200 protein-coding genes, 1 tRNA gene, 1 pseudogene and 4 riboswitches (1 of these 206 cut by a window edge) are annotated in these 228937 nt (G+C 67.7%); of the genes and pseudogenes, 86 read left to right on the plus strand and 116 right to left on the minus strand.

Translation table 11 applies throughout. From position 1 onward, the window contains the following. On the minus strand, positions 1 to 163 hold a 163-nt coding region (locus G6034_RS01755; RefSeq protein WP_246295238.1), incomplete at its 3' end, for a sugar phosphate nucleotidyltransferase. Positions 164 to 463: 300 nt separating this feature from the next. Between G6034_RS01755 and sdhC the strand changes: the two genes are divergently transcribed. From sdhC to G6034_RS01775, 4 genes are all read left to right on the plus strand, one after another. After that, positions 464 to 844: a succinate dehydrogenase, cytochrome b556 subunit gene (sdhC, locus tag G6034_RS01760; protein ID WP_176633392.1), complete on the plus strand. Its 381-nt coding sequence runs from the start codon at positions 464 to 466 to the stop codon at positions 842 to 844. Continuing rightward, positions 845 to 1312 carry a succinate dehydrogenase hydrophobic membrane anchor subunit gene (locus tag G6034_RS01765; protein ID WP_176633393.1) on the plus strand — a complete coding sequence of 156 codons (468 nt, stop codon included), beginning with the start codon at positions 845 to 847 and terminating at the stop codon, positions 1310 to 1312. A gap of 127 nt (positions 1313 to 1439) precedes the next feature. Continuing rightward, a complete protein-coding gene (gene sdhA, locus G6034_RS01770) occupies positions 1440 to 3239 on the plus strand; it encodes a succinate dehydrogenase flavoprotein subunit (RefSeq protein ID WP_176633394.1) in 1800 nt (599 codons plus the stop codon). Next, positions 3239 to 4036 carry a succinate dehydrogenase iron-sulfur subunit gene (locus G6034_RS01775; protein ID WP_176633395.1) on the plus strand — a complete coding sequence of 266 codons (798 nt, stop codon included), beginning with the start codon at positions 3239 to 3241 and terminating at the stop codon, positions 4034 to 4036. The genes sdhA and G6034_RS01775 overlap by 1 nt, the downstream gene beginning before the upstream one ends. A 347-nt stretch (positions 4037 to 4383) precedes the next feature. Here G6034_RS01775 and G6034_RS01780 read toward each other — a convergent pair whose 3' ends face one another. From G6034_RS01780 to G6034_RS01810, 7 genes are all read right to left on the minus strand, one after another. Continuing rightward, a complete protein-coding gene (locus G6034_RS01780; protein WP_176633396.1) occupies positions 4384 to 5898 on the minus strand; it encodes a S53 family peptidase in 1515 nt (504 codons plus the stop codon). Between the two features lie 483 nt (positions 5899 to 6381). Next, the gene (locus G6034_RS01785; RefSeq protein WP_176633397.1) at positions 6382 to 6936 is read right to left on the minus strand and encodes a 2'-5' RNA ligase family protein; all 555 of its coding nucleotides are present in this window, start codon (positions 6934 to 6936) and stop codon (positions 6382 to 6384) included. A gap of 2 nt (positions 6937 to 6938) precedes the next feature. Then, complete coding sequence (gene trpS, locus G6034_RS01790) at positions 6939 to 7967, minus strand: tryptophan--tRNA ligase (RefSeq protein WP_176633398.1); 1029 nt, start codon at positions 7965 to 7967, stop codon at positions 6939 to 6941. A 16-nt stretch (positions 7968 to 7983) separates the two neighbouring features. Then, positions 7984 to 8835, minus strand: a complete 852-nt coding sequence (locus G6034_RS01795; protein ID WP_425485440.1) for an exodeoxyribonuclease III — start codon at positions 8833 to 8835, stop codon at positions 7984 to 7986. A gap of 41 nt (positions 8836 to 8876) precedes the next feature. After that, positions 8877 to 9464 (minus strand): hypothetical protein, encoded by a 588-nt coding sequence (locus G6034_RS01800; protein WP_176633400.1) that lies wholly within the window; start codon positions 9462 to 9464, stop codon positions 8877 to 8879. 278 nt (positions 9465 to 9742) lie between these two features. Beyond that, the gene (locus G6034_RS01805; RefSeq protein ID WP_176633401.1) at positions 9743 to 11149 is read right to left on the minus strand and encodes an FAD-binding oxidoreductase; all 1407 of its coding nucleotides are present in this window, start codon (positions 11147 to 11149) and stop codon (positions 9743 to 9745) included. A 76-nt stretch (positions 11150 to 11225) separates the two neighbouring features. After that, positions 11226 to 14510 (minus strand): ATP-binding protein, encoded by a 3285-nt coding sequence (locus tag G6034_RS01810; RefSeq protein ID WP_176633402.1) that lies wholly within the window; start codon positions 14508 to 14510, stop codon positions 11226 to 11228. Positions 14511 to 14627: 117 nt separating this feature from the next. Between G6034_RS01810 and G6034_RS01815 the strand changes: the two genes are divergently transcribed. The 3 genes from G6034_RS01815 to G6034_RS01825 are packed head-to-tail and all read left to right on the plus strand — an operon-like array spanning position 14628 to position 16576. Next, the gene (locus tag G6034_RS01815; RefSeq protein WP_246295240.1) at positions 14628 to 15128 is read left to right on the plus strand and encodes a LysM peptidoglycan-binding domain-containing protein; all 501 of its coding nucleotides are present in this window, start codon (positions 14628 to 14630) and stop codon (positions 15126 to 15128) included. 60 nt (positions 15129 to 15188) lie between these two features. Next, positions 15189 to 16268, plus strand: a complete 1080-nt coding sequence (locus tag G6034_RS01820) for a M4 family metallopeptidase (RefSeq protein WP_218063469.1) — start codon at positions 15189 to 15191, stop codon at positions 16266 to 16268. Beyond that, positions 16265 to 16576 carry a protealysin inhibitor emfourin gene (locus tag G6034_RS01825; RefSeq protein WP_176633404.1) on the plus strand — a complete coding sequence of 104 codons (312 nt, stop codon included), beginning with the start codon at positions 16265 to 16267 and terminating at the stop codon, positions 16574 to 16576. Before G6034_RS01820 ends, G6034_RS01825 begins: the two co-directional genes overlap by 4 nt. A 98-nt stretch (positions 16577 to 16674) precedes the next feature. On the opposite strand, the gene G6034_RS01830 is transcribed toward G6034_RS01825, so the two are convergent. Together G6034_RS01830 and glyA (G6034_RS01835) are read right to left on the minus strand one after the other, a co-directional pair. Further along, the gene (locus G6034_RS01830; protein ID WP_176633405.1) at positions 16675 to 17583 is read right to left on the minus strand and encodes a bifunctional methylenetetrahydrofolate dehydrogenase/methenyltetrahydrofolate cyclohydrolase; all 909 of its coding nucleotides are present in this window, start codon (positions 17581 to 17583) and stop codon (positions 16675 to 16677) included. Further along, positions 17577 to 18863: a serine hydroxymethyltransferase gene (gene glyA / locus G6034_RS01835; RefSeq protein WP_176633406.1), complete on the minus strand. Its 1287-nt coding sequence runs from the start codon at positions 18861 to 18863 to the stop codon at positions 17577 to 17579. The genes G6034_RS01830 and glyA (G6034_RS01835) overlap by 7 nt, the downstream gene beginning before the upstream one ends. A 154-nt stretch (positions 18864 to 19017) precedes the next feature. After that, a riboswitch (ZMP/ZTP riboswitch) is annotated at positions 19018 to 19105 on the minus strand. A 40-nt stretch (positions 19106 to 19145) separates the two neighbouring features. On the opposite strand from glyA (G6034_RS01835), the gene purU (G6034_RS01840) reads away from it, so the two are divergent. The 8 genes from purU (G6034_RS01840) to G6034_RS01875 all read left to right on the plus strand — a co-directional run bounded on the left by purU (G6034_RS01840) (position 19146) and on the right by G6034_RS01875 (position 28226). Then, complete coding sequence (gene purU / locus G6034_RS01840) at positions 19146 to 20021, plus strand: formyltetrahydrofolate deformylase (RefSeq protein WP_176633407.1); 876 nt, start codon at positions 19146 to 19148, stop codon at positions 20019 to 20021. Positions 20022 to 20233: 212 nt separating this feature from the next. Next, on the plus strand, positions 20234 to 20992 hold the full coding sequence (locus G6034_RS01845) for a LamB/YcsF family protein (RefSeq protein WP_176633408.1): 759 nt from the start codon (positions 20234 to 20236) through the stop codon (positions 20990 to 20992). After that, on the plus strand, positions 20989 to 22698 hold the full coding sequence (locus tag G6034_RS01850; protein ID WP_343037894.1) for a 5-oxoprolinase subunit B/C family protein: 1710 nt from the start codon (positions 20989 to 20991) through the stop codon (positions 22696 to 22698). Before G6034_RS01845 ends, G6034_RS01850 begins: the two co-directional genes overlap by 4 nt. Next, positions 22695 to 24494, plus strand: a complete 1800-nt coding sequence (locus G6034_RS01855) for an acetyl/propionyl/methylcrotonyl-CoA carboxylase subunit alpha (RefSeq protein ID WP_176633409.1) — start codon at positions 22695 to 22697, stop codon at positions 24492 to 24494. Before G6034_RS01850 ends, G6034_RS01855 begins: the two co-directional genes overlap by 4 nt. A gap of 44 nt (positions 24495 to 24538) precedes the next feature. Further along, positions 24539 to 25270, plus strand: coding sequence for a GntR family transcriptional regulator (locus tag G6034_RS01860; protein ID WP_176633410.1), 732 nt, complete (start codon positions 24539 to 24541; stop codon positions 25268 to 25270). A 48-nt stretch (positions 25271 to 25318) separates the two neighbouring features. Beyond that, positions 25319 to 26158, plus strand: a complete 840-nt coding sequence (locus tag G6034_RS01865; RefSeq protein ID WP_343037895.1) for a DUF969 domain-containing protein — start codon at positions 25319 to 25321, stop codon at positions 26156 to 26158. Beyond that, positions 26155 to 27132: a DUF979 domain-containing protein gene (locus tag G6034_RS01870; RefSeq protein WP_176633411.1), complete on the plus strand. Its 978-nt coding sequence runs from the start codon at positions 26155 to 26157 to the stop codon at positions 27130 to 27132. The genes G6034_RS01865 and G6034_RS01870 overlap by 4 nt, the downstream gene beginning before the upstream one ends. Positions 27133 to 27173: 41 nt before the next feature. Beyond that, positions 27174 to 28226: a DUF2891 family protein gene (locus G6034_RS01875; RefSeq protein ID WP_246295223.1), complete on the plus strand. Its 1053-nt coding sequence runs from the start codon at positions 27174 to 27176 to the stop codon at positions 28224 to 28226. Positions 28227 to 28271: 45 nt separating this feature from the next. On the opposite strand, the gene G6034_RS01880 is transcribed toward G6034_RS01875, so the two are convergent. Continuing rightward, positions 28272 to 29921, minus strand: coding sequence for a flavin monoamine oxidase family protein (locus tag G6034_RS01880; protein ID WP_246295224.1), 1650 nt, complete (start codon positions 29919 to 29921; stop codon positions 28272 to 28274). A gap of 8 nt (positions 29922 to 29929) precedes the next feature. Next, entirely contained in the window at positions 29930 to 31429 is a 1500-nt protein-coding gene (locus tag G6034_RS01885; protein ID WP_246295241.1) for an amino acid permease, read from the minus strand. 220 nt (positions 31430 to 31649) lie between these two features. Between G6034_RS01885 and alr the strand changes: the two genes are divergently transcribed. Together alr and G6034_RS01895 are read left to right on the plus strand one after the other, a co-directional pair. Next, complete coding sequence (gene alr, locus G6034_RS01890) at positions 31650 to 32825, plus strand: alanine racemase (RefSeq protein WP_218063470.1); 1176 nt, start codon at positions 31650 to 31652, stop codon at positions 32823 to 32825. After that, on the plus strand, positions 32815 to 34446 hold the full coding sequence (locus G6034_RS01895; RefSeq protein ID WP_176633412.1) for a PucR family transcriptional regulator: 1632 nt from the start codon (positions 32815 to 32817) through the stop codon (positions 34444 to 34446). The genes alr and G6034_RS01895 overlap by 11 nt, the downstream gene beginning before the upstream one ends. A 212-nt stretch (positions 34447 to 34658) precedes the next feature. Here G6034_RS01895 and G6034_RS01900 read toward each other — a convergent pair whose 3' ends face one another. Continuing rightward, positions 34659 to 35456, minus strand: coding sequence for a nitrilase-related carbon-nitrogen hydrolase (locus tag G6034_RS01900; RefSeq protein ID WP_176633413.1), 798 nt, complete (start codon positions 35454 to 35456; stop codon positions 34659 to 34661). 188 nt (positions 35457 to 35644) lie between these two features. Here G6034_RS01900 and G6034_RS01905 point away from each other — a divergent pair, with 188 nt between their 5' ends. The 6 genes from G6034_RS01905 to G6034_RS01930 all read left to right on the plus strand — a co-directional run bounded on the left by G6034_RS01905 (position 35645) and on the right by G6034_RS01930 (position 42842). Beyond that, a complete protein-coding gene (locus G6034_RS01905; protein ID WP_176633414.1) occupies positions 35645 to 36163 on the plus strand; it encodes a gamma carbonic anhydrase family protein in 519 nt (172 codons plus the stop codon). Between the two features lie 96 nt (positions 36164 to 36259). Next, positions 36260 to 37465, plus strand: coding sequence for an ROK family transcriptional regulator (locus G6034_RS01910; protein WP_176633415.1), 1206 nt, complete (start codon positions 36260 to 36262; stop codon positions 37463 to 37465). Between the two features lie 155 nt (positions 37466 to 37620). Then, positions 37621 to 39165, plus strand: coding sequence for a multiple monosaccharide ABC transporter ATP-binding protein (mmsA, locus tag G6034_RS01915; protein WP_176633416.1), 1545 nt, complete (start codon positions 37621 to 37623; stop codon positions 39163 to 39165). A gap of 26 nt (positions 39166 to 39191) precedes the next feature. Beyond that, positions 39192 to 40460 carry a multiple monosaccharide ABC transporter permease gene (gene mmsB / locus G6034_RS01920; RefSeq protein ID WP_176633417.1) on the plus strand — a complete coding sequence of 423 codons (1269 nt, stop codon included), beginning with the start codon at positions 39192 to 39194 and terminating at the stop codon, positions 40458 to 40460. Positions 40461 to 40511: 51 nt separating this feature from the next. After that, on the plus strand, positions 40512 to 41609 hold the full coding sequence (locus G6034_RS01925) for a substrate-binding domain-containing protein (RefSeq protein WP_176633418.1): 1098 nt from the start codon (positions 40512 to 40514) through the stop codon (positions 41607 to 41609). A gap of 135 nt (positions 41610 to 41744) precedes the next feature. After that, positions 41745 to 42842: a Gfo/Idh/MocA family protein gene (locus G6034_RS01930; RefSeq protein WP_176633419.1), complete on the plus strand. Its 1098-nt coding sequence runs from the start codon at positions 41745 to 41747 to the stop codon at positions 42840 to 42842. A 220-nt stretch (positions 42843 to 43062) separates the two neighbouring features. On the opposite strand, the gene G6034_RS01935 is transcribed toward G6034_RS01930, so the two are convergent. From G6034_RS01935 to G6034_RS01960, 6 genes are all read right to left on the minus strand, one after another. Further along, positions 43063 to 43776 (minus strand): ABC transporter ATP-binding protein, encoded by a 714-nt coding sequence (locus tag G6034_RS01935; RefSeq protein ID WP_176633420.1) that lies wholly within the window; start codon positions 43774 to 43776, stop codon positions 43063 to 43065. Next, positions 43763 to 44644, minus strand: coding sequence for an ABC transporter ATP-binding protein (locus G6034_RS01940; RefSeq protein WP_176633421.1), 882 nt, complete (start codon positions 44642 to 44644; stop codon positions 43763 to 43765). Before G6034_RS01940 ends, G6034_RS01935 begins: the two co-directional genes overlap by 14 nt. Then, on the minus strand, positions 44641 to 45858 hold the full coding sequence (locus G6034_RS01945) for a branched-chain amino acid ABC transporter permease (protein WP_176633422.1): 1218 nt from the start codon (positions 45856 to 45858) through the stop codon (positions 44641 to 44643). The genes G6034_RS01940 and G6034_RS01945 overlap by 4 nt, the downstream gene beginning before the upstream one ends. Further along, positions 45855 to 46874, minus strand: a complete 1020-nt coding sequence (locus tag G6034_RS01950; RefSeq protein ID WP_176633423.1) for a branched-chain amino acid ABC transporter permease — start codon at positions 46872 to 46874, stop codon at positions 45855 to 45857. Before G6034_RS01950 ends, G6034_RS01945 begins: the two co-directional genes overlap by 4 nt. Positions 46875 to 47006: 132 nt before the next feature. Beyond that, a complete protein-coding gene (locus tag G6034_RS01955) occupies positions 47007 to 48239 on the minus strand; it encodes a branched-chain amino acid ABC transporter substrate-binding protein (protein WP_176633424.1) in 1233 nt (410 codons plus the stop codon). Positions 48240 to 48541: 302 nt separating this feature from the next. Further along, positions 48542 to 50761 carry an NADP-dependent isocitrate dehydrogenase gene (locus G6034_RS01960; protein WP_176633425.1) on the minus strand — a complete coding sequence of 740 codons (2220 nt, stop codon included), beginning with the start codon at positions 50759 to 50761 and terminating at the stop codon, positions 48542 to 48544. Positions 50762 to 50932: 171 nt separating this feature from the next. Between G6034_RS01960 and G6034_RS01965 the strand changes: the two genes are divergently transcribed. Further along, a complete protein-coding gene (locus tag G6034_RS01965) occupies positions 50933 to 51442 on the plus strand; it encodes a ferritin (protein WP_176633426.1) in 510 nt (169 codons plus the stop codon). Positions 51443 to 51676: 234 nt separating this feature from the next. On the opposite strand, the gene purH is transcribed toward G6034_RS01965, so the two are convergent. Next, complete coding sequence (purH, locus tag G6034_RS01970) at positions 51677 to 53341, minus strand: bifunctional phosphoribosylaminoimidazolecarboxamide formyltransferase/IMP cyclohydrolase (RefSeq protein ID WP_343037896.1); 1665 nt, start codon at positions 53339 to 53341, stop codon at positions 51677 to 51679. A 76-nt stretch (positions 53342 to 53417) separates the two neighbouring features. On the opposite strand from purH, the gene G6034_RS01975 reads away from it, so the two are divergent. Then, entirely contained in the window at positions 53418 to 55022 is a 1605-nt protein-coding gene (locus G6034_RS01975) for a glycoside hydrolase family 3 protein (protein WP_176633428.1), read from the plus strand. Here G6034_RS01975 and G6034_RS01980 read toward each other — a convergent pair. Further along, on the minus strand, positions 54979 to 55725 hold the full coding sequence (locus G6034_RS01980; protein ID WP_246295243.1) for a DUF998 domain-containing protein: 747 nt from the start codon (positions 55723 to 55725) through the stop codon (positions 54979 to 54981). The genes G6034_RS01975 and G6034_RS01980 overlap by 44 nt on opposite strands. A 318-nt stretch (positions 55726 to 56043) precedes the next feature. On the opposite strand from G6034_RS01980, the gene murQ reads away from it, so the two are divergent. Genes murQ through G6034_RS02000 form a run of 4 tightly spaced genes read left to right on the plus strand, consistent with a single transcriptional unit; the run spans position 56044 to position 59740 of the window. Further along, the gene (gene murQ, locus G6034_RS01985; RefSeq protein WP_176633430.1) at positions 56044 to 56973 is read left to right on the plus strand and encodes an N-acetylmuramic acid 6-phosphate etherase; all 930 of its coding nucleotides are present in this window, start codon (positions 56044 to 56046) and stop codon (positions 56971 to 56973) included. A 23-nt stretch (positions 56974 to 56996) separates the two neighbouring features. Further along, positions 56997 to 58073, plus strand: a complete 1077-nt coding sequence (locus G6034_RS01990) for a serine hydrolase domain-containing protein (RefSeq protein ID WP_176633431.1) — start codon at positions 56997 to 56999, stop codon at positions 58071 to 58073. 15 nt (positions 58074 to 58088) lie between these two features. Beyond that, on the plus strand, positions 58089 to 59441 hold the full coding sequence (locus tag G6034_RS01995; RefSeq protein WP_176633432.1) for an MFS transporter: 1353 nt from the start codon (positions 58089 to 58091) through the stop codon (positions 59439 to 59441). Positions 59442 to 59455: 14 nt separating this feature from the next. Continuing rightward, positions 59456 to 59740, plus strand: coding sequence for a hypothetical protein (locus G6034_RS02000; RefSeq protein WP_176633433.1), 285 nt, complete (start codon positions 59456 to 59458; stop codon positions 59738 to 59740). A 74-nt stretch (positions 59741 to 59814) separates the two neighbouring features. Here the strand turns inward: G6034_RS02000 and purN are convergent, their stop codons facing one another. The 9 genes from purN to moaA all read right to left on the minus strand — a co-directional run bounded on the left by purN (position 59815) and on the right by moaA (position 71002). Next, complete coding sequence (purN, locus tag G6034_RS02005; RefSeq protein ID WP_176633434.1) at positions 59815 to 60378, minus strand: phosphoribosylglycinamide formyltransferase; 564 nt, start codon at positions 60376 to 60378, stop codon at positions 59815 to 59817. A 45-nt stretch (positions 60379 to 60423) separates the two neighbouring features. Further along, complete coding sequence (locus tag G6034_RS02010; RefSeq protein ID WP_176633435.1) at positions 60424 to 61734, minus strand: cell division protein PerM; 1311 nt, start codon at positions 61732 to 61734, stop codon at positions 60424 to 60426. Positions 61735 to 61899: 165 nt separating this feature from the next. Next, entirely contained in the window at positions 61900 to 62103 is a 204-nt protein-coding gene (locus G6034_RS02015; RefSeq protein WP_038467205.1) for a cold-shock protein, read from the minus strand. A gap of 383 nt (positions 62104 to 62486) precedes the next feature. Next, on the minus strand, positions 62487 to 64145 hold the full coding sequence (locus G6034_RS02020; RefSeq protein WP_176633436.1) for an acyl-CoA dehydrogenase family protein: 1659 nt from the start codon (positions 64143 to 64145) through the stop codon (positions 62487 to 62489). A 100-nt stretch (positions 64146 to 64245) separates the two neighbouring features. Then, a complete protein-coding gene (locus G6034_RS02025) occupies positions 64246 to 64920 on the minus strand; it encodes an alpha/beta fold hydrolase (RefSeq protein ID WP_176633437.1) in 675 nt (224 codons plus the stop codon). A 72-nt stretch (positions 64921 to 64992) separates the two neighbouring features. Then, entirely contained in the window at positions 64993 to 65577 is a 585-nt protein-coding gene (locus tag G6034_RS02030) for a hypothetical protein (RefSeq protein WP_176633438.1), read from the minus strand. A gap of 86 nt (positions 65578 to 65663) precedes the next feature. Further along, on the minus strand, positions 65664 to 67979 hold the full coding sequence (locus G6034_RS02035) for an FdhF/YdeP family oxidoreductase (RefSeq protein ID WP_176633439.1): 2316 nt from the start codon (positions 67977 to 67979) through the stop codon (positions 65664 to 65666). Between the two features lie 268 nt (positions 67980 to 68247). Beyond that, positions 68248 to 69759, minus strand: coding sequence for a GntT/GntP/DsdX family permease (locus tag G6034_RS02040; protein ID WP_176633636.1), 1512 nt, complete (start codon positions 69757 to 69759; stop codon positions 68248 to 68250). A gap of 202 nt (positions 69760 to 69961) precedes the next feature. After that, a complete protein-coding gene (gene moaA, locus G6034_RS02045) occupies positions 69962 to 71002 on the minus strand; it encodes a GTP 3',8-cyclase MoaA (protein WP_176633440.1) in 1041 nt (346 codons plus the stop codon). Between the two features lie 381 nt (positions 71003 to 71383). Between moaA and G6034_RS02050 the strand changes: the two genes are divergently transcribed. From G6034_RS02050 to G6034_RS02060, 3 genes are all read left to right on the plus strand, one after another. Beyond that, the gene (locus tag G6034_RS02050; protein ID WP_343037897.1) at positions 71384 to 73795 is read left to right on the plus strand and encodes a TOTE conflict system archaeo-eukaryotic primase domain-containing protein; all 2412 of its coding nucleotides are present in this window, start codon (positions 71384 to 71386) and stop codon (positions 73793 to 73795) included. A 389-nt stretch (positions 73796 to 74184) separates the two neighbouring features. Then, positions 74185 to 74871 carry a DNA alkylation repair protein gene (locus G6034_RS02055; protein WP_176633441.1) on the plus strand — a complete coding sequence of 229 codons (687 nt, stop codon included), beginning with the start codon at positions 74185 to 74187 and terminating at the stop codon, positions 74869 to 74871. 58 nt (positions 74872 to 74929) lie between these two features. Further along, positions 74930 to 75907 carry an aminoglycoside phosphotransferase family protein gene (locus tag G6034_RS02060; RefSeq protein WP_176633442.1) on the plus strand — a complete coding sequence of 326 codons (978 nt, stop codon included), beginning with the start codon at positions 74930 to 74932 and terminating at the stop codon, positions 75905 to 75907. 40 nt (positions 75908 to 75947) lie between these two features. Here the strand turns inward: G6034_RS02060 and G6034_RS02065 are convergent, their stop codons facing one another. The 4 genes from G6034_RS02065 to G6034_RS02080 form a co-directional block, all read right to left on the minus strand. Next, entirely contained in the window at positions 75948 to 76238 is a 291-nt protein-coding gene (locus G6034_RS02065; RefSeq protein WP_176633443.1) for a pyroglutamyl-peptidase I family protein, read from the minus strand. A 62-nt stretch (positions 76239 to 76300) separates the two neighbouring features. Next, entirely contained in the window at positions 76301 to 77896 is a 1596-nt protein-coding gene (locus G6034_RS02070; protein ID WP_176633444.1) for a hypothetical protein, read from the minus strand. Between the two features lie 115 nt (positions 77897 to 78011). Then, positions 78012 to 78623, minus strand: a complete 612-nt coding sequence (locus G6034_RS02075; RefSeq protein ID WP_218063472.1) for a hypothetical protein — start codon at positions 78621 to 78623, stop codon at positions 78012 to 78014. A 151-nt stretch (positions 78624 to 78774) separates the two neighbouring features. Further along, the gene (locus G6034_RS02080; RefSeq protein ID WP_176633446.1) at positions 78775 to 79488 is read right to left on the minus strand and encodes a helix-turn-helix domain-containing protein; all 714 of its coding nucleotides are present in this window, start codon (positions 79486 to 79488) and stop codon (positions 78775 to 78777) included. A 185-nt stretch (positions 79489 to 79673) separates the two neighbouring features. Here G6034_RS02080 and G6034_RS02085 point away from each other — a divergent pair, with 185 nt between their 5' ends. From G6034_RS02085 to G6034_RS02095, 3 genes are all read left to right on the plus strand, one after another. Next, positions 79674 to 80033 (plus strand): hypothetical protein, encoded by a 360-nt coding sequence (locus G6034_RS02085; RefSeq protein ID WP_176633447.1) that lies wholly within the window; start codon positions 79674 to 79676, stop codon positions 80031 to 80033. A 43-nt stretch (positions 80034 to 80076) separates the two neighbouring features. Further along, positions 80077 to 80469: a hypothetical protein gene (locus G6034_RS02090; RefSeq protein WP_176633448.1), complete on the plus strand. Its 393-nt coding sequence runs from the start codon at positions 80077 to 80079 to the stop codon at positions 80467 to 80469. Positions 80470 to 80605: 136 nt separating this feature from the next. Next, on the plus strand, positions 80606 to 81064 hold the full coding sequence (locus G6034_RS02095; RefSeq protein ID WP_246295225.1) for a DUF2269 family protein: 459 nt from the start codon (positions 80606 to 80608) through the stop codon (positions 81062 to 81064). Positions 81065 to 81486: 422 nt separating this feature from the next. Here G6034_RS02095 and G6034_RS02100 read toward each other — a convergent pair whose 3' ends face one another. The 5 genes from G6034_RS02100 to G6034_RS02120 all read right to left on the minus strand — a co-directional run bounded on the left by G6034_RS02100 (position 81487) and on the right by G6034_RS02120 (position 88727). Continuing rightward, entirely contained in the window at positions 81487 to 82383 is an 897-nt protein-coding gene (locus G6034_RS02100) for a hypothetical protein (protein ID WP_176633450.1), read from the minus strand. Positions 82384 to 82591: 208 nt separating this feature from the next. After that, positions 82592 to 83944 (minus strand): class-II fumarase/aspartase family protein, encoded by a 1353-nt coding sequence (locus G6034_RS02105; RefSeq protein ID WP_176633451.1) that lies wholly within the window; start codon positions 83942 to 83944, stop codon positions 82592 to 82594. A 53-nt stretch (positions 83945 to 83997) separates the two neighbouring features. Further along, the gene (locus G6034_RS02110) at positions 83998 to 85452 is read right to left on the minus strand and encodes a cation:dicarboxylate symporter family transporter (RefSeq protein WP_176633452.1); all 1455 of its coding nucleotides are present in this window, start codon (positions 85450 to 85452) and stop codon (positions 83998 to 84000) included. 195 nt (positions 85453 to 85647) lie between these two features. After that, positions 85648 to 86418: a GntR family transcriptional regulator gene (locus tag G6034_RS02115; RefSeq protein ID WP_176633453.1), complete on the minus strand. Its 771-nt coding sequence runs from the start codon at positions 86416 to 86418 to the stop codon at positions 85648 to 85650. A 395-nt stretch (positions 86419 to 86813) separates the two neighbouring features. Further along, the gene (locus G6034_RS02120; RefSeq protein ID WP_176633454.1) at positions 86814 to 88727 is read right to left on the minus strand and encodes an HNH endonuclease signature motif containing protein; all 1914 of its coding nucleotides are present in this window, start codon (positions 88725 to 88727) and stop codon (positions 86814 to 86816) included. A 336-nt stretch (positions 88728 to 89063) separates the two neighbouring features. On the opposite strand from G6034_RS02120, the gene G6034_RS02125 reads away from it, so the two are divergent. From G6034_RS02125 to G6034_RS02140, 4 genes are all read left to right on the plus strand, one after another. Next, a complete protein-coding gene (locus G6034_RS02125) occupies positions 89064 to 90422 on the plus strand; it encodes an MFS transporter (RefSeq protein WP_176633455.1) in 1359 nt (452 codons plus the stop codon). Between the two features lie 179 nt (positions 90423 to 90601). After that, positions 90602 to 91267 (plus strand): response regulator transcription factor, encoded by a 666-nt coding sequence (locus tag G6034_RS02130; protein WP_176633456.1) that lies wholly within the window; start codon positions 90602 to 90604, stop codon positions 91265 to 91267. 467 nt (positions 91268 to 91734) lie between these two features. Beyond that, positions 91735 to 92769 carry a sensor histidine kinase gene (locus tag G6034_RS02135; RefSeq protein WP_425485448.1) on the plus strand — a complete coding sequence of 345 codons (1035 nt, stop codon included), beginning with the start codon at positions 91735 to 91737 and terminating at the stop codon, positions 92767 to 92769. Further along, on the plus strand, positions 92769 to 93785 hold the full coding sequence (locus G6034_RS02140) for a TAXI family TRAP transporter solute-binding subunit (RefSeq protein WP_176633638.1): 1017 nt from the start codon (positions 92769 to 92771) through the stop codon (positions 93783 to 93785). The genes G6034_RS02135 and G6034_RS02140 overlap by 1 nt, the downstream gene beginning before the upstream one ends. A gap of 119 nt (positions 93786 to 93904) precedes the next feature. On the opposite strand, the gene G6034_RS02145 is transcribed toward G6034_RS02140, so the two are convergent. The 8 genes from G6034_RS02145 to G6034_RS02180 all read right to left on the minus strand — a co-directional run bounded on the left by G6034_RS02145 (position 93905) and on the right by G6034_RS02180 (position 106944). Beyond that, positions 93905 to 94729, minus strand: coding sequence for a pullulanase X25 domain-containing protein (locus G6034_RS02145; protein WP_343037898.1), 825 nt, complete (start codon positions 94727 to 94729; stop codon positions 93905 to 93907). A 128-nt stretch (positions 94730 to 94857) separates the two neighbouring features. Further along, complete coding sequence (locus G6034_RS02150; protein ID WP_176633458.1) at positions 94858 to 95331, minus strand: Rossmann-fold NAD(P)-binding domain-containing protein; 474 nt, start codon at positions 95329 to 95331, stop codon at positions 94858 to 94860. Positions 95332 to 95549: 218 nt separating this feature from the next. Further along, on the minus strand, positions 95550 to 98669 hold the full coding sequence (locus G6034_RS02155; RefSeq protein WP_218063490.1) for a DEAD/DEAH box helicase: 3120 nt from the start codon (positions 98667 to 98669) through the stop codon (positions 95550 to 95552). 120 nt (positions 98670 to 98789) lie between these two features. After that, on the minus strand, positions 98790 to 101528 hold the full coding sequence (locus tag G6034_RS02160; RefSeq protein WP_176633459.1) for a UvrD-helicase domain-containing protein: 2739 nt from the start codon (positions 101526 to 101528) through the stop codon (positions 98790 to 98792). 231 nt (positions 101529 to 101759) lie between these two features. Further along, positions 101760 to 102878, minus strand: coding sequence for an ABC transporter substrate-binding protein (locus tag G6034_RS02165; RefSeq protein ID WP_176633460.1), 1119 nt, complete (start codon positions 102876 to 102878; stop codon positions 101760 to 101762). Next, a complete protein-coding gene (locus tag G6034_RS02170) occupies positions 102878 to 104638 on the minus strand; it encodes an ABC transporter permease (protein ID WP_218063474.1) in 1761 nt (586 codons plus the stop codon). Before G6034_RS02170 ends, G6034_RS02165 begins: the two co-directional genes overlap by 1 nt. Positions 104639 to 104676: 38 nt before the next feature. Continuing rightward, entirely contained in the window at positions 104677 to 105762 is a 1086-nt protein-coding gene (locus G6034_RS02175; protein ID WP_176633461.1) for an ABC transporter ATP-binding protein, read from the minus strand. Between the two features lie 36 nt (positions 105763 to 105798). Then, entirely contained in the window at positions 105799 to 106944 is a 1146-nt protein-coding gene (locus G6034_RS02180) for a PrpF domain-containing protein (RefSeq protein WP_176633462.1), read from the minus strand. Between the two features lie 142 nt (positions 106945 to 107086). Here G6034_RS02180 and G6034_RS02185 point away from each other — a divergent pair, with 142 nt between their 5' ends. From G6034_RS02185 to G6034_RS02195, 3 genes are all read left to right on the plus strand, one after another. Beyond that, positions 107087 to 108040, plus strand: coding sequence for a LysR family transcriptional regulator (locus G6034_RS02185; RefSeq protein WP_176633463.1), 954 nt, complete (start codon positions 107087 to 107089; stop codon positions 108038 to 108040). A 58-nt stretch (positions 108041 to 108098) separates the two neighbouring features. Next, entirely contained in the window at positions 108099 to 109787 is a 1689-nt protein-coding gene (locus G6034_RS02190; RefSeq protein ID WP_246295227.1) for an NERD domain-containing protein, read from the plus strand. Positions 109788 to 109983: 196 nt separating this feature from the next. Then, positions 109984 to 110466 (plus strand): hypothetical protein, encoded by a 483-nt coding sequence (locus tag G6034_RS02195; protein ID WP_176633464.1) that lies wholly within the window; start codon positions 109984 to 109986, stop codon positions 110464 to 110466. A gap of 35 nt (positions 110467 to 110501) precedes the next feature. Here G6034_RS02195 and G6034_RS02200 read toward each other — a convergent pair whose 3' ends face one another. Next, positions 110502 to 111767: a Fic family protein gene (locus G6034_RS02200; RefSeq protein WP_176633465.1), complete on the minus strand. Its 1266-nt coding sequence runs from the start codon at positions 111765 to 111767 to the stop codon at positions 110502 to 110504. A 296-nt stretch (positions 111768 to 112063) separates the two neighbouring features. Here G6034_RS02200 and G6034_RS02205 point away from each other — a divergent pair, with 296 nt between their 5' ends. The 4 genes from G6034_RS02205 to G6034_RS02220 all read left to right on the plus strand — a co-directional run bounded on the left by G6034_RS02205 (position 112064) and on the right by G6034_RS02220 (position 118177). Next, positions 112064 to 115294 (plus strand): glycosyl hydrolase family 95 catalytic domain-containing protein, encoded by a 3231-nt coding sequence (locus tag G6034_RS02205; protein WP_176633466.1) that lies wholly within the window; start codon positions 112064 to 112066, stop codon positions 115292 to 115294. Positions 115295 to 115529: 235 nt separating this feature from the next. After that, positions 115530 to 116183: a transmembrane-type terpene cyclase gene (locus tag G6034_RS02210; protein WP_246295228.1), complete on the plus strand. Its 654-nt coding sequence runs from the start codon at positions 115530 to 115532 to the stop codon at positions 116181 to 116183. A gap of 414 nt (positions 116184 to 116597) precedes the next feature. Continuing rightward, a complete protein-coding gene (locus tag G6034_RS19650; protein ID WP_246295229.1) occupies positions 116598 to 117083 on the plus strand; it encodes a hypothetical protein in 486 nt (161 codons plus the stop codon). Beyond that, the gene (locus tag G6034_RS02220) at positions 117080 to 118177 is read left to right on the plus strand and encodes a pyridoxal-phosphate-dependent aminotransferase family protein (protein WP_176633467.1); all 1098 of its coding nucleotides are present in this window, start codon (positions 117080 to 117082) and stop codon (positions 118175 to 118177) included. Before G6034_RS19650 ends, G6034_RS02220 begins: the two co-directional genes overlap by 4 nt. 24 nt (positions 118178 to 118201) lie before the next feature. On the opposite strand, the gene G6034_RS02225 is transcribed toward G6034_RS02220, so the two are convergent. Next, on the minus strand, positions 118202 to 118630 hold the full coding sequence (locus tag G6034_RS02225; RefSeq protein ID WP_176633468.1) for a hypothetical protein: 429 nt from the start codon (positions 118628 to 118630) through the stop codon (positions 118202 to 118204). Positions 118631 to 118849: 219 nt separating this feature from the next. Between G6034_RS02225 and G6034_RS20055 the strand changes: the two genes are divergently transcribed. From G6034_RS20055 to idi, 4 genes are all read left to right on the plus strand, one after another. Continuing rightward, complete coding sequence (locus G6034_RS20055; RefSeq protein ID WP_281375368.1) at positions 118850 to 118972, plus strand: hypothetical protein; 123 nt, start codon at positions 118850 to 118852, stop codon at positions 118970 to 118972. 79 nt (positions 118973 to 119051) lie between these two features. Continuing rightward, positions 119052 to 119213 (plus strand): hypothetical protein, encoded by a 162-nt coding sequence (locus G6034_RS02230; RefSeq protein ID WP_176633469.1) that lies wholly within the window; start codon positions 119052 to 119054, stop codon positions 119211 to 119213. A 579-nt stretch (positions 119214 to 119792) separates the two neighbouring features. After that, a complete protein-coding gene (locus G6034_RS02235) occupies positions 119793 to 121655 on the plus strand; it encodes a S1 domain-containing protein (RefSeq protein WP_176633470.1) in 1863 nt (620 codons plus the stop codon). Positions 121656 to 121691: 36 nt separating this feature from the next. Then, positions 121692 to 122234 carry an isopentenyl-diphosphate Delta-isomerase gene (idi, locus tag G6034_RS02240; protein WP_176633471.1) on the plus strand — a complete coding sequence of 181 codons (543 nt, stop codon included), beginning with the start codon at positions 121692 to 121694 and terminating at the stop codon, positions 122232 to 122234. Here the strand turns inward: idi and G6034_RS02245 are convergent. From G6034_RS02245 to G6034_RS02260, 4 genes are read right to left on the minus strand one after another with little or no spacing between them, the layout of a single operon-like run. Continuing rightward, positions 122231 to 123049, minus strand: a complete 819-nt coding sequence (locus G6034_RS02245; protein WP_176633472.1) for an SDR family NAD(P)-dependent oxidoreductase — start codon at positions 123047 to 123049, stop codon at positions 122231 to 122233. The two genes, idi and G6034_RS02245, sit on opposite strands and share 4 nt — an antisense overlap. A 57-nt stretch (positions 123050 to 123106) precedes the next feature. Then, positions 123107 to 123808 carry a hypothetical protein gene (locus G6034_RS02250; protein WP_176633473.1) on the minus strand — a complete coding sequence of 234 codons (702 nt, stop codon included), beginning with the start codon at positions 123806 to 123808 and terminating at the stop codon, positions 123107 to 123109. A gap of 52 nt (positions 123809 to 123860) precedes the next feature. Further along, positions 123861 to 124058: a DUF6186 family protein gene (locus G6034_RS02255; protein WP_176633474.1), complete on the minus strand. Its 198-nt coding sequence runs from the start codon at positions 124056 to 124058 to the stop codon at positions 123861 to 123863. After that, a complete protein-coding gene (locus G6034_RS02260; RefSeq protein WP_176633475.1) occupies positions 124055 to 124798 on the minus strand; it encodes a hypothetical protein in 744 nt (247 codons plus the stop codon). The genes G6034_RS02255 and G6034_RS02260 overlap by 4 nt, the downstream gene beginning before the upstream one ends. A 185-nt stretch (positions 124799 to 124983) precedes the next feature. Between G6034_RS02260 and G6034_RS20235 the strand changes: the two are divergent. Beyond that, positions 124984 to 125091, plus strand: a pseudogene (locus G6034_RS20235) (hypothetical protein); the annotation flags it as partial. A 126-nt stretch (positions 125092 to 125217) separates the two neighbouring features. On the opposite strand, the gene G6034_RS02270 reads toward G6034_RS20235, so the two are convergent. Then, entirely contained in the window at positions 125218 to 125928 is a 711-nt protein-coding gene (locus tag G6034_RS02270) for a FadR/GntR family transcriptional regulator (RefSeq protein WP_176633476.1), read from the minus strand. 159 nt (positions 125929 to 126087) lie between these two features. Here G6034_RS02270 and G6034_RS02275 point away from each other — a divergent pair, with 159 nt between their 5' ends. Next, positions 126088 to 127554: a four-carbon acid sugar kinase family protein gene (locus tag G6034_RS02275; RefSeq protein WP_176633477.1), complete on the plus strand. Its 1467-nt coding sequence runs from the start codon at positions 126088 to 126090 to the stop codon at positions 127552 to 127554. A gap of 33 nt (positions 127555 to 127587) precedes the next feature. Then, the gene (locus tag G6034_RS02280) at positions 127588 to 128490 is read left to right on the plus strand and encodes an NAD(P)-dependent oxidoreductase (RefSeq protein ID WP_176633478.1); all 903 of its coding nucleotides are present in this window, start codon (positions 127588 to 127590) and stop codon (positions 128488 to 128490) included. 46 nt (positions 128491 to 128536) lie between these two features. Here G6034_RS02280 and G6034_RS02285 read toward each other — a convergent pair whose 3' ends face one another. The 10 genes from G6034_RS02285 to G6034_RS02330 all read right to left on the minus strand — a co-directional run bounded on the left by G6034_RS02285 (position 128537) and on the right by G6034_RS02330 (position 139456). Beyond that, on the minus strand, positions 128537 to 129298 hold the full coding sequence (locus G6034_RS02285; RefSeq protein ID WP_176633479.1) for a triose-phosphate isomerase family protein: 762 nt from the start codon (positions 129296 to 129298) through the stop codon (positions 128537 to 128539). Positions 129299 to 129318: 20 nt separating this feature from the next. Next, the gene (locus G6034_RS02290) at positions 129319 to 130668 is read right to left on the minus strand and encodes an MFS transporter (RefSeq protein WP_176633480.1); all 1350 of its coding nucleotides are present in this window, start codon (positions 130666 to 130668) and stop codon (positions 129319 to 129321) included. A gap of 243 nt (positions 130669 to 130911) precedes the next feature. Then, on the minus strand, positions 130912 to 131979 hold the full coding sequence (locus G6034_RS02295; RefSeq protein WP_176633481.1) for an NAD(P)-dependent oxidoreductase: 1068 nt from the start codon (positions 131977 to 131979) through the stop codon (positions 130912 to 130914). Between the two features lie 40 nt (positions 131980 to 132019). Continuing rightward, the gene (locus G6034_RS02300) at positions 132020 to 133342 is read right to left on the minus strand and encodes an MFS transporter (RefSeq protein WP_176633482.1); all 1323 of its coding nucleotides are present in this window, start codon (positions 133340 to 133342) and stop codon (positions 132020 to 132022) included. Positions 133343 to 133471: 129 nt separating this feature from the next. After that, positions 133472 to 134251: an SDR family NAD(P)-dependent oxidoreductase gene (locus G6034_RS02305; RefSeq protein ID WP_176633483.1), complete on the minus strand. Its 780-nt coding sequence runs from the start codon at positions 134249 to 134251 to the stop codon at positions 133472 to 133474. 45 nt (positions 134252 to 134296) lie between these two features. Then, positions 134297 to 135274: a 3-hydroxyacyl-CoA dehydrogenase family protein gene (locus G6034_RS02310; RefSeq protein ID WP_176633484.1), complete on the minus strand. Its 978-nt coding sequence runs from the start codon at positions 135272 to 135274 to the stop codon at positions 134297 to 134299. A 3-nt stretch (positions 135275 to 135277) separates the two neighbouring features. Further along, on the minus strand, positions 135278 to 135763 hold the full coding sequence (locus G6034_RS02315; RefSeq protein WP_176633485.1) for a ribose-5-phosphate isomerase: 486 nt from the start codon (positions 135761 to 135763) through the stop codon (positions 135278 to 135280). Continuing rightward, a complete protein-coding gene (locus tag G6034_RS02320; protein ID WP_176633486.1) occupies positions 135760 to 137502 on the minus strand; it encodes a dihydroxyacetone kinase family protein in 1743 nt (580 codons plus the stop codon). The genes G6034_RS02315 and G6034_RS02320 overlap by 4 nt, the downstream gene beginning before the upstream one ends. Positions 137503 to 137549: 47 nt before the next feature. Beyond that, entirely contained in the window at positions 137550 to 138548 is a 999-nt protein-coding gene (locus tag G6034_RS02325) for a sugar phosphate isomerase/epimerase family protein (RefSeq protein WP_176633487.1), read from the minus strand. Between the two features lie 221 nt (positions 138549 to 138769). Continuing rightward, positions 138770 to 139456, minus strand: coding sequence for a GntR family transcriptional regulator (locus G6034_RS02330; RefSeq protein ID WP_176633488.1), 687 nt, complete (start codon positions 139454 to 139456; stop codon positions 138770 to 138772). A 185-nt stretch (positions 139457 to 139641) separates the two neighbouring features. Between G6034_RS02330 and G6034_RS02335 the strand changes: the two genes are divergently transcribed. Together G6034_RS02335 and G6034_RS02340 are read left to right on the plus strand one after the other, a co-directional pair. Then, on the plus strand, positions 139642 to 141270 hold the full coding sequence (locus tag G6034_RS02335) for a beta-N-acetylhexosaminidase (RefSeq protein ID WP_176633489.1): 1629 nt from the start codon (positions 139642 to 139644) through the stop codon (positions 141268 to 141270). Positions 141271 to 141334: 64 nt separating this feature from the next. After that, on the plus strand, positions 141335 to 142405 hold the full coding sequence (locus tag G6034_RS02340) for a hypothetical protein (protein WP_218063475.1): 1071 nt from the start codon (positions 141335 to 141337) through the stop codon (positions 142403 to 142405). Positions 142406 to 142478: 73 nt separating this feature from the next. Here G6034_RS02340 and G6034_RS02345 read toward each other — a convergent pair whose 3' ends face one another. The 7 genes from G6034_RS02345 to G6034_RS20375 all read right to left on the minus strand — a co-directional run bounded on the left by G6034_RS02345 (position 142479) and on the right by G6034_RS20375 (position 151030). Continuing rightward, positions 142479 to 143159: an FMN reductase gene (locus G6034_RS02345; protein WP_246295230.1), complete on the minus strand. Its 681-nt coding sequence runs from the start codon at positions 143157 to 143159 to the stop codon at positions 142479 to 142481. A gap of 114 nt (positions 143160 to 143273) precedes the next feature. Next, on the minus strand, positions 143274 to 144857 hold the full coding sequence (locus G6034_RS02350) for an amino acid permease (RefSeq protein WP_176633492.1): 1584 nt from the start codon (positions 144855 to 144857) through the stop codon (positions 143274 to 143276). Positions 144858 to 144904: 47 nt separating this feature from the next. Next, on the minus strand, positions 144905 to 146347 hold the full coding sequence (aspA, locus tag G6034_RS02355; RefSeq protein ID WP_176633493.1) for an aspartate ammonia-lyase: 1443 nt from the start codon (positions 146345 to 146347) through the stop codon (positions 144905 to 144907). Positions 146348 to 146548: 201 nt separating this feature from the next. Then, the gene (locus G6034_RS02360) at positions 146549 to 147517 is read right to left on the minus strand and encodes an asparaginase (RefSeq protein WP_176633494.1); all 969 of its coding nucleotides are present in this window, start codon (positions 147515 to 147517) and stop codon (positions 146549 to 146551) included. Then, positions 147514 to 148221: a FadR/GntR family transcriptional regulator gene (locus G6034_RS02365; RefSeq protein WP_176633495.1), complete on the minus strand. Its 708-nt coding sequence runs from the start codon at positions 148219 to 148221 to the stop codon at positions 147514 to 147516. The genes G6034_RS02360 and G6034_RS02365 overlap by 4 nt, the downstream gene beginning before the upstream one ends. Positions 148222 to 148404: 183 nt before the next feature. Beyond that, positions 148405 to 150522: a DUF5107 domain-containing protein gene (locus G6034_RS02370; protein ID WP_176633496.1), complete on the minus strand. Its 2118-nt coding sequence runs from the start codon at positions 150520 to 150522 to the stop codon at positions 148405 to 148407. 304 nt (positions 150523 to 150826) lie between these two features. Continuing rightward, a complete protein-coding gene (locus G6034_RS20375) occupies positions 150827 to 151030 on the minus strand; it encodes a DUF1731 domain-containing protein (protein ID WP_425485449.1) in 204 nt (67 codons plus the stop codon). Between G6034_RS20375 and G6034_RS19655 the strand changes: the two genes are divergently transcribed. Further along, a complete protein-coding gene (locus G6034_RS19655) occupies positions 150978 to 151337 on the plus strand; it encodes a hypothetical protein (RefSeq protein WP_246295231.1) in 360 nt (119 codons plus the stop codon). The two genes, G6034_RS20375 and G6034_RS19655, sit on opposite strands and share 53 nt — an antisense overlap. Positions 151338 to 151466: 129 nt before the next feature. Next, complete coding sequence (locus tag G6034_RS19660; RefSeq protein ID WP_246295232.1) at positions 151467 to 151613, plus strand: nuclear transport factor 2 family protein; 147 nt, start codon at positions 151467 to 151469, stop codon at positions 151611 to 151613. 108 nt (positions 151614 to 151721) lie between these two features. On the opposite strand, the gene G6034_RS02385 is transcribed toward G6034_RS19660, so the two are convergent. Next, the gene (locus G6034_RS02385; RefSeq protein WP_176633498.1) at positions 151722 to 152345 is read right to left on the minus strand and encodes a CG0192-related protein; all 624 of its coding nucleotides are present in this window, start codon (positions 152343 to 152345) and stop codon (positions 151722 to 151724) included. Positions 152346 to 152436: 91 nt separating this feature from the next. Between G6034_RS02385 and G6034_RS02390 the strand changes: the two genes are divergently transcribed. Next, positions 152437 to 152805: a hypothetical protein gene (locus G6034_RS02390; RefSeq protein ID WP_176633499.1), complete on the plus strand. Its 369-nt coding sequence runs from the start codon at positions 152437 to 152439 to the stop codon at positions 152803 to 152805. Continuing rightward, on the plus strand, positions 152802 to 153236 hold the full coding sequence (locus tag G6034_RS02395; protein ID WP_176633500.1) for a hypothetical protein: 435 nt from the start codon (positions 152802 to 152804) through the stop codon (positions 153234 to 153236). The genes G6034_RS02390 and G6034_RS02395 overlap by 4 nt, the downstream gene beginning before the upstream one ends. A gap of 13 nt (positions 153237 to 153249) precedes the next feature. Here G6034_RS02395 and G6034_RS02400 read toward each other — a convergent pair whose 3' ends face one another. The 3 genes from G6034_RS02400 to speB form a co-directional block, all read right to left on the minus strand. Beyond that, the gene (locus G6034_RS02400) at positions 153250 to 154041 is read right to left on the minus strand and encodes a type II toxin-antitoxin system Phd/YefM family antitoxin (RefSeq protein WP_218063476.1); all 792 of its coding nucleotides are present in this window, start codon (positions 154039 to 154041) and stop codon (positions 153250 to 153252) included. A 101-nt stretch (positions 154042 to 154142) separates the two neighbouring features. Next, positions 154143 to 155837 (minus strand): thiamine pyrophosphate-binding protein, encoded by a 1695-nt coding sequence (locus tag G6034_RS02405; RefSeq protein WP_176633502.1) that lies wholly within the window; start codon positions 155835 to 155837, stop codon positions 154143 to 154145. Further along, positions 155834 to 156946 (minus strand): agmatinase, encoded by a 1113-nt coding sequence (speB, locus tag G6034_RS02410; RefSeq protein ID WP_246295233.1) that lies wholly within the window; start codon positions 156944 to 156946, stop codon positions 155834 to 155836. The genes G6034_RS02405 and speB overlap by 4 nt, the downstream gene beginning before the upstream one ends. Before the next feature lie 286 nt (positions 156947 to 157232). Here speB and G6034_RS02415 point away from each other — a divergent pair, with 286 nt between their 5' ends. Further along, complete coding sequence (locus G6034_RS02415) at positions 157233 to 159212, plus strand: amino acid permease (protein ID WP_176633503.1); 1980 nt, start codon at positions 157233 to 157235, stop codon at positions 159210 to 159212. A gap of 97 nt (positions 159213 to 159309) precedes the next feature. Here the strand turns inward: G6034_RS02415 and G6034_RS02420 are convergent, their stop codons facing one another. The 6 genes from G6034_RS02420 to G6034_RS02445 form a co-directional block, all read right to left on the minus strand. Beyond that, positions 159310 to 159558, minus strand: a complete 249-nt coding sequence (locus G6034_RS02420; RefSeq protein ID WP_343037899.1) for a ferredoxin — start codon at positions 159556 to 159558, stop codon at positions 159310 to 159312. After that, entirely contained in the window at positions 159555 to 160832 is a 1278-nt protein-coding gene (locus tag G6034_RS02425; RefSeq protein ID WP_343037900.1) for an NADH-ubiquinone oxidoreductase-F iron-sulfur binding region domain-containing protein, read from the minus strand. The genes G6034_RS02420 and G6034_RS02425 overlap by 4 nt, the downstream gene beginning before the upstream one ends. After that, positions 160829 to 161404: a ferric reductase-like transmembrane domain-containing protein gene (locus G6034_RS02430; RefSeq protein ID WP_176633504.1), complete on the minus strand. Its 576-nt coding sequence runs from the start codon at positions 161402 to 161404 to the stop codon at positions 160829 to 160831. The genes G6034_RS02425 and G6034_RS02430 overlap by 4 nt, the downstream gene beginning before the upstream one ends. Then, positions 161397 to 162398, minus strand: a complete 1002-nt coding sequence (locus tag G6034_RS02435; RefSeq protein WP_176633505.1) for an FAD:protein FMN transferase — start codon at positions 162396 to 162398, stop codon at positions 161397 to 161399. The genes G6034_RS02430 and G6034_RS02435 overlap by 8 nt, the downstream gene beginning before the upstream one ends. 1 nt (position 162399) lies before the next feature. Then, entirely contained in the window at positions 162400 to 162687 is a 288-nt protein-coding gene (locus tag G6034_RS02440; protein WP_176633506.1) for a hypothetical protein, read from the minus strand. Between the two features lie 147 nt (positions 162688 to 162834). Beyond that, a complete protein-coding gene (locus tag G6034_RS02445) occupies positions 162835 to 163416 on the minus strand; it encodes a cupin domain-containing protein (RefSeq protein WP_176633507.1) in 582 nt (193 codons plus the stop codon). 181 nt (positions 163417 to 163597) lie between these two features. Here G6034_RS02445 and G6034_RS02450 point away from each other — a divergent pair, with 181 nt between their 5' ends. The 3 genes from G6034_RS02450 to G6034_RS02460 all read left to right on the plus strand — a co-directional run bounded on the left by G6034_RS02450 (position 163598) and on the right by G6034_RS02460 (position 166436). Then, positions 163598 to 165124, plus strand: a complete 1527-nt coding sequence (locus tag G6034_RS02450) for a sodium:solute symporter family protein (protein WP_176633508.1) — start codon at positions 163598 to 163600, stop codon at positions 165122 to 165124. Between the two features lie 141 nt (positions 165125 to 165265). After that, positions 165266 to 165379, plus strand: a riboswitch (SAM riboswitch). Positions 165380 to 165393: 14 nt separating this feature from the next. Beyond that, positions 165394 to 165693, plus strand: a complete 300-nt coding sequence (locus G6034_RS02455; RefSeq protein ID WP_218063478.1) for a hypothetical protein — start codon at positions 165394 to 165396, stop codon at positions 165691 to 165693. 134 nt (positions 165694 to 165827) lie between these two features. Then, positions 165828 to 166436: an SHOCT domain-containing protein gene (locus G6034_RS02460; RefSeq protein ID WP_176633510.1), complete on the plus strand. Its 609-nt coding sequence runs from the start codon at positions 165828 to 165830 to the stop codon at positions 166434 to 166436. A gap of 23 nt (positions 166437 to 166459) precedes the next feature. Here the strand turns inward: G6034_RS02460 and G6034_RS02465 are convergent, their stop codons facing one another. The 4 genes from G6034_RS02465 to G6034_RS02480 form a co-directional block, all read right to left on the minus strand. Further along, positions 166460 to 166690: a biotin/lipoyl-containing protein gene (locus G6034_RS02465; protein WP_176633511.1), complete on the minus strand. Its 231-nt coding sequence runs from the start codon at positions 166688 to 166690 to the stop codon at positions 166460 to 166462. Then, entirely contained in the window at positions 166687 to 167751 is a 1065-nt protein-coding gene (locus tag G6034_RS02470) for an alpha-ketoacid dehydrogenase subunit beta (protein ID WP_176633512.1), read from the minus strand. Before G6034_RS02470 ends, G6034_RS02465 begins: the two co-directional genes overlap by 4 nt. 2 nt (positions 167752 to 167753) lie before the next feature. Further along, a complete protein-coding gene (locus G6034_RS02475) occupies positions 167754 to 168764 on the minus strand; it encodes a thiamine pyrophosphate-dependent dehydrogenase E1 component subunit alpha (RefSeq protein WP_176633513.1) in 1011 nt (336 codons plus the stop codon). A gap of 129 nt (positions 168765 to 168893) precedes the next feature. Continuing rightward, positions 168894 to 169709, minus strand: a complete 816-nt coding sequence (locus tag G6034_RS02480; protein ID WP_176633514.1) for an IclR family transcriptional regulator — start codon at positions 169707 to 169709, stop codon at positions 168894 to 168896. Positions 169710 to 169949: 240 nt separating this feature from the next. On the opposite strand from G6034_RS02480, the gene G6034_RS02485 reads away from it, so the two are divergent. Continuing rightward, positions 169950 to 171041 (plus strand): VIT1/CCC1 transporter family protein, encoded by a 1092-nt coding sequence (locus G6034_RS02485; RefSeq protein ID WP_176633515.1) that lies wholly within the window; start codon positions 169950 to 169952, stop codon positions 171039 to 171041. Here the strand turns inward: G6034_RS02485 and G6034_RS02490 are convergent. The 9 genes from G6034_RS02490 to glyA (G6034_RS02530) form a co-directional block, all read right to left on the minus strand. After that, on the minus strand, positions 171038 to 171460 hold the full coding sequence (locus G6034_RS02490) for a universal stress protein (RefSeq protein ID WP_176633516.1): 423 nt from the start codon (positions 171458 to 171460) through the stop codon (positions 171038 to 171040). The two genes, G6034_RS02485 and G6034_RS02490, sit on opposite strands and share 4 nt — an antisense overlap. A 107-nt stretch (positions 171461 to 171567) precedes the next feature. Further along, positions 171568 to 173130, minus strand: coding sequence for a purine-cytosine permease family protein (locus G6034_RS02495; RefSeq protein ID WP_176633517.1), 1563 nt, complete (start codon positions 173128 to 173130; stop codon positions 171568 to 171570). A gap of 210 nt (positions 173131 to 173340) precedes the next feature. Further along, positions 173341 to 174255 (minus strand): formyltetrahydrofolate deformylase, encoded by a 915-nt coding sequence (gene purU / locus G6034_RS02500; RefSeq protein WP_218063498.1) that lies wholly within the window; start codon positions 174253 to 174255, stop codon positions 173341 to 173343. Between the two features lie 12 nt (positions 174256 to 174267). Then, positions 174268 to 175641, minus strand: a complete 1374-nt coding sequence (locus tag G6034_RS02505) for an L-serine ammonia-lyase (RefSeq protein ID WP_176633519.1) — start codon at positions 175639 to 175641, stop codon at positions 174268 to 174270. After that, a complete protein-coding gene (locus G6034_RS02510; RefSeq protein WP_176633520.1) occupies positions 175632 to 176264 on the minus strand; it encodes a sarcosine oxidase subunit gamma in 633 nt (210 codons plus the stop codon). The genes G6034_RS02505 and G6034_RS02510 overlap by 10 nt, the downstream gene beginning before the upstream one ends. Then, the gene (locus tag G6034_RS02515; protein WP_176633521.1) at positions 176257 to 179205 is read right to left on the minus strand and encodes a sarcosine oxidase subunit alpha family protein; all 2949 of its coding nucleotides are present in this window, start codon (positions 179203 to 179205) and stop codon (positions 176257 to 176259) included. The genes G6034_RS02510 and G6034_RS02515 overlap by 8 nt, the downstream gene beginning before the upstream one ends. Next, the gene (locus tag G6034_RS02520; RefSeq protein WP_176633522.1) at positions 179202 to 179534 is read right to left on the minus strand and encodes a sarcosine oxidase subunit delta; all 333 of its coding nucleotides are present in this window, start codon (positions 179532 to 179534) and stop codon (positions 179202 to 179204) included. The genes G6034_RS02515 and G6034_RS02520 overlap by 4 nt, the downstream gene beginning before the upstream one ends. A gap of 21 nt (positions 179535 to 179555) precedes the next feature. Continuing rightward, entirely contained in the window at positions 179556 to 180776 is a 1221-nt protein-coding gene (locus tag G6034_RS02525; RefSeq protein WP_176633523.1) for a sarcosine oxidase subunit beta family protein, read from the minus strand. Beyond that, positions 180773 to 182089, minus strand: coding sequence for a serine hydroxymethyltransferase (glyA, locus tag G6034_RS02530; RefSeq protein ID WP_281375371.1), 1317 nt, complete (start codon positions 182087 to 182089; stop codon positions 180773 to 180775). Before glyA (G6034_RS02530) ends, G6034_RS02525 begins: the two co-directional genes overlap by 4 nt. A gap of 187 nt (positions 182090 to 182276) precedes the next feature. Between glyA (G6034_RS02530) and G6034_RS02535 the strand changes: the two genes are divergently transcribed. Next, on the plus strand, positions 182277 to 182948 hold the full coding sequence (locus G6034_RS02535; protein WP_176633524.1) for a GntR family transcriptional regulator: 672 nt from the start codon (positions 182277 to 182279) through the stop codon (positions 182946 to 182948). Here the strand turns inward: G6034_RS02535 and G6034_RS02540 are convergent. Continuing rightward, positions 182945 to 184453, minus strand: a complete 1509-nt coding sequence (locus G6034_RS02540) for a PucR family transcriptional regulator (protein WP_176633525.1) — start codon at positions 184451 to 184453, stop codon at positions 182945 to 182947. The genes G6034_RS02535 and G6034_RS02540 overlap by 4 nt on opposite strands. Before the next feature lie 142 nt (positions 184454 to 184595). On the opposite strand from G6034_RS02540, the gene G6034_RS02545 reads away from it, so the two are divergent. The 6 genes from G6034_RS02545 (at position 184596) to G6034_RS02570 (ending at position 192083) form a co-directional block, all read left to right on the plus strand. Beyond that, complete coding sequence (locus tag G6034_RS02545; RefSeq protein WP_176633526.1) at positions 184596 to 186134, plus strand: purine-cytosine permease family protein; 1539 nt, start codon at positions 184596 to 184598, stop codon at positions 186132 to 186134. Between the two features lie 57 nt (positions 186135 to 186191). Continuing rightward, positions 186192 to 187448, plus strand: a complete 1257-nt coding sequence (locus G6034_RS02550; RefSeq protein ID WP_176633527.1) for a M24 family metallopeptidase — start codon at positions 186192 to 186194, stop codon at positions 187446 to 187448. A gap of 62 nt (positions 187449 to 187510) precedes the next feature. Beyond that, positions 187511 to 188308, plus strand: a complete 798-nt coding sequence (locus G6034_RS02555; protein ID WP_343037902.1) for a creatininase — start codon at positions 187511 to 187513, stop codon at positions 188306 to 188308. A gap of 286 nt (positions 188309 to 188594) precedes the next feature. Beyond that, positions 188595 to 189896: an MFS transporter gene (locus G6034_RS02560; RefSeq protein WP_246295249.1), complete on the plus strand. Its 1302-nt coding sequence runs from the start codon at positions 188595 to 188597 to the stop codon at positions 189894 to 189896. Positions 189897 to 189950: 54 nt separating this feature from the next. Then, the gene (locus tag G6034_RS02565; protein WP_176633529.1) at positions 189951 to 191207 is read left to right on the plus strand and encodes a M24 family metallopeptidase; all 1257 of its coding nucleotides are present in this window, start codon (positions 189951 to 189953) and stop codon (positions 191205 to 191207) included. Positions 191208 to 191285: 78 nt separating this feature from the next. After that, positions 191286 to 192083: an IclR family transcriptional regulator gene (locus tag G6034_RS02570; RefSeq protein WP_176633530.1), complete on the plus strand. Its 798-nt coding sequence runs from the start codon at positions 191286 to 191288 to the stop codon at positions 192081 to 192083. On the opposite strand, the gene G6034_RS02575 is transcribed toward G6034_RS02570, so the two are convergent. Beyond that, the gene (locus G6034_RS02575; protein ID WP_343037903.1) at positions 192080 to 193204 is read right to left on the minus strand and encodes an LOG family protein; all 1125 of its coding nucleotides are present in this window, start codon (positions 193202 to 193204) and stop codon (positions 192080 to 192082) included. The genes G6034_RS02570 and G6034_RS02575 overlap by 4 nt on opposite strands. 183 nt (positions 193205 to 193387) lie before the next feature. Between G6034_RS02575 and G6034_RS02580 the strand changes: the two genes are divergently transcribed. Then, positions 193388 to 193693 (plus strand): rhodanese-like domain-containing protein, encoded by a 306-nt coding sequence (locus G6034_RS02580; protein ID WP_176633531.1) that lies wholly within the window; start codon positions 193388 to 193390, stop codon positions 193691 to 193693. 158 nt (positions 193694 to 193851) lie between these two features. Here the strand turns inward: G6034_RS02580 and G6034_RS02585 are convergent, their stop codons facing one another. After that, on the minus strand, positions 193852 to 194622 hold the full coding sequence (locus G6034_RS02585; RefSeq protein WP_176633532.1) for a TIM barrel protein: 771 nt from the start codon (positions 194620 to 194622) through the stop codon (positions 193852 to 193854). Further along, entirely contained in the window at positions 194622 to 195716 is a 1095-nt protein-coding gene (locus G6034_RS02590) for a Gfo/Idh/MocA family oxidoreductase (RefSeq protein ID WP_176633533.1), read from the minus strand. The genes G6034_RS02585 and G6034_RS02590 overlap by 1 nt, the downstream gene beginning before the upstream one ends. A gap of 149 nt (positions 195717 to 195865) precedes the next feature. On the opposite strand from G6034_RS02590, the gene G6034_RS02595 reads away from it, so the two are divergent. Further along, positions 195866 to 196960 (plus strand): LacI family DNA-binding transcriptional regulator, encoded by a 1095-nt coding sequence (locus G6034_RS02595; protein ID WP_343037905.1) that lies wholly within the window; start codon positions 195866 to 195868, stop codon positions 196958 to 196960. 97 nt (positions 196961 to 197057) lie between these two features. Here G6034_RS02595 and G6034_RS02600 read toward each other — a convergent pair whose 3' ends face one another. The 4 genes from G6034_RS02600 to G6034_RS02615 all read right to left on the minus strand — a co-directional run bounded on the left by G6034_RS02600 (position 197058) and on the right by G6034_RS02615 (position 201598). Next, positions 197058 to 198008, minus strand: coding sequence for an ATP-binding cassette domain-containing protein (locus tag G6034_RS02600; protein WP_176633650.1), 951 nt, complete (start codon positions 198006 to 198008; stop codon positions 197058 to 197060). 28 nt (positions 198009 to 198036) lie between these two features. After that, entirely contained in the window at positions 198037 to 199080 is a 1044-nt protein-coding gene (locus G6034_RS02605) for an ABC transporter permease (protein WP_176633534.1), read from the minus strand. Between the two features lie 65 nt (positions 199081 to 199145). After that, positions 199146 to 200144 (minus strand): substrate-binding domain-containing protein, encoded by a 999-nt coding sequence (locus tag G6034_RS02610; RefSeq protein ID WP_343037906.1) that lies wholly within the window; start codon positions 200142 to 200144, stop codon positions 199146 to 199148. 239 nt (positions 200145 to 200383) lie between these two features. Then, positions 200384 to 201598 carry an MFS transporter gene (locus G6034_RS02615; RefSeq protein ID WP_176633535.1) on the minus strand — a complete coding sequence of 405 codons (1215 nt, stop codon included), beginning with the start codon at positions 201596 to 201598 and terminating at the stop codon, positions 200384 to 200386. Positions 201599 to 201745: 147 nt separating this feature from the next. Between G6034_RS02615 and G6034_RS02620 the strand changes: the two genes are divergently transcribed. Together G6034_RS02620 and G6034_RS02625 are read left to right on the plus strand one after the other, a co-directional pair. Next, entirely contained in the window at positions 201746 to 202204 is a 459-nt protein-coding gene (locus tag G6034_RS02620) for a MarR family winged helix-turn-helix transcriptional regulator (protein ID WP_176633536.1), read from the plus strand. A gap of 299 nt (positions 202205 to 202503) precedes the next feature. Next, positions 202504 to 203595 (plus strand): type I restriction endonuclease, encoded by a 1092-nt coding sequence (locus tag G6034_RS02625; RefSeq protein WP_176633652.1) that lies wholly within the window; start codon positions 202504 to 202506, stop codon positions 203593 to 203595. Positions 203596 to 203800: 205 nt separating this feature from the next. On the opposite strand, the gene sucD is transcribed toward G6034_RS02625, so the two are convergent. The 4 genes from sucD to G6034_RS02645 all read right to left on the minus strand — a co-directional run bounded on the left by sucD (position 203801) and on the right by G6034_RS02645 (position 209670). Next, on the minus strand, positions 203801 to 204703 hold the full coding sequence (sucD, locus tag G6034_RS02630; RefSeq protein ID WP_176633537.1) for a succinate--CoA ligase subunit alpha: 903 nt from the start codon (positions 204701 to 204703) through the stop codon (positions 203801 to 203803). 30 nt (positions 204704 to 204733) lie between these two features. Next, entirely contained in the window at positions 204734 to 205903 is a 1170-nt protein-coding gene (gene sucC / locus G6034_RS02635; RefSeq protein WP_176633538.1) for an ADP-forming succinate--CoA ligase subunit beta, read from the minus strand. 192 nt (positions 205904 to 206095) lie between these two features. Continuing rightward, entirely contained in the window at positions 206096 to 208717 is a 2622-nt protein-coding gene (gene pcrA / locus G6034_RS02640; protein ID WP_425485442.1) for a DNA helicase PcrA, read from the minus strand. Positions 208718 to 208782: 65 nt separating this feature from the next. Further along, positions 208783 to 209670, minus strand: coding sequence for an inositol monophosphatase family protein (locus G6034_RS02645; protein WP_176633539.1), 888 nt, complete (start codon positions 209668 to 209670; stop codon positions 208783 to 208785). A gap of 73 nt (positions 209671 to 209743) precedes the next feature. On the opposite strand from G6034_RS02645, the gene G6034_RS02650 reads away from it, so the two are divergent. From G6034_RS02650 to G6034_RS02670, 5 genes are all read left to right on the plus strand, one after another. Continuing rightward, positions 209744 to 210382 (plus strand): hypothetical protein, encoded by a 639-nt coding sequence (locus G6034_RS02650; protein WP_176633540.1) that lies wholly within the window; start codon positions 209744 to 209746, stop codon positions 210380 to 210382. 74 nt (positions 210383 to 210456) lie between these two features. Beyond that, positions 210457 to 210528: transfer RNA gene (locus G6034_RS02655), tRNA-Arg, on the plus strand. Between the two features lie 77 nt (positions 210529 to 210605). Continuing rightward, a complete protein-coding gene (gene rarD, locus G6034_RS02660; protein ID WP_176633541.1) occupies positions 210606 to 211544 on the plus strand; it encodes an EamA family transporter RarD in 939 nt (312 codons plus the stop codon). Positions 211545 to 211648: 104 nt separating this feature from the next. Next, positions 211649 to 211984: a YnfA family protein gene (locus G6034_RS02665; RefSeq protein WP_176633542.1), complete on the plus strand. Its 336-nt coding sequence runs from the start codon at positions 211649 to 211651 to the stop codon at positions 211982 to 211984. 139 nt (positions 211985 to 212123) lie between these two features. Further along, a complete protein-coding gene (locus G6034_RS02670; RefSeq protein ID WP_176633543.1) occupies positions 212124 to 212543 on the plus strand; it encodes an NUDIX domain-containing protein in 420 nt (139 codons plus the stop codon). A 61-nt stretch (positions 212544 to 212604) separates the two neighbouring features. Here the strand turns inward: G6034_RS02670 and G6034_RS02675 are convergent, their stop codons facing one another. Then, positions 212605 to 214506 (minus strand): ABC transporter ATP-binding protein, encoded by a 1902-nt coding sequence (locus tag G6034_RS02675; protein WP_176633544.1) that lies wholly within the window; start codon positions 214504 to 214506, stop codon positions 212605 to 212607. A gap of 368 nt (positions 214507 to 214874) precedes the next feature. Here G6034_RS02675 and G6034_RS02680 point away from each other — a divergent pair, with 368 nt between their 5' ends. The 3 genes from G6034_RS02680 to G6034_RS02690 are packed head-to-tail and all read left to right on the plus strand — an operon-like array spanning position 214875 to position 217215. Next, on the plus strand, positions 214875 to 215696 hold the full coding sequence (locus G6034_RS02680; RefSeq protein WP_176633545.1) for an amino acid ABC transporter substrate-binding protein: 822 nt from the start codon (positions 214875 to 214877) through the stop codon (positions 215694 to 215696). 30 nt (positions 215697 to 215726) lie between these two features. Next, positions 215727 to 216386 carry an amino acid ABC transporter permease gene (locus tag G6034_RS02685; RefSeq protein ID WP_176633546.1) on the plus strand — a complete coding sequence of 220 codons (660 nt, stop codon included), beginning with the start codon at positions 215727 to 215729 and terminating at the stop codon, positions 216384 to 216386. Next, positions 216373 to 217215, plus strand: coding sequence for an amino acid ABC transporter ATP-binding protein (locus tag G6034_RS02690; protein WP_176633547.1), 843 nt, complete (start codon positions 216373 to 216375; stop codon positions 217213 to 217215). The genes G6034_RS02685 and G6034_RS02690 overlap by 14 nt, the downstream gene beginning before the upstream one ends. A gap of 84 nt (positions 217216 to 217299) precedes the next feature. On the opposite strand, the gene fdhD is transcribed toward G6034_RS02690, so the two are convergent. Beyond that, positions 217300 to 218136 (minus strand): formate dehydrogenase accessory sulfurtransferase FdhD, encoded by an 837-nt coding sequence (gene fdhD, locus G6034_RS02695; RefSeq protein ID WP_176633548.1) that lies wholly within the window; start codon positions 218134 to 218136, stop codon positions 217300 to 217302. 129 nt (positions 218137 to 218265) lie between these two features. Beyond that, on the minus strand, positions 218266 to 219294 hold the full coding sequence (locus G6034_RS02700) for an ornithine cyclodeaminase (protein ID WP_176633549.1): 1029 nt from the start codon (positions 219292 to 219294) through the stop codon (positions 218266 to 218268). Between the two features lie 128 nt (positions 219295 to 219422). Here G6034_RS02700 and G6034_RS02705 point away from each other — a divergent pair, with 128 nt between their 5' ends. Next, positions 219423 to 219854 carry an Lrp/AsnC family transcriptional regulator gene (locus tag G6034_RS02705; RefSeq protein ID WP_176633550.1) on the plus strand — a complete coding sequence of 144 codons (432 nt, stop codon included), beginning with the start codon at positions 219423 to 219425 and terminating at the stop codon, positions 219852 to 219854. Between the two features lie 356 nt (positions 219855 to 220210). On the opposite strand, the gene G6034_RS02710 is transcribed toward G6034_RS02705, so the two are convergent. From G6034_RS02710 to mobA, 4 genes are read right to left on the minus strand one after another with little or no spacing between them, the layout of a single operon-like run. Further along, positions 220211 to 221131: an alpha/beta fold hydrolase gene (locus G6034_RS02710; RefSeq protein ID WP_176633551.1), complete on the minus strand. Its 921-nt coding sequence runs from the start codon at positions 221129 to 221131 to the stop codon at positions 220211 to 220213. Beyond that, positions 221122 to 222360 carry a molybdopterin molybdotransferase MoeA gene (locus G6034_RS02715; RefSeq protein WP_176633552.1) on the minus strand — a complete coding sequence of 413 codons (1239 nt, stop codon included), beginning with the start codon at positions 222358 to 222360 and terminating at the stop codon, positions 221122 to 221124. The genes G6034_RS02710 and G6034_RS02715 overlap by 10 nt, the downstream gene beginning before the upstream one ends. A gap of 9 nt (positions 222361 to 222369) precedes the next feature. Beyond that, positions 222370 to 222654, minus strand: a complete 285-nt coding sequence (locus G6034_RS02720; RefSeq protein ID WP_176633553.1) for a DUF6457 domain-containing protein — start codon at positions 222652 to 222654, stop codon at positions 222370 to 222372. Between the two features lie 36 nt (positions 222655 to 222690). After that, positions 222691 to 223320 (minus strand): NTP transferase domain-containing protein, encoded by a 630-nt coding sequence (gene mobA, locus G6034_RS02725; protein WP_176633554.1) that lies wholly within the window; start codon positions 223318 to 223320, stop codon positions 222691 to 222693. Between the two features lie 272 nt (positions 223321 to 223592). Here mobA and G6034_RS02730 point away from each other — a divergent pair, with 272 nt between their 5' ends. Beyond that, entirely contained in the window at positions 223593 to 224246 is a 654-nt protein-coding gene (locus tag G6034_RS02730) for a TetR/AcrR family transcriptional regulator (RefSeq protein WP_176633555.1), read from the plus strand. 96 nt (positions 224247 to 224342) lie between these two features. After that, positions 224343 to 226034 carry an MDR family MFS transporter gene (locus G6034_RS02735; protein ID WP_176633556.1) on the plus strand — a complete coding sequence of 564 codons (1692 nt, stop codon included), beginning with the start codon at positions 224343 to 224345 and terminating at the stop codon, positions 226032 to 226034. A gap of 258 nt (positions 226035 to 226292) precedes the next feature. Here G6034_RS02735 and G6034_RS02740 read toward each other — a convergent pair whose 3' ends face one another. The 3 genes from G6034_RS02740 to G6034_RS02750 form a co-directional block, all read right to left on the minus strand. Beyond that, on the minus strand, positions 226293 to 227051 hold the full coding sequence (locus tag G6034_RS02740; protein WP_176633557.1) for an NlpC/P60 family protein: 759 nt from the start codon (positions 227049 to 227051) through the stop codon (positions 226293 to 226295). 3 nt (positions 227052 to 227054) lie between these two features. After that, positions 227055 to 227231: riboswitch (cyclic di-AMP (ydaO/yuaA leader) on the minus strand. 158 nt (positions 227232 to 227389) lie between these two features. Continuing rightward, a complete protein-coding gene (locus G6034_RS02745) occupies positions 227390 to 228199 on the minus strand; it encodes a M23 family metallopeptidase (protein WP_343037907.1) in 810 nt (269 codons plus the stop codon). A gap of 2 nt (positions 228200 to 228201) precedes the next feature. Next, a riboswitch (cyclic di-AMP (ydaO/yuaA leader) is annotated at positions 228202 to 228434 on the minus strand. Between the two features lie 151 nt (positions 228435 to 228585). Then, positions 228586 to 228937, minus strand: partial view of an iron-dependent transcriptional repressor DtxR gene (locus G6034_RS02750; RefSeq protein WP_176633558.1) — the 3' portion only. The gene runs 344 nt beyond the window's last position; the window shows 352 of its 696 coding nt (coding positions 345-696); the start codon falls outside the window, past its right edge; its stop codon occupies positions 228586 to 228588.

The raw sequence follows: 228937 nt of genomic DNA on the forward strand, positions 1-228937 counted from the left end.
GCGTGCTCCCGCTGCCGGTCAGGTCATGGAGGAACTTCGGCGCCGCCGCCCGCGACAGGGGCCACAGCCGCGTTCCGACACCCCCGGCGGGAATCACGGCAAAAAACTTCTCAAGCGGGCTGGTTCCGGGCTGGACGGGGGCATCCGGTTTTTGCGTATTCATCAGTGCCCAGCCTATGCGATGGCGCTGCAAACGCCGCGATGCGGCGGTAAAGCTCCCCCCACGGGCGCAGCCGGGACACGCCGGCGTCGTCCGTGGGGATGAGGGAACTGCCCCGGGAAACCACCGGGCCCCAACACGCAAGTCCCACCCCTGTGATTTGTCGCATAGGGCAAGGAGCGCCTAAGTTGAATATGCTGTTAGCGAAGCCTAAATTTAGGCAAAGTTATGAGTGCTCACGCCGTGTGCGTTTCCCCGCGTGGAACCACGCCAGCGTCACGGTGATGCAGGAAGGTTTATTCAGTGCCGACAAAACCAGCTGGCACTCTGTACCGCGGCCGTGAAGGCATGTGGTCCTGGGTGGGACACCGGATTACCGGTGTAGTGATTTTCGTTTTCCTGTTGGTGCACGTCCTGGACACCTCGTTGGTGCGCGTGTCCCCGGAAGCGTACACAGCAGTCATCGGGGCGTACAAAAACCCCATCATGGGCTTGGGTGAAGCCGCCCTGGTTGCCGCAATCGTGTTCCACGCCTTCAACGGCCTGCGCATCATTGCCATCGACTTTTGGAAGAAGGGCCCCAAGTACCAGCGCCAGATGCTCTGGACCGTCCTGATCGCCTGGGCCGTGGTCATGATTCCGTTCCTGATCCGCCACCTCTCCATCGTCTTCGGGGGGCACTAAATGAGTTCCAACGTCATCGCGTCGCCGCGCTCCAACAGCGCCCAATCGCCCCAGTACAAGCGCAACAAGTCAGCGCATTCCAGCTTTGAGATGACCGCCTGGCTGTTCATGCGCGTTTCCGGCGTGGTCCTGGTTGTCCTGATCTTCGGGCACCTGTTCGTCAATCTCATGCTGGGCGACGGCATCCACGCCATCGACTTCGGCTTCGTGGCCGGCAAGTGGTCCAGCCCGTTCTGGCAGTGGTGGGACCTGGTCATGCTGTGGCTCGCCATGCTGCACGGCACCAACGGCGTGCGCACCATCATCAACGACTACGCCGAACGCAACGGCACCCGCATGACGCTCAAGACAGTGCTGTACGCGGCCGCCGTCGTGATCATTGTGCTGGGCACCCTCGTGATCTTCACGTTTGACCCGTGCCCGGCCGGTGCAGTCATCGACCTACCGTCCTTCTGCCCCGTCCCCTGACCGGTTCGGACCCCCGCAGCGCGGAACCCCGCAACGCAGTACGCAGCGCAGGCCTCAACGGGCCGCGGGGCAGGCAGAAGTGAACACCAGCATTTTGAACGCAGTACAGAGAGAAAGAGCATCCAGTATGCAGGTCCACAAGTACGACGTCATCATCGTCGGGGCCGGTGGCGCAGGAATGCGTGCCGCCATTGAAGCCGGACAGAACGCCCGCACAGCCGTACTGACCAAGCTCTACCCCACCCGCTCGCACACCGGTGCGGCCCAGGGCGGCATGTGTGCCGCGCTGGCCAACGTGGAGGAAGACAACTGGGAGTGGCATACCTTTGACACGGTCAAGGGCGGCGACTACCTGGTTGACCAGGACGCCGCGGAGGTCATGGCCAAGGAGGCCATCGACGCGGTGATCGACCTGGAAAAGATGGGCCTGCCGTTCAACCGCACGCCCGAGGGCCGCATCGACCAGCGCCGCTTCGGCGGGCACACCCGCGACCACGGCAAGGCGCCGGTCCGCCGGTCCTGCTATGCCGCGGACCGCACCGGCCACATGATCCTGCAGACCCTGTACCAAAACTGCGTCAAGCACAACGTCGAGTTTTACAACGAGTACTACGTGCTGGACCTGCTGACGGTCGAAGAGGACGCAACCCGCGCGGACGGCACCCCCTACAAGCAAAAGCGGATTGCCGGCGTCGTCAGCTATGACCTGGCCACGGGCGAACTGCACGTGTTCCAGGCCAAGTCCGTCATCCTGGCCACGGGCGGCGCGGGCAAAGTCTTCAAGACCACCTCCAACGCCCACACCCTGACCGGCGACGGCATGGGCATCGCGTTCCGCAGGGGCATCCCCCTGGAGGACATGGAGTTCTTCCAGTTCCACCCGACAGGCCTGGCCGGGCTGGGCATCCTGCTCTCCGAGGCGGCCCGCGGCGAAGGCGCCATCCTGCGCAACTCGGACGGTGAACGCTTCATGGAGCGCTACGCCCCCACCATCAAGGACCTCGCCCCGCGCGACATCGTGGCCCGCTCCATGGCCAACGAGGTCCGCGAAGGCCGCGGCTGCGGCCCGAACAAGGACTATGTCCTGCTCGACCTGACGCACCTGGAACCGGCGCACATCGACGCCAAGCTCCCGGACATCACGGAGTTTGCCCGCACGTACCTGGGCGTGGAGCCGTACACCGAGCCCGTCCCGGTGTTCCCCACGGCCCACTACGCCATGGGCGGCGTTCCCACGAACATTGCCACCGAGGTCCTGCAGGACAACGACACCATCATCCCCGGCCTGTACGCCGCCGGTGAGGTGGCCTGCGTGTCCGTCCACGGCTCCAACCGCCTGGGCACCAACTCGCTGCTGGACATCAACGTGTTCGGCAAGCGCGCCGGCGTGGCCGCGGCCAGCTACGCCCAGACGGCGGAGTTCATCGACCTGCCGGAGAACCCGGAGGCGGCCACCGTTGCGTTGTTGGACCACGTCCGCACGTCCGACGGCGGCGAAAAGGTGGCCGCGATCCGCAAGGACCTGCAGGACACCATGGACGCCAACATGCAGGTGTTCCGCACGGCCGAGTCCATCGACAAGGTGCTGGCGGACATCGCCGGCTTCGAGGAGCGGTACTCCCGCATCACGGTCCAGGACAAGGGCAAGCGCTTCAACCTGGACCTGCTCGAGGCCGTGGAACTGGGCTTCCTGCTGGAACTGGCCAAGGTCATGACCGTCGCCGCCCTGCACCGCCAGGAGTCGCGCGGCGGCCACTATCGTGAAGATTTCCCGGACCGGGACGATGAGAACTTCATGAAGCACTCCATGGCGTACCTCGACACGAATGTCACCGCGGAAAGCTCCGCGGAGCACATCGCCGGGATCCGCCTGGAGACCAAGCCTGTTGTCGTCACGCGCTACCAGCCGATGGTGAGGAAGTACTAATGAGCCCCATTGAAACCGCCGAGACCGCTCCCGAGCCGGCGTCAAAGATTGAACTGCCCGCCCACCTGGGCGGCGGCGGGGACATCCCCACCTTTGACGTGACGCTGCGCGTGCGCCGCTATGACCCCGAGTTCTCCTCGGAGTCGACGTGGGAAGACTTCACCATGACCATGTACGGCACCGACCGCGTGCTGGACGCCCTGCACAAGGTCAAGTGGGAGCAGGACGGCTCGCTGTCCTTCCGCCGCTCCTGCGCCCACGGCGTGTGCGGTTCCGATGCCATGCGCATCAACGGCCGCAACCGCCTGGCCTGCAAGACCCTCCTGAAGGACCTGGACACCACCAAGCCCATCACGGTGGAGCCCATCAAGGGCCTGCCCGTGGAGAAGGACCTGATCGTGGACATGGAGCCGTTCTTCCAGTCCTACCGCGAGATCATGCCGTTCCTGATCAACCGCGGCCACGAGCCGTCCAAGGAGCGCCTGCAGTCCGCCGAGGAGCGCGAGCGCTTTGACGACACCACCAAGTGCATCCTGTGCGCCGCGTGCACCTCGTCCTGCCCGGTGTTCTGGACCGACGGGCAGTACTTCGGGCCGGCCGCCATCGTCAACGCGCACCGCTTCATCTTTGACTCCCGCGACGACGCCGGCGACATGCGCCTGGAGATCCTCAACGACAAGGAAGGCGTGTGGCGCTGCCGCACCACCTTCAACTGCACCGAGGCATGCCCCCGCGGCATCCAGGTCACGCAGGCGATCGCCGAGGTCAAGCAGGCCATCCTCGCCCGCCAGGTCTAGTTCCAGAGCCGGAAGGCGCCGCCCCTCGTGGGACGGCGCCTTTTTGCTGCCCGGCGTGGCTGCCGCTGCGGCCCCGTCGGCAGTAGGGGCCTGGCAGTAGGGGCCCTGGCGGTAGGGGCCCTGGCGAACGACGCCGGCCCTCCCCTCCTTGCCGCCAAGTCCCGGACACTTTACCCACCCGCCGCACCCGCCGCGTCTGTGGGGCAAAACCCGTGCTGGCTTTGACCCCGGGTGCACTGGGGGCACAACCTGGACTGGGTTTGGCCCCACAGGGAAGTGCAGCCTTGCGCAAGCGCTGGACCGGCCGGTGAATGTTGCGCTTGCCTGCGCCCCCCGTGCCCGGGGCGTCAGCCGGCGCGCACCGCTGCCACGAGATCAGGCAGCAGCGCCGCGGCATTCGGGGTGCCCAGGCCCGTCACGGGGTCCCAACCGGTGGTGGCCGGGTAGCCCGGAACCGATGGATCGGCCCCATTGTTGCCCGTCGTGACGTCGTGGAAGTCGTTGGCATACGCCGCGGAGTTCGTGCCGAGCTTGTACAGCGCCGGGTTGATCGGCCCCAGGCCGCCGCCGTTGATCTGGGCGGCGATGGCCACCAGCCCGGCCCACTGCGGGCAGGACAGCGACGTTCCACCGATGTCATACCAGCCGGTGCTGCACGGCGCACTGCCACAGATGAGCCCGCCCAGCCCGTCCGGCGGCAGCGACAGGTAGACCAGGGCCCCTGTCGTGGCACTGGCCTGCAGCGCGATGTCGGGCACGCCGCGCATGGAGCCAACCGCAGTGCTGCCTGCCGGCAGCGCCGACTGGTAGTCCGGCCGGGCAAAGACGTGGCTGAAACCGCCTCCTGAGGCAATCCAGCCCACCTCGGCCTGGCCCGGATGGGCCCGGCAGGCGGCAGGCGGATTGGCACTGTCAACGACGCGCCCGGCCGTGGCCGTCGCGTCGGTGCAGAGGTACGTTCCGCCAACACCGGTCACCAGTGGATCGGAGGCCGGCCATTCAACCGTGGGGAAAGGGAAGGGAGCGCCCGCGTGGGGCCCGCCCACGGGCGCCTTGTCCGGGTTGGCCGTGCCGCCGTCACCCGAGGACCCCAGCACCGTCACACCGTTCCGGGCGGCAGAGATGAAGGCGTGGCGCAGGTTCAGCAGCGACTGGGCACTGCCAAATGCCTCCTCCGTGGTGGCGAAGCTCTGGGAGATGACCTGGGCAAGGTGGTGGTCCACCACGTACTGCTCGGCGGCCATCATCTGGGGCAGGCCATTCACGCCGAGTGTTTCGGCTGTGGGGGTGGCCACCAGCAGGATGTTGGCTCCCGGTGCGATGGAGTGCGCCGTTTCAACGTCAAGCGCCACCTCCAGTGCCCAGGCGGCCTTGTCCTTTTGCCCCGTTCCCTTGCTTTGGGCGGGCGGGGCCTTGGTGGCGGGCGAGCCCTGCAGGTGGAGCACACTGAAGGTCGGCATGCCGGGCGTGCACGTCACGGCTTCCTCCCCGCACATGGATGGCAGGTTGAACGCCTGGTTGTACACATGCAGGTCGTGGGCCATGGTGTCGCTGCCGTAGGAATCCACGATCGCGATCGTGATCCCGGTGCCGTCATGGCCCGCAGCATAGAGCGGCCCCACGTTGTAGGCCGCCCGTGTTGACTGCGGGGTGAAGCAGCGCCGGCCAACGGAATTGCACTGGGCCTCCGTGGGCGGGGTGGTGGAGCTGTTGACCTGAAGATAGTCGCTCACGGCGGGGTGCACCGCGGGCAGGGCGGCACCTGGCGGCGATGCCGTCGGTACGCCGGCAATGCAGGCTGCGGCCACCAGGGCCGCACCGCCGGCCCATGAAAGGACCGACATTCCAGTACGAGATCGCATGTAAACCTCCTACAGCATTCGAAGCGGCCGTCGCGTGCGGCATCGTTGCCGCGCTGGCCGTCCCCAGGACGACCGAGGGCCACCCCCGGTTTACGCCCACAGGATCCCCGCGGTCAAGACTTTTCGTTCCTTGGGCTGTGTCCGGCTGCCCCCGGTCCACGGTCCACGGTCCAAGGTCCAGTACATTGCCCTGGACCTTGCCGGGGATTCCGGCGGATGGTTCAGCGACGACCAGACCAGCGGGGCAGTGGTGTATCGGGGTTTCGGCCCGCGCTACGAGCAGGCCGTTGTCCCCTCCGGCCAGTACCGCATCATCGACGAGTCACTGGCGGTGGGCCGTGCCTACCTCAACGGGGCGGTCGGCGCGGATTTCGGCGGTGCGGCCTTGAACGTAAGGAGTCCATTCGGCAAGCGCGCGACCCGGCCGCGCCCCGAGGTGTTCGAGTCGGCCCGGCGCCGGTCCGGCAGAACAGGCCGGGCGCCTCAGCCCTGGCCGCCGCCGAGCACCAATTCCTCGTGCAGGGACCAGCCGCCGCGGGCATAGTCGTACAGCCCAATGCTGGTGACCTCCAGCTCCGCCGCGAAGCCGGCCATTTCGGCCTCCGCCCGGGCCATGACCTCGGGGTCGAGGTCGTGCGCCACGGTCAGGTGCGGCTGAAACTCAAAGTCGAGCAGGTGCTCCACGGGGCCGGCCAGCAGTTCGTTGTGCAGTTCACGGCATTTCCCGGCGCCCTGTTCCAGGTTCAGGAACACCACCGGGGAGACGGGGGCAAAGGTGCCGGTGCCGCGCAGCGAGATGGTGAACGGGGAGCCGTTCCGAGCCACGCTGCGGACGTGTTCGGCGGCTTCCGTCCAGGAGCGGCGGGCCCGCCCCGAGACCAGCGTGATGTGGGCGGGCACCGAACTGCTGCCCGGCCCCGCGTACGATTCCCGCCAGGCGTGGAGCTCGGCCGCGAGGGCCGGCGGCATCGAGATGATGACGCCCAGGCTGTCCGGGTGCGGCGCCGGGGTTTCCCCGCTCTGGCCAATGCCGGGCATGGTTATGCTACCGTCCCGAGCGGAGGCAGGAAGCCCACCTTGTTGTACACGTCGGCGAGGGTCACGGAGGCAATCTCACGGGCCTTCGCGGCTCCGTGGGCCAGCAGGCGGTCCAGCTCGGCGGGGTCGTCCAGCAGTTCCAGCGTGCGGGCGCGGATCGGTTCGAGCCGGGCCACCACGGCGTCCGCCACGTCCGCTTTGAGGTGGCCGTACATCCTGCCCTGGTAACCGTCCACCAGGGCCCCCACGGGAGTGTCGGTCAAGGTGGAGAGGATTTCGAGCAGGTTGGTCACGCCGGGCTTGTTTTCGCGGTCGTGGGCGATGACGGTGCCGGTGTCGGTCACGGCGGACTTGATGCGCTTGGCCGTCACCTTGGGCTCGTCCAGCAGGTTGATCAGCCCGTTGGGGCCCGAAGCGGACTTGGACATCTTCGCCGTCGGATTTTGCAGGTCGTAGATGCGCGCGCCCTCCTTCTGGATGAAGGGCTCCGGCACGGTGAAGGTGTCGCCAAAGCGGTGGTTGAAGCGCTTGGCCAGGTCTCGGGCCAGCTCCACGTGCTGGCGCTGGTCGTCGCCCACCGGGACGCCGACGGGACGGTAGAGCAGGATGTCCGCAGCCATCAGCACCGGGTAGGTGAACAGCCCCACGCTGGCCATTTCCTGCCCGCCCTTGGCGCTCTTGTCCTTGAACTGGGTCATCCGGGACGCCTCGCCAAAGCCGGTGATGCAGTTGAGCACCCAGGCCAGCTGCGCGTGCTCGGGAACGTGCGACTGCAGGAACAAGATGGACTTCGCAACATCGATGCCGCCGGCAATGTACTGGGCGGCCGTCCTGCGCGTGCGCCCCCGCAGCTCCACCGGGTCCTGGGGGACGGTGATGGCGTGCATGTCCGGGATGAAGAACAGGTTCTCGTAGTCGTCCTGCGTTTTCACCCAGTTGACCAGGGCGCCCAGGTAGTTGCCCAGGTGCAGGGACTCCCCGGAGGGCTGCATGCCGGAGAGGACGCGGGGACGGGTTGGGGTCTCACTCATGGCTGCGAAAAATCCTTTAGAACTTGTAGTCGACGACCAGGGGTGCGTGGTCGGAAAAGCGGGACTCGTACGATTCCGCGCGGTCAACCACGGCCTGCTGCGCCAGGGCTGCCAGTGCGGGGGTGGCCATGTGGTAGTCGATCCGCCAGCCGGTGTCGTTGGTGAAGGCCTGGCCGCGGTTGGACCACCACGTGTACGGTCCGTCAACTTCTCCGGCGAGTTCCCGGGCCACATCCTTCCAACCGATCTCCGCTCCGAAGAAGCGGTCAAAATAGGCGCGCTCCTCGGGCAGGAAGCCGGCCCGCTTGACGTTGCCCTTCCAGTTCTTGATGTCGAGCGTGGTGTGGCCCACATTGAGGTCGCCCACCACCAGTGCGTGGTCGCTCGCGGCGGCCAGTTGGGGCAGCCGGGTGATCATGGTGTCCAGGAAGCGGTACTTGTCATCCTGCCGGGGGGTGCCGGCCTCGCCGGAGTGCACGTAGGCGCTGACCACTGTCAGGGTGGTGTCACTGCCGTCGGAGCCCTGCAGCGTGTAGTCGGCCTCCACCCAGCGGCCCGTGGTGGCGAAGTAGTCGTCGCCGATCCCCGTTCGCGTGGCCGTCGGTTCCAGGGAGTCCTTGCGGGAGGCGATCAGCACGCCGGCGCGGCCCTTGGCCTCGGCTTCGGCGTGCAGCAGGTGCCAGTCCGCCCCGAGGAAGCCCTCCACGATGGCGTCTGGCGCACGGACCTCCTGCAGGCACAGGATGTCGACGTCGCGTGCGGCCAGCCAGCCGGCCATGCCGTTCTTGTAGGCGGCACGGATGCCGTTGACGTTGACGCTTGCGATCCTCAAATGACCGTTTTGGGTTGCCTTGCTCACCTGACCCACCTTACCCGTTTCCCGCCGTCCGCCGCGCTGGCGCTGCAGTCTCAGTCAAGCACGACGCCGGACACGGGCTCGTCGCCGTCGGGCCCCCGGGTGCCGGGCCTGGTTTCGCCGGCCCGGGCGGCATTCTTCTTCTCCATGGCGGCGTCCATCCTTGCTTCCTGCGCCTCCCAGTTCGGATTGACCATGCCGCGGCCGTTGCGGGCGGTGATGTCGATGGTTTCCAGGGCGCGGGCCACCATGGCGTCGTCCTTGCCCAGGTGTTCGTTGACGACGCCAATCTGGACGCTGATGATCTTGAAGGAGTGGTCAAGCTTTAGTTCGCGCGCCTTGGCCGCCTGGCGGGACCCGGCGTCGTCGGACACGAGCCGGGTGCCGCCGTCGGCCGGGGCCTTGGCGCTGGTGCGCTGGGCCATCTCGGCCTGGGCGAGCTTGACCTGGCGGGCGCCAAACGCGGCAGCCTTGTGCACTCCGATGTAGACCAGGGTGGACAGCGCCAGCCAGCCGAACGCGATGACCGCGATGACCCAGCCCAGCACCGTGCTGTTGTTGGCGGCGAAAACGATTGCCACCAGAAAGACGATGGCCAGCACAATGGTGCCGAGGCCGGTGAACTTGCCGGGTTTGGTCATTTTTCCAGGTCCTGGGAGAGTCATGCCTTCATTCTCTCAAACCGCGGCCGGTCCCCGCGCCCGCTTCCACCAGCGGCGAACGGTGCGGGACCGCGCTGGCACGCCGCTGCCCGTCCCGAAAGCGCGGATACGGTTGTCCGGAATCCGCCAGGGCCGCCATTTCTGCGCTTTCGACGTGCCGTCGGGCGGAGCCACGGGGCCGCCGGCCGCAATGGCGTGTTGTTTCCGGAAAGAGGTTTCCTTCTTTCCCGGGGTGGTTTCTTGTGGTGGCCGTGCCGTCACGCCGTGGGGGCGACGTTCTGGTTGAGCCGGAACAGGTTGGTGGGGTCGTAGTCGTTCTTCAGTTCCACCAGGCGCCGGTAGGTGTCCGGCGGGTACGACGCCCGGACCAGCGCGGCATTGGCCTCACCGGTGAAATTCACGTACGCAGCCGCGTCCGGGCCCAGCGAGGACGTCACGCCGCGCGCCCAGTCAACGGTATCGGCGAAGCCTTCGGCCGCCGGCGTGCGGGCAATGACGTTGACAATGAATTCGTGGTCGCGGACGGCGAAGGCCGTTGCGTCGGCCGGAACCCGGCCCACCGCGCCACCCAGGTGGTGCAGGTGGACCTCCGTCATGGTGTTGGGCAGCGCCGCAAACGAGTCCTGCAGCACGCGCAGGGACGCGTCGTCGGCGGTGCGCAGAAATGCCGAGCGGAAATAGTTGTGCACGCCCCGCGGGTACAGCGGGTCGAGGGCCTGCTGCCACCCCGCGTACGGGTTGGCCGCGAACACGTCGGCGATGAGCGTTCCCAGGGTGCGGAACGGTGCAGTGGCGGCGTCACCGGCGTCGGGATCGCCGGACCAGCAGCCTCCCACGGCGATGACCGGCTTGCCGTGCACCGATTCCGGCAGGAACGGGACCGGCGGCGCCGTGGTCATGTTGACCAGCGTCGTCAGCTCATCGGGTGCCGCCGCGCAGGCCGCCCGGTAGCCCCGCAACACCTGCTCCGCCTCCTCCGCGGGGTAGAACGCCAGTCCGGAGAGGACGGTGGGCCCCACCTCGTGCAATTGATAGTCGAAGGACGTCACCACACCGAAATTGCCGCCGCCTCCGCGCAGCCCCCAGAACAGGTCCGGGTGCTCGCCGGCACTCGCGTGGACAAACTGCCCGTCGGCGGTGACGACGTCGGCGCCGACCAGGTTGTCGCTGGCGAGCCCGTGCTTGCGCACGAGCCAGCCGATGCCGCCGCCGGTGGTGAAGCCGGCGATGCCCGTGGAGGAGACCAGGCCGCCGGTCACCGCAAGCCCGAACTGCTGGGTTTCTGCGTCCAGGTCCTTCCAGGTGCAGCCCGGCTGCGCCGCCACGCGGCGGCGGGCCGGATCCACCCGGATTCCCTTCATCGGCGAAAGGTCCAGCACGATGCCGCCGTCGACGGTGGAAAACCCGGGAATCGAATGGCCTCCGCCGCGAACCGCGAGCGGCAGCCCCTCGCTGCGTGCGAGCTCGACCGTGCGGATCACATCGGCCACGCCGGCACAGCGTGCGATGAGCGCCGGACGGCGGTCGTGGGCCCCGTTCCAGATGCTGCGCTCCAGGTCGTAGTCCGCGTCCCCTGGCCGGACGAGCGTGCCGCGCAGGCCGGCGGCGAACTCGGCAATCGTGGGCTCCCCGATGCGGGCCGGCCCAGTCTGCGTTGTTGTCATGATGTATTGCTCCTGTTTGCTGTTGGCAGTGCCGGATCCATTTGCCGGATCCAGGAGTAACGCTAATCACGGCCTCTCAACGGGAACTTAACGAGATCTCAACATCACCGCCCGGGGCCTGCCGGCGAAGTGCTGCCAGCCGTTGGCAGGCAATGACGCATCTCGTGCGGTCGAAAATCGCCGCAACCCTGTCAATTTCGCGGGCCGCCCGATCCGGGTCCCCGAGTTCATGTGACAGCTCGGCCACCATCAGCCGTTGCCAGCCGGCGAGTTTCGGCCATGGGGCAACCCTTTCGGCTGCCCGCCTGTACATCTCCCGTGCGGCCCGGACCTCCCCGGAGATTAGCTCCACAGCCCCCAGAATCGTCAGGGTGGCGCTCATACCCACCTGGTCCCCCGCGGACTCGAACCTGGAGAGGCAGCTCCGGGCGTCGCCCAGGCCGCGGTCGATGTCACCACCCATGGCGCGAAGCAGGGCGATGTTAAGCTCGGTCAGCAGCTCGCCCCGCCGGTCGCCCAGGCCGCGCCGGAGCTCCCGCGCCAAGGACAGCGCCCCAAAGGCCGCGCTTTGCCCGCCACCGTCGCGCAGAATGCAGCCAAGTTGGTGAAGTGCCTGCGCCCTGGCCAGGTCATCGCCCAGCCCGGCGAAGTATTCGGCTGCCTCCGCGACGACGGACTCCGCCGACTGCTGGTCCCGCGACAGCCGGGAGGCGTAGCCGAGCGCGGCCAGCGCGTAGCCTTTGGCCTGGATGACGCCGACCCTTCTGCCCAACAGCATGGTTTCCTCGAGGCAGGGTGCCAGCCGCCCGGCGATCGGGACCAGTTGCAGACTCGGGGTGATCACCGGCAGAAAGGCTGGAGTGGCGGTGTCTGACTGCGCGAGTTCATCCAGGCAGATGTTGAGGTGGCGGGCGGCGGGCGGTCCGTCCTCCCGGGCCAACGCGCACTGTCCGAGCAGCCAACTGCTGGCTGCGGCATGTTCGGCCCTGCCCCCTTCGACCGCCTCGGCGTGCTCGGCGGCTGCCAGCTGTTCGGCCTCCTCCAGGTCAAAGGTGCTCCAGGCGAGCGAGGTCTCAATGAGCCGGGCCATCACCACCTCGTCGGGTTCGCCGATCTGCCGCACGATCGCCAGGGCCTCCGCGCCGAGTGCCCGATGCCGGTCGCTGCGGCCCTGCCTGCTGTACAGGCCGGTCAGACCGATCAGGGCCGCCGCGCGGGGCCGGGTCGGGTCCGGCGCCACCGCCAAGGCACGCTCGATCCAGCGCGCACCCTCCACCGCGTGGCCGCGGAGGAACCAGAAGCGCCACAGACTCGCGGCGAGCCGGAGCGCGGCCTCAGGCTCGCGCGCACACGACCAGCGCAGTGCGGCGCGCAGGTTGTCGTGCTCGCTGTCGAGCAGCTTTGGCGCCTCGATGACCACCCCGGTGGCCTGTTCGGGATTGTGGGCAACGGCGAAGGCCAGGAAATAGGCGCAATGCGCTTCCGCCAGCCGGTCCGCTTCTCCCGCACGTTCGAGATTCTCGTGGCAATACTGGCGGACCGTCTCGAGCTGCCGGTAACGGGTCCCGCCGGCATTTCTTTCCGTGACCACCAGGGACTTGTCCACGAGCCTGGCCAGGAGCTCGAGCAGTTCGGTTTGTTGGAGGGGCGGGTCGGCGCAGACTGCCTCGACGGCGTGGAGGGTGAAACCACCGGCGAACACGGACAACCGGCGCACCAGCACCTGCTCCGGTCTTGTGAGCAGCGCGTGACTCCATTCCAGGGTGCCGCGCAGCGTCTGGCGGCGCGTGGCGCCGGCGGGTCCGCCGCCCAGCAGGGACAAGGCATCGCCCAAGCGCTGCACGATCTCAACGGGCTCAAGAACGGCGGTCCTCGCAGCGGCCAATTCCAGGGCAAGCGGCATCCCGTCGAGCCGCCGGCACAACTCGGCCACCCCCTGCGCATTGCCGGCGTCAAGGGCGAAACCCGGACGGACCCGGGCTGCGCGCTCCACGAAAAGCTGGACGGACGGCAGACGGCCAAGTTCGGCCAGGTCGGGGGCGCCGGCGCGGACAGGCGGGGGAAGCGGCAGGGATGGGACCCTGAAGGTGAATTCCCCGTCAACATGGAGCGGCTCCCGGCTGGTGGCCAGCACTCTAACCCCAGGAGACCCGGAGAGCAGCGCGACGACGAGTTGGGCACAGGCCGTGAGCAGGTGTTCACAGTTGTCCAGCACCAGGAGCAGCGAGCGCCGCTGCAGCTGCCCGACCAGCATTCGCACACGGTCGGGTGCCGCGCCGGAGTCCAGCCCGAGGACCTCGGCCACGGCGTCCGCCACCAGCAGGGCCTCCCGGACCCCGGTGAGGTCCACGAACCAGACCCCGTCCACGTACCCGCGACGAACCCTCTTCGCGGCCTCCAGGGCAAGCCTGGTCTTGCCGCTGCCGCCGGCCCCGGTGAGAGTGAGCAGGCGTGCACGGCCCATCAGCCCCTCGACGTCAACGAGCTCACGCTGACGCCCGATGAAGCTTGTCAAGGGGGAGGGGAGATATCCTGTGGTGTCTTCCCTGCCGGCCGCGCCGTTGTGACCGGCCGCGCCGGCGGGCTTGCGGAGGGGTCCATCGGGCGGGGACCCGGTCAACAACTCGCGGAACAGTTCTGCGGTCCGGGCATCCGGATCGGTCCCGAAGGCATCGAGGAGTTCCTCGACCAGCCGCTCATAGCGCGCCAGGGCCTCCGACCGCCGGCCCATTCCCGCCAGCACCGCCATCTGGGCGCGCACGGCCCCCTCGTGGACAGGATTGGATTCCAGGGCACGCGTGAGGATGACCAGGGCTTCCTCCGGTGCGCGCTGCGCCACCGTGGACGCCAGTTTCACCAGGACCTCGCGGTGTGCTTCCCGGAGCTCATCGCGCCGTGCCGCCAGCCAGTGGGCATCCGGCAGCTCGGGCAAGAGGTCGCCGCTGTACAGCTTGGCTGCCTCGCGCAGGCTGGCCTCGGAACCGGAGGCCAGCGCTGCCATGGCCGACCGTTCGAATTGGAGCACGTCGACGGCGATTGGTCCCGTGTCGTCCAGCACAACCATTTCACCGCGGATGGCGAGCAGGCCCTCACTTCCCGTGCCCAGCCCGGCGAGCGCTTGACGGGCGACGTACAGGGTCTGATGCAGGTTCCGCGCGGCCGCCGCGGGCTCCAAGACGGGCCACAGACGGTCCAATACCTGCTCGCGAGGGCTGCGCTGCCCCGGGGCCAGGGCCAGCATCGCCACAAGGGACTTTGCTTTCCGCAGCCGCCATCGGCCGTTCTCGACGGCGTTCCCGTTCACGCGCACGGTGAACGGGCCGAGCAGCTGAATGCGCAGCCCGCTGTGGGAAGGATCCATGGGCCTTCAGTATCCGCCCGCCGCCCGGCGTTGTCGACCACGGACCTGTCCCAAACTTCCCCTTGCCGGGGGCTCGGATTGGGCGCATCATGGGGGAAGCTATTGGAGGGGGCCGTGATGGTGGCACCACGATTGATTGAAGTCCGTCAGCCGCAACCAAACGACGTGATTGGGAAGAAATTCGTGATTGCCGGCCATGGCACCGGCTTTGAGGCGGTGGTGCGCTGGAAGGTCCTGGACAGCGCCGGGCACACCTTGGGGAGCGGCAACATCCAGGGTGCCGGTTCCATGGGCGTCATCAAGGACTTCGGCAACACGGTCACGCTGGGAACCACGTCGGCCCGCGGCGCCCATGTGACCCTCCAGGTGTTCGGCGACGACCCATCCGGGCTCCACCCTCCCGGCCCCGACCTGAACATTGTCCACGTCACGCTGTTCACGTCGCTGGATGGCTTCAAGCTGTATGAGGTCAAGGGCGGGGACAACCTGACCCGGATTGCCCAGCAGCAGGGCCAAAACACCACCGCCAACGACATCTTCGAAGCGAACCGGGACCGCATCAGCAACCCGGACCTGATCTTCCCCGGGCAAGTTTTCCGCATCCCGCTGCTCACCTGACAGGCCCGCCGTGCCTGCTGAACCACCGTCATTGGCAACGCCTATGGAAGGGACAAGTTCATGTCAAGGAACCATCGCCGGGCGCAGTGCGGAATTGCTCCGCCGGACCTGCTGGGGCGGCTGGCGGTCGAGGGGGATGCCCAACAGCGGGAGGCCGCGGTCCGCGCCCTGGCCACCTCCGCCGCGATCCGTTCCCAGCGGGCCGTCATGGGCCGGCTCAACCGCCAGCTCAACTTGAACCTCGGGCAGATGATCGGTTTCACTGTTAACCCGGACCGACGCCTGACGATCTACGACAACCAGACCAACGGCAGGACATTCCTGCCCGGAGTCCGCGTCCGGGACTGGGGGCAGCCGCCGGTGCAGGATGAGGCTGTCAACCAGGCCTACGACGGCAGCAGCGCAACGTACGAATTCTACCGCGATGTGTTCGCGCGCAATTCCCTGGACGGGGCAGGGCTGGAACTGGTCTCCTCAGTCCATTACGGCGTTGCCTTCGACAACGCGTTCTGGGACGGCGCCCAGATGGTTTACGGCGATGGCAGCGGCCGGATCTTCCAGGTTGGCGGGCTGACCCGCTCCCTGGACGTCATTGCCCATGAGCTCACCCATGGCATCACCGAACTCACCGCGGGGCTGGTCTACAGCAAGCAGTCGGGCGCGCTGAATGAATCCTTCTCCGACGTCTTCGGCTCGCTCGTCAAGCAGTACAGCCTCAAGCAGTCCGCGGCCGACGCCGACTGGCTGATCGGGGAAGGGATCCTGGTACCCGCGCTGGGCAAGGCGCTGCGCTCCATGATCAACCCGGGCACCGCCTATTCAGGCGACCGGCAGCCCGGACACATGGACGACTACGTGGACCTGCCGGACAACAACGACCCCCGCAATGACAACGGCGGCGTGCACATCAACTCGGGCATCCCCAACCATGCCTTTGCCCTGGCGGCCAACGCCCTCGGTGGTTTCGCCTGGGAAAAGGTGGGAAAGATCTGGTACACGGTGCTGACCACCCGGCTGCGCCCCAACTCGCAATTCGATGAGGCCGCGCAGGCCACGGTCGACGTCGCCGGCACCCTGTTCAGCGCCACGGAGCAGGACGCCGTCCACAACGCCTGGAAGGAGGTCGGGGTCCTTTCATGAAGCTGACAATCCGCAGGGGAGGCGGCCTTGCGGGCATGGTGGCGCAGACCGAACTTGACGACCGGTCCCTGCCGAAGACCGATGCGGAGGCCTTTGCCGGGGAAGTTGCCCGCGCCAACCTCCACGAACAGCCCGAGCCCGCCGCCGCCAAACCGTGGCCGGATGCCCAACTCTACGAAATCCTCCTGGAGGCGGCGGGACCGCCCATCAGCGTCCATTACACGGACGAGACCCTGCCCGAATCCGTCCGGCTGCTCGTGGCGTGGGTGGACGGGCGACCCGAACGCGTGGAATCGATCGAACAGTAGACGCCGGCGCCCGGGCCCCGCGGGTTGGGCCGGTCGAGACCTTGCGTCTCGACGCGTCCGCAAAGCCCGCCGCCCGACCACCGGTTGCGGGATCCTGCTCAGGCCCGCTCTGCGGACTCCACCACGTTCGCCAGCAGCATGGCGCGGGTCATGGGGCCCACACCGCCGGGGTTCGGCGAGATCCAGGAGGCGACCCCGTAAGCGGCCGGCTCCACGTCACCGGTGACCACGGCGCGGCCGGTGCCGTCATCCACGCGGGAGACACCGACGTCGAGCACAATGGCGCCCGGCTTGAGATCCGCCGCCTTGATCATGTGCGGCTGGCCGGCGGCGGCGATGACGACGTCGGCCACGCGCAGTTCCGCCGCCAGGTCCAACGTGCCCGTGTGGGCCAGCGTGACGGTCGCGTTGATCTCCCTGCGCGTGAGCAGCAGCCCCACGGGACGGCCGATCGTGACGCCGCGGCCCACCACCAGGACCCGTTTGCCGCTCAGCCCGATCCCGTGGCGGCGCAGCAGTTCCACACAGCCCTTGGGCGTGCACGGCAGCGGCGAGGACATGGGCCGGTTGACGTTGGCCACCAGCCGGCCCAGGTTCATCGGGTGCAGGCCGTCGGCGTCCTTGGCGGGGTCGATGGCCTCGAGGACCACGTCCTGGTCAACGTGCGCCGGCAGCGGGAGCTGGACGATGTAGCCGGTGCAGGCGGGGTCGGCGTTTAGTCGGCGGACGGCGTCGAGCACCTCCTCCTGGGTGGCGGAGTCCGGCAGGTCGATGCGGATGGAGCTGATCCCCACTTCGGCGCAGTCCTTGTGCTTGCCGGCCACGTACCACTGGGAGCCGGGGTCCTCGCCCACCAGGATGGTGCCCAGGCCGGGGGTGATCCCCCGTGCCGTCAGCGCGGCCACCCGTTCCTTCAGCTCGGCCTTGATGGCGGCCGCGGTGGCCTTGCCGTCCAGGATTTGCGCGGTTTGTGCCGCGGGGGCCGCCCCGGGCACGCCGCCTACCATTCTTCCTGGCCGGGGTATAGCGGGAAGTCGGCGGTGAGCTTCTTCACGCGGGCGCCGAGGGCGTCGACGTCGGCGCCGCCCTTCAGCGCCGCGGCGATGATCTCGGCAACTTCGGTGAACTCGGGGGCGCCAAAGCCGCGCGTGGCCAGGGCCGGGGTGCCGATCCGCAGGCCGGAGGTGACCATCGGCGGGCGGGGGTCGAACGGGACCGCGTTGCGGTTCACCGTGATCCCGACGCTGTGCAGGAGGTCCTCGGCCTGCTGGCCGTCCAGCGTTGAGTTGCGCAGGTCCACGAGCACCAGGTGCACGTCGGTGCCGCCGGTCAGCACGGACACGCCGGCCTCGGCCACGTCGGCGGCGTTGAGGCGGTCCGCGATGATCTTGGCGCCTTCGAGCACCCGCTGCTGGCGCTCCTTGAATTCCTCGCCCGCGGCAACCTTGAAAGCCACGGCCTTGGCGGCGATGACGTGCATGAGAGGGCCGCCCTGCTGTCCGGGGAACACGGCGGAATTGAGCTTCTTGGCCCATTCCTGCTTGGCCAGGATCACGCCCGAGCGCGGACCCGCAAGGGTCTTGTGCACGGTGGAGGTGACGACGTCGGAGTGCGGCACCGGGCTAGGGTGCAGGCCTGCGGCAACCAGGCCGGCAAAGTGGGCCATGTCGGTCCACAGCAGCGCGCCAACCTCGTCGGCGATGGAGCGGAAGGCCTCGAAGTCCAGGTGGCGGGGGTAGGCGGACCAGCCGGCGATGATGACCTGGGGCTTCTCGGCGATGGCCTGCTCGCGGAGCTTGTCCATGTCGATGCGGAAGGTGTCTTCCTCCACCTGGTAGGCGGCGACCTGGTAGAGCTTGCCGGAGAAGTTCAGCTTCATGCCGTGGGTCAGGTGGCCGCCGTGGGCCAGGGACAGGCCCAGGATCTTGTCGCCGGGGGTGATCATGGCGGCGAGCGCGGCGGCGTTGGCCTGGGCGCCGGAGTGCGGCTGGACGTTGGCGTACTCGGCGCCGAAGAGGTCCTTCACGCGCTGGATGGCCAGGTTCTCGGCGACGTCCACGTACTCGCAGCCGCCGTAGTAGCGCCGGCCCGGGTAGCCTTCGGCGTACTTGTTGGTGAGCACGGAGCCCTGGGCCTCCAGCACGGCGCGGGGGGCGAAGTTTTCGGAGGCGATCATTTCAAGCGTGTCGCGCTGACGGCCGAGCTCGTCCTTCAGGACGGCGGCGATTTCGGGGTCCAGCTCGGAGAGCGGGACATTGGTCACGGACTGTGTGGTGGAAATAGACACTTCAGGACTCCTGGATGGACAACACGAAAAAACTCTTCTTAGCCAGATTATCCGGTGAACACCCGCGCCCGCAGGCCGCTTCCTTGTGTGAAGTGCACATGTGAAGTGCGCAGACACGGCTCGTCCACCGCCAAATCCCTGATTGGCAGTCGGGGCCCCTGTCCCAGGCGTACGATCCCAGGGCCTTCGCTCGTGCTGCTCCCCGGTGGTGGCCCACCTCATCGCCAGTCGCAACCCCTTAACTGTAGTACAGGCCCGCGGCGGGACGGTAATGTTGGCGGGATGACTGAACAGAAGCCCCCTGCCGCCCCTGGCCCCCGCGGCCATGTCCTGACGCTATCCTGCGCGGACCGGCCCGGCATAGTCCACGCCGTTTCCGGAGCCCTGCTGGAGTCCGGCTGCAACATCACCGACTCCCAGCAGTACGGCAACCCGGACACCGGCACGTTCTTCATGCGGGTCGCCGTGGAAACCACGACGTCGTTCAGCCGCCTCCGCGAGCACCTCGACGGCGTTGCCGCAGCGTTCGGGCTCAACTGGCAGCTGCACCGCGCCGGGGCGCCGGTGCGCACGCTGATACTGGCCTCCAAGGCCGCGCACTGCATCAACGACCTGCTCTTCCTGCAGCGCTCCGGCACGCTGCCCATTGACATTCCGGCCATCGTCTCCAACCACCGGGACCTGCAGCCGCTCGCCGAGTTTTACGGCATCCCGTTTTACCACCTCCCCGTCACGCCGGACACCAAGGCCGACGCAGAGGCCGCCCTGCTGGAACTCGTGGCCGAGCACGAGGTGGAGCTGGTGGTGCTGGCCCGCTACATGCAGGTCCTCTCCGACGACCTCTGCCGCCACCTCGAGGGCCGGGCCATCAACATCCACCACTCCTTCCTGCCGTCCTTCAAGGGTGCCAGGCCGTACCACCAGGCGCACGCGCGCGGGGTGAAGATCATCGGGGCCACGGCCCACTACGTCACGGCGGCCCTGGACGAGGGGCCCATCATTGAGCAGGAAGTGATCCGCGTGGACCATGGCCATTCCGTGGAGAAATTCGTCTCCATGGGCCGCGCCGTCGAGGCCCGGACACTGGCCCAGGCCGTGCAATGGCATGCCGAACACCGCGTCCTGCTCGACGGCACCCGCACGGTCGTCTTCGACTGACGCGCTTCCCTTACACCTGCACACCTGCGCCTCGCTGGAGCCCAACGGTGCGCCACTTCTCAAGTGGCGCACCGTTGGGCTCCAACCACGCGCCGCTTCAAAGTTTCCACGGCCCGGATCCGGGGACGGCCGCACGCCCGCCACAAGATTGTTGAACAATCTGAAGACTTAAGGCATTCTTAGAGAACCACATCACGAGACGGGGATCACAGATGCCTTACATTGACCTCAATGCCGACGTCGGCGAGTCGTTCGGAAACTGGACCATGGGCGACGACGCCGCAATCTTCGGCTCGGTCTCCAGCGCCAACGTCGCCTGCGGCTTCCACGCCGGGGACCCGAGCACCATCGCCCGGACCTGCCGCGAGGCCGTGGCGGCCGGCGTGACGATCGGCGCGCACGTGGGCTACCGCGACCTGGCCGGATTCGGCCGCCGCTTCCTGGACTGCTCCCCCACTGAGCTGGCTGACGACGTCCTCTACCAGCTGGGCGCACTCTCCGCACTGGCCGGGGCCGCCGGGGCCACGGTCAAGTACGTCAAGCCCCACGGCGCCCTGTACAACACGATCGTCCACCACGAAGGGCACGCCCAGGCCGTGGTCGACGCCGTCAAGGCCCATGGCGGGGAGCTGCCCCTTTTGCTCCTGCCAGGTTCCGTGGCCCTCGCCAAGGCCGAGGCCAGGGGGCTGCGCGCCGTGGCCGAGGCCTTCGCGGACCGCAGCTACACGCCTGAGGGGACGCTCGTCTCCCGCCGCGAGGCCAACGCCGTGCTCCACGACCCCGCCCAGGTGTCCGCCAACATGGTGCGCCTGGCCACCGAGGGGACCATCACCGCCGTCGACGGCAGCATCATCGCCATGCCGTCCGAAAGCATCTGCGTCCACGGCGACACCGCCGGGGCCGTGGCCATGGCGGCCGCCGTCCGTGCCGCGCTGGAGGCGGCCGGCGTGCAGATCAGAAGCTTCGCGTGAACACCACGGTGGGCGCCATCATGGACTCCGCGGCAACCCACCGCGTCACGGCCATCCGCCCGGCGGGCACGCGCGCCCTCCTGGTGGAACTTTCTTGCCTCCCGGCCGTGCTGGCGCTGGCGGCACGGCTGGCGGAATCGCCCCTGCCCGGCCAGCTGGACGCCCTGTCCGCGGCGGCCACCGTCCTGGTCACGTTTGACTCCCCCAACTCAGCCCGCACCGCCGCCGCCGCCATCGCCGCCCTCGACCTCGGCGCTGCCCCCGCCGGGGCCGGCAAGCTGGTGGAGGTCGCCGTGCACTACGACGGCGCCGACCTCGCCGAGGTTGCCTCCCTCACGGACCTGAGCCCCGAAGCCGTCGTGGCCGCGCACACCGGCCAGACCTGGCGGGCGGCGTTCGGCGGATTTGCCCCGGGCTTTGCCTACCTCCTGGGTGAAAACACGGCCCTGAGTGTCCCGCGCCGGCGCACCCCGCGCACGTCCGTGCCGGCCGGCGCCGTGGCCCTCGCCGGTGACTACTCCGCCGTCTACCCGCGCCAGTCCCCGGGCGGCTGGCAGCTGATCGGCCACACCGACGCCCTCCTGTGGTCCCTGGACCGCGCCGAACCGGCGCTGATCCGCCCCCAGGACCGGGTCCGCTTTACCGCCGCCCGCCCCGCCATGAGCCTGCAGCCCGCGCGCCCCGCCGCGGTGAAGCACGACGCCGGCGCCTCCCCGGGCGCCCGCGGCACCGCCGCGCCGCCTGCTTTGGGCGGCGGCCTGCTGGTGGCCTCCGCCGGCCTGCAGTCCCTCATCCAGGACCTGGGGCGGCCCGGCCTGGGCGACCTGGGCGTGTCCGCAGCAGGCGCCATTGACCCTTCCGCGGCACGGCAGGCCAACAGGCTTGTCGGCAACCGGGCGGGGGACGCCGTCGTCGAAAACTTAATGGGCTCCCTGTCCCTGACGGCCGGGTCCGACCACGTCCTGGCCGTCACCGGCGCACGGGCGGAACTTCGCATCACGCCGGCGGACGCCGGCCGCAGCGAGCGGCGGCCCGCCCAGGACGCCCCGTTTGCCCTGCTGGCCGGGGAGACCCTGGCAATCGGTCCCGTCACCGCGGGCCTGCGCTGCTACGTTGGCGTGCGCGGCGGCGTGGCGGCGGAACCGGTCATGGGCAGCCGGTCCACGGACGTGCTCTCAGGGATCGGCCCGGCGCCGCTGGCCGCCGGCAGCCGCATCCCGGTGGGGCCCGTCCGCGGGGCGCACGTGGTGGGGTCTGCGGAGCCGCCCAGCCTTCGGCCGCTGCCGGCCTCCGGCACCGCCGTCCTGCGCATCACCGCCGGCCCCCGGGACGACTGGTTTGGCGCGGCCGGGATGGCGGCCCTGACCGGGCAGGACTGGCTGGTGGGTGCGGCCTCTAACCGGATCGGCGTCCGCCTTGAACCGGACGCCGGCGGCACGCCCATCCCCCGCATCCGCGACGGCGAACTGGCCAGCGAAGGGGTTGTCTGGGGCGCCCTGCAGGTGCCGCCGTCCGGGCTGCCCGTGCTGTTCATGGCCGACCATCCGGTGACTGGCGGCTACCCCGTCATCGCCGCCGTCATCCCCGAGGACTTGGGCGCCGCCGCCCAGCTCCCGCCGGGCACTCGGGTGCGCTTTGTGCCAGCCGGCCCCACTGCCACTGCCACCCCGAGCCACCTTTCGAGCCACCAAGGAACCCGCCCATGAAGAAAGTACTCATCGCCAACCGCGGCGAGATCGCCGTGCGCGTGGCCCGGGCCTGCGCCGATGCCGGGCTGGAGTCCGTCGCCGTCTATTCCGATCCCGACGCCGACTCCCTGCACGTGCGCCGGGCCGGCGAGGCGTACGCCCTGGGCGGGCGTTCCGGCGCGGACACGTACCTGAACATCACCAAAATCATCGACATCGCCCTGCGTTCCGGAGCAGACGCCGTGCACCCCGGCTACGGTTTCCTGTCCGAAAACGCCGACTTTGCCCAGGCCGCAATCGACGCCGGGCTGACCTGGATCGGCCCCCCGCCGCAGGCCATCCGGGACCTGGGCAACAAGGTCACGGCCCGCGAAATCGCCGTCCGCTCGGGCGCCCCGCTGGTGCCCGGCAGCGACGGCCCCGTCGCCTCCGGGGCCGAGGTGCGCGCCTTCGCGGAGAAGTTTGGCCTCCCGGTTGCCATCAAGGCGGCGTTCGGCGGGGGCGGGCGCGGGCTGAAGATCGCCCGGACCATGGACGAGGTCGACGACGCCTTCGAATCCGCCGTCCGCGAAGCGACCGTCGCCTTTGGCCGCGGGGAATGCTTCGTGGAGCGGTTCCTGGACCGCCCCCGCCACGTGGAGGCCCAGGTGCTCGCGGACCGGCACGGCGACGTTGTGGTGGTTGGCACGCGCGACTGCTCCCTCCAGCGCCGCCACCAAAAGCTGGTCGAGGAGGCGCCGGCCCCGTTCCTGTCAGAGGCGCAGCGGGCCAGCATCCACGCGTCCGCCAAGGCCATCTGCAGGGAGGCCGGGTACCAGGGTGCCGGCACCGTGGAGTACCTCGTGGCCGACGACGGCACCGTTTCCTTCCTGGAGGTCAACACCCGGCTCCAGGTGGAGCACCCCATCACGGAGGAAACCACGGGCGTGGACCTCGTGGCGGAGCAGTTCCGCATCGCGGCCGGCGAACCCCTGCGCTTCACGGAGGATCCGCAGCCCGTGGGCCACGCGTTTGAGTTCCGGCTTAACGCCGAGGACCCCGCCCGCGGCTTCCTGCCGGGCCCGGGCACCGTCACCGCCTTTGAGCCGCCCACCGGCTCCGGCATCCGGGTGGATTCCGGGGTGCGCACCGGCTCCACCGTGCCCGGCGACTACGATTCCCTGCTGGCCAAGCTGATCGTCCGCGGCGCCGACCGCGCCCAGGCCCTGCGGCGCGCCCGGGTGGCCCTGGACGAAATGGTCATCGCCGGGCTGCCCACGGTCCTGCCGTTCCACCGCGCGGTGGTCCGCGACCCCGCCTTCACCGCCGACGATCATTTTGGCGTGCACACCACCTGGATAGAATCCGAATTCGCCGCAACGCTGGCGGCCTCGGACCAGATCGCCCGGGCCGAGCCGGACGGCCGCCGCGAGGAGCTGACCATTGACGTCGACGGCAAGGCGCTGCGGATTGGCCTTCCCGCGCAGCTGCTGGCCGGACTCCGCAGCGGAAACCGGGGAAATCCCGGGACTCCCGGGAACGGCGGCGGCCCTGACGGCACGCACACGGGCGGCGGCCCTGACGGCCCCCGGACGGGCGGCGCGACTGCCGTCGCGGCGGACCCCGCCGTGCTGGCCGCCCCGATGAACGGAAAGCTCGTCAAATGGGTTGCCGCGGACGGCGCTTCCGTCTCCGCCGGGGACCCCGTCGCCGTCCTTGAGGCCATGAAAATGGAATCCACTGTCACGGCGCACCGTGACGGCACCGTGGCGCGCGGCCCGCACGCCCCCGGCGACGGGCTGGTGCGCGGCGAGCCGGTGTGCCGCATCGAATAGGAGACCTGCGCCGGCGTGGGCCGCGCGTTGGATAGATTGGGTGCATGCCAATGAATGCCGCCCTCGGTGACCTGCCCACCACCGCCACCCATGCCCACACGGGTGCGTGGGTGGCGTCGGTGCTGCGCAGCCGGATTGCGGAGGGCCGCCTGGTGCCCGGCACCAAGCTCTCCGAACAGTCCCTTTCGGCCACCCTGGGGGTCTCACGCAACACCCTGCGCGAGGCCTTCACTGTGCTGGACGGCGAGCTGATCGTCACCCGCATTCCCAACCGCGGCGTTTTTGTCGCCTCCCCCGGCCCCGACGAGATCCGGGAAATCTACAATGTGCGGCGGATCCTCGAGCCCGCGGCCGCCCTGTGGGGGCCGGGGCCGGACATTGCGGAGCTGCGTTCGGTGGTGGCCGAGGCCCGCGGCGCGCTGGCCCGCGGCTCCGTGCCGGACATGGCCGCGGCGAACCAGCGCTTCCACGAGGCGCTGATCCTGGGCACCGGGAGCACAGGCCTGCTGGAGATGATGTCGCGCGTGTTGGCGCAAATGCGGCTGGTCTTCCATGCCATGAGCAACGCCCCCGACTTCCACAGCCACTACGTGGAACTCAACGCCGAACTGCTCGAGCTGCTGGCCGCCGGGCAGCGTGCGGAGGCCGCCGAGAGGCTGCGGAGCTACCTTGACGTGGCGGAGTCGGAACTGCTGGCGCAGTTCACCGGCGCGGCGCCTGCACCGGCGCGTGCGTCCAACAGGACGCCCCGGATCCACTCCCGCCGCGATTGTTGAACAAATACTTGCAGGATTGTTGAACAAAAGTTTATGATGTAGTTCACAGTGATCGGCGCCACCTCCGGCGGCGTCCTGATCGGCCCGGGGCACCAGCCCGGCCGGGACAACTACCGCCGTATTTGCGGCCCGCCCCAGCGGCCGCGGCAGGAACGGAAACCCATGCTCGTACTCATCGGGGTCTTGTTGGTGATCGTTGGCTTCGCCATCCGCCTCAACCCCCTCCTGGTAGTCACCATCTCCGGCATCGTCACGGCCCTGTTGGGCGGCATGTCACCGCTGGAGATCCTCAACGCGTTTGGCTCAGGATTTTCCAGCAGCCGCTCGGTCACCATCTTCGTGGTGGTGCTTCCCGTCATCGGCCTCATCGAACGGTTTGGGCTGCAGGAACAGGCCAAGGCACTCATTTCCAAGCTGGCCCGGCTGACCACCGGCCGGGTTCTCCTGGGCTACCTTGTCATACGCCAAATCACCGCCGCCCTGGGGTTGACCAGCATCGGCGGCCACGCCCAGACCGTCCGCCCGCTCGTCTTTCCCATGGCCGAGGGCGCGGCCCTGCGCCGCTACGGCACCGTTCCGGACAAGGTGCGGGAAAAGATCAAGGGCCACAGCGCCGCAGCGGACAACGTTGGCGTGTTCTTCGGCGAGGACGTCTTCGTCGCCGTCGGCTCCATCCTGCTGATCACCACCTTCGTCGACACCACGTACGGACTCCACCTGGAGCCGCTGCAGCTGGCCGTGTGGGCCATTCCCACCGCCATCTGCGCCTTCCTGATCCACGGCTTCCGCCTGCTGCGCCTGGACCGCACGCTGGACGCCGCCGTCAAGGAAGCCCGCGCCGAGGAAACCGCCGCAGCACACGTTTCGCCCGCTGGAGGAATGGCATGATCAACGTCGAATCCATCTACTGGCTGATTGGCCTGCTGTTCGTGGGCTGGGCATTCCTGATTGCCCGCGACGCGACCCACCCCAGGCGCTGGGGCAGCTCGGCCTTCTGGGGCCTGCTGGGCCTGTGCTTCTTTTACGGCACCGCCGTCGAGGCGAAGACCGCCCCGGCCTGGGTGCTGGGCATCGCCGTCCTGGTCCTGGTGGCCCTGGCCAGCACCGGACTGCTCGGCGACGGCCGATCCAAGACCACCAGCGAGGAACAACGCACCGTCCATGCCGGAAAGTTCGGCAACAAGCTCTTCATCCCGGCGCTGACCCTGCCCGTCGTGACGGTCATCATCGTGCTCCTGGCCCCCGTGCTCAAGATCGGCTCCACGCCCCTCATCGACCCCACCCACACCACGCTCGTGGCCCTGGGCATCGGGGCCATCGCGGCCGCCGTCGTCGGTGTCGCCATCCTGCGCCCGAAGAACAAGCTGGCCCCGGTGTTTGAGGGCCGCCGCATCCTGGAGACCATCGGCTGGGCCGCCCTGCTGCCCCAGATGCTGTCCACCCTGGGCATCCTGTTCACGCAGGCCGGCGTGGGCACCGCCGTCGGAACCCTCGCCAAGGGCGTGCTGCCCAGCGGCTCCCTCATTGCCGCCGTCGTGGTGTACTGCGTGGGCATGTTCATCTTCACGGTGCTCATGGGCAACGGCTTTGCGGCATTTCCCATCATGACGGCGGCCATCGGCTGGCCCGTGCTGGTGCAGGGCTTCCACGGCAACCCGGCGATCGTGTTTGCCATCGGAATGCTGGCCGGCTTCTGCGGCACGCTCTGCACTCCCATGGCGGCCAACTTCAACCTGGTCCCGTCCGCGCTGCTGGAAATGAAGAACAAGTACGGCGTCATCACGGCCCAGGTGGCCACCGGCGTGCCCTTGCTGGCCGCCAACATCGCCCTGATGTACTTCCTGGCCTTCCACCACGCCTGACCCGCCCCGTCGAGATTCGAGCTCACCACGCAAGGAGTGCCATGACCACAACTGCCCTTGACAGCGCCGCACGCATGGATGTGCTCGCCAACCACTATGCCGGGATCGTCCTGGACAACCTGTCCCGGCCGTATCCGTACGCCTCCCACCACGTGGAGACGTCCCCGGCGGACCGGCCCGGCCCGCAGGAGCTGCACCCCGCGTTTTTCACGTCCTTCGACTGGCACTCCTGCGTGCACATGAGCTGGCTCGGCGTAACGCTGATCGGCCACGGGCTCGACGCCGGACACGACTCCCAGCTGCGCGCCATGCTTGCGGCCAACCTGACGCCGGAAAACCTGGCCGCAGAGGGCGCCTACCTGCTGGCCAACCCGAGCTGGGAGCGCCCCTACGGCTGGGCCTGGCTGGTGCGCCTGGCCACGACGGCGGCCGCCTCGGAGGATGCGCAGGTCCAGGAGTGGGCGGCGGCACTGGACCCGCTGGTCGACGTCGTGGCCGGCCTCGTTGCCGGCTGGACGGACAAGGCGGAATTCCCCGTCCGCCACGGGCTGCACACCAACGCGGCCTTTGGCCTGGCCCTCTTGCTCGACGCTTTCCGCGCGCTGGGCCGCGAGCAGGCCGCCGCCGTGTGCGAGCTGGCGGCGCTGCGCTGGTTCAGGCACGACGCCGGCTGGCCGGGCGGGTGGGAAATGAGCGGCCAGGACTTCCTCTCCGCGGGGCTGAGCGAGGCCGACCTCATGGCCCGGGTGCTCGGTCCCGACTCGTTCGCCTCCTGGTTCGCCGCCTTCCTGCCGGACCTGGCACCGGATTCGCGGATGCTTGCCAGCTACGCGGTCACCGATGAATCCGACGGCTACCTGGCACACCTCAACGGCCTGAACCTGACCCGGGCCGGGCAGCTCATCCGCATCGGCCGGGTTCTGCGCCGCGCCGGCACCGCCGGACGGGCCGCCGCCGTGGTGGAGGCTGCCGTGCCGCCGCTGCTCGAGGCGGGACTTGCCGCCGTGATGACGGACGAGTTCATGTCCAGCCACTGGCTCGCCAGCTTCGCCTGGGACGCACTCGCCTCAGCCGCCACCCTCGACTTGGGATAACGGCGCCCTGCCACGCCGGACCGGACCGGCCCCGGGACCGCCGGATCAGTCCAGGGACAGGGGGCCGTACTCGTCGAGGAGCTCGCCCGGTCCCGGGTTGCCCGGCGCCGAGGTGCCGCCCAGGTGCCGCACCACCCCCCAGACGGCGTTCAGCGCGGTGGTGACGGCGCCGTCGGCCCAGCCCGCGGTCCAGGAGACGTCGTCGCCGGCCAGGAAGATGCCCCGCTGCGATTCGGGCAGCGCGTCCTGGGCAAAGTGCGTGAACAGGCGCTGCTGGTAGCGGTAGTGCCCGGGCAGGTTGGCCTTGAAGGCGCCCATGAAGTTGGGCTCCGCCTCCCACGAGACGGTGATCGGCGCGCCCACAATGTGGGAGGCGATGTCCACGCCCGGATAGATCTGCGCCAGCGAGTGCAGCATCAGCTCCACGCGTTCCTCGGCGGTGAGCGCCAGCCACTTCAGCGCGTCGTCGTTCCAGGTGTAGGAGAGCAGGATGACCGCCGGCTTCTCCGGGCCGTTGTCCAGCAGGTAGGTGGCGCGGTTGAGCCGGTCCGTGAGCGTCATGGACATGGTTTCGCGGCCCGTCGCGGGGTCGATGTCCTTCCAGAAGGGCCGGTCCACCATCACAAACGTCTTGGACGACTGCATGTAGTGGGACCGCTCAATGGCCGTCCACATGGGCGCGGCGAACAGCGATTCCTCCGTGTTGATGCGCGTGGACAGCAGCCACGACTGGCAGGTGCTGACCACGGCCGCGAAGCGGTGCACACGCCCCCACCGCTCGGTGATCTCGATCGAGCCGTCGCCGGCACGCGCAATCTTCGCCACGGCGCCGCGCGGGGAGCCCGCGTGCAGCGAGCTCAGCGAGGTGCCGTCGGGCCAGAATTCCATGCCCGACGGCGCGTCCCGCCACAGCGCCTCGGGGAGCCTCTGCGCGCCGCCGGAGATGCTCCGGTGGCCGTCGTCCGCGTCGGTGTAGACCACGCGCAGGATTTCCAGGATGGAGTTGGGGAAGTCGGTGTCCCAGCCGCCGGTGCCAAAACCCACCTGGCCAAACGCCTCGCGGTGGCCGAAGCCGGCCTTTTTGAACGCGGCGGAGCCGGCGATGAAGCCATAAAACGTTTCCTCGTCCAGCTCCGGAACCAGGGCGTTCCACAGCTCCTTGATGCGCCCGGTGTCCCGGGCGCGGATGGCCTCCTGCATGGCCGGGAACGCGGCGCCGTCGTTCACGGCAGCCTTCCAGGCCGCGGCCACCTCGCGGAAGAACTCCGGCAGCTCCGCCCCGGTGGTGGCATAGTGCCGCTCCCCCGCCAGTTCAATGACGGTGCTGGAGGTGGCCTCGGCGAGCGGGTTCGGGAAAGCGTCCGTGGACAGTCCCAGCAGGTCCACATAGTGGTAGAACGCCCGGCCCGAGACCGGGAAGCGCATGCCGCCCAGGTCCGCCGTGACGTCCGGGGCGCCCGGGAAGCTGGCCGTGCGCAGGCGCCCGCCGAGCTGGTCCGCCTCAAAGACGACGGGCCTGAGCCCCATTTTCATGAGCTCGTAGGCGGCGACCAGTCCGGAGAGGCCGCCGCCAATGACGGCAACCTCGGTGCCGTGCACCGCGGCCGGGACGCTGCCCAGGCCGGCCGGGTGCGCCAGGTAGTGGTCGTAGCTGAACGGGAAGTCCGGGTTCAGCATGGTGATTGCATCGGTCATTGCATCGGTCATTGCTTGGGGGCCTTCGTGTGGGGCAAGCCGGCCGCCGGGACCGGGGACGCGGCGTCGAACATGTCAATGGTCTCAAGCGAGCGGGCGGACAGCTCCCGGTACTCGGCCTCGGTGAGGGCGGCGACGCGGGAGTGGCGGCGGCCGTAGCCAAAGTAGGCCAGCAGCCCCACCAGCATCCAGGCCACAAACACCACCCAGGTGATGCCGCCCAGGTTGACCATCAGGTAGAGGCACATGAGCGAGCCGAGGATCGGGGTGGCCGGGTAGAAGGCCACCTTGTAGCTGCGCTTGAGGTCGGGACGCGTGCGGCGCAGGTGGATCACGGCGACGTTGACCAGGGCGAAGGCGAAGAGCGTGCCGATGCTGGTGGCGTCGGCGAGGGCGCCCAGCGGGATGAGCCCGGCGGTCAGGGCCACGGCGATGCCGACGATCAGCGTGCCGGCCACGGGGGTGCCGCGCCTTTCGGAGATCCGGCCGAAGATCTTCGGCACCAGGCCGTCGCGGGACATGGACATCAGGATGCGGGTCTGGCCGTAGAGCACGGTCAGGACAATGGAGGCGATGGCGAGCACGGCGCCCACGGAGAACACCAGGCCCATCCACGGCTGGTGGGTGATTTCGAGCAGGATCTGCACCAGGGCGGCCTGCGTTCCGGCGAACCAGGTCCACTGGCGGGCGCCCACGGCGGCCACGGCCACCAGCACGTACAGCGAGGTGACGATGAGCATGGAGAGCATGATGGCCCGGGGGAGGTCGCGCTGCGGGTTCTTCGCTTCCTCGCCCGCGGTGGAGGCGGCGTCGAAGCCGATGTAGGAGAAGAACACGCGGGACGCGGCGGCGGAGACCCCGGCGGCGCCCATCGGCATGAGCGGGCTGAAGTTGCCGGCGCGGAAGGCGGTGAACGCGATGGCGCAGAAGAACAGCAGGATGACGATCTTCACGAAGACGATCACGGTGTTAATGACGGCGCTTTCCTTGGCGCCGCGCACCAGCAGGAACATGGCCAGCAGCACAATGGCCATGGCAGGCAGGTTGAGGAAGCCGCCGGAGCCCGGGGGCTGCGAAATGAAGTCCGGCAGCGCCCAGCCGAAGCCGGCCACGGATTCGTTGATGTACTGCCCGGCGCCCACGGCCACGGCGGCCACGGACACCGCGTATTCCAGCACCAGGCACCAGCCGCAAATCCAGGCCATGCCCTCGCCCAGCGTCGCGTAGGTGTACGAGTAGCTGGAGCCGGAAACCGGGACCATGCCGGCCATCTCGGCGTAGGAGACGGCCGACAGCAGGGCCGCGACGCCGGCAATGAGGAAGGAGATGAAGACGGCGGGCCCGGCCAGCGGCACCGAGTCGCCCAGGATCACCAGGATGCCGGTGCCCAAGGTGGCGCCCACGCTGATCATGGTCAGCTGCAGCACGCCGAAGCTGCGCACCAGCTTCCGGCCGTCGGTGCCGTTGCCGGCCTCGTGGAGCATCTGGCCCAGCGGCTTGCGGCGCATGAGCTGTGTGCCAAGTCCGACGGCGGGTCCCCGGCCTTGGGGTGCGCCATCCGTGCCGCCGGCGGTCGCCTTTGACCGCGGGGCGAGCTGATCACGTAGTGTCATTCCTCAGTCCAATTCTTCTCGTGTCCTGCGGGCGCAGGCGGTGCGTCCCCCTGACTCAACAATAGGGCTGTGACACACGTCTCAAAAAGTGCAAATCATCCTGTACTCTCTTCTTATGAGACAAAGTGCACTGCCGGCCGTTGATGCGTCCGGCCTCACCACCGGCACCGTCAGCGTGGACCTGGAGGCCATCGCCCACAATGTGGCCGTGCTCCGGGAGCGTTCCCGGGCGCCGCACTTCATGGCCGTGGTCAAGGGCAACGCCTACGGCCACGGCCTGTTGGAGACGGCGCGCACGGCGCTGGCCGCGGGCGCCGACTGGCTCGGCACGGCCCAGCTGTCCGAGGCCCTGGCCCTGCGCCGCAGCGGCATCACCGCGCCCATCCTCGCGTGGCTTTACCTGGCCACCAATGCCGGCGGAGCCATTGCCGAGGCGGTGGAACATGACATTGACATCTCGCTGGGCAGCCCGGCCCAGCTGGACGTGGTGGCCGGCACGGCGCGCGCCCTGGGCCGCACCGCCTTCATCCACCTGGAGCTGGACAGCGGCCTAAGCCGCGGCGGCGCCCGGCACGAGGACTGGCCGGCGCTCGTCGCGGCGGCCCGCGCGGCGGAGCTGGCCGGCCACGTGGGCGTCCGCGGCGTGTGGACGCACCTGACCTGGGCCGACGTGCCCGCCCACCCGGCCAACACGTCCGCCGTCGCCGGGTTCGAGCGGGCCGTCCGGGAGGCGCACGACGCCGGGCTGGCGCCCACCCTGCGCCACGTCTGCAGTTCCGCGAACATCCTGGCCCGGCCCGAGTTCCACTTCGACATGGTCCGCGCCGGACTCGCCATCTACGGCCTCTCCCCCGCCGAGCACATCGACCCGGCCGACCACGGCCTGCGCCCCGCCCTCTCCGTCACGGCGCCGGTGGTGCTGGTCAAGCACGTCCCGGCCGGCACGGGCGTCAGCTACGAGCACCGCGCCATCACGCACGAGTCCCGCTACCTCGGCCTGATCCCGCTCGGCTACGCGGACGGCATCCCCAAGGGCATCTCCGGCTCGCGGATCGTCATGGTGGGCGGGCGCCGGGTGCCGGTGATCGGCAAGGTCTGCATGGACCAGTTCATGGTGGACCTGGGCCACGAAACCTCGGTCCGCGTGGGCGACCCGGCCCTGCTCTTCGGCGACCCGGCCGCCGGGGCGGCGAGCGCCGACGACTGGGGCTCGGCCATCAACAGCCACGGCGACGAGATCATCAACCGGATCGCCCCGAGGCTGCAGCGGGTGTACACCCATGGCCGCTAGCACCGGCGGAGGCGGCACTCTTGGAAGCACTGCCGGGCGCGTGCGCGCCCTGCCGCTCTCCGACGAGGAAGTCGAGTCCCGCTTCCGCTCCGTCACGCTCGGGCAGTTCCTGGCCGACCTCCCCTCCGAGCTGCTGATCCGCCACGTGGGGGACCTGGACGCACGCCTGCGCTGGGTGGAGCCCAGCGAGCTCGAGGATCCCACCCCGTACCTGATGGACGGCGAGTTTGTCCTCACCGCCGGGCTCCCCCTGCTGGAGCGCGGCGGCACGGCCGACGCGATTGAGGCGTACGTGGCGCGGCTGGCCGGGGCGCGCGTGTGCGCCGTGGGCTTTGGCCTGACCCCGTACCACGACGAGGTGCCCGCCGCGCTGGTGGCCTCCTGCCGGCGGCACGGGATCACGCTCGTGGAGGTGCCGCCGTCGGTCCCGTTCGCCGCGATCGGCCTGCAGTTTGCCCAGCTGCTCGAGTCCGACTCCGCCAAGGTGTTCCGCAGCCTGGCGGAGACCAACCGGCTGCTCATGCGCGCGGTGCTGTCCCCGCGCCCCGACCACGAGGTCCTGGGCACGCTGGTGCAGCGGGTCCCCTGCTGGGCCGTGCTGGTGGGGGCCGACGGGAAGGTCAGGTCGCGCGCAGGGACCAACCCGGCCGACGTCGCCCTGCTGGGGCCCCTGCTGGAGCGGCTGTTCCAGGGGTCGGGGCCGCGCGTGGAGGTGGACAGCTACCCGGCGCCTGGCTCCGAATTTGTGGTGGGGCACCCGCTGCGCAGCAGCCGCGACGTCAACCTGGGCGCGCTGGTGATCGGCTCTGCCGAGCGGCTGGCGCCGGCGCACAACAACATTGTCTCGGCCGCCGTCGGCCTGCTCGAGCTGCTCTCCCGGCAGCGCACCAGCGGCTCCCTGGCCCCGAGCCAGCTGGCCACCGCCCTGCTGCTGCACCCGGAGACGCTCGCCGGCGGGACCTCCCGGCAGGTTTCGGCGGCCAAGGACCTCATCGCGCAAAGCCTGTCCTCGACCCGCTCGGCGCCCATGCGGGTGGTGCAGGGTGTCAACGTGGACGCCCCGCAGTGGAGGAGCACCGACAGCCCCGTGCGCGAGCTGCTGCAGTGGCGGCGGACCTTCGACACCAAGCTGGTGGAGATCACGGAGTACGGCTTCGCCGCCGTGACCCGGCTGAAGGTGGACGATTCCGTCGTGGCGGAGGCGGAGCGGCTGGGCTGGCGGCTGGTGGTCGGCGATCCCGTGGAGCCCAACGACCTTCCGGCCGCCTACCAGCGGGCGGGATCGCTGCGCGCCAGGGCCCGGTCCACCGCGCAGACGCTGCGCGTCGACTCGGTGACCTGGACCGTCACCGGCCTGCTGGGGCGCGAGGCCGGGACCATGCTGGCCGGGCAGGTCCTAGGGCCGCTGCTGGAGCTGGAGCCCGAACGCCGGGACGTGCTGGTGGAGGTGCTGCGCGCCTGGCTGGCCCGCAACGGCAGCTGGGACGCCACGGCCAAGGCGCTGTCGCTGCACCGCAACAGCGTCCGCCGACACATCGGCACGGCCTTCGAGCTGCTGGCGCGCGACCCCAACGACGCCCAGACCCGCGCCGACCTGTTGATCGCCCTGCAGTATCTGTAGTCCCCGCGGGCGGCCCCCGGACCCCGGTGGTCGAGCAGCGAGCCCCGCGAGCGCGTCGAGACCCCGTGGATGGCGGCCCACCGGACCCCGGTGGTCGAGCAGCGAGCCCCGCGAGCGCGTCGAGACCCCGCGGGTGGCGGCCCCCGGACCCCGATGGTGCAGCCAATGCGGGCTTGAGGTGCCCCGGGCCCGGGACAACCGGGCCACCGCACCTACCCGCCCTCCCAGTCCCGGTAGAGCTCCGGGCGGCGCTCGGCCAGGTAGGGGACCTCGGCGCGGCTGGCCCGGATGGTGTCCGCGTCCAGCCGGGCGTAGAGCAGCTCCGGCCCCGGGCCCGCCGTGGCGAGAAGGGCGCCGTCGGGTCCGGCGATGACGCTGCCGCCGCCAAAGGCCACGCCGGACTCGGTGCCGCAATGGTTCGCGTAGCCGATCGCCACGTGGTTTTCCAGCGCCCGCGCGCGCAGGATCAGCTGCGGGACCTCGTCGAAGCCGTGCGCCAGGGCGGTGGGGACCAGCACCACCTCTGCCCCACGCACGGCCGCGGCGCGCACCGTTTCCGGAAATTCCACGTCGTAGCAAATCACCAGGGAGATGGCCAGGCCCTTGAACTGCACGATGCCGGGGGGCCGGGTTGCGCCGGTAAAGGCCTTGCGCTCGTCGGGGCCAAAGAGGTGCACCTTGGCATAGCTGAGCAGCTCGGCGCCCTCCGCGTCGAGAAGGGTGGCTGAAATGTTCAGCCCGGCGCCGCCATCGAGCATGGGGAGGCTGTAGACCAGGCCGATTCCGCAACTGCGGGCAAGGGCCGCCAGCGCCTCCCTGATGCCGGGCAGCCGCGCAGCGTCAAACTCGGCCCCGATGCGCAGGGGGTCATATCCGAGGGGGAACAGTTCCGGCGTCAGGAGCACGTCCGCGCCCGCCTCCGCGGCCTCGCGGGCGGCCCTGCGGATGGTCTCCAGATTGGCCGCCACGTCCAGCGGCGCGGCATTGGCCTGCAGCAGTGCCAGCAGCATTCTGGCCCCTCCCTTTCCATGGCTTTGCTCCACAGTAGCGCCGCCCGGGCCGGTGCCGCTGAGCCAAAACCACCCCAGGGGGCAGAATTTGGGATGATTTACCCGTTGCCCTGGTCCCCGTCGGGCAGCCGTTGGGTAGCATCGGCACTACCGGTCACTTTCACAACCCGCACTGAATTGGAGCCCCCATGAACCAGCTGGTCCCCTTCGACGGACACACGCCGTCTGTCCATGAATCCGCCTTCGTGGCGCCCTCCGCCACGATCATTGGCGACGCCTCGCTGGGCGCCGGTTCCAGCGCCTTTTACGGCGTGGTGGTGCGCGGGGACACCGCCACCATCACCGTCGGCGCAGGGTCCAACCTGCAGGACAACGTGGTGCTGCACGCCGACAAGGGCTTCCCCACCACCATTGGCGACGGCGTCAGCGTGGGCCACGGCGCTGTGGTGCATGGCTGCACCGTGGAGGACGACTGCCTGATCGGCATGGGCGCCACCGTGATGAACGGGGCCGTCATTGGCGCCGGCTCCCTCGTGGCGGGCGGCGCCGTGGTCCTGGAGGGGGCCGTGATTCCGCCCGGTTCCCTGGCGGCCGGAGTCCCGGCCAAGGTCCGCCGCGAACTGACGGCGGAGGAACTGGAACACGTCAAGGGCAATGCCGCCCATTACGTGGAACTGGCGCGCAGGCACAAGGCCATCCACGGCTGACGGCCGAGCCGTCTTGATGGAATGCGCTTAACACAAACGTCGCACGGTGCGTTAAGTTCTTGACGTCAAGGCGTGACATGGGGCACGCTTGTGCTTATGTTCGACGACGAAGGCAGCACCGGCCGCAGCGACGGGGGCCCCGCCAAGCCAGGATCACAATCGGCCCTGCGCATGCGCAACCAGCTCCGGCTCACCGACCAGCTGCTGCGCGGCGGCCCCGCCACGCAGGCCGAGCTGTCCCGGCTCACCGGGCTGTCCACCGCAACGGTGTCCAACATCGTCAAGAGCATGCAGCAGGCGGGGCTGGTCACCCTGACGGCCACCACCAGCTCCGGGCGCCGCGCGCACTCGGTGCGCTACATCGGCGACAGTTCCATCGCCGCCGGAATAGACTTTGGCCGCAGCCACCTTCGCGTGGTGCTGGCGAACAGGTCGTACCAGGTGGTGGCCGAACGCCAGATCCCGCTGCCGCTCGGCCACGACGCCACGGCGGGCATTGCCGCCGCGACCCAATTGCTGGAGGAATTGCTCGCGGAAAAGGGAATTGCACGCTCCATGCTGATGGGCGCCGGCGCCGGCATCCCCGGTCCCATCGACCGGCGGACGGGCAAGGTCATCCAGGGTGCCATCCTGCCCGAGTGGGTCGGCATCAACCTGCACGAACGCCTCAAGTCGGCCCTGGACCTGCCCGTGTTCATTGAGAACGACGCCAATCTCGGTGCCCTGGCACAGATTACCTGGGGCGCCTACGCCGCGGTGCCCAATCTGGTCTTTGTCAAGATCGGCACGGGCATCGGCGCGGGCCTGATCGTGAACGGGGACCTGTATTCCGGCAGCATCGGCGTCACGGGGGAAATCGGCCACCTCACCATCAACGAGTCCGGGCTGATCTGCCGCTGCGGGAACCGCGGCTGCCTGGAAACCATCGCCTCCACGGCCACCATGATCCAGCTCCTGAGCCGCGGCCGGGACCACCCGGTCGACGCCGAGGACATCGTCGGCCACGCCAAGTCCGGCGACTCCACCACCCTGCGGGTGCTCGAGGACGCCGGGACGGCCGTGGGGCGCGCACTCGCCAACATCTCCAACCTCATGAGCCCCGACGTCATCGTGATCGGCGGCCCGCTCGCATCGCTGGGCGAGCTTTTGCTCGCACCCATCCGGCGGGGCCTGCTGCGCCATGCCGTGCCGGTGGTAGGGGAAAACACCACCCTGGCGACGTCGTCCCTGGGGCCGCGCTCGGAGGCCCTCGGGGCGGTGTCGCTGGTCTTCCAGCACGGCCCTTCACTGCACAACATGTAAAACCGTTACCATCCCGTTGCGTTAAAAGGTTGACGACAAGACGCCGACCGGGTTGAATCTCCTAAGTACCATTTTTTTGATGTACTGCGTCACACCACCTCCCCGGCGGCCGCGGCGCAATGACAAAGACGTCCGTCTTGGAAAGCGATACGCACATGCCGACCGCAAACCCCATCATTCTTCAGATGCGATCCATCACCAAGGAATTCCCCGGCGTCAAGGCCCTCTCCGATGTTTCCATCACCGTGCGCGCCAGCGAGATCCACTCCATCTGCGGCGAGAACGGCGCCGGCAAGTCAACGCTCATGAAGGTCCTCTCCGGCGTCTACCCATACGGCAGCTATGACGGCGAGATAGTCTTCCAGAACGAGGTCTGCGAGTTCAAGGACATCCGCGCCAGCGAACACGCCGGGATCGTGATCATCCACCAGGAACTGGCCCTGATCCCCGAGCTGTCCATCACCGAGAACATCTTCCTCGGCAACGAGCCCACCAGGTTCGGCATCATCAACTGGACCGAGGCCCGTCTGCGGACCCTGGAGCTCATGGCCCGGGTCGGTCTGAGCGAGGATCCCGACACCCCCGTCAAGGAGATCGGCGTCGGCAAGCAGCAGCTCGTGGAAATCGCGAAGGCCCTGAACAAGTCGGTCAAGCTGCTCATCCTCGACGAGCCCACCGCTGCACTGAACGAATCGGATTCCCAGCACCTCCTGGACCTGATCCGCGGCCTGAAGGGGAAGGGCATCAGCTGCATCATGATCTCCCACAAGCTCAACGAGATCGAGCAGGTCTCCGACTCCATCACCATCATCCGCGACGGCAAGACCATTGAGACCCTGGACGTCCAGGCCGACGGCGTCGACGAGGACCGCATCATCAAGGGCATGGTGGGCAGGACCCTGGGAGCCCGCTTCCCGGAGCACACGCCCAAAATCGGTGAAGTGTTCTTCGAGGTCAAGAACTGGACGGTGGGCCACCCCCAAATCGCGGACAGGCTGGTCTGCAAGAACTCCAGCTTCACTGTCCGCCGCGGCGAGATCGTGGGATTCGCCGGGTTGATGGGTGCCGGCCGCACCGAGCTGGCCCGCTCCATCTTCGGGCGCTCCTACGGCAACTACATGTCCGGGCAGATCATCAAGGACGGCAAGGAAATCACGCTCCGCAACGTCCCCGAGGCCATCAAGCACGGCCTGGGCTACGTCACCGAAGACCGCAAGACGCTTGGCCTGAACCTGCTCGACGACATCAAGACCACCACCGTCTCCGCCAACCTCGACGCCATCTCCAAGCACACCGTCGTCGACCTGGGCAAGGAATACGCGGTGGCTGAACGGTACCGCAAGCAGCTGCGCACCAAGACCCCCAGCGTCGATGAGGGCGTCTCCAAGCTCTCCGGCGGCAACCAGCAAAAAGTGGTGCTCGCCAAGTGGATGTTCACCGACCCGGACCTGCTCATCCTGGACGAACCCACCCGCGGGATCGACGTCGGCGCCAAGTATGAGATCTACGGAATCATCCAGGCACTGGCCAACCAGGGCAAGGGTGTCATCGTCATTTCCTCCGAACTGCCAGAACTGCTGGGCATCTCCGACCGGATCTACACCATTTTCGAAGGCGCCATCACCGGCGTGCTGAACAAGAACCAGGCCAGCCAGGAATCGTTGATGAAACGCATGACTGCCGCCAAGAAATCTGCCTAGACCAAGGGAAGAAACAGGACCCCACCATGAACGCCATCAAACAGCTCTTCGGCGGCAACACCCGCCAATTCGGGATGATCTTTGCGCTCGTCGCCCTGGTCGTCTTCTTCCAGTTCATGACGGGCGGGGTGATTCTCACCCCGGACAACGTCATCAACCTGGTCAACGGCTACTCCTATATCCTCATCCTGGCCATCGGCATGGTGCTGGTCATCATCGCCGGCCACATCGACCTCTCCGTGGGCTCCGTCGCCGCGTTCGTCGGCATCGTGGTGGCGCTGACCATGCGCGACTGGGGACTGCCCTGGTACATGGGCATCGTCGTCGGACTTGTCCTGGGCGCGCTCATCGGGGCCTGGCAGGGCTTCTTCGTCGCCTACGTCGGCATTCCCGCCTTCATTGTGACCCTCGCCGGCATGCTCCTCTTCCGCGGCGCCAACCAGTACTTCGGCAAGTCGCTCACCGTCCCCGTCTCCACGGACTTCCAATTCATCGGCGCCGGCTACCTGCCCGAAATCGGTCCGGACACCGGCTACAACAACTTGACCCTGCTCGTCGGCTTCATCGTCGTCGCCGCCCTCATCTGGGGCGAGCTGCGCGGGCGCCGCAAGGCCGTGGCCCTCGGCGTCGACGTCAAGCCCCTCTGGGTGACCCTCGTCAAGCTCGCCGTCCTCTGCGCCGTGGTCCTATACGTCACCTACCTCTTCGCCACCGGCCGGCCCGGCACGTCCTTCCCCGTCCCCGGCATCATCCTCGGCTTCCTGGTGCTCGGCTACGGCTTCATCTCCGCCCGCACCACCATCGGACGCCACGTCTACGCCGTCGGCGGCAACCGCCACGCCGCAGCCCTCTCCGGTGTCAAGAGCAAGCGCACCGACTTCCTCGTCATCCTCAACATGGCCGTCCTGGCCGGCCTCGCAGGCATGATCTTCGTCGCCCGTTCCAACGCGTCCGGCCCGTCCGACGGCGTGGGCTGGGAACTGGACGCCATCGCCGCCGTCTTCATTGGCGGCGCGGCCGTCACCGGTGGCGTGGGCACCGTGGTGGGTTCCATGATCGGCGGCCTGGTCATGGCGGTGCTGAACAACGGGCTCTACCTCATGGGCGTCGGCTCGGACATGTCCCAGATCATCAAGGGCCTGGTCCTGCTCGCGGCCGTGGTCTTCGACGTCTACAACAAGTCCCAGGGCAAGGCGTCCTTCATCGGCCTGATGATGAAACGGCTCGGGGGCCGGGACAACCCTGACCTGGCCGTGGCCGAACCCCTCAAGGACGCCATCAAGGTCGAATCCTAAAAACTTCCTTCAGAGCATCACCTCACGAAACCCAACAGAAAGCGAACACCCATGTTCAAGCTCAACAAGACCGCCAAGTCCGTGGCGGTTGTCCTGGCGGTCTCCGCCCTGGCGCTCACGGGTTGCGGCCGCTCCGAATCGCCGGCGGCCTCCTCCAGCGGCGCGGGCGGCTTCGCGGCGGGCTCCCTGATCGGCGTCGCACTTCCGCAGAAGACCAGTGAAAACTGGGTGCTGGCCGAGAAGCTCTTCAACGACGGGCTGACCCAGGCCGGCTTCAAGGGCGACGTCCAGTTTGCCAACAACGGTGTTGCCGAGCAGCAGAACCAGATCAGCGCCATGGTCACCAAGGGCGCGAAGGTCATCATCGTCGGCGCCATCGACGGCGGCCAGCTCGGCACGCAGCTCAAGCAGGCCAAGGACGCCGGCGCCACCGTCATTGCCTACGACCGCCTGCTGCTGAACACCCCCAACGTCGACTACTACGTGGCCTACGACAACTTCAAGGTCGGCGAGCTGCAGGGGCAGGCCCTGCTGGACGGCATGAAGGCGAAGAAGCCGACCGGCCCGTACAACATCGAGCTCTTTGCCGGCTCCCCCGACGACGCCAACGCCAAGGTCTTCTTTGACGGCGCCATGAAGATCCTCCAGCCGAAGATCGACGACGGCACGCTGAAGGTGGTCTCCGGCCAGAAGACGTTCGAACAGGCCGTGACCCAGGGCTGGAAGGCCGAGAACGCGCAGAAGCGCATGGACTCGCTCCTGGTCGGCAGCTACGGCTCCGCCGCCCTGGACGGCGTGCTGTCCCCGAACGACACCCTGGCCCGCGCCATCATCACGTCCGTGAAGGCCGCCGGCAAGCCCGTCCCGATTGTCACCGGCCAGGATTCCGAGGTTGAATCCGTCAAGTCCATCATGGCCGGGGAGCAGTACTCCACGATCAACAAGGACACCACCGCGCTGGTCAACCACGCCATCGAGATGGTCAAGGGCCTGCAGAAGGGGACCAAGCCGGAGATCAACGACCCGACCTCCTACAACAACGGCACCAAGGTTGTCCCGGCGTTCCTGCTCGTTCCCAAGATCGTCACCAAGGCCAACGCCGCCGAGCAGTACGCGAACGACAAGGTCCTGGGCCCGCTGACCAAGTAGCCCAAGGACAGGGCCCCCGGGTCTCGACGGGCTCGACCACCGCTGGTCGGGCCCGTCGGGATCCGGGGGCCCTTGTCATGTCCGGTGGTTGGGCCTGTCGAAACCCCGCGGCGCCATTGCTGGCAGAATGGCGCCATGACCATTCCCCGTTTTGTCGGCCGGCCCGACTGGTACACCACCTTCAACCCCGAGACCCTCTCCGCCACGGGCACCCCCCTGCGCTGGGGCGTGGTGGCGACCGGCGGCATCGCCACGACCGTCACGGGCGACCTGGCCCTGCTGGAGGATGCCGTGCTGCAGGCGGTCAGCTCGCGCAGCGAGGCCGGCGCGGCGGCCTTCGCGGAAAAGTTCGGCTTCGCCACCCGCTATTACGACGGCGGACGCGACGGCCTGGGTGGCCCGGGCCATCTCCAGCTGGTGCAGGATCCGGACGTGGACGTGGTGTACGTCGCCACGCCGCACGCCCAGCACTACGACATTGCCAGGGCGGCGCTGGAAAACGGCAAGCACGTGCTGTGCGAGAAGTCCCTGACCATCACGGCCGCGGAAGCCCGCTCGCTGATTGAACTGGCCCGGGCACGGAACCTGTTCCTCATGGAGGCGATCTGGGCGCGTTTTGTGCCGGGCTTCCAGCGGGCGCTGGAAATTGTCGAGTCCGGGGAGATCGGCGAGGTCAAGTGGGTGCGCGCGGACCTCGGCTTCCCGGCGCCGCCCGATGACACCGCCCGCATCTGGGCCCCGTCCGACGGCGGCGGAGCCCTGCTGGACATCACCGTCTACCCGCTGCTGTGGGCGTGGGCGACCTTGGGAAAGCCGGCCTCCGTGTCGGCCACGGGCGAGCTCACAGCCCTGGGCGTGGACGCGCAGAATTCACTCGCCCTGGGCTACCCCAACGGCGCGCAGGCGCAGCTGATGAGCTACCTTGGCGCGCAGGGTCCGCGGACGGCCTCCGTGGCCGGGACCAGGGGCTTCCTCGAGACGGTGGGATCGGTCAACAACCCCAAGGCGCTGCGCGTCTCCGTGGGCTGGGATTCCGAACGCATGGAATCGTTTGAGCACCCCGGCCGGGGCTACACCTACCAGCTGCGCGAGGTGACCCGCTGCATCCAGGCCGGGCTGACCGAGAGCGCCACGATGCCGCTGGACGATTCCCTGGCCATCATGGAGCTCTTCGACGAGGCCCGCCGCCAGCTGGGCGTGACGTACCCGAACGATTCCCGCACGGACCTCTAGCGAACACGGCGCTGGCGGTGGCGGACCGGCATTTTTCCGTCGACTATCCGACCGACGGCCGCGGGCGGCCTTACGGTCTCCTTTACGTCGACTACAAAAAACGCCGGCCCCGCCACCGCCAGGGGCCCACAAACGCGAGGGATTTGCCGTGAGCGGAGCGGAATTGGGGGCTGGCGGCGCGGTGCGGGCACCAGCCCCCAATTCCGTGCAGCTCAGCGCACTAGCCGACGCCCAGGTAGGCTTCCTTGATGGCCGGGTTGGCCAGCAGCTCCTTGCCGGTGCCGCTGTGCGTGATCTCCCCCGTCTCCAGGACAAAGGCACGGTGCGCGCGGGCCAGCGCCTGGTTGGCGTTCTGCTCCACGAGCAGCACCGTGGTCCCCTGCGTGTTGATCTCGGTGACGATCTTGAAGATCTGCCGGATGAACTGCGGGGCCAACCCCATGGAAGGCTCGTCCAGCAACAGCAGCTTGGGGCGGGACATGAGGGCACGGCCGATGGCGAGCATCTGCTGCTCCCCGCCGCTCATGGTGCCGCCGTACTGCTTTTGGCGTTCCTGCAGCCGCGGGAACAGCGTGAACACGCGCTCCAGGTCGTCCTTCACGCCCGTGCGGTCCTTGCGGCCGAAGGTGCCCATGTCAAGGTTTTCCAGGACCGTCATGGCCGGGAAGATCCCTCGTCCCTCGGGTGCCTGGGAGATCCCCTGCACCACCCGGATGTGGGCCTTCATCTTGGTGATGTCCTCCCCCATGAACGAGATGATCCCGCCGGTGGGGTTCAGCAGGCCCGAAATGGTCTTCATGGTGGTGGTCTTGCCGGCGCCGTTGGCGCCAATCAGGGAAACAATCTCCCCTTCCTCCACCGTGAAGGACATCTCCTTGATGGCCTGGATCCGCCCGTAGTGGACGGAAATGTTTTTTAGCTCAAGCAAAGTCATCTTCGGGCTCCCCCAGATAAGCGGAAACGACCTTGGGGTCTTCCCTGATCACTGATGGCACGTCGTCGGCAATTTTCTTCCCGAACTCCAGCACCACAATCCGGTCGGTCACCCCCATGACCAGTTTCATGTCGTGCTCAATCAGCAGCACGGTGTAGCCGTCGTCGCGGATGGTCCGGATGAGCTGCATGAGCTCTTCCTTTTCCGCGGGGTTGAAGCCTGCCGCGGGCTCGTCCAGGCACAGGACCTTCGGGTCCGTGGCCAGGGCGCGGGCAATTTCCAGGCGTCGCTGGCTGCCGTAGGGCAGGTGGCGGGACAACGTGGCAGCCTGGTCGGCGATGCCCACAAACTCCAGGAGGGCCATCCCGCGCTCAATGGATGACTTTTCCTCCCGGATGTGCCGCGGCAGGCGCAGCAGTGCCCCGATCACGGACGTCTTGTGCCGGGCGTCCAGGCCCACCACCACGTTTTCCAGTGCCGTCATCTCGCCAAAGAGGCGGATGTTCTGGAAGGTGCGGGCCAGGCCGGCGCGGGTGATCTTGTGCTGCTTGACCCCGTTGAGCACCCGCCCCTCCAACAGCACCTGGCCGCCGGTGGGCTTGTACACCCCGGTCATGGCGTTGAAGCAGGTGGTCTTGCCGGCGCCGTTCGGGCCGATCAGTCCCAGGATCTCTCCGCGCTTGATGGTGAAGCTGATGTTGTCCAGCGCCAGCAGGCCGCCAAACTTCATGGTCAGGTTTTTCACCTCGACCAGGTCGTCACCGACCTTGACGGCGATGTCGCGTTCCGCGGCCGCAGCCTCTGCCACGTCCGTGTCCACGCCGGGGATGCCGGCATGGCGTCCCGTTTCTTCAGTCGACTCAGTCATGATGCGGCCTCCGTCCCGGGCTCGGCCTTGGTCTTGGCGGCCTTGGCGTCGGCGCCGGCCCTCACCGCGGCGTACGCGTTCCTGCCATAGGCCAGCAGCTGTTGCCGCGCGGCCAGCAGTCCGTGGGCGCGGTAGATCATGATCAGCACCAGCGCCAAACCAAAGATCAGGTACTTGTAGTCGGCGATCGCCGTGAACCGCAAGGGGATGTACGCCACGAGGGCACCACCCAGGATGGCGCCCACCTTGTTGCCTGCACCGCCCAGCACGACGGCGGCGACGAACAGCACGGAGGTGACGACGTCGAACTTCTGGTTGTTGACGAAGCCGACCTGACCGGACATCAGCGCACCGGACAATCCGCCGACGCCGGCGCCGATCGCGAAGGCCCACACCTTGTACTTGAAGGTGGGGACGCCCATGGTCTCCGCGGCGTCCTCGTCCTCGCGGATGGCGATCCAATTGCGGCCCACGCGGCTGCGTTCCAGGTTGCCGGCGAGCAGCAGCACGATGATCAAGATCGTCAGAGTGAGCCAGTACCACGGTGTGCCGTTGGAGTTGGCGAAGATTGGCACGCCGCTGGCATCGGTTCCCGGCGGGTGGCCCACGTTTTGAAAGCCGACCTGGCCCTTCATGGCCGGGATGATGGTGGCGAGAATGCGGACGATCTCACCGAATCCGAGGGTGACGATGGCCAGGTAGTCCCCCCGCAGGCGCAGGGTCGGCACGCCGAGCAGCACGCCGAAGAACATGGTCACGGCCATGGCCACGGGAATGGTCCACAGGTACGGGATCTTCAGGAAGGTGGAGTCGGAACTGGTCAGCATCGCCGTCACATAGGACCCGACGGCAAAGAAGGCGATGTAGCCCAGATCCAGGAGGCCGGCGTAGCCGATCACAATATTCAGCCCCACTGCCACGAGCGCCCAGACGGCCATGGTCTGGCAGGCCAGGGCAAAGTCGTTGCCGGGTTCGGTGGAAATCAGCGGCGGATTGATGATGGGCAGCAGGTACGCCAGGATCACCACAATGATCAGGAACGCCCATTGCTTCTGCCGCGGAAGTGCCTGCCACTTCTCACCGAGTCCGCCAAACCAGCCCCGGCGCACCGCGGCGGCACTGGAGCCGGGCGGGGTTCCGACCGCCTCGCGGTTCTCCGCCGCCTGGTCCCCCTTCGCCGTGTGAAGGGGTGTTGGCCCGTCTACCATGCTCATGCCTTGCTCCTTCCCAGCGAGGTGCCCAGGATGCCCTCTGGCCGCAACAGCAGCACGAGCACCAGGACCACAAACGCCACGACGTCGGTCCACTGGGAGTTGCCCAGCAGGATTTGTCCGTAATTGCCAATCAGTCCGAGCAGCAGGCCGCCGAGCAGGGCCCCGCGGACGTTGCCGATGCCGCCAAGGACGGCTGCGGCAAAGGCCTTGATGCCCAGGATGAATCCACCGTTGTACTGCACACCGGAGGGGATCTTCATGACGTAGAACAACGCGGCCGCGCCGGCAAGGATGCCGCCGATCACGAACGTGGTGATGATGATCTTTTCCTTGTTGACACCCATCAGTGTGGCGGTGTCCGGGTCCTGCGCCACGGCGCGGATGCCGCGGCCGGTGCGGGACTTGCTGATGAAGCGTTCCGTGATGACCATCATGATGACCGCCGCGATGACAATGATCAACTGCTGGTCGTAGATGAAGGTGCCGAAGACCTCGAAGATGGGCCGCGACTTGAACATGGTCAGCGCCGGCTCCGGGTTGGGTCCGCGGACAAGGAAGATCGTGTACTGGATGGTGAACGAGGCGCCGATGGCCGTGATCAGAAAGACCAGGCGGGGCGCGTTGCGTTTGCGCAGCGGTTTATAGGCCAGCCGCTCCAGCAGGAACGCCGTGAGCGCGGAGGCACAAATGGCCACGACGAGCGCCAGCAGCAGGTTGACGATGATCGAGCCGACGGACAGATTCGGTGCGGACGGGCCGAAGCCCAGGAAGCTGAGCGTGAAGAACACGCCGTAGCAGCCCATGATGAACACTTCGGAGTGCGCGAAGTTGATGAGGTTCAGCACGCCGTAGACGAGTGTGTAGCCCAGGGCCACCAGGGCGTAAATGGAGCCGAAGGTCAGGCCGTCGAAGGTGGCGGACCAGAAGTTCTGCATCAGCGACGGGATATCGAAGGTGATCCAGGAGCTGTCGTCTGCCGAGGCTGCGGGCAGGAGCGTTAGTAAGGTGGGAATCATGCGGACATCCTGATCTTGGCAGCGCCCTTGGCATCGGATGGGCCGGGCTCTGCCGGTAGAGCGAACGGGATAGGGCGGCACGCAAAGGCTGTGGGCCGGAGGTCCCCCGTCCCACAGCCATGTGCGCTTGGATTACTCGCCGATGGCGCCGATCGGAACGATCTTACCGTTCTCAACCTTGTAGCCGTAGACGGTCGGGGCCTGAAGCTCGCCCTTGTCGTTCCACTTGTAGTGCTTGCTCAGTCCGTCCTTGTCATAGCCCTTGACCCAGGTGAGGAGCTTGGACCGGTCCTGGTTGCCGGCGTCAATGCCCGCGAGCAGCACGGTGGCGGCGTCGTAACCCTCAATGGAGTACGTGCCGGGTTCCGCGTTGTTCAGGGCCTTGTAGGCGGATTCAAACGTCGGGATCAGCTCGCCCGGGATGCAGGGGCAGGTGAAGAACGCGTTGGCCGAGGCATCGCCGGCCTGCTTGATGAACTGGTCGTCCTTGAGACCGTCCGGGCCGATGAAGGTTCCGGTGTAGCCCTTGGCGACCAGCTGCTGGTCGAACGGCGCGCCCTCGGCGTAGTAGCCGGAGTAGAACACCGCGTCCGCCTTGGCGTTCATGATCTTGGAGATCGTGGCCGAGAAGTCCTTCTGGCCCGTGGTGACCTTGTCGGTCCCGATGAGGGCCGCACCCAGGCCGTCGGAGGTTGTCTTGCCCAGGCCGATGCCGTAATCGGAATCATCCTGGACGAGGTAGACCTTCTTGGCACCGAGCTTGCCGGTGATGAACTTCGCGGCCGCCGGGCCCTGCACCGCGTCGTTGCCCAGTCCGCGGAAGAAGGTGGTCCAGCCGTTGTCCGTCAGCGTCGGGTTCGTGGCCGCCGGGGTGATGTGGACCAGCTTCTGCTGCTCGAAGATGTTGCCGGTTGCCTTGGACTCGCCGGAGAACGGCAGGCCCACGACGCCGATGATGTTGGCTTCCTTCGTGGCCTGGGTGACGGGGCCGGTGGCCTTGTTCGGGTCGCCTTCCGTGTCAAACTTCTTGAACTGGACCTGGCAGTTGGCATTGGACTTGTTGTGCTGGTTGATGGCCAGCTGGATGCCGTTGAAGATGTTGATTCCGAGCTGGGCATTGGCGCCGGTCTCGGCCCCGATGTACGCCAGCGTGGTGGTCGACGGGCAGGTGGCCTTGCCGTCGCCTGCGGGGAGCACCGCATCCTTAGGCGTTTCGATCGAGGTCAGCGCCGGGATATTGACTTTGGATGAGCCTCCCCCGGCACTTCCGCTGCTCTCAGGGGCTGCCTGATTCGCACAACCTGCCATGAGCATGCCAAGCGTGGCGGCAGCAGCCAGCGTGGTCATCACTTTCTTACGGTACATAGATTCGCCTTCCGGACTATGTCGCAAAGGCCCGGCGGACGTCGTCGTCCCCGGGTTTCCCTGCTCTTCACGAGATCTGACACTACCCTCCCAAATGTGGCGCCGGACACGTTTAGCGTAAAGATCTGGTAACAGATGCATTTTTGCGCCGAACGGCACGACGGCGGGGCCCGGGGACAATAAAAAGCCCGCCTCCTGTGGAGGCGGGCTTTTATTGTTGCCGGTGTCGGGGGCGACCCTGGATCTCGACACGCCCGATCACCGGACAGGCGCGACCGCCGGACGTTGCCCGACGACCGCTGTCAGCCGAGCGCGTCGATGGCCTTGTTCAGCGTCGCGGAGGGGCGCATGATGGCGGCCACCTTGGCCGCATCGGTGCGGTAGTAGCCGCCCAGGTCCACCGGGGCGCCCTGCACGGCGAGCAGTTCGGAGATAATGGCCTCCTCGTTGTCCGCCAGGAACGCTGCGACGGGCGCAAAGTCCGCCGCCAGGCCGGCGTCGGACGTTTGGCCGGCCAGTTCCCGGGCCCAGAACTTGGCCAGGTGGAAGTGGCTGCCCCGGTTGTCGATCTCGCCGACCTTGCGCTTGGGTGACTTGTTCTCCAACAGGAACGTGCCGGTGGCGCGGTCCAGGGTGTCGGCCAGGATCTGCGCGCGGGCGTTGCCCTTGGAGACGGCCAGGTGCTCGAAGCTGACGGCCAGGGCCAGGAATTCGCCCAGGCTGTCCCAGCGCAGGTGGTTTTCCTTCACGAGCTGCTGCATGTGCTTCGGGGCGGAGCCGCCGGCACCGGTCTCGAAGAGCCCGCCGCCTGCGATCAGCGGCACGATGGAGAGCATCTTGGCGCTGGTGCCCAGCTCCAGGATCGGGAACAGGTCGGTCAGGTAGTCGCGCAGCACGTTGCCGGTGACGGAGATGGTGTCCTCGCCCCGGCGGATGCGCTCCAGCGTGAACGCGGTGGCCTCCTCCGGGGACAGGATGCGGATGTCCAGGCCCTCGGTGTCGTGCTCCTTGAGGTACTCGTTGACCTTCTTGATGAGGTTGGCGTCGTGGGCGCGGGTCGGATCCAGCCAGAACACGGCCGGCATCGCCGAGGCGCGGGCGCGCGTGACGGCCAGCTTGACCCAGTCGCGCACCGGGATGTCCTTGACCTGGCAGGCGCGCCAGATGTCCCCCGGCGCAACCTCGTGGGAGATGAGGACGTCGCCGGCGGTGTTCACGATCTGGACGGTGCCGGCCTCGTCGAGGACAAACGTCTTGTCGTGGCTGCCGTATTCCTCGGCGGCCTGGGCCATGAGGCCCACGTTCGGGACGGTGCCCATCGTGGTGGGGTCGAAGGCTCCGTGGGCGCGGCAGTCGTCGATGGTCACCTGGTAGACGCCGGCGTAGCTGCTGTCCGGCAGGACGGCGAGGGTGTCGTGTTCGTGGCCGTCGGCGCCCCACATGTGGCCGGAGGTGCGGATCATGGCGGGCATGGAGGCGTCCACGATCACGTCGGAGGGGACGTGCAGGTTGGTGATTCCCTTGTCGGAATCGACCATGGCCAGCGAGGGGCCGTCCTCGTACCCCTTCTGGATGGCTGCCTTGACGCCCTCGCGGACGTCGGCGGGCAGGGCGTCAAGACCGTTGAGGATCGAGGCCAGGCCGTTGGCGGGGCTCAGGCCGGCCTTGGCAAGGGCGTCGCCGTAGCTGGCGAACAGCTCCGGGAAGTACGCCTTGACGACATGGCCGAAGATGACGGGGTCGGAAACCTTCATCATGGTGGCCTTCAGGTGGGCCGAGAGCAGCACGCCCTCCTCCTTGGCGCGGGCCATCTGGGCCGCCAGGAACGTGTCCAGGGCGGCGGCGTTCATGACCGTCCCGTCCACAATCTCATCGGCAAGGACAGGGAAGGAGTCCTTGAGCACCGTGACGGTGCCGTCCCCGGCGACGAACTGGATCTTGACCTTGTCATCGGCGGGGATGACCACGGACTTCTCGTTGTGGCGGAAGTCGCCGGCGTCCATGGTGGCCACGTTGGTCTTGGAATCGGCGGACCAGGCGCCCATGCTGTGCGGGTTGGCCTTGGCGTAGTTCTTGACCGACTGGGGTGCGCGGCGGTCCGAGTTGCCTTCGCGCAGGACCGGGTTCACGGCGCTGCCCTTGATCTTGTCGTAGCGGGCGCGGACGTCCTTTTCCTCATCGGTGGAGGGATCGTCCGGGTAGTCCGGGAGCGCGAAGCCCTGGCCCTGGAGTTCGGCGACGGCGGCCTTCAGCTGCGGGATGGACGCGCTGATGTTCGGCAGCTTGACGATGTTGGCATCAGGGTCCTTGGCCAGTGCGCCAAGTTCGGCCAGGGCATCCTCGACCCGCTGGTCCTCGGGGAGGTAGTCACCGAAGACGGCGATGATGCGCCCGGACAGCGAGATGTCGCGCGTCTCGATGTCCACGCCTGCCTTCGAGGCGAACGCCTGGACGATCGGCAGGAGTGAATAGGTCGCCAGCATGGGCGCTTCGTCGGTGTGGGTGTAGATAATCTTGGCCATGGGTGAGGCGTCTCCTACGAGAATTCAATGGATAGCTGCGCAACTACTTTCTATTTCTTTCCCCTCCAACTTACCCGAACGGGCCGCTTTGGAGCGTATCGGGCAGGGAAGGGACCCCCGGCGTGAAGCGGGCACCTGACAAGACGCCCCGCGGTCAGTAGCGTGGAACCCATGGAACTCAAAGGGAAATTCGCAGACGCCGTCAACGACCAGGTCACCATGGAACTCAAGGCCGCCATGGTGTACCGCCAGCTGTCCATCGAAATGGACTACAGGGACCTGCCCGGCATGGCCAGCTGGTTCCTGATCCAGTCCGGGGAAGAGCTAGGGCACGCGCAGAGGTTCACCGACCACATGACGGACCGCGAGGCCTGCCCCAAGATTGAAACCATCGAGGCCCCCGGCCTCACCATCAAGACGCCGCTCGACGCCTTCAAGGCGGCCCTGGACAACGAGCAGCAGGTGTCCGAGTCCATTCGGAACCTGTACCGGATGTCCCAGGAAGTGGGCGACATCGACTCGATCCCGCTGCTGAACTGGTTCATCAACGAACAGCTCGAAGAGGAATCCACGGTCAGCGAGATCATTGGCCGCATCAATTTGATCGGCGACGACGGCGACGGCCTCCTGCGCCTCGACGCCGAGCTGGGCGCCCGCAAGCCGGAACCGGGCGACGGGTAGGGGAACCAGGCAAGGCACAGAGCCGGTGCGCCCGGGCGCACCCTGCCCACCACCAGCAGCACCACCAACGTCACGATGACGAGCGCAGGGACGCCTACCGCCGCCACGACCCACACCGCACCTGGCATGGTTCCTGCTCCCCCTGCATGACCGACTTCCCGGTATTGCGTTCACCTGAGCATGCCCCCGGACGGTGCCCCGGGCAACATGTCCGTGCTGTCAGTGTCCGTGCTGTCAGTGGAAGAAGTGGCGGGAGCCGGTGAAGTACATCGTGGCGCCGGCCGCGTTGGCGGCGGCGATGACTTCCTCGTCGCGGATGGAGCCGCCGGGCTGGACCACGGCGCGGACGCCGGCGTCGAGCAGGATTTGCAGGCCGTCGGCGAAGGGGAAGAACGCATCCGAAGCGGCAACGGAGCCGAGCGAACGCTGTTCGGAAGCGCCCCCGGGACCCGCGGCGCCGCCCGCCGCGTCAACCGCTGATTCCACCTGGATGCCCAGCGTGTTGGCGCGTTCCACGGCCAGCTTGCAGGAGTCCACGCGGTTGACCTGGCCCATGCCGATGCCCACCGTGGCGCCGTCCCTGGCCAGCAGGATCGCGTTGGACTTGGCGGCCCGGACGGCGGTCCAGGCGAACTTCAGCTCGGCCAGCGTGGCGTGGTCGGCGGCGGGGCCGGCGGCGAGCGTCCAGTTGGCGGGGTCGTCGCCGTCGGCGTCGATCCGGTCGCTCATCTGCACCAGCATGCCGCCGGAGACCTGGCGGACCTCGGCCGGGTACCGGCCGTAGCCCTCGGGCAGGGCCAGCAGGCGGATGTTCTTCTTCGCGGAGAGGATCTCCACGGCCCCGGGCTCAAAGTCCGGCGCGATGACCACCTCGGTGAAGATGCCCTTGACGGTGTCCGCCATGGCGGCCGTGACGGTGCGGTTGGCGGCGATGACGCCGCCGTAGGCGGAGACGGGATCGCAGGCGTGGGCCTTGCGGTGGGCGTCGGCGATGGGGTCCGCCGCGCCGTCGGACGCCACGGCCACGCCGCAGGGGTTGGCGTGCTTGACCACTGCCACGGCGGGTTCGGCGAAGTCGAAGGCTGCGCGGAGGGCGGCGTCGGCGTCCACAAAGTTGTTGTAGCTCATGGCCTTGCCGTGCAGCTGGTCCGCCTGCGCGATCCCTGCCGGGGCGGCCCTGTCCACGTACAGCGCGGCCTGCTGGTGCGGGTTTTCGCCATAGCGCAGCACCTCGGAGCGTTCCAGCGAGTAGCCGGCGTAGGCGGGCCAGTCGATGAGGCCGTCGCCGTCCTCGTCCAGGAACTGGGACGCGGTCCAGGCGGCCACGGCGTTGTCGTAGGAGGCGGTGTGGGCGAAGGCGGCGGCGGCCAGGCGCTGGCGCGCGGCCAGGGTGAAGCCGCCCTCGGCCGCGGCGAGCACCACGTCGTCGTACCTGGCGGGGTCCACCACCACGGCCACGGACGGGTGGTTCTTGGCGGCGGCGCGGACCATGGACGGGCCGCCAATGTCGATCTGTTCCACCACGGCGTCCTGTTCGGCGCCGGACTTCACGGTTTCCACGAACGGGTACAGGTTCACCACCACCAGGTCGAACGGCTCCACGTGCAGTTCCTCCAGCTGGCGGACGTGGTCCGGCAGGCGGCGGTCGGCCAGGATGCCGGCGTGGACCATGGGGTGCAGCGTCTTGACCCGGCCGTCCAGGCATTCGGGGAAGCCCGTGAGCTCCGAAACCTCGGTGACGGGGACGCCGGCGGCGGAAATCCGCGCAGCCGTGGAGCCGGTGGAAACGATGGAGACTCCGGCGGCGTGCAGCCCCGTGGCCAGCTCCTCCAAACCGGTTTTGTCGTAGACCGAGATCAAGGCCCGGCGGATTGGAACACGGTTAAGCACGCTGGTCACAGAATTTCTCCGTAGGGTTGGTCGATGATGGCGACTCCTAGAGTTTATGCCACTACCACCGGGTAGGCTTTCAGCCATGGCCCTCCGTGACCCCCGCCACTCCCCCGTTCCCGCCGCCGATCCAACCCGCCTGGTCAGCTCCGTCATCTGGCCCGGCTTCGTGGGCACCACGGTCCCGGAATGGCTGGACCGGGCGCTGCGCAACGGCCTGGCCGGCGTGGTCTACTTCAGCCACAACATCGATCCCGACGTCCCCGGACAGCTCCCGGCGCTCTCCGCCGCCATCCGCGCAGCCAACCCGTCCGCCGTCGTCGGCGTGGACGAGGAGGGCGGGAACGTGACGCGCCTGCAGGCGAGGGAGGGCTCGGCCATCCCGGGCGCGGCCGTCCTCGGCGCGCTGGACGACGTGGAGGTGACGGCCGCCGCGGGCAGGGCGATCGGCCGTCTCTGCCGGGACGCGGGCGTGAACCTGGCCATCGCGCCCGTGGCCGACGTCAACACCAACCCGCTCAACCCCGTCATCGGCGTGCGCGCGTTTGGTTCCTCCACGGGGTTGGTCAGCCGGCACACGGCCGCCGCGGTGGCCGGGATCCAGCAGGCCGGTGTCGGGGCCTGCGCCAAGCATTTCCCCGGGCACGGCGACACCGTGGCGGATTCCCACCTGGACGTGGCGCGCGTGGAGCTGACGTTGGCGCAAATGCGCGAGCACCACCTGCCGCCCTTCCAGGCCGCGTTCGACGCCGGTGCCGCCGCCGTGATGGGCGCCCACCTCATCGTCCCCGAGCTGGGCGAGGCCCCCGCCACGCTCAACCCGAGGGCCGGGGCGCTGCTGCGGGACATGGGGTTCGGGGGCCTGCTGGTCACCGACGCCCTGGACATGGCGGCCGTCCGCGCCACCGTGGGCCCGGGCGAGGGCGCCGTCCTGGCGCTGCTGGCCGGCGCGGACCTGCTCTGCGTGGGCAACCCGCTCAACGCCTACACCACCGGCCGCGACGACGAGGCCTGCTTCACCGAGGTGTTTGACGCCGTGTACGACGCCGTTGCCTCCGGACGCCTGCCCGCCGCCGTGCTGCAGGCGGCCGCCGGGCGCGTGGCGGCGTTTGCGCAGTGGTCGGAGCGGGCCTTCGCCGCGTCGCAGGGTTCCGGCGACCGCGCTTCCGGCACGGGCCCTTCCGGGGTTGGCGCTTCCGGGGTTGGCGCTTCGGGCGAGGCCATCGACTGGGTGGATGTCGCCGCGCGGGCGTGCCGCGTGGACCAGGGTGCCGGAGCGCTTGCGCTGGCCGGGCCCGACGCCGTGGTGACACTGGTCGATGCCCGCACCGGCCACAACATGGCGGCAGGCCCCACGGAAAACTTTCTCGCCACGGCGCTGCTGGAGAGGCACCAGGTCTGTGTCCCGGACGTGGACCTGCTCAATGCGGAGAACTTGTCGTTTCTGGTGTCCGCCGGTGCGTCGCTGGGCGAGGCGGTCCTGGTCCTGGTCGATTCCCTGGCGTCGCCCGGGCAGCAGGCAACGCTCGCCGCGGTGGCCGCCGTCGCACCGCAGGCGTTGTGCATCAACGCCGGGCTGGCCCCGGAGGCCGGCACGCCCACGGGCACCGCCCTGACCACCATCCACTGCCACGGCTTCAGCCGCGTCAGCGCGCAGGCAGTCGTCCGCCTCCTGAACTCACGGGAGTAGCGGGGCCGGCCGGCGGCGGCTGCAGGGAACGCAGGCCCGCCGACACGGAGAACGCCCAACCCAGGATCCCGGCCAGCGCGATTCGCTCCGCCAGGCCCAGATAGGCGGGGACATATCTGCCGCTCAGGCCCAGGGCGCCCAGGCCCGCGGCTGTCAGCGCGCAAAATCCCGCGGCCAGCGCGGAAGTCCGCCGCAGCCGCGGACACGTCCGGAGCCATGCCGTCAGCACCAGGATGCCGGCGAATGCGGCCAAAAATCCAACGCCCGCCACCGCCAGATGGACGGAGCCGGCCCAGGTGGTCGCGGACAGGCCGGGGGCGGCGGCTGCCCGGCCGGGGGCGCCGGCTGCCCGGTCGGGAGCCGAGGGGCAATTCCCGGCGTTGACGCACGTGCCGGCCCCGGCGCCGGCAGGCGCGTCACCGCCGGGAATATCGGTGGGGAAGAAAGCCAGGATGCCCGAGCACGCTCCGCCGAGACCCAGCAGTGCCGCACCGGTCGTCCTGAGCGGGGATGCGGGCCCGGTTCCGAGCACCGCCCGCACCAGGCAGAGGGTCGAGGCTGCCCGTCCGACGAAGTTCAAATTCATGATCCAGCCAAACGGCCCCACGGCAAGGTTGCTCTCCGCGTCGCGAACCAGGCTGTAGTGGGGCGGCAGCCGCTGCAACACGGCGTCGACGCCCACATAGGCGCCGACGCCGACCATTGCGGCCACGCTGTACCGCCGTCGCACGTGCAAGGCGGTGTCCTGCCCCCGGGACAAACGAGAACGTGCTGGCTTTTTCACTGTGGCACCTCGAGTGGCCGCTATCGTCGTGGGCAGGTGCTCCCACGGTACCTGTTCCGGCCCGGGATTGACGCAGGCAGATCCTCCGGCACGAGGGCAGATGCCATCGTTGCCGGCGGCAAACCGCACCAGCGAGGGGCCTGACGCGGGTGGACCATCGCGGGCAATTAGACTGGTTACCGCCGGGCAATTGACCGCCCACGGCGGCGCAGCCAGTCATGAAATGGAAGGCCAGCCTTGACCCCTTCGGAGAATGAACTGCGGTCCGAGCTCGAGTTGCTCGTGACCGAATCCGCCAACCCCGCCTACCCGGACCTGGCCGCCCTCAGCACAAGGGAGCTCGCCGCCGCCATGAACACTGAGGACGCACTGGTGCCTGCGGCCGTGCAGCGCCACGTCCCCGCCATTGCCGCCATCATCGATGAAATCTCCCGGCGGATGAAGCGCGGCGGCCGCCTCGTCTACGTGGGCGCCGGCACCCCCGGGCGGCTCGGGATCCTGGACGCCAGCGAGTGCCCGCCCACCTTCGGCACCGACCCCACGCAGGTGGTGGGCGTCATCGCCGGCGGCCGCGCGGCCGTCAAACAGGCCGTGGAAGATGCCGAGGACAGCGCCGAAAACGCCCAACAGGACATGGCCGCGCTGCGCCTCACCACCAACGACTCCGTCATCGGCATCGCCGCCTCAGGCCGCACCCCGTACGTCATCGCCGCCGTCACGGCCGCCAGGGCACAGGGCGCCTACACGGTGGGCTTCTCCTGCAACGAAAATTCCCCGCTCGGCGCCGCCGCGGACGCCGCCCTGGAGATCGAGGTGGGCCCGGAAGTCCTCACCGGCTCCACCCGGCTGAAGGCAGGCACCTGCCAAAAACTGGTCCTGAACATGCTCAGCACCGCCACCATGGTCCGCCTCGGCAAGACCTACAAGAACTTCATGGTGGATCTGCGCGCCACCAACGCCAAGCTGCGCGCCCGCAGCGAACGCACCCTGATGCGCGCCACGGACTGCGACGCCGCCACCGCCGCCGCGGCCCTGGAAGCCGCCGGCGGCCACGTCAAGGCGGCCATCCTCGCCGTCATGACCGGCCTCCCCGCCGCCCGCGCCGCCGAGCTGCTCGAACAAAGCCAGGGCTTCCTGCCGGCCGCCATCACCGCCGGAACCCGATAAGAGTACGACGCCGGAGCCCACCCATGCCTGCACCTTACGGACACGTGACCACCGAACTGCAGCGCCTCCTCGACCAGGCCGTCACGGACGGCGTGGCACCCGCGGCGAGCTGCGCCGTCGTACTTGACGGGGAGGTGCTGCCCGCCGTCACGGCCGGCGCCGCCGTGCCGGAAACCTTCTTCGACCTTGCCTCCGTGACCAAGCTTTTTACCACCGCCGCGCTGCTGTCCCTGGTGGACGGCGGCCACCTGGAGCTGGACGCGCCGATCGGCGGCTGGCTGCCGGCCTACGGGCACGGGGACAAGGCCCGGGTCACGCTGCGGCACCTGCTCACCCACACGTCCGGCCTGCCGTCGGAGTGGCGCGGCTGGGAACGCGCGTTGCGGGAGGGCCGGTCCTTTGACCGCGTCCTGCTTGTCGCCGACCTCCTCGGCACGCCGCTGGAGGCCGCGCCCGGAACGCGCTTTGAGTATTCCTGCGCCGGCTACAACACCGCCATGGCGCTGGCCGAACACGTCACGGGCAGGCCGTGGGCGGAGCTGCTCGCGGACAACGTGCTGTCCAGGCTCGGCACCGGCGGGATCGCCGGCACCCCGGGCCCGGAACGGTGCGCGCCCACTGAATACCAGCCGTCGCTGGGCCGCGGGCTGGTCCGGGGGATTGTGCACGACGAGGCGGCGTGGTCGCTTGGCGGGCTCAGCGGCAACGCCGGAATGTTCGCCACCGCGCCAGGGCTGGCGGCCTTTGGCGAGGCCCTCCGGCTGGGCCTGCCCGGCATCCTGTCCCCCGCCCTCGCCGCCGACATGTGGCGCAGCCAGCTCCCCGAGGTGCTCGGGCGCAACTTCAACCCGGAACACCCGGGGTACGGCCACGGGCTGGGGCTGCGCATCAACCAGCAGCCATGGATGGGAACCCGCGGCCGGCACGCCCGCGGGCATGGCGGCTTCACCGGCACCTCGCTGCTTGCGGACCGTAAAAACGGCATCACGGTGGCGCTGCTCACCAACCGCGTCAGCCCCAGCCGGGACGGGGACGACGCAACGGCCCTGCGCAAGGCCGTGTCCGACGTCGTCTATTCTGGTAAAAATGACTCTAACTAAACGGGGATGGGCGCCATGGGCACAAACACGGCAACAATCACGGGCGACGTGGTGGTCCAGGAACTGCCGTGGCGGTGGCGGGTGCAGGGCAGCATCTTCCTCATCGGCGGCCTCGGCTTCATGTTCGACGCCTGGGACGTCACGCTCAACGGCTTCCTGATCCCGCTGCTGTCGAAGGAGTGGGGCCTGGCGCCGGGGCAGGCCGCCTGGATCGGCACGGCGAACCTGATCGGCATGGCCGTGGGCGCCTTTGCGTGGGGGTCCATTGCGGACGTGATCGGGCGCAAGACCGCGTTCACCCTGACGCTGCTGATTTTCTCCGTGTTCACGGTGCTGGGTGCCGTCTCCAACGACATTGTCCTGTTCTGCGTCTTCCGCTTCGTGGCCGGCTTCGGGCTGGGCGGCTGCATCCCGGTGGACTACGCGCTGGTGGGCGAGTTCACCCCGCGCAAACACCGCGGCCGTGTCCTGACCGCCATGGACGCCTGGTGGCCGGTGGGCGCGTCGCTGTGCGGGGTGGTCTCGGCCGTGCTGATGGCGTCCTTCGGCAACTGGCGCTACCTGATGCTGGTCATGGTGCTGCCGGCCCTGCTGGTGTTTTGGGTGCGCACGCACGTGCCCGAATCCCCCCTGTATCTGGTGCGTGCGGGGAAGCCGGACCAGGCCAGGGCGGTCATCGAGCGGCTCATCGAGCGGACCGGCGCCGTGGTGGGGCCCTGGAAGCTGCCCGATCCCGCCGCCGCCCCGCGGCTGTCGCTCGGCAGGGTGACCGGCCAGCTGGCCGGGCTGTGGCGCTACAACTGGCGTGTCACCGGGGTTGCGTGGTCGCTTTTCCTGACGATCCTGCTCGTGTACTACGGCGCGCTGACCTGGATGCCGTCCATCCTGGTGGCCACCGGATACGCGCAAAACAAGGCGTTCATGGCCACGGCGTCCATGACGGCCATCGGCTTCCTGGGCGTGGTGGCCGCGGCGCTCCTCGTGGAACGGGTGGGCCGCAAGTGGATCCTGGCCGTCACGGGCCCCGGCGCCGCGCTGTCGCTGGTCATCTTCGCGCTGGTCCTGGACGCGCCGGCCGCCGCCCAGCTGTGGCTGCTGGTGTTTGGCTTTGTGGTCCAGGTGGCCATCCCGGTCCTCTACACCTACGTTTCGGAGCTGTACCCCACGGAGCTGCGCGCCACGGGGTTCGGCTGGGCGTCCACCGTGTCCCGTGTGGGCGCCGGCCTGGTCCCGCTCATCTTCGGTTCCCTGCTGTGGCCGGTGCTGGGGCTTCCGCTGACGTTCGCGCTGACCGGGGGGCTGGTGCTGCTGGCCGTCCTGTGGATGGCCGTCGCCGCCCCGGAGACAAAGGGCGCCGTGCTGCACTAGCCGCCGCCCAGGTTTTGACCAACTTCAGCCGATACTCTTGCCTGCACATCCAGGCTGCGCGCGCCACCCAGGACCGCCGGCTGGGTGGCGCCGTCCTGGCAGCTGCCGGCGCGGCCGCGTTTCTCGGTTGGCGAAGGAACGCCGGCACCGGGCGGGCCGCCGGCCTGACCGGCGCCTACCTTGCCGCCTTTGGCGCGTCCCATCCGCTGGCCAAGAAGATGGGCGCCTGGCCGGCCGTGTACACGGTCACGGGCGCCACCGCGCTCGCCTCGCTGCTGTTGGGCCGAAAGCGCAAGTAGCCGCCCGGTCCATGGTGCAGATCGTCGACGAAAAACCCCGGCAAACGGAGAAATCGCCCCAAGACCTGCACGGGTCAGGCGCGCGCCAGGTCCCCCAGGACCTGGATGAGAAGTTCGCGCTCGGCCACCTTGATGCGTTCGTGCAGGGTTTCCTCGGTGTCCCCGTCCAGCACGGCCACCGGGGCTTGGGCGATGATGGGGCCGGTGTCCACGCCGGCGTCGGCAAAGTGGACGGTGCAGCCGGTGACCTTCACGCCGTAGGCCAGTGCGTCACGGACCCCGTGGGCGCCGGGGAAGGCCGGAAGCAGTGCGGGGTGCGTGTTGACGTAGCGGCCCTCGAAGGCGTCGATGAAGCCAGGCGCCACAATGCGCATGAAACCGCTGGAGACCACGTAGTCCGGTCGGTGGGCGGCCACGGCGTCCAGCAGCGCGGCGTCCCAGTCCGCACGCGCGGGATAGTCCTTGAAGTTCACCACGAAGGTCTCCAGGCCGGCGGCGGCGGAGCGCTCAATGCCGACGGTGCCCGGCCGGTCCGCACCCACGGCGGCAATCTCCACGGGCAGCTCGCCCGCGGCAACGGCGTCGATCACGGCCTGCAGATTGGACCCGGTGCCGGAAACTAAGACAACTATGCGCATGCGCTCAATTTTAGGGGCACGTGCCGGAGGGTCCCTATTCGCGCCCTATTGGCGGCGCGACAGTTGCGGCGCGGCGGCCCGGTCCGCTTCCAGCCACGGCCCGGCCAGCGAGCCCAGCACGACGCCGGCACCCGCCTCGGCGCCCAGCCAGAGCGCCGCCGTGAGCGGAGTGGGCCCCACAGCGGTGAACCGCCCCAGGCCGACGGAGCCGCCGGAGAGCCAGAACACGGCGCAGGACAGCACGGCCGCCACGAGCCCAACGGCCAGGCCCAGGACCAGCGTGGACGCGGGCAGCGAGAGCCAGCGCTGGCGGACCTTCAGCGAGAGCCATTCGTCGAAGTGGTTTTCCCCGGCCCGGACAAACCACCAGCCGGCCAGCATTCCGGCCGCGACGGGGATGGCCAGGGCGGCAATGCCCCATGCGAGGGTGCCTGTGGGCAGGGCGGCCAGGAGCGGGATGGGCGGCACGGGGGCCACCACCGTTCCCAGCGGCGTGACGGTGGAGCCGGCGCCGAGGTTGAAGCCGGCGCCGCTGGTCCAGGCCAGCGACCACACGGCGAGGTTGGGCATGAAGCCGAGCTGGCCCAGGGTCAGCGCGGCGCCGCCCGGGCCGCCGGCCGTCATGCCCTGATAAACGCCGATGACGTCGGTCCAGCGGGCCGCAACGTCGACGGCCAGCAGCAGCGAGGCTGCGCACAAGGCGGCCATGAGCGCGACAAAGCCGGACCGCGCCACGGCCCAGGCGTAGGAACCGGCCCAGCGCTGGTCCTGGCTGGTCTTGGCGATCCAGTCCGCCGCGTTGACGCCGATCAGCCGGCCCCACGAGCCGGCTTCACGCCGGGAGCCCACCACCAGTCCCAGCCCCGCCGGAATGAGGGGTATCAGCATGCTGGCCAGCAGCGGGGCCTCCGCACCGGGGCTGTTGCAGACGAAAGCTGTGGCCAGGCCGGCGGCGGCATACACCATGATGGCGCCCAGCAGGGGTTGCCAGAGCTGGTCGGTGTAGGACGCCCGGGCGAGCCTGCGGCCGGCACGCCAGGAGAGGAAAAAGGGGATGAGGACCAGGCCCATGGGCAGCAGGGTGAAGGTGCCGGTTTCCACAGACGCGGAGCTGGGACCGTTGGTGACGCTCAGGTAGAGCGGGACGCCGTGCATGACGAGCCAGAACTTTCCCGCCAGCCGTGCGATGACGGACATGTCCCGTTCGGCAAAGCCGCCCGAAAACCAGACCGCCGCCAGGGGAACGACCACGACCAGGGCCGAGATGACAAAGACCTGGGCAGCCTCGAAGGCCCCCTGCAGACCGAGCGGCATGGGAAGTCCGTCGCGTTGGCCCCGGGCCGCATTGGTATTCATCGTCTTCCATGGTGCCACATGGAACTGTGGACGGCCGGGAGAAGCGCCGGGCCGTGCGGGCGCGGGTGGTTAAAGACGGATAGGGCCCGGAAAACCGGACCCTATCCGCTCCAGCCTGTAAAGACTAAAGAAGTTGCGCGGTTGCCCGCACGGCTGCTTTAGAAATTAGATAGCCTGGATGTTGACTGCCTGAGGACCCTTGGGACCCTGCTCAACATCGAAAGAGACCTTCTGGTTCTCTTCGAGGGAGCGGTAGCCCGAGGAGTTGATTGCGGAGTAGTGCGCGAAAACGTCCTGGCTCTGGTCATCGGGAGAGATGAAGCCGAAGCCCTTTTCAGCGTTGAACCACTTGACGGTACCTGTTGCCATTATTTCTATTTCCTTCTGAAGTTGGAGATTCCGCCCGACCTTCGGGCCTCCTTTTTTACGGTGTAAGTCCGCTTCTCCAGAAAAGCGACGTCGTCCCGAAGGATGGCGTCGCTTCAACTACAAAAAACGCAACACTACAACTACGTCCCAGTATACATGCCTGTTTCGGGAATGCCAGTAACCAGGGAGAGGTCAGTCACCCTTTACCCTTTGTTCATGGTTCGGCGGGAGCAAACCCGCCGGATCCAGCCGTTTTTCGGGGCCGGCGGCGTGACGCGTCACTCAATCTGTCATATAGGTTCACCGGAATTTAAGGTGGGGAGGGCGCCGTTCAACGACGACCGCACCCTGCTACGCCCGCATCCCGTTACGCCCGCATCCCGCTACGCCCTGGCCAGGATGCCCGCCAAATCGGAACGCGGCGGCAGGTTCCCGTAGTTGAAGCAGCGGTCCGGTCCCAGCCGGGAGGCCACAAAGGCATCCGACACCGCGGCCGGAGCGTGGCGGATCAGCAGCGATGCCTGCAGCGCCAGGGCCATCTTCTCCACCAGCATCCGCGCCGACCCGGCAAACTCCGCCGGCGCCGCCCGGACCGGGGCAGCGTCCTCCTTCAGCCGTGCGACGAAGGCGTCAAAGAGTTCGTGCGCCCCTGAGGCCGTCCGGAGCTCGGCAAGGAACGCGTCCACCGACTCGGGTTCCTTGGCCATGGCCCGCAGGACATCCAGGGCAATGACGTTGCCGGTGCCTTCCCAGATGGCCATGACCGGCTGCTCCCGGTACCTCATGGCCAGCGGGAAGTCCTCGATGTAGCCGTTGCCGCCCAGGCATTCCATGGCCTCGTAGGCGTGGTTGGGCCCGCGCTTGCACACCCAGAACTTGGTGACCGCCGTCGCAAGGCGCCGGAAGGCACGCTCGGAGGGTCCGGCGTCGTCGTCAAAGGCGCGGGATAGGCGCATGCCGACGGCGGCGGCTGCCTCCGCCTCAAGCGCCAGGTCCGCCAGCACGTTCGCCATCGCCGGCTGGTCCACCAGCAGGGACCCGAAGGCACGGCGGTGGCGGGCATGCCACACGGTCTCGGCCACGGACTGGCGCATCCCGGCAGCAGTGCCGAGCACGCAGTCCAGCCGGGTCTGGGCCACCATGCCCATGATGGCCGGCACGCCGCGGCCGGGTTGGCCAACGCGCCAGCCGTGAGTGTTGGCGAATTCCACCTCCGACGACGCGTTGGAACGATTGCCCGCCTTGTCCTTCAGCCGCTGGATCAGGAACGGGTTGCGGGACCCGTCCGGCAAGACACGCGGCAGCAGGAAGCACCCCAGGCCGGCGTCGTCCTGGGCCAGGACCAGGAACGCGTCGGACATGGGCGCAGAGCAGAACCACTTGTGGCCCGTCAGCAGGTGGTGTCCGTCAAACGGAACCGCCCGGGTGGTGTTGGCGCGCACGTCCGAGCCGCCCTGCTTCTCCGTCATCGCCATCCCCAACAGGGCTCCCGGCTTGCCCGCCGCCAGCGCCGGGGAGTACTCCCGCGAATACAGCCGCGGCAGCCACTCCCCCGCCAGTTCAGGAGCCAGCCGGAGCGGCTCCACCGCGGCATGGCTCATCGAGACGGGGCAGGCGTGCCCCGGCTCCACCTGCGCGAACAGCATGAACGCCGCGGACCGCCGGGCGTTCGCGCCCGGTCCCGGCTCCGCCCACGCCGAGGTGTGCGCGCCCGCCGCCACCGCCTGGCCCAGAATCCGGTGGTACGCGGGGTGGTACTCCACCTCGTCGATCCGCTCCCCATATTTGCCGTGGGTGCGCAGGACGGGCGGGTATTTGTGCGCCTGACGTGCGTCCTCCTGGAACTGCGCCGAACCCACGACGGCGCCCACCGCCGCCAGCGGCTCCGGCGCCGTTGCGCCGGCCCCGCCGATGGTGACGAGGTAGTCCGTCAGCGGGACGTTCGCGGTGAACTCGTTGATGTCCACGCGGGGCGGCGGCTGGTTCAACACCTGGTGGGTGGGAAAGGCTGCCGGGGCGGTGCCGGCATCGTCGACGGTCATGGCTACAGGCTACGCCGTGTGCCGCCGGCCGGTGATTGAGCTTGTCGAAATCCAGGCCTCGACGCACCCGTGCAACTCGCTGCCCGACCACCGGACAGGCTCAGGCACCGGCGCAGGCCTTGTCCAGGAACGCGGCCACCTCGCGCGGGCGGGTCAGGACGGGGGCGTGGCTGGAGTCGATCTCCGTCACCGAAGCACCCATCCGGGCGGCCATTTCGCGCTGGAGCACCGGCGGCACGGCGCGGTCGGCGGTGGTGACCAGGTAGTGGGAGGGCAGGTCCAGCCACGCCGGCCGCCCCACTGCCGCCCTGTCCAGGCCGATGCGCGTCAGCTTTTGCACCGACGCGCCCAGCGCCGCGCGCTCGGGCGGCAGTTCACCGGCAATCACCTCGCCGAAGTGCGCCCGGTCAATGTAGGTGTAGCCGCCCGTGACCACCACGTGCTTGGGGATCAGGCTGCCCGGGTGCCTCCGGGACAGTTCACTCACGGATTCTCCCTCGGCCGGCGCAAAGGCCGCCACGTAGGCCAGCGCCGTGACGTTCGCGGCGCCGCGGGCGGCCTCGCCAATCACCGCCCCGCCGTACGACCACCCGGCGAGCAGCACGGGACCAGCAACGGTGGCGAGGGTCCGGCGCACGCTGGCCACGTCGTCGTCGAACGTCTCCAGGCCCAGCTGGGCCGCCACGGGGTCATGCCCCATGGCGCGCAGCTCCGCGATGACGGGCAGCCAGCTGGATCCGTCGGACCACAGCCCATGCACCAGCACGATGTCCACTGTTCACACCGCTTTCGGACGGTCATTTGTTGGGGCCCGGGTCCCGGACAAGCTCGACCACCGGGGGCCGTTCTACAGCGGCAGCTTCATCCCCAGGGAGAAGTTCAGCCCGGTGGCGAAGGTCAGGTACATCAGCCACAGGCCGGTGACCAGGTGCCACAGGCCCAGCGACCGCTCTCCCCACGCCTGCCCGATGCTGTGGAAGAAGTCGCTGATGTAGATGAGCGTCAGTCCCACGAACAGCAGGCCCACCGGCCAGTCGCCCACGGCAAAGAACACCACGATGCCCAGCACCGAAATGATGGTGTACGCCACCGACATCCCCGCGTTGGTCCGCGGATCAACGCCCTGCCAGCGGTTGTAGCCCAGCGCGAACCAGTGGATGCCGTAGGCAGAGAACGCCAGCGCGGCCATGTACAGCGGCGCATCCTTGAACACCTGGAACCACGTCATGCCGACGAAAAGGATGATGCCCGTGACGAGCTGGCAGAATCCCGGAAGCCAGATGCCCCAGACACCGGTCGACTTGTCCACGGATTCATTCCGCTTGGGCCAGTGAAACAACTCCTCGGGACCGTAGATCAAGTACCCGGTCCCCAACCCAAAAAACCCCAACGCCAGCGGAGCAAATGCCGACGTCGCAAACACCAAGTTCATTGCCCTACTCCTTTGCTTTTCTGACTAACGAGTGTCATTCCGGCAGGTTCATAGGCACGCACTTCCTCAGTCCCCCATGGGCAACCTCAATGGACAGCGGCGTAGGCGGGTGCCGCGGCCTTTTCCAGACGTACGACGACGGACTTGGACACCGGGGTGTTGGACCCTTCCGCTGTTTCATCCAGGGAGACAAGCACGTTCGCTTCCGGGAAGTACGCGGCAACGCAGCCCCGCGCGGTCGGGTAGCCGACGATGCGCTGCTGGGGCAGCACGCGGTCCACGCCGTCGGGCGCCTCGCTGTGGACGTCCACGTAGCTGCCGTCCGCGATGCCCAGCTCGGCGAGGTCGGACGGGTTCACGAACAGCACGTGGCGGCCCTTCTTGATCCCGCGGTACCTGTCGTTGAGGCTGTACGTGGTGGTGTTGAACTGGTCGTGCGCGCGGACCGTCTGCAGCAGCAGCCGGCCTTCGGGCACCTGGACGGTCTCCAGTTCGCTGACCGTGAAGATCGCCTTGCCGGACGGCGTGGGGAAGGTCCGGCTGTCCCGCGGCGGGTGCGGCAGGACGAAACCGCCCGGGCGGCGGACCTTGGCGTTGTAGTCCTCGCAGCCCTTGCAGACGTGGCCGATGTGCTCGCGGATGGTGTCGTAATTGGCCTCGAAGCCGGCCCAGTCGATGGGATGGTCGTTGCCGAGGACCGCCCGGGCCAGGCGGCTGACAATGGCCATCTCGGAGAGCAGGTTGTCACCGACCGGCTCCACCTGGCCGTGGGAGGCGTGCACGGCGCAGACCGTGTCCTCGACGGTAACGAACTGCTCGCCGGAGGTCTGCCGGTCAATTTCGGTGCGTCCCATGGTGGGCAGGATCAGGGCCTGCTCCCCCGTGAACGCGTGGGACCGGTTCAGCTTGGTGGACACCTGGACGGTGAGCTTCAGCTTTTGCAGGGCGGCCTCCGCGACGGCGGTGTCGGAGATGGCGCCCACCAGGTTCCCGCCCATGGCGACGAAGACCTTCAGCTTGCCGTCGCGCATGTCGCGGATGCTTTGGACGGCGTCCGCACCGTTCGCCCGCGGCGGCTCGAAGTTGAATTCCTTGCCCAGCGCGTCCAGGAACGCTGGCGGCATCTGCTCCCAGATGCCCATGGTCCGATCCCCCTGGACGTTGCTGTGGCCGCGGATGGGTGACGGGCCGGCCCCGGGCTTGCCGATATTGCCGCGCAGCAGGAGCAGGTTGATGATTTCCTTGATGGTGGGCACGGCCTTCTTGTGCTGGGTCAGGCCCATGGCCCAGGTGACGATCACCTTGTCCGCTTTCAGGTAGCGGGCGGCAAGCTCGTCGATTTCGGCCGTCCGCAGCCCGGTGGCCGCCATGACCGCCTGGTCGTCGACCTGCTCGATGTGGGCCCGGTACTCCTCCAGGCCCTGGCAGTGCTCCTCGAGGAATGCGTGATCCAGCACGGCGCCCGGCGCGGCGGCCTCGGCCCGGAAAACCCGCTTGGCCACGGCCTGCATGAGGGCCATGTCGCCGGCCAGCCGGATCTGCAGGAACTGGTCCGCCAGGTCCGTGCCCCTGCCCACCAGTCCACGCGGCCTTTGCGGGTTCCTGAAGTTGATCAGCCCGGCTTCGGGCAGCGGGTTGATGGCCACAATCTCCGCCCCCGCCTCCTTGGCCTCCTCCAGCGCCGTCAACATGCGCGGGTGGCAGGTGCCCGGGTTTTGGCCCATGATGATGATCAGGGCAGACTTGGCAAAGTCCTCGTAGGAAATGGCGCACTTGCCCACGCCGATGGTCTCCCCCATGGCGAGCCCCGTGGACTCGTGGCACATGTTGGAGCAGTCGGGCAGGTTGTTGGTGCCGAAGGCGCGGGCAAAGAGCTGGTACTGGAACGCGGTCTCGTTGCTGGTGCGGCCGCTGGTGTAGAACACGGCCTCGTCGGGGGAATCGAGGGCGTTGAGTTCGCGGGCCACAATCCGGAACGCGTTGTCCCAGCTGACGGGCTGGTAATGGTCGGACCCGGCCGGCTTGTAGACCGGATCCACCAGCCGGCCCTGCTGGCCCAGCCAGTATTCGGTGCGCCCCCGCATCGAGGAGACCGAATTGGCCTCCCAGAATTCCCGGGGCACCGTCAGCAGCCCGGCCTCCCAGGTGACTGCCTTGGCCCCGTTTTCGCAGAATTCGGCGGTCTTGCGGTCCGGCGGATCCGGCCAGGCGCAGCTCATGCAGTCAAAGCCGTCCTTCTGGTTCATGGCCCGCAGGGTTTTCAGGGAACGGACCGGGCCCATGGCCGACACGGCCTGTGGCATCGATTCGGTCAAGCCGTGAATCCCGGCCGCGGCACGCGCGGGGCGGCTGACCACCAAGTCAGCGTCGGAGTCATCCTGGACAGGGGGCTTGCTGCTCATGGCACACACAACCTTCTACTTGAAGAACGGGTGCCCCGGAGGGTGCCGTTCAATCCGGTTCCGCGCACGGCCGTGTGCAAGTTGTGCCACAACCCGCACGCTGTCAAGCGTGGAATTGGCTGGTATCTTCCGGTCTATCACCGGCCGTTGACAAAGGCAACGGAGATCGCGAGTGACACGAATCACAGGGGATGCCGGCCCACCTGCGGATGCCGGCCCACCTGGGATGCCGGCCCACCTGGGATGCCGGCCCACCTGCGGATGCCGGCTACAAAATGGTGAACAGCAGCCAGGTCAGCAGGAGTCCCATCACCGAAATGATGGTCTCCATGACGGACCAGGTCTTGATGGTCTGTCCCACGGTGAGGCCGAAGTATTCCTTGACCAGCCAGAAGCCGGCGTCGTTGACATGGGAGAAGAAGAGCGATCCCGCGCCGACGGCCAGCACCACCAGCGAAAGGTGCACGGGGCTCAACCCGCCGGCCAGCGGGGCGATGATCCCGGCCGCCGTCACGGTCGCCACGGTGGCCGATCCGGTGGCCAGACGGATCAGGACGGCAACGATCCAGCCCAGCAGCAGCACGGACAGGCTCGCGGCAATGGCGATCTTGGCGATGGCGGTGCCCGTGCCGCCGTCCACCAGGACCTGCTTGAACCCGCCGCCGGCGCCCACAATCAGCATCACGCCCACGATGGGGAGCAGGCTCTGGCCGATCTTCTTGGTCAGCACCTGCGCCGAGAAGCCCACTCCGGTGCCGAAGGTGACCATGGCCAGCAGCACGGCCACCGTCAGCGCCACCACGGGATCGCCAATGAAGTCCAGCAGCGGGTGGACAGGGTTGGTCTTGGCCATCCAGACGTCGGCCGCGGCCTTGATCAGCATGAGCACCAGCGGGGACAGCAGGGTGACCAGGGTGATCGCGAACGACGGCGTCCGGGTTGCGTCCGGGTCCTGGGCCCGGGTCTCGCCCGCCGGCGCCTTGCCGGACCCGCCGGACCCGCCGGCGGTCGTGCGTGCGCCGGGCGTGCGTGCGCCGGGCGTGCGTGCGGCGGAAGGCGAGGCTTCCGCCGTCGTGCCTCCCGTGACGGCGAGCGCGGCGCCGGCGGCACCGATGGGGACCATGCGGGCGGCGAGGTTTCCGAAAAGCGGGCCGGCCACGATGACCGTGGGGATGGCCACGAGCAGGCCGAGGGCCAGGGTGATGCCGACGTTGGCGTGCAGGATGCCGATGGCGGCGAGCGGTCCGGGGTGCGGCGGGATGAATCCGTGGAGCACCGAGAGACCGGCGAGCGCGGGGATGCCCAGGCGCATGGCGGGGCCGTTGCTGCGGCGCACGGCCAGCATGACCACGGGGATCAGCAGGACCAGGCCAATCTCGAAGAACATGGGGATGCCGATGATGCCGGCGATGAGGGCCATTTTCCAGGGCAGGGTGGCGGGTCTGCCGCGCAGGAGGGTTTCCACCACCTTGTCCGCGCCGCCGGAGTCGGCCAGCAGCTTGCCGAGCATGGCGCCGAGGGCGATCAGGATGCCGACGTAGCCGAGGACACCGCCCACGCCCGTCTCATAGGAGGTGGTGACCTTGTTCAGGGCGATGCCGGAGCCGATGCCCACGAACAGTGCGCCGATGGTCAGCGCCAGGAAGGCGTGCATTTTGATCCACACAATGAGGAGCACCACGATGGCGATGCCGATGGCGGCAACCACCAAAACCTGTGTGTCGTGTCCGGTCCAGGGCGAACTGGCGGTGTCCGCCGCGGCCAGGGCCGCCCCCGCCATGCCAGTGCCTGTGATGCCCACGGTCCCCTCTTTTCCGCCCGGCCCTGGCGGCCGCGCAACGCGTTTTCAGTTCTTGTGAAGTGTTCGTGGCAACACTAGACCCGCAGCCGCTTTGTTGGCCACCGCGACTCGGCGTGTTGGCGGGGTCGGCTTTGACGCGCTGGCTTGGCGCGCCGGCCTTGACGCGCCGCCCTTGGCGGGCTCAGCCGCCGATGTAGCTCATTTCAATCTTCTCGCCGCGCCGCCGCAGGCCCGGCGTCGAGGCGGAGCGCAGCTCGGAATACCTGTCCGACCGCGCGCCCCACAGCGCCCCGAGCGCGTCAGCCAGTTCGGCGTCGGTGGCTCCGCCGCGCAGCAGCGCGCGCAGGTCCGTGCCGGCGGTGGCGAACAGGCAGGTAAAGAGCTTGCCGTCCGCGGAGAGCCTGGCCCGGGTGCAGCCCCGGCAGAACGCCTGGGTGACGCTGGAGATGGCGCCGATCTCCCCGGCGCCGTCGGCGTAGCGCCAGCGCCGGGCCGTTTCGCCGCGGTAGTTTTCCTCCAGCGGCTCCAGCGGAAACACCTTGTTGATGCGGTCAATGACCTCGGCGGAGGGCACCACCTGATCCATCTTCCAGCCGTTGGAGTGGCCCACGTCCATGTATTCAATGAAACGCAGGATGTTGCCGGTGCCCCGGAAGTGCCGCGCCATGTCCACGATGCTGTGGTCGTTGAGCCCGCGCTTGACCACCATGTTGATCTTCACCGGACCCAAGCCCGCGGCCTGGGCGGCGTCGATGGCGTGCAGGACTTTCGCCACGGGATACTCGACGTCGTTCATGGCCTGGAAAACGGCGTCGTCCATGGAATCCAGGGACACGGTCACCCGGTCCAGGCCCGCCGCCTTGAGCGCCTCCGCCTTTTGCGCGAGGACGGAGCCGTTGGTGGTCATGGCCAGGTCCGGCGGCTCGCCTTCCGGGGTGCGGAGCGCGGCGAGCATGCCGATGAGGTCCTCGATGCCCCGGCGCAACAGCGGTTCGCCGCCGGTCAGCCGGATCTTGCGGACGCCGTGGGCCATGGCGATGCGGGCCAGCGTGGTGATTTCCTCGAAGGTGAGCAGCTGGTCGTGCGGCATGAAGACAAAGTCGCGGCCGAAGATCTCCTTGGGCATGCAATAAACACAGCGGAAATTGCAGCGGTCCGTGACGGATATCCGCAGGTCCCGCAGTGGGCGCTGCAGGGTGTCGACCAGTGGTGGGGCAGTCATGGTTCAACCTTCCAAGTGGGGTCCGCGCCGTGCCGGATCCTTTGATTCCCACCATAGGCGCGTACGACGGCGGCGTCGAGGGGTGGGCGCGCGGGCGCCGCTTGGGCGGCGAGGGCTTGGGCGGCGGGGGCGGCCAACTTTGAAGCTGCGCCCCGTTAACGGCCAATCGTGCGCCACTTCTGAAGTGGCGCACGGCAGGGGCCTGGCCGTGCGCCACTTCAGGGCGTTCGGCACGAGGGCCGTGAGTTTTGCCCCAGGGAGAGCTGCCGCGTTCAGCATGCGCAAGATTCTGCCGGGATTGTGGCGTCGGCGTCTACCGCAGGCGCCCGCAGGCCGTCGCGCGGTACCCCATTTGACCGGGCACACGGCAGAATTATTGATGTGAGGGAAAATAATGGCAGTGATGACGGCCAGGATGTTCTCCCGGGCCTTGCAGCCGCAGCCGACCAGGCTGTGGCGCGCGAGCTCGAGGACCTCCGGATGGACAACGCCCGGTTGCGCAAACTGCTGGAGCTCAGCGAGTCGGAAGCCAAGGCCGCCCATCAGGACCAGCCGGTGGTGGCCGCCACCCTGCCGACAGGTCCGGTCAATTACCATTCGGCGCCCGAAACCAAGGTCCAGTTTTACCAAGCCCTGTTCCAGGCGCGCACGGACGTCTACGCAACCCGCTGGGAAAACAGCCGGGACGGGCGGTCGGGGTGGGTGCCCACCGTCGCGGGTGGGTGGCGAAAGGGCGCGTCGCGGGACACGGCCAACTTCCTTCGCCTCACGCCGGCAACCATCGCAGCGCACCTGCGCGGGGATCAACATATTGGTTTCTACCCGCTGCTGCAAAATGACACCTGCTGGTGGGTCGCAGCGGACTTCGACGGTGCCGCGGCGATGCTGGACGCACTCGCCTATGTGAAAGCCGCGCGTTATCGAGGCATCCCGGCAGCATTGGAGATTTCGCAATCGGGCCGCGGCGCGCACGTGTGGATATTCTTTACCGCGCCAATACCCGGCGAGAAGGCACGCCAGCTGGGCACGGGCCTCATCCATGAAGCCATGGGCCTGCGCGGGAGCATGAGCTTGACGAGTTATGACAGGCTCTTTCCTTCCCAGGACGTGCATTCGGGCAAGGGCATGGGCAACCTGATCGCGGCTCCGCTGAATGGAAAACGCCGCCAACACGGGACCACCTTGTTCCTTGACACCACCACGCTTGAACCGTTCGAAGACCAGTGGGCGTACCTTTCAAGCCTGGACAGGCTCACTCCGGCGGCCGTGTCGACAGCTACCCGCCGCCTGCCCGCCGTCCGCCTCGGCCAGGAAGTCAAACGGCTGGAACTGCCACAGTCCTCGAAGATTGTTCCCCGGCCGGCAATGATCGTCCGGGCAACGTTCGCAGCCCGGCTGACCATTCATTCGACGGAACTGGGCCCGGCCATGATATCCGCCATCAAGCACGCGGCGTCGATGTTGAACCCGGACTTTTATGAGCGTCAGCGCCAGCGCCGTTCCACCTGGAACATCCCCCGCATCCTGCATTTCTTCGACGAGACCCTCGAAGGAGACCTGATCATCCCCAGAGGACTGCTTCCACTCCTCAAACAACTGGTTGAGTCCGCGGGAAGCACGTTGCGCATGGAGGACCAGCGAACGGAAGGCGCACCCGCCGACTTCGCATTTTCCGCAGCTTTACGGCCTGACCAGCAGCAGGCGTTGGAGGCCATGCTCGCCGTCGAACAGGGAATCCTCGTTGCCCCGCCAGGCGCCGGAAAAACCGTCATCGCCTGCGCGGCCATGATGCACCGCGGAGTGTCCACCCTCATCCTGGTCGACAGGAAGGCGCTTGCAGACCAGTGGCGAACCCGAATCCGTGAGCTCATGGAAGAAAAGTGCGGACAAATCGGCGGCGGACGTTTCAAGACAACCGGACGCATCGACGTGGCCCTGCTTCCCACGCTGGCCCGGCGCCAGAACGTGGCCGAGCTGACTGACGGGTATGGACTGGTCATCGCCGACGAATGCCACCATGTTCCTGCCGCCGCCTTCAGCCATGTCATGAACCAAATTCCGGCGCGGTATTGGCTGGGGCTGACGGCCACGCCATACCGCCGCGACAAGCTGGACGCCCTCATGTACCACCAGCTCGGACAGGTGGAGCACACCATGGCCCCCGTCGCACCGCAGCAGCTCCCCCGCGATGAACACGAGATTCCGGCACCGGCGCTGGAGTTGAAACTGCATCGCACCGCCTATGTGTACATCGGCGAGGCAGATCCCAGTGAGCCGGGCCAGATCTCCGAAATCTACAAGGACTTGGTGTCCGACGACCCGCGCTTTGAACAAATTTTCGATGACGTCAGGTCTGCCCATGCCGCCGACAGGCGCATCCTCTTGCTGACCACCTGGAAGGCCCACCTCGAGCGGTTCCGCGTGCGGTTCGAGGAAGTCGGGTTGAAGCCGATCATCTTCGCCGGCGGAATGAAGGCAAAGGAACGGCAAGAAGCCGTGGAAGGCCTGGACGCCGTCCCCGACAATGAACCGCTGCTGGTGCTTGGCACCGGGCAGTACATCGGCGAGGGATTTGACTGCCCAAAGCTGGATACCTTGTTTCTTGCCGCGCCAATTTCCTTTAAGGGCCGGCTGGTGCAATACGTCGGCCGCGTGACCCGTCCATATCCAGGGAAGGCAAACGCCGTGGTGCACGACTATTGGGACGAACTCACGCCGGTCCTGTCTTCGTCGCTGGGGAAGCGGGCCCCCGGATACCTCTCGCTTGGATTCCCGGATCCACGACGGATGTAGCTCCACGCGATGACGGGCGCGGCACCAGGTGGGCATTTGACGTCCCGGGAAGCCCAAACACTTCACATAGTGATGGGTGACCGGGGCAGGCTGAGGCCGCGCATGGGGCGGGCGCGTACGACGGCGGCGTCGAGGGCTGGGCGCGCGGGCGCCGCTTGGGCTGGGCGCGGCTCGGGCGGCGGGGCCGGCCAACTTTGAGGCTGCGCCCCGTTAACGGCCAATCGTGCGCCACTTCTGAAGTGGCGCACGATTGGGGCCTGGCCGTGCGCAGGCTCCAAGCCCCGCGGCTCCACGTATGGGCGGATCCCGGTCTTTCCCCGCAGCCAACCCCCCGCGGCCTCGGCTTTCCCAGTAGGCTGAATCCCACGGACGACGGGCAGGAGGCAGCAATGGCTGAGACGACAGCGGTTGGGACGACGGTCGGGGAGGTGGTGGCCGAGCTGGCCGCCCTCGAAGACCCCAAGGCCCGGGCAGTCAACGAGAAACACGGTGACGACCACGGCGTGAACCTTGGCAAGCTGCGGGCCCTGGCGAAGCGGCTGAAGACCCAGCACGAGCTCTCGCGCCAACTCTGGGCCACGGGCGACACCGCGGCGCGGCTGGTGGCCCTGCTGATCTGCCGTCCGAAGGAATTCGGCCGCGACGAACTGGACGCCATGCTCCGCCAGGCACGGATCCCGAAGGTCAACGACTGGTTCGTGAACTACGTGGTGAAGAAGAGTGTTCACGCCGAGGAACTGCGCACCGCTTGGTTTGACGATCCGGATCCGGTGGTGGCCAGTGCCGGCTGGGCGCTGACCAGCGAACGGGTGGTGAAGAGGCCCGAGGGCATCGACCTCGACGGGCTGCTCAGCCTCATCGAGGCGCGGATGAAGGACGCCCCGGACCGCCTGCAGTGGGCCATGAACACCTGCCTGGCCCAGATCGGGATCGAGTTCCCCGAGCACCGCGCCCGCGCCATCGACATCGGCGAGCGCCTCGAGGTCCTCAAGTACTACCCCACTCCGCCGAACTGCACCTCCCCGTTTGCGCCCATCTGGATCGGCGAGATGGTCCGCAGGCAGCAGGCCGTGTAGCCGGGACCGCCCACGCCGCGGCAGCCCCGGCGTCGTACCCGCGCGGTACGGTGGTCCCATGCTGATCGAGAAGCTGCACGTGGACGAGGTGGACATCGACACCGACAGGGTGGCGGCCATGGTCGCGGACCAGTTTCCGGTGTGGGCGGGCACGTCGCTGGAGCCCGTCTATCCGGCCAGCACGGACAACGTCATGTTCATCCTGAACAGGCACTTTGGCGTCAGGCTGCCGCGAACGCCCGCAGCCGCAAGGTCGCTGGAACGGGAACTGGTCCACGCGCCGAGGCTCGCGCCCATGCTGCCCGCCCGGATCCCGGCGCCGGTGGGGATTGGCCGGCCCGCGGAGGGGTATCCGTTCAAGTGGTTCATCTCGCGCTGGATCGAGGGCGGCAATCCCGTCCCGGGCCGGCCGGACCACCCGATTCCCAACAGGCTCGCGGTGGACGTGGCACGGTTTGCCCGCGCGCTGCACAGCGTGGTGCCGCCCCCCGCGTCGGAGGAGCTGTTTTCCTACCGCGGCGACAGGTCCGTGCGGCCGCGTGAGGCGGACACGCGCGCGGCCATTGGCAGGTGCGGGGACCACTTTGACACGGCCGCGCTCCACCGGGCGTGGGACGTGGCCGTGGAGGCGCCGGAGGGGACCGGGCCGCCCAGCTGGATCCACACCGACCTCCACCCCGGCAACCTCCTGGTGAAACACGGCCGGCTCGAGGGCGTCCTCGATTGGGGCGGGCTTGCGGTGGGCGATCCCGCCATCGACCTGATTGTCGCGTGGAACCTGTTCGGCCCGGAGGAGCGGGAGGTGTTCCGTGCGGAAATGAAGGCCGACGACGGCACCTGGGCGCGCGGGCGGGCCTGGGCCCTGTCCGTGGGGCTGGTCGCCTTCCCGTACTACGTGCACACGAACCGCGCCCTGGCCGCCGTGTCCTGGTACCAGATCGGGCAGGTCCTGGCCGAGCTCACCGAAGCCGATCTCCCCGCAACCCGGGGCGCCGCGCGGCAGGACGTCAGTGCGTGGCGCCCGCCCCCAGCTTAATGTCCGCGCCGGTTGGCGGGGCCGTGCGGGCAATGACCTCTTAACGGGGCCGTGCGGGCAATGATCTCCAGGCCCCGCGCCATCGAGGCAATCTCCATGGACGGGTGGTCCCGCCCGGCCGCGACACCTCCGCCGGAATGCCGGCGCGGCTGAGCCCTGGCAGGCAGGCCTTGAGCGGCAGGGTGCTGAAATGGCCCACCGGCCCGCACGGAACCACGGGCTCGTCCACGGGCAGGTTGCCCGCGTTGTCGGGGATCCGCGCGTCGTCCATGTAGACGGCGGCCCGGGACGGGTTGAGCGCCCCGCCGCCAACGGGTTCAAGACCGGTCATCTGGATCAGGCCTGGAGCCCATGTGCCGCTTCGCCGTTCCCGAATTGCCACGCGCGGCCGCGCTAGCCGCACAGCAGCACGCCCGCCCGGTAGCCGTAGCGGGCCTCAAGGCGGTCTATGCCGTGGGGGTCGTGGCCCGTGAGCGCCTCCTGGACCACCTCTGCGGGGGCGGCATACTCGGCGTTGAGGTGGTTCAGGGCCCAGGCGGTGCCGCTGAACGCCCACTCGAACACCAGCACGGCGCCGAGCAGGGCGGCTCCCACCAGGTAGTGGGCCGGCGTCCACGGGGCCGTGCCATGAACAGGCCCGTCCACCAGCGACGGCGTGGACAGGACGCAGAAGCCCGCGGCGAAGAACCCGACAAACACGGCGGATTCCGTGGCGCCGAAGGTGACGCCGGAGCGGATGACCCACCGGCTGCGGACCGCGAACTGCCAATACACCCAGGCGTTGACCACGGTGAGCACCGCATAGAGGCCCAGCGCCGCGACGGTCCACCACGGGACGGCGTCGACCAGTGGTGGCACCAGCAGGGCGCCCGCCACGGCCAAGGCGGCGATGACCAGCGGGGGCAGGGCCAGGAGCAGCCGGGTCCGCTGTGCCCTGGCTGCGGGTGCGGCCTGTACGGACTTGCTTTCACGGGACATCCATGGCGGAGCGTCCCGGCCCGAAGCGCCCCGCGCCCCCGGCGAGGGCACCGAACCGCGCACCCCGCCGGCGCCGGCATCTCCGCCACCCGCCTCAACCCCGCCCGCCTCAACCCCGCCCGCCTCAACCCCGCCCGCCTCAACGATCCGGGATGGCTCATGGTCCAGCGGTGCCGGCTCCGGGGCGAAGTCGGCAAACTCCTGCCCCACATACCGGCGCTCAATCAGGGTCCTGTCCTTGTCAAAGGGCCGCTCAGGATCGGTCCACACGTCGTATTCGTTGCCTTCGGCCGGCGCCCACACCGGGTAGGACAGCAGCCGCACCCGGGTGACTTCCTCACGCCCGCCGGCCGCGTGTTCAAGCTCCACGTGGAACAGCGCCATGCCGTCCACCCAACGTTTCTCCGACGTCACCGAGACCACCCGCCCAACGGAATGATCGCCGTCGTCAATCAGGACGGCCAGGCGCCCGCGGTCGTCCTGGGCCCGGCGCCACAGGATCCGCGCATGCCGGAGCATCCTCCGCGCGGGGATGAGCAGCAGGACGGCCACGCCGGCGAGCAGGAGGGCCTCGAGCCCGTCCCCGGAGACCAGGCGGATCGCCGCGGCGGCCGCGCAGCCCAGCACGAGGCCGCTCAGTACGGCCGCGGACGTGACGCGTCGGGCGCGGTGCGGGGCCACGGTGCGGCTGTGGAGGGCGGAGGTCTGCTTCAGGAAGCCGTAGCCCATGACGTGCTTGAAGTTGGCGCCGATTTCCGGGCCCACGGCCAGCGCGCCCACCACCCCGACCACGAAGAGCAGCGCCGGAATGAACAGGGCCGGATCCTCCAGCGTGTGGGCCAGGTGGAACGGTGAGAAGAAGCCGAGCATGGCCACGGCCAGCGCCCAGAGCAGCCCCACCAGCACCAGCGCGCGCATGGCCTTGCGGACGTATCCATCCCACACGACGGGCGAGGCAGGCAGCGGAATCCGCCCGGACCCCGGCAACGCCCTCGACATCGGATACGCCATCAATGCCCCCTCACCCTCGGTGCCCCTCATTGTGCCACGGGTCCCATCTCCAAGTGCGACGCCGGACCCTGCCCGGGTGTCCCGGCGGGGGTGCCGGTGCGGGGTGCCGGGGCGGCTAGGGCCCCTTGTCCTTCCTCAGAGTTTTGATGGGGACAAAGTTGTTGTTTGCGGAAAGTATGCGGAGGACGTCGCGACCATATTGGCGCCTGTCCTGATCGATGATGGCCCAGGCAGGGTGCGCCGCATTGCCAAGCTGCTTGTAGAGCGAGCCGATCCTGGACCGGTCGCTGCCGCGCATCTCCTTGGCCATGGCAAGCGGATCGGTTGAGCAAATGGACAAGACCGCGGCATCCTCCAGGTGCCGTTCGCGGTCACGCGAGTCTTCCAAATAGGCAGCCCCCTTCAGGACGAGGGCACCGAGTTGGTTCGGGACGCTGATCAACACGGACTCGCCGGGGAGCGTAGCCACCTCGCAGTCAACCGTACGCCTCAAGGCCTGGGTGCCTCCCGCCATCCTAAACGGGCGACGGCCGCCAAGCTTGGGTTGGATTCGAGGAGCAACGTGATCAGCGATCATGACATCCACTTGTTCTCTGCCGCGGACAAAACGATGGGCAGGGGCACCGGCATCTATGGAAAGCGAAAGGTTGTAGCCCAACTCTTCGAGGACCCGCTGAACTGCGGTGAGAGTGGTGGCGCCTGTCTCGACGTGCAGCACAATGTCCACGTCAGAGGTTGGCCTGGCAATGCGAACTCTCGCCCTTGCCGAATGCAACTGCACCATGAGCCCGCCCACGAGCGTCCATTTGCTCGAAGGGAGCGCGCGGGCCAACTCAATGCACTGTGGCCACGGACTGTCCCACCCGCCGCGAGGAGCATCAACGTGCCATTGAGGGCGATTTACCATGGTTTTTCTCCTGCCACTTCTTGAGGGCGGCTTCGAGGACTGCTTCGCCGGCAGAACGTTCCCTCGACGAAAGTGAGTCCATCAGGTCTACTGCAATTACCGGTGCAGGGAGTTCCCCGTTCTGAACGGGTGCCGGATCGGCGATGACGCGGAGTGTCACATTGCCATCGGGATCGGGAACCATCGCAAAATTGCGGACCAGTTGATCCACTTCGCTTGAAAGGACGTACCCTTCAGCAACGTCGGAGCCGCCCGCAAGACCAAAGGTTTGCGCAACGGTGCTGTCCCGCAAGGCCGCTGCACCGCTGGACAGCAGGAGTTCTGCGACGCTTTCAACGGCGCTGGGCGTGACCCGGTAGCGCCGGTTTGCATCCTTGGTGGTTACGTGGGCGGCCAGCTCCTTGGCATCGAGGTGCCGCAAACGTTGCCTCAAGCGGTATCGTGATGAAGCATCGATCCAGCCGGTCGGCTGGCCGGAAAGCATCGCGAGGGCGCCCCACGCCATGTCGGCGCTCCAAGGGCGCCCCACCCGGGTCCCTCGGTTCTTCAACCTGACCACGGATGACCGGTCAACCAAGATGTTTCTGCCGATCCGCGCCGACGCCGTCAGGCTGCCGGAGCCGACGAGCTTTCGCACGGCGACACTTGTGACACCCAGTTCTTCGGCCGCCTGCGAGGTGGTCATCCACGTTGACTCCATACGTAAGGGTAGCGTTAAGATAACCATTATGTATATACCTAAACGTTGATCAAACGATAGGATTACGCCCATTCGACCGCCAGGCCACTCCTGTTCCACTCTCCCCGGTGGCTGGTGCCGTCAACCTGGCCGCATTCTGCGCCGCCGCTCCCGGCTGGTAGAAATGGACCATGACGTATCCCCCGCAGCCGCCACCGGCACGCGAACAACCGCTGCAGCCGCGGTCGCAGCTGACGGGCACGCTCGTGGCGGCCGCCGGCTGGCTGGTGGTGGTCATCCCGATCATTGCCATGGCCCTGATCATCTTCGCCGCCGTCACCAACCCGGCGACAAGCATCGCGACTGTCGGCAAGATCGCCCTGATCATCCTCGGCGCCGCACTCCTTTTCTGCATGATCGCCACGCCCCACCTGCTCGGGCAGGCCGCGATCCACAGGGAGCGCGACATGTGGAGGGCCGCGCTGTGGACCGGCATCCCCACGGTGTGCGTGATCCTGTACCTGGCCGTCCGCTGGCTGGCGAACCTGTAGCCCTGCACAGCAACCGCCTAGCTTCGCCTGCTACACATGGACCATGAGCCGACGCCAGCACTTCGTCCCCTCCCAGCGCCTGCCCGTGTCCGTCACGTCCGTCGCCGCGGGCACCAAGCCCCGCCGGTCCGTCCTGTGGATTGTGGGCATCGTCCTGGTCGGCTGGCTTGTGCTGGCATACCCGGCCGTGCTCCTGGCGCTCTTGTCCGTCCTCTTGATGGCCGGCACGGCATCGAGCCCGGCAACCGCGGGCTCCGTGGCGGCCGGTGTTTTCGGCATGGCAGCCGTGCTCTGCATGGTCGCCGCCCCGCCGCTCACGGGGCTGGCCGTCAGCTGGCGCCGCCGCGGCCTGTGGGTCGGTGCGGTTGTCACGTGGGTATTTACCATCGTCGCCGTGGTCTACCTGCTGGTGAACTGGATCCTCCCGCTCGCCTGACCGCCGGTGATCGAACTTGCCGGGATCCCATCGGTCGGGACATGCCCGATGGGACCACCAATCTTGACCCGCTGGTGTTGACTGGAAAGACAGCAGGCCGGAAACAATTGAAAGGCAGTTTTTAATGGATACCGTAATGATTATTTTGCATGTGGTGGCAGCCGTGTTCCTGGTGGGGCCGATGGCGATACTGCCCATGACGGCCCTGAGGTCGCTCCGGGCACGCGACGCCGGCCAGACCGCGTCCCTGGCGAAGAGCGTGAACCTGTACTCGCTGCTGTCACTGATCGTGGTGTTCTTCGGGTTTGGCGCCATGGGCATGGCGGAGAAGAGCGACAACCTCTCCTTCACGACGCCGTGGATCCTCATCTCGATCATCCTGTACGCCGTCGCGCTCGCCATCAACCTGGCCGTGGTGGTCCCCGCGCTGCGTCGGGCGGCCGACGAGTTTCCCGACGCCGGGGCCACCGCCGGCCAGGGCGGTTCCGCTGCCGCCGCCGTCAAGTCCCGGGAATATCCGCGCGTCGCGATGGGCTCGGGACTGTCGGCACTTCTGCTGGTCGCCGTGGTGGTCCTGATGGTCTGGAAGCCCTGACCCACCTGGAATGCCGGCGTCAGCGCGTGCTCAGCAATGAACCAAGGCGGCCCGGGCGACTCGCAAGTCCACGGCGTCGATTTATCCACTCGGTAGACTAAACCCGGGGCAGCTGATACAAAGTTGCCATGGACCCTTCCTCCGCCCACGCGCCGGCGCTGGCCGAAACGTCCGCCAAAAAGTCCTTCGGCATGGTGGGCCGCCGTAATCACGCTGGTCGGCTGAATGATACTCGCCTACCCGGCATTCATCGCCTTGTTTCTGACGGCCGCGCCGTTCTCCGGCTGCTTTCTGGAATGCGCCACGCCGAAGCCGCAGCCCGGGGCCGGCATGGCAGGTGTGATCATCCTGGCCGCCATGGTGGCGGGCTGGCCCCGCAGGGCCAGCCCGCCTCGCCTTCAACGAAGATGCAGGGGTCTGACCTACTTGGTGTTCCAGTAGACGCGCTGATTCTGCGCCAGAGAGAACGTGGGCTCGACGTAAACCTTCGCCCCGGCAACCGCTGCTGCGGGGACGTCCATGCACACCTGGTACTCGCCCGTCCCCCCATTCTCAAGGGTTGGTACCGAGCTGCCGGGCTTGGCCGGGGTGGCGTTGCAGGTGCTGCTGGAATATTGGCGGACGTCGCTGCCCACAAACTTCACCCCGAGGTCGATCCAGGGATCGCCCTCCTTGTCACCGACATACTTCACGGCGACATCGATCAAAACGTATTGGCCTTTGGCGGGCTCGTTGAACTGGTTGGCAGCAGCAATCGCGTCGCCGGCGTTGACGTTGACGCTTTTGATGGAAACGTCATACTCGCTTCCGACTTTCGCCGTGGCGCCCAGGACGAGCGGAGCGGATTCGGCCTTCTTCTGATCCTTTGCGGGGGCATCCACAACACCGTCCGCGCTGTCGCTGACTGCCTTGCTGACACCATCGATCACGGAAACGTAGTATGCCTGCGAGGCGAGGACGCCGACCAGGGAAACCACTGCGATCACCAGCGCAACGATGGACATCGCCTTGGCCTTGGACTTCTTCCTCACGGCGATGATCAGGGCCGGGATGGCGAATCCCAGGGCCAGCAGGCCCAGGAAGAACACGAGGTTGTTCACGATCGGTATCCAGCACAGCAGGAGAGACACGATGGCCAGGACCAAGGCGGTGAGTGCCAGTGCCTTGCCGGCACGCTTGTCACCGGCGGGCATCGACAGCGGTGCGAACTGAGCGGGCGGGAGGCCGGGTCCTCCCGCTGGCGGCGTCGTTGAGGGCGGCAGATCCGACGGCGGCACATAGACGGACCCTTGCTGCTGGTCCAAAGATTCATTCCCCATGGTGGTGCTCCTGATATCGAGTGATGCGAGGAGGCAACCACTGCCCCCTGCCGGCACAGGATCCTGGCGGATCCGGCACCTGACATCAATGTAGGAGGAGGGTCTGACAAAGTTGTTTGGCGACGGTGGGGGAACCGGTGACTGTGGTCGAGGTTGTCGAAACCCAGGCCTCGACAAGCTCGATCACCGGGGCGGGCCCGCGGGGCCGTTACCGTGCCAGGCCGTCCACCACTTGCCGCGTCATGGCCTTGGCGCTGCCCAGATAACCCGCCGGTTCGCACAGTTCGGCGATCCGATCGGCGCCGAGCTGGCGCACCAGGTCCTCGTGCTTGAGCAGCTCCGCCTTCAGCTCGCCCTTGGACTCGATGGCGGCGCGGCAGGCCTCGTAGATCACCTCGTGCGCTTCCTGCCGTCCCAGGACCGGGGCGATGGCCATCATGACGGCCTCAGCCACAATGAGTCCGTGCGTCAACTGCGTGTTTTGGTACATGCGGTCCACATCCACCTCAAGGCCGGAGAGCATGAACTCTGCCTGGTGCAGGGAGCTGGCCAGGAGCAGGAATGCCTCCGGAATCGTTGCCCACTCCAGGTGCCAGGGGCCGGTGGCCCGCTCAAAGTCCTGCATCAGCGCATCCAGCATGACCGAGGACTTCTCCCGCAGCAGTTTGCCGGCGGCCAGCATCAGCTCGCTCGAGATCGGGTTGCGCTTCTGCGGCATCGTGGAGCTGGCGCCGCGGCCGGTCACGAAGGGCTCGGCCAGCTCCCCGTACTCGGAGGAGCACATCATCATGACGTCCCAGGCGATCTTGCCCAGGGACCCGCCAATGTTGGCGAACAGCGAGACCAGCTCGGCCAGCCCGTCCCGCGCCACGTGCCAGGTGATTTCGGGATCGCGCAGGCCCAGTTCGGCGGCCAGCCCAGCGCGGACGGCCAACCCTTCGGGCCCCTCCCCCAGAGACGCCAGCGTCCCGGCCGCCCCGCCGAACTGGACCATCAGGTCCCGCTCCCGTGCCTGCTGCAGCCGTTCCGCATGCCGGTCCAGCGCCGAGAGCCACACGGCGCAGCGGTACCCAAATGTCACGGGGAGGGCGTGCTGGAGGTGTGTGCGCCCGGCGGCGACAGTGTCGATGTGCTCCGCGGCCAGCCGGGCCAGGGCCCTGCGCACGACGTCCAGCTGGGCGGACAGCAGTTCCACCCCGGCCTTGCACTGGAGCATGACGGCGGTGTCCATGATGTCCTGCGTGGTGGCGCCCCAATGCACATAGCCGCCAGCGTCGCCGCACTGTTCGGCCACCTGCTTGACGATGGGCAGGATGGGGTAGCCCACGATTTCCGTTTCCTCGCGGAGGCGGTCCATGTCCAGCGTCTCGACGTTGGCCTTCTCGGTGATCTGCCCCGCGGCCACCACCGGAATCACGCCGACGCGCGCCTGGGCCCGGGCGAGGGCCGTCTCGGTGTCGATGATGCGGCCGATGTAGGCGGTGTCGGAAAATATGTCGCGCATCTCCGGAGTGCCGAACATGTTGCGGAACAGCTGGGAATCAAAGGCCGTGGTGTTCATGGTCTCTCTCAAAGTCTTGAAGGGTTGATCTCGCGTTGCCTGCGGGGGTGGTGTCAGTGGGAACGGACGACGGCGGTCAGCTCGTCTTGGTTCTCCGGCTCGCCGGCCGGGCCAGCCTGGTCGGCCCGCGCCACCGCGGCATCCGAGGGGGCGCCGGCGGGCGGGCCGCCCAAGGAGGCATCGGCGTCGTACTCTTCCCTGTCAGCCTTCAGCCAGAATCCGGTGGGGTCGGCGAGTGCCTCGCGGACCGTGGGCATGTGAAGTTCCTTGGTCCACTTGGCTACGACCAGGGTGGCCACGACGTTGCCGAAGGTGTTGCAGAAGGCGGTGGCGATGGACATGAAGCGGTAGACGCCGAACAGGATGGCCACGCCTTCGATGGGCAGGTATCCGGTGGCGGCAATGGTGGCGGCAAACACCACGTAAGTGCCCCCGGAGACGGTCGCGGCGCCCTTTGAGGTCAGGAGCATGATGACCAGGAGGCCGATCTGCTCCGGGATGCCCATGTGGATGCCGTACACATTGGCCAGGAAAAGCGTGCTCAGGGCCATGTAAATGGAGGTGCCGTCGAGGTTGAATGCGTAGCCGGTGGGGACCACCAGGCCCACGGCCTGCTTGGACACGCCCATCATGGGCAGCTTGCGCAGCAGTCCGGGCAGCGCGGATTCGCTGGAGGCGGTGCCCAGGACCAGGGACATCTCGATGCGCACATAGCGCAGGACGCGGAAGATGTTGAAGCCGGAGAGCAGGCTCACCAGCCCGAGCACCCCGAAGACGAAGAACGCGATCACGGCCCAATACTGGAGCACGAGTTCGGCCAGGGCCAGCAGCATGGCGCTGCCGTTGGTGCCCACGGCGTAGGCGATGGCGCCGAAGGCACCGATGGGCGCGAGCTTCATGATGACGTTGATGAAGCCGAACATGGCCTCGGAGATGGTTTCCAGCCCGCCGGTGACCTTGGCGCGCATGTGCGGCTTAAGGGTGAGCAGTCCGGCGCCGAAGATGATGGCGAGGATCAGCACCTGCAGCAGCTGGCCTGAACTGAACGCGCCGATGAAGTTGTCCGGGAAGATGCCCTTGAGGAAGGCCGTGAAACCGGGCTCGGCCGCGCCGGCCGGGGCGGCCCCGGCGCTGGACTGCAGGGCGTGGGCGCCCTTGCCTACCCCGAAGAGGTTTCCGGCCACGAGCCCAAGGAGCAAGGCGACGGTGGAGAGAACTTCGAAGTAGACCAGGGCGAAGAACCCGATGCGGCTCGCCTTTTTCAGGTCGCCGGCGGCGCCGATGCCGAGCACCACTGTCAGGAACACGAGCGGGGCGACGCCGGCCTTGATGAGAGACAGGAAGAGGTCGCCGACGATCTTGAACTGGCTGGCGATGCCGGGAAGGGCAAACCCAAACACAATGCCCACGGCCATGGCGATCATCACTTGGGCACCCAGTCCGCGGTACCACTTCTTCCGGGCTGCAGACGCGCTCGGCGCTGAGCTCAGCTGCTGGAGAGTTTTCATTTTGCCTCTTACCTGTCTAGACAACTTATCTGTCTAGACAAATATGAGACATGGCCCACGGAATGTCAAGGGGTGCGGTGAAGGAATCCGGCGGCGAAGGCGGGCACGGTGCGGCGTGGTAGCCCGCGAAAGTGGGCCGCAGTGCCGCGCGAAGGCACGGAACTTTTTCGATTTTGAGGGTTTTGCGACGCCGCGTCAGCGGGGTTCGAGAATGGTTTCGTAGACGAATGTGTCGCCGGGGTGCAAGCTGACCACGACGACGAAGAGGCCGTCGTTGCGGTCCATGTATTGGCGGGTGAATTCCAGCGCCAGCGCGCCGATGGGACGGTCGAGGGCGGCGGCAGCTTCGGTCGGCACGGTTGTGGCGCGGATGCGCTGGACTACACGGTCAATCGTGCGGTCAGTCTTGGCGCAGATGAGGTCCGCGACGAGGCGTTCGCTGCCGTGGATGTCGGCCTGGATGAGCTCCCAGTCATCGGCGGACACGTAGATGCGCGACCACGACTCGACCCTCATGGCATCCGTTTCGCTTTGGCGGGTGGTGGTCACCCGGATGAAGCCGCCGCCGGCGGGCAGGCCCGTGAGCCGGGCGGTTTGGGCGTCAAGGGTGACATCCTCGACGTGCAGGACGCTGCGCACCGCGGTCTGGCCGTAGCTGACAAGGTCGTCGATGGAGGCCAGCCGTGAGGAGAACTCGGTGACGGGCGTGGGGCGGATGACGCGGGTCCCCTGCCCCTTGCGCCGGCCGACCAATCCCTGGGCCTCGACCTGCCGCAGCGCGCTGCGCAGCGTTTCCCGGGAGACGCCGTACTCGGCGGCCAGGCCCGGTTCCGAAGGCAGGAAGCCGCCCACCAGCCACTCGCCAGACGCGATGCGGCGCGCCAGGTCGGCGGCGATGACTTGGTAGCGAGCCTGGCCCCGTCGCGGCTCGGTCGTCTGCAGTTGTTGCCGGCTAAGTGGTCCCATGGTGGTTCCATTGTTCCATCAGTCGCCGGCTAAGTGGTCCGGACCGTTCACGGCACAGGGTCTCGATGCCTTCCGTGGAGACACTGACGGCCTGACAAACGCCTAGACGCGTTTCCCCGATTTCGCCAACCCCCTGGAACCATGCGGATCGGCATTATTGCCGCTGCCAGGCAGGACGGCGTTGCCAATGCCCGCCTGCTCCTCCCCCGATTCGGGAGACCAGGCGGTGACGGTCCCCGTGGGTGGTCCCCGCTGTCTCCTTCCACGGGCTGCCGACCCTGGAACAGGTGGACACCGAGGGCAAGCGCGGGTGCGCATGAGCTTGGCGCCTGAGCTTGGCACCGGTGACTGGCACTGGAACCGGCAGACCGGTGATTGAGCTTGTTGAAATCCCGTCAGTTTTCTTTTACTGGGTGGGGCTTGATGGTGTATTCGATGAGGTTTTCGAGCGGACTGTGGTTGAAATCGAAGCGCCGTGCTGTGCCGGCTGTCGCTCCTGCTGCCGTCTCGTTGCGGTGGGTGCCGTTGAGTTTCTTGGCGATGCGCTTCTTGAGCCATTTCGGGTAGGCGGGCGGCCGGGTCTTGCGTTGCTGTGGCGGGTGGTATTTGCCCGAAGGTGAGGTCCAGGCGACGCGCCCGTCGGGTGTGGTGGATGCCTTCCAGCCGCGCAGCTTGATGCCGGCACGGTCAGGGTCCAGGTCCTGACGGTACCGACCGTGCCTGTCCTTGTCGTCACGGAAGTGTTTTAGTGCGTGATGACGACGGCATCCGGGATGAAGGTTGTCCACTGTGGTGGACCCGCCCTCGGAGTAAGGGATGATGTGGTCGATTTCGGTGTCCAGGGCGGGGTTGGTGCAGTTCGGAAACGAGCACGTCTGGTTCAACGCACGCAGCAGGGTCTTCTCGGCCTCACGGAGGCGGTACCGGTCCGGCGGCAGTTCCTTCAACGGAATGTTTGTGATGGGGTCGGTGAGAACACGCAGGAAGGTGCCGGCATTGTTGAGGAGTCTGCGGGCGATGTCTTCGGGGATGGGTCCGTGCCCTGCGAGTTCGGCCGGTTCGTTCGTGATGCCGAGCAGGCCCAGGACCGGCACGGTGATGATGACCTGCGCTGCCGGCAGCGGCGGCTCCGTGATCGCCGCCCCGTTCCGGGTGGCTTCCAACTGCTCGAAGTAGTCGCGGACAGGGTCCTCGCCGATCCCTTCGACCACCCCGTCCTGAATGGCCGCAGCCAGATCGGTGATCATGTCGCCGATCGGGACGCCGATGGCACGTGCGTTGCCGCCGCCGTTGCCGGCGGTGCCGCCACGGTTGGAGCCGTCCCCGGCGAAGCCGGCAGCAGTGCCCATGCCTGCGCCGGCTCTGGCGCCGGAGCAGTCGCCAGAGCCTGTTCCCATGCCTGCGGCAGTGCACGCGTCGGGGAGCGCTTGGCCGAGGAGCAGGATCGCGGCGGTGTCGGCGCGAAGCTGGTCGAGGGTGCGGTTTTCGTCGGGGCCCTGTTGGGCGCGGGCCAGGCGGGTGCACTGGACCAAGGCGCCGTGCGCTGCCGGGGCCGGAAGGTGAAGGGTCAGCCACGCCATCCCGTCCTTGCCGGGGTCAATACTCAGGGACCGTTTCGTGATGGCTTCGCGCATCCGGGTGGTGAGGGTTTCCGGGTGCATGCCCTCCCGCATTCGCCGGGCCCGTGACGCGAACCCGCCCCCGGTCGTCCCGGGCGCGGCAGCGAGCAGGTCCGCCTCGAATATTGCCACGTCGGACTGCTGCGCGCCGGGGGTGTCGGCCAGGGTGCGGGTCTCGGCGAGGATGGTGCAGGCGTGCCGCCAGGACAGGACCCCCTTCATAAGGGCGTCGCGCGTCTCTGGGTGGGTGGCGAGGTCGGCGGCCTGGTGGGCCAGGGCGGTCGCGGAGCCCTGCGCTATACACAAGGTGGTGGCGATTTCCGCCGTCGCGGTGGTCTCCCCCAGCCCGGACTGCCACGGATCCAGTGCCAGCGCGGCCGCCTCCACATCCGCGGCGCCCAGCAGCCTGGCGACGGCGGCCGCCTTGCAGGCCGCCGTCCGGTCCTCCAGGCACTTCAACGCAGCTAAAGTGGCCACCGCGGCGTCGTGCACGGCCCGGGCAACCGAGACCCGCGACGCGGGTTCCGGATTCGGGGCCGGATGCCGCGTGTACGGCGGCAGTCCAGCCAGCTCGGCATTGTCGGGGCCAAAGGGTTCAATGGAGGGAAGGGACAGGGCGGAGATCAGTGCCGCCACATCCTGCGTGGCGGGAAGCCCCCCGTTGCCGGGGTCACAAACCGGCTCGTCCATACCACAGATTTTACACCCTATGTACTACAGATTCAATCCATTCTAGAAGATAAATTCTAAGATGTTTTTCCACTCATTCGCCCGGTCGGCATCAGGGCCGGCCGCCGAATTTTGACGGGCGCAATGGGCCGACGCCTCTGGGTCTCGACGCGTTGGCAAAGCTCGCTGCTCTACCAGTGGCGGGGAGTTCGCAGAGACCTGCCCACCCAAGGCCAAGCAAACCTAAGAAACCGTTAGGAAACCCCCATTCCCCTTTGATGTGCTCTGGATCACGCATAGCTTGGCTTGTGCCCCCGCAACACCAAGGGGCCGAATCCCAGACTACGAGGAGCATCAGTGGACAACGCAAAGGCCAGTGAGCGCGCAACGTCGCGACGCATCACGGGCAACATTTTCAAAGGCTCGGTAGGGAACCTGATCGAGTGGTACGACTGGTACGTGTACGCAGCCTTTGCCGTGTACTTTTCATCCGCATTCTTCCCGTCGGGCGACCCCACCTCGAGGCTGCTGAACACTGCTGCCATCTTCGCCGTCGGCTTCCTGATGCGCCCGCTCGGCAGCCTGATCCTGGGCCGGTATGCCGACCGCCACGGCCGCCGCGCCGCGCTGACCCTATCCATCACGGTCATGGCCGCCGGCTCGCTGATCATTGCGTGCACTCCCGGCTACGACAGCATCGGCGTGTGGGCACCGGTCATCCTCGTGGTCGCACGCCTGGTCCAGGGCCTCTCCCTCGGCGGCGAGTACGGCACCTCGGCCACGTACCTGTCGGAAATGGCCAGCAGCGGCCGCCGCGGCTTCTACTCCAGCTTCCAGTACGTCACGCTCATCGCCGGGCAGTTGATTGCCCTGGGCGTCCAGATCGTCCTGCAACAAATCCTCAGCGAGGCGGACATGAAGTCCTGGGGCTGGCGGATCCCGTTCGTGCTGGGCGCCATTTTCGCCCTGACCGTCCTGTGGCTGCGCCGCACCATGGACGAATCGGACCAGTTCACCAAGCTGAGCCAGGAATCCAGTGCCAAGGCCGGCACCCTCCGGATCCTGATGCAACACCCCAAGGCGGTCATGACCGTCGTCGGGCTCACCATGGGCGGCACCGTCGCGTTCTACACCTACACCACCTATATGCAGAAGTTCATGGTCAACACCGTAGGCATAGACAAATCCACTGTCAGCTGGATCAATTTCTTCGCGCTGCTGGCGTTCGTGGTCCTGCAGCCCGTGGCCGGCGCGCTTTCGGACAGGGTGGGCCGCCGCCCGCTGCTGCTCGGCTTCGGCATCCTCGGCACCCTCCTCACGGTCCCCCTCTTCCTGCTCATGCAGGGGATGAAGAACCCCGTGGGCGCATTCCTGCTCATGATGGTGGGGCTGGTCATCGTCACCGGCTACACATCCATCAACGCGATCGTGAAGGCCGAACTGTTCCCGACGGAAATCCGCGCCCTGGGCGTCGGGCTGCCCTACTCGCTCACCGTGGCGGTCTTCGGCGGCACCGCGGAATTCATTGCCCTGGGCCTGAAGAACATCGGGCTCGAGCCGGTCTTCTACTACTACGTGGCCTCCTGCATCGCCGTCAGCTTCATTGTCTACTGGCGCATGGGCGAGTCCTCCAAGACCTCCCACATCGAGGCCGAACTGCTGGATTCCAAGCACGAAGCCGGCACCCCCGCCCTGGACGACGTCGCCACCCGGTAGCATGGGCCCGGGGATTGAGCCTGTCGCAAACCGGTGGTCGAGCAGCGAGCTCTGCGAGCGCGTCGAGACCCAGGGACCCAACCGGTGGTCGAGCAGCGAGCTCTGCGAGCGCGTCGAGACCCTGGCCCCGGTGATTGAGGCTGTCGAAATCCCATAGCACTGCCGAAGAGGACCGAAGCATGGACTTGCTCATCGTTGAGGACGACGACGCCGTTGCTTCCGCCCTGCTTGCGGCCGTCAGTTCCGCCGGGCACCGGGCGGCCCGGGTGTTCCGGGGCAGCGACGCGCTGCTGCAGCACCGCAGGGCGGATATGGTCCTGCTCGATTTGGGGCTGCCGGACATGGACGGCCTGGACGTTCTGCGGAAGCTGCGCCAGGTGACCCTGGCCCCGATCATCATCCTCACAGCCCGGGACGATGAACGCAGCGTGGTCCGCGGCCTGCGGCTGGGCGCGGACGACTACCTGGTCAAGCCCGTCAAGCTCGCGGAGCTGCTGGCCCGGATCGAGGCCGTTGGCCGGCGGATCGGCCGTGCCGCCCCCAAGAGCAGCCAGCTCACGGCCGGCGCCGTCGTCATCAACCTGGACCACCGCACTGCCGAGCTGTACGGCCGGCCCCTCGGCCTGACGGCCACTGAGTTTGACCTGCTGGCCCTCCTGGTCGAGCACGGCGGTTCCATCGCCACGCGCGAACAAATCATGGACGCGCTCTGGGGCGACGCGTTCGTGGCGGCCTCCCGTTCTCTGGACGTCCACCTGACCGGCCTGCGCGCCAAGCTGGACCGGCCCGGATACATCGTCAACGTCCGCGGCGTGGGCTACCGCTTCGAGGCGAACCCGGCGTGAGGGTCCGCGTGCTCGGGGTCCTTGGGCTCCTGTCCGTGCTGCTGGTCCTGGGCTTGGCGTTTTCCATCCTGAGCGCTGGCAGCCGGGCGCTGACCCAGGACCTGGAAATCAACCGGGTTGCCTCGCTCAACCGTTTTTCGCAGGTTGCGGCGGATGCAGCGTCGAGCAACGATTGGGCTGGGCTGCAGACGGCGATGGACGCCTACTCGGGCCTGTACGGCGAGGGCGTCCTGGTCCGCTCCCAGGACCGCATGATGGTGTCCGGCCGGCTGGACCCGAACCGGGCGGACGTCAAGGACGCCCTGTTCAACGCGAGCTTGAACCTGAGCCTGACCAAGCTGGCGCCGCTGCGCCCCTTTGGCCCGAACGCCATGCTCGTGTCGCGATCGTTCGGCACCGCCAACCAGGTCATGGGTGAAGTGGTCCTGGAGATCGACGCCGGCGCGGCGCAGGGCAAGCTACGGGCGATGTGGCTGGGGGTCCTTGCCGCCGCCACCATCCTTGAAGTGGCCCTGCTGTTCGGGGCCGCCCGGGTGTCCCGGTGGGTGCTGCGGCCCATCCACCGGCTCAATTCCGCAGTGCTGGAACTGGAGGAAACCGGGTCCATGCGGCGCCTGCCCCAGGACGGCCCGCCGGAGCTGCGTAAGCTCAGCCGCTCGCTGACCACCATGGCCGCGGCGGTCCAGGGCAGCCTCGACCAGCAGCGGCAGCTGATCGCGGACACCTCGCACCAGCTGCGCAATCCCGTGGCCGCGCTGCGGCTGCGGGTGGACCTCTTGCAGCTCGAGCTCAAGGGCTCCACTGATCCCGGCACCATCTCTGCCGTCACGGCGGAGCTGGACCGCGTGGAGGAACTCCTGGACGGCGTGCTGATGCTGGCCACGGCGGAAAACCGGGCCTTTGAGGGCGCAGCCGGGAAGGCCGTGGGCCCGGCAGCCGGCTCTGAGCAAGGCCGCGCCAACCCGTACCTCACTGTGCAGGAGGAACTGGAGCGCGCCTCGGCCGCAGCCGGCCGCAACGGGACGGTGCTGGCGCTCGGCCCGCCGCCGGAGGCCGACGTTTATGTGAACTGCAACCCCCTTGAGCTGGCCCAAATGGTGGGCGAGCTGCTGGAAAATGCCATCAAGTACGCCGCTGGCGGCCACGTCCAAGTCTCCGTAACGGCCCATCCCAACACCGTGGACATTGACGTGTCCGACGACGGCCCCGGCATGTCCCCCGGTGACCTCGCCTTGGGCACTACACGGTTTTGGCGGTCCCCCGACCACCGGGACATTCGGGGCACCGGCCTCGGGCTGACCATTGTCGACAAGCTGGCCGAAGCCAACGGCGGACGGCTGGTGCTGGGCACCCGCGAGCCGCACGGCCTGCGGACCACCCTGGCGTTCCCGCTGGTCCCGCTGGTCGAGCAGCGAGCCCCGCGAGCGCGTCGAGACCCAGGGACCCAACCGCTGGTCGAGCAGCGAGCCCCGCGAGCGCGTCGAGACCCAGGCGCCCGATGATGGAGCCCTTCCCGGTGGTCGAGCAGCGAGCCCCACGAGCGCGTCGAGACCCAGACACCCAACCGCCAACCCGCCGCCAGGTCTTCAAATTCGCCGCCGGCCTGTCCGCGGCGCTCCTCCCGGCGCTCTCGGCGTGCGCGCCAAGGCCGCCGCTGGATCACGCCGTGGTGGCCGGCGGCGAACCCGGCGGCTTCTATCTTGAATTTGCCGCACTGCTGGCCGCGTCCCTGCAGCGTCATGGCGTGGCAGGAACGGCCGCAACCCTGTCCACGGGCGGCAGCGCCGATAATTTCCAGCGCATTCTCTCCGGTGCGGCCGCGCTGGGTCCGGTCCTGGCTGACACCGCCGCGGCGCTCATGGCTGCGACCCCGGGACGCGTTGTCGCCGTGGGCAAGGTCTATGAGAACTATCTCCACTGCATCGTGCGCAAGGACAGCCACATCCGTGTGTTCGTGGACCTGGCCGGCAAGACAGTGGGGACGGGCGCCGTCGGCTCGGGGACCGCGCTCACGGCGGGCCGTGTCATCGCCGCCGCAGGTCTGGGGCCGGGTTCAAAGAGTCCCGCAGGGCAGCACCAGCTTGGGCTGAACGATGGACTGACCGCCCTTCAGCAAGGCGCCATCGATGCGTTGATGTGGTCGGGCGGATTGCCCACGGCGGCCATCACCGCGGCCAACCAGAGGGTGGGCCTTCGGTTCCTGGATCTGGCCGGCTTGCTTCCGCAGCTGACGGCCAGCTACGGGGACTTCTACGAACACGCGGCGATACCGGAAAACAGCTACAGCGGGACACCGTCCGTCAACACGATTGGCGTGGCGAACTTGTTGCTGTGCCGGGCGGACCTCAACGCGGACATGGTCCGGCAGACCGTGCTACTGCTGGTCGAGCACGCCCGGGAGCTTATCCCGAAATCCAGCCTGGGCATCCAGTTCCTGAGCCCCGAGACCTTGATCAACACGGCAGGCCTGCCGCTCCACCCCGCGGCGGCCTACGCGTACCGACAGCTTCACGGGTAGATCCCGTGGTCGAGTCCGCCGAATCTCCGGTGGTCGAGCCTGCCGAAACTCCGGCGGTCGAGCAGCGAGCTCTGCGAGCGCGTCGAGACCCAGGCCCCCGGTGATTGAGCTTGTCGAAATCAGCCCCGCAGCACGTCCTTCGTGGCGTGGTCGTAGTGGAACGTGACTTCGCCGCCGGTGTGCTCGAACTCGTGGTTGGCGCCGTCCAGCAGGCCAAACGCACCGTAGTTCTCTTCCCAGGAACCGTTCACCACGGCCTTGTAGCTGTACCGGCCGGGCGGCAGGTCCGCGGTCAGCTTCCAGGTACCGCGCTTGGCGTCGAGCTTCATCTGCACGCTGTCGTGGGCAGGGTCCCAGTTCACGAGGGCGCCCAGGATGGTGCCGAAGTCGCCGGCCAGTGCCACTGAGGCTGGCTGGTCCTTATGCACGACGGCGGGCGCCGCGGCAGGTGCCTTGGCTGACGTCTTCGCTGGCGCAGCCTTGGCAGGAGCAGCTTTGGCGGGCGCGGCTTTGGCGGGCGCGGCTTTGGCGGTTGCCGCGGTCTTGGTGGCGACCTTCCTTGCCGGGGCCTTCGTGGCTACGGGCTTCGTGGGCAGTGGCGTGTCCGCGGGAACGGGTGTGCCCTCAGCCAGGGCGGCCGTCAACGCATCGGCCGTCTTGAAGGCGACGGTTGCCTTGAGCCCGTCTTCGGTGATTTCCCAGCCGCCGCGGCCCTTGGTCATCCAGCCTGCCTTGACCAGATCGGCCGTGGCCTTGGTGAGGTTCTTGTGACCACGGGGAATGCCGCCGCTGAGCAGTTCAGACTCTTCCTTGGTGAACGGGATGCGGGCCACGGCCTCGGCCAGGACCTCTCCCCCGTTGGGCTTCTGGTCCTCCCACGACCCCGCGGCCATGATGTCCAGAACTTCCTTGAGCCGGCGGTTGGTGTTGTCTCGAACGGTCACAGCGGTCCTCCTGAAGAAGCGGGTACGGCACTACTTTGACAGGCAAGTTGGCTACTAACCAGTACATGACAAGGTGTCTCGGCCCGACCGCCGCTGCACGGGAGAGGTGGGCTGCCAGCGTCGTCCTTTCACTGAAGCCACTTCCCCACGAGTTCCTCGCTCCGGTCCCACAGCTGGGCGGCCAGAGCGGCATCGTTGGCCCGGCGGCTGGCGCGGTCGGGTTTGCGCGTGGCATCGTAATCGCCGGATTGCCAGTCGAGGCCGGGCTGGCCAATTGGCCGCCAGATCAGTGTCAGGGCGCCCCGGGCAGCTGTCAGCATGTAGGAACGCATTCCGCTTTCGTAGAGGAACCTCATGTAACTGGCAGACCCGGCGGAGAAATCAGTGGCGACCCCGCCCCGGTGGAACGCGGCCGTGGTCAGGTCGTGGCTGTTGAAGCGCCGGTGGAGTTCCTTGGTAAAGGGGATGTTCGCCAGCTTGGCGCTGCCGTAGGCCCTGTTGGCAGAGTACTTTTTCGCCGGGTCGAGATCGTTGATGTCCAACCTGCCGAAGAGTTTGTGTGCCACGCTGGAGGTGTTGATGACGCGCGCCTGGCTGGCCAACAGTACGTCCTGGAGCAGCCGGGTGAGTAGGAACGGGCCAGATGGTTGACCAGAAACATTATCTCGTTCCCATCTGCGGTCAATGCCCTGCGGCCCATGGTGCCACCGGCGTTGTTCGCCAGCACATCAATGCGTGGATAGGACGCCCTCAGCGCCGCGGCCCGCATCCGTAATTGTCAGGCAAACAACGGCAGTCCAAAGTAATTTCTGCCATTGGGCTATTGGGCCACCGCCGCCGCGTCCGCGAACACGTCCGCGGGCATCGGTCGGTGCAACTTCCAGGTAATCGCGATCGGCTTCTCGCCCTTGTGCTGGACGTAGTCGACTTGGCCAAGGCAGGTATACGGCACCGTCAGCCCGGTTTCATCCTCTGCGGTGTCACGGGTGAACAGCAGGACCTGTGACCCGTGCGTCTTATGGTCAAGGTAGCGGCGGCCAACCGTGCTTGCTGGTGAGGTATTGTTCTGCGACTCCCAGTGGAAAAGCTCGGGACTGATCGCGTAGTCCTTGTACATGGTCGTGGCGGAGTGGTTTGCCTCGTCCTTGTGCAGGGTCACGAAGAATGCATCAGTCCTCGTTCGGGGGCACCACGCCACACCCTCGCGGTGTTTGACGTTCTTCCCCGTCTCCAAGGATCCGTACTGCAGTGCCGCCAAAATCTCTTCGCGCCGATAGGTCGCGTGCGAAAACAACGGGATGCTCGCATACGCCATGCCGAGGCTCCTGCCGGCCCGCTTGGACGCCGCGGCTCCCAACGCGACGACCTGTTGGATCTCGCTGCAAACATACGGATAGCTTCGGAGGTGGGCAAAGCCTTCATCATACGACGTGAATCCGCCGGCGTCGTCCCACAACGTGAAGAAGAGCATCCGGGCGAATACCTGCTCACGGGGCCCCAGGTCCGCGTACAAAGGCCCGTCAGCGGAAACGAGCATCGAATAGACATCCGCGCGTTCCTGGTCGTCCACATGGATCAAGGCCGCCATTCTGCCCAGAAGTTTCTTCTCTTCAGCCTGAGACAGCTGGTCAAACTTTCCCGCAGCCAGTGCCTCCAGCGGAGACAAGCCTTCGATGAGTCCTGCCAGACGCAGGTATTCGGTCCAGGAGTTCTTGGTGGTCTTGTAGATGGTCTTGACTTCGTTTCCAGACTTTTCCAGGTAATTCGCCAGCAGCAACTCTGCGTAGGACTTGATGTCTGCCGCCAGCTTCGGCTTGTTCAGATTCAGCTGGGTCCTCAGGTTTGTCAGCACAACATCTTTGGCCACGCGGTCAAGAACAATTTGGGAACCGGAAGGCAGGAACGGGAAATCGTCGTCCACGGCCTTCTCAAGCCGCTTCCGCCCGTACCCCGTCATTGCGCGGTAGCGGATGTCGAAGCGAAACTCGCGGTGTTGCTGGCCGATGAAGTCCAGCACCGTGAGCACGGCCTTGTCAGGCGCGCGCCGGAGCCCACGGCCCAGTTGTTGAATGAAGATTGTGGCGCTCTGTGTCGGCCTCAGCAGGAGAATCGTGTCCACCTGCGGCAAGTCGAGGCCCTCATTGAATAGATCGACGGCGAAAATACAATTGATCTCGCGACCGCGCAGCCGCCGGAGCGCAAGGGCGCGTTCGCCGTCGTCCGTCTGGCCCGACACCGCGACCGACGCAATGCCGGCTTGGTTGAACACCTGCGCCATGTACTGCGCGTGCTGCACCGAGACGCAGAAGCCAATGGCGCGCATATCCTGCGTGCTCGTGACCTTGTCCTGCAGTTCCCGGATCACCTTCGCGGCACGCGCACTGTGGCCGGTGTAGAGCTCGCTCAGCTGTTGCAGGTCATAGGATCCGCGCTTCCATTCCAAATGGCTCAAGTCGACATCGTCGGAGACGCCGAAATAGTGGAACGGGACAAGAAGGTCGGCATCGAGCGCATCCCAGAGCCGCAGCTCACTGGCCGTACGGCCGTCGAAGTACAGATCCGCGACGTGGACCCCATCGCCTCGCTCAGGTGTGGCGGTCAGCCCGAGCATTTCCAACGGCTTCAAGTGCTCAATCAATTTGAGATAGGTGGGGGCTGCTGAGTGGTGGAACTCGTCAATTACCACGACGTCAAACCGCTCCGCGGGCAGCTCGCCGATGCTTTTGGCTGAGAGGGATTGGACACTTGCGAACACGTGCGTCCACTGTGCAGGTTTGTGCTCCCCGACGAAGAGTTCGCCAAAAGCACCGTCCTGCATGACATTGCGGTAAGTCGTGAGGGATTGCTCCAGTATTTCCTTTCGATGGGCGACAAAAAGCAACGTCAGGTCCCGGGCGGCCGCTTCGCAGAGTTGCTTGTAATCGAGTGCGGCGATGACAGTTTTCCCGGTTCCCGTTGCCGCCACAATGAGGTTCCGATGAAATCCTTTTGCACGTTCGGCGTCAAGGTCTTCCAACATCTCAACCTGGTGCAGATAGGGTTCAACCTCCAGCCCGGTGTATCCGGAGGGCGCTGACGTCGGCTTGCCGCCGTTGCGTTGCAAAGCCGCGTCCAGCTTGTCTGCGTCCTTGGCCGGATCGTAGCTTTGGAACGCACGCTGCTCCCAGTAGCTGTCAAAGGTGATGGCGAACTTTTGCAGAAGCGCAGGCGTTCCGATATTGGAGAGGCGTACGTTCCATTCCAAACCGTCCAGCATGGCCGCCCGGCTCAGGTTCGAGCTGCCAACATAGGCCGTGTTGTAGCCCGTGTTGCGGTGGAAGAGCCACGCCTTTGCGTGCAGCCTGGTCGAATGGGTCTCGTAGCTGATCTTGACCTCGGCGCCGTAGCTGTTGACGAGGTGGTCGATGGCCCTGCGCTCAGTGGCGCCCATGTAAGTGGTCGTGATGACACGGAATTTCCCGCCACGCTCCTTGAGCCTTTCAAGGGCCGGTTCAAGGAGCCGAATGCCGGTCCACCGGATGAAGGCACAAAGTAGATCCACTGAGTCCGCCGATTCAATCTCGGCGCGGATCTCGGCAGCAAGATTGGGATCGTCCTTGCCGTTGGTGAGCAGCGCGCTGTCGCTAAGGCTCGTGGCGGGACGGCGCAGCTGTCGGCGCTTGAGTGCATCGGGACGGTGCAGGGACCGAAGTTGCAGCGGCCCAGGTGTGACCTCATTGTCTGGATTGATGACCATCAGGATCTGGTTGGTCTTGGCGACCCGGTCTTCTTCCCTGGTGTCCATAAGGAGCTGTTCAACGGCGCAGGCGACGTGTCTGGCCAGCGCCCGAGGTGAATCGTCCCCGCCCACGCCTTCTATGCTGGCCTGCAGATCCGGCACTGCTATTAAGCGTCGCCCCAAATCCTTCGTGTGCAGCAGCTCGTAGAGCCCCTCAGCCAGCAGTTCCGGCCCTTCATCCCCATCAATTGTGTCCACCAGGCCAGGCTATGTGGTGGGTGCGACAAAGACTAACGGGAGGAGACTTGAAATCTGGTGCTTCCGCTATTGGCTGTCAAAAGACTATTCCGCCAATTTTCCCGGTTTCTGGGTGTGGCGGCAGGCAGGGTATTGATTGCACCCCAGGAAGGGGCCGAATTTTCCAGTCCGCGGGACCAGGTTCCCTTTCTTGCAGGCCGGACAGGGGATGGCGGATGTGGCCTTGCCCGAGGCATCCAGCACCGCAATGTTGTGGTCTCTGACGAGTTCCAAGAGAAACGGTGATTCCTTACCGGCAACTGTCAGAAGCAGCACGGAGCGTTTGGCCCGAGTCAACGCCACGTAGAAGAGACGCCGTTCTTCGGCGAGCGGGAACACATCGCCGGCTGGCATGGCCAGGTGCAGGACTGGATCGTCAACTATTGTGCTGGGGAAGCCATAGGCTCCCTTGGTCAATCCGGGAATAATGACGTAGTCCGCCTCAAGCCCCTTCGAACCGTGGATGGTGTGGAAGCGGATATCCAGGCCCTCCCAGCCATTGTTGCTGCGCCCCTTCGGCCTGACGGCGGCCTGCAGCTCATGCAGTAATTTCCGATAGCGACACAGGACAAGGACCGTCACCAGGCCGCACGCGCCTGTCGGGGTTTCGCCGGACCTAACCCTGTCGGACAGCTTGTCGAGGTGGCCGCGAACTGCGCGGGAATATTGATCGACTCGTTGGACGGCAACGGCAACTATGGAGGATGAGTATTCCGGGGCCGACGAAACCACGTGCTTAGGAAGCTGCGCAGGGTTCTTCAGGACGAAGTTGCTTGAGACATTGCAGATGGACTGTGGCGACCGAAAGGTCCGTTCCAGCCTGAGGGTTTCCCCTTCGCCAAACCAGCGGGCAAAGTCCGTCATGACCGACAGATCGGCGCCGGCAAATCCGTTAATGCTCTGCCAGTCATCCCCGACGGCGAAAAGCATTCGGCCGGGTGCATCAACCAGGGCCCGTGCCAGCCGCGCCCGGGCGTGGCTGGCGTCCTGCATTTCATCCACCATGACCAGCTCATGTCCGGCGTCCCAATGGCCGGCTTCAAGATGGTCCGCGGACATCGTGAGCATGTCCTCAAAATCGATCACGTCCGCGTCCACAAGTTCCTGCTCCCATGCGGCCCTGATGGGTTCAAAGAGGTTCAGGAAGACACTGTGCCGAAAGTGCAGCGGCGTTCCCAACCACGCCTTGACACGTTCGCGCAGTTGGCCGTCGCCGAGCCTGTTGCTCTTTACATGGATCAGAAAGGTCCGAAAAATCCGAATGAGTTGCTCGTCCTTCAGCGGCACTGGGCCGAAGCCGGGTCGGTCCGGGTTTGGATCGAGCGTAATTCCCCGTGCTGTGAGCTGCTCGGAAAGGCGATCCAACGCCAGCCCGTCCCAGAGCTCGGACATGGTGGTTTCCATCAGGGTGGTCCCGAACTTCCGGTGGACGGCGCGCTTCCATTTGACGCCGTCAAGATAGCCCGTGAACTCCGGCGGGGGGTGGCCGTTACGGTCGAGGGCAAAATGTTCGTGATACACATTGATGTCCGGATAGTAGAAATCGGGGTGGTACTGCACGTGCGTGGCGTCCACGGTTTCATGCTCATAGGGCCGCTCATAGACGTAGCTCACGCCGTTGAAGAAAAGCCAGTCGGCAATGAGTCGCTCGCCATGGCTCTTGACCACCTCGCCTTGCAGCGTCCTGAACCCGGCAGACTTGCTGTTCGGGTCCCAGTCGGTTGGATCGTCACTTTCATGGCCGAATTCCGGGAGGCCGCGGGCAAGTACCAGCCGAAACAGGTCCCATTGCTTGCGAAATTTTGCTTCGGTGCCCCGGAGCCTTTCCACAATCTCCTTGAGTTTCTCAAGGTCCGCACCATCGTTAATCCAAGGAGCCAGCGAGGGTTTCCGCCCCGTGGCCTGGCCGATGATTTCCAGGCCAAGGGCGTGAAATGTCTTCGCCTGTACGTTTGCCGCATCTAGGCCGAGCGGGACAAGCCTGTCCCGGATCCGCTGCTCAAGTTCCTGGGCGGCGTCGGTGTTGAACGCCAGCAGGAGGATCTTCTCCGCCGGCACCAGACTGCGGTGCAGGACATACCCGGCTTTCGCGACCATGGTTGAGGTCTTGCCAGAACCGGCCGAGGCAATGACCTGGACCCGGTTGTCGAGGCAAACCACGGCCCGAACCTGTTCCACCGTGAGCGGGGAGCGCTCCACCTTGTCAAAGAATTCCTTGCCAGCCATTGCTTCCTTGGCCAGGTGACGTTCATTGAGGGTGCTTAGATAGTCGCGCAGCTCCGCGTTCCAAAGCACGACGGCGTCCCGCACCTTGTCCTGTTGCACACCAAGACGCTGGGCAAGGCTGGGGTTGCCCAGAATTGCGACAAGGTCGCCCTCTGGCCTGGCGGAGCGCCAGTGGTTCCTGAAATCGCGGGTCAGCCATCCCTTTACGGCGAACTGGGTCTCGATTGAGGCCTGCAGGGCGTCCGCCCACGCCACGACTTCTGCCGCCAACAGCAAGTCCCGGTGGTCGCCGATGGCAGTCTTGACGGCCTTGACCAGGCTGGCCGCGCCCCGGTTCCGTAGCCCTGCCAGCCGTACGGTGCGCGTACCCAATTCGAAGGTGACAGTGCCCCAAAAAATTCCCCGGTGGAACGTCGGGTCCGCCAACTCAACCATGTCGGCAGTTGTCGTCGCCTCAGCATCGCGTAGACGCAGATCGGTGCCGTCCAGCACGACTTGCCAGTCGCCAGCCCCAGTGACGCGCTTGCCAAAATTCGTGGGCTGCCAGCACCAGGACATTGCAGTTCCCCCTTGACTCAACTCCATCCGGTCGCCAAGCTGCCGGCTGCCTGACTAAGCCACGCTTCCACAAGCGGCTAGACCATGTCCACACAATACCTGGCCCCAGCACTGAGATTCCTTCCATGACCACACGTGCACGGCGCCCAGGGCCGTCCGGTATCCGGCTCCGTGCCCATACAATGCCTCTGGCGGGACCAGCCTCCCCCGGCTGGTCCCGCCAGTCCGGGATCACCCGACATACCCGAAGATCTGGTTCCACACCGCCTGGTCTTCCTTGCCGTTCTTGGCAAGGTCGTCGGGCATGCCGCGGTGCGGGAGGCCTGTTTTCATGGCCGGCAGCTGGATGCCCATGACCTTCGGTGCCGGCGCGGAGGCGTCGGCAGGGTATTCGCCCAGCTGCGCGAAGACGCTGGCGCCGCGCTTGCTAAGGTTCCAGTTCACGAAGACCTGAGCCGCAGCGGGATGCTTGGCCGTTGGGGTCATGCCGAGGAAATAGTCGTATAGCGCGAACCCTTCCTTGGGAACAACGAACTTCACGGGCGCGTTCTTGCTAGCCGCGATGTTGACGCTGCTGACCACTCCCGTGGCCACCTGGATTTCACCGCGGGAGAGGCTCTCCTGCTGCGCGCCCGACGAGTCGAAGATTCGGGGCTGCTGTGCCGCATATCCCTTGAGATAGTCATCCCCCAGGACGTTGCGCTGGAACCGGACCAGGGACGCCGAGCTTCCGCCAGCTCCCACCTGGGTGGTGCCGATCTTGCCCTTCCACTTCGGATCCAGCAGGTCCTGCCAGGACTTGGGTGCATCGGCTGCGCTGACCAGCGCCGTGTTGTAGGCAAAGGTGAAGGCGGGGTCAAAGACACGGTAGAACTTCCCGCCGTCGTACTTGACGGTGTCATCCAGCTGGCCGTAGTTCGGCACCTTGTGTGCGGTAAATGCACCCGCCTTGTTCATGGCGGAAACGGAGGAGAACTCGGACATGCGGATGACGTCCGCGCCCAGCTTGCCGGCGCCCTGCTCGCTGAGTACCCGTTCAAGAAGCCGGTTGGGAACCAGCCGAACCAGGTCGACCTTGATCCCGGTGTCCTTCGTGAACGCCTTGATGACCTCCTTCTCGCTGTTTTCCACGTAGCCGCTGTAGAGGGTGATGGAGCCCTCCGCCTTGGCCTTGGCAAACAACGCGCTGTCCGCGACCTTTTGCCCGTTGATTACCAGGTCCGACGTCGTGGAGATCGACTCCGCCTTGCTGACCAGCGTGACAGTCGGTGGAGCGCTGCACGCAGCGGCGGAGACGGCCAGGAGGGCAGCGGCGAGGACCGCGGTCGTGGTTTTGATAGAGCGTTTCATTATTTTCCTCCATTGCTTGAACGGGCGCCAAAGGACTTGGCGACTACCACCAGGACCAGAATGATCAGGATGTAGAGGAGGCTGGTGGAAGCGGCCGACCGCAGCGCCCCGTTGTCGTAGTCGTCGAAGACCACGATCGCCAGCAGGCGGGTGTTTGAGGTGAAGAGGAACAGTGCCGCGGACAGTTCGCGCATGGCCAGCATGAGCAGCAGCAGGATGGTGGACAGCACGCCTGTCTTCATCAGGGGCAGTGTCACATAAGCCACCGCGCGGGCCCGGGTCGATCCGAGCAGCACTGCGCTGTCCTCCAGGTCCTTGTCCACCTGCAGGATGCTGGCGCTGATGCCGCGATAACCCTGCGGAAGATAGATTGCAATGAACGCGATGATCAGCACCAAAATGGTCCCGTAGACGGGCACCGGCAGGATCAGCCATGTCCACAGCAGACCAAGCCCCATGACGATCGCCGGGATGGCCAGCGGCAGCATGGCCACGAATTCCAGGCTCTTCCGGCCGGGCACCTTGGTTCGGTACACCAGATAGCTGAGGTAGAACGCCAGCGCAGTGCCCAGAACCGCGACGGAGACGGACACCAGGACGCTGTTCCGCGCCGCGTACAAGAATGCGGAATCCTGCAGTGTCTGGAACAGCGACCAGAAGGACAGGGAGTCCTTTTGAAACAACTCGCCCAGCTTGGAAACATACGGCGAGGATTGCAGGGACGCCAGAAGCAGGGCGATGACCGGCAACACGATCGCCAGCGCAAAGTAGACCAGGGCGAACGCCAGCCCCACGCCGCGGAGCCTGCCAATGTCCATCATCCGCGGCTTCATGCCCTTGCCGGAGACCGTGGTGAAGTTGCGTTTCATCACCACGCGCTGCTGAAAGGCCGTGACGGCGATCAGCAGCACCGTGAGTACGACGGCGACTGCCGCGGCCTCGTTGCCGCGCGCCGGGGCGGCGTTCATGAGGCGGTAGATGAAGGTGGGCAGCGTTTCGATTTGGCCAGGGGTGCCGATCATCTGCGCCACGGGGAAGTTCTCCATGGTCAGGGCGAAGATCAACACACCCGATCCCAGCAAGGCGGGCGTGACCAGCGGAAACGTCACGGTGCGCAGGATCTTGCCCAGTGAGCCGCCATGCACGCTGGCCGCCTCCTCCAGGTCCGGGTTCATGAGCGTCATGGCCCCGTGGATCAGCAGGAAGGCGTAGGGGGCGTAGTACAGCGCCAGCACCAGGATCAGGCCGGGCATGGAGTAGATGTTGAACAGGTTCCCCAGCCCCACGGCCCGCGTCACCAGGTTCAGGTAGCCGGTGGCCGGGCCGGCCAGCAGGGACCAGGCCAGGGCACCCACCAGCGACGGCAGGAACATCGGGGAGATGCCGATGAAATAGATGACGGCCTTGCCCCAGATGTTGGTCCGTGCTGCGAGGAAGGCGAGCGCCGCCCCGATGAGCATGGCCAAAACGGAGGAGGCGGTCGCAACGATGACCGAGTTGCCCAGTGCCTTAACGGACTGTGGAGACGTGAGGACCTTGAAGTTCTCCAGGGTGAGCCCGCCCAGTCCGATGGCGCCGGGGCGCGGCGTGGAGCTGCTGAACGCGGAGAACAGGATCAGTCCCATCGGCATGAGGATCAGCACCGCCAGCAGGACCAGCATGAACCACGTCGGCAGGGACTTGCGGAGCTGGCGGCCAAAGTGCCGGCCGTAGTCCTTTCCGGCCGGCCCACCAGGCTGCGGCGCCGGCTGTGCGCTCATTTCCGTCCCGCGTGGGCGTTTGGTGGTCAGGGCGGACATCAGGCCACCTCCGCCGGGAGGATCTGGATGTCGGAGGGGCTCGCATTGACCCACACCTGATCGCCGGTCCCGGCAGCCGGGCAGTCGCGACGTGACACGAGCGCCTCGATGGAGGGTCCGTCGTCGAGCTCGATGAGGTACCGCACCTCGGCACCCTGGTAGCTGGCCACCTTGACTTTTCCGGACCAGCTGTTGGCGTCACCTGCCGCGCGCTGCGTGGTGACGATGACGTCCTCGGGACGGATGCATGCCGCGATGGCATTGCCGTCCAGTGAGTATTCCGCCGTGGAAAGTTCTAGGCGGTGGTCGGCCAGGCGGTAGACGCCCGGGTGTCCGTTCTTGTGGACGGGGAAGATGTTGCTGACGCCCAGGAAGTCGGCGATGGTTGCGCTGGCCGGGTTCTCGTAAATGTCGTTGGGGGTGCCCACTTGGGCGAGCCTGCCGTGCTGCATCAGGGCGATGCGGTCGCCCAGGGCCAGCGCCTCGCCCTGGTCATGCGTGACATACACGCAGGTCAGGTTGAGCTTTTGTTGCAGGGCCCGCAGCTCAATCCGCAGGCGGTCCCGCAGGCGTGCGTCCAGGTTGGAAAGGGGTTCGTCCAACAGGAGGACGCTGGGGCGCATCACCAGGCTCCGCGCCAAGGCCACGCGCTGCATCTGGCCACCGGAGAGGAGGCTGGCGCCGCGGTTCTGGAAGCCGTCCAGGCCCACCATGACCAGGGCTTCGTCCACCCGTTGAGTGATCTCTTTTTTGCCCACCTTTTTCATCTGCAAGGGAAACGCGACATTCTCAAAGATGGTCCGGTGCGGCCACACGGCGTAGGACTGGAATACCATGCCCACGTTTCGCTTGTGTGAAGGAACGTTGATGTTCTTTTGACTGTCGAACACCACTTGATCCCCGATGGTGATGCGGCCGCGGGCCGGCGTTTCCAGGCCGGCGATGCAGCGCATGGTGGTGGTCTTGCCGCAGCCCGACTTGCCCAAGAGGACCAATGACTGGCCGTCCTCGATCTCGGCGTTGACGCCCCTGACCGCGTAGCTGTCGCCATATTTCAGGTCAATATTTTCCAGCGTGACTTTCATGTCCGACTCCTTTGTCTTAGGTCTTTTGGGCGCCCTTTAGGCGCTGATTGCCGCGGCTTCAAGGGTGAATTCACGGGTGAAGAGGATGGATTCACTGATGATGCGGGCCGCCCGCTGGAGCCCGATCCGGGTGCTGCCGGTGGCCAGGTCCGAAACTATGGTGGTGTCGATCGGGCCCGCTGCCGTTCCTATGCGGAGGAGCCTGGCGCCGTCGGAGTCTGGTTGAAGATTACCTGCGATGGCGGCGTGGACCACAGTCCCGGGGGTAATCGCCGCCGTTGTGACGCCGACGGCGGACGTCAGCCCAATGGCCGGGTGCGGTGCGTGCATCGAGAGCGTCCGGATGGCGACGTCGTACTCCGTTGCGGCCACGCTCTTGCCGCCTGCCGTGATGTAGTCCCTTGCGGCTCCAACCACTCCGACTTTGGGCACCGAATGGTCGACGGGCGAATCTGCTTCCCGCAAACCCATTTGCACGGCCGCCGCACTGCGAATGCTCGTCAGCAGCGGGACGTGCTGCGACATCTCGGCCAGCGACTCGCTGCCGGTCAGGCCCAAGCTTGCCGCTTCCACCAGGACCATGGGCGCCCCGGCGTCAATCATGGAGACAGTGAACTGGCGGCCCTCGACGTTCAGTTGTTCCTGCGCCCGGCCCGTGGGAAGGATCGCACCCGTGGTGCCACCACCGGCGTCAAGGAAGGCCAGTGTCACGGGTACCCCGGTTGCCAGAGTTCCGGGCACCCTGGCGTCGCCAAACGCGGGCAGGGTGCCACCGGGGGTGTCAACGTCGGCCTCGAGCCGGGCGCCCGTGTTCAGGTTTCGCATGCGCACCACGGTGGTTCCGTTGGCGGTTTGCACCAGGCCGTGGCTCACCGCGTAGAGGGCAATGGCTGTGGCGCAGTTGCCGCAGTTGCTGCCCCATTCCACCCGGCTGTCACCAATGCCGACCTGGGCGAAAAGGTAGTCCACGTCGACTCCTCGCTCCGCTCCTTGCGAAACGACGGCGGCCTTGGACGTGGTGGATGTTGCCCCGCCCACGCCGTCGATCTGCCTGGGGTCTGCTGCGTTGAACGCATCAATCAGCAGCGATTCGATCTGGTCCTTGGACGCCGGGACGTCGTGGCTGTTAAACAGCCAGCACTTGCTTGTTCCGCCCCTGACCAGGGTTGCTGGGATTCTCACTTGGAACTCGTTTCACAGTAGTTGTTGGTCCGAGGCCTGCACGGCGCCTGTGTGGCCTCGGTCATATCTACTGTGAACCCACCAAGAGTTGAGCACAATGTGGAAATTCTACAACTGACTTAACTTGAGCTACAGTCAGGGAATGGAACTTGATGTTCGACGCCTTTTCCTGTTGGCCGAAATTGCTGAATACGGCTCGCTGACGGGGGCTGCAGAAGCGATGATGTACACCACCTCGGCAGTGTCGCAACAGATGCGCCGCCTGGAGGCGGAGGCCGGCCAGACCTTGTTTGAACGCCGCGCGCGCGGGGTGGTGCTGACCGATGCCGGGGCCGCCCTGGTGGCGCGGGCGCACGCCATCCGGCGGGAGCTGGCCGGTGCGGAATCCGACCTGGAGGCGCTGAGTGGTCTCCATGCAGGAACCGTGCGGATCGGTTCATTTCCGACGGCATCCGCGTCCATCCTGCCGCTGGTCCTGACGCAGTTCTCCCGCCAGCACCCGGCTATCGCCGTCTCGGTCAGGAGCGCCCTGCGGGACCCGCTGCGGGAGCTGCTGCTGATGCGGGACGTGGAGCTCGCGCTGTTTTGGGAATACGACTGGAGCCTGTTCGAGGACGACGCAATCGAGACCGAGCGGCTGCTGGACGATCCCACCGTGCTGGTGGTGGCCGCCGGCAGCGAGGTGGGCGGGACCGGTCCGGTGAAGCTCTCCTCCATGGCCGGCGAGCGCTGGATCATCCGGGCCGACGGGCACCCCGTGGCGGACGTGCTCACCCGGAGCTGCCATGCGGCCGGGTTTGCCCCGGACATCGCCTACGACGCGCACGACTACCAGGAGGCGCAGGCCATGGTGGCGGCCGGCCTGGGCGTTGCGCTGGCGCCACGGCTGTCCCTGACAAACCTGCGTGATGACGTCCGGCTGGTGCCACTGGACCCGCAAACTCCGGTGCCCGTCCGCAGGATACTCATGGGCCAGCTCAAGGGCCACCAGCCCACGCCCGCCATTCTCGGGTTTCAGGACACCTTGCGGGAGGCAGCCCGCGCAATGCCGAAGACCTTCAGCCAGCAGGGACAGCTGGGCTCCGTCAACCAATAACGATTCCCGGCCCGGCGGCCCAAGGCAGCATGTCAAATCGGGTAGCTTGGATTTGTCTTTGATTTCGTCGAAGGGAACCCCGTTGCGCCTCATCCCGCCAGACCACGATTTCAGCGAGGGCCAGTTTGCCGAGAAGGTGGTGTGGGACCTCCTGAAGGCCGAGCTGCCGGACGACGTTGTCCTGGCGCACTCGGTGCAAGTCCGCAATGGCCGGGCGGAACATGAGATCGACATTCTGGTCCTGTGGCCCGGCGTCGGACTCGCCGCGATCGAGGTCAAGGGCGGGCTTGTGACCAATGAGCGCGGACAGTGGTTTCAGTCCGGCGGGCCCGACGGGAAACGGAAGTTGCCGGACCCGCTCGCGCAGTCCCAAGGGTCAATGCACGCCTTCAAGGAATGGCTCCAAGACCAACTCGGCTCACACCTGACCAGCCGCTTTGTTTACATGGCGGCGTTCCCCTACTCGAAGGTCCCCACTGAGTGGGTGAGGGCCGGCAACCCCCGCGCCCTCATCCTTGACCAGGACGACTGCAGGAACCCGGCCGAGCTGATCCGTCACGCGATTGAGTCCGAAGGCGGCGGGACGGGACCTTTGGCGCCGTCGTTCCTGGAACGCATCGTGCCGAGACTCGAGGGAAATCTCGACCAGCCCGACACGCCCGCAACCGGACAGGGCGAACTGGAGGACCACCAGGACCAGCTGACGGAGCGGCAGGGGGTATTGCTGGCTGCGACGCGGTCGCTCACCCGGGTCAGGTTCACGGGTGGTGCCGGAAGCGGCAAGACCTGGCTCGCGCTGCAAAAGGCAAAGCAATTGTGCAAGGACGGCAAGCGGGTGGGACTTTTCTGCTACAACAAGGGTCTGGGCATGTACTTCCAGCTTCAGGTGGCCCGGTGGAAGAGCGCCAGGCCCGCATTCACCGGCGAGTTCCACGAGTACGTGCTCTCACTCGGCGTGCCGGAAGGCGCAGGCCAGGACTATTTTGACGTCGAAATGCCGCGGCTGCTCAAGGAACTGGCCGACGGCATGCCACCTGGCGACAAGTTTGACGCGATCATCGTGGACGAGGCCCAGGACTTCGCGCCGAGCTGGTGGGACGCCCTGCGGGCCTGCCTCAAGGAGCCGGACGCGTCGGAACTCTACGCCTTCATGGACGGCCGGCAGGATGTGTACCAGCGTTGGAGTTCTGCAGCGGCCCTGCAGGACCTGGTCCCGATCCACGTTGACGACAACCTGCGCAACACGAGGAAGATCGCAGAGACGTTCAAGGGTTTCGCGGGGGACAAGTTCACGCCCCGGGGCAGCACGGGCCTGGCCGTCCGGCGCGTCGAATGCTCACCAGAAGACGCCATGGACGTGGCCAGCGACTGCGTTGACGCCCTGATCGAGGACGGCTGGGCCAAGAACCAGATCGCCCTCCTGACCACCAAGTCGCGCCACCCGATCCACCAGGAGCACTTCGAGAACGGCACCCTCGACGAGTATTGGCGGGAATTCCATGCCAACGAAGCCGAGTTTTACGGCCACGTCCTGGGGTTCAAGGGCTTGGAGCGATCGGTCGTGATTCTCTGCGTGGATGGTTTCCGCGACATTGAGCGCGCTGCAGAGCGCTTGTACGTGGGGTTGTCGAGGGCGCGGACCCTGCTGGTGGTGGTCGGCGACTCAGAACAGCTTCGCCACGCCGGCGGGAACCAGCTGGACCTCGCCCTGGCGCGGGCGCAGCGGTGGACACCCTCCGCCGAATGACGCCAGCATTGTTGAGCGCTGCGGCCGGACATGAGGTTCGGCAGGAAGGACCGCCTCCCGCGGTGCGGGCCACCAGCGGCAGGCGCCGCGGCCGGCGTCGTTCCTCAGGAAAATCCAGCCCGGCCGGCCGGGCCTAGAGTTGGGGGAAGGGCCGCCGGGCGCCACCGGACGGGCTGATGACTATGGAGGCTTCCGCGTGACACTGACTTCAAGCGCCGCCGGCGGGACGGTGCTGATCGCCGACTTTGTGAACGTTGACGCCGCCGGCAAGGTTAACATTGTTGGCGGCGGCATCCAGTTCCTGGGGTTCGACCCCGGGACCGGGCTGACCGCGCCGTTCTACGTGTTCGCCAACATCACCGTGAGCATTCCATCCGTCGAGGCGGCGCAGGCCACGGTTGAAGTGATCCTGGTCGACGCGGACGGGCAGCCCGTGACGCTCGCCGGGCCCGAGGGGCAAGGCACCGTCCGGGTCCACCAGGACGTGGACTTCCGGCACAAGGCCGCGCCGGGCCAGCAGCGGCCGCCCATGGGCTTTCCGGGCAGTTCAAACCTGGTGCTCGCATTTCCGGGCGGGCTGCCGCTGTCCGCCGGGTCAAGCTACGAGTGGGTGGTGCAGCTGAACGGCACGCGGCTCACGTCCACCACGTTCTTCGTGCCGGGGCCGGTGGCGGGGTAGGGAAGGCTTTCCGTTCATGCTTGGGCCATCGACCGTTACGGCTTGACGCGGCGCCCTGACCTGTCCGCGAAAGCGTCAAGAGCATCAAGCATGGCCGGAGCCCGCCAGAACCTGCCCTGCTTGAACTTGTCGACGCCGACGACAATGCCGACGCTTTCCAGTTCATCCATGGCGCGCTTGGCGCGCCGATAGTCGAGCCCGAGCTTGTCCTGCAAGGCGACTGCGTTGACGACCGGTTGGCGCTCGAGCAGATCCAGGACTCTCCACACCGCAGCATCCTTGCGGGCGAGAACCAGTTCCTGCCAGGAGGCTGCAATGGCTGAGACGTCAGCGGCCAGCGTGGTGCCGTTCTCAATTGCCAGGAACGAGGCCTCGGCGCACTGTGTGATGATGGCGTCGGGTTCGCCCTCACGGTATGCAGTCAAGGCCTCGTGATAACCCCTGACATTGGCGAGCAACCCCGATGAAACTGGCACCGTCACCCGGGAAGCCGTGCCACGGTGCTTGAGCATGGCGTGCATCAGGGCCCGACCCGTGCGTCCGTTGCCGTCAGTGAACGGGTGAATCGTCTCGAACTGGGCATGCGCGACGGCGGCTTGGACCACGACCGGAACATCTGTCCGGCGGGCGTAGGCCATGACATCATTCATGAGCTCCGGAACACGTCCATGGGCCGGTGCGATGTAGGTGGCGCCGATCGGTGAAACGACGCTGGTACCAATCCACACCTGCTGTTGGCGCCACTGGCCGGCGACATCCTCATCTGCGGTCCCAGCCATCAGTGATTCATGCATTTTCAAAACAGAGGACGGATCCAGGTCATGGGCTGCCGCCAAGGCTGTTTCCATCGTCCGCACATTGCGGACGACTTGGGTGGCGTTGACCCTGTTGGTGGAGCCAAGCTCCGCTTCGCCCAGGCTCCTGGCACTTGCCGTGAGGTTTTCGATCCTGGATGATGCCGCCGATTCGCTGCGCAACAGGAGCGTGGCGAACGGTGCAAGATGCTGCCCATAGCGTTCGTCGAAGCGTGCGATCGCGATGGCTGACTCCTCTGCCAAGGCCGCTGCGGTGCTGGATGGCTGGTACCGGGTACCGGCAATGAAAGGTGGGATGAAGGCCCGGTAGGTTTGGCCGCTGAGATTGCGGAAGCTCATGCTCTGCTCCATGATCTGCGCCCGTCCCTCCCAGATCAGGGTGTCGTAGTCTCCCGGTGGCCACGACGAACCATCAGTGGTTGGTGGATTTTCCTGGTGTTGCTCGAAATCAAGGCGCTGTTCGCGGGGTCGCGGCTGGGGCTCCATGGGGACCTATCTGTCAGAATCAAATGCCTCTGATGACAATTAGATATTTATCTGTCAGAATCTGCAATGCATTGTGACAGTTCGCCTGCGTTGGCAGGACGGACCGGGGCCGCGGACCTTGGACCGGCTGCCGCCAACCGGCCGCCCGCCACCAAAGCTAAAATGTGTCGCGGATCTCAGGTGGCTATAGACATCCGATGTATGGTCTGTAAGGCTTACTTCGTTATGCATACCATTCGCTATATCCGCGCATGCGTGCAAGCTAACACCCGACCAATGCAGTTCAGGAGTTATCCATGACTTATGCAGGCCCCAATCGATGCCAGCTACTCAAGTTTGGGGGCGCGGTGGCACTGATCCCGCTGGTCACCCAGCTCATCTCCCGGCCGGCGGGCGCCGCGAGCCAAGCCGCCGGCGCCGCCCCGGCCGCCCTCCCCGCCGTCGCCCTGCTCCCCCACCCGGCGCTGTCCAGCCACGCCCTCTGGTACCAGCTGCCCGCCACCGACTGGCAGTCCGGCGCGCTCCCCATCGGCAACGGCCGGCTCGGGGCCATGTTCTTCGGCGACCCGTCGCGGGACCGCATCCAGTTCAACGAGCAGAGCCTGTGGGGCGGGCTGAACAACTACGACAACGCCCTGGCCGGGCTGGACGATGGGGCCTACGACACCTCCGTGACCGGGTTCGGCTCCTACCGGACCTTCGGCGAGCTGGTGGTCGGCTTCGCCGGGCAGCCCGTGGTCACTGCGCCGGGCGGCCCCTACAACAACTCTGCCTCGGAAACCTTCACGGCCACCCTTGACGGCAACCCGGCCACCAAGTGGTGCATCGACGGCCCGCCGCCCACGGTGACCTGGCAGGCCAAGCTGCCGTCCGCCGTCGTGGTTTCCAAATACACCCTGACCAGCGCCAACGACGTCCCCGCCCGCGATCCCCAGCAGTGGGCGTTCTCCGGCTCCAACGACGGCGCGCAGTGGACGGCCCTGGACACCCGCACCCTGTCGGCGCCGTTCGAGAGCCGCCTCCTGGCCAAGGACTTCACAGCCGCCAACACCGCCGCCAACAGCTGGTACAGGTTCGACTTCACCCCGAAGGCCGGCGTCAGCCACTTTCAGGTCGCGGAGATCGCCCTGGGCGGCGTCAGCTTCGGCGGCCAGTCCGCGCTCTACCTCTCCTCCCCCACGGGCCAGGCCGACGGCGACGGCAGCGGCGCCGACGTCATGCGCACGCTCGACGGGAGCGCCGCGACGGCGTGGGTGGCCCCCAAGCCCGGGGCCGGCGTCGTCTGGCAGGCAGACCTCGGCAAGGGCCAGGCGCTGACGTCCTACTCGCTCACCTCCGCCGCGGACACCCCCGCGGAGGACCCCACCGCCTGGACGCTGGAAGGCTCCAGCGACCGCCTCGCCTGGACCGCCCTGGACAGCCGGCAGCCCGGCGCGCCGTTCGCCTCGCGCGGGGAAACGCGCACCTTCACGCTCGCCGGCACCAAGGCGTACAGCTCCTACCGGCTCACCCTCCGCGGTGCGGCCGGCGCCGCCAATCTGCGCCTTGCCGGCGTGGGGCTGGCCGGCCCCGGCTTCGATTCGGGCAAGGCCTCCGCCCTGGCCGAGTACCGGCGGGCGCTGGATCCGGCGGTGGGTGTCCACGTCACGCAGTTCGGCACGGCCGGCAACCGGGTCATGCGGGAGGCCTTCGCCAGCCGGGCCGCCGACGTCATGGTGTTCCGCTACGAGACCGAGCGGGCCGGCGGGCTTACGGGAACCATTTCACTGACCTCCGGCCAGGACGGCGCGCCGACCACGGCCAGCGCCGCCGCCGGCGCGTTGTCCTTCGCCGGCACCATGGCCAACCAGCTCAAGCACGCCGCCACCCTGCGGATCGTGGACACGGACGGCACGCTCACGGCCGACGGCGCCTCCCTGCGCATCGCCGGCGCACACACCATGACGCTGCTCCTGGACGCCCGCACCAACTACAAGCTCGACGCCGCCGCCGGCTGGCGCGGCGCCGACCCCGGGCCGGGCATCGCCAAGGCCCTCGCCGCGGCCGCCGCCCGCACCTACCCGGACCTCCGCGCCGGGCACCAGGCCGACGTCGCCTCCCTCATGTCCCGCGTCTCCGTCAACTGGGGCACGACGCCGGACCCCGTTGCCCAGGTGCCCACGGACCTGCGCCTTGCGGCCTATGGCGCCGGGGCGGAGGACCCCTCGCTGGAACAGGCCATGTTCACTTATGGCCGCTACCTGCTCATCGGATCCTCCCGGCCCGGCGGCCTCCCCGCCAACCTGCAGGGCCTGTGGAACGACAGCAACTCGCCGGCCTGGGCTTCCGACTACCACACCAACATCAACATCCAGATGAACTACTGGGGCGCGGAAACCACCAACCTTTCCGAGTCCCACGAACCGCTCATCGACTTCATCGGCCAGGTGGCCGTGCCGTCCCGGACGGCCACCCGCAACGCGTTCGGCAAGGACACGCGCGGCTGGACGGCCCGGACCAGCCAGAGCATCTTCGGCGGCAACTCCTGGGAATGGAACACCGTCGCGAGCGCCTGGTACGGCCAGCACGTCTACGAGCACTGGGCCTTCAGCCAGGACAAGGATTACCTGCGCAAGACGGCCCTGCCCATGCTCAAGGAAGTCTGCCAGTTCTGGGAGGACCGCCTGGTGCAGGACGCCAACGGGCTGCTGGTCTCCCCGAACGGCTGGTCCCCCGAGCACGGCCCCCGCGAAAACGGCGTCATGTACGACCAGCAGATCATCTGGGACCTGTTCCAGAACTACATCGACTGTGAGGACGCCGCCAAGGACGACCCCGCCTACCGGGCCCGGGTGGCCTCCCTCCAGTCCCGCCTGGCGCCGAACAAGATCGGCAGGTGGGGCCAGCTGCAGGAATGGCAGGAGGACATGGACAGCCCCACGGACATCCACCGGCACACCTCGCACCTCTTCGCGGTGTACCCGGGCCGCCAGATCACCCCGGCGGCCTCGCCCGACTTTGCCGCGGCCGCCCTGGTGTCCCTGAAGGCCCGGTGCGGGGAGAAGGACGGCATGCCCTTCACGGAGGCCACGGTCTCCGGCGACAGCCGCCGGTCCTGGACCTGGCCGTGGCGCGCCGCCCTGTTTGCCCGGCTGGGCGAGGCCGAGCACGCCCGCCTCATGCTCCGGGGGCTCCTGCGCTTCAATACGCTGCCCAACCTGATCTGCAACCACCCGCCGTTCCAGATGGACGGAAACTTCGGCATCACCGGTGCCGTGGCGGAAATGCTGATCCAAAGCCACACGGGCACCATCCACCTGCTCCCGGCCCTGCCCGCGGCGTGGCAGGACGGCTCGTTCACGGGCCTGCGCGCGCGTGGCGGCTACGAGGTCGGCTGCACCTGGGCTGGCGGCAAGGTCACCTCGGTGACGGTGGTGGCCGACCGCGCCCCGAACCAGGGCAACATCACGGTCCGGATGAACGGGCAGGAGTACAAGGTCAAGCCCACCCAGCCCGGCCACAAGACCAAGCCCTTCTCCCCCAGCTAAAACCGACGCTCGGTTGCAACCGGGGGCGTTTTACCCGACGCTCCCGCACCTTTGTGCGGGAGCGTCGGCTTTTTGGCGGGAGTGGAGCACGGCGCCGGGTGAGGGAGGCACAAACTGGCGTGCCGGCGTCGTGCTTCCGGGGCGGGCACGCCTTCGCCCGCAACACCATTGAGCGGGTGGGGTTATTGCAGTACATTCGTACGACGTGTTGGGTGGACCCGCACCGGTAGGAGCAATGATGAACCTCTTCCTCACCCTGTTGAGCGGGCTCGCATGGACAATCGTCTACCTTGAGGCCATCCGGCTCGGATTCCGGTACAAGACCTATGCGATGCCGGTCGCCGCCCTGGGCCTGAACATTGCATGGGAATGGATCTACGCCGTGCACGGCCTCGCCAACGATCCGCAGGTGCAGGCCTACGTGAACCTGGTCTGGGGCCTGACTGACGTGGTGATCCTGTACACGTTCTTCCGGTTCGGGCGGAATGAGTTCCCGAAATTCATTCCGCGGCTGCTTTTCATCGCGTGGGGAGTGGGGATCGTTGCGAGCTCATTGCTCATCCAAGGGCTGTTCATTGCCGAATTTGGCATGGCCGGCATGAGAGCCGCCCAGTACAGCGCGTTCCTCCAGAACCTGCTGATGTCCGGGCTGTTCATCGCCATGTTCGTTGCCCGGCGCGGGCCCCGCGGGCAGAGCCTGGTGATCGCCGTGGCGAAATGGATCGGCACCCTCGCCCCCACCATCCTGCTCGGCTTCCTCGGTGGCTCCCTCTTTGTCATCGGCATCGGCCTGCTCTGCTCCGTGTTCGACCTCGCCTACATCGGACTGCTGGTCTGGGCGCGGCAGAGGCCGCGGATCTTCGCGGAACAGCTCGCGGCCGTTCCCTGATGGCACGGCCGTACCGTGACGGTATGATCCTCGTACCGGGACAGGACTTTCAGCGGAGGGATGGAACCATGCCACGGACTTCAGGCAGCCCGACACGATCCAACGATCTGGCACGCCAAATCGTGGTGGCAGCCAGCGCAGTCCTTGCCTTGGCCGGATCCTTCATCGGCTCCGGGGCGGCGGGGGGCACCGAAATCAAGGATGCCTCCAACGGGGCCCTGGCCGCCGATGCCACCTTGATTGCCCCCGGCGGTCCGGCGTTCGCGATCTGGAGCGTGATCTACCTCGGGCTGGTGGCCTATGCGGTGTGGCAGTTCCTCCCCGCCCAGCGGACGGCGGCCCGCCACCGGTCGCTCGGCTACCCGGCGGCGGCCTCCCTCCTGCTGAATGCGGCCTGGATCCTCAGCATCCAGTTTGACCTGCTGGCTCAGCATTCCCATCATCGTCGCCCTGCTGGCCGTGCTGGCCTGGATCTTTGTGCTGTTGCGGCGCAGCGAGCCCCTGGGAGTCCTCGACGCAGTGGTCACCGACGGCACGATGGGCCTCTATCTGGGCTGGGTGTGTGTCGCGACGGCGGCCAACGTGGCCGCGGTGCTGGTGGCGGCAGGCTTTGACGGCTTCGGGATCGACCCGAATGCCTGGGCGGGCGCCGTGCTGCTGGTGGCCGCCGCCGTCGGCGTTGCCCTGGCCCTCTACGGCCAGGGGCGCCTCGCACCGTCATTGTCGCTGTGCTGGGGCCTTGCCTGGGTGGCTGCAGCCCGCCTCGGCGGGGACCTGCACTCCACGCCGGCCGCTGTCACGGCCCTTGTGGGAGTGGTGGCGGTCCTCGCCGTCACGGCGGCGGCCCGGCTGCGGCCTATGCTGGCAGCAACGCCCCCGACACAAAGGAACGCCCCATGACCGAGACCCTCACATACCGCCACCTGTTCGGGCCCGGCCCCAGCAACTGCTACCCAGAGGCCATCGCCGCGCTGGGCCACCCGGTCCTGGGGCACCTTGACCCGCTGTTCATCGAGATCCTGGACCGCGCCTGCGAGGGCCTCCGCCAGGTCTGGGGCACCGGAAACGCCCGCACACTGCCCCTGAGCGGCACGGGCTCGGCCGGCATGGAGGCCGCGTTCGTGAACACGGTGGAGAAGGGCGATGTGGCCGTGATCGCGGTCAACGGGCTCTTTGGCGAGCGCATGTGCGAGATCGCCCGGCGTGCCGGCGCCGAGGTGGTGCGCGTGGACCACGAATGGGGCCGGCCGATCGACCCCGAGCGCGTCGCCGCCGCCCACCCGAGCCCCAAGGTCATCGCCGCCGTCCATGCCGAAACATCCACCGGCGTGCTCTCCGACATCGCCGCGCTGGGCCAGCTCAAGGGTGACGCCCTGCTCATCACCGACGCCGTCACCTCCATCGGCGGCCTGGAACTGCTCGCCGACGACTGGGGCATCGACGTCGGCTACGCCGGCACGCAGAAGTGCCTGGGCGTGGCGCCGGGCCTGGCCCCCTTCACCATTTCCGACGCCGCATTCGAGCGCCGCGTGAAGGACCCCCAGTCGTGGTACCTGGACATCGGCCTGCTGGGCGGCTACGCCGGCGCGGCCAGCGGCAGCAAGCGCACCTACCACCACACGGCCCCGGTCGCCATGATCGCCAGCCTCGAGGCCGCGCTGGGCAGGGTCCTCAATGAAGGGCTCGACGCCGTCCAGGCACGGCACGCCGCCGCCGGACTTGCGCTCCAAAACGGCCTGCAGGAGATGGGGCTGGAACTGTTTGCGGCCGAGGACTCCCGCCTGCCGAGCCTGACCACGGTGCGCGTCCCCCACGGCGTCGATTCCGCCGCCGTCCGCAGCTATCTGCTGGAGAACTTCAGCCTGGAGATCGGCGCCGGTGCCGGCGAATTCGCCTCCACGGTGTGGCGCATCGGCATGATGGGACCAAACGCGAACCCGGCCTCCGTGGTGCTGGTGCTGGGGGCGCTGAAGGAGGCGATCGCAAAGGCGTAGCCGGCGGGCACGCCCCGGCGCCGCCTATCGCTCGTACGGCTGGTCCAGGTTCGCATTCGCGAAGGCACGCACCGACGCCTGGCCGTCGAACTGGTCCCAGATCCGGACGGCACCCTTCGTCACGTGGATGACCCCGACAACCGGCGGGTCGAGTGGCACGTCGGCAACCCAGCCGCCGTCGTGCCGGAACTCCACCGTTCCCCGCACCGAATCACGCTTGGCCAGGCTGACGGCATGGCCGCGCGCCGCGGTCAGAAAGTACTCAACCGGCCCGGGCACGTAATCCTCGCGCGGGTCCCAGCGGAAATACGGTTCGTCATCCAGCTTGTCCAACGAGTCAGCCAGGACGTCCGGATCTCCGAGGTGGTCGATCGAGGACATTTCCCCCGGCGTCAGCTCCAGCTCCGCCCGGATGGCGCGCAGATCGCCCCAGGTGGTTCCCCTCAACATCATGGCTGTCCCCGTCCTCGTCATTGGTGCCCGGCCCATTGCCGAGAATCAGACCAGCTGCGCCGGGCGCCGTCAACCCGGCGCGCGAAAGTTTTGTAACTCCGGTCTTGTCAAGGGGCGCTTTTGCGAAATTTTTGTAACTCCCGCCGCCCGATGTCGGACCCTGCTTTTGCCTGATGCAACCATCACACACCGGTGGGCACAGCGGGAAAAGGGGACACCATGACACAGCTGACGGACTTGCCGCTGATCCCCGCGGCGGAGGACTGCGGTTTCCTCCACCCGTGGCAGCAGGAAGACCTGGACGCACCGGCAGCCGCGGCCGAGCCCGACGCCCAAGCGTGAAATTTGGTTGCGGGCCGGCGCCCGGACAGGCGGCGTGCCCGCCGTGCACCCGGGCCGGAAGCCGGGCTATCCTGACTCCATGAGCAAGCATCCTGACCGCGACAACGCGGACCTGACCCACGACATCCCGGACGCCGATCCCCTGGCCGAGGTCTATTCCGAAATGGTCACCCCGGACATAGCGGAAATGAACGAACACGCGGAGAGGCTGGCCGGGGAAAAGGACCCCGACCGTCCCTGAGCCGGCAGCCAGCGACGTCGAAACTGCGCAGGATGACGTTTCGGATTATTGAGGCCGATAAAATCGGGCTCAATAATCCGAAACGTCATCCTCAGCGACGCGGGACCGGGTTCCGCCATGCGGGCCCCTCGCGTAGTGTGAAGAAAAGCAGGCCGCAGTCGCCTTGCCACGGTGCAGTTGACGCGGCCACCACCTGTAAGGAAGGAACCCGGGCCATGTCCCAGCGCAGCACTTCATCGATTCCCGACCCCCAGCCCCCGACGCCCGGCCAGCCGCCAATCCCGCCGGACCCCACGCAGCCGGTGGACCCGAACCGGCCGACGGACCCCACGGGACCCACTTCCCCGCCAATCCCGCCCGACCCGCTGGATCCCCCGCACCCCGATGCGCCCGAACCACCCATGCCGCCCGACACGCCGTTTGGGACGCCGGGCAGGGTCATTTAGCCGGCGGATCGATGGATAGTCGGCGCATGGCACCCCCGTGTCCCCGTGCCGAATTGCCGCCCCGTCCGCCCGGCCCGGGGTATTCTGGCTGACACGACAGCCGGGCCGGTGGACTGTGGCGAGAGGAGCCGGGATGCCTTCGCAACGAAAGCGGCACAAGACCAGCTCCGACGTTGCGCCCGAGCCACCCGCCCGCCCCGCGCCCGTCCACCACCTTCCGGGCGCCGCGCTGGCCCGCTACCTGGCCAGTGACACGAGGACCGTCGGAGCCGTGGTCGTCACCTACACGGGCGACTCCGGTTCCAGGCGCATTGACGCCGCCGCCTTGGCCCGGCTCCTTGATGGCGTGGCGGACGTGTATGAGCTGGAAAACGGCATTGAAACTCGCCGACTGCAGGAGGGCCTTCCGGACGGCCTGGAAATCTACGGCACCGGCGCGCGCTTTTATCCGACGGGACCCGACTGGCCGCAGGCAACGCCAGGACCACGGCTGGTGCACCGCTTCACGAACCTGGCCCGGCTCACGGAGGACCTTGCCGCGGAGGCTCGCGGCTCCCACGACCGCCCCGCAGGCCTTCCCAGCTCCCGGGTGTCCGGCGCCCGCGGCCAGCCGGCGGCCCCGAAACCGGCCGCGACCACCGCCACGGGCACGGTCGACGGCTTTGCCGGCGAGGACAACAGCCGGGCCCTGGTCACGCTGGCCGCCACGGGAGGGCGGGCCACCATCCGCGCCGAGGACCTGCTGCCCGGCGTGCCGCTGGACTGGCTGCTCACGCGCGGGCAGCAGGTCACCGGCCTCCTGGACGCCGACGCCCACACGCTGGACATCCATGCGCTGCTGCAGCGGCCGGGATCGCCCGTCACGGTGTACCGCCCGGGCGACGTGGCCCTGGCAAGGGTCAAGTCGGCCCGCGCCAGCTACGCCGTGGTCACGCTGTGGCCCGACGCGGACTTCCGGATCGGGATCGGGAGCATTTCCTCCAACGGACTCGATGCCGCCGAGGACCTGCTCACCGAGGGCGAGGTGGTCCGCGTGCGGGTGCTGTACGAGAACGGCGCCGTGATGCTCTCCATGCTGGACGTGGACGACGACGACCCCCACGTCCCGGCCCCGGCCCTGGTCGCCGGCGGCCCGCCGTGGCTCGACCCGGACCGTCCGTACGCGAGCATCTTTGCACCGCCGGCCGGGACGCCGGCCGCCGGCATGCCGGCCGGTCCGGCCGGCGGGATGCAGGGGGTCGGCGACGGGTCCGGCGTCGTGCCCGGCGTCGAGGGGCCGGCGCTGTCGGCGTCCGAGCGGCGGACGGCGTTGCAGTCGACGCAGATGGAGCTGGAGGCCGCGCGGCACACGATTGAGGTGCTGCTGGCCGCTGCCGACAAGCGCGGGGCCACGGACAAGATGGCCCGGATCTGGCAGGACAAATACGATGCCGAGCGCAGGAAGGCCGATGAGGAGGCCCGTCTCCGAACCGACGCGCTGCAGCAGGTGGAGGCGCTGAAGGCGGAACTGGCCCGCACCAACTCCAAGCTGCGGGGGGCCAAGAAGGTGCTGCGGCAGGCCGCTTCCAAATCGGATTCCGCCCCGGCCGCGCTGTTCGCCGACCCTCGGGACCAGTTCCGCTTTGAGCTCTACAACGAGTGGGCCAGGACGGTTCCCGCCGTGGACAAGGACGCCGAGCCGCTGGGCGCCTTCACCGTGGGGCCGTACTTTCTGGCCTCCCTGGACGTGCTGCCGGCGCCGCAGCGGGCCAAGGCGCTGCGTGCCGTGGTGGACCTGGTGGCGAACCGCGAGGGGCCGCTGCGCAACCGCAAGCCGCACTTCCTGCGCGAAAACGAGGGCGCCCACGCGCCGGCCCGCATGCGCGGCGAGGACGCGTGCTGGCGGCTGTATGTGGAGCAGGGGACGGCGGCGGCGCTGCGGCTGCACTACTGGAAGCTGAAGTCGGGCGGCTTCGAGCTGCACGAGGTTGTGCCGCACGACGACGTGAAGCCCTAAGCTTGTTGGACAGCCCCGACCGAAAGGCGTCCCGCCATGTCATCCCCCATCGAGCTGGTCCGGCTGCTGGACGACGACGGCACCGAGATCGGCACGGCGGACAAGTCGCTGGTGCACGGCGACAACACGCCCCTTCACCTGGCCTTCTCCTGTCACCTGGTGGACGGCGCCGGGCGGACCCTGCTCACCCGCCGGGCACTCTCAAAGCTGACCTGGCCCGGGGTCTGGACCAACTCGTTTTGCGGACACCCGGCCCCCGGCGAAACGCTTGAGGACGCTGTGAGGCGGCGGGCCGGCGTCGAACTTAACCTGGAGGTGGGCGACATCCGCCCGGTGCTTCCCGACTTCCGCTACCGGGCCGTGGATGCCTCGGGCATCGTGGAGAACGAGATCTGCCCGGTCTTCACCGCCGTGCACTTGGGCGGGGACGCGATCTCGCCGAATCCCGACGAGGTCTGTGACTGGGCGTGGTCGGACATCGCGGACCTGGAGGAGGCCGTGGCCGCCGCGCCGTTCGTGTTCAGCCCCTGGCTGGTCCGCCAGCTCGCGGAAGGGATCCACGCCGGCGGGCGCCTTTAGACGGCCACCATCGCCGCGCTTTGCTCCCACAGGCTCTCGGCCAGCTCGGGGCGGTACGCCAGCGGATTCGCCTTGGCCACCTTGCGCTTGGCGTAGTACTCGCCGGGCGTCCAGTCCCCGCCCGGCACGGACGTGGCCAGCCAGACCAGGGTGTCAGCGCCCTGCGCCGGCGAAAGCATGAACCGCCGCGCCAGGGTGCCGTACGCCAACTTGTTAATCGGGTTCGATTCTGCCGAAAAGCCGCTCGCCACCACGCCCGGGTGGAAGGCCGCGGCGGAAATGCCGTGGTCGCCGTAGCGGCGCTGCAGCTCGCGGGTGAAGAGGATGTTGCACAGCTTCGCGTTGCCGTAGGCGGTGTTGGCGGAGTACTTCTTCGCGGCGTCAAGGTCGTCAATGTCGAATCTGGCCATGAACCGGTTGGCGCGGCTGGAGGTGTTGATGACCGTGGCCCGGCTCGCGACGAGGCCCTCGATCAGCAGCGTGGTCAGCAGGAACGGTGCCAGGTGGTTCACCTGGAACGTTTTCTCGTGGCCGTCCACCGTCAGCTCGCGCCCCGCCATGATGCCGCCGGCGTTGTTGGCCAGCACGTCAATGCGCGGATACTTTTCGGCAAGGCCGGCCGCCAGCTCCCGCACCTGGGACAGGTCCGTGAAGTCCGTGATGAAGCTGTCCGCCTCAAGCTCCTCGGCAATCGCCCTGGTCTTTTGCGGCGAGCGGCCCACCACCACCAGCCGGTCCCCCGGATAGGCCAGCATCTTGGCCGCGGCCGCCCCGATGCCGTCGCTGGCGCCGGTAATCACGATGGTGCGTGCCATGGTCAAGTCCTCACTTTGCGGCCAGCTGTTCCTTAAACATAGTGCCGGAGGCCCGGATTAGCTGGAACGGTTGATCATCCGCGCCACTTTTTGTTCCAAGGCCGCGAGCGTGACGTCCGGCAGCACGATGATTCCGTCCAGTTCCTTGCGGGCCCGCCTGAAGGCCGATTGCCGCTCTGCCGGGCTGGCGGCCTCATTTTCGGCAATGTTGACCAGCTTGCGGGCCGTTCCCAGGCGCTGGCGCTCCGGCTCGCTGAAGGCCGTGTCCTTCACGCGCCGGGCCTCCTTTTCCGCCACGTCGAACGCCACGTCATAGGCGTTGACGGCGTTGCGGTAGTCATCCCACCGGGACTTGGACGTGACCTCTGCGGCGGCCACGGGACGCAGCGCATCGGCGTCGCGCTTGGCCCGCAGGAACGCCACTGTGAGGGGTTCGCGGACGTCCGTCATCATGGGGAAGTCGATCAGCTTGCCGACGTCGAGCTCGTAGTCGAGCCAGCGGCGGTTGACGGCGTCGTGCGCGTCCATGACCTTGGCGACGTCGCCCTCGGTGAAGGCGTCAGGGTCCATGGCGAGGGAGGCCTGCGGGACCGGCGGCAGCCCCGCGGCCTCCGGGTGCCGGAGCTTGTACAGTTCGACCCGGCGCCGGTGCCGCCGCTCGGACGCCGTGGAGAGGCCGCGGCCCCAGCCGCCAATGATTCCCGCCAAAGGGAACGCCAACCACCAGTAACTGCCGGCGAACTGCCAAAAATCGTGCATGCCTCAATCGTGCCACCCGTCACACGTGCAGGCTAATCCCGTCCCATGCCGGTCACCCGACCAGGAAATGCCAGCCCAGCCACCACACAAACAACAGCAGCGTGATGCGGGCGGCCCGCGTCACAAACACGCGGCCCAGCAGTTCGCCCAGGCCGGCAAGCGCCGCCGGCCGCACGCGCGACGCCACCACCAGGGCGATCCCCGCCACCGGGACCAGCGCATACCCGGCCACCACCAGCACATAGATCATGGGCGCCGCACCACCCGCAGCAGCGTTCCGCACGCCACCAGCCACAAGGCCGTCATGAACCATCGGCTGGAATCACTGTCGAACAAGGGCTGCAGCAGGTCCGTCAACGGCGGGAACACGGCTTCCCCGCCCGGGGAAAACCTGTCGATGAAATACGTTCCCAGCTCCCAAATGCACAGGAAAAACACGACGCCGGCCCACCAGTACGCGGCCCGCCTCACCCGGGCTGCGGGGCGCCCGGGCGGCCGGGGAGGGTCAGGCCAGGCGACGAGCAGCATGGCCGCCCCCACCAGGCCCACGACGGCCGGAATCCCCGTGCTGCTTGCGGGTGCCAGGACCACCACGGCCAGGGACAGGGCGCCGACAGCGGCGGCAGCTGCGGCCCAAAACCAGCGCGGGAGCGTGCGGGCGGCACGCAGTTCCACCGCCCCGCGGCCCGGGCGGCGGCCCCGGGCGTGCCGCACGGCGGTGTCGATGGCCAGGACCGCACCCGCGGACAGGAAGACCAGTGCGTCCACGGGCACCCCGCGGTACAGGTGGAACACGCCGGTGACAAGCAGGATCGCGACCCACGGGGTCGAGAGCCACAGCGAGGCCTGGTGCCCAGCGCCGCGGCCGGGCTGCACGCCACGCGACGGCGTCCCGCCCGGGCCGCGGCGAGGGGCCCGTGCGGCACGGGAGCCGTCCGAATGCCCGCCCCCGGGACCGCCGGCGGCATCCGCCGGCCTGTTCGAACTCACACTTCCAGCCATGCTCCCAGTCCACCACCAGCGCGCTCCCAGCGCCAGTGGCAGGCAGGACGACCGCCCCGGCCGGGCACCCGGCGTCGTGCCTCAAGGCACGGGTGGCGGGCCATGGACGCCGCACGTGACGCGGGCATACAGGGGGACCGGCCCTACATTTCCGACGGGCAAGGCGAGAGGCCATGAGCTACAAAGTGGGCGTTTTTGTTGGCAGCCTGGCCTCGGATTCCATCAACCGCAGCGTGCCCGGCGTGCTGAAGAACGCCATCGACTGGGGGTCCCGTCCCTGGGGCAGCAACTCGTTTGCGAAGAAGCCGACGGCGGCAACGTCCCCGTCCCGGCCACGGCGGAGTTCCTGCGCAGATGGCTGCAGGAATTCCACGTCTTCATCGTCAAGGTGGTCGGGGCACAGCGGATCACGATTTAGGGGCCTGGAGGACGTATCGCTGCAGGTCCTCCCGGGTCTGGGTCATGTGGTTGTCCATGGCCACCCGGGCCGGCTCGGGTTCCCGCGCTGCGAGCGCTTCGAGGATGGACTCGTGCATGGCAATCGCGTTCGCCTGGATCTCGGGGACCCGGGACGTTTCCGCACGGCGGCTTTCCAGGATGCGGTGCAGCGGCTCGAACAGGACTGCCACGAATATGTTGCCCGAGGCGTGCAGGATGATGTCGTGAAAGGCCAGGTCCGATTCCACGAAGGCGGTCACGTCATTGGCCGTGTGGGCCGCCCGCATCTGCTCCACCTGGCCGGCCAGCAGGTCAAGGTCCGTCGCGGAGATGCGGGTGGCCGCCAGTTCGCACGCACCCGTCTCGAGCATGCGCCGCAGCTCGATGAGTTGGATGGCCACGGCGTCGTCGTCCTCGCCCTCGGAGACGGCGCGGAGCACCGCATGCAGTGAACCCCAGCTGCGCAATGGGTTCACGAACGTGCCCCGGCCGCGCTCCACGCGGAGGATGCGCTGGGCCTCGAGGGTCTTCATCGCCTCGCGGACCGTCATGCGGCTCACGTCGTGCTGGGAACTCAGTTCCAGCTCACCAGGAACGAGTGCATCGGGAGGGAACTCGCCGGCGACGATCCGGTCCAGCAGGTCATCCGCCACCATTTCGGTCAGCGACTTGCGCGCCATGTCTGCCCTCCTCCGCGTTGATGTTGCTCCAGTTTAGGGGCCTTCACGCTGTGAGCCGCCTTCCGCTTGCACAGCCCGTGTGCCTTGTGCCACAATGGCAGTCAAATGTTAGATGTCAGACATCTTACCAAAACGAGGCCCAGGAGGAGGCATGAGGAAATGACCCTGGAATCCGAGCTTCTGGCCGCCTACCCCGCCGAGGTCGCCGTGCCCGCCGGCCTGGTGGCAGCCCAGTCCGCCGCCTCGAACCGGGTGCTCATTGTCCTCGACGACGACCCCACCGGAACGCAGTCCGTGTCCGGCCTCCCCGTCCTGACCCGCTGGGAAGTGTCTGACTTCGACTGGGTTTTCGGGCACCGGATCGACGGCGTGGCGGCCAGGGCCGTCTATGTCCTGACCAACACCCGCAGCCTGGACCCTGCCGAGGCGGAGGCCCGCAACCGGGAGGTAGTGGTCAACGCCCTCGCCGCAGCCCGCGCCGCCGGCATTTCGCTGGGATTCGTCAGCCGCAGCGACTCCACCCTCCGCGGACACTTCCCCCTGGAGCCGGACACCATTGCGGCAACGCTGGCCGCGGAGGCCGGCGAGATCGTGGACGGGGTGGTCATCGTCCCGGCCTTCCCCGACGCCGGCCGCATCACCGTGGGCGGCATCCACTACGCCCGCGGCGGCGGCGGGACGCTCCTTCCCGTGGCCGAGACCGAGTTCGCCAGGGACGCCAGCTTCGGCTTCAGCCATTCCTCGCTGGCGGACTACGTGGAGGAGAAGTCCGGCGGCCGCGTCCCCGCCTCCCGCGTCATCACCGTGGACCTCCAGCTGATCCGCCGCGGCACGCCCGACGCCGGCGCCACCGCCATCGCGGACGCCCTGGATGCGGCCTCCGGCTCCACGCCGATTGTGGTGGACGCCGTCACCGAAAACGACCTGCGCGTCCTGGCACTGGGCCTGGAAGAGTCCGAACGCCGCGGAAAGACCCTGATCTACCGGGTGGGCCCGCCCTTTGTCCGCGCCCGGATCGGCCAGGAGATCCGTGAGCCGCTCGAGTCCGCGGACATCTTCCCCGCGGAGCGCGCCGACACCGGCTCCGCCCGCGGCGGTCTGATCGTGGTCGGCTCACACGTCGGTGTCACCACCCGCCAGCTCAAGGCCCTCACGGACGCGCACCGCTCGGCGTGCATCGTCGCGATCGACGTGGAAGCGCTGCTGACCGACGACGGCGGCGCCCACATCTGCGACGTCGCCGCTGAGGTCGCCGCGGCCCTGGCGACGGGCGACGTCATCGTCCACACCAGCCGCCTGCTCGTCAAGGCCGGCGACCCCGCGGCCAGCCTGAAAATTGCCCGCACCGTCTCGGCCGCCGTCGTCGAGGTGGTCAACAGGGTCCTCAAGACAGCGCCCCCGCGCTTCGTCATCGCCAAGGGCGGCATCACCTCCTCTGACGTGGCCGCGCATGGACTGGAAATCCGCCACGCCATGGTGCGCGGCCCCATGCTCCCCGGAATTGTGTCCCTGTGGGAGCCGGTGGACGGGCCTGCCAAGGGGATCCCGTACGTCGTCTTTGCCGGCAACGTGGGCGGCGACCGGTCGCTGGCCGACGTCACCCGCAAGCTCAGCGGCACGTTCTAAACGACGTACCCCACGGCCTTGAAGGAGACCACCATGACCAGCAAATACACCGTCACCGTCCTGGGACTCGGTGCCATGGGGCTGCCCATGGCGACGCGCCTGGCGTCACAGCTGACCGTCCACGGCTTCGACATCGCCGAGCCCAGGCTACAGCTGGCCGCGGAAGCCGGAATCACCACCTTCAGCACCGCCCAGGCGGCGGCGAAGGGCGCCGATGCCGTCCTGTTGGCCGTGCGAAACAGCCAACAGCTCACCGAGGTGCTCTTCGGGGAAAACGGCGTTGCCCCCGTCCTGGACCAAGGATCGGTGGTCATCCTCACCAGCACGGTCGGCACCGGGGCCATTCCGGCCACGGTGGAACGGCTGGCTGAATACGGCGTCGAACTCGTGGATGCGCCACTGTCCGGCGGCCCCGTCCGCGCCGGCGGGGGAGACCTGCTGGTCGTGGTGGGGGCAACCCCTTCCGCGCGGGAACAGGCGGCCCCCGTCCTTGACCTGCTGGCTTCCACGCTCTCGATCGTGGGTGACAAGCCGGGCGACGGCCAGGCCCTCAAAACCGTAAACCAGCTGCTGTGCGGCGTCCACATCGCCGCCGCCGCCGAGGCCCTGGCCCTGGCCGACGCCCTGGGACTCGACCAGGCCAAGACCCTGTCAGCCCTCGAGGCCGGGGCGGCCGGCTCTTTCATGCTCTCCAACCGCGGCCCCCGCATCCTCGAGGCCTACACCACGGGCGGCGCCGAGGTCCTCAGCCGCCTGGACATCTTCGTCAAGGACATGGGGATCGTGGGCAAGGCGGCCCGTGCCGCCGGCCTGGCCGCCCCCGTTGCCGCCGCCGCCGAGCAGCTTTACCTGCTGGGCCAGGCGCAGGGCCTGGCCGCCTCCGACGACTCCGCCGTGATCAAGGTCGTCGCCCCCACCCGAAGGCACGCCGGCTGACGCCGCCCGGCATGAACCGCCCAAGGGGCTGCCCGGGAGCGTCAACTCACTGACGGGCCAGCGCCTCGTCCAGGACGCGGCCGAAGTTCGCCGCCTCGTGGGCGAACCGGCCCAAAAAGAGGCCCGAGACCCCGTTCAGCCGCGGCAGCAGGCCCGGCTTCGCCGAACCGCCGTAGATGATCGGCAACTCCCCCGCGCCGTGCCGCTCCAGCCGCCGTCTGGTGTCACGGACGACGGCGGTGACGTAGCCCGCGTCGGCGGGCTCGTCCGCGCCGATGGCCCAGACGGGCTCGTAGGCCACCAGAGTGCGTTCCATGCCGTCCCATCTGCCTGACAGGGCCGCCTCCAGCTGGCCAACCACGTATTCCGCCGCCTCCGAGGGCGTGCCGCGGCGCTCCTCCCCCACGCACAGCAGCGCGGTGAGCCCGGCGGAACGGGACTGGTCCACTTTCGCCGCGACCACGCCGTCGTCCTCGCCAAAATGCCGGCGACGCTCGGCATGGCCGAGCTCCACCAGCTCCACGCCGAGCTCGGCGAGCATGGCGGCGGAGATCTCGCCCGTCCAGGGGCCGGGCGCCGGGCTGCAGTTCTGGGCCCCCAGCACCGCCGCGGACCCGGAGAGGATCTCCGCGGCCGCGGGCAACACCGGAAAGGACGGGATGATGAACGGGACAACCCGCCCGGCAGCAAGTGCCGGGCGGGCGTCCAGTTCGGCACGCACTTCTTCCAACCAGCGCAGGCTGTCCCGATACCCCAGGTACATTTTGGTGCTGACGCCTACATACGTGCTCGATCCAGTGCGTGGCATGTGGTGGGTGTTCCGTTCCGTCAGCTGTCCAGCAGTTCGTCGGCCTTGTTCTTGAACCGGCGGGTGCCCCACATCATGAGGGCTGCCACGAACGGCAGCACGCCGAGGGCGTAGATGCCCATGGCACCGGATGCGGAGGAGAACGTCTCGTTGATGCTGGTGCGCAGGATCGGCGCGACGAAGCCGCCCAGGTTTCCCAGGGAGTTGATCAGGCCGATGCCTGCGGCAGCGGCGGTGCCGGTGAGGAACGCCGTCGGGTAGGACCAGGCGATGGGGCCGATGGACAGGAAGCTGCACACGGCCAGGGTGATGAAGATGATGCCCAGTGCCGGGAGGCCGTTGGCGCCTGCCCATGCGGAGCCGAAGATGCACAGGCCGGTGGAGACGAACAGCCAGGTGCCCAAAACTCGGCGTCGGATGATGGTGGAGGCGTACTTGCCGATGAAGTAGCAGGCAAACATGCCGAAGAACCACGGCACGGCGGCCAGCAGCCCAACGGTGAACCCGACCTTTTGGCCGGTCAGCTGCGCGACCTGCTGCGGCAGGTAGAAGGTGACCCCGTACACGGCGATCTGCAGGCAGAAGTAGATGACGGTGAAGTACCAGACCTTGCCGTTGGCCATCGCAGCGAAGACGCCGGACGGACCGGATTCCTTCCGGAGCGCGTCCTCCTGGGCCATGGCCGCCGTCAAGGCGTCCTTCTCATCCTGGGAGAGGAACCTGGCCTTCGCCGGGCCGTTGATCAGCAGGAAGAACGCGGCGACGCCAGCAATGACGGCGAGCATGCCCTCGATGAAGAACATGACCTGCCAGCCCTGCACGCCCGGCACCATGTCGCCGAGGTTGATCAGTCCGCCGGACATCGGCGAGCCGATGAGCTGGGAGAAAGGCTGGGCCAGGTAGAAGATGGCGAACATCTTCACGCGGTGCTTGTTCGGGAACCACTCGGCCAGGTACATGATGATGCCGGGAAAAAGTCCGGCTTCGGTGACGCCGAGCAGGAAACGCAGGGCAACGAAGGAATTCTCGCCCTGGACAAAGGCAAAGCTGGCCGCCACGATGCCCCAGGTGATGCCGATGCGGGCCAGCCAGATCTTGGCGCCCACCTTCTTGAGCATCAGGTTGCTCGGGATTTCGAAGATCGCGTAGCCGATGAAGAGGATTCCGGCGCCCAGCGCGTAGGCGCCTGCGGAGACCCCCTTGTCGGTTTGGAGGGCAGCCTCGGCGAAGCCGACATTGGTGCGGTCCAGGAAGGCAACCACGTAGAGAATGACAAGCATTGGCATCAGGCGGAAAGTGGCCTTGTGGACGGCCGACTTCAGCGCGGGTGATTCCAACAGCTCCTTACTGGTACTGGTCAGGCTGGTCATGCAGACTCCTCCTTGAAGGTGATGGTGCGTGGTCGAAGGTGATGCGTTGGTCAGTGCTTGGGATTCGGGGTTGCGGGTCAGCGCGGGTAGGCCATGAGAAGGACGGCGCCGACGCAGGCGATGATGCCGACCAGCAGGTACAGCTTGCGGGCGGTGCTCCAGGCGCCGGGGGTTTGGGGTTCCATGGGTTGCTCCTTGGTCAGCGGCAGTGGCCGCCGGGCAGGTGGTCGATTGAGCGACGAGTCACGCGTGTTGCGCGTCGGCGGGTTGCGCGTCGGCGGGTTGCAGTGATGCTCCGCGCCAGGTGGAAGCGTTCACCAGTCCGCGGCTCAACGCCGCATCGGGGACGTTGCCGTGGGACGCCTGGATCACGGACGCGATGACGCTGGCAGAGACATCGCGAGTGAAGTCGGCCGTCCAGCACAGCGCGTGCGGCGAGAGGATGACGTTGTCGAGTGCGAACAGCGGATCGTCCTTGGACGGTGGTTCCGGGTCGAACACGTCGAGGGCCGCTCCTGCGATCGTGCCGTCCACCAGGGCCCGGGTCAGGGCGGCCTGATCCACCAGGGCGCCCCTGGCAATGTTGACGAAGTGGGCGCTGCGCTTCATGGCTGCGAAAAAGTCCGCGTCCACCATTCCCCGTGTCTCGCCAGTGAGTGCGGCCGTCACCACAACGAAGTCGGAGCGGCTGGCAAGTTCCAGGAGTGGAAAGCCCGCGATGCCGTGGTCGGCGGCCCGGCTGGAGTTGCGGTCGGTGGTGATGACCGCAACTCCCAGGTGCCGCAGGTATTCCGCAAGCTGCGTGCCGACGCTCCCAAAGCCGATAATGCCGACGGTCCGCCCATCAATGCCCTGCCCCCTGTGCCCGCCGCGTCCGCTCTCCCAGAGCCCGTTCGCGGTCACCCGGTGGTTTTCGACCAGGCGGTGGGCGGCAGCGAGGATGAGCGTCAGCCCGCTGAGGGCGAGTGGCTTGCGGACCTCGACGGGCGTGGTCGTGACAATCACTCCCTCGGCGGCCAGTCCCTGCGGATCAATGCCATCGTAGCCGGCGCCGAAGCGCGCCACATGCTTGAGCCGGGGAGCTTGGCGCACCAGCTCCGCATTGAATGGCATGTGTCCGAACGACAGCACTGCGTCGAGCCCGGCCAGCGCTTCCGCATTGACAGGTCCATGGGGCACCTCCGGCATCAGCCGCCAGGTGATGCCGGCCTGGTCCAACCTTTCCAGGCCGACATCACCGAAGATGGTTGACCCGTCCGGGTAGGCCCCGTCGCGGGTCAGCCCGACAACGTAGCCATCTGTGGATCTCACTGTTGCTTCTCCTTGGGTGTGGAGGGGGCGGGCGCCACGGCTATGCCAGCGCCGGCTTCTTGACGTCGATGGGCTTGGAGACCATCAGCCCGAAGAACAGGGCGCCCAGTGCGGCGATGACGCCGGCCAGGATGAACGACGGCGTGTAGGATCCCGTCCTGTCGACGACGATGCCCGTGATCACCGGGGCAAGCGCGCCGCCAAAATAGCCGCCGAAGTTCATGATGGAGCCGAAGCGGGCGGCGTGCGTGTCCGGGACGATGTCGCTGGTCAGGGCCCAGGACTGGGACTGGATGATGGCGATCAGGCCCAGGGCCAGGCACAGGACCGCAATGGCCCAGGTGAGCGAGTGGACGAACGGAACGATGACCAGCAGGACGCCGGTGAGGATTGCGGCCACGATCAGCACCAGCCTCTTCGAACCCATGGCCGACTTCCCCCGGCGGCGGACCAGCATCAAGGTGATGCGCCCGCCGTAGATTCCGGCTATTGCCGCCGCGAGGTAGGGAATGGCCGCCACCCAACCGGTCTTGCCAATCGAGACGCCGAGGGTGTCCTGCAGGAAGAGCGGCAGGAACGTGATGAAGATGTTCCAGATCCAGATCGAGGTGAAGAATCCAAGCATCATGCCCCACGTCTGGCGGTACTTGAAGAACGTCAGCCAGGGGATGTCGGCGACGGGAGCGTCGGTTTCGTCGCGGCCGGCCAGGATGTAGCGGTATTCCTCGTCGGACAGGTTCTTGGCTTCCTCGGGTGCCTTGTAGAACATGTAGAACGCGATGGCGACAATCAGGCCCAGGATGCCGACCACGATGAACATGCCACGCCAGCCGAACCCCAGCATGAGCAGCGTGAGGAGAGGCGGGGCGGCCGCTGATCCCCATTTGGAACCGCTGTCCCAGATGCCGCTGGCCTGGCCGCGTTCTCCGCGGGGGAACCACTGCGTGGTGATCTTCGAACTGTTGGGCGAGTTCGGGGACTCACCGATACCCAGCAGGACCCGGAATGCGACGAAGTGGACCATCGACTGGCCCAGGGCCATGAGCGAGCTGGCCACGCTCCAGAGCGCGACTGCTATGAAGTACATCTTCTTCGGGCCGAACTTGTCGATCAGGTACCCGGCCGGGAGCTGGAAGAATGCGTAGGTCCAGGAAAACACTGTCCCCAAGAGGCCGATGTCCGTCTTGGTCAGACCTAGTTCCTTGATCATTTGGGGCGCCCCGATGGACACCGCCGACCGGTCCAGGTAATTCAGCAGCCCGGCGACCAGCAGCCATCCAAGCACAAGGTACCGCAGGTTTTTCACCTTCTTTCGGTCCTTGGTCCGCTGAATGTCCCTGGCGCTTTCCGTTGACTGGCTCATGACACTTCCTTGTGTGTAGATTCAAAACCGATTGCACCGTCGGTGGTGCTAAAGGAACTACCCGGCAGACCGGCCACCGGCATTGCACATGACGTGCCGACAAAGATGGGCACAGGAAAAGCCTCCCTTTTAGTGCATGTAGAGCCCCCCATCCACGTTCAGGGTCTGGCCCGAGACGTATCCGGAGTCCTCGCCGATGAAGTAGTGGATGGCTGCGGCGATGTCGCGGGTGTTGCCGACACGGTTGACCACCAGGTCCTTGACCATGTCGTCCTTGCGCTCCTGGGACAGCGTGCCGCCCATGATGTCGGTGTCGATGGGGCCGGGCGAGACGCAGTTGACGGTGATGTCGTACGGGCCCAGTTCGCGTGCGGTGGCACGGGTCAGGCCGATGACGCCGGCCTTCGCCACGGAGTAGGGCGTCTTGGAGAACGTGCCGCCGCCGCGCTGTGCCGAGACGGAGGAGATGTTCACAATGCGGCCCAGCCGGTTCTTGACCATGGACTCGGCAACCCGGCGGGTGGCGTAGTGGACGCCGTTGAGGTTGACACCAAGGACCCGGTCCCATTCGGCCGGCTCCAGGTCAAGATAGCCGACGGGCGAGCTGACGCCGGCAATGTTGGCCAGGGCCACCACCTGGGGAAGCGCGGCCTCGATCTCGTCGATGGCGGCCCGGACCGAGGCTTCGTCGGCGATATTGGCCCCGACGCCGTGGGCCTTGACGCCGTAGGTGGCGGTCAGCCCGTCGGCGACGGCCTTGCAGGCGGCGTCGTCAAGGTCGACGACGCCGATGCTCCAGCCCCGCTCGGCCAGGTAGTTGGCCGTGGCGCGGCCGATGCCGCGTTCGGAGACGGCGCCGGTGACAATGGCGGTGCGTTCCGCCGGGAATGCTGGGGTGGCTTCGGGCATGGGGGACTCCTGGTGGTGTGTGATGGCTTGTCTGGGGGGAAGGTATTAGTGGATGGGTGCGGGACCGAGGTCGTCCAGGAGCTGCTGCATCGCAACGTAGGCCTTGTTGCGGTAGGCGATCAGCTCCGCGGTGCGCTCGGCGGGGACGTTGAGGAAGCCGGCGCCCGTCTTGGTGCCCAGCTTCCCGGCGTCGACCAGGTCGCTGAGGATCTTGGGCGTGGCAAAGCGCTCCGGGAATCCGGTCTGCAGCGACTGGTAGCAGAAGTTGTAGACGTCCAGCCCGGCCATGTCCGCAATGGCAAACGGGCCGAAGAACGGCAGCCGGAAGCCAAACGTGGTGCGGACCAGGGTGTCGATGTCCTCGGCCGTGGCGATGCCCTGCTCCACCAACTGCGCGGCCTCGTGAAACAGGGCGTACTGGAGGCGGTTGAGCACAAAGCCCGTGACGTCCTTGACCACGGCCGTCTGCTTCCCGGAGGAGTGGACCAGCTCGCGGATGGCTCCGACGGTGGCGGCCGAGGTTCCCGCGTGCGGGATGACCTCCACGCCGGGGATGAACGGGGAGGGGTTGGAGAAGTGGACGCCGAGGAAGCGCTCCGGGTGCGCCACCGGGGTGGCCAGGTCAGCGATGGAAATGGTGGAGGTGTTGGAGCCGATCACGGCGTCGGGGCGGGCCGCCGCGCTGATCCTGGCCAGGGTCTGGTGCTTGATGGCCAGGACCTCGGGAACGGCCTCCTCGATGAACGAGGCGTCGGACACGGCCTCCTCGATGGTGCCGGCGGCCCAGAGGTTCTTCCGCAGGATCTCGGTGGAACCGGCCGGAAACAGCCCGTCGGCCACGAACTGGTCCGACTCGGTGAGCAGCCGCTCGTAATTCTTCTGCGCAACCTCGGCGGAAACGTCGGCCAGGGCCACCCGCGCACCGCCCAGGGCCAGGACCTGGGCGATCCCGCCGCCCATGTAGCCGGAGCCGACGACGGCGAACTTCTTCTGCGTGCCGGCGGTGGAGCTTGATTCAGTCATGGTTCAGGAGGCCTTCGTGTAGTCGGGTTCGTAGGAGCAGATTGCGTCGACTTTTTCGGCCGAGGCGGAGTTTTCGTCAAAGGTGTGGGCAAGCCACTCGCCGACCAGCTTCTTGGCCAGTTCCAAGCCGATGACGCGCTGGCCCATGGTGAGCACCTGGGCGTTGTTGCTGAGCACCGAGCGTTCCACGGAGTAGCTGTCATGGGCGGTGACGGCACGTATGCCGGGCACCTTGTTCGCCGCGATGGCCACGCCGAGCCCGGTGCCGCAGATCAGCAGCGCCCTGTCGGCGTCGCCTTCGGCCACCATGCGCGCCCCGTCGACGGCCACGTGCGGATAGGCCCGGGTGTCGCCGGCCCCCACGCCAATGTCAATGACTGTGGCAACGCGGGGGTCCCCCTCCAGCACGGCCTTGAGCGCGTTCTTGTATTCCACGCCCGCGGAGTCATTGCCCACCACGATGCGAAGTCCTGCCTTTTTCTCGGTCATGCCTTTGCTCCTTGTTCCATGGGTTCTGCTTCCAGGTGGCGGCCGAGGCGTTCGGCGATGAGGGCGAACGACACGGCCCCCGGGTCCGGGTGGCCGAGGCTCCTTTCGGCCAGGGGCCTGGCGCGCCCCTTCAGCGGCCGCAGCCCGGCGGTCAGGTCCGCGGCGCCCCGGGCCGCGGCCGCGGCCGCCGCCAGGGCCCGGCCCACCGGCGCGCCGCCGGAAATTTCGGTCAGGAAGGCGTCCCGGAACGGCAGCAGCGCGTCCACCATGGTCTTGTCGCCGGGCCCGGCCTGGCCCAGCGTGGTGATGGCGGAGGCGAAGGCCTCGACGGCTGCCGCCGCGTCGCGTCCCGTGTAGCGGTCCCGGTTGCCCAGGGCCGCACCGGCTGCGATCACGGCAGTGCCCCACAGGGCGCCGGAGGTCCCGCCGGCCTTTTCGCTCCAGGCCTCCCCCGCCGCGGCGAGGATGCGGCGCACGGAGGCACCGCCGTCGGACGTGGCGGCGGACTGGGCGGCGGCAACCGCCGCTTCCACGCCGCGGCGCATGCCGATGCCGTGGTCGCCGTCCCCGGCAATCGCATCCAGCCTGCCCAGTTCCTGTTCGTGTTCGACGACGACGTCGCGCACCGCCGCGATGGCGGAGAGCGCATGCCGGCCCAGCGCGGCGGCAGCGGGCGTGGGCCGTTCACTGTCCGTGGCCGGGGCGGCCGCATCCGCGCTGACGTCACGGCGGGCCCGGCGGGCCACGGCCCCCTTCCGGAAGGCAGGAGTGTCCGCCGGCGCGGCCCACAGGCGCTCCAGCTCGTCATCGAGCCACAGCAGCGTCAGGGACAGTCCGGACATGTCCAGGCTGGTGACAAGTTCCCCGCATTCGGGCTCCACCACGGTCAGGCCGGCGGCGGTGAGCAGCTTTTCCACCTTGCCGAAGAGCAGGAACAGCTCCTCGTACTTCACGGTGCCCAGGCCGTTGACGATCGGCACAACGCGAGTCCCGGGGTGCTCGGGCCTGTCGTCCAGCAGCCGGGACACCAGCAGCTGGGCGAGCTCGGACGCCGTCGGCAGGGGGTGTTCGGAAATGCCGGGTTCGCCGTGGATGCCCAGGCCCAGCGCCATGCGCCCGGCCGGGACGTGGAACAGCGGTGCGGGGCTCCCGGGCAGCGTGCAGCCGTCAAAGGCGACACCGAGGGAGCGGGTGCGGGCGTTGGCCAGGACGGCCAGGCGCTCCACCTCATCCAGGTCCAGGCCTTCCTCGGCCGCGGCGCCGGCAACCTTGAAAACGGTCAAGTCCCCGGCAATGCCGCGCCGCTTGTCCAGCTGGTCTGCCGGGGCGCTGGCGATGTCGTCGGTGACCAGCACCGTGCGGGTTTCGATGCCTTCGGCGTTCAGGCGCACCTGGGCCTGGCCGAAGTGCAGGACGTCGCCGGCATAGTTGCCGTAGCTGAGCAGCACGCCGCCGCCGTTGTGGGCCGCCTGGGCCACCCGGTAGACCTGCCCGGCCGCCGGGGAGGCGAACATGTTGCCGCAGGCCGAGCCCGCGGCCAGGCCCGCGCCCACCAGCCCGGCGAAAGCCGGGTAGTGGCCGGAGCCGCCGCCCACCACCACGGCCACCTGCCCCTGGGGGCTGGCCGTTGCGCGGACCACGCCGCCGTCCACGCGGGATACATACCGCCGGTTGGCGGCCGTGAAGCCGTCAAGGGCCTCGTCCGCAAAGTCGGCGGGATCGTCGAAAATCTGGGTCATGGTTCCTCTTCGAATCCGCAGGGGCCCTGCGGGGTTGAGTGGGTTGTTTAGAGGGCCGGGACGGCCACGGGCTGCTGGCGCCCCTGGGCAACCCGGCTGGTGCCGAGCGCGTAGCCGTCCTGCTTGGGCAGGACCAGCTTGCGCAGGTAGGCCTGGTTGCCGGCGGTCACGCTGAGCCCGTCGCCGCCGTAGTGCTCGGTGCAGATGATGCCCTGGAAGCCGGCGGAAATGGCCGTGCGGAACGCATCCCGGTAGTTGATGATGCCGCTTTCCATGGGTGCCGGCATGGCAACGTAGCTGTTGCGGGCCACGTCCTCGTCGCGGAGGTAGTTCTTCACGTGCCAGTAGTTGGAGTACGGCAGGGTCTTCTCCAGCACCTCGCGCCAGTCCTCGATGGGGCGGTGCAGCCGGACCAGGTTTCCGACGTCGGGGTTGAGGCCCACATTGGCCAGCCCGATGTCCTGGACCAGCTTCACCGAAGAGTCGGCCGTGCCCAGGTAGGTGTCCTCGTACATTTCCAGGGACAGGAGGACGCCGAGCTCGGCGGCATGCCGGCCCAGTTCGCGGAGGCGGACGACGGCGTCCCGCCATGCTTCCGTGTTGCCCGCCGGATCGGTGTGCCCCTGGACCGTCCAAAACCACAGCTGCTGTTGCTGCTCGGCGGTCAGGGCCTGGTGCAGGCCGAAGGAGACGACCTCGCAGCCCAGCTCCGCGGCGGCATCGATCGTGCGGTGGCTGTAGGCCAGGTTGTCTTCCCACTTCTTCGCATCAATGACGCTGCTGCGGATGGCCGAGATGACGGGGATGCCCGTCCCCGCCTCCGCTGCGGCCTCCTTGAATTCCGCGAGCCGGGCGGCATCCAGGTCGCCCGGGCGGACCCAGCTGTCGGTGAGGTCCGCATGGGCGAAGCCGGCATCCCTGACCTCCCGGAACACCTCCAGCCATTCGGAGGCGTCGGCGTCGTTGATGTGCCGGCCGGCGGCGTTGGTGCCCGGGAATTGCAGCAAGGCTGCGCTGATGGGCCAGTTGGCGGCTGTGTAGGCCATGGTGAAGCTCCTCGCTTGAGATCCTCTTTCCTATAGGATCTACTATCGCTACAGAATATGTCAAGCATCACATTTTTGACAAGGCCGCCGGGCCGTCCCGCCGGAAGTTCACCGCCGCGGAGGCCGGGATGGACTTTTGATCCTGGCTTATCCGCCTCAAATCTCCGTTTCGTCATCCCCCGGCCCTGCCGGCCCTGGCAACCCCTGCCGGGGCCCGGGCTTCAGGCCTCGGGCGCGGCCTGCATGGCCCGCTGGCGCACCCTGGCCACGTGCTCCGTCATGGCGGCCGCCGCAGCCTCGGGGTCCGCTTGCTCAATGGCGCTGAAGACCGCCTGGTGCTCGGCGATGGCGTGGTCGGCGTCGGTGATGCCCACCCCACCGAAAAGCCGGAACCGCTGGACCTGCCCGCCGAGGGCCTCGTAGGCGGCGAGCATGAACGGGTTCCCGGAGTTCTCGGCAATCAGCCGGTGGAAGCGCTCGTCCGCGTCGAGGTAGTCGCGGAATTCGGCAAATGACGGCCCCCGCGGAGCTTCCCGGAGGTCAGTGATTGCCTGCCGCAGTTCGCCCAGCAGTTCCGGGGTCATCCGCCGGCACGCCAGCTGCGTCGTGACGGGCTCGATGGCCAGGCGCGCATCCATCAGGTTGGCAAAGTCCTCGCGCGAGAACACGGGGGCCACCCGGTAGCCCTTCAGGGCAACGCGCACCACCAGGCCGGTGTGTTCCAGCCGGGCCAGCGCCTCTCGAACCGGTGTCGGAGAGACGTCCAGGTCCCGGGCCGTGCCGTCGATGCTGACAGGCGTGCCGGGCTCAAGCCGGCCGTCCATCAGCGATTCGAGAATCTCCTCGTAGACGTGGTCGGCCAGGACCTGGCGGCTGACGGGACGTGGTCCACGGGAAGGCTTGATCATGGTTGGTTCCTATAGGATCTTCGGGGCGGGCGGACACCTTAACGGTACCTTCCCCCCGCCCGCCAGGGTCCCAACCCTGCCCCCACCCTTCACGCCCGGGCGGGGGCCGCCGAAGCAGAACAGCCATGTGGAATACTCCTGTCCATGGCCGACCATCCACCACCGCGCCCCTGAGGAGCCCTCCCATGCCGCACACCGCCGTCCCCCTGCTGCCCCGCCCGCTCGAAGCGGCCGGCGCGCCCGGCGAGTTCCTGCTCTCCGCCGCCAGCACGGTGTCCGCCGAACCGGGGCTCGAGGCCGTGGCGCTCTGGCTGCAGGGGGCGCTGCGCCCCGCCACCGGCTTCCTGGTGATGTTCGACGCCGGACCCGCGGACATCGCCCTCTCCCTTGACCACGGGCTGGCACCGGAGGCGTACCGGCTGGAAGCCTCGGCGGACGGTGTGCACATCAGCGGTGGCGGCCCGGCGGGCGTGTTTTACGGCTGCCAGTCCCTGCTGCAACTGCTGCCCGCCGCAGTGTTCCGCCGCGCGCCGGTCTCCACTGTGCGCTGGACCGTGCCCACCTGCACCGTCGAGGATTCGCCCCGCTTTGGGTGGCGCGGCGCCATGCTGGACGTGGTGCGGCACTTCCTGCCCAAGCACGAACTGCTGCGTTTCATCGACCTGATGGCCATGCACAAGCTCAACACCCTGCACCTGCACCTGACCGACGACCAGGGCTGGCGCGTGGAGATCCTGCGGTATCCGCGGCTGGTGGAGGTGGGCTCCTGGCGGCGCGAGTCCCAGGTGGGCGCCGGACCCGACGCCCCGGCTGACGGGCGCCCGCACGGCGGCCACTACACCCAGGATGACCTGCGCGAAATCACCTCCTACGCGGCCGCGCGGTTCATCACGGTGGTGCCGGAGATCGAAACGCCCGGCCACGTCCAGGCCGCCCTCGCCGCCTACCCCGAGCTCGGCGTGACCGGCCAGCCCCTGGAAGTCCGCACCCGCTGGGGAATCAACCACCACGTGCTCAACGCCGAGGACGCCACGGTGGAATTCTTCCGCAACGTCCTTGACGAGGTCATGGACGTGTTTCCGTCGGCCTACATTGGCGTGGGCGGCGACGAATGCCCCAAGGGCCAGTGGCAGGCGGACCCCCGGTCCCGCGAGCGCGCCCGTGAACTGGGCCTGGCCCGCGTGGACGATCTCCAAAACTGGTTCATCGGCCAGCTCGACCGGCACGTCTCCGTCCGGGGCCGGCGCATCCTGGGCTGGGACGAGGTGCTCGAGGGCGAGCTCTCCCCCACGGCCACGGTGGCCTCGTGGCGCGGCATGGCCGGGGCCGTGGCAGCGGCCAGGCGCGGCCACGACGTGGTCTGCTGCCCCGACGACCGGGCCTACCTCGACTACCGCCAGTCCGAACTGCCCACCGAACCGATCCCCGTCTCCATCCCCCTGACCGTGGCGGACGTCTACGCATTTGACCCGGCCCCGGCATCCCTGACCCCGGAACAGGCCAAACACATCCTCGGCGGCCAAGCCAACCTGTGGACCGAGCACATCGACTCGCCCCGCGGCCTGGACTACATGGCGTTCCCGCGGCTGTGCGCCATGGCCGAGGCCCTGTGGAGCCAGGCATCCGGCGAGCTGGAGGATTTCACCGCGCGGCTGCGGGAGCACCTGCCGCGGCTGGACGCCGTCGGGGTGGAGTACCGCCGCGCCGAGGGGCCCCTGCCCTGGCAGCAGCGTCCCGGAATCCCCGGCCGGCCCGAAACCAGGGCGGCCCGCGACGCGCACATTGCCGCGCTGGTGGCCTCGATCGAAGCGTGAGCCGGGGAACGGCGTCGTACCTCCCGCACCGGCAGTGCGGCGGGCCGTGGAAGAATGAAGCTGATTGACCATGGCAGCCAGCAACCCCCTCCCCGAACAGCTCCCCGACGGCGGCGCCGTGCACCCGGCGCACAAGTCCCCGGAGCGGCACCGCCACATCCGCCAGGTCCCCGACACGCCGCGGCGCTGGTTTCTGGCCACCATGGCCGCGGCCGCCGCCACCACGGCCTTCAACGCCAACATTGCCGCCGACTACCAGTTGACGGAGCGCTCCCAGTTCCGCGTCACCACGCCGGACAATGACAAAAACAGGACGGCGGCCAACAGGTTCCCCGGCAAGACGTGGTACCTGTTGCCCGGCTTCGGGGTGAGCTACCGGGACGCCGGCCGCAAGCTGAAGGCCCTGCAGCCGGCCATGAACCAGCGGGCGCCGGCGTCGTACATCGGCTATGCCAACGGCGGGATCGACATCGCCCAGTTGTTCATCGCCATCCAGCGCGACACCTTCGAACGCCGGATCGACACCGTCTATTTTTACGGCGACAGCTTTGGCGGGATGGCGGCCACCGTGTTGGCGGGGCTGCTGGAGGAAATCGGCATCCACGTCCGCGTCATCGTGATGGGGTCAAGCCCCAGCAGCGTGCGCGACGTCCTGGACCCCAGCAAGGAATACATCTCCCTCGCCGGCAAGGTTGTCCCCTACCTGGGGCTGGTGGGGCGGCTGGCCGCCGGGGTGTGGAGCGGGCTGGCCAACCCGAACGGCCAGGGCATGTACGAGGCGGCGCGCGCCGGCATCGGCCGTTCCTTTAACCAGGCCAGCGACTCCCTCATCCTGAAGACCACCCAGGCCACGTTCCTGCAGGCGTTCCCGACCCAGTACGACGGCGGCATTCCCAGCAGCACCGGGATCGGCCTGCTGTACGACCCCAAGGACTTCATCGTCAACGCCCGCCTGGCCATTGTGGGCTGGGAGGCCCTGTTCCCGAAGAACCCGCACTTTGAATACGACATCCCCGACACCGGCCATGCCAGCCCCGAAATCCATCCGGACGTCTACCGCGTGGCGCTCACCGTCATCCTGGACCAGCTGGACCCGCCGCCGCTGACCACCCGGCCCGTCCAGCCGATCTTCTAGGCCCGTGACTGGGCTTGCCGAGATCGGGGTCCCGGCAGGGTTGGCCGCCGGAGCCGCCGGGCCCCGGACCTGCCTAGCGGGCCTGGGTCTGGGCCAGCAGCTGCTCGAACGGCAGGGACGTCATCTGGGAGGTGGCGCGCTCGTGCCGCTTCGCCTTGTGGTCCGGGGAAAAACCGCGGGCAGCCGTGTCCCCGGGGGCCGGCGTCGTGCTTGGGGAAGGGGCCAGCACGGCGGCAAGTTCGCCGGCGGCCTGGCCGATGCGGTGATCCAGTGCGTCGGTTCCGGACCGGCCCCAGTCTTCCGGCGAGGCGTAGACGGCGGTGGGCATGGTGCGGGCGCGCAGGTAGCTGAACAGGGGGCGGATGGCCATCTCCAGCACCAGCGAGTGCCGCGGCGACCCGCCCGTGGCGCCGAACAGCACGGGCATGCCGTCCAGGAACTTGGGGTCGAGCACGTCGAAGAAGGACTTGAACAGGCCGCTGTAGGACGCGCTGAAGGTGGGGGTGACCGCGATCATGGCGTCGGCCCGGGACACGCGGTCGATGAGGCCGGCCAGGGCTGGGCCCGCGTAGCCGGTGACCATGTTGTTGGCAATGTCCACGGCAACGTCGCGAAGCTCGGCGACGTCGAGCACGGCTTCCGCGCCCAGCTCACCCAGGTGTGTCCTGACGGCGGCCGCCAGCTGGTCCGCGAGCATGCGCGTGGACGACGGGACGCCGAGACCGGCCGAGACAACAATTATTGTGCGCTGCATGGTGACTCCTTTTTGCTGGCACATTGTTCATGCGTTTGCATCTAATGGGGTCAACCCGTGGTGCACGGCTGTTATTCCCGAAGGCCGGTCCCGGCGTTCGCTGGTGCGCCAAGATCAGTCCTCGCCGCTGCCTCCAACCCGGGCGCGCGGGCCCCGGGCGGCGTCGGCGGCGTCCGAGGCATCAGCGGCGAGGGTCGCGTGGCTGTGGTGGGCGATGACCGGGTGGGCGCCGGTGAAGCCGTCGCGGCCGGCGGCGATCTCCTTGATGCGGCCGCGGGAGGCGTACCAGCCGATCATCAGGGCCGGGACAATGACCACGATCGAGGCCACTGTCCAGGTGCCCACGGGGTTGTCGAACGCCATGAGGACAATGACGGCCAGCAGGAACGCCAGCGTCAGGTAGCCGGTCCAGGGCGCCCCGATCATGCGGAAGGCCGGGCGGATGGCCAGGCCCTTCTTCGACAGCCGGAACAGGGCCAGCTGGCAGAGCACGATCATGCCCCACGAGGCGATGATGCCCAGTGCCGCCATGTTCAGCACAATTTCAAACGCGGAGGCCGGAACAACGGCGTTGAGGATCACGCCCAGCCCGGCAACAGTCGCTGTCAGGGCAATGCCGCCGTAGGGGACGCCGCGCTTGTTCAGCTTGGCGGCGAACTTCGGCGCGGAGCCGGCCAGGGACATGGAGCGCAGGATGCGGCCGGTGGAGTACAGGCCCGCATTCAGCGAGGACATGGCCGCCGTGAGCACCACCAGGTTCATGATGGAGTCCATGCCCTGGACGCCGATGGAACCGAAGAACGTCACGAACGGGCTTTCCCCGGCCTTGTAGGCGGTGTACGGCAGGAGCAGCGACAGCAGCACCAGCGAGCCCACGTAGAACACGGCGATGCGGATGATGACGGTGTTGATGGCCTTCGGCATGACCTTTTCAGGGTTCTGCGTTTCGCCGGCGGCCGTGCCGATGAGCTCGATCGAGGCGTACGCGAACACCACGCCCTGCATGACCACCACCACGGGAAGGAGCCCGTTGGGGAAGAACCCGCCGTGGTCCGCAATGAGGCTGAAGCCAATCTGCTGGCCCTCGATCGGCGTGCCGAAGATGACGAAGTAGCTGCCGATGATCAGGAAGCCGACCAGGGCCACCACCTTGATCAGCGCGAACCAGAACTCCATCTCGCCAAACACCTTCACCGAGACCAGGTTCAGGCCCAGGACCAGCAACAGGGCCGCCAGCGCCCACACCCACTGGGGCACGGCGCCGATCCACGGCACGTACTTGGCGAAGAAATGCATGTACAGGGCGATCGCTGTGATGTCCACGATGGCGGTCATGGCCCAGTTGAGCCAGTACAGCCAGCCGGAGACAAATGCCGCCTTTTCGCCGAAGAATTCGCGGGCGTAGGAGACAAAGGAGCCCGACGACGGGCGGTGGATGACCAGCTCGCCCAGGGCCCGCAGGATCAGGAACGCGAAGAAGCCGCAGATTGCATAGCTGAACATGAGGGCCGGGCCGGCGCCGGCGAGGCGGCCGCCGGCGCCCATGAAGAGGCCGGTGCCGATGGCCCCGCCAATGGCGATCATTTGGATTTGGCGGGACTTGAGCCCCTTGTGGAGACCGGCGTCTTCGGCGGTCAGCGCCACGTTCGGGGCGTCCTGGACGAGGTCGGAGGTGTCCGTGTTGGTGCGGTTGTGCATACGCTTGCCTATCGGTGAGTGCGGCCGCGCCTTTGCGGGCCGCGCGCTTAATCGTTGAGGTTGGCCAGGTGTTCCGGACGCAGGAGCTCGTCCAGTTGTTCGGCCGTCAGGAGCTTGTGCTCCAGGACCAGTTCAGCCACGCCGCGGCCGGAGGACAGCGCCTCAAGCGCGATCCTGGTCGACGCCGCATAGCCCAGGCGCGGGTTGAGTGCGGTGACCAGGCCGATGGAGTGCTCCACCTGGGCCCGCAGCCTGTCCTCGTGGGCGGTGATGCCCCTGATGCACTTGTCCGCCAGGGTTCGGCACGCCGCTTCCAGGTGGCGCATGCTCTTGGTCAGGCTGTGCACGATGACCGGTTCAAAGGCATTGAGCTGGAGCTGCCCGCCTTCCGCCGCCATGGTGATGGTGACGTCGTTGCCGATGACCTCGTAGGCCACCTGGTTCACTACTTCCGGGATCACCGGGTTGATCTTGCCGGGCATGATCGAGGATCCTGCCTGCACGGCCGGCAGCGTGATCTCGCCGAACCCGGCCCGCGGGCCGGAGGAGAGCAGGCGCAGGTCGTTGCAGATCTTGGACAGCTTGACGGCCACGCGCTTGAGGACGCCGGAGAGGTGCACAAACGCGCCGACGTCCTGGGTGGCTTCGATCAAGTCCGCAGAGGTCACCAGCGGCAGCCCGGAAATCTCCGCCAAGTGGCGGCAGGCCAGTTCCGAGTAGCGCTTGGGAGCGTTGAGCCCGGTGCCGATGGCCGTTGCGCCAAGGTTGATCTCGTGGACCAGCAGGGTCGATTCCGCCAGCCTCGCCCGGTCCTCCCCCATGGTGACGGCGTAGGTGTTGAATTCCTGCCCCAGTGTCATGGGTACGGCGTCCTGCAGCTGCGTGCGCCCCATTTTCACCACGGTGCGGAACTCCACGGCCTTCTCGCTAAAGGCTGCGCCCAGGTATTCCATGGCCTTGACGAGCGACTTGGCTGCGAAGATCGTGGCCACGTTCACGGCTGTCGGGTAGACGTCGTTCGTGGACTGGCTGAGGTTGACGTGGTCGTTCGGGTGGAGGAACTGGTATTCGCCCTTGTTGTGTCCGAGGATTTCCAAGGCGCGGTTGGCGATGACCTCATTGGCGTTCATGTTCGACGACGTCCCCGCGCCACCCTGGATGACGTCCACCACGAACTGCCCGTGCAGTTCGCCGGCGATGATTTCCTGGCAGGCCTGGATGATCGCGTGGGCGCGCCCGTCGTCGAGCAGGCCCAGCTCGTGGTTGGCCTGGGCGGCGGCCTGCTTCACCATGGCGAGCCCGTTAACAAGGTGCGTGTTGGTGGACAGCGGCTGGCCGGTGATGGGGAAGTTTTCCACGGCGCGCAGCGTGTGGACGCCCCAGTAGACGTCCGCCGGCACCTCCCGATCGCCGATGAGGTCGTGTTCGATCCGGACGCCTGCGAAGAGCGGGGTGAGGGGGTCCAGGGGTGGGGCGGTCAGGTCGGTCATGGTGCTCCTTGGCTGAAGGCGGTGTGAATTGCGGGGCAGGCGCGGCGGTATCCGGGCTGGGTGGTTGCGCGGGACGGGCACCCGCGCCGCTCGGGAAGTCCGGGCAGGAAGGGGGAAACGTTGGGGAAAGGTGGCCCGGTTGCAACCGAGCGTCGGGGAAAGGTGCCCCGGTTGCAACCGAGCGTCGGGGATGTGGGGGCGTCAGGCGGTGGACGGGAGGCCGTGGAGGGTGCCCACCGGGAGGCCGCCGCCCAGCACGGGAAGGTTGTTGAACGGCTCCAGCAGGGCCGGTTCGACGCCGAGGGCGAGCAGCGCCGGGACCGCGGCCGGCATGCGCGCCCGGTCGCCGCCGTCGGATATCTTCAGGGCCACGGCGCTGCCGTCGGACAGGGCGATGAGCTGGATGCCCTCGAAGCCGTCCTTGGCGAGCAGCCCCGGCACCGCCCGCATGAGCGCGGTGACGTCGCGGCCCTCGCCGGCCACCAGCTCCGGGTGGGCGCGCATGGCGCCGGCAACCCGGTGCTCGGGGGTGCCCGGCATGGCGGTGGTGAGCCGGCTGAACGCCCGCGCCATGCCGGTCAGCGAGAGGGCAAAGACCTCGGTGCCGCAGCCGTCGGTGCTGATGTCCGTCAGCTCCTCGCCTGTCAGTTCCGCCACGGTCCCGCGGATCAGCGCGGGCAGCGGGTGGTTGTGGTCCAGGTAGGTTTCCACGGGCCAGCCGTTCGCCACGCAGGTCGCCAGCAGCGCGGCGTGCTTGCCGGAACAATTCTGCGCCAGGTGCGTGGGGCCCCGGCCGGCGGAGAGCCAGGCCGTGCGTTCGGCGGTGCCGTAGGGCAGGTCGGTGGAGTTGGCGAGGTTGCCTTCCGTCAGCCCGGAGTCCGCGAGGACCTTGGCGGCGGTTTCCTGGTGGATGCCGGCACCGGAGTGGCTGGCGGCGGCCAGGGCCAGCTGCTGGTCGGTGAGGACCACGCCGGCGCGCAGCATGGCCACGGCCATGAGCGGCTTCAGGGCCGAGCGCGGGTAGATGCGGGCGGCGGGCTCACCGCGGGACAGGAGGGTCACGCCGTCGGGCGTCACCGCGGCCAGCGAACCGTAGTGGACGCTTTCCACGATGGCCCCGCGGGTCTGCACGGCGAGGGGCGCGTGGGCCGGGAATCGGGTGGCTGTCATGCGGTGGTGTCTCCAATAATCAGGGTCAGGGCGGCGTCGACGGCGCGCAGGTGGACGGCCATGGCGCGGCCGGCCGCCTCGGTGTCCCCACGGGCGATGGCGTCCAGGATGAGGCGGTGTTCGTCGTCGGACTTCTGCTGCCGGCCGGTGAGGAGGTTGATGGTTTCGGACTGGTTCACCATGGCGTCGCGGATGTCGTGGACCACCCGCTCGAAGACGCCGTTGCCGCTGGCCGTGGCGATGGCCGCGTGGAAGCTGCCGTCCAGGCTGACCCAGATTTCGGGATCGTCCTCCCCGGCCATGGCCGCGATGATGCCGCGCATCTGCTCCAGCTGCTCCTCGCTGCGGCGGGTGGCGGCAAGCTCGGCGGCGGGCACCTCGATGTGCGGGCGGGCCTCCATGAGGCTGCGGGCGGAGAACCGGCCCAGGACCAGGTCCCCCGGCGCGCGGCTGGCGATCACGAACGTGCCCTTGCCGGTCTGCGTTTCCGTCAGCCCCAGGGCCGTGCAGGAGCGCAGGGCCTCGCGGACCACGGAGCGGCTGACGCCGTACTGGGCGGCGAGCGCGGTTTCGGAGCTCAGCTTGGACCCGACGGCGAGCTGGCCGCCCTCGATGGCGCCCCGGATCGCCGTGAAGACGGCCTCAGCAGCGCTCACCCGGACAATCTGCTGCTGTCCGGCTGTCCAGCTGTCTGACAAGTTCATGAAACGACTATGACACGGCTCACAGGATGGTGTCAATGCGGAGGTTCCAGCCGTCCGGTGGCCGAGTGGCGGGCGCGGTGGGGCCCGGGGCCCGCGCCAGGCCCGCCAGAAATCGACGGTGCAGCTCCCGCGACCTGGACCGGGCCCACGTCGCGGGAGCTGCACCGTCGGTCCCCATCGCGCTCAGCGCATGCTGAATTGATACCGCTCGGGCACGTCCTCGCCGGGACAGACGCGCCGCCAGAGATCCGTGATCGAGTTGGCCCCTTCGCGCAGGTCCGGGACCTCCATCCCTGTCTTTAGGATGGCCGCCGCCGCGGCGGCATCGCCCAACTCCGCGTGCGCCAGGGCCCGCAGGAACGCCGCCTGGCCCAGCGCCTGCACGGATGCCGGGGCCATCCCCAGGACGTCGAACACCAGCTGCGGCCTGCCGTTGTTGACCGCCAGCGTGGCGGCCTCGAGGATCAGGGCCCGGTTGCCCGGGTCAGCCCGGCAGGCAGCACTTAGCTGGAGCAGGCCGCCGACGGTGTCGCCTGCGGCCATCAGGGCCAGACCCAGGCCGCGGCGGGCCAGCGCCCGGCTGCGGGCGCCGAGCGGGGCGCCGGCGATTCCGTCCGGGCGGTCCCCGTCGGCGTCGGGCTCCGCACCGTCGGGCTCCGCACCGTCGGGTACCGCCGCGTCGGGTTCCGCCCCGGCATCCCCGCCCAGTGCCCGCCGGTACAGGGAGGCCACGGTGGCCATGTCGGCGGCACTGGCGAAGTCGGCCCGGGCGTGGACCATGACGGCGTTGTGGAAAGCGGCCTCGGCGCTTTCGTTGCGTGCGGCCGCGAGCAGGTCTTCCCAGTCCAGGCCCCTGACAAACGATCCCGCCCCGCCAAACGGCTGGCGCGCCTCCTCCGCAACCGACGCCTCGAACGGCTTCTCCACAATGCCGGCGTTCGCCGTCAGCAGGTCCAGCCACGGCGCCTGGTCGGCGGTCAGGGTTTCGTCGGCAAACGGCGTGCCGGACTCGTCAATCCAGTCCACGCCGGACGCGCGCCGGCGGGCCCGCTCCAGGGCGCCCCAGCCGCTGCCGGCCACCACGAATTCCGACGGCGCCAGGTCCGCCCAGCGGCAGGCATCGGCGAGCGCGGCATCCACGGCAGCGGCGGAAACCAGCGCGTCCACCCGCTCCCCCGCATGCCCAATGGCGGCCTCCCAGGCACCGCCCGCCACGGCGGGGTCCAGGCCGGCATTGCCATGGGCCTCCACCCACTGCCACGACGCCGCGGCCGGCATGGAAACGTGCTCAAACTGCGTCTGCGCCAAGCCGGACTGGATCTCCGCGTACCGCCGCGGCTCTCCGGAAACAGTGGGCGTCAGCCATTCCTGCCACCGGTGGCCGCCCGCGCTCTCGCCCCAGACGAACAGTTTCCTGCCACGCAGCCGGGGCGAGGAGACCAGCGCAAGCCCGTCCCCCTCGCGATCCATGGCGACCTCCCAGCGGCGCTGGTCCGGCGCGAGGTCGAAGAAGAAGTCCGCCGCCTGGGTGTTGCAGGCGGGCCAGGTGGCGTCGATTCCGTGGAAGTCGGTGGGCGCCACCACGGTCATGGCGCCGTCGTAGCCGGTGGCATAGGCGCGGGCCGCGGGGGCGATGACGCGGGTTTCCGGGGTCTGCGGAATGGCCGCGTTGCTCCACCAGTACATGGGCACCGCGCGGTCATTGGGGTTGCGAATACGCACCGCCGTGAACAGCACCTTGGAACCGGCCGGCAGCCACGCGTCAATTTGGAACACCACCTCGCGCAGGCGGTCAAACTCCCACATGCGCAGCACGGGCTGCCCGTCCGGCGTGTGCACAATGGCGGTGTGCAGCGGCGAGCAGGTGGTGGGCGAGTGCCCGCGCGTGCCGATGTTCCACTCGATCCCGCCCGCAAACCACGCGTTGCGCAGCGCCAGGTTGGCGAACTGGATCCGGTCCCCGGTGTGCAGCAGTTCCTTGCCTGTGTCCTTGTCGCTCAGCTGCCACAGCCGCCCGCCCAGCTGCGGCAGGAAGGTCGCCTTCAGGTGCACGTTTTCAAGTACGACAGCGGTCAGTTCCGTTGCGTTCGTTTCGCGCGTGTAGGCGTCCTGCAGGGTGTAGGGGAAAATGTTTTTCGCCTTGCCCCAGCGGGCACCCTCGACAATTTCCGCGGGAATGCCGCCGTCCACGGCGTAGGGCGGCTCCAGCAGCGGCTGCACCGCGGGCAGCGGCGATTCCGGGCCCAGTTCGGCCAGCTCGATGGTGCGCGTGGTGACAGTGATGGAGGCTTCGTTGCTCATGGGCCGAGCCTATCCGACGGCGGGCTTTCGGGGCTGCGGATCGAAAGCGCCTTTTGTCTCGCCGGGGCCGCCGCGCTGCCGGGGGCATTGGAGCAGACGATGTGAACCCGCTGATCGAACTGGCAGAAGGCATGGCCGACATCCGCGCGGCCCAGGAAACACGCGACGAGATGCGCCGAACGCAGGCGGAACCGACTCCACGGGAACAGGCATCCAACGGGTCGACAGGGCATTGTCGACACATTTACGACTCTCCATGACTGGGCCGCGCCGCCGTACTTTCACCCTGAGGCTGCGGGACCTTTTACGGGCGGCATCGGGGGCCTTCCGTTCCGCCGGGCGACCATGGGTAAGACAGCGGCACGCCCGATGGCTGCGCAGCCGGCGCAGCCGGCGCAGCGGCCACGCCGCCAGGACTGCCGGCCAACGCGCCGTCCAGGTCCGGATGCCGCCAGGTGAATCCGGCATCCTGCAATGTGGCGGGCCGCACCCACCGGCTTTTGACCACCGGCAGCCTGGACAGGGAGACGAGCCTGCCGATCAGCGGTGCCGCACCGTCGACCAGGGTGCGCGTGCGGCGCTGGTCTTCGGAGCGGGGGAGCCAGCGCGTCGAGTCCGGCGTGCATGGCAGCCCGGAGCCGGTCCGCAAGCCCCGCCGTGCCGGGGAGGGCTTCGTGCGCCATGCTCCGCTGCTCCGCGACGGATTCGCGGCAGGGCTCCAGGACCAGCTCGTGCTTGGACGCGAAGTAGTAGTAGGCGCTGCCCAGAAAAACGCCGGCCTCGGCGGCATACTGGAGTATGGGCAGCAGCGATGAATTTCCTGCATGGGTCAACTCCGCCTTGTACGAGGCGGAACGGTCCCTCCACAACGGCAACGCAGGGCCGCGCCGGGCGATCTGGTCCCGCAACGAGCCCGTCAGCATCCTGGGCGCGTGGCGGATGGCATGGCCTATGCCGCAGGCCTGGAGCACATCTCGGCATCCGTGGACGGCCAGCCGCGCACCTTCACGCTGCGGGCCACCCAGGTCTATCGACGGGAATCAGGGGAATGGAAGGTGGCCCACCGGCATGCCGACACCGTCGAGGAGTGACGGTACGCCCCACTGTGGACCGTGTCCCCGGACCGTGCCGCATGGACCGGGACCGACGTCTGGGCCTCGACGCGCTCGCAGCGCTCGCTGCTCGCCCACCGGAGTGGGTCAGCTGCCGGCGGACGCCAGCTGGACCGGCGCGTCCTGTCCCGCCCACGTCACCGTCAGCACCGGCTCCCCGTGGACGACGCCGGACAGGTCCAGGGCGCGGGCGATCCGCAGCGTGAGCGCCCCGGCAGGAACAGTGGTGACGGCGTCCGCCGTCGTCGGTCCAGCGGGAAACAATGGCGGGATGGACGTGGCAGTTCCGCTGCTGGCAAGCCATGCGGCGGCAGGGAGCGTCTCCATCCGGCCGGCAACTTCACGCAGTTCCACAGCCTGCGGCTTGCCGGCCAGCAGCGCGGCGGCAAGTTCGCCCACGTAGACGGGATCGGCGGCGGCGTCATAGACCCAGCGGCGCCCGAGCACCGAATGCTCCATGGTGCCGACCAGGAACTCCCCGGCACCATCCAGCGGTGCGCCCCGGTAGCTCAGCGGCACCTGGTAGGCACCGGCCCCGGCGCCGGCCAGGATGGTCTCGAGGCCCACCTCGCCCGCCGGGTCGTCAAAGCGGAAGGAGCCCAGGCGCGCCAGCGCCCCCGCGTCCCCGCTGAACCAGGGCTGTCGCGGCAGCCATTGCGCCAGCAGTTCCATTTTCGTGGGCCGCAGCTCGGCCCGGTACACAATTGCCATGCGGCCCAGTCTAGGTCCCTGCCGGTCCGCGCGCGCGGGGCGTATCGTATGACCAGGTGCCGTGCGTGCCGGCAGGCAGGAGGGATGGGACATGGCCCGGACATTCACCATTGAGCTGGTGCCGGCGGATCCGGACGGCCGCGTGCCCGACCTCATGACTGTCGACCTCGGCCTGCGGGCCAACCGCCTGAAGTACCTGAAGCTGCTGGACAGGCTCACGAATGAGTTTTTGTACCAGGCAAGTCCCATGAAATGGCCTCCCGAGCCGCGGGGATCGTGGATCTGTTTCCCTGTGGGCGGGCGCATCGCCATATGCCTGTGGGACAAGGGGGAGCCGGATTTATGGAGGTACGGCCACGGATTCGGCACCTTGACAGTCATGCGCATTGTCAGCGAAGAGACATGCCTGGCGATGCGCAGGCAGGGTGGCCTGCCATGGACGTCGGCACGTCAAAAGTGAAGACTCTCCTTGTCTACGTGGGCGCGCCCCTGGCTGTGGGCACAATCTCGGCGTTTCTCGCCCCGACGCCCGGTTCCGACAACCTCACGGCGTTGGACCTGGCCGTGTTCTTCTCCACCATGGCAGTAATCATGGCGACACTGCTGGTTGCGCTTGCCCTGCTGTCGGCCTTTCCCGCACGGATAGGCCACAGCATCCGCAAGGCATTGAGCCCGGCGACCTTCCTTTGGTTTGCGGTTGGGGAAGCGGGCGGGGTGCTTGGCATGATCCCGACGTGGGCATTTGAGCCGTATCGATACTTCTTTGCGGCAACACTGGCTGGCGCGGCAACCGCCGTGGTCACTGTTGTCTACATAGGCATCGTCAACCTTTCGGCTCAACAGCGCGAGGATGAGGCCTACATGGCGCGGCACCTTGACCCCTCGCACTGACTCTCGCATTGGCCTACCCCAAGGACGCGATCCCGCCCTGCAGCCCGGATTCAAGCAACTGGTAGGCAACAAACGGGTCATCCTGCTTCGCGCTGTGGGCGATCAATGCCCTATTCAGCTTTCCGACGCTCACCGCGACCACCTTGAATGCGGCGTCGGTTTGGTGGCGCCCCACCAGCCTGTCCGAGCCGGCATCCACGCCTTTCAGGTCCCCGCCGCTGATGGCCGACAGGCGCTCCTGCGTGACGCGAAGTATCTCGTCCCGAAATTTCAGCCCGAACAGGCGCTCATTCAGTTGTTGCAGCTCCTCCTGCCGCTTTTCCTGCTCGCCGGAATCAGGGCCGTCAGCCGCCCCCACGGCCTGAAGGGCTTTCCTCGTGACCTCCTCGGTGAATTGGACAGCCTCCCTTTCCACCTCACCCACCAAATTCGAGCCAATGAGCGGTGCCAGCTCGGTCCATTCCACGGCCCAACCCGGTTCCACTGCCTGGCGTTCGTCCGCGGCGTCGACCAACTCCGGCTCCCGGGCAGTGTTCTCCTCCGGTTCATTCTCAAACTCGAGCAGTGCCTCTGCGAGCGGAATGGTTCGACCTTCCAGGATGGCCGCCTCCGCATTCTTCCGATTCCCGGTGAGTTCCGGTGCGGAGGCAATCAGATAGGCTTCGGCCTCCTGCTGGTCGATCGACACGAGCGCCGCGACCGGCAGTCCGTTCCTGGTGATGACCAGCGGGTTTCCGCTCGTCTCCAGCTCATCGAAAACTTCCTTGGCGTGCCGTGCAAGTTCGCGGACTGTGATGGTGGCCATCATGATCTCCTATGTCTGACGCTTGTCTGACATCATACCGCGGCACGCCGTGGAAAGCACCGGCCCAAGGCAAAATGCCAGGCGGGCCGACGCCGTCAGGGCTAGACGTCCAGGTGGGTGGGCCCGAACATCTTCAGCAGCACGTCAACCACGACGACGTTCGGCCCGTCCGCGGCGAAGCCTTCCCTGAGCGCGTCCCCGACATCCTCGGGCTTCACGCGCCGGGCCGGGACGCCGAAGGCTTCCGCGAGCTTCACGAAGTCCGGGCGGGCCAGCTCCGTGTGCGTGGCCTTGCCGAAGGCGCCCACCATGTACTCGCGCAGGATGCCGTAGCCGCCGTCGTCCACGATCAGCCACGTGACCGGCGCGTTGTGCTGCCTGGCGGTGGCGAGCTCGGCGATGGAGTACATGGCCGAACCGTCGCCGGCCACGGCCAGCACGCGGGCCGGCCTGCCCTGGCTCTGCAGGCCGAGCGAACCGCCGATGGCGGCCGGGAAGCCGTAGCCGAGGCCGCCGGCGCCTTGGGCGGAGTGGAATTCACCGTCGCGGGCATCCCAGCAGCTCCAGCCCCAGTACGCCGAAATGGTCATGTCCCAGAACGTCTGCATGTCGGCCGGGACGGCCTCGCGGATGTCCGCCATGAACTTCCGCTCCAGGGCCAGGTCCTGCCCGTCGAGCCGGGCCTGCACCTTGGCGAGCGTTTCCTTGACGACAGTCTGCGGCCTGGCGCCGTGCCAGTCGGCGTCGGCACTCAGCGACGCGTCAAGGGCGTCGTCGAGGGCGGTCAGTGCCTGGCCGGCGTCGGCCCGGATGCCCAGCGCGGGCCGGTTGGACTCCAGGACGCGCGGCTCGGCGTCGATCTGGATGATGCGCCCGCGCGGCTCCATGGTGAAGTAGTTGCTGGACACCTCGCCCAGGGACGAGCCGATGACCACCAGGACGTCGGCGTCCTCCAGGAGCTCGGTCACGTGCCGGTCCTCGACCCACGACTGCAGCGACAGCTCATGCGTCCACGGGAACGCGCCGTTGCCGCCGGGCGTGCACACCACGGGGGCGTTGAGTTTTTCGGCGATGGACAGCAGCTGCGCCGCGGCCCTGCCCCGGCGCACGCCGCCGCCGGCCACAATGGCGGGCCGCTTGGACGCGGTCAGCCACTTCACGGCCTCCCGAACCAGCTCCACGCGGGGCGGGTTGTCGAAGGGCTCGGCCAGCGCGTCCTCGACGGCCGGCACAAAGATCGGGTCCAGCAGCACGTTCTGCGGCACCTCGATCCACACCGGGCCCTGCGGGGAGGACACGGCCTCGGTCCAGGCGTCCTGGATGGCGGAGGGGATGCCGGAGGCGTGCTGGATGAGCCGCTGGCTCTTCGTGACGTTCGCGGCCGACGCCTTTTGGTCATCGAGCTGGTGCAGCATGCCCTTGCGCCGGGCACCCAGGCCCTCGAGCGGGATCTGGCTGGCCACCACGATCATGGGCACGCCCGTCGCGTATGCCTCCTGCAGGCCGGCCAGCGCGGTCAGCGCGCCCGGGCCCGTGGACAGAAACAGCACACCGACCTCGCCCGTGGCGCGCGAATAGCCGTCCGCCGCGAAGGCGGAGTTGTTCTCCACGCGGGAGGAGACAAAGTGCAGGGGCGAGCGGCTGAGCGCATCGAAGAGGCCCAGCGCGTGCTGGCCCGGGATGCCAAACACGGTCTTGGCGCCCAGGGCGGCCAGGGTTTCGACGACGAGGTCCCCGCCGTTGCGCTGGACGAAGGTCTCGACAGGCTCGACCACCGGGCTTTGGAGATTGCTCACTTGGCGGCCCCCGCGGTCTCGCTCCCCGACCGCTCCCCCTGCTCGACCGGCGGGGTCGGCGCGAAGCCGGCCGGCCGGCGTCGTGCCTCGGCGTCAAGGGCCTGGGCGGCATAGCCGTTCGCGGCGCCGAAGCGGTCGCCTTCACGAACGTTGTCGGCCATGAGGGTGATGAGCTCAAAGCCCACGTGGCTGGCGGCGACGCCGGTGATTTCGGCGTGGTCGTAGGCCGGGGAGACTTCCACGATGTCGGCGCCGATGAGGTTCATGCCGCGGAAGCCGCGGATGATTTCCAGGAGCTCGCGGCTCGTGATGCCGCCCGCCTCGGGAGTGCCGGTGCCGGGGGCGTGCGCGGGGTCCAGGACGTCGATGTCGACGGAGATGTAGAGGGGGCGCGTGCCGATGCGGTCGCGGATTTTGGCCACGGTTTCAAGCACGCCCTGGTGGTAGACGTCGGCGGAGGTGACGATGCCGAAGCCGAAGCGGTGGTCGTCGTCGAGGTCCTTCTTGCCGTAGAGCGGGCCGCGGGTGCCTACGTGGGAGATGGCCTCGGTGTCCAGCAGCCCCTCCTCGACGGCGCGCCGAAAGGGGGTGCCGTGGGTGTAGGCTGCGCCGAAGTAGCTGTCCCAGGTGTCCAGGTGCGCGTCGAAGTGCAGCATGGCCACGGGCGCGCCGGCCCGCTCGGCGGCGGCGCGCAGGAGGGGCAGCGCGATGGTGTGGTCCCCGCCGAGGGTCAGCAGCTTGGAGCCGCCGGCAGTCAGATCCAGCGCGTTCTGCTGGATGGTCTCGATGGCCTCGCCAATGTTGAACGGGTTGACGGCCATGTCGCCGGCGTCCGCCACCTGGCAGTTTTCAAACGGCGAAACGTCCCAGGCCGGGTTGTACGGGCGCAGCAGCCTGCTGGCCTCGCGGACGTGGTTGGCACCGAAGCGGGCACCCGGGCGGTAGGAGACGCCGCTGTCAAAGGGGACGCCGACGACGGCCACGTCCGCCTTGGCGACCTGGTCCAGGCGCGGCAGGCGCGCATAGGTGGCAGCGCCCGCGTAGCGCGGGATCTGGGAGGAATCGATGGGGCCAAGGTTGCCGTTGGCCTCGATGCGGATCTCTTTCATGGACGTCCTTCGTTTCTTGAAGCAGTAGACCTGCGTCACATGCGGTCTGTGTCTCCATGCTACAGCCGGAGTTGTCTAATGTGAATCAAAAGTTTTCTAAAAGGGAATTTTGCGGCAGTTCCGCCGATGCAGCCATTCTGGCTCCCGCGGTGGCCGCCCGCGCAGGAAACACGGACGTCAAGATTTCGTCAAGAGCGGGTTCCACGCCGGATTGCGGTGCTAGTCTCACTGGGCCGCCACTGGGCGGTTCCAACTCTTGCGCGTCCATGGGCGAAAGGATCCTCCCGTGACTTCCCTCTCCCATCCCCCCGCGGACCCGGGGACACCCGTGCGGCCCACGCGCCGCAAGGCGTTCCGCGACTGGCTCATGGAGGGCCTGCCGGAAAGCTCGGGCAAGCGCCAGGGCCCGCACGGCAAGCCCGACGCCGAGCACGCCCCCCACAGCTGGTGGCGCGTCATGTGCCTGACCGGCCTGGACTACTTTTCCACCCTTGGCTACCAGCCCGCCATCGCCGCCCTGGCGGCCGGCGTCCTCGCCCCACTGGCCACGATCGTCCTGGTGGCTGTCACCCTCTTCGGCGCCCTGCCCGTCTACAAGAGGGTGGCCCGCGAAAGCCCACACGGTGCCGGCTCCATCTCAATGCTCGAGCGCCTGCTCCCCCGGTGGTGGGGCAAACTGTTTGTGCTGGCCCTGCTGGGCTTCGCCGCCACGGACTTCATGATCACCATCACGCTGTCCGCCGCGGACGCCTCCGCGCACCTTATTGAAAACCCGTTTGCCCCCAGCTTCCTCCACGGGCAAAACGTCATCATCACCCTGGTGCTCGTGGCCGCACTGGCCGCCGTGTTCCTGCGCGGCTTCAAGGAAGCCATCGGCATCGCGGTCGTCCTGGTCGTGATTTTCCTGGCGCTCAACCTGGTGGTCGTCGCCGTCGCCCTCGTCAAGGCCCTGGCCAGCCCCATCCTCACCACCGACTGGTGGACGGCCCTGACCACCCAACACGGCAACCCCATCATGATTATTGCCATTGCCCTGCTGGTCTTTCCGCGCCTGGCCCTTGGCCTGTCCGGCTTTGAGACGGGCGTGGCCGTCATGCCGCAGATCAAGGGCCGCCCGGGCGACACCGAGCAGAACCCTGTGGGCCGGATCGCCGGTGCCCACAAGCTGCTGACGACGGCGGCCGTCATCATGAGCGCCTTCCTCATCACGTCCTCACTGGCCACCACCATCCTCATTCCCGCGGCTGAATTCCAGCCCGGCGGTTCGGCGAATGGCCGCGCACTGGCCTACCTGGCCCACCAGTTGCTCGGGCAGGGCTTCGGGACGGCCTATGACATCAGCACCATCGCCATCCTGTGGTTTGCGGGGGCGTCGGCCATGGCCGGCCTGCTGAACCTGGTGCCCCGGTACCTGCCCCGCTTTGGCATGGCCCCCGAGTGGGCCGGGGCGGTGCGGCCGCTGGTGCTCGTGTTCTCCGTGATAGCGGTTGTCATCACGCTGGTGTTCAACGCCAGCGTCGATGCCCAGGGCGGCGCGTACGCCACAGGCGTGCTGGTCCTGATCACGTCCGCCGCCATCGCGGTCACGCTGTCGGCCCGGCGCAAGAAACAACGCGGTGCCACCATTGGATTCGGCATCGTGTCCGTGGCGTTCATCTACACCACCGTGGCCAACTCGATCGAGCGCCCTGACGGGCTGAAGATCGCTGCCCTGTTCATTGTCGGCATTGTGGGCGTCAGTCTCCTCTCCCGGATCCGGCGGGCCTTTGAGCTGCGGGCCACCTACATCCGGATGGATGAGGCGGCCATGCGGTTTGTGGCCGCCGTGGACGACGACACCATCCGCTTCATCTCCCACGATCCCAAGACCCGCGACGCCGCCGCCTACCGCCGCAAGCTCAGCCACGCCGCCACCGTCAACGAGATCGGCGACCCCAGGGACGCCCTGTTCCTGGAGGTCATCGTGGACGACTCCTCCGACTTCGAGACCGCCCTGGAGATCCGCGGCATCGAGGTCGAAGGCTTCAGGATCCTGGAGGTCCACGGTTCCACCGTCCCCAACACGGTCGCCGCCGTCCTTCTCCACGTGCGCGACGTCACAGGGATCATCCCGCACATCTATTTCCGCTGGAATGAGGGCAACCCCATCACCAACCTGCTCAAGTTCCTCTTCTTTGGCGAGGGCGAGATCGCGCCGGTCACGCGCGAGGTGCTCCGCGAGGCCGAACCCGACCTCACCCAGCGCCCCTGGGTCCACGTGGGCTGAATGGGCGCTCCCGGGGCGGACCTGCCGGGATTGCCGCGGCATCCGGCCATCAGACGCGTCGGGCAAAACGCCGTCGAAAGTGATGCGGCGTCGGGCGTCAGGGCCCGGTGATGCGCAGGGCAAGGAGCGGGCAGAGCTTGACGGCGTCCACGGCCGCACCCAGTTCCGCGCCGGTGAGCGGAACGTTCGACGCATCGGCCCGGGCCCGGACACGACCCGGCGCGGCGAGCGGGTAGCCCCAGTCGTCACGCGTCAGGGCCTCCGGCAGCAGCTCCGTGCACAGCCCGCGCCCGTCGCACATGGTCCAGTCGATGTGCAGCCGCGCCGCAGGCCCGGCGACGCTCACAGCGCGCCGCCCGTCTCCTGGCACTGCCCGGCCAGGTGCCAGCGGACGTCGTCGGCAAACGTTTCAAGGGCGCTGCCAACCAGCTGGACCGTGCCGTCCGGGTGGTGGCAGGCCCCGCGGCCGGCCACCAGCCCGGACAGCCGCCCCACCTCGCGTACCAGTTCCGGTCCGCCGCGCCCCGCGGCCAGCCGCTCCATGGCGCCGGCGAGGGCCGGCAGTCCGAACATGCACGGACCGCATTGCCGTGCCGACTGCCCGGCCAGGTACTCCACCATCCGGGCCGTCGCCGCCAACCCGCACCGGCCACGCGCCAGGACGTGGACGACGCCGGCACCCGGCCGCACGCTGCCGGATTCCGGGCCGCCCCCGGGGACACCTCCCCCACCCAGCACCACCCCCGACGGCCTGACCCACCGCCCGTGGTACCCGCCCACCAGGACGGCGGAGACGGCGTCGCCCGCCACCCCGGCGGACGCCAGCACGCCGTCCAGGCGCGACCCGCCGGGCACCTCGAGCACCACCTCGGACGGCACATCGCCGGTGACGGACACCAGGCGGGTGCCCGGGTCCTCCGCGGTGCCTTCCGCACGGAACCAGCCGGCCCCGTACCGGGCCACGAGGGCGATGTGCGCCCACGTTTCAACGTTGTGGACCAGGGTGGGGCGGCCCTGGAAGCCGCCGTCGGCCAGCCGGCCGGCCACGTCCCGCGGCAGGGCCCTGCCCGTCTCCAGGAAGCTGACCACGGCGCTGGACTGCCCCGCCACGAAGGCGTCGGGGGCCTCGAGCAGGGCAATGTGCCGCGCATCGGAACGTTCGGCGAGCGCGGCCGCCAGTGCCGGCAGCCGTGCGGCGCCGGCGTAGATGAACAGGCTGCCGGCCCCGAGCGCCTCCGCCGCCGCGAGCAGGCCGTCGATGACCAGGTGCGGGGCGTTGTGCAGGAGTGTGGCGTCCTTGAAGCTGAGCGGCTCGCCCTCCGCGCCGTTGGCGATCAGCACGGACCTGCCGGCCCGGCCCGCATACCTGGCGGGCCTGCGGGCACGGTCCACGGCGGCGAACTTGCGCCACGCCGAAAACCCCGCGCCGCCGCGCCCCGTCAGCCCCGAGGCCTCCAGTTCCTGCGCCAGCGACCAGTCCCGGCCGTGCCGCGGCACCGGCCCATAGGCCGCCAGGTGGGCTGCATGCCCGGCAGCGGCCCCGGCCGCAAAGAGCCGCGATCCGGCCGGCCGGCCGGACGGGGCGCCCGCCAGGGGCTCCGTGGCAATGGCCGCGCTCACGGCCGGCCCCAGTCCCTGCGGGCGCCGCCACGCCGCGCGTCCGCCGTCTCGAGGAAGCCGGCGGAGACCCGCCACGCGGCCGCTGCCAGCACCGCCACGCAAAGCACGACGGCGGCAGCCACGGCGGGCGCGCTGGTCGCGTCCGTGCCGTTCCCCACGGAGTGCGCCAGCGCCAGCGGCCACATCGCGTAGCTGAGCCAGTGCACGGCCCTAAACGTCCGCCGACCCAGCCGGTGCCGCAGCAGGCCGGTGGCCACCACTGCCGCCATCAGGTCCAGGGCCACCGTGCCCAGGCCCTGCCAGAACGCCTTGTAGCTGCCCAGGAACGGCACCACAACGTCCACCAGGTTCACCCGTGCATAGGCATCGAGCAGCAGCGGCGCCACGTGGAACACCAGGAACACCACGGCCAAAAGGGAGATGTTGCGGTGCAGCAGCATCAGGGATACCCGGGGAAGGGCCGGCAGGGGCCGCCCGGACCGGGTGAGGATGCCCAGCAGCACGGACCCGGTCAGCAACACCATGTCCACCAGTCCGCTGACCCGGGCAAAGGCCCACAGCGCGTCATCCATGGAAGCCCACCCCCACGGGTTCGGCGGCGGGCCAGCCCGACGTCGTGACGACCCGGCGGCGCTGGTCCACCAGGCGGGCACTGACAGCGGCTTCCCTCAGCCAGGGAACGGCGGCATGGCCCTTGACAATGGCGGCCGTGCTGTAGGCGTTCGCCTCCAGCGCACTGGGGGCGGCAACACTGGCACTGCGCCAGACGTCCTCGGCCGGCAGGCCAAACCGCGGGTCCAGGATGTGGTGGCGCAGCGCGCCGGCCTGTTCCCAGCGCCGCTTGGACGTGCTGGAGGTGGCGAGTGCGTGGCCCGCCGGCAGCGAAACCTGTTGGGCGGGGTCGTCCGGCAGGTCCTGGACCAGGACCTGCCAGTGCCCGGCCGGGCAGTCAGGGGTGGAGCCGTCCGGGGCCGGGCCCGCCGTGGCGATGTCCCCGCCCAGGTTCACCAGCACGCCGCAGCCAAGTTCGACGGCGGTGCGCGCCGCGGCCATGTCCGCCGCCACGGCCTTGGCGCTGGCCCCCAGGTCCACCGTGACATCGGCCGGCACCACCAGCCGCCTTCCGTCCAGGCGGATGCGCTGCCAGCCGGGGACCCGGGGCGCGCGGGGCCGGGGGGAGCGGGCGGCCAGGCGCCCTGTCCCCGGGCCGGCGTCGTGCCTGGGGGACGGTGGCAGCGCGGCGAAGTCGGCGTCGTAGCCCAGGCTGATGAGATCCGCGCCCAGGGTGGGGTCAACGGCGCCTGCGGTCCAGCGGGCGGCGGCCAGTGCGGATTCCATGAGGGTGGCCAGCAGCGGCGATACGGTCGCGCCGTGCACCAGCTCCCGGCGCAGCACGGCCAGTTCCGAGTCCGCGCGGAAGCGGCTGCAGGCGAGGTCGACGGCGTCGAGCACGTGGCGCACCAGGGCCGCCGCGGCGTCCGCCTGCCCGGGCTCCGTGACGACCACCGAGGCCGCCATCCCCCACACCTGCCAGGACCGCTGGCCGGCGGCGTGCCTCGCGGCCATGTCAGGACCCCGCCGACTGCGCGTGGCTCGACCCGCCGTTGCCGGGCAGCAGCTGCGTGCCGGATCCCGGGGAGGAACCCAGCTGCCAGCCGGACTGCGGGCCGGAGTCCGCCGAGGAGCCCGAGAACGTGTCAGGCGTGGTTTGGCTGGTGGCAGCCTTGTTTGCACTGGCCGCCGCAATGGTGCCGTACATCGCGACGCCGCCCAGCCCTGCCGCCCCCAGCGCGCCCATGGCCACCACGGAGGTGACTGTCTTGGCGATCTTCCTGCCGTCCGCTGTTGGTGCCATGACGGTTCCCCGCTCTCAAAGTCCTGCTGCCGGTGGTTGTTGCTTCAACAATCCACGCCCAGGCTTTGAGTTTGCCGTGAGGGGCCCGGTGGCAGCTTAGGTATCCGCCGGACGACGCACGGGGGCTGCCGTGCCGCACAGGGGCTGCTAGCCCGAACCGGATGCGGCCGGCACCAGGATGAACAGCGCCTCCACCGGCTCCGCGGAGCGGTTTTCCCAGGAATGCGGCTCGCGCCCGGGGAAGGAGAGCGTGTCCCCGGCCTTCAGCTCGTAGGATTCCTGGGTCATGATCAAGGTCAATTCGCCGCTGATGATGTGCAGCACGTCCACGTCGCAGTCCACGGCGTACAGCTCCGATTCGCCTCGGCCGTGTGGCGCGATGGTGGCGCCGAGGATTTGCAGGCGCCGCTCCGAGCGGGCGGTGAGCAGCCGCTCCACAATGCCCTCGCCGCCGAGCGAGATCCGCGGGCCCTCGCCGCGCCGGGTGAGGTGCGTCTCCGGGACGGCAAACAGCTCGCCGATGGAGATCGACAACACCTGGCACAGGGTCACCAGGGACGCCACGCTGGGAGAGGTCAGGTCGCGCTCCACCCGGCTGAGGAATCCCTTGGTCAGTCCCGTGGCGTCGGCCACATGCTCAATGGTGAGCCGCTGGGACTGGCGGGCGGCACGGATCCGGGACCCGATGGCGACCGGTGCCAGACTTGGTTCAACGGGCAGTGCCTTCATCTTCACTCCTTGGATGTCCGGGCGGTGCGCCCCCACCGTGACTCTATCCGGGCTGGCCGGTCATTTTCATATTGACTGTTACGTCAATCACAGTTTAGCCTAATGGACAACGAATGTTGCCTGTAAGGCAATTTCTTTATTTTCGCCCGTAAAGCCCCGTCATCGCACACTGGAGCACCACATGAGCTTGAACGTTGCCATAGTCATCATCTACCTGGTGGCCATGCTGGCCTTTGGCTGGTGGGGAAAGTCGCGCACCAAAAACAACAGCGACTACCTCGTGGCCGGCCGCCGCCTGGGCCCCTTCCTCTACACAGGCACCATGGCCGCCGTCGTGCTGGGGGGTGCCTCCACGGTGGGCGGGGTGGGGCTCGGCTACAAGTTCGGGATCTCGGGCATGTGGCTGGTGGTCGCCATCGGCGTGGGCGTGCTGCTGCTGAGCCTGCTCTTCGCCGGCACCATCCAGCGGCTGAAGATCTACACCGTCTCCCAGATGCTCAGCCTGCGCTATGGCCAGGAGACCACCAAGATGTCCGGCATCGTCATGCTCGCCTACACCATCATGATCTCGGCCACCTCCACGGGCGCCTATGCCACCATTTTTGTGGTGCTGTTCGGCTGGGACCGCTGGCTCGCCATTGCCGTGGGCGGCGCCATCGTGCTGGTCTACTCCACGATCGGCGGCATGTGGTCCATCACGCTGGCGGACCAGGTGCAGTTCGTCATCAAGACCGTGGGCGTGTTCCTGCTCATGCTCCCGTTCGCGTGGAACGCCGCCGGCGGCCTGGCCGGCATCCAGTCCAGGGTGGAGACCAGCTTCTTCCAATGGAACGGGATCGGCCTGCAGACCATCATCACCTACTTTGTCATCTACACCCTGGGCCTGCTGATCGGCCAGGACATCTGGCAGCGCGTGTTCACGGCCCGGACGCCCACGGTGGCGCGCTGGGGCGGCGCCACGGCCGGCATCTACTGCATCCTCTACGGCGTGGCCGGCGCGCTGATCGGCCTGGCCGCCCGCGTGGCCCTGCCCTCCATCGACGTCGCAACCCTGGGCAAGGACGTGGTCTACGCGGAGGTCGCCACCCACCTGCTGCCCATCGGCCTGGGCGGGATCGTCATGGCAGCGGCCGTCGCCGCCATGATGTCCACCGCGTCCGGCGCCCTGATCGCCGCCGCCACCGTGGCCCGCAAGGACGTGGTGCCGTTCGTGGCCAGCTGGTTCGGCAAGGACGTGGACGCCTCCGACACCTCCAACCCCGAGCACGACATCAGGGGCAACCGCTGGTATGTCCTGGTGCTGGGCGTGGCCGTGGTGCTGATCTCCATCATCGTCAGCGACGTGGTCTTCGCCCTGACCATCGCCTACGACATTCTGGTGGGCGGGCTGCTCGTGGCCATCATCGGCGGCCTGGCCTGGAAGCGCGGCACCGGCCTGGGCGCCGCGTGGTCCATGTGCGTGGGCTGCGCGCTGACCCTGGTGCTGCTGGTCCTCTACGCCACCGGCGTGATCTCCAGCGCCGACGGCATTTACGCCAACGAACCCATCTACTACGGCCTGGCCGCCTCCCTGGTGGTCTACGTGGCCGTCTCGCTGGCCACCCCGCGGACCCCGGCCCACATCCGCGAGGCCTGGGACCGCCGCCTCGCCGCGGCCGCCACGGACTCCAACGTGGACGACATCGAGGCGGTGACCGCCAACGGGTAGCGGCCCGGATTCAGTGCGTCAGTCGGCACGGGCGCACCGTTGTGCGCACTGAGGTTTTTATCACCGTCCGACGGCGGGTGGTGACGTAATTTATTACGCCACCACCCGCCGTCGGACTTTTTGCCGGTAATCTTGAGCCAGCTTCAAGAGATGCGGCGCCAAGCTCCGACTGGCCGCGCACCAACCCCATGTTCACAGGGTGGTTCGGATGAGGAAGCGGCCCGCGGTGACAGGATCCGCGGGCAAGAGCACTCTCAAAGGCATTCATGATGACTGTTGTCTCCGTCAACCGCATTCCCTCCAACCGCACCGCCACCCGGGCGGCGACGCCGGCGCAGGGCATCCCCGTGCTGCCGGCCGTGGACATCAACTACGGCACCGTCACGTTCTTCACGCCCAGCGGACACCACAGCCATTGGTCCGCTGAGCCGGGCCTGCTGGTGGACGCGCTGGCCCAGGCCGTCCGCTCGCCGCAGTGGATTCCGGAAATCGGCACGCTCGTGATCACCGTGGCAGAGACCGGGGTCAGGTCCGGGCGCAGACTCGGCTTCAAGCTCCAGGCGTTCTGAGCCGGCCGCGCGTCCGCCGTGTCCCGGCATCCATGAATGCAGGCCTTGCCACGCCGGTGCCAGGTACCCATTCACTGGAATCAAAGTCAATTAAATGCCTGTCGGCCGTCTTCGGGCGGACGTACAATGACCCCATGGACAAGTCGACGGGCAGTCAGAAGTTCCATAAAAGTTTCGTGGCTTTCCTCACCACCGCGGTGGTCGCGGGCGTGCTGGTGACGATCTTAACCTCAATCGCCGCGAGCACCTCGGGAGGCGTCAAATCCTTGTGCCAGGTCGTCTCCACCTTGATTTTCCTGTGGGGCCTTTACCGGCTCATTTACCTCTTCACCGTCCGCTGGCTTGTGGACCAGCAAGGCGTGACGATTTCAAGGGGAATCCTCCCGTGGCGACGGTCGTCGTTCTTCGTGCCCTATGACAACATTTTTGAAGCGTTCTCCCAACACGGCTTTTTTGGGTATTTCCTGCAGTACGGCACAGCCACCTTGCGGCGGACGGAGGGCTCGACCACCGCGCTTAGCGACACCCGGATGCACCGCAGCAAGAAATTAACCGGCCTCATCAATGCCGCTGTCCAGCAACTGCACGCACAAGCCAGGGTGCAACCGCAGCCTGCCGTGCCGGTTTCTGGAACGGGAACCAGCGACGTTGAGAAGCTGGGCCAGCTCTCCCTCATGAGGGCCAACGGTGACATCACGGAAGCCGAATACGCCGTGTTGAAGGCCCGCATCATCGGATCCTAGCGGTCCAGCGCTCATTCAATCGCTCATTCAATGACGGCGATCACCGCGCCCTGCGCCACCTCGTCGCCCTCCTGGATCCGCAGCCTGACGGTGCCGGCCACGGGGGCGTAGATTTCGGCGTCGACCTTGTCGATGGCCACCTCGGCGAGCAGGTGCCTTTCGGCCACCGTGTCGCCGTCGGCCACGTACCAGGTGGCGAGCACGCCGGGCTCCGACGCGTCGCCTGTCATCATCGGGAAGAGGATTTCCTTCATGCAGTTACCGCCGTCCGGACCGCGGCCTCAATGCGTGCGGCCGTTGGCAACACAGCATATTCGAGTTCGCGGGCATAGGGAATGGGCACGTCCGGCACGCACACGCGGCTGAAATGCTTCAGCAGGGCGGGGTCATGCTCGGCGATTGTCGCCGCGATTTCCCCGGACAGGCCGAACGACTGGTAGTCCTCATCCACCACGATGACCTTGCCGGTCTTGGTGGCCGTGGCGATGACGGCCTCCCGGTCCAGCGGAACCAGCGAGCGCAGGTCCAGCACTTCCACGCTGATGCCCTCCCCCGCGAGCTGCTCCGCAACGTCCAGGCTGTGGTGCACCGAGAGCGAGAGCGTCACCAGGCTGACGTCGCTGCCCTCGCGGACCACCTTGGCCTTGCCGATCGGCACCACGTAGTCCTGCTCCGGCACGGCGCCGATGGAGCGCCGGTTCTTCGCCATCCATGCCAGCCCCATGACGCCCTTGTGGAACATGTACACCACGGGGTCGTCGGAGCGGATGGCCGCCGTCATGAGCCCCTTGGCGTCGTACGGGTTGGACGGGACCACCACCTTCATCCCCGGCAGGTGCGCGAAGGTGCCCCACAGCGTCTGGGAGTGCTGGGCGCCGTCGGAATAGCCGCCGCCCACGGCCGTCATGAGCACCATGGGGACGCGGACGTTGCCGCCGGACTCGTAATGGATCTTCGCCATGTGGTTGTAGATCTGGTCCATGCACACGCCGAAAAAGTCGACAAACATGAGCTCCACGATGGGCCGCATTCCCTCCACGGCCGCCCCGATGCCGAGCCCGATGAACGCCGACTCGGAAATCGGCGTGTCAATGATGCGCTGCGGGCCGAACTTCTCCAGCAGCCCCGTCGTGGAGGAGAAGATGCCGCCGTACGCCGCCACGTCCTCGCCCATCACGAACACCGAATCGTCCTGCTCCATTTGCGAGCCGATGGCCTCCTGCAGCGCCTTGGCCGTGTTCAGCCGGCGGCTCCCCGCCTCCGGCTCGACCGGCAGGGACTGGCGTGCCCGTGCGGTTCCTGTTGAAATGCTCATGGCTATTCCCCTTCCACGAAAACGTACTTGAGTGCCTCGGCCGGGTTCGGCGCCGGTGCGGCCTTGGCATGTTCGACGGCGTCCTCCACCCGGGTGCGCGCCTCGCCTTCCATCTCAGCCAGGTCCGCCTCGCTGAGCAGGCCGGCGTCGCGCAGTTTTCGCTGGTAAGCCGGGATCGGGTCGCGTCCGGGCACGTCGGCGAGCTCGGGCCGGTAACCCTGGGCGTCGCCCTCAAAGTGGCCCCACAGGCGCAAGGTGTGCACCTCGATCAGGCTCGGTCCGCCGCCTGCCCGGGCACGCGCCACGGCCTCGCCGGCGGCGGCGTGAACGGCCTCGACGTCGTTCCCCTCCACCCGGACGCCCGGCATGCCGTAACCGGCGGCGCGGACGGCATTGGTGGGGACCGAGGTGGATGCGTTGCGGGCCACGGAGATGCCCCAGTCATTGTCCTCAATGACGAAAATGACGGGCAGCTTCCACAGCGCGGCCAGGTTCAGGCTCTCGTGGAACGGGCCGGCATTTGCCGCCCCTTCCCCCGCCACAGCCGCGGCAACATTGCTGGTGCCGGCCCGCTGAAACGCGAACGCCTGCCCCAGCGCGGCCGGGAAGCCCTCGGCCACAATGCCGGAACAGGAAAAATGCGTGGCCGGATCGAAGAGGTGCATGTGGCCGCCGCGGCCGTGTCCCAGCCCCGATTCCCGCCCGAAGATTTCCCCGGCCAGGGAGCGCAGGTCCATGCCCTTGGCGATGGCCAGGTGGTGCGGGCGGTGCGTGGCCGTCAGCGCGTCGCCCGTTTCCAGGTGGGCGCACAGGCCTGCGGCCACGGGTTCCTGCCCGGCGGACAGGTGCATTTCGCCCGGGATCAGGCCCTTGCCAATATCGAATCCAGGGCTCTTGTCCGCATGGTATTCGCGCAGGACGGCCTCCTCAAAGGTCCTGATCAGAATCATCTCCCGCAGCAGCGCCAGCCGCTGTCCGGTGCTCAGATCCGCTGTGACCTCAGTTGTTTCCATGGTCATCATCCCTCCTTGGCTACGGCCACGGCACCTGGGAAACGTGGATGTTGCGTGCACCAGTTTCGCAGCTCCGCCCGGCCTTGTTCCCTGAGCGTAGGCACAATCCGGGGGCGGGGGCACGGTGCGTTATTTCAGCACGTGAAATGGTTGCCCTTGACCGGGCCCGGGGTGGATGCCCAGCACCATCGAAAGCTGCGCGGCCCCGGCCTGGAGCACCTTGGCGTACCCGGCACTGTTTTCGCGGTCACTGTTTTCGCGGGCACGGCCCGACGGGAAGGAAATGGCCAGGGCCCCGAGCCACGACGACGACGCCACCGGCACGGCAAGGCAGGTGAACCCCAGGGCGTACTCCTGGTCATCCACGCTCACGGCGGGCCGGGCCTCGAGCCGGTGCAGGAACTCCCGCGGGGAACTGACGGTGTAGGGCGTGAGCTCATGCAGCGGGTGCCGCGTGATGTAGTCGCGCCGGGCCGCGGGGTCCAGCACCGCCAGGATCTGCTTGCCGAAGGCGGTGGCGTGGGCACCGTCCTGCAACCCCACCCACAGGTCGACCCGGGGCGACAGCGGCCCGTCGACAATGTCCACCATCTCAATCTCGCCATCCACGTAGCGGCTGAGGTAGGCGGCCACCCGGAGTTCGTCGCGGATCCCGTTCAGCACGGCACGGCCCTGGGCCAGGGCGACGGCGCCGCCGTCCGCGGCCAACGCCGGATGGGCCGGGCCGAGGACAAACCCGTCGGCGTCCTGGACCACGTAGTTGGAGTGCGCCAGGGTGCGCAAAACGTTGTAGGTGGTGCCCAGGCTCAGCGCCGTGGCCCGCGCAATGACCTTGGCCGACAGGGGCCGGGAGGCGGAGCCTATGCAGTCCAGCACGGCCAGGGCGCGGCCGACCGAGGCAATCAACGTGGGCGTTCGTTCAGCACGGGCGAATGTGGGCTCCATCACCGCTCCTCCACTGCCAGATTACCGCAGTTGCTCCGCACCCGCCGAGGTAGCGGGTCGGCGCCGGGAGCCGGGGAGGTTCCGGCAGGTTTCGACGCCTTCCGGCGGCTTCGGCGCCGGACGTGCACGGCCCGCCGGCGGCGCGGTTGCGGTTCCCCGAAACTTTTTTTCGAGGACTACCGGCGAGTAATTCGCAGTGGAAAGGGCTACAGTGATGGCTGAATTGAGGAGTTGTCCACCATGCCTGAGCGCATTCCCACCCCCGCGGAAATCAAGCGGTGGCGGCAGTATCTGGCCGATGAGCGCGCCGAGGCCGCCGTCTACCGCGATCTCGCAAAGCGCCGCGACGGCGAGGAGCGGGCCATCCTGCTCTCCCTGGCCGAGGCCGAGGGCCGGCACGAGCAGCACTGGCTGGGGCTGCTGGGCGGGCACGCGGGACCGCCCAGGCGAGCCTCCGTCCGCAACCGGCTGCTGGGGCTGCTGGCCCGCCGCTTCGGCTCGGTCTTTGTGCTGGCCCTGGCGCAGCGTTCCGAGTCGCGCTCCCCCTACGCCACCGACGCCGACGCGACCAAGGCGATGGCCGCCGACGAATCCATCCACGAGGAGGTGGTCAGGGGGCTGGCCACCCGCGGCCGCAACCGGCTGGCCGGCTCCTTCCGGGCCGCCGTGTTTGGCGCCAACGACGGGCTGGTGTCCAACCTGTCGCTGGTCATGGGCATGGCCGCCACAGGGGTGGGCAGCAAGGTGGTGCTGTTCAGCGGCATCGCCGGCCTGCTCGCCGGGGCGCTGTCCATGGGTGCCGGCGAATTTGTCTCGGTCCGGTCCCAGCGCGAGCTTCTGGACGCGTCCACGCCCACCCAGGTGACGCTGACCGCGGCGCCGTCCCTGGATCTGAAAGACAACGAGCTGGTGCTGGTCTACCTGGCGCGCGGCATGTCCCGTGACGCGGCCGAACACCGCGCGGCCGAACGGCTGGGCCAGTTCAACTGCGACTGCGACCCCAGCCTGTCGCTGCGCCCCGACATCTTCGAGAAGGCCGACGAGCACGAGACGCTGGGCACCGCGTGGGGCGCGGCTTCCTCGAGCTTCTGCTTTTTTGCCTCCGGCGCCATCGTGCCGATCATCCCGTTCCTGTTCGGGATGACCGGCATCGGTGCGCTGGTGCCCGCCTGCGCCCTGGTGGGCCTGGTGCTGCTGGGGACGGGCGGCGTCGTCGGGCTGCTTTCCGGGGCGTCGCCGCTGTGGCGCGGCCTGCGCCAGCTGGCCATCGGCATGGGGGCGGCAGCGGTCACTTATCTGCTCGGACTGGCCTTCGGCTCCGTGGTGGGCTAGCCAGGGCTGCGCCGGGATTGGCGGCGGTCCGGCTTGACCGCGACCACCGGGCAGTCAGCATTAAGCAGCACTTCCTGCGCGGTGCTTCCGAAGAGGATCTTGCCCACCGGCGAGCGGCGCCGCAATCCGATGACGATGAGCGACGCCGCGTCCGCCGCCGCTATGCTGAGCAGCTCGTCCGCGGGTGAACGGCTTCGCTGGGGTTGGCGGATCTCGTGCTCGATTCCCGCATTTTCCAGCTGGCCCGCCACCCGGGACACGGCCGCGGCGGCGGCGAGCGCCGAGTCCCCTTCGACGGCGTCGCCGGCGGAGGCGTTGACTATGATCAGCCGCTCCCCCCGCAGGCTCGCCTCGTGGATGCCCCGCTCGAGGGCCGCCTCGCCGACGGCGGTCGGCACGTACCCGACGATGACCGGCATCACGGCCTCCCGCGGTATCGGGTCATGGTGTTGCTCCTTGTCCGTGGTCCGTCATCGCGGCGGTGCCCTGTGCCCAGTTGTTGGCCCGGCTCAGTTGTTGGCCCGGCTCAGTTGTTGACCAGGTCCGCGGGGACTGCCGGCTCCGGGGTGGACCCCGGCGCGGCCGTCCCTGACGGTGCGTCCTGGATCGTGCCGGCGCCCTGGACCTTGTCGCTGGCGTACCGTGCGTGGACCCGCGGACCCAGGATGGCGTACACCCCCGCGGCAACCAGGCCGCCGGCCAGCCAGGACAGGTCCACCCCACCCATGGCGGTGGCGATGGGTCCCTGCATGATGGGAAGCACGCCGTACATGAACAGCCAGGTGGCGAAGATGCCGACCACCAGGGCGGTCAGGCCGGCCCAGTTGAAGGCCGGAAGGCGGCGGGTGCCGACGGGGTCGAACAGTCGCTCAACGGCGACGGGCTGGCGCTTGTCCACCCAGAAGTAGTGCACCAGCATGATTCCGCCCCAGGCGGCAACCCAGGCCACGAGGCCGCCGAGCCAGGTGCCCAGCGCGGAGGCAAAGTCTGCCTGGAGGATGAAGAAGACCACCCCGGCGAGCGCCAGGATGCCCACAAAGAGGTTCAGGCTGCGGCGCTTGGCCTTGATGTCCAGGGCCTGGGCGGCCACGGAGAAAGTGTAGATGTTCAAGATGTTGGTCGCGATGGGGCCGTGGAGCACCAGGAACAGCACGGGGATGGCGAGGACGCCGAAGTTGTCAACGATCAGGTGGCCCGGATCGGCCGTGCCACTCCTGGTGGCCAGGCTGGCGCCCAGGATGCCCAGCCAGACGACCGGGAGGAACTGTCCGAACACCGAGGCAAGGTAGACCTTGCGGCGCGGCACGGAACGGCTGACGAAGCGGGAGTAGTCCGCGGCGTAGGTGAACCAGGTGATGCCCCAGCCGATCCCGATGACCGTCATGACGGTGGTCATCGCCGCGATGCGGGCCCCGCCTTCAAGGACGGCCCCGGGAGGGCCGGCGTAGCTCCAGTCGATGTTCATGCCGAACCATGCCACGGCGGACATGGCCACCAGGACGACGATGGTGGGCGGCACTGTCCACTTTTCAAAGGCCGCAATGGCCTTGTAGCCGAACCAGGCAATGGTCACCTGGGCGGCCATGATGAGCCCGGCCACCAGCACCTTGGGACCGATGTTTGCCGCGTCGGGGTTCACCAGGCCCAGCTTGCCGAGCAGGGCCATCACCAGGTCCAGGATGATCCAGGTGTTCACGGCGCACCAGCCGATGCCCAGCGTGGCCTGGATGGCGCTGGGCAGGTAGTTGCCGCGACGGCCAAACACCGCACGGGCCAGGACCATGCCCGTGGCGCCCGTGCGTTGTCCGAGCAGGACAAAGAGCCCGAACAACGCCATGCCGATCAGGTTTCCGGCAACCAGCACGGTGACCGTGTCTGCGAAGCTGAGTCCCAATTGAATGCCCAGGGCCCCCAGAACCCAGTTGATGGGGGCGAGGTTCGCCCCGGCCCAGATCCAAAACTGTCCGGAAACGCTTCGGGTGCGTGACGATTCAGGGATCGCCTGCAGGTTTTGTTCAACGTCGCCATCGGGCGACGGGTGCTTGCCTTGGGCGACGCTGCCCGGCAAGGAAGTGTTGGTGTCTCGCATGGAAAACCTCCAGTGTTGAGGGGACTTTCCAAGCCTATGTGTCATGGATCACAGCCAACAAGATACATTGTGTACCCGGAATTGCCAAGAAAATTCACTTTTAGTCATGGCCTTGAGGGTGGGTGCCGTACCCACCGTGAAACGATCCATGGCCCGCAAGCCGGGGGGCTTGCGGGCCATGCGGGTCATGCGGGCCATGCGGGCCGTGCGTCAGCGGAGGACTACGGTCCGGTTGCCCTGGACGATCACTCGCCCTTCGCAGTGCCAGCGGACGGCGTTGCTCAGCGCCTTGCACTCCGTGTCCCGGCCGGCCGCGACCAGGTCTTCGGGTCCGTAGGCGTGGTCCACCTCGATCACCTGCTGGGAGATGATCGGTCCCTCATCCAGTTCGCTGTTCACATAGTGTGCCGTGGCGCCCACTGTCTTCACCCCGCGGGCATAGGCCTGGTGGTACGGCTTGGCCCCCTTGAAGCTGGGCAGGAAGGAGTGGTGGATGTTGATGGCGCGCCCGTCCAGCCGTCGCGTGAGCTCATCGCTGAGCACCTGCATGTAGCGGGCCAGCACCACCAGTTCAACGTCGTGGGCGTCGACGAGCTCGAGGAGCCTGGCCTCCGCCGCCGGTTTCGTCTCCGCCGTGACGGGCACATGGTGGAACGGGATGCCGTGCCATTCCGCCAGCCGCTGGTGGTCCGTGTGGTTGGAGACCACCGCCACCACCTCCACCGGCAGTTCCCCGGTCCGGGTGCGGAACAGCAGGTCGTTAAGGCAGTGCTCAAACTTCGAGACCATGATCAGCACCCGCCGCCTGGCCCCGTGCTCGCGCAGCGCCCAGCGCATCCCGAATTCCGCCGCCAGCTCCTCCATCCGGCCGTTCAGCGCCTTGAACGTCTCCTCCCCCGGCGGCGCGGCGAAGTGCAGGCGCATGAAGAAGTGGCCGTCCGGCTCAAGGTGGTTGTGTCCGGGGCCGTGGCGCAGGTGCAGGCGGTCGCTGAACTGCCGGTTGTCGATGATGTCGCAACCGTGTTCAAGCAGGACGCCGGAGATCCGGTGGACCAGCCCCGGGGTGTCCGGGCAGTCCAGGGTCAGGACGTACTGGGCGCATTCAGGCGGCAGGGCCGCGGGCAAGGTGTCCACGGCTCAGCACTCAATCACATTCACGGCCAGGCCGCCGCGGGAGGTTTCCTTGTACTTGCTCATCATGTCGGCACCTGTCTCTCGCATGGTCTTGATGGCCTTGTCCAGTGACACCTTTTGGCTGCCGTCCCCGTGCAGGGCCAGCCGCGCGGCGTTGATCGCCTTGACACTGGCAATCGCGTTGCGTTCGATGCATGGAATCTGCACCAGGCCGCCCACCGGGTCGCACGTCAGGCCCAGGTTGTGTTCGATGCCAATTTCGGCGGCGTTCTCGGCCTGGACCGGCGTGCCGCCCAGCACCTCGCACAGGGCCCCGGCAGCCATGGAGCACGCTGAGCCCACCTCCCCCTGGCAGCCCACTTCGGCACCGGAGATGGAGGCGTTGAGCTTGAACAGGATGCCGATGGCGGCGGCCGTGAGCAGGAAGCGCACCACCCCGTCCTCATTGGCGCCCGGCACAAACTTCATGTAGTAGTGCAGCACTGCCGGGACGATGCCGGCGGCCCCGTTGGTGGGCGCGGTGACAATCCGCCCGCCCGCCGCGTTTTCCTCGTTGACGGCCAGGGCGAACAGGTTCACCCACTCCATGGCCCGCAGCGGGTCGTCCCCGTTGTCGGGCTTTTCAAGGGTGCGCAGCAGCCCCGGCGCCCGCCGGGTGACCTTCAGCCCGCCGGGCAGGATCCCCTCGGCCGCGCAGCCGTTGCTGACGCAGTCCTGCATGACCGCCCAAATGTGCAGCAGCTTCCCCCGCAGTTCCTCCTCGGTGTTCCAGACCATCTCGTTGGCCAGCATGACCTCCGAGATGTCCATGCCCTCCCGGGCACAGATGGCCAGCAGCTCGTCCGCGGTGCTGAACGGGAACGGCAGGACCGTCTCGTCCATGACCACGCGGTCGGCACCCACGGCGTCGTCGTCCACGACGAAGCCGCCCCCCACGGAATAGTAGGTGCGTTCGCGGACCACGGCACCGCCGTGGTCCAGCGCGCGGAAGGTCATGCCGTTGGGGTGGGCCGGCAGGGACTTGCGCCGGTGCAGCACCACGTCCTCACCGTAGTTGAAGTCGACGCGGTGCGTGCCGTCCAGCATCAGTTGCGCATCCAGGGCCGCCGCGGCGACCTGGTCGTCCGCGGTGGCCGTGTCCACGGTTTCCGGGTCCAGCCCCTGGAGCCCGAGCACCACGGCCTTGTCTGAACCGTGGCCGCGGCCCGTGGCGCCCAGGGAGCCGAACAGCTCGGCCTGGACGCGGACCACCCCGGCCAGCTGGCCGTCGGCCTTGAGCCCCCCGGCGAAACGCTTGGCCGCCCGCATCGGGCCCACCGTATGGGAGGAGGAGGGCCCGATGCCGACAGTGAACAGGTCAAGGACACTCAGAGCCATGATGGGTTCCGGTCCGAGGCGAACTCCTTCAGGCCGTCCAGGAGCCACCGGCCCAGATGATCGGCAAGGGATGCCCGCGGGAAGAGCATGAACGTCTCCTCCCCCGTCTTCCACAGCGGGGTGGGCACTTTCCCGACCTCGGTGGTGATGGCGGTGCCGACGGCGAAGGAGCGGGGGTGCAGGTCCGCCGCGCAGCTCTTCTCGAGCACCGCCCGGGCGCTGGGCCCGGACAGCTCAAAGGTGGTGCGGTTGCTGGAAAGGTCCACAACCTGCCCGGCCCCGTCGCCGAGTGCGGCCACCAGGAGTCCCGGCAGGCGGTCCTGGGCGTCCCCGGGGGCAATCGCCAGGAAATCGTCCGGGCCCAGCCAGAGCACGGACACCCCGGCGGGGCCGGTCGTGACCTCCCCACAGCGCACGGGCAGTCCACCCGTGACGTCCGCCAGGCGCACGCCCGCCTCGGAGACCGGGTCGACGCGGATGCCCACCATGGTCTGGAACGGCACCTCACGCAGCGTCACGCCACGTTCCCCGGCCACCGAGCCGACAGTGAAGTCGGTCCAGAGGTGTTCGGCGGGGCTGCGGCGCAAGGCCGCGACCCCCGTGTTGTTTACTGAATTAGCCATCTCGGCGCTTCCCTTCGGCATCAAAAAGTACGGTTTCTCCAACAGTGACATCCACCAGCTGCGATCCGACGGCAGCCACAAGGCGCTCGCCGATCCGGTTGCGGCCGTTCTTGATCAGGGCCAGCCCGAAGGACCGCCCCAGTGCTGCGCTGTGGTAGCTCGAGGTCACGAAGCCCTGCATGGGCACCGGGCCGTAGGCCGGGTTGATGGCCACCCCGGCCTCCACCAGCTGGGTGCCTTCAGGCAACCTGATGGAGCCGTCCACCGGCAGCACGCTGACCAGGTGCTTGCGGCCCTCGCGGGTCGCATCGGCCCGCTGGTAGGAGCGCTTGCCGATGAAGTCCTTGGCCTTGGAGACCACCCAGTCCATGCCTGCATCCTGGGGGGTGACGGTGCCGTCGGTGTCCTGGCCGACGATCGGGTAGCCCTTTTCGGCGCGCAGCACGTGCATGGTTTCGGTGCCGTAGGGGGTGATGTTGAAATCCTCCCCGGCCGCGGTCACGTCCTTCCACGTGGCCAGCCCGTACCAGGCCGCGACGTTGATCTCGTAGGCGAGTTCGCCGGAGAAGGAGATGCGGCAGACCCGGGCGGGAACGCCGGAAGCCAGCACGGTTTCCTGGAACGTCATGAACTTGAAGGATTCGTTCGAAAGATCCAGCTCCGGGGCCACCTTGGCCAGCACGGCCCGGGACTTGGGCCCGACGACGGCGATGGTGGTCCACTGCTCCGTCACCGAGGTGAACGTGGCATCCAGTTCGGGCCATTCGGTCTGCCGCCATTCCTCCAGCCAGTCCAGCACCTTGGCGGCGCCGCCGGTGGTGGTGGTCATGAAGTAGCGGTCCTCGTCCAGGCGCAGCGTCACGCCGTCGTCGAAGATCATGCCGTCCGGGGTGCACATGACGCCGTAGCGCGCGGAGCCGGGGGCCAGCTTCTTGAACGCGTTGGTGTAGATCCGGTTGAGGAATTCACCGGCGTCCTTGCCGCGGATTTCAATCTTGCCCAGCGTGGTGGCGTCCATGTAGCCCACGGAATCGCGCACGGCCGCGCATTCGCGCAACACCGCCGCGTCCATGTCTTCCCCGTCCTGCGGGTAGTACCAGGGCCGCTTCCACTGCCCGACGTCCTCAAACAACGCCCCCCGCTCCACATGCCACGGGTGGATCGAGGTCAGGCGGGCGGCGTCAAAGAGCTCGCCGCGCTCGCGCCCGGCCAGGGCCGCGAAGGCCACCGGCGTGAACGGGGCGCGGTAGGTGGTGGTGCCGATCTGGCCGATGTCCGGGTCCACGACGCTGCCCTGCTGGCGGAACGCGGCGGCGATGACGCCGATCGCGTTCACGCCGGAGGTCTTGCCCTGGTCGTTGGCCGTGCTGATGGATGTATAGCGCTTGACATGCTCCACGCTGCGCATGCCGGCACCGGTGGAACGCCAGACGTCGGCCACGGTCTGGTCGCGCTGGAAGTCCACGAAGTGGTGGTGCCAGTCCGACGCCGTGCCTTCGGTTCCGCCGACGAGCCACAGGGCGCGGGTCGGTGCCGTGGGCCGGGCCGGGCTGGCCGGACGGGCCGCGGCGGCCGTGGCGGCAGCGACGGCGCCGGCCGTGGCGAAGCCGGCGTTGATGGCGGCCGTGGAACCGGCTGCCGCCCCTTCGGCGACACAGTCCGCCAGGGCATAGCTGCCGCGGCAGGCGCCCACGTTCTGCTGGTTGCGCACCGTGGAGGAGGGCACAAAGCCCGCCAGCGCCTCGTCCCAGCGGACCTTGCCCTGCGCCTGGCTGTGCAGGTGCACCACGGGGCTCCACCCGCCGGAGACGGCGAGCAGGTCTGCCTCGATTTCCTCGACCTGCCCCACGGGCGAGCCGTCGGCGTCGATGGCCGAGACAACGACCTGGGCCAGGCGGGTGTCGCCGGCGGTGTTGACCACGGCGCTGCCGCTGATGACGCGGAGGTCTTCGCTATGTGCGGCGTCCTCGGCCAGCGGGGAGAGCTGGGTCCGGGCGTCGACAACGGCGGCCACCTCGACGCCGGCGGCGAGCAGGTCGGCTGCGAGCTGGTAGGCGCTGTCGTTGGTGGTGCCGATGACCACGCGGTTCCCGGGGGCGACGCCGTACCTGTTCAGGTAGCTGCGTGCCGCCGAGGCGAGCATGATGCCGGGGCGGTCATTGTTTTCAAAGACGATCGGACGCTCGTGGGCGCCGGTGGCCAGCACCACCTGCTTGGCACGGATGTGCCAGATGCGCTGGCGGGACACGCCCTCGGCGGGCGCGGCGTCCAGGTGGTCCGTGCGGTTTTGCACGGCCAGCACGAAGTTGCTGTCATAGGAGCCGAAGGCGGAGGTGCGGGTCAGCACCGTGCATTCGGCCGCGGCCTCAAGTTCTTCCCGGATGCCGGCCACCCAGTCAAGGGCGGGAGTGCCGGACACCTGCTCGCCGCGTCCGGAAAGCAGGGACCCGCCGAGTTCCGGCTGGTCGTCCATGAGGATGACCCGGGCCCCGGTGCGTGCGGCGTCCCTGGCCGCTGCCAGGCCTGCCGGTCCCGCACCCACGACCAGTACGTCCGTGTGGACGTACTTCTTGTCGTAGACGGCTTTGTCATCCTTGGGGTCAAGCTTGCCCAGACCGGAAAGGAATTCGACGTCGAGCCCGTCCACCAGGGGCACGATCGTGGCCGGCAGCATTGATTCGGCGACGTCCCCCGGGAAGCGGGCGGCGACCTTCACCAAGGCGTTGGATTCCTCCACGCCGGCGGACATGATGCCGCGGGGGCGCGCCTCGTACAGCGAGTCCCCGGCGGCGATCCGTCCGTTGGCGAGCAGTGCCGAGGCGACGGTGTCGCCCGGGTGTCCGGTAAAGGCGGTGCCGTCCACCGTGAAGTTCAAGGTGGTGCTGCGGTCGATCCGTCCGCCGTCGGCAAGCCTGTTGGGCTGGCTGGTCTCGGTGGTCATGACTTTGCTCCTTCCGGTGCGCTGATGGAGGTGGGCTGGTTGGACACTGGCTCCGCCAGCGCGGGGGGCTGCTCACCCATCCGGTAAACGGCCTTGACGTCGTAGCTCACGGTGTCCCGGAGCATGTTGAACCACTGGCGGCAGCCGGTGGAGTGGACCCACCGTTCAGCGAAGATGCCCTTGGTGTTCTCCCGGTAAAAAAGGTACTCGGCCCATTCCCTGTCGGTGAGCTGGTCGGGGTGTTCGGGGTAGGGCACATGGGCCTGTCCCCCGTAGTGGAATTCGGTTTCGTTCCGCGGCCCGCAGTTGGGGCATGTAAACAGCAACATGGCAAAGGGCTCCTTGCTTGGCTAGTGGGCCACGGCTGCGGCGCCGTGTTCGTCGATGAGTGCGCCGGTTTCAAAGCGCTCCATGGAAAAGGGCTTGTTCAGCTCGTGGGGTGCGCCCGTGGCAATGGTGTGGGCGAAGGTCAGCCCGGCTGCGGGGGTCCCCTTGAACCCGCCGGTCCCCCAACCGCAGTTCACATACATGTTCTCCACCGGGGTCAGGCCCACGATCGGGGAGGCGTCCATGGTGGTGTCCACGATCCCGCCCCAGGTGCGCAGCACGTGGGCCCGGGCGAAGATGGGGAACAGTTCCACGGCGGCCGCCATCTGTTCCTCGATGACGTGGAAGGATCCGCGCTGGCCGTACCCGTTGTAGGAGTCGACGCCGGCGCCCATGACCAGCTCGCCCTTGTGGGCCTGGGAGACGTAGACGTGCACGTGGTTGGACATGACCACCGTGGGGTGCACCGGCTCGTGCAGTTCCGAGACCAGGGCCTGGAGCGGGTGGGACTGGATCGGCAGGCGGAACCCTGCCATCTCGGCCAGCACCGAACTGTGGCCGGCGGCGCACAGGCCCACCTTTTCGGTGTTGATGGTGCCGCGGGTGGTCTGCACGCCCGTGACCTTGTTGCCGTCCTTGAGGAATCCGGTGACTTCACAGTTTTGGATGATGTCCACACCGAGCTCGTCACACTTGCGGGCGAACGCCCACGCCACGTGGTCGTGCTTGGCGATGCCGGCCCGGGGCTGGTACGTGGCGCCCATGACGGGGTAGCGGATGTTGTCGCTGATGTTCAGGATCGGGCACAGTTCCTTGACCTGCTTGGGGTCCAGCCATTCGGCGTCCACCCCGTTGAGCTGGTTGGCGCCAACCCGGCGGACGCTTTCGCGCACGTCGCCGAGGGTGTGGGCCAGGTTCATGACGCCGCGCTGGCTGAACAGGAAGTCGTAGTCGAGTTCCTCAGGCAGGATCTCCCAGAGCTTGAGCGCGTGCTCGTAGATGGCCGCGCTTTCATCCCACAGGTAGTTGGAGCGGATGATGGTGGTGTTGCGGGCCATGTTGCCGCCGGCCAGCCAGCCCTTTTCCAGAATGGCGATGTTCGTCATGCCGTGGTTCTTGGCCAGGAAGTAGGCCGTGGCCAGGCCGTGCCCGCCGCCGCCGACGATCACGGCGTCGTAGGATTTCTTGGGGTCCGGATTGCGCCAGAGGAATTCCGGGTGCTCGGGCAGGTGTTCTGTGGTCACTTTGCCTCTCCGTTCGTGAGGTTGTCCGCTGCGGCGTTGCCGGAGAGGTTGGGGTACAGGGGGAATTTGTCGGCCAGGACCCGCACGCGGTCCCGCAGGAGGGTTGCGGACTCCTCGCTGAGCTCGCCCTTGAGGGCCTCGGCAATGATGTCGGCAACCTCGGTGAACTCGGCCTTGCCGAATCCGCGGGTGGCCAGGGCCGGGGTGCCGATCCGCAGGCCGGAGGAGATCATCGGGGGGCGCGGGTCGAAGGGGACTGCGTTGCGGTTCACGGTGATGCCGATCCGGTGCAGCCTGTCTTCGCCCTGCTGGCCGTCCAGCTCGGAGTTGCGCAGGTCCACCAGGACCAGGTGCACGTCGGTGCCGCCGCCCACCACGGAGATACCGTATTCGCCAACATCGGCCGCGAGCAGCCGGTCGGCAAGAATCCTGGCGCCGTCAAGGGTGCGCTGCTGGCGGTCCTTGAACGTCTCGCTGGCAGCGATCTTGAAGGAGACGGCCTTGGCCGCGATCACATGCTCCAGCGGCCCGCCCTGCTGGCCGGGGAAAACGGCTGAGTTGATCTTGCGGGCCAGCGATTCGCGGCTGAGGATGACGCCGCCGCGCGGGCCGCCCAGGGTCTTGTGCGTGGTTGTGGTGACGACGTCGGCGTACGGCACCGGGTTCGGGTGCAGCCCCGCCGCCACCAGCCCGGCAAAGTGGGCCATGTCCACCATCAGGTAGGCCCCGACCAGGTCGGCGATGCGGCGGAACTCGGCAAAGTCGAGCTGGCGGGTGTAGGCGGACCAGCCGGCCACAATCAGCTTCGGCTTGTGTTCAAGTGCCAGGGCCTCCACCTCGGCCATGTCAACGACCATGTCCGATTCGCGGACGTGGTAGGGCACCACGTTGTACAGCTTGCCGGAGAAGTTGATCCGCATCCCGTGGGTGAGGTGGCCGCCGTGGGCCAGGTCCAGGCCCATGATGGTGTCGCCCGGATCCAGGAGCGCAAACATCGCCGCGGCGTTTGCCTGGGCGCCGGAGTGCGGCTGGACATTGGCCGCCTCGGCGCCGAACAGGGCCTTGATCCTGTCGATGGCCAGCTGTTCGATCACGTCGACGTGCTCGCAGCCGCCGTAGTAGCGCTTGCCGGGGTAGCCTTCCGCGTACTTGTTCGTCAGCACCGACCCCTGGGCCGTCATGACGGCTGTGGGTGCGAAGTTCTCTGACGCAATCATCTCCAACGTTGACTGCTGGCGGAGCAATTCCGCCGTGATGGCCTCGTCAACTTCATTGTCAACGTCGGCCAATGCGGCCGTCATCACATCTACCATCAAGTTCTCCTCTGCTCGGCAGTCCTGGCGGGCTGCTGTCCAACTGGTGTCTAACTGGTGTCTAACTGATATATTAGATTGAGTGCAACAATATGGTGCAGATCACTAGGAGTCAAGACGGCCGGACAAAAGTCTTGAACCAACAATGGAAACAGGACCGCGCACGACTACAGGAAAGGGGTGCAGGATGAGCCTTTCGCTCGAGGACCTCCGAACGGGCCCGACCGACGTTTCAATGGCCGAGCAGGCCTACCGGCAGCTGCGCGACCGGCTGATCATGCTGGAAATCCGGCCCGGGGAAGCAATCAACGACGGCGCGCTCGCCACGGAATTTGGCATCGGGCGCACGCCCGTGCGCGAAGCGCTCAAGCGGCTCGAGGGCGACCGGCTGGTGGTTTCCTACGCCCGCCGCGGGACGTTCGCCACCAATGTGGACATCACCGAGCTGGCCGACGTTTCCGACATCCGGGAACGCCTGGAACCGCTGGCGGCCGAACGCGCCGCCAAGTTGGCCACCCCCGCCATGCGGGCCGAACTCCTGGGCGTCGCGGCCGCCATCGCGGACATGGACACCGCCGTGTCGAACCAGCGCGAGCTGATGCGCTACGACATCCGGGTCCACCGGCTGATCTACGCCGCGGCAGCCAATCCCCATCTGGAGGACGTGCTCATCCGATACGACAACCTGGCCACGCGCATCTGGTGCCTGGTCCTGGACAAGATCCCCTCCGTGGCCGGGCACATCGCCGAGCACATCGAGCTGCTCGAGGCCATAGCCGGCGGCGACGACCAGCTGGCCGGCAGCCTGGCCCTGGAACACGTGACCAGCTTCGAGAAGTCGGTCCGCAGCGTGCTCTAGGCCCTGCGCGCAGCTGTGCGCGGGCCGGCCGCCGCGGTTGCGGCAGCCGCCTTGGCGGCGAGGTGGAGGTCCAGCAGTCCGCCGGAGTCGCGCGGATCCCCGCCCAGCAGGTCAGCGATCTTGTTCAGCCGCTTGTGCATGGTCTGCCGTTCCACGTTCAAGGCGAGCGCCGACGCCGTCGTGTTGCACCCCGAGTCCAGCCAGCACAGCAGGCTTGCCGTCAGGGCCGTGCCGTGCTTTTGGTCCCAGTCCAGCACCTCACCGACACTCGAGCGAACATACAGTTCCAAAAGTTCCGGCTCGGGGACCACCGCGAGGATCCGCAGGGCCAGGAACTCCATGGCGTCCAAGACCTTGCCCGCCGCAGGCAGCCCCAGTCCCAGCGTTGCCTGCGCCTCCACGTAGGACTGGTTCGCGCGGAGGCCGTCGTCCACGTGGGGACCGAACGCCGCGCAGGCGTCCGTCCCCCGCACGGCGTCCCGCGCCGCACGGAGCAGGGCCTCGCGCGCCTTCCGCGCGTTGCCGCGGGGCAGGATGAACAGCATGGCCAGCTCGCCGTCCCACAGGTGGGAACGGGCATTCGCACCGCTCGCACGCAGGGCACGTTCGACGGCGGAGAAGCTGACCTCCCTGCCCAGGCTGCGAAAGACGGCCATGACCGCGCCCTGGCCCGGCCGCAGTCCGGCCTGCACCCACAGCCGCTCGAGCGTTCCGGCGCCGCTGCCCTCGATCACGGATTCCATCAGGCGCGCATTGGCGACCTGGGCCGGCGTCGGGCGAAAAGCCTGTGCCAGGGCCAAGGCCAATATGCCCGAGAGCCGTTCGGCAGCCAGATTCAGCAGGAACGGGTCCGGCGACGCCGAGCGAAGGGTCAGCTGGGCCGCGAGCTGGCCGCCAACCACAATGCCGGCCACCGCCGTCGTCCCTTCCCCCTCGACGGCGCTGCCTGCATGGCCCAGGGAGGCGCCGTCGGCAGCCGCCAGGGACACCTCTGCCGCCAATGAGGTGGCGACCACGTCAAGAATGGTCGGCAGGTGGGGGCCCCTGTCGGTGATCTGGCGGGCAATGCGCCGGGAGACGTCGTCGACCACCAGGTGGGCGTCCGCCTGTTCATTGACCACCAGGCGGTTTACCGCCTCGGCGATGTCGACGAAGGGCGCCACCGCGCGAAGGTCGATCAGCGGCAGCCCCTGCTCATTGGCCACGGCAATGAGCCGTTCCGGCAGGGGGGAGGCGTGGCCCGCCGTCTGCAGGGCCAGGGCGGCGATGTTCCGTCCTGCCAGGCTGCGGACATACTCTTCCTGTTCCTGCGGCGGAAGGGCCAGCAAGGCCGCACCGCCGGAGAGCAGCAGCTCCCCTCCGCGCAGGAGCGGGGCAATCTCGAGGACCTCGCTGGAATGCACCCACCGGACCACGCGGTCCAGGGTGCCCGGCACGTTGCCGCACAGCTTCGGGTCAGCAGCGGACATGGACGCGGACGCAAGGACGTCTGCGAGTGTAATCATGGAGGTCCCCCCGTCAAAGGGCGACATTTTGTCACCGTATGTTGAATTAGTATACCCACAATGTCTCTATCTTGTGTCCCAGATCACCCATAAGCTGGTGCAACCTTCCACTCCCATCACGACGCAGTGAATAGAGACCCGCATGAACCGAACAAGACAACGGTCGCACGAATCCTCGACCGTCGAGGTCGAAGACGTCCTGCAGCCCATTCCCGAATCCGCGCGGACCACAAAGCTGTCGGGCCAGTTCTGGATCTGGGCAGGCGCCAACGTTGCCCCCATCAACTGGATCCTCGGGGCCCTCGGCATCCAGCTGGGGCTGGGCCTGCGGGACACATTGATCGTGTTGATCGTGGGAAACCTCATCGGGATGGCCGGCTTTGGCTTCTTCGTCATCCTGGGCCAGCGCACCGGGGCCACCGGGATGTTGCTGGCACGCGGCGCCTTTGGCCGGCGCGGCGCCTATCTCCCGGCCGCGATCCAGGCGACCATCGCCATCGGCTGGTCGGCCGTGAACACCTGGGTCATCCTTGACCTGGTCATGGCCCTGTTCGGCATGATCGGCTGGGTTGACCCCCACCAGCAGAACATTCCGGTGCGCATCCTCGTTGCCGCCGTCATCATGTCCATTCAGGTGGCGATTTGCTACCGGGGGTACCGTGCCATCGCCAAGTTTGAACGCATCACCATGCCGCCAACCATCATTGTCCTGGTCGCGATGTCCATCATCGCCTGGACACACCTTGACATCAATTGGGGCTATGCGGGTCCGGCCGGCCACGTGCTGGAGGGCATGCCACGCCTGGCCGCGATGTCCGCGATCATGACCGTGATCGGCATCGGCTGGGGGATCGGCTGGTTCACCTACGCCCCCGACTACTCCCGCTTCGTCAGCCGCAGTGTCAAACCGGCCAAACTGTTCATCGTCAGCGTCCTGGGCCAGTTCCTGCCGGTGGTCTGGCTGGGCATCCTCGGCGCCAGCCTCGCCACGAAAAACGGGCAGGCCGATCCCGGCCAATTGATCGTCTCGAACTTCGGCACCATGGCCATTCCCGTCATCCTGTTGGTGATCCACGGCCCCATCGCCACCAACATCATCAACCTGTACACCTTCGGCGTCGCCTTCCAGGCCCTGGACGTCAAGCTGTCCCGGCGCAAGCTGTCCATCCTGGTGGGCGTGCTGTCCATGGGTGCGGTCATCGCGTTCATGTTCGCCTCGGACTTCGCCATGATCCTCGATTCCTGGCTGGGCACGATCGTTGCCTGGGTGGGCACCTGGGGCGGCATCATGGCCGTCCACTACTTCGTCTTCGAACGGCACCACAAGGACTTCTCCTACCTGTTCCTGGACCCGAGGTCCACCTCGCTGAAGTCCGTCAACGCACCGGCATTCATCGCCTTCTTCACCGGCATCGCCATGACGTGGCTGTTCATGTACGGCGGCATGCCCATACTCCAGGGCCCCATCGCCACGGCCATGGGAGGAATCGACCTCTCCTGGCTGGCAGGCACCCTCACCTCCGCCGGCGTCTACTTCGCCCTCGGCTACCCGCGTTTCCGCAGGCGCATCTCGGCCGGCGTGCCCCTGGGCATCCGCACCAGCTTGCAGGAAGAGGACGTGCTGGCCCAGCACGGGGACGCCTGCGAGGAAAAGTTCCTGGAGCCGGCGCAGCCCGCCTAGGCCACCCCAAGCCCTCCCTCCCATCAACAAAACACCACACATGCAAAGGACCCACCCATGACCGTCACCACTTCCTCGCCCGCGTCCTCCGTTTCCGAGCTGGAGCGCCTGAAGACCCTGCACAACGGGTCGAAGCAGCCCCTGACGTTCACCGACGCCGAGTTCGAACGCCGCCTGGGCGGGCTGCGCACCATCATGGCCGAAAAGAACCTCGACGCCGTGGTCCTGACCAGCTACCACAACATCAAGTACTACTCCGACTACCTCTTCACCTACTTCGGCCGCTCCTACGCCCTGGTCGTCACCGCCGACGACTCCGTTTCCATCACCGCCAACATCGACGCCGGCATGCCCTGGCGCACCAGCTACGGCGACAACATCGTCTACACCGACTGGCGCCGCGACAACTTCTACTTCGGCATCCAGGAAGCCCTGCGCCGCCGCGGCATCAAGGCCACCCGCCTCGGCGTCGAGGACGACACCCTCCCCGTCCTGCTCCGCGACAAGCTCCAGGCCGCCTTCCCCGACGCCGCCCTCACCGACATCTCCCAGGCCGCCATGCGCCAGCGCATGATCAAGTCCGCCGAGGAAATCGAAGTCATCAAGCACGGCGCCCGCATCGGGGACCTCGGCGGCGAAGCCATCAAGGCCGCCATCGCCGAAGGCATCACCGAATACGAAGTCGCCCTCATCGGCACCGAAGCCATGGTCCACGAAATCGCCCGCACCTTCCCCGACCAGGAAGTCCGCGACACCTGGGTCTGGTTCCAGTCCGGCATCAACACCGACGGCGCCCACAACTGGGCCACCACCCGCAAGCTCCAGCGCGGGGACATCCTCTCCCTGAACTGCTTCCCCATGACCAGCGGCTACTACACCGCCCTGGAACGCACCCTCTTCCTCGGCGAACCCGACGCCCGCTCCCTGGAACTGTGGAACGTCAACGTCGAAGTCCACGAACGCGGCCTGGAACTCATCAAGCCCGGCGCCGTCTGCAAGGACATCGCCGCCGAACTCAACGAGATCTACATCAGCCACAACCTCCTCCCCAACCGCACCTTCGGCTACGGACACTCCTTCGGCGTCCTCTCCCACTACTACGGCCGCGAAGCCGGACTGGAACTGCGCGAAGACATCGACACCGTCCTGGAACCAGGCATGGTCGTCTCCATGGAACCCATGATCACCGTCGCCGACGGCCAGCCCGGCGCCGGCGGCTACCGCGAACACGACATCCTCGTCATCAGCGAAAACGGCGCCGAAAACATCACCAAATTCGGCTACGGACCCAACAACAACATCATCAACCCCTAACACCCCACCCAGCAGCGGCGGCCACCCGGCCGCCGCAGCTGCACTTGACGAGGAGCACCACCGTGGACAAGTCAGTATTTCTGGAAGACATGGACGCCTTTGCCTACCGCGAAGCCCTGGCGTCCGGGGAGGCGATGGTCCTCATCCCCGTCGGGTCGCTGGAGCAGCACGGACCGCACCTGCCGCTGGGGACGGACACCCTCCTTTCCACGCATTTCGCGGCGGCGGCGGCCAGGCGGCTGGGGGCACTTGTTGCCCAGCCCATCTCCTATGGCTACAAGTCACAGCAGAAGTCCGGCGGGGGAAACCACCTCCCCGGAACCACCAGCCTGGATGGCACCTCCCTCATTGGCATGGCGCGCAACCTGGCCAAGTCCTTCCTCAACCAGGGCGTCCGGCACGTGGTCTTCGTCAACGGGCACTTCGAGAACTACCAGTTCCTCTACGAGGGGATCGACCTGGCACTGGAGGAACTCGGGATCAAGCCGGGGGCGGAGCAGAGCGTGTTGCTGCTGTCCTATTGGGACTTTGTCAGCCAGGACACGCTGAACCTGGTCTACCCCGACGGCTTCCCCGGGTGGGAAATCGAGCACGGAGGGGTGCTGGAGACCTCGCTCATGCTCCACCTCGAGCCCGCCCGGGTGGCCATGGACCGGCGGGTGGACGGCCCCGCCGCCGTGCTGCCGCGCTTCGACCGGCTGCCCGTGGTGCCTGAGCGGACACCGGCGACCGGGTGCCTGTCGTCCGCGGCCGGCTCCAGTGCGGCCAAGGGCGAACTTCTATACGAACAGGTTGTGGCGGACCTTTCGCTGGACCTGGCCAGGGAACTGGACCGGGAACCAGCCCGCGTCCCCGCCTAGCGGGCCCGAGCGCCGGGCGGCAACGCAAGTGCACGCTGTGCAACAAAGGCGCCATGTCGGGCAAATGCCCCGGCATGGCGCCTTCGTCCTTCCCAGGGGCAAAAGTGAGGCGCCAAAAGCCCTTGACAGTGATCCGAACCACACATAGTCTAGTGCAACAGCGTTGCATTCAATGCAACTCCAACAGATTGCAACCCAGACATCTTTGGTGGAACACATGATAAATCACAAATCCTCTAGCACGGACAGGACGGCGACGATGGCGTCCGACAGTGGGCAGTTGAGCATGAGCGGGCGGCCGCGCCCGGGCGGCATTGACGCCTCCACGCGCCGCCGCGTCATTGGCGCCAGCTTCATCGGCAACTTCGTCGAATGGTTTGACTACGCCGTCTACGGTTACCTGGCAGCCACGATCGCCACGGCCTTCTTCCCCGAGGCGGACAAGCAGACGGGCCTGTTGCTGACATTTGGCCTGTTCGCCGTTTCCTTCTTCGTCCGTCCCCTCGGCGGGTTCATCTGGGGCCACATCGGCGACAAGGTGGGCCGCAAGAATGCGCTCTCGCTGTCCATCCTCATCATGTCCGCTGCGACCTTCGCCATAGCCCTCATCCCCGGCTACGGCACCATCGGCATCTGGGCGCCGATCTCGCTGCTGGTGGTCCGTGTGGTGCAGGGCTTCTCGGCCGCCGGCGAATACGCCGGGGCCTCGGCCTTCCTGGTCGAATATGCACCCCCGAACCGTCGCGGCATCTACGCCGCCGTGGTCCCGGCCAGCACGGCCGCCGGCCTGCTGCTTGGTTCCTTGATTGCCGCCCTCCTCTCCATCACCCTCAGCCCGGACCAGATGCACGAATGGGGCTGGCGCCTGCCGTTCCTGCTCGCCGCCCCCATGGGCCTGATTGGCCGCTACATCCGCGTCAAGCTCGAGGACACCCCGGCATTCCTGGCCCTGGAGAAGGAGGACGACGTCATCAAGGCGCCCGTCACGGCACTTTTCCGCAATCACTGGAAGTCGCTGCTGCTGGCTGTGGGTGCCGTGCTCCTGAACGCCGTCGGATTCTACGTAATCCTCAGTTACATGCCCACATACCTCAGCGAGGAACTGGGCTTCGGCGCCACGGAATCCTTCGTGGCGACCACCATCGCGCTGCTGACCTACATCGGCTTCATTTTCCTCACCGGCCTCGCTTCGGACCGGTTTGGCCGCAAGAAGGTGCTCATCTCGGCATCGGTCCTCTTCATCTTCCTGACAGTCCCCGCGTTCATGCTCCTGGACACCGGCAACTTTGTCGTCATCCTGCTTGTCCAGGTCCTTCTCGGCGCCATGCTGACATTGAACGACGGCACGCTGCCCAGCTTCCTGGCGGAATTGTTCCCGACCAAGGTCCGGTACAGCGGCTTTGCCGTCAGCTTCAACCTGTCCAACGCGATCTTCGGCGGCACGGCGCCGTTCGTGGCAACGCTGTTGATCGCCACCTCCGGATCCAAACTGGCGCCGGGCTTCTACCTGATGGCGGCCGCGGTGGTCTCCCTGATCGCGGTGGCCTGTGCCAAGGAAACGTCCAAGGCGCCACTCCAGTCGCACTAGCTGCGCCCCTCTTCTTCCCTCAATCTGTAAATGCAATATCAACAAGGAGCAACAATGACTGCCACCACTTCCTCGCCCGCGTCCTCCGTTTCCGAGCTGGAGCGCCTGAAGACCCTGCACAACGGGTCGAAGCAGCCCCTGACGTTCACCGACGCCGAGTTCGAACGCCGCCTGGGCGGGCTGCGCACCATCATGGCCGAAAAGAACCTCGACGCCGTGGTCCTGACCAGCTACCACAACATCAAGTACTACTCCGACTACCTCTTCACCTACTTCGGCCGCTCCTACGCCCTGGTCGTCACCGCCGACGACTCCGTTTCCATCACCGCCAACATCGACGCCGGCATGCCCTGGCGCACCAGCTACGGCGACAACATCGTCTACACCGACTGGCGCCGCGACAACTTCTACTTCGGCATCCAGGAAGCCCTGCGCCGCCGCGGCATCAAGGCCACCCGCCTCGGCGTCGAGGACGACACCCTCCCCGTCCTGCTCCGCGACAAGCTCCAGGCCGCCTTCCCCGACGCCGCCCTCACCGACATCTCCCAGGCCGCCATGCGCCAGCGCATGATCAAGTCCGCCGAGGAAATCGAAGTCATCAAGCACGGCGCCCGCATCGGGGACCTCGGCGGCGAAGCCATCAAGGCCGCCATCGCCGAAGGCATCACCGAATACGAAGTCGCCCTCATCGGCACCGAAGCCATGGTCCACGAAATCGCCCGCACCTTCCCCGACCAGGAAGTCCGCGACACCTGGGTCTGGTTCCAGTCCGGCATCAACACCGACGGCGCCCACAACTGGGCCACCACCCGCAAGCTCCAGCGCGGGGACATCCTCTCCCTGAACTGCTTCCCCATGACCAGCGGCTACTACACCGCCCTGGAACGCACCCTCTTCCTCGGCGAACCCGACGCCCGCTCCCTGGAACTGTGGAACGTCAACGTCGAAGTCCACGAACGCGGCCTGGAACTCATCAAGCCCGGCGCCGTCTGCAAGGACATCGCCGCCGAACTCAACGAGATCTACATCAGCCACAACCTCCTCCCCAACCGCACCTTCGGCTACGGACACTCCTTCGGCGTCCTCTCCCACTACTACGGCCGCGAAGCCGGACTGGAACTGCGCGAAGACATCGACACCGTCCTGGAACCAGGCATGGTCGTCTCCATGGAACCCATGATCACCGTCGCCGACGGCCAGCCCGGCGCCGGCGGCTACCGCGAACACGACATCCTCGTCATCAGCGAAAACGGCGCCGAAAACATCACCAAATTCGGCTACGGACCCAACAACAACATCATCAACCCCTAACACCCCACCCAGCAGCGGCGGCCACCCGGCCGCCGCAGCTGCACTTAACACACGGATCGGTAGGGAAAGATGGTTACCATGACTCCTCCCGCAGCAAAGGCCGACGCCGGCAACGGCACCTCCGATTCGCGCGGGACGTCCGTGATTGTCAACGCCATCGCGGTACTGCGGTGCTTCTCGGCGGAGGAGCCCCTGCTGGGCGTGACGGAAATCGCCCAGCGCGTGGGCATGCACAAGAGCAGCGTGTCCCGGATCCTGGCCACCCTGGAGCAGGAGGAACTGGTGGAGCGGGACACCGATTCCCGCCGCTTCAAGCTGGGACTCGGGATGATCGCCGTGGCCGGGCCGCTGCTGGCCGAGCTGGAGGAACGGCGCGCCGCCTATCCCCTGCTGCGCCGGCTGACCGAACAAACGGGCGAGACCAGCGCCCTCATGGTGTGGAACGGGCGCGAATCCATGTGCGTGGAGCAGATCGCCAGCCCCCAGCAGGTCAAGCACACAGCCCCGCTCGGCGCCCGCTACCACGACGCCCTCAGCTCCTCCGTGCAGGTGTTCCTGTCACTGGAACCGGAAGAGAAGGTGCGCATCCTGCTGCGCAACGGCACCATCTCCTACCCGGGACTGGACGACGCCGGGCTGGACGCCTACGTCCTCCGGCTCGGCGACGTCGCCCGGCGGGGCTACGCCACCAACTACGGGGAGTCGGCACTGGACGAGGTGGGGGTCGCCGCACCGGTGTACGACCACCGCGGCAATCCCGTGGCGGCCGTCCTCATTCCGGCGCCGAAGTTCAGGGTGTCACAGGAACGGCTGCAGTTCCTGGGCGAGGCGTGTCTCGCCACCGCGCGGCTGGTCACGAGCCGCCTCGGCGGCTAGGCCAGCAGCCCGCAGGCCTCCTCGACGGAATCCACCACGTGGACCTGCTCCGCCATGGCCCGGCCATTCGCCAGCGCCGAGAGCAGGCCCCGTACGGGCAGTTCCTCCTCCCAATGCCTCCGGCCCACCAGGATCATTGGCGCCACCGCCTCCGCGGCCGCGTAGTAGTTCTCGCACGCGTCCTGGAAGATTTCCTGCACCGTGCCGGCCGCCCCGGGCAGGAAAATGGAGCCACCGCCGGCGCGGGAGAGCAGCACGGCCTCCCGGATGGAGTTCGTGAAGTACTTGGCGATCCGGGTGGCGAACGGGTTGGGCGGTTCGTGGCCGTAGAACCAGGTGGGGATGCCCAGGCTGTCCGCCCCGCCGGGGAAGTCCGCGAGCACCCGGCCCGCGGCGCGGACCCACGCCGTGATGGAGGGCCGGAAGCCGGGGACGGAAGCCAAGGTGCGCAGGGCGCTGTCCAGGGCACCGGCGTCGTACGCGGAAAGGTAGGCGCCCAGGTTGGCCGCCTCCATGGTTCCGGGGCCCCCTCCGGTGGCCACCATGAAGCCGCGCCCGGCCAGGGTCCGCCCCAGCTGGGCCGCCTGGGCATACTCCGCACTGTCCCGGCCCGAGGCGTGGCCGCCCATGACGCCCACCACCGGCATGCCGTCCATGGCGCAGGCGTCGAGGAACTCGTCGAGGGCGTCGGAAATGGCGTGGTCGTGCATCGCGGTGGCGAGCGTGGCGTTCAAGGCCCGCCCGCGGCCCTCCTGCAGCGTCCACTGGTAAATCTGCGCGTCGGGGACGGCCTCATATTCGCCCCCCGCAACGCCCGCGTACAGCTCCTGGCCCGTGTACAGGTGCCCGCGGTAGGCATTGAACGGGATGTTTGGCAGCGTCGGGAAGATCAACGCCCCGCGCGCCCGCAGCAACGCCTCGATCCCTCCCGCAAAGCGGCAGCCCATGAAAATGGCGCCCGACGCCCGCAATCCCGTCAGCTCGTCCGATCTCTGCCGCAGGTCCACGGACTGGAAGTGCCATCCGTGCATGGACGTGGCACCCGCGGCGACCAGCGAATCGAAGCCGGCCAGGTCTTCGACGTCGACTGCCTTGTTGCGCGGGGCGCGGGTTGACTTCACGTCCCCAGCTTAGCCATGCCGCCGGGGGGCCCGGCAGCCGGTACGGTGGAGGTGGCGGTCCTCCCGCCAGTTTCCGCACACTTTTCCCCAGCACTTTTCCCCAGCACTTTTCCCCAGCACGACGCCGGCCGGCCGGCCGGGGGCACCCGCCCGCCACGCCGACGTCCCCACAGAGGAGCACCCATGAAGGAAATCACAACCGCCGACGTCCTGGCAGCCGGCCCCGGCGTCCAGATCATCGACGTCCGCGAGGCCGACGAGACCGCCGCCGGCATGATCGCCGGCGCCGTGCACCTGCCCTCCGGCTCCGTGCTGGAACGCGCCGGCGAACTGGACAAGTCGCGCCGGGTCATCGCCGTCTGCCACGGAGGCGGCCGCAGCGGCCATGTCGCCGCGGCCCTCACCGGGCTGGGCTTCGACGCCGACACCCTGGTGGGCGGCATGAGCAACTGGGAGGCCGAGGGCCTGCCGATGGTCACGCCGGCGTAAGCGTCCGCCGGTGGTCGAGGCTGCCGCGGCCCAGGAGCTGTTGTGCACACCCGCCGATGCGGGCAAGGGCGGGGCAGTGTGGTGCGCATCCGTCGTTCGCCGCGCGGCGCAGAACAGTCCAACGGCCGGCCGCGAGGGACAAGTTTGACCCCGGGGCCCTACTCCGCGGTGAACGCTGTCCGGAACGCGTCGAGGGCTGCGTCGCTGTCGCCCTTCGCCCAGGCCTCCAGGCCCACGGTGCCATGGTAGCCGGCGTCGAGCAGGGCCCGGTGGACGGCGGCGTAATTGACCTCCCCGGTGCCCGGTTCGCAGCGGCCGGGGACGTCCGCCACCTGGATTTCGCCGATGTGCGGCAGGGATTGGCGCACCAGCCCGATGAGGTTTCCCTCCCCCATTTGGGCGTGGTAGAGGTCCAGCATCATCTTCACGTTCGGGTGTCCGGCGCCTTCCACGAGGGCCCGGGTGTCCTTGGCGCGGGCCAGCGGGATGCCGGGGTGGTCAAGGATCGTGTTCAGGTTTTCCAGGCAAAACGTGATGCCGTGCTTCTCGCCGAGGCTGCCCAGCCTGTGCAGCGTCCGGGCGCCCGTGAGCCACATGGTCCCCGTGGATCGGTGCCGGGGGCGGGCGGCCTGGCCGTCGACGAGCTCGGCCGGGTGGACCACCATCCGCGGAATCCCGAGTTCCAGCGCCGCCGGGATGAGGTCGGCGGCCGTCCGGACCACCTCGTCGCAGCTGTCCGGGTCCACCACGCTGCCCGCACTGTACCCGGTCATCGAGGAGAACACCGCCCCCGTCGCCTTGAGCTCCTTGATGTCCTTGGTGCGGGTGTCCCACAGTTCGACGTCGAACCCCGCGGCGTGGATGGCGCGCACGCGGTCGGCGAAGGGAAGCTCCGTGTAAACCATTTCCGCGCAGACGGCCAGGCGCATCAGGCGCCTGCCCCTGCATCGGCCGGAGCGACGGCGGCGGGCAGCCCGGTCTTGACCGATTCAATGCAGGCCAGCGCCACGGCCAGGGCCCGTCGGGCGTCCGCGCCGGTCGGCGTGGTTGCAGCGCTTTCGACTGGCCCGCCCGCCCCGGTGCGCCCGGCGACGGTGGCCGCGAAGTCGGCCAGCTCGTCCGTGTACGCCTGCCGGAACAGTTCCACGTTCAGCCGTGGGGTGTCCGCGGACATGCCGCCGGCGGTGTACCGGCGGGCCGCAGTTTCGGTGCGCCTGCCGGCCTGGACCATGCCCTTCGAGCCAAACACCTCGCCGCGGATGTCATAGCCGTAAAGTGCGCTGAAGCTGGCCTCGGCCACCGCGATGGCGCCGTTGCCGTACCGGATGGTCACCACCGCGGTGTCCAGGAAGCCCTGGTCCTTGAAGCCGGGTTCCACCAGGGCGTCGGCGACGGCGTGGACCTCCACCGGTTCCGCGCCGGCGTTGAACCAGTTGAGGGTGTCGAAGTCATGGATCAGGGTCTCCAGGAAGATGGTCCACGGCGGGGTCCTCGCCGCGCCGGGAATGCTGCCCGTGCCGGGGTCGCGGGTGAGCGAGCGCAGCAGCTGCGGGCGCCCCACCACGCCCGCGGCAATGTCCGCCTTGGCCGCCAGGAAGTCTTCGGCATAGCGGCGGTTGAAGCCAACCTGGAAGTGCACTCCCGCGGCGGCGACGTCGGCCAGTGCGGCGTCAAGCTCCCCCAGCGACTGCGCGGCCGGCTTCTCGCAAAACACCTGCTTGCCGGCCGCGGCCGCCTGCGAAATCAGGCCGGCATGGAACCGGGCCGGGCTGGCGATGACGACGCCGTCGATGTCCGGGTCCGCGAATAGGTCGGCCGCGTCGGCGCTCACCCTGGCGTCGCCCAGGCGGGCCGCGAGTGCCCGTGCGGCGTCGAGCGCCGGGTCCGCGACAGCGGCGAGTTCGACGCCGGGCAGGCGCCTTGCGATGCTCTCGGCGTGAAAGGCGCCGATCCAGCCGGCGCCGATGAGGCCCAGGCGGACCGCCGGGGCGCTGGCGGTGAACGTTTCCAACAAATAGGCCATGGGTCTTCCCTTCAGGGTGATGGCCGCCGAGAACAAAACTAGATCGATCTAGTCCGGCGTTGGAACCAGTTTTGCACGTGGCGCCCAAAAAAACTAGATCGATCCAGTAAACTTTGTTCATCAACCCCCATCGAAGAGCAGGAGTGCCCGTGGCCGCCGCCCCACGCACCACCATGGCCGACGTCGCGGCCGCCGCGGGCGTGTCCAGGGCGCTCGTCTCGATCGTGATCCGCGGGGCGGCGGGAGCCAGCGACGCCACCCGCCGGCACGTGCTGCAGGTCGCTGCGGATCTTGGATATCGGCCGGACACGCGGGCGCGTCTCCTGCGCAGCAGCCGGACGCGGCTGATTGGCGTGGTCTTCAACGTCACCGAGCCCTACCACGCCGAACTTGTCGAGCTGCTGTATGAGGCCGCGGATGCCGAAGGCTATGCCGTCACGCTCAGTGCCACGGGCCCCAGGCGCGGGGAGCGGGAGGCCGTTGAATCGCTGCTGGACCTCGGCGCGGAGGCCGTCATCATCATTGCCCCGTCCGGGACGGCGGGGCAGCTGGCGGGGTTCCCGGTCCCGGTGGTCTCCCTGCTGGGGACGGTCGGGGGCGCGGAGCCAGGCACCTTCAGCAGCGTCTCCAGCGATGAAGGTGCCGGAATCCGCCTGGCCATGGGCCACCTGCGGGGGCTCGGGCACCGGCGGATCGCCCACATCGACGGCGGTTCCGCCGTGGGGTCCGCCGCCCGCCGCGGCGCCTACGAGGCATGCATGGACGGCAGCGGCGAGGCCGCGGTGGTGCTGCCCGGCGGACCGCTGGAGTCCGACGGCTCGCGGGCCGCGGCCGCGCTGCTCACCTCGATGGGCTGGCCGCTCCCCCCGCACGACGCCGGCCCCGCCGCCCGCGGGACCGCCGCCTCCCCGGCCCGCCCCGCCACCGGCGGACGGGCATCCGGCGCGCCGACCGCCGTCGTGATTTTCAATGACCGCAGCGCCTTGGGCGCGCTGGACACCTTCCGCGCGGCGGGGCTCCGGGTCCCCGGCGGGCTGTCCGTGGTGGGGTACGACAACTCCCGCATGGCGCGGCTGGAACACATCAACCTCACCACCATCGGGCAGGACGGGGCGGAACTGGCGGCGGCCGCCGTCCGGAGCGCCGCGGCGCGGATTGGCGGCGGGCCGGGACAGGACGTGGTGGTCGCGCCTTCCCTGGTGCGCGGCGGGACCACGGCGGCCCCTGCTCCCCCGGGAACGTGATCCCGAGCGGGCCGCAGTCCAGGTCCGGGCCAAAGATCCGGTGGCGCTGACTCCCCTGGTCATGCGGCGTGGGTTCGCCTCGATGCTGGTGCGGTTGCTAGTGGGGCAGCTGCCCGGCGGTTTCGGCCACTTCGGCTTCGAGTTCCTGCGCGAGGTCCCCGTGGCTGCCGAGGGCTTCGAGTTCGTGGGCGAGTTCGGCCAGTTCCGCGCCGCCGGCCATTTGGGCGGTGAGTTCGTCCAGGGTGATGTCCTTCTTGTCGTAGTAGCCGATCGACTTCCCGCGCTTGAGCAGCAGGAACCTGTCCCCCACGGGGAAGGCGTGGTGGGGGTTGTGGGTGATGAAGATGACGCCCAGGCCGCGGTCGCGGGCCTGGAGGATGTAGCGCAGCACCACGCCGGACTGCTTCACGCCCAGCGCCGCGGTGGGCTCGTCCAGGATCAGGGCCTTCGCCCCGAAGTGCACGGCCCGGGCGATGGCCACGCACTGGCGCTCGCCGCCGGAGAGCTGGCCGATGGGCTGCTCCACGTCACGAAGGTCGATCCCCATGTCGGCCAACTCGTTCTTGGTGATCTCCTTCATGGCCTTCACGTCCAGGCGCCTGAACGGGCCCCGCCCGGTGGTGATTTCCGAGCCGAGGAAGAAGTTGCGCCAGATCGGCATCAGCCCCACCACGGCCAGGTCCTGGTACACGGCCGCGATGCCCGAGTCCAGGGCCTCCCGGGGGCTGGTCAGCTTCCGCTCCTGGCCCATGATCTTGAACGTGCCCTCGTCGTGCTGGTGCAGGCCGGCGATGATCTTGATCAGTGTCGACTTCCCCGCACCGTTGTCGCCCAGCACGCAGGTGACCCGGCCCATGTCCACGGCCATGGTCACCTCCGTCAGGGCGATGATGTTCCCGTAGTGCTTGCCCACCCCCTCCAGCTCCATCAAGTGCACGGGCGTGTGGGTCAGGGGGTCCGTCTCGTTTTGCAGCAAGGTTTCCTGGTCAATGGTGGGCCCGGTCCCGGTGGGCCCGGCGGCGTGCTTGGCGGTTTCGTTGGAATTCATGTCATTGGCAGTCATGGTGTCCCGTCCTTTACTTGCTGTCCGCGCGGCGCTTGACGATCAGGTTGACAATGGTGGCCAGCAGCAGCATCAGGCCCAGGAAGAACTTGAACCAGTCCGGGTTCCACTGCGCGTACACGATGCCCTTGTTCGCCATGCCGAAGATGAACGCGCCGATCGCGCCGCCGATGGCGGAGCCGTAGCCGCCGGTGAGCAGGCAGCCGCCGATCACGGCCGCGATGATGTACAGGAACTCGTTGCCGATCCCCTCCCCGGACTGCACGGCGTCAAAGGCGAAGAGGTTGTGCATGCCCAAAACCCAGCCGCAGAACCCCACGCCCATGAACAGGCCGATCTTGGTCCACTTCACCGGCACGCCCACGGCGCGGGCCGCGTTCTCGTCCCCGCCCACGGCAAAGATCCAGTTGCCCACCCGGGTCCGCAACAGCAGCCAGGAGGTGATCGCGACCAGGATGATCCAGATGAACACCGGGGACTTCAGGTCCACCCCGGCAATGGTGAAGTCGTTGGCGAACACCGCCTGGGCGGAGGCGAAGCCATCCATCGTGGCAATGGACGGGGTTGCGACGCTGCCGCCAATCAGGCGGGTCAGGGCCAGGTTCAGCCCGGTCAGCATCAGGAAGGTGGCCAGGGTGACGATGAAGCTGGGCAGCTTCGTCTTCATCAGGATCCAGCCGTTCACGAACCCGATCGCCAGGGAGACCACCAGGGCCAGGCCCACCCCGACCCACACGTTCACGGAGAAGTACCAGCTGAACAGGGACGCCGTCAGCGCCGAGCTGATCACCGCGACGCCGGCGGAAAGGTCGAACTCCCCGCCAATCATCAACAGGGCCACGCCCACGGCCATGATCCCGATGGTCGAGGACCCGTACAGCACCGTGGCGAAGGAGTTCGCCTGGAGGAACACCGGGGCCACGATCGAGAAGAAGATGAACAGGACGATCGCACCGACCAGCGCGCCGATCTCCGGCCGTCCCAAAAGGTTTGAGACCATGCCGCGCTTGCCGACGCGTTCATCCAGGGCCGGCGGGGGCTTGAGAAGTGTTGTCATAGGTTTCTCCTAATCTTGCCCGGGCCCGCGGGGACACGCCCCGCGGGCCCGGAAGCAAGCCATCCCTAGCGGATGCCTTCCTTGGCGAACTTGAGGACGGCGGGGGCGTTGGTCTTGTCAATGATGGCCGGGCCGGTCAGCACGGGCAGCCCGCCGCCCACCATGAACCCGCCGCGATAGTACTGCCACAGCGCGTCAATGGAGTCATACCCCTGCAGCCACGGCTGCTGGTCAACGGTGAACTGCACCTTGCCGTCGATGATTGATTGGATCAGCTCGCCGCTGAGGTCAAACGAGGCCACCTTGACCTTGGCGGCCAGGTTCAGGGCGCCAACGGCCTTCACGATGGTTGCCGTGAACGGGGCGCCCAGGCCGATGATGGCGTCGGCGCCCGGGGTGGATTGCAGCTTCGCGGTGACGGTGGAGGCAACCTGGGTCATGTCGGTGCCCTGGACATAGAGGATCTCGGTTCCGGGCACCTTGGTCTTGACGCCGGCGCACCGGGCTTCAAGCGCCACGTTCCCCTGCTCCTGGATCACGCACAGTGGATGCGTCACGCCCTCCTCGGCCAGCCGCGTGCCGACCGCGGCGCCGGCCACGTTCTCATCCGATCCGAAGTGGGTGAACGCGCCAACGCTCTTGAAGACGTCTTCGCCGGAATTCAGGCTGACCACCGGAATGCCGGCATCCTCCGCCTTCTTCAGCACGGCCTTGAGGGCGTCAGGCTTGGCCAGCGTGACGGCGATGCCGGCCACCTTCTGGTCGATGGCCTGCTGGACCAGCTGGGCCTGCCTGCCGCCGTCGGGATCCGAAGTGTAGAGCAGGTCGACATTGTCCTTGGTGGCCGCCTCCTGGGCACCCTTGCGGACAATGTCCCAAAAGGTGTCGCCCGGGGCGGCGTGGGTGATGAGGGCGATCTTGATGCTCGGCGTGGTGGCCACCTTGCCCCCATTGCTGCCCCCGGTGTCCGCGGGCCGGCCGCCGGAACTTGAACAAGCACTCAATGCGAGCATTGGCACGATGGCGGCAACGACGGCCAGCCTCTGCCAAGAAATCTTTTTCACTTGCGGTCTCCTTCACATTGGGACTCATGCCGGGGCATCGTCGCCCAGCCACTATGTTCCGCTACATAGATCATCGTGACGCCAATCACTAAAGTCAATAGTTTGTCCTGACATTAGGATGTTTTTACGTGGATCCGCATCCGATGTTCGATTGTTACGGTCCACAACCGGCGTCGTACAGCATCGTGGTGGCTGACGTCGGGGGTGAGGTCGCGCGGGGTTTATTCGTCACGGACCCCTCAGGCCTTGGACGGTTGCGGCGCAGCCGCACGGTCCTGCCCGTCCGCCGGGGAAAGGGTGCTGCGCGCCTGCCGTCGGCTGTCGGTTGCGGCAAACACCATGACCGCCAGGCCCAGCACGGTCATCCCAGCGCCAGCCCAGATGGGCGAGGTGTAGCCAAGTCCGGCCGTGATGACCACCCCGCCCAGCCAGGCGCCAAGGGCGTTGCCCACGTTGAAGGCGCCAATGTTGGCCCCCGAGGCCAGCGTCGGGGCAGCCCAGGCGAACTTCATGACGCGCATCTGCAGGCCCGGGACCGTGGCAAAGCCGAAGCCGCCCATGAGGAGGAGGGCCACAATGGTCATGGGTTTGCTCGTGGCGGTCAGCGCAAATGCGGCCAGGGTGAGCGCCAGCGCCGCGATCACCACCAGCAGCGTGCTGTCGACATTGCGGTCCGCAGCCTTGCCGCCAAGGGTGTTGCCGATGAACAGGCCCACGCCGAACAGGATGAGCAGCCAGGGGACCGTGCTGGCGGCGAACCCGCCGCCGTCGGTCAGCGTGAAGGCGATGTAGGTGAACGCCCCGAACATTCCGCCATAGGCGAGGATGGTGACCGCGATCGACAACCAGACCTGACGGGACCTGAACGCGCGCAGCTCCGCCCGGAGGCCGTGCCGGGATTCGGCCTGCGCGATGGCCGGGACAAGGACCATGATCCCGATGAGGGCAATGACGCCAATGGCAGTGATGGCCCAGAAGGTGGACCGCCAGCCGGCCTGCTGCCCAAGCAGCGTGCCCAACGGGACTCCCAGGACATTCGCGACGGTCAGCCCGGTGAACATGACGGCAATGGCGCCGGCCTTCCTGTCCGGGGCCACCATGTCAGATGCCACCACGGCGCCGATGCCAAAGAAGGCGCCATGGCACAGGGCGGCTATGATGCGCCCGGCCATCATTAAGGCGTAGTCCGGGGACAGGGCGCAGAGCAGGTTGCCGGCAATGAACAGGACCAGCAGGCCCGCCAGCACGGGCTTGCGGGGAAGGCGGCTCACGGCGGCCGTCACCAGCAGGGCGCCCACCACCACGCTGAGGGCGTAGCCGGAAATGAACCAGCCGGCGGCGGCTTCACCGACCTGGAAGTCGGCGGCGACCTCGGGCAGCAGGCCCATGATCACGAACTCGGTGAGGCCAATGCCGAAACCTCCGACGGCGAGGGCTATCAGGCCAAGGGGCATGATTCTCCTTAGAAAATTTGGGGGCGGGATTTATGCGGCGTAAGCTATTAGTTGCAGGCGCTGTATATATTGTTGCACAAGCAACTATAGCGCGCAAGCAACTACTTTGGCGTGGGCTGCACGGCGGCGTGAACAGGAGGATTCCGGATGGGCATCAGGGACGACGCCGTGGAGGTCAGGGCGCAGGGCTGGCGCACCCTCGCGGCATTGCATGGGCTGATCGAGGCGGGCTTGGAGAAGGCGCTGCAGGCGGACGCGCAGCTTTCCGTGGTGGAATTCACGGTGCTGGACGCGCTGAGCCGGCAGGACGGCTGGCACATGCGGATGCAGCAGCTGGGCCGCGCCACGGCCTTGAGCCCCAGCGCCACCACGCGGCTGGTCAACCGGCTCGAGGACCGCGGGCTCCTTACGCGCATTCTCTGCCAGGACGACCGCCGCGGCATCTACACGGAGCTCACGGCGTCCGGCTCGGAACTGCTGGTGCGCGCCCGGCCCGTCCACGACGCCGCCCTTGAGGCGGCGCTGGCCGAGGCGGGCCAACTCCCCGAACTGGCGGCGCTGGTCCAGGCGCTCCCCCAGCTGCACGCGTCGGTCCCCGCCCGCTGAGGCGCGCCTCCGGCACCGGGGGTCATCTCGAACGTCAACGGGCACGGCACCGGCGGTCTTCTCGAACGTCAACGAGGACGGGGGGCGGCCGCACCGCCGCGCGGGCGGTGTACGGCCGCAGGAAACGGCACGCTGCGTCTATCCCTGCCCGGCTCGATCGCTCTCAGCAAGGACGGCGTATCGGCGTTGCCGTTTCATGAAACTGCGACCCACAGCGGCTAAAGCTTGACGTACATCACCTACAAGGTAACTGTCTGATACATTCACAGTAAATAGTCAACGACGACCGGGGTGGAATGATGGACTTCATTGAGAAACTTGCTGCGCTTTCTACCAAAGTCCAATCGCAGAAGAGCGTCATTGAGACCGAAGAAGCAACAAAGAATGCCTTCATTATGCCCTTTATTTCGGCTGTTCTCGGCTATGATGTATTCAATCCATTAGAAGTTGTCCCGGAATTTACGGCCGATGTGGGGATCAAACGTGGCGAGAAAATCGATTACGCGATCATGCGCGACGGTGATATCCAAATTCTTATCGAGTGCAAAAGAACCAATGGAGAATTAAAAGTCGAACACGCCTCTCAGCTTTTTCGCTATTTTGCTGCAACGAATGCGAGAATTGCAATTCTTACAAATGGAGAGGTCTATCAGTTTTACACTGACTTGGACGCGCCCAACCGGATGGACTCCAAACCTTATCTCGTCTCAGACCTCAATGACGTCGATGAAACCCTGATACCGGAACTGCAAAAACTTACGAAGGCGGACTTCGATCTCGATTCAGTCATCAGCTCCGCCGAGGAGTTGAAGTATGTTGGCCAACTGAAGCGGGCCATTGGCTCCTTATTCAGGGACCCAGAGGACGACTGGGTCAAGTACTTGACGGCCAAAGTCTACGAGGGACAGTTCACGCAAAAAGTGAGGGAGCAGTTCAGAGGTCTCGTAGCCAAAGCCTCACGGCAGTATCTGACGGACCAAGTAAATGATCGGCTGAAAACCGCATTGGGACAGCCAACCGGAATCGCAAGTCCGGAACCGCAAAAATCACCTACTGTCGAGAGCGCTTCGGCAGTCGAGGCTCACCTCGAAAGTGACGACGGTATTGTTACTACAGTGGCGGAGACGCAAGGATTCCAGATCGTTCGGGCGATTCTATGCAGTGACGTCAGGGCATCTCGCGTCTCACCCCGGGATGCCAAGTCTTATTTTGCGATATTTCTCGATGACAACAACCGCAAGCCATTGGCACGACTCCACTTCAATCGAACCCAGAAATATCTCGGAACCTTTGATGTGGAAAAGAACGAGACACGACACCCGATCGAAGCCTTGGAAGACATCTACAACTTTGCCGACGTCCTTCGCGAGACGCTTCGAAATTACGCATAGTCGCTGATCCAGGCGCTCCCCCAGCTGCACGCGTCGGTCCCCGCCCGCTGAGGCGCGCCTCCGGCACCGGGGAGGACGCGATGGACATTTGATCCCGATAAATCAGCCTCAATAATCCATTTCGACCTCCTGGCCGTCGCGGACACAAAAAAGCGCGGCCACCACACGGGAAAACCCGGTGCGGCGGCCGCGCCCCTCAGACGGACTACAGGGCCGCGTAGACCTCGCGCAGCAGCGTGGCGGTCTCGGACGGCGTCTTGCCGACCTTGACGCCGGCAGCCTCGAGGGCTTCCTTCTTGGCCTGTGCCGTTCCCGCGGAGCCGGAGACGATGGCGCCGGCGTGGCCCATGGTCTTGCCCTCGGGAGCGGTGAAGCCGGCCACGTAGCCGACAACCGGCTTGGTGACGTTGGCCTTGATGTACTCGGCCGCACGCTCCTCGGCGTCCCCGCCGATCTCGCCGATCATCACGATGGCCTTCGTTTCGGGGTCGGCCTCGAAGGCGGCAAGCGCGTCGATGTGCGTGGTGCCGATGACGGGGTCGCCGCCGATGCCGATCGCGGTGGAGAAGCCGAGGTCGCGCAGTTCGTACATCATCTGGTAGGTCAGCGTCCCGGACTTGGACACCAGGCCGATGGGGCCCTTGCCGGTGATGTTGTTCGGGGTGATGCCGACCAGGGCCTCGCCGGGGGTGATGATGCCGGGGCAGTTCGGGCCGATGATGCGGGTCACCTGGTTGCCGGACGCGTCCAGCTTGGACTGGGCCAGGGCCCAGAACTCGGCGGAGTCCTGCACGGGCACGCCTTCGGTGATGACAACCACCAGCGGCACGGAGGCCTCGATGGCCTCAACCACGGCGTCCTTGGTGAAGGCGGGGGGGACGAACACGATGGAAACGTCGGCGCCGGTCTCGGCAACCGCTTCCTTCACGGTGCCGTAAACGGGCAGTTCAACGCTGCCGTGGACCACCGTGGTGCCGGCCTTGCGTGCGTTCACGCCGCCCACCACCTGGGTGCCGGCCTTGAGCATGAGGGCGGTGTGCTTGGTGCCTTCGCCGCCGGTGATGCCCTGGACGATGACCTTGGAGTCCTTGTTCAAGAAGATAGACATATGTTTTTCCTTAGATCTCGACGGGCTCGATCAGCGGGCCGCGTGGGCGAGTTCGGCGGCCTTGTCGGCGCCCTCGTCCATCGTGGCGGCCAGGGTGACCAGCGGGTGGTTGGCGTCGTTGAGGATACGGCGGCCTTCCTCAACGTTGTTGCCGTCGAGGCGGACAACCAGCGGCTTGTTGGCGGCTGAGCCCAGCTCGGCCAGCGCGCCGACAATGCCCTTGGCGACGGCGTCGCAGGCGGTGATGCCGCCAAAGACGTTCACGAAGACGCTCTTGACCTGCGGGTCGTTGAGGATGACGTCCAGGCCGTTGGCCATGACCTCGGCGGAGGCGCCGCCGCCAATGTCCAGGAAGTTGGCGGGCTTGACGCCGCCGTGGTTCTCGCCCGCGTAGGCGACAACGTCAAGGGTGGACATGACCAGGCCGGCACCGTTTCCGATGACCCCGACCGAGCCGTCCAGCTTGACGTAGTTCAGCCCCGCTTCCTTGGCCTTGGCCTCGAGCGGGTTGGCCGCGGCGGTGTCTTCAAGCTCTGCGTGGTGCGGGTGGCGGAAGTCGGCGTTCTCGTCGATGGAGACCTTGCCGTCCAGGGCCACGATGTCGCCGGCGCCGGTGCGCACCAGCGGGTTGACCTCGACAAGCGTGGCGTCTTCCTTGACGAAGACGTCCCACAGCTTGATGATGGCGGCGGCCACCTTGGGGGCCAGCTCGGCGTTGAAGCCCGCGGCGGCGACGATCTCGTCCGCCTTGGCCGCGTCGATGCCCACGGCGGGGTCCACGGCAACCTTGGCCAGGGCCTCCGGGCGCTCCACGGCCAGCTCTTCGATCTCCATGCCGCCCTCCACCGAGCACATGGCCAGGTAGTTGCGGTTGGCGCGGTCCAGCAGGACGGAGAAGTAGAACTCCTCGGCAATGTCCGCACCCTGGGCGATCATGACCGTGTTGACGGTGTGGCCCTTGATGTCCATGCCGAGGATCGCAGTTGCATGCTCGAACGCCTCGTCGGCGGTCTTCGCTACCTTGACTCCGCCAGCCTTGCCGCGGCCACCGACCTTTACCTGTGCCTTGACGACGGTGACGCCGCCAATCTTCTCGGCTGCTGCCTTTGCTTCTTCAGGGGTGTGCGCAATGATGCCGGCCAACACGGGAACTCCGTGAGCCTCAAACATGTCGCGCGCCTGGTATTCAAACAGGTCCACGGGTTTGTGTCCTTCTACGTCGAAGTAGTGATCAAGGGGTGCAAAACCCCTTTTACACAGTACCGCCTTGCCGGATAAGCACATATTTTCCCTTGGCACCACAGGAAAGGGCGTTAGTCCGCTCACAACAAACGCGCGCGCCGTCCCCTGGAAAGTCCCGCGCCGTGTCCCCGGCACGGCGGCCGGCCGGGCTCAGGCTTCCACCTTGGTCAGCGGCGCGTAGCGCAGCAGCAGCCGCTTCTCGCCAATGCTGAACTGGACGGTGGCCACCATTTTGTCGCCGGCGCCCTGCACGGCCGAGACGGTGCCGTCGCCAAAGGCCGTGTGGTTGACCTTGTCCCCCACCACCACCGCGACGACCTCCTTTTGCGGCTGCACCCGGCCGGCCGCGGCCCGGGCGGAGATGCTGGGCGGCAGCTGGCCGGCGTCGCGCCCGCCCACCGCGGAGCCCGCGCCCCAGAAGGAGCCGGAGTACCGGCTGCTGCCAAAGGCTCCCCCGGACGGAGGGGCCAGGCGCGCCATGCCCTCGCGCTTCCACTCGATCAGCTCCGCCGGCACTTCCTCGATGAACTGGCTGGCGGGGTTGTACTGGCTCTGCCCCCACAGGCTGCGGACCTCGGAGCGGGTCAGGTACAGGCGCTTGCGGGCGCGGGTCAGCCCCACGTAGGCCAGGCGCCGTTCCTCGGCCAGCTCCTTGGGATCGGTGGCGGAGCGTGAGTGCGGAAAGATCCCATGCTCCATGCCGGTCAGGAACACCACGGGGAATTCGAGCCCCTTGGCGGTGTGCAGCGTCATCAGCGTGACGACGCCCAGCCGCTTGGCCTCGGCCACCGCCGCCGCGGCTTCCGCCTCCGAACCGCCGGGCGCGTCGGGAATCTGGTCGGCGTCGGCCACCAGCGACACCTGTTCCAGGAACCCGCCCAGCGTCCCGTCGGGGTTGTCCTTCTCAAATTCGCGCACGACGGCGAGCAGTTCCGCCAGGTTTTCCACGCGCGACTCGTCCTGGGGGTCCGTGGAACCGCGCAGCGCCTCCAGGTAGCCGGACTGTTCCAGCACGGCCTCCAGCGCCGTGGCCGGGCCGGAGCCGGCGGCCACCTCGGCGAGGTCCCCCATCATCTTGGCGAAGGTGGTGACCGCGTTCAGCGAGCGGGTGGCCAGGCCGGGGGCCTCGTCCGCGCGGGCCAGGGCGGCGGAAAAGGAGATCCGTTCGCGCTCGGCGAGGGACGCCAGGGCGCCTTCGGCGCGGTCCCCAATCCCGCGCTTGGGTTCGTTGAGGATCCGGCGCAGGTTGACGTCGTCGTCCGGGTTGACCAGGGCGCGCAGGTAGGCGAGGGCGTCCTTGATTTCCTTGCGCTCGTAGAAGCGGGTGCCGCCCACCACCCGGTAGGGCAGGCCGGTACGGACCAGGATGTCCTCGATGGCGCGCGACTGGGCGTTGGTGCGGTAGAAGATGGCGACGTCGCCGGGGCGGATGTCGGTCTCGTCCTGCAGCCGGTCGATCTCCTCCGCGATGAAGCGCGCTTCCTCGTGCTCGGACTCCGCCACGTAGCCGATGATCTTCTCGCCGTCGCCCTCGGCCGTCCACAGCCGTTTTTCGCGCCGGTTGGGGTTGCGGGAAATGACGGCGTTGGCGGCGCTGAGGATGTTCTGGGTGGAGCGGTAGTTTTGCTCCAGCTTGATGGTGGCGGCGCTCGGGTAGTCCTTCTCAAACTCGACGATGTTGCGGATGTCCGCGCCGCGGAAGGCGTAGATGGACTGGTCGGAGTCGCCCACCACTGTCAGCTCCGCCGCCTCCATGCCGGCGCTCGGGGCCGCCGAGACGTCCTCCCCGACGATTTCGCGCACCAGTGCGTACTGTGCGTGGTTGGTGTCCTGGTACTCGTCCACCAGGACGTGGCGGAAGCGGCGCCGGTAGGAGTCGGCCACCCCGGGGAACGCCCGGAACATGTAGACGGTTTCGGCGATGAGGTCGTCAAAGTCCATGGCGTTGGCCTGGCGCAGGCGCTGGGTGTAGCCCTTGTAAACCTCGGCCACGGCGGCTGCGAAGGGGTCCTTGAAGTCGGTGTTCATGGAGTTTTCGTCGGCGTCGATGAGCTCGTTCTTCAGCGCCGAGATCTTGTGCATGATGGCCTTGGGCGCAAACTTCTTCGGATCCAGGTCCAGGCCCTTGGACACCAGCGTGATCAGGCGCAGGGAGTCGGCGGAGTCATAAATGGAGAAGTTGGTATTGAGCCCGATCGTCTTGGCCTCGCGGCGCAGGATGCGCACGCAGGAGGAGTGGAAGGTGGAGATCCACATGGTCTTCGCGGCGTCGCCGATGAGCGCGTGGATGCGCTCGCGCATCTCGGCCGCGGCCTTGTTCGTGAAGGTGATGGCCAGGATCTGGCCGGGGTGCGCCCGGCCCGTGGCCAGGAGGTAGGCGATGCGGTGGCTCAGGACGCGGGTCTTGCCCGAGCCGGCGCCGGCCACGATGAGCAGCGGCGAGCCGGCATGGACCACCGCGGCCTCCTGCTGCGGGTTCATCCCCTGCAACAGACCGGCCGCGTCGGGCCAGCGGCTCCCCGCACCGGGGTGCGCGGCCCCGCCGGCCGCACCCGGCACGGCCCCACCCGGCTCCGCACCCAACGCCGCGGGGTCCGCCAGGCCCGGTTCGGGCGCGTCGGCGCCGGGGTCGTCGGCGTCGGACGGCTCCTTCGCAGGAGCGCCCGCGGGCGCTCCTGCGAAGGAGGGCGCGGGAAAGCTCGGCAGGAGCCCGGCGGCGCGCTCGGCGGCGGACTTGGGCTTTTTGGCATACGGGTCAAACAACATGTCCATGGTGCCATCCAGTCTAGTTGCCCCCACCGACAGGGCCTGCGGCACCCTGTGCACAACCGGGCCTGCTACAGCGTGCCGGCGGCGAGCGCCTCCGTGATGTCGCGGACGGCGCCCCGCGGCCCGGCCACAAACCAGTCCAGGCCGTTGACCCGCACCACGCCCGTGTCCCCGCCCGCCGCACGGACGATCCCCTTGCCGGGGAGCCAGTCCCAGGCCGGGCAGCTGTGCTGGAACCAGACGCCCAGCTCACCCTGGGCCACGCGGCCCAGGTCGCAGGAGCCCGATCCGAGCATGCGCAGCGTGGCCGGGAGCCGGGCGGCACGCTGCCACGGGACGGCCGCGCGGGGTTCGTCCAGCCAGCCGGGGTGGATGTAGGTCACGCCGGCGAGCACCCCCACGTCCTGGCGGGCGTCCGCCGCAACGCGCCCCGCGTTCAGGGTGGCCGGCTGCAGCGATCCGCCCAGCCACAGCTTGTCCTCCTGGGGCTGGTAGATGGCGCCGAGCAGCACGTCCGCGTCCGCGAGCCCGCCCGCGCCGTGCCCACTGGCGCCCTGCTCCGAGGCGGGGTCCACGCCCCAGGGGGTCCCGGCGTCGTGCCCCCCGTCCGTGAGGGCGAGCGCCGAGCACCAGTAGCTGGAGCCGCTGAAGAAGTTCCAGGTGCCGTCCACGGGGTCGACCACCCATGTGCGGCCGGAGGTGCCGGCGTGCGCGGCCCCCTCCTCGCCCACAATGGAGTCGTGCGGGCGGCAGCGCAGCAGCTGCTCAACCACGTAGCTTTCGGCCGACACGTCCGCGGCCGTGACGACGTCGGCCACATTGGTTTTCTCCGTGGCCGTGCCCCGCAGCGCGTCCAGACCGCGGTTGCGCATGTCGAGGGCGAGCCGGCCGGCGTTGCGCACCAGCGCCTCGGCGAGTGCGGCGTCGGTCAGGCGGGGGTCCAGGTTTTCGGCCATGGGGCCACCCTAGCCCGGCGGCGCCGCACCGGTCACGGAAAAGGGCCCGGCCGAACTGGGCAATAATGGATGCATGGCTAAAACTCCCGCCCAGCGCGCCAGGAAATACGGCGCGGCCGCCACGCCCCCGAGTGCGGCAACGGTCAATGCCAGCACGCGGCGCACGCCCGCAAAGGCCCAGGGCAACGCCAACCTGATCCTGATCGCCGGCTCCGTGGCCAGCCTGTTCCTGTTCTGGTACTTCCACCTGCTCACGCTCAACCAGATGACGGACCTCTCCGGCGGCCTGGCCATGCCCGACTCCATGGTGTTCGGCTTCCAGAGCGCCCACGTTGAAGCCCTGCGCCACGCCATGAATTCGGATGCGATGGGCCAGCTGCAGTTTGTGCACAAGACGGCCGGCACCCTGTTCCCGCTGGTGTTTGGGCTGTCCGCCATGACGCTCATAGCCGTCAACGTGGCAAAGAAGTGGTTGAGGCGCCTGCTGTGGGTGTTCCCGGTGCTCTTCGCCGGCGCCCAGCTGTGGGCCAACGTGGCCATCGACACCATGCTGGGCGCCAAGGCGCTCGACGCCGGACAGGTCACCCTGGCCTCGGTGCTGGTGGTGGCGTCGTGGTCGCTGCTGGTGGTTTCCCTGGCGGGGCTGGGAGTTGCGCTGTTCGCGGGGCGGAAGAAGTCCACACCCGTGCCGGACGCCCCTGCGGCCGCCTGATGTCCGGGGTCCCGCTGCCTCCCCCGCGTGCACGGTTTTTGCTTGATAACCGGTTCCGCTAGGCTGGTTGACGCGCCTCTGTAGTCCAATGGATAAGACAGCCCTCTCCTAAAGGGCAAATCCGGGTTCGATCCCCGGCGGGGGCACTCATCTGCGCACCACGTGCTGCGCGCGGGCACCGGCCCACCGTATTCCGGCATTCTTCTGGGGCAGGGACCGTTCCATGGGCACCAGCAACACTGCACGCGGGGCAGCGGCCTCCCTGGCCGCATCGGCCCTGTTCGCCGTCATTTTCCTCGTGGCCGGTTCCCTGACGGGCTGGGGCTCCGGGGAGATCTTCGGGTGGCGGGTGGTGTTGACCCTGGCCACCCTGGCGGTGATCCTGCCTTTGATGGCGCGCGGCCGCGCCGAAATTGCCGCGTTGGCGTCGCTGGTCCGTCGCAGGCCTTCGATGCTGCTCCCCGGCGCGCTTGCCACTGCCGTGGTGGGCGTGCAGCTGTGGCTGTTCATGTGGGCGCCGCTGAATGGGATGGCCCTGTCCGTCTCTTTTGGCTACTTCCTGCTCCCACTGACCATGGTGGTGGCCGGGCGGCTGTTTTTCGGCGAACGGCTCAGCGTGCTGCGCCGGCTTGCCGTGGCGGCCGCGGCGCTCGGGGTGGCGCACCAGGCGTTTTCCGAAGGCGGCCTCGCCTGGCCCACCCTGGCGGTGTGCCTGGCCTATCCCGTGTATTTTGTGCTGCGCCGCAAGCTGGGCACCGACACGCTCGCCGCGTTCTCCGCCGAACTGTTGGCCATGCTGCCCCTGGGCATCTACTTCATCCTGGCCGGCCCGCATGGCATCTTGGGCCCCGGCGTGCCGGGTGCCGCTTCCGCCCCGGTCCCCTGGGGTGCCGGCTTGTGGAGTTCCGGCTATGCGGGTGTGGGCGCCATCGGCGTTCTCGGCGGGGCGGCCATGCTGTTTTACCTGCTGGCCAGCAAGTGGCTGCCGCTGTCCCTGTTTGGGCTGCTCAGCTATGTCGAGCCGGTGCTGCTGGTAGGGGTGTCGCTGCTGCTGGGCGAACACCTGGGCTGGGCCGCGCTGCTGACTTACGGGCCCATCCTGCTGGCGCTGGTGTTGCTGGCCGTCGACGGACGCCGGTCCTCGCCGCGACCTGTCACTTGACGGTGTTCCGGCGCATCTGCCCTTGAGTGCCCGTTGGCGCGGCGCCCGCCCGCCGGGTCCGCCGCCGTCGTGCGTGCTGGGACTGCGTGCTGGGACAATGGAACATGACCATCGCCAAGACCATCGTCCTGTTCGTCCTGGCCGCGGCCGCCGAAATTGGCGGGGCCTGGCTGGTGTGGCAGGCGGTGCGCGAGAGCCGGCCCTGGTGGTGGGCCGGGCTCGGCATCGCTGCCCTGGGCGCCTACGGCTTCATCGCCGCGTTGCAGGCCGACGCAAATTTTGGCCGGGTCCTGGCGGCCTACGGCGGCGTCTTCATTGCCGGTTCCCTGGCGTGGGGCATGATTTTCGACAAGTTCATGCCCGACCGCTGGGACGTCATCGGCGCCGTGGTCTGCCTGTTGGGGGTGTCCATCATCATGTTCGCCCCGCGCCCGGCCTGACCCGGCGCAATCCCCGCATTATCCGCACCACCAAAATCCGCAGTTCAGATAAGGCGGTTCTGGGCCAGTGTCCCCAATCGGCGGTGCAGGTGAGGCGGGTTCGGCGGGCGCCGAAGGCGGGTTCGCTAGGATCGAAGGCGTGAAGAACGTTTTGCGGGTATCGGCCGTCTGCGTCTATGACCCCGACGGGCGCATGCTGACCGTGCGCAAGTCCGGCACCAGCAAGTTCATGCACCCCGGCGGCAAGCCCGAGCCCGGCGAGAGCCCCGCGGAGGCCGCCTCCCGCGAGCTGGCGGAGGAAACCGGCATCACCGTTGCCCCGGCAGACCTTGAACCCATGGGAACCTGGACCGGCACGGCCGCCAACGAATCCGACACCGACATCGTGGCCACCGTCTTCACGGCGCCGGGAACGTGGGCCGCCGCAGGCATCGAAGCGGCGGCCGAGATCGCCGAGCTGCGCTGGCTGGATACCGCCCGCGCCGCCGATTTTGACGACCTTGCCCCGCTCCTGACCGAGTACGTCCTTCCCCGGATTGCCCCCTGGCTCCAACTGTGACGCACTCGTTGCTGAAAACCCGCCTGAAAGTGGCAACAAGTGCGCCATGGTTGGGAGGCGGTCAGCTGTCCCCGGGAGTCGCGGCGTCCGCCACGGCCGCCACGGCCTGGGCAAACTGGGTGTCGTGGAGCTCGGCGTAGCGCCCGCCCCTGGCGATGAGCTCGTCGTGCGTGCCCCGTTCGACGATCTGCCCGGCCTCGACCACCAGGATGGCGTCGGCCGAGCGGATGGTGGAGAGCCGGTGCGCGATGACGATGGCTGTGCGCCCCTCAAGCGCCTCCCCCAGGGCGGCCTGGACGGCGGCCTCGTTCGTGGAGTCCAGGGCCGCCGTCGCCTCGTCAAGAATGACGACGGCGGGCTGGACCAGCAGGAGCCGGGCGATGGTCAGGCGCTGGCGTTCGCCGCCGGAGAGCCGGTAGCCGCGCTCCCCCACCACGGTGTCCAGCCCGTCGGGCAGCGCCTCCGCAAAGGCGGCCAGCCGGGCCCGGCGCAGCACGTCCCAAATTTCGGCATCCGTGGCGTCCGGTTTGGCCAGGCGCAGGTTGGAGCGGATGGATTCGTGGAACAGGTGCCCGTCCTGGGTGACCATGCCAACGGCGGCGCGGAGCCCGTCGAAGGACAGGTCCCGCACGTCGGTGCCGCCAATGCGCACGGCCCCGGAATCGACGTCGTACAGGCGCGAGAGCAGTTGGGCGATGGTGGACTTGCCGGCGCCGGAAGAGCCGACCAGGGCAATGGTCTGGCCGGGTTCGGCTCGGAAGGAGATCCCGTGCAGCACCTCCTCGCCGCCGCGGGTGTCCAGCACGGCCACGTCCTCCAGGGAGGCGAGCGAGACCTTGTCCGCGGACGGGTAGGCAAACCGGACGTCGTCGAACACCACGCCCAGCGGCCCGGGCGGGACGGGCACCGTTAATGGCTTTTCCGCGATGAGCGGCTTCAGGTCCAGGATCTCAAACACCCGGTCAAAGCTGACCAGGGCGCTCATGATGTCCACGCGCGCGTTGGCGAGCGCCGTGAGCGGAGCGTAGAGGCGGGTCAGCAGCAGCGCCAGCACCACCACGTCGCCGGCGTTAAGCGTGCCGCCGATGGCCAGCGCGCCGCCCAGCCCGTACACCAGGGCCAGCGCCAGGGAGGAGACCAGCATCAGGGCGGAGAAGAAGACGAACTGCATGACGGCGGTGCGCACGCCGATGTCGCGGACCCGGCTGGCGCGGGAGGCGAACTCGCGCGATTCGTCGGCGGGCCGGCCGAACAGCTTCACCAGCGTGGCGCCCGGGGCGGAAAACCGTTCGGTCATCTGCGTGCTCATGTCCGCGTTCAGGTTGGCGGCCTCGCGCCGCATGCCGGCCAGGCGGCTGCCGAAGCGGCGGGCGGGCATCAGGAAGATGGGCAGCAGCACCAGGGCCAGCAGCGTCACGAGCCACGAGGTGTTCAGCATGACGATCAACGTCAAGACCAGCTGCACGGAGTTGGACACGATCCCGGACAGCGTGCCGGAAAACGCCTGCTGGGCGCCGATGACGTCGTTGTTGAGCCGGCTGACCAGGGCGCCGGTGCGGGTGCGGGTGAAGAACGCGATGGGCATGCGCTGCACGTGGTCGAACACGGCGGTGCGCAGGTCCAGGATGACGCCTTCGCCCAGGTTCGCGGAGATCCACCGGATCACCAGCGACAGTCCGGCGTCGAGCACGGCCACCAGGGCGATGAGCAGCGCCAGGTTGACCACCACGTCCACGGCGGCCTTGGCCACGATCGCATTGACCACGCGTCCGGCCAGCACCGGGGTGGCCACGGCGAGCGCGGCCGACACCACGGACAGCACCACAAACACCAGCAGCTTGCGGCTGTACGGCTTGGCGAACGCCACCGTGCGGCGCAGCGTGTCCTTGGAGATGCCGCCATTGCTTTTGTCGGATCGCATGGTGCTCCACAGGGAGCTCCAGACGGCGCCTTCCATACTCATGCGGGATTCCTTAATAGAGGGTTGGGCAAGCTACCAGCTTAAGCCACCGGCAGGCCCCAGGGAATTCCCGGTTCCCGCTTTCCCCCGGGTCGTTGCCAGGGATTTTCCCCGCGGACGACGCCGGGGCTGCCGCGGCCAGGGGCGCGGCCGCCGTCCGGGGGGCGGACAGGGGCGTCACGGCGCCTAATGCAGCCGCACCCCGTGAGTCAAATCACGGCCGCCCCGCGGGTGTAACGCGGTGACATATTCCCTCTTCCCATCCGCCGGCCCAGTGGTAACCTCCAAGGACGGGCGCCCCGCACCCCGTCCATTGCCGCGGGACAGACTTGCGGACATTTTCCGCGTTGACCTTGAAGGAACCCAGGAACATGAATCGTCGTACTTTTGGACTTGTCGGCATGCTCGCAGCGGCTTCGATTGCCCTTGCCGCGTGCGGAGGCACCTCCGGCACCGGCGGTTCCACCGGCGCGTCCGCCGGCGGTGACACCTCGCTGAGCAGCATCAAGTCCGCCGGCGAGATCACGTTTGCGACGGAGGGCACCTACAAGCCCTTCAGCTACCACCAGGGCGGCGCCGGGGAACTGACCGGCTACGACGTCGAGGTGGCCAAGGCCGTGGCTGCCAAGCTGGGCGTCAAGGCAAAGTTTGAGGAGACCCAGTGGGACTCCATCTTTGCCGGGCTGGAGGCGAGGCGCTTTGACGCGATCGCCAACCAGGTCACGGTGAATGCGACACGCCAGGCCAAGTACGAGCTCTCCGACCCGTACACCGTCTCCCAGGGCGTCATTGTCACGAATGCGGACAACTCCTCCATCAAGACCTTTGACGACCTCAAGGGCAGGACCACTGCCCAGTCCCTGACCAGCAACTGGTACACGCTCGCGAAGGACAGCGGCGCCAACGTGGAGCCGGTGGAGGGCTGGGCCCAGTCCGTGTCGCTGCTGAAGGACGGGCGCGTCGACGCGATTGTCAACGACAAGCTGACGTTCCTTGACTACCAGGTCACCAACCCCAACTCCGGCCTGAAGATTGCCGCCACCACCAAGGATTCCTCCGATTCCGCATTTGCCTTCCACAAGGGTGCCAAGGCCCTCGACGCGGCCGTCAACACGGCGCTGAAGGAGCTCGCCGCGGACGGCACGCTGTCCAAGCTCAGCGAAAAGTACTTCGGCCAGGACGTGTCCAAGTAGGGGCCGGTCCACGGGCGCTAGAGTTCACCCATGGACTTTAACTTGTTTTGGAGTTCGCTTGGGCCCATGGCCCTGGGCGCCCTCCAGGGCACCATCCCGCTGGCCCTGGCGTCCTTTGCCATCGGCCTGGCCCTGGCCCTGCTCGTCGCCATGCTCCGCATCAGCCGGAACAAGGTTGCCAACGGGGTGGGCCGGTTCTACGTCTCGGTCATCCGCGGCACGCCACTGCTGGTGCAGCTGTTCGTGATCTTTTACGGGCTCCCGGCACTGGGCGTCAAGCTCGATCCCTGGCCCAGCGCCATCATCGCCTTCTCCATGAACGTGGGCGGCTACGCGGCGGAAGTGATCCGCGCGGCAATCCTCTCCGTGCCGCAGGGCCAGTGGGAGGCCGGGCACATGATCGGCATGTCCCGCGGGCAGACCCTGCTGCGCATCATCCTCCCGCAGGCCGCGCGCGTCTCCGTCCCGCCGCTGTCCAACACCTTCATTTCGCTCGTCAAGGACACGTCCCTGGCGTCCCTGATCCTGGTCACGGAGATGTTCCGGGTGGCGCAGCAGGTGGCCGCGTTCAGCCAGGAATTCATGCTGCTCTACGTTGAGGCGGCGCTCATCTACTGGGTGATCTGCCTGATCCTGTCCACGGCACAATCACAGCTGGAAAAGAGGCTGGACCGCTATGTCGCCCACTGACGGCCAGGGGAACGCGGTCCTGCGGGTCCGCGGCCTGAACAAGTCCTTCGGGTCCAACACGGTGCTGCGCGGCATCGACCTGGACGTCCCCCGCGGCAAGGTGGTGGCCCTGATCGGCCCCTCCGGCTCGGGCAAGACCACCATCCTGCGCTCGCTCAACGGACTGGAGACGCCCGACGCCGGGACCGTCACCGTGGGAGCCCGCGGAACGGCCGGGAACGGCGCGAACGGCGCCGGAGGAGGGGCCGGCGCCGTGCCCCAGCTGCCGGAACTCACGCTGGACTTTGGCGCGAAAGTCACGCCCAGGGAGGTTGCGGCGCTGCGCGACCGCAGCGCCATGGTGTTCCAGCACTACAACCTGTTCCCGCACATGAGCGTGCTGCAGAACATCATCGAGGGGCCCGTCCGGGTGCAAAGGCGGCCCCGGGCCGAGGCCGTCGCGGAGGCCGAATCGCTGCTCGAGCGCGTGGGCCTGCTGGAGAAGAAGGACGCCCACCCGTTTGAGCTGTCCGGCGGGCAGCAGCAGCGCGTGGGCATTGTGCGCGCCCTGGCGCTCAAGCCGCAGCTGCTGCTTTTCGACGAGCCCACCTCCGCCCTGGACCCCGAGCTGGTGGACGACGTCCTCGTGGTCATCAAGGAGCTTGCCGAGGAGGGCTGGACCATGGTGATCGTCACGCACGAGCTCGCCTTCGCCCGGCAGACCGCGGATGAGGTCGTGTTCATGGATGGCGGCGTGGTGGTGGAGCGCGGCCCGGCCAGCCAGGTCCTGCGCACCCCGCGGGAGGAGCGGACCCAGGCGTTCGTGCGCCGGCTGCTGCACGAGATCTAGCCCCGCGCCTCCCCGCCTGCACCCCGATGCCTGCCTGCAACCGGGGCACTTTTCCCCGCCGCGCCCCCACGTGGCCGGCGGGCGTCAGTCGGCGATCCGGCCGTCGTGCGTGTACACGTTCAGGGTCTTCCCGCGGCTGAACCCGACCAGGGTCAGTCCGGACTCGCGGGCCAGCTCCACGGCCAGGGACGACGGCGCGCTCACCGCCGCGAGCACCGGCACCCCCGCCATCGCGGCCTTTTGGACGAGTTCAAACGACGCCCTGCCGGAGACCTGCAGCACGGAGTTGGCCAGGGGAAGCCGGCGCTCCCGGAATGCCGCGCCCACCACCTTGTCCACGGCATTGTGCCGGCCCACGTCTTCGCGCAGCGACAGCAGCTCGCCGTCGGGGGCGAAGAGGCCCGCCGCGTGGACGCCGCCTGTCTTCTCAAAAAGCCTTTGCTGCTCCCGCAGCGCCTCCGGCAGCGACGCCAGCACCTCGGCCTTGACCAGCGGCTGGTCCACCGGGGAGCCGATGGGGTGGTGCGAGGACTTCCGCACGGCGTCGATCGAGGCCGTGCCGCAGATCCCGCACGCGCTCGTGGTGGTCACGTTGCGCCGGGCGGCCAGGTCCGGCAGGACAACGTCGGGGCGCAGCTGCGCCTCCACCACGTTGAACGTCTGCTGCCCGTTCTCGTCCTCGCCGGCACAGAACCGCAGGGAGATGAGCTCATCGGCATCGTGGACGATCCCCTCGGACACCAGAAAGCCGGCCACCAGGTCAAAATCGTCACCCGGCGTGCGCATCGTGACGGTAAAGGGCTCGTGGCCCAGCCTGATCTCGAGCGGCTCCTCCGCCGCCAGGGCCTCCTCGCGCACCACGCGGCGGTGCCCCGCCACGTCAATCCTTGTTGCCTTCACTCGCTGAATCAGGCGTCCCACGGGTCCTCCAATTGACTGTGCCCCTCCCCTCAAGCGTAGATCCTCCGCCGGGATGGCACAGCCACCCGGGGGCGTCCGCGTTCGTGGGCGGCGGTGCCGTGAAAGGCTGGGCTGTCAGGAGCTGGGCTGTCAGGAGCTGGGGACGAGGGCCCCGATGAGGCCGAACAGGTTCTTGGGATCGTCGGGGTTGGCCACAAGGTCGATCTCGTCGAAGAAGTCCGTGCCGGCGACGGCGTCGCGCACGTACCGCAGGGCCGAGAAGTCCTCAATGGCAAAGCCGACCGAATCAAAGATGGTCACCTGCCCGGCGGAGGTGCGCCCGGCGGACTGGCCGGTGAGTACCCGCCAGAATTCGGTGACGGGGAAATCGGCGGGCATCTGCTGGATCTCACCCTCGATGCGGGTTTGGGGGTCGAATTCGACGAAGACGTCGCCGCGGCCCAGGATGGCCGGATCAAGCTCGGTCTTGCCGGGGCAGTCCCCGCCCATGGCGTTGATGTGCACCCCGGGCTTCACCATGTCCGAGGTGAGGACGACGGCATTCGACTTGTCCGCGGTGCAGGTGGTGATGATGTCCGCGCCGCTGACGGCATCGGCGGCAGAAGAGGCGACGGCGATGTCAAAGCCGAGCGGGCCCATGTTGCGCACATACTTTTCGACAGCGGCGGGATCGGTGTCCCACACTGAAACCTTGTCGATGCCCAGCACGCCGCGGAACGCCAGTGACTGGAACTCCGACTGGCTGCCGGCACCGATGAGCGCCAGGCGCGTGGAATCGGGGCGGGCCAGCTTCCGGGCCACCATGGCCGACGTCGCCGCGGTCCGGAACGCCGTCAACAGGGTCATTTCCGAGAGGAAGGTGGGGTAACCGTTGCTGACGTCGGCCAGGACGCCGAAGGCCGTGACCGTCTGGAAGCCACGGGCGGGGTTGGACGGGTGCCCGTTGACATACTTGAAGCCGTACGTTTCGCGGTCGCTGGCGGGCATCAGCTCAATGACGCCAAAGGGCGTGTGGCTGGCAACTCGCGGCTTCTTGTCGAACTCCTCCCAGCGGCGGAAGTCTTCCTCAACATAGCCCACCATTTCGGCAAGGATGTGTTCCGTCCCCAGGGCGGCAGCCCACCTGACCATGTTGCCTACATCCACAAAGCGCGTCATTGCGACCCTTTCTCACACCATCGACACTCCCACTCTAGGGTTCGTCGAACTGCACATTCAATGGGCAGAAAACCAATATTCAGCATAGTAACTGCGCAAAGTGACCCATGCATTAGTACAATGTGTCCATGGGTGTGATGGATGATCTGGACCGGCGGCTGCTGTCCGCGCTCCGCGGGAATGGCCGGGAGCCGGTGGCAGCCCTTGCCCGGCGCCTGGATGTCTCCCGGGCCACCGTCAACAGCAGGCTGGACCGTCTGGTGGCCTCGGGCACCATCGTCGGCTTCTCCGTCCGGGTCCGCGACGAGACGGATCCGCTCTCGATCCGGGCCATCTCGCTGCTGGAGGTTGAGGGACGGGCCACGGACAAGGTGATCAGGGCACTCAAGGGCCTGCCGGAGATCCGGGCCCTGCACACCACCAACGGCGCCTGGGACCTGGTGGCCGAGCTTGCCATGGCGGACCTGGCGGCCTTCGACCAGGTCCTGGGGCGGATCCGTTCCATCGAGGGGATCGTAAACAGCGAAAGCAGCCTGCTGCTCAGCTCCGTGCTGCGCTAGCAGCAGGCGGCGGGGCCGCGGCCGGATCCAGTCCCGCCAGGCAAGGTCGGGGCGGTGGAGGTGCCCGTCCACCCACGGTTCACGCTGACGTTCGGGCTGCGGGATGTCCCTGTCCACAATGATCGGGCGGGTCCGTGATCCTCCCGGCGACCCGCTTCCGCCGTCGAGCGCCTGGCGGACCCGTGCTGCCCCGCGCGAAGCGGGCGCGCGGGCTGGCCGCCACGGTCCCCGCGGACCAGGACGCGGACCAGGACGACGCCGGCACCTCCCGTGCCGCTGCCCTCCCCCGGGGGCGCCCGACCCGTTGAGGTCGTCATCGCCAACCTCAACGACGCGGGATGTCGTCATCGCCAACCTCAACGACGCGGGATGTCGTCATCTCCAAGCTCAACGGATGGGTGGCCGGCGCTGTCGCCCCACTCCCAGCTGCCGTCGCGCAGCCACGCGAGGGTCTGCGGCCAGAACGAGTCGCGGTACCGGCTGTGGAACAGGGCAAAATGGCCCAGCGAGGCACGCCCATACGCTGATGGATGAAGCTGGAAGATCCGCGCGGGGCTGTGCGGCGTGTAGGCCACGGCCCGCTCCATGGCGGCGACGGTTGCGTAGGCGTCGTCGGTGGGCGCGAGGGCCAGCAGGGGCGCCGTGACGGCGGCCTGGTGCGCCCGGAGGGCGCTGCGCACGGCACCGGCCGCCGCCGTCGTAAAGTCCTTGCGGCTGCGCGCCCAGTCCAGGGCCACGCCGGCCGGAAGGTCCTCCATGAGGCCCAGCCGCTTCGCCGGGAAATAGCCGAAGATCCCCACCAGCGGGAACATCAGGAGGGCGCGGCCCCAGTGCCCCAGCTGGTGGCGGAGCCGGAGGTCGCGCCAGTAGGCGTGCTGCGCACCAACGGTCAGGATGCGGCCCAGACCGGAGGCGTGGGCGGCCAGCCCCACGCCGTAGCCGCCGAAGCTGTGGCCCACAAAGTGCACGGGCAGCCCGTCCGCCTGCGCCAGTGCCCACGCCAGCACGGCGTCGATGTCCAGCGAGCCCCACTCGTACCAGCGCACGCGCTGCCCGCGCAGCGAACCACCGCGGGATCCGCCGATCCCCCGGTAGTCAAAGGTGACCGCCGTGAAGCCGTTTTCCGCCAAATACTCCGCGTACCGGCGGTAGTAGCCGGCCCTGACGGCCGTGGCGCTGGCAATGACCACCGTTCCGCGCCGTTGGGCGCCGTCGGGGACGGGGAACAGCTGCCCTGCCAGCTCCCGTCCGTCCGTGCAGGCAATGCTTATTTCCACGGCAGTCCCAGTGCGGTCAGGGCCTCGCCCATCTTGGCCCCGTGCGGCGGCACCACCATGAGGCCGTCGGCGGCCGCCAGGCCGCGCATCATGGCGGAGTCGGTGTTGGCGCAGGGCGACGCCAGCCCGTAGACCAGCCGGTACGGCACGATCCTCGTGGGGCCGTGATACTCCTTGATCGGCGAGCCGCACGCCACCTCGAACGTGGGCGGCATGGGGCTGCTGCCCAGCCTGGCCAGGAGGGGCGCGCCCACGGTCAGCAGCGCGACCATGGCGGCCAGCGGGTTGCCCGGCAGGCCCACCAGGAAGCGGCCGTCGGGGAATTCGGCGAGCAGGCTCGGGTGGCCCGGGCGCATGGCGATCCCGTCGATGTGGAAGATGCCGCCCATCCGTTCGATGGCGGGACGCAGGAAGTCGGCGCTGGAGCGTCCCGTGGCGCCTGTGGTGACGACGACGTCGGCCGGGTTGCCTTCCGCATCCGCCAGCGCCTCGAGCGTCGCCGCCAGGTTGTCGGCGGCGCGCCGCAGCCCGACGACGGTGCCCCCCAGCAGTTCGACCACGCCGCCCAGCTGGGGCGTGAACGCGTCGCGGACCCTGCCCGGCGCGGGAATGCCGGACTGCACCACCTCATCGCCGGTCAGCACCAGCTGCACCGCCGGGCGACCCAGCACGGACAGCGTGTCCAGCCCGCCCAGCGCGGCAAGGGAGATGTGGGCGGGGTTCAGCACCGTCCCGGCCTTGGCCAGCAGCTCCCCCTGCGCCGCCTCCTGCCCGGCGGGCCGGATGTGCTGGCCGTTTTTCGGTTCCCCGGGGCGGGCGGCGCCGCCAAGCACCAGGACGGGCAGTCCGTCGTCGTCCGTGGAGAGCAGGCCGGCCTCACTGCGCAGGACGGCCTTGGCGCCGGGCGGGAGCAGGCCGCCGGTGACGATGGGCACGGCCTGCCCGGGGGAAAGGCGGCGGCCGGGTTCGGCCAGGATCCACGGCGGGCTGCCCGCCACGGCCCAGCCGTCCATCGCGGAGGAGGCGTAGTGCGGCATGGGTTGGAGGGCAAAGACATCGGCCGCCAGCTTCCGTCCGGCCGCCTGGGCCAGCGCAAGGTCAAGGGCAGGCAGCGGCCCCGCCACCGTGAAGGCCGTGGCCCGGGCTTCCTCCCAGGTGTGCGGCAGGACGCGCTGCCCAGGGACGGCGGCGTCCGGTTCGCCGGCGGGCCCTTGCGCATCGACTGGCACGTGCGGCACCTATTCGGCGGCGGGGGCGGGCGCTTCAGCCCTGGCCAGCTGCTTGGCCAGGTCCAGCGCCGACGCCATCGACTGGGCGGAGCCGGCCTGGCCCGATCCCGCCGCCAGCCCCGCGGCCAGGCCTGCCACGAAGGTGGTCAGCGGCGCCGCCGGGCGCACCACCGAATGGGCGGCCACCCCGGCCAGGTTCAGCACGGCATGCATGTCCACCTCGATGTCGGCAATCTCAAAGGCCGCCAGCAGCTTGGCCAGCCATGCTTCCAGCAGCTCGTCGTTGTTTTCCATGTCCATGGCCTTCCCGCCCCGGTCCCCCGGGGCAGCTCAATCCGGGGCGCCGATTCCGTGCAGGCGGGCGTCGTCCCAGGTGTCGATGTCCGCCGCCAGCCCCGCCGGCACGGCACATTCCCTGATGCTCACACTAGCAACCAGGGAGAAAACGGAGGCATTCACCAGGCGGTGCGCCGCCCGGGCGGCGTCCACCGACGCACGCAGCGGCGCCAGGGGGTAGATGGCGGCCAGGGGCTGCCGCCGCCCGCCATCCACGGCCATGACGCCCTCCGCCTCCCCGCATGCGGTTGCGGCCTCGGCCAGCAGCGCCGCCAGCCGGCCGGCGTCCGGCATGTCGCACGCCAGGACCAGCACCCGCCCCCGGGCGCCGTCCAGCGCGCCCAGGCCGGCGGCCAGGCCCGCCGCGGGACCGGAAAACGGCGGGTCTTCCTGCACCAGCGCCAGTCCGGGGGGCCGCGCGCCCGGCCCGAGCCACCGTTCCACCAGCTCCACGGGACCGACGACGGCGGTTCTCCCCCGTGCGCAGCCCGCCCCTGCGGGCGTCACGGCCTGGGCGGCACGGACGGTGCGCAGGAGCAGTGTCGCGCCGCCCACTCGCAGGCCGGCCTTGGGCACCCCGCCCAGGCGCCGGGAAAGCCCCCCGGCCAGGATCACGGCCTGCACGGTCGCCTGCTTCCACTGTTCATGGGACCCATGCTAGCCCGCGCCACGCCGCATCCGGACAGGCGTGCCTGCCCGTGCCAGGGCATGGCCTCCTGGGCCGAAGGCATAAACTTGCATTCACTGCATATTTTCAGGAACTGCAATTATGCCGGGCGGGTGCCCGGCGGAGGGGCCCCGGACCGACGTCGGCCACGGGCCGCAACCCGGCCGCCACCGCCGTCCCAGAACCACCGCCGTCACAGAACCACCGCCGTCACAGAAAAGGGAGCCAGATGCCACGCGACGTGTCGTCACCTGCCGCCCCCGGGGACACCCTCCGGGCCCGCAAGCGCGCCGCCACGCGGCTGGCCATCCGGCGCGCCGCCATCGACCTGGCCCTTGAGCACGGGTACGACAACGTCACGGTGGACATGATCTGCGAGGCCAGCCTGGTCTCCCAGCGCACCTTCTTCAACTACTTCGGCTCCAAGGAAGGCGCCTTTCTCTCCGGCGCGAAGGCCCTGCCGCCACCCGATGTGGTGCGGGCGTTCATCGACGGCACCGGCTCCAGCGTCTTCGCCGACCTCTTCACCATGATTGCCGGGACCGTGGTGGACATCGACGCAAACCTGGAATTGTTCCGGGCCCGCCACCAGCTGATCCACCAGACCCCGGAACTCCTGAACCAGGAAAAGGCACGCATCGGCGAGACGGAAGACGCCTTCGCCGGCTTCGTCATGGACCGCTTCCATTTTCACGGCCGCACCGAGGCGGACACCCCGGACCTGGAGGACGAAGCCCGGATGGTGGTTGCCCTGGTCTTTGGCGCCATGCGTTTCGTCATGCAGAAGTGGGTGGCCGGCAATTTCACGGAAACGCGGGAGGAGCTGGTGCGGGCCGCCTCGGGGCTCATCCAGCGCATCACGGCCAACGAGCACTGGCCGTAGTGGCCGCCGGCGCGCCAGGCCGGCGGCAGCAGCGCCGTCGTCCGTGCAACGCCACACGCAAAAGAGCCCGCACCCTCCCCACGCAAGGACCACCCCATGGCCACAACCACCCGATCCGCGGCACCGCCCGCCACGTCCGACCGCCGCAGCATCCTGCTGGTCTTTGCCGGGCTCATGCTGACCATGCTGCTGGCCTCGCTGGACCAGACCATCTTCAGCACGGCCCTGCCCACCATTGTTGGCGAGCTCAACGGCGTCAACCTGATGTTGTGGGTCATCACCATCTACATCCTGGCCTCCACCATCATGCTGCCCATCTACGGCAAGCTGGGCGACCTCATGGGCCGCAAGGGCCCGTTCATCACCGCCATCTCCATTTTCATCCTGGGCTCGATCATCGGCGGCTTCGCCCACGACATGACCTGGCTCATCATTGGCCGCGGCGTGCAGGGGCTGGGCGGCGGCGGGCTGATGCTGCTCTCGCAGGCCATCATCGCCGACGTGGTCCCGGCCCGGGAGCGCGGGCGGTACATGGGCATCATGGGTGGCGTCTTTGCGCTGTCCTCCGTGGCCGGCCCGCTGCTGGGCGGCTGGTTCACGGACGGGATCGGCTGGCGCTGGGGCCTGTGGATGAACATTCCGCTGGGCGTCCTGGCCATAGTCTCCGCAGTGTTCTTCCTGCGGCTGCCGGCCCACCGACGCAAAAGGGCCCGCGTCGACGTTGCCGGCATGGCGCTGCTGGGCATCACCTCAACGCTGCTGGTGCTGGTGAGCACCTGGGGCGGCACCAAATACGACTGGAACTCCCCCCAGATACTGGGCATGGGCGCCGGAACCCTGGCGGCCGCCGCCGCCTTCATCTGGGTTGAGCACAACGCCGAGCACCCCATCATGTCGCTGCACCTGTTCAAGGACCGCAACTTCAACCTGACCACGGCGGCCGGCCTCATCACCGGGATTGCCATGTTCGGCACGCTCGCCTACCTGCCCACGTTCCTGCAGATGGTTACGGGGGCCAACGCCACGCAGGCCGGCTTCCTCATGATCCCCATGATGGCAGGGCTGCTGGTGACTTCGATCGTCTCCGGCCAGCTGGTCAGCAGGACCGGCCGGTACAAGTGGCTGCCCCTCACCGGCATGTTCATTGTGGCGGGGGCCCTGGTGCTGCTGTCCACCATGACGGCCGCCATGCCCGTCTGGGTCATTTGCGCCTACCTGGCCATCATGGGGATCGGGCTCGGCACGTGCATGCAGATCCTGGTGCTGATTGTCCAGAACCAGTTCCCCAATTCCGAGGTAGGGATGGCCACCGCGTCCAACAACTACTTCCGCCAGATCGGTGCCTCGCTCGGGTCGGCAGTGGTGGGCAGCCTCTTTGCCCACCGCCTGGCCCAGCTGCTCACCGAGCGCCTGTCCGATGCCGGGGCCCACGCGTCCGGCGGCATCAACTCGCTGACCCCGGCCATCGTGCGCCGGCTTCCCGAGCAGCTGCGCGGGACAGTGGTTGGCGCCTACAACGACGCACTGACGCCCATTTTCCTGTTCATGGTGCCGCTGCTGTTGCTGGCCGCGATCCTGCTGTTCTTCATCAAGGAGATCCCGCTGGCCACCACCATTGATCGGGAGCCCGCCGAACCCGGGGCAGTTGACCCGGAAGCTGCCAATCCGGGGGCCTCCGTGCAGCTTGGTGAGCGCCTGCAGCCCACCGGCGGCGGAGCCGCGGTTCCGGCCACGGTGCCTGCCGCCCACCCGGTCACGCCCCGGCATCGGGGACCGCAGCCTGGATAGGACGGCGGCGGGCGGGGCACGACGGAGGCCGTGCGGGGGTTGCCGAAAGGTGGGCTTCACGCTGTGGGGCTGTCCATGCCGCTCTCGTCGTTGCGCGGCGCCCGGGTGCTTGCCGCCTCGAGGCGGCACACAGCTTCACGTGGCGGCCGGGATGCGGGCAGATGGCACGCCGGGGCCCATCCCGGCCGCACGGGTGCAGGAAGGGCCCCGTCCACCGGACGGGGCCCTTCCTTATTGCAGTGCTTGGTGCCGGCTTGCTCAGTGGCCCATCGCGATGAAGACGGGGGCCGAGCCTCCGACGTTCACCGACCAGACAACCGTGCTGCCGTGGAAGCCGCCGTGGACTGCCTGGCCGTTGCCAATGTAAACGGCGATGTGGGCCATGCCCACGCCGCCGTCCGCGTAGTAGATGAGATCGCCGGGCTGTGCCTCAGCCTGGGAAACCGTGCGGCCCAGGGAGAGGTAGCCTGCCGGCCAGCCGTGGTAGTTGATGCCGGCTGCTGCCAGCGAGTTGGTGACCAGCATGGTGCAGTCCTGGGCAACGCCGAGCTGGGCCAGGGCCGCAGCGGCGATCGTGGCGCCAATGCCGCTCTTTGCCACAGGGGCGGGAGCTGCCTCGGTGGTGGTGACGGTTGCTGCAGGCGCTCCGGCAGCAGGCGTCTGGACAACTTCATTGCTCTGGACCGCCACGGCGGGCGCCTCAACAACGGGGGCCGGGGTGGAGGTCACCTTGGGGGTTGCAAAGGAGATCTTCACGGTGGAAGCCGCAGTCACTGCGGAAGCAAGCTGCGTGTTCTGGCTGAGCGTGGTCCCGGCGTCGGAGGCACGCTCCACGGTGGGCGTGGCGGCGTTGGCTGCGATGCCGGAAGTAAGGACCAGTCCGGAAGCTGCTGCGATTACAGCGGCCTGGCGTCCGACACCACCGACATTGGAGCTGACGGCTTTCGTGATGACGGAGATCGGGCTGGTCTTAACAACCTCGGCGCGGTGGCGCCCGAGGGCAGTGTTTGAAGACAAGAAGGATCCTCTCCCAAAGCCTGCGAGGTAAGCTGTCGGATTCGGATGGGAGTCACCCGGCCGCTCCACACCCCTGCAGGGAAGTTGCTTCCCTGATGGATGCTTCGCGGCTTCACCCCTAGGGCTTCAGAAACGAAGCCCGATATTGGTTCCCCCGCCCCTGCCAGACGATTGATACGAACGGACCGTGAGCGGTGGCAGAGCTAGGCAATCCACTCACAGGCGCCAGCTTGATTCGAAGTTGGCGCGGTTACGACGGTACAACAGATTTTTGCCAATGTCACGTTCAGGTCACGGCCGTGTCTCTAAGTCGTGACCTGGACCCCCTTGTGGAGGGACTAGAGCCAGCCCAGCGGGTCAACCGTCTCGTCATCGACGATGACCTCAAAGTGGAGGTGGCAGCCCGTGGAGGCGCCCGTGGTGCCGCTGAGCGCCACCTGGTCGCCACGCTGGACCTTCTGCCCCACTTTGACGCCGATCGAGCTTAGGTGGTTGTACGACGTCGAGAGCCCGTTTCCGTGGTCAACCACCACCCGGTTCCCTCCGCCAAAGGGATGCCACCCGGCAAAGGTCACGGTTCCCCCGGCAGCGGCGAAGACGGCGGTGGAACACTGCACGGCATAGTCCTGCCCGGTGTGCATTTCACCCATCGAGCCCGTGAGCGGGTTGATGCGCGAGCCGAAGGGGGATGTGGGGGTGAGGACCTTCAAGGGCGCGGCCAGCGTCCCCTTGGCCGCCTGGGGCGTGACGTTGGAGGCCTCGACCTTCAGCTTTTCCTTCAACTGGCCGTCGGGGTTCAGTGCGCTGCCAATGGCCGGCGCGGCAAAGCTGATCGGGACGTCGGAGGCGGCCGTCACCACGGTTTCCGGGCTTGGCACCGGCGCGCTGTCGACACTGGCCAGCGAAATGCCCGTGGCGGAGGGAACGGTGACGGCAAGGGCCAGGCCCGTGGCCGCCAGCGCAATGCCGACCTTCTGGCCGGCCCCGTGGGCAATCCCGGCCCGGATCAGGGCGCCCAACGTGCCATGGGGTGCAATGGCGGAGCGTTCGGCCGCGAGCACTTCGCGGCGGGTAAGCGGGACGGACGCGATGGGCTGGGCGGGCGGAGAAGCCGCCCGGCGGCGTCCGCGCTGCATGACCTCTGACACTAAATACCTCTCTGAGAAGCACCTGCGGGGTTAGCTGTCGGATTCGGATCAGAGAGTGCAGCTTTTGATCCGGCCAGGTCCGTGGCACGCGTCAGTCTCCCCGGACAGTACCCGCCAAAGGCAGGGTGCATCGATGAGTTGCGAGTGGTTTGAATCCCGGCTTCACCCCAAGGCGGACTGGTCGGCCCGCCGCTTGTGGTTCCCCCGTCCTTGCCTGAAATTGCTCATGTCCGCACGCTGAAGGCAAGGCTCGGTGTCAGGGTACGGTAACGCTTTGGTTACAGCGTCAAGTAGCTACTATACGGTAGAAATGGTGACCGTGATAATTCCGTTACATTTGCGGCGGGTCGCGTCAAACGCGTGACGCGCGGCGCCCGGTTCGGCACCTAGCTCATGGAGACAAAAACGTGCGACGCCACCTCGGGCGGCAGCTCGAGCGCACCGTCAATGCCGGGAACGCGCACCGAAATGTACTCCCCGACCTGGGCCAGCGAAATGCTGGCACCGGGTCGCAGGCCGCCCTCGTCGAGCTGGGTGAGCAGCTCCGGTTCCACCTGGATGCGCTCGGAGAGCCGGTGGATGGTGACGGACTGCTCCGGGGAATAGGTGGACATGGCCTCCACCAGTGTCACCAGGCCCGCTGCGAAGTCCGGGGCCACCTGTCCGCCGAGCTCCTCCAGACCGGGGATCGGGTTGCCGTACGGAGATTCGTGCGGCTTTCCGAGCAGCTCAAACAGG

This window comes from Arthrobacter wenxiniae, assembly GCF_013376105.1.
Classification (GTDB): Bacteria; Actinomycetota; Actinomycetes; order Actinomycetales; family Micrococcaceae; genus Specibacter; species Specibacter wenxiniae.

What these genes read in the sequence shown, in the direction of transcription:
- G6034_RS01765 (WP_176633393.1), top strand. Translation starts at nt 845, where the DNA reads ATGAGTTCCAACGTCATCGCGTCGCCGCGCTCCAACAGCGCCCAATCG.
- sdhA (WP_176633394.1), top strand. Translation starts at nt 1,440, where the DNA reads ATGCAGGTCCACAAGTACGACGTCATCATCGTCGGGGCCGGTGGCGCA.
- G6034_RS01775 (WP_176633395.1), top strand. Translation starts at nt 3,239, where the DNA reads ATGAGCCCCATTGAAACCGCCGAGACCGCTCCCGAGCCGGCGTCAAAG.
- G6034_RS01780 (WP_176633396.1), bottom strand. Translation starts at nt 5,898, where the DNA reads ATGCGATCTCGTACTGGAATGTCGGTCCTTTCATGGGCCGGCGGTGCG.
- G6034_RS01785 (WP_176633397.1), bottom strand. Translation starts at nt 6,936, where the DNA reads ATGCCCGGCATTGGCCAGAGCGGGGAAACCCCGGCGCCGCACCCGGAC.
- trpS (WP_176633398.1), bottom strand. Translation starts at nt 7,967, where the DNA reads ATGAGTGAGACCCCAACCCGTCCCCGCGTCCTCTCCGGCATGCAGCCC.
- G6034_RS01800 (WP_176633400.1), bottom strand. Translation starts at nt 9,464, where the DNA reads ATGACCAAACCCGGCAAGTTCACCGGCCTCGGCACCATTGTGCTGGCC.
- G6034_RS01805 (WP_176633401.1), bottom strand. Translation starts at nt 11,149, where the DNA reads ATGACAACAACGCAGACTGGGCCGGCCCGCATCGGGGAGCCCACGATT.
- G6034_RS01810 (WP_176633402.1), bottom strand. Translation starts at nt 14,510, where the DNA reads ATGGATCCTTCCCACAGCGGGCTGCGCATTCAGCTGCTCGGCCCGTTC.
- G6034_RS01815 (WP_246295240.1), top strand. Translation starts at nt 14,628, where the DNA reads ATGGTGGCACCACGATTGATTGAAGTCCGTCAGCCGCAACCAAACGAC.
- G6034_RS01820 (WP_218063469.1), top strand. Translation starts at nt 15,189, where the DNA reads ATGTCAAGGAACCATCGCCGGGCGCAGTGCGGAATTGCTCCGCCGGAC.
- G6034_RS01825 (WP_176633404.1), top strand. Translation starts at nt 16,265, where the DNA reads ATGAAGCTGACAATCCGCAGGGGAGGCGGCCTTGCGGGCATGGTGGCG.
- G6034_RS01830 (WP_176633405.1), bottom strand. Translation starts at nt 17,583, where the DNA reads ATGGTAGGCGGCGTGCCCGGGGCGGCCCCCGCGGCACAAACCGCGCAA.
- purU (WP_176633407.1), top strand. Translation starts at nt 19,146, where the DNA reads ATGACTGAACAGAAGCCCCCTGCCGCCCCTGGCCCCCGCGGCCATGTC.
- G6034_RS01845 (WP_176633408.1), top strand. Translation starts at nt 20,234, where the DNA reads ATGCCTTACATTGACCTCAATGCCGACGTCGGCGAGTCGTTCGGAAAC.
- G6034_RS01855 (WP_176633409.1), top strand. Translation starts at nt 22,695, where the DNA reads ATGAAGAAAGTACTCATCGCCAACCGCGGCGAGATCGCCGTGCGCGTG.
- G6034_RS01860 (WP_176633410.1), top strand. Translation starts at nt 24,539, where the DNA reads ATGCCAATGAATGCCGCCCTCGGTGACCTGCCCACCACCGCCACCCAT.
- G6034_RS01870 (WP_176633411.1), top strand. Translation starts at nt 26,155, where the DNA reads ATGATCAACGTCGAATCCATCTACTGGCTGATTGGCCTGCTGTTCGTG.
- G6034_RS01875 (WP_246295223.1), top strand. Translation starts at nt 27,174, where the DNA reads ATGACCACAACTGCCCTTGACAGCGCCGCACGCATGGATGTGCTCGCC.
- G6034_RS01880 (WP_246295224.1), bottom strand. Translation starts at nt 29,921, where the DNA reads ATGACCGATGCAATCACCATGCTGAACCCGGACTTCCCGTTCAGCTAC.
- G6034_RS01885 (WP_246295241.1), bottom strand. Translation starts at nt 31,429, where the DNA reads ATGCGCCGCAAGCCGCTGGGCCAGATGCTCCACGAGGCCGGCAACGGC.
- alr (WP_218063470.1), top strand. Translation starts at nt 31,650, where the DNA reads ATGAGACAAAGTGCACTGCCGGCCGTTGATGCGTCCGGCCTCACCACC.
- G6034_RS01895 (WP_176633412.1), top strand. Translation starts at nt 32,815, where the DNA reads ATGGCCGCTAGCACCGGCGGAGGCGGCACTCTTGGAAGCACTGCCGGG.
- G6034_RS01900 (WP_176633413.1), bottom strand. Translation starts at nt 35,456, where the DNA reads ATGCTGCTGGCACTGCTGCAGGCCAATGCCGCGCCGCTGGACGTGGCG.
- G6034_RS01905 (WP_176633414.1), top strand. Translation starts at nt 35,645, where the DNA reads ATGAACCAGCTGGTCCCCTTCGACGGACACACGCCGTCTGTCCATGAA.
- G6034_RS01910 (WP_176633415.1), top strand. Translation starts at nt 36,260, where the DNA reads ATGTTCGACGACGAAGGCAGCACCGGCCGCAGCGACGGGGGCCCCGCC.
- mmsA (WP_176633416.1), top strand. Translation starts at nt 37,621, where the DNA reads ATGCCGACCGCAAACCCCATCATTCTTCAGATGCGATCCATCACCAAG.
- mmsB (WP_176633417.1), top strand. Translation starts at nt 39,192, where the DNA reads ATGAACGCCATCAAACAGCTCTTCGGCGGCAACACCCGCCAATTCGGG.
- G6034_RS01925 (WP_176633418.1), top strand. Translation starts at nt 40,512, where the DNA reads ATGTTCAAGCTCAACAAGACCGCCAAGTCCGTGGCGGTTGTCCTGGCG.
- G6034_RS01930 (WP_176633419.1), top strand. Translation starts at nt 41,745, where the DNA reads ATGACCATTCCCCGTTTTGTCGGCCGGCCCGACTGGTACACCACCTTC.
- G6034_RS01935 (WP_176633420.1), bottom strand. Translation starts at nt 43,776, where the DNA reads ATGACTTTGCTTGAGCTAAAAAACATTTCCGTCCACTACGGGCGGATC.
- G6034_RS01940 (WP_176633421.1), bottom strand. Translation starts at nt 44,644, where the DNA reads ATGACTGAGTCGACTGAAGAAACGGGACGCCATGCCGGCATCCCCGGC.
- G6034_RS01945 (WP_176633422.1), bottom strand. Translation starts at nt 45,858, where the DNA reads ATGAGCATGGTAGACGGGCCAACACCCCTTCACACGGCGAAGGGGGAC.
- G6034_RS01950 (WP_176633423.1), bottom strand. Translation starts at nt 46,874, where the DNA reads ATGATTCCCACCTTACTAACGCTCCTGCCCGCAGCCTCGGCAGACGAC.
- G6034_RS01955 (WP_176633424.1), bottom strand. Translation starts at nt 48,239, where the DNA reads ATGTACCGTAAGAAAGTGATGACCACGCTGGCTGCTGCCGCCACGCTT.
- G6034_RS01960 (WP_176633425.1), bottom strand. Translation starts at nt 50,761, where the DNA reads ATGGCCAAGATTATCTACACCCACACCGACGAAGCGCCCATGCTGGCG.
- G6034_RS01965 (WP_176633426.1), top strand. Translation starts at nt 50,933, where the DNA reads ATGGAACTCAAAGGGAAATTCGCAGACGCCGTCAACGACCAGGTCACC.
- G6034_RS01975 (WP_176633428.1), top strand. Translation starts at nt 53,418, where the DNA reads ATGGCCCTCCGTGACCCCCGCCACTCCCCCGTTCCCGCCGCCGATCCA.
- G6034_RS01980 (WP_246295243.1), bottom strand. Translation starts at nt 55,725, where the DNA reads ATGGTCGGCGTCGGCGCCTATGTGGGCGTCGACGCCGTGTTGCAGCGG.
- G6034_RS01990 (WP_176633431.1), top strand. Translation starts at nt 56,997, where the DNA reads ATGCCTGCACCTTACGGACACGTGACCACCGAACTGCAGCGCCTCCTC.
- G6034_RS01995 (WP_176633432.1), top strand. Translation starts at nt 58,089, where the DNA reads ATGGGCACAAACACGGCAACAATCACGGGCGACGTGGTGGTCCAGGAA.
- purN (WP_176633434.1), bottom strand. Translation starts at nt 60,378, where the DNA reads ATGCGCATAGTTGTCTTAGTTTCCGGCACCGGGTCCAATCTGCAGGCC.
- G6034_RS02010 (WP_176633435.1), bottom strand. Translation starts at nt 61,734, where the DNA reads ATGAATACCAATGCGGCCCGGGGCCAACGCGACGGACTTCCCATGCCG.
- G6034_RS02015 (WP_038467205.1), bottom strand. Translation starts at nt 62,103, where the DNA reads ATGGCAACAGGTACCGTCAAGTGGTTCAACGCTGAAAAGGGCTTCGGC.
- G6034_RS02020 (WP_176633436.1), bottom strand. Translation starts at nt 64,145, where the DNA reads ATGACCGTCGACGATGCCGGCACCGCCCCGGCAGCCTTTCCCACCCAC.
- G6034_RS02030 (WP_176633438.1), bottom strand. Translation starts at nt 65,577, where the DNA reads ATGAACTTGGTGTTTGCGACGTCGGCATTTGCTCCGCTGGCGTTGGGG.
- G6034_RS02035 (WP_176633439.1), bottom strand. Translation starts at nt 67,979, where the DNA reads ATGAGCAGCAAGCCCCCTGTCCAGGATGACTCCGACGCTGACTTGGTG.
- G6034_RS02040 (WP_176633636.1), bottom strand. Translation starts at nt 69,759, where the DNA reads ATGGCGGGGGCGGCCCTGGCCGCGGCGGACACCGCCAGTTCGCCCTGG.
- moaA (WP_176633440.1), bottom strand. Translation starts at nt 71,002, where the DNA reads ATGACTGCCCCACCACTGGTCGACACCCTGCAGCGCCCACTGCGGGAC.
- G6034_RS02055 (WP_176633441.1), top strand. Translation starts at nt 74,185, where the DNA reads ATGGCTGAGACGACAGCGGTTGGGACGACGGTCGGGGAGGTGGTGGCC.
- G6034_RS02060 (WP_176633442.1), top strand. Translation starts at nt 74,930, where the DNA reads ATGCTGATCGAGAAGCTGCACGTGGACGAGGTGGACATCGACACCGAC.
- G6034_RS02065 (WP_176633443.1), bottom strand. Translation starts at nt 76,238, where the DNA reads ATGACCGGTCTTGAACCCGTTGGCGGCGGGGCGCTCAACCCGTCCCGG.
- G6034_RS02070 (WP_176633444.1), bottom strand. Translation starts at nt 77,896, where the DNA reads ATGGCGTATCCGATGTCGAGGGCGTTGCCGGGGTCCGGGCGGATTCCG.
- G6034_RS02080 (WP_176633446.1), bottom strand. Translation starts at nt 79,488, where the DNA reads ATGACCACCTCGCAGGCGGCCGAAGAACTGGGTGTCACAAGTGTCGCC.
- G6034_RS02085 (WP_176633447.1), top strand. Translation starts at nt 79,674, where the DNA reads ATGACGTATCCCCCGCAGCCGCCACCGGCACGCGAACAACCGCTGCAG.
- G6034_RS02090 (WP_176633448.1), top strand. Translation starts at nt 80,077, where the DNA reads ATGAGCCGACGCCAGCACTTCGTCCCCTCCCAGCGCCTGCCCGTGTCC.
- G6034_RS02095 (WP_246295225.1), top strand. Translation starts at nt 80,606, where the DNA reads ATGATTATTTTGCATGTGGTGGCAGCCGTGTTCCTGGTGGGGCCGATG.
- G6034_RS02100 (WP_176633450.1), bottom strand. Translation starts at nt 82,383, where the DNA reads ATGGGGAATGAATCTTTGGACCAGCAGCAAGGGTCCGTCTATGTGCCG.
- G6034_RS02105 (WP_176633451.1), bottom strand. Translation starts at nt 83,944, where the DNA reads ATGAACACCACGGCCTTTGATTCCCAGCTGTTCCGCAACATGTTCGGC.
- G6034_RS02110 (WP_176633452.1), bottom strand. Translation starts at nt 85,452, where the DNA reads ATGAAAACTCTCCAGCAGCTGAGCTCAGCGCCGAGCGCGTCTGCAGCC.
- G6034_RS02115 (WP_176633453.1), bottom strand. Translation starts at nt 86,418, where the DNA reads ATGGGACCACTTAGCCGGCAACAACTGCAGACGACCGAGCCGCGACGG.
- G6034_RS02120 (WP_176633454.1), bottom strand. Translation starts at nt 88,727, where the DNA reads ATGGACGAGCCGGTTTGTGACCCCGGCAACGGGGGGCTTCCCGCCACG.
- G6034_RS02130 (WP_176633456.1), top strand. Translation starts at nt 90,602, where the DNA reads ATGGACTTGCTCATCGTTGAGGACGACGACGCCGTTGCTTCCGCCCTG.
- G6034_RS02135 (WP_425485448.1), top strand. Translation starts at nt 91,735, where the DNA reads ATGTGGCTGGGGGTCCTTGCCGCCGCCACCATCCTTGAAGTGGCCCTG.
- G6034_RS02140 (WP_176633638.1), top strand. Translation starts at nt 92,769, where the DNA reads ATGGAGCCCTTCCCGGTGGTCGAGCAGCGAGCCCCACGAGCGCGTCGA.
- G6034_RS02160 (WP_176633459.1), bottom strand. Translation starts at nt 101,528, where the DNA reads ATGTCCTGGTGCTGGCAGCCCACGAATTTTGGCAAGCGCGTCACTGGG.
- G6034_RS02165 (WP_176633460.1), bottom strand. Translation starts at nt 102,878, where the DNA reads ATGAAACGCTCTATCAAAACCACGACCGCGGTCCTCGCCGCTGCCCTC.
- G6034_RS02170 (WP_218063474.1), bottom strand. Translation starts at nt 104,638, where the DNA reads ATGAGCGCACAGCCGGCGCCGCAGCCTGGTGGGCCGGCCGGAAAGGAC.
- G6034_RS02175 (WP_176633461.1), bottom strand. Translation starts at nt 105,762, where the DNA reads ATGAAAGTCACGCTGGAAAATATTGACCTGAAATATGGCGACAGCTAC.
- G6034_RS02185 (WP_176633463.1), top strand. Translation starts at nt 107,087, where the DNA reads ATGGAACTTGATGTTCGACGCCTTTTCCTGTTGGCCGAAATTGCTGAA.
- G6034_RS02200 (WP_176633465.1), bottom strand. Translation starts at nt 111,767, where the DNA reads ATGGAGCCCCAGCCGCGACCCCGCGAACAGCGCCTTGATTTCGAGCAA.
- G6034_RS02205 (WP_176633466.1), top strand. Translation starts at nt 112,064, where the DNA reads ATGACTTATGCAGGCCCCAATCGATGCCAGCTACTCAAGTTTGGGGGC.
- G6034_RS02210 (WP_246295228.1), top strand. Translation starts at nt 115,530, where the DNA reads ATGATGAACCTCTTCCTCACCCTGTTGAGCGGGCTCGCATGGACAATC.
- G6034_RS02220 (WP_176633467.1), top strand. Translation starts at nt 117,080, where the DNA reads ATGACCGAGACCCTCACATACCGCCACCTGTTCGGGCCCGGCCCCAGC.
- G6034_RS02225 (WP_176633468.1), bottom strand. Translation starts at nt 118,630, where the DNA reads ATGATGTTGAGGGGAACCACCTGGGGCGATCTGCGCGCCATCCGGGCG.
- G6034_RS20055 (WP_281375368.1), top strand. Translation starts at nt 118,850, where the DNA reads ATGACACAGCTGACGGACTTGCCGCTGATCCCCGCGGCGGAGGACTGC.
- G6034_RS02230 (WP_176633469.1), top strand. Translation starts at nt 119,052, where the DNA reads ATGAGCAAGCATCCTGACCGCGACAACGCGGACCTGACCCACGACATC.
- G6034_RS02235 (WP_176633470.1), top strand. Translation starts at nt 119,793, where the DNA reads ATGCCTTCGCAACGAAAGCGGCACAAGACCAGCTCCGACGTTGCGCCC.
- idi (WP_176633471.1), top strand. Translation starts at nt 121,692, where the DNA reads ATGTCATCCCCCATCGAGCTGGTCCGGCTGCTGGACGACGACGGCACC.
- G6034_RS02245 (WP_176633472.1), bottom strand. Translation starts at nt 123,049, where the DNA reads ATGGCACGCACCATCGTGATTACCGGCGCCAGCGACGGCATCGGGGCG.
- G6034_RS02250 (WP_176633473.1), bottom strand. Translation starts at nt 123,808, where the DNA reads ATGCACGATTTTTGGCAGTTCGCCGGCAGTTACTGGTGGTTGGCGTTC.
- G6034_RS02255 (WP_176633474.1), bottom strand. Translation starts at nt 124,058, where the DNA reads ATGATCTATGTGCTGGTGGTGGCCGGGTATGCGCTGGTCCCGGTGGCG.
- G6034_RS02270 (WP_176633476.1), bottom strand. Translation starts at nt 125,928, where the DNA reads ATGGCGCGCAAGTCGCTGACCGAAATGGTGGCGGATGACCTGCTGGAC.
- G6034_RS02275 (WP_176633477.1), top strand. Translation starts at nt 126,088, where the DNA reads ATGACCCTGGAATCCGAGCTTCTGGCCGCCTACCCCGCCGAGGTCGCC.
- G6034_RS02280 (WP_176633478.1), top strand. Translation starts at nt 127,588, where the DNA reads ATGACCAGCAAATACACCGTCACCGTCCTGGGACTCGGTGCCATGGGG.
- G6034_RS02285 (WP_176633479.1), bottom strand. Translation starts at nt 129,298, where the DNA reads ATGCCACGCACTGGATCGAGCACGTATGTAGGCGTCAGCACCAAAATG.
- G6034_RS02290 (WP_176633480.1), bottom strand. Translation starts at nt 130,668, where the DNA reads ATGACCAGCCTGACCAGTACCAGTAAGGAGCTGTTGGAATCACCCGCG.
- G6034_RS02300 (WP_176633482.1), bottom strand. Translation starts at nt 133,342, where the DNA reads ATGAGCCAGTCAACGGAAAGCGCCAGGGACATTCAGCGGACCAAGGAC.
- G6034_RS02305 (WP_176633483.1), bottom strand. Translation starts at nt 134,251, where the DNA reads ATGCCCGAAGCCACCCCAGCATTCCCGGCGGAACGCACCGCCATTGTC.
- G6034_RS02310 (WP_176633484.1), bottom strand. Translation starts at nt 135,274, where the DNA reads ATGACTGAATCAAGCTCCACCGCCGGCACGCAGAAGAAGTTCGCCGTC.
- G6034_RS02315 (WP_176633485.1), bottom strand. Translation starts at nt 135,763, where the DNA reads ATGACCGAGAAAAAGGCAGGACTTCGCATCGTGGTGGGCAATGACTCC.
- G6034_RS02320 (WP_176633486.1), bottom strand. Translation starts at nt 137,502, where the DNA reads ATGACCCAGATTTTCGACGATCCCGCCGACTTTGCGGACGAGGCCCTT.
- G6034_RS02325 (WP_176633487.1), bottom strand. Translation starts at nt 138,548, where the DNA reads ATGGCCTACACAGCCGCCAACTGGCCCATCAGCGCAGCCTTGCTGCAA.
- G6034_RS02330 (WP_176633488.1), bottom strand. Translation starts at nt 139,456, where the DNA reads ATGATCAAGCCTTCCCGTGGACCACGTCCCGTCAGCCGCCAGGTCCTG.
- G6034_RS02335 (WP_176633489.1), top strand. Translation starts at nt 139,642, where the DNA reads ATGCCGCACACCGCCGTCCCCCTGCTGCCCCGCCCGCTCGAAGCGGCC.
- G6034_RS02345 (WP_246295230.1), bottom strand. Translation starts at nt 143,159, where the DNA reads ATGCAGCGCACAATAATTGTTGTCTCGGCCGGTCTCGGCGTCCCGTCG.
- G6034_RS02350 (WP_176633492.1), bottom strand. Translation starts at nt 144,857, where the DNA reads ATGCACAACCGCACCAACACGGACACCTCCGACCTCGTCCAGGACGCC.
- aspA (WP_176633493.1), bottom strand. Translation starts at nt 146,347, where the DNA reads ATGACCGACCTGACCGCCCCACCCCTGGACCCCCTCACCCCGCTCTTC.
- G6034_RS02360 (WP_176633494.1), bottom strand. Translation starts at nt 147,517, where the DNA reads ATGACAGCCACCCGATTCCCGGCCCACGCGCCCCTCGCCGTGCAGACC.
- G6034_RS02365 (WP_176633495.1), bottom strand. Translation starts at nt 148,221, where the DNA reads ATGAACTTGTCAGACAGCTGGACAGCCGGACAGCAGCAGATTGTCCGG.
- G6034_RS02370 (WP_176633496.1), bottom strand. Translation starts at nt 150,522, where the DNA reads ATGAGCAACGAAGCCTCCATCACTGTCACCACGCGCACCATCGAGCTG.
- G6034_RS19660 (WP_246295232.1), top strand. Translation starts at nt 151,467, where the DNA reads ATGGCCTATGCCGCAGGCCTGGAGCACATCTCGGCATCCGTGGACGGC.
- G6034_RS02385 (WP_176633498.1), bottom strand. Translation starts at nt 152,345, where the DNA reads ATGGCAATTGTGTACCGGGCCGAGCTGCGGCCCACGAAAATGGAACTG.
- G6034_RS02390 (WP_176633499.1), top strand. Translation starts at nt 152,437, where the DNA reads ATGGCCCGGACATTCACCATTGAGCTGGTGCCGGCGGATCCGGACGGC.
- G6034_RS02400 (WP_218063476.1), bottom strand. Translation starts at nt 154,041, where the DNA reads ATGGCCACCATCACAGTCCGCGAACTTGCACGGCACGCCAAGGAAGTT.
- speB (WP_246295233.1), bottom strand. Translation starts at nt 156,946, where the DNA reads ATGAAAGAGATCCGCATCGAGGCCAACGGCAACCTTGGCCCCATCGAT.
- G6034_RS02430 (WP_176633504.1), bottom strand. Translation starts at nt 161,404, where the DNA reads ATGGATGACGCGCTGTGGGCCTTTGCCCGGGTCAGCGGACTGGTGGAC.
- G6034_RS02435 (WP_176633505.1), bottom strand. Translation starts at nt 162,398, where the DNA reads ATGGCCGCGAGGCACGCCGCCGGCCAGCGGTCCTGGCAGGTGTGGGGG.
- G6034_RS02440 (WP_176633506.1), bottom strand. Translation starts at nt 162,687, where the DNA reads ATGGCACCAACAGCGGACGGCAGGAAGATCGCCAAGACAGTCACCTCC.
- G6034_RS02445 (WP_176633507.1), bottom strand. Translation starts at nt 163,416, where the DNA reads ATGAAGGCACTGCCCGTTGAACCAAGTCTGGCACCGGTCGCCATCGGG.
- G6034_RS02450 (WP_176633508.1), top strand. Translation starts at nt 163,598, where the DNA reads ATGAGCTTGAACGTTGCCATAGTCATCATCTACCTGGTGGCCATGCTG.
- G6034_RS02455 (WP_218063478.1), top strand. Translation starts at nt 165,394, where the DNA reads ATGACTGTTGTCTCCGTCAACCGCATTCCCTCCAACCGCACCGCCACC.
- G6034_RS02460 (WP_176633510.1), top strand. Translation starts at nt 165,828, where the DNA reads ATGGACAAGTCGACGGGCAGTCAGAAGTTCCATAAAAGTTTCGTGGCT.
- G6034_RS02465 (WP_176633511.1), bottom strand. Translation starts at nt 166,690, where the DNA reads ATGAAGGAAATCCTCTTCCCGATGATGACAGGCGACGCGTCGGAGCCC.
- G6034_RS02470 (WP_176633512.1), bottom strand. Translation starts at nt 167,751, where the DNA reads ATGAGCATTTCAACAGGAACCGCACGGGCACGCCAGTCCCTGCCGGTC.
- G6034_RS02475 (WP_176633513.1), bottom strand. Translation starts at nt 168,764, where the DNA reads ATGGAAACAACTGAGGTCACAGCGGATCTGAGCACCGGACAGCGGCTG.
- G6034_RS02480 (WP_176633514.1), bottom strand. Translation starts at nt 169,709, where the DNA reads ATGGAGCCCACATTCGCCCGTGCTGAACGAACGCCCACGTTGATTGCC.
- G6034_RS02485 (WP_176633515.1), top strand. Translation starts at nt 169,950, where the DNA reads ATGCCTGAGCGCATTCCCACCCCCGCGGAAATCAAGCGGTGGCGGCAG.
- G6034_RS02490 (WP_176633516.1), bottom strand. Translation starts at nt 171,460, where the DNA reads ATGCCGGTCATCGTCGGGTACGTGCCGACCGCCGTCGGCGAGGCGGCC.
- G6034_RS02495 (WP_176633517.1), bottom strand. Translation starts at nt 173,130, where the DNA reads ATGCGAGACACCAACACTTCCTTGCCGGGCAGCGTCGCCCAAGGCAAG.
- G6034_RS02505 (WP_176633519.1), bottom strand. Translation starts at nt 175,641, where the DNA reads ATGGCTCTGAGTGTCCTTGACCTGTTCACTGTCGGCATCGGGCCCTCC.
- G6034_RS02510 (WP_176633520.1), bottom strand. Translation starts at nt 176,264, where the DNA reads ATGGCTAATTCAGTAAACAACACGGGGGTCGCGGCCTTGCGCCGCAGC.
- G6034_RS02515 (WP_176633521.1), bottom strand. Translation starts at nt 179,205, where the DNA reads ATGACCACCGAGACCAGCCAGCCCAACAGGCTTGCCGACGGCGGACGG.
- G6034_RS02520 (WP_176633522.1), bottom strand. Translation starts at nt 179,534, where the DNA reads ATGTTGCTGTTTACATGCCCCAACTGCGGGCCGCGGAACGAAACCGAA.
- glyA (WP_281375371.1), bottom strand. Translation starts at nt 182,089, where the DNA reads ATGGTAGATGTGATGACGGCCGCATTGGCCGACGTTGACAATGAAGTT.
- G6034_RS02535 (WP_176633524.1), top strand. Translation starts at nt 182,277, where the DNA reads ATGAGCCTTTCGCTCGAGGACCTCCGAACGGGCCCGACCGACGTTTCA.
- G6034_RS02540 (WP_176633525.1), bottom strand. Translation starts at nt 184,453, where the DNA reads ATGATTACACTCGCAGACGTCCTTGCGTCCGCGTCCATGTCCGCTGCT.
- G6034_RS02545 (WP_176633526.1), top strand. Translation starts at nt 184,596, where the DNA reads ATGAACCGAACAAGACAACGGTCGCACGAATCCTCGACCGTCGAGGTC.
- G6034_RS02550 (WP_176633527.1), top strand. Translation starts at nt 186,192, where the DNA reads ATGACCGTCACCACTTCCTCGCCCGCGTCCTCCGTTTCCGAGCTGGAG.
- G6034_RS02560 (WP_246295249.1), top strand. Translation starts at nt 188,595, where the DNA reads ATGAGCGGGCGGCCGCGCCCGGGCGGCATTGACGCCTCCACGCGCCGC.
- G6034_RS02565 (WP_176633529.1), top strand. Translation starts at nt 189,951, where the DNA reads ATGACTGCCACCACTTCCTCGCCCGCGTCCTCCGTTTCCGAGCTGGAG.
- G6034_RS02570 (WP_176633530.1), top strand. Translation starts at nt 191,286, where the DNA reads ATGACTCCTCCCGCAGCAAAGGCCGACGCCGGCAACGGCACCTCCGAT.
- G6034_RS02580 (WP_176633531.1), top strand. Translation starts at nt 193,388, where the DNA reads ATGAAGGAAATCACAACCGCCGACGTCCTGGCAGCCGGCCCCGGCGTC.
- G6034_RS02585 (WP_176633532.1), bottom strand. Translation starts at nt 194,622, where the DNA reads ATGCGCCTGGCCGTCTGCGCGGAAATGGTTTACACGGAGCTTCCCTTC.
- G6034_RS02590 (WP_176633533.1), bottom strand. Translation starts at nt 195,716, where the DNA reads ATGGCCTATTTGTTGGAAACGTTCACCGCCAGCGCCCCGGCGGTCCGC.
- G6034_RS02600 (WP_176633650.1), bottom strand. Translation starts at nt 198,008, where the DNA reads ATGAATTCCAACGAAACCGCCAAGCACGCCGCCGGGCCCACCGGGACC.
- G6034_RS02605 (WP_176633534.1), bottom strand. Translation starts at nt 199,080, where the DNA reads ATGACAACACTTCTCAAGCCCCCGCCGGCCCTGGATGAACGCGTCGGC.
- G6034_RS02615 (WP_176633535.1), bottom strand. Translation starts at nt 201,598, where the DNA reads ATGCCCCTTGGCCTGATAGCCCTCGCCGTCGGAGGTTTCGGCATTGGC.
- G6034_RS02620 (WP_176633536.1), top strand. Translation starts at nt 201,746, where the DNA reads ATGGGCATCAGGGACGACGCCGTGGAGGTCAGGGCGCAGGGCTGGCGC.
- G6034_RS02625 (WP_176633652.1), top strand. Translation starts at nt 202,504, where the DNA reads ATGGACTTCATTGAGAAACTTGCTGCGCTTTCTACCAAAGTCCAATCG.
- sucD (WP_176633537.1), bottom strand. Translation starts at nt 204,703, where the DNA reads ATGTCTATCTTCTTGAACAAGGACTCCAAGGTCATCGTCCAGGGCATC.
- pcrA (WP_425485442.1), bottom strand. Translation starts at nt 208,717, where the DNA reads ATGGACATGTTGTTTGACCCGTATGCCAAAAAGCCCAAGTCCGCCGCC.
- G6034_RS02645 (WP_176633539.1), bottom strand. Translation starts at nt 209,670, where the DNA reads ATGGCCGAAAACCTGGACCCCCGCCTGACCGACGCCGCACTCGCCGAG.
- G6034_RS02650 (WP_176633540.1), top strand. Translation starts at nt 209,744, where the DNA reads ATGGCTAAAACTCCCGCCCAGCGCGCCAGGAAATACGGCGCGGCCGCC.
- rarD (WP_176633541.1), top strand. Translation starts at nt 210,606, where the DNA reads ATGGGCACCAGCAACACTGCACGCGGGGCAGCGGCCTCCCTGGCCGCA.
- G6034_RS02665 (WP_176633542.1), top strand. Translation starts at nt 211,649, where the DNA reads ATGACCATCGCCAAGACCATCGTCCTGTTCGTCCTGGCCGCGGCCGCC.
- G6034_RS02675 (WP_176633544.1), bottom strand. Translation starts at nt 214,506, where the DNA reads ATGAGTATGGAAGGCGCCGTCTGGAGCTCCCTGTGGAGCACCATGCGA.
- G6034_RS02680 (WP_176633545.1), top strand. Translation starts at nt 214,875, where the DNA reads ATGAATCGTCGTACTTTTGGACTTGTCGGCATGCTCGCAGCGGCTTCG.
- G6034_RS02685 (WP_176633546.1), top strand. Translation starts at nt 215,727, where the DNA reads ATGGACTTTAACTTGTTTTGGAGTTCGCTTGGGCCCATGGCCCTGGGC.
- G6034_RS02690 (WP_176633547.1), top strand. Translation starts at nt 216,373, where the DNA reads ATGTCGCCCACTGACGGCCAGGGGAACGCGGTCCTGCGGGTCCGCGGC.
- G6034_RS02700 (WP_176633549.1), bottom strand. Translation starts at nt 219,294, where the DNA reads ATGACGCGCTTTGTGGATGTAGGCAACATGGTCAGGTGGGCTGCCGCC.
- G6034_RS02705 (WP_176633550.1), top strand. Translation starts at nt 219,423, where the DNA reads ATGGGTGTGATGGATGATCTGGACCGGCGGCTGCTGTCCGCGCTCCGC.
- G6034_RS02720 (WP_176633553.1), bottom strand. Translation starts at nt 222,654, where the DNA reads ATGGAAAACAACGACGAGCTGCTGGAAGCATGGCTGGCCAAGCTGCTG.
- G6034_RS02730 (WP_176633555.1), top strand. Translation starts at nt 223,593, where the DNA reads ATGCCACGCGACGTGTCGTCACCTGCCGCCCCCGGGGACACCCTCCGG.
- G6034_RS02735 (WP_176633556.1), top strand. Translation starts at nt 224,343, where the DNA reads ATGGCCACAACCACCCGATCCGCGGCACCGCCCGCCACGTCCGACCGC.